General features: G+C 62.8%; 155 protein-coding genes, 1 tRNA gene, 1 other RNA gene and 3 pseudogenes. 75 read left to right on the top strand and 85 right to left on the bottom strand.

Features of this window, described 5'->3' with window-relative positions; translation table 11 throughout:
* The 11 genes from ACLRGI_RS02165 to ACLRGI_RS02115 all read left to right on the top strand — a co-directional run.
* Positions 1 to 948: HNH endonuclease (locus tag ACLRGI_RS02165; RefSeq protein ID WP_419200076.1), on the top strand; the 948-nt coding region annotated here is incomplete at its 5' end.
* Between the two features lie 385 nt (positions 949 to 1,333).
* The gene (locus ACLRGI_RS02160; protein WP_419200197.1) at positions 1,334 to 1,888 is read left to right on the top strand and encodes an RNA polymerase sigma factor; all 555 of its coding nucleotides are present in this window, start codon (positions 1,334 to 1,336) and stop codon (positions 1,886 to 1,888) included.
* Entirely contained in the window at positions 1,885 to 2,916 is a 1,032-nt protein-coding gene (locus ACLRGI_RS02155; protein ID WP_419200075.1) for a hypothetical protein, read from the top strand. Before ACLRGI_RS02160 ends, ACLRGI_RS02155 begins: the two co-directional genes overlap by 4 nt.
* Before the next feature lie 97 nt (positions 2,917 to 3,013).
* Entirely contained in the window at positions 3,014 to 3,439 is a 426-nt protein-coding gene (locus ACLRGI_RS02150) for a CoA-binding protein (RefSeq protein WP_419200074.1), read from the top strand.
* 141 nt (positions 3,440 to 3,580) lie between these two features.
* Positions 3,581 to 4,348 (top strand): polysaccharide deacetylase family protein, encoded by a 768-nt coding sequence (locus tag ACLRGI_RS02145; protein ID WP_419200196.1) that lies wholly within the window; start codon positions 3,581 to 3,583, stop codon positions 4,346 to 4,348.
* Positions 4,349 to 4,409: 61 nt separating this feature from the next.
* The gene (locus tag ACLRGI_RS02140; RefSeq protein ID WP_419200073.1) at positions 4,410 to 4,820 is read left to right on the top strand and encodes an MmcQ/YjbR family DNA-binding protein; all 411 of its coding nucleotides are present in this window, start codon (positions 4,410 to 4,412) and stop codon (positions 4,818 to 4,820) included.
* A 96-nt stretch (positions 4,821 to 4,916) separates the two neighbouring features.
* Positions 4,917 to 5,543, top strand: coding sequence for a tetratricopeptide repeat protein (locus ACLRGI_RS02135; protein ID WP_419200072.1), 627 nt, complete (start codon positions 4,917 to 4,919; stop codon positions 5,541 to 5,543).
* A 177-nt stretch (positions 5,544 to 5,720) separates the two neighbouring features.
* Positions 5,721 to 7,130: an N-acetylglucosamine/diacetylchitobiose ABC transporter substrate-binding protein gene (ngcE, locus tag ACLRGI_RS02130; RefSeq protein WP_419200071.1), complete on the top strand. Its 1,410-nt coding sequence runs from the start codon at positions 5,721 to 5,723 to the stop codon at positions 7,128 to 7,130.
* 5 nt (positions 7,131 to 7,135) lie between these two features.
* The gene (locus ACLRGI_RS02125; protein WP_419200070.1) at positions 7,136 to 8,152 is read left to right on the top strand and encodes a carbohydrate ABC transporter permease; all 1,017 of its coding nucleotides are present in this window, start codon (positions 7,136 to 7,138) and stop codon (positions 8,150 to 8,152) included.
* The gene (locus tag ACLRGI_RS02120; RefSeq protein ID WP_419200069.1) at positions 8,152 to 9,045 is read left to right on the top strand and encodes a carbohydrate ABC transporter permease; all 894 of its coding nucleotides are present in this window, start codon (positions 8,152 to 8,154) and stop codon (positions 9,043 to 9,045) included. The genes ACLRGI_RS02125 and ACLRGI_RS02120 overlap by 1 nt, the downstream gene beginning before the upstream one ends.
* A 171-nt stretch (positions 9,046 to 9,216) precedes the next feature.
* Complete coding sequence (locus ACLRGI_RS02115) at positions 9,217 to 9,537, top strand: putative quinol monooxygenase (protein ID WP_419200068.1); 321 nt, start codon at positions 9,217 to 9,219, stop codon at positions 9,535 to 9,537.
* 29 nt (positions 9,538 to 9,566) lie between these two features.
* On the opposite strand, the gene ACLRGI_RS02110 is transcribed toward ACLRGI_RS02115, so the two are convergent.
* The 6 genes from ACLRGI_RS02110 to ACLRGI_RS02085 are packed head-to-tail and all read right to left on the bottom strand — an operon-like array spanning position 9,567 to position 14,830.
* Entirely contained in the window at positions 9,567 to 10,091 is a 525-nt protein-coding gene (locus tag ACLRGI_RS02110; RefSeq protein ID WP_419200067.1) for a flavin reductase family protein, read from the bottom strand.
* A gap of 1 nt (position 10,092) precedes the next feature.
* Positions 10,093 to 10,464, bottom strand: a complete 372-nt coding sequence (locus tag ACLRGI_RS02105; RefSeq protein WP_419200066.1) for a cupin domain-containing protein — start codon at positions 10,462 to 10,464, stop codon at positions 10,093 to 10,095.
* A 2-nt stretch (positions 10,465 to 10,466) separates the two neighbouring features.
* Complete coding sequence (locus tag ACLRGI_RS02100) at positions 10,467 to 11,954, bottom strand: 4-hydroxyphenylacetate 3-hydroxylase family protein (RefSeq protein ID WP_419200065.1); 1,488 nt, start codon at positions 11,952 to 11,954, stop codon at positions 10,467 to 10,469.
* Positions 11,951 to 12,646, bottom strand: a complete 696-nt coding sequence (locus ACLRGI_RS02095) for a DUF2848 family protein (RefSeq protein WP_419200064.1) — start codon at positions 12,644 to 12,646, stop codon at positions 11,951 to 11,953. Before ACLRGI_RS02095 ends, ACLRGI_RS02100 begins: the two co-directional genes overlap by 4 nt.
* A 10-nt stretch (positions 12,647 to 12,656) precedes the next feature.
* Positions 12,657 to 13,451, bottom strand: a complete 795-nt coding sequence (locus ACLRGI_RS02090; RefSeq protein WP_419200063.1) for a carbon-nitrogen family hydrolase — start codon at positions 13,449 to 13,451, stop codon at positions 12,657 to 12,659.
* Positions 13,448 to 14,830: an MFS transporter gene (locus tag ACLRGI_RS02085; RefSeq protein ID WP_419200062.1), complete on the bottom strand. Its 1,383-nt coding sequence runs from the start codon at positions 14,828 to 14,830 to the stop codon at positions 13,448 to 13,450. The genes ACLRGI_RS02090 and ACLRGI_RS02085 overlap by 4 nt, the downstream gene beginning before the upstream one ends.
* Before the next feature lie 165 nt (positions 14,831 to 14,995).
* On the opposite strand from ACLRGI_RS02085, the gene ACLRGI_RS02080 reads away from it, so the two are divergent.
* Positions 14,996 to 15,637, top strand: a complete 642-nt coding sequence (locus ACLRGI_RS02080; RefSeq protein WP_419200061.1) for a GntR family transcriptional regulator — start codon at positions 14,996 to 14,998, stop codon at positions 15,635 to 15,637.
* Positions 15,638 to 15,643: 6 nt separating this feature from the next.
* Here ACLRGI_RS02080 and ACLRGI_RS02075 read toward each other — a convergent pair whose 3' ends face one another.
* Positions 15,644 to 15,937 (bottom strand): DUF503 domain-containing protein, encoded by a 294-nt coding sequence (locus ACLRGI_RS02075; protein WP_419200060.1) that lies wholly within the window; start codon positions 15,935 to 15,937, stop codon positions 15,644 to 15,646.
* 161 nt (positions 15,938 to 16,098) lie between these two features.
* On the opposite strand from ACLRGI_RS02075, the gene ACLRGI_RS02070 reads away from it, so the two are divergent.
* The 6 genes from ACLRGI_RS02070 to ACLRGI_RS02045 all read left to right on the top strand — a co-directional run bounded on the left by ACLRGI_RS02070 (position 16,099) and on the right by ACLRGI_RS02045 (position 24,918).
* Positions 16,099 to 18,102 carry a cellulose biosynthesis cyclic di-GMP-binding regulatory protein BcsB gene (locus tag ACLRGI_RS02070; RefSeq protein ID WP_419200059.1) on the top strand — a complete coding sequence of 668 codons (2,004 nt, stop codon included), beginning with the start codon at positions 16,099 to 16,101 and terminating at the stop codon, positions 18,100 to 18,102.
* 1 nt (position 18,103) lies between these two features.
* The gene (locus tag ACLRGI_RS02065; protein WP_419200058.1) at positions 18,104 to 19,759 is read left to right on the top strand and encodes an ArnT family glycosyltransferase; all 1,656 of its coding nucleotides are present in this window, start codon (positions 18,104 to 18,106) and stop codon (positions 19,757 to 19,759) included.
* Positions 19,756 to 21,714 (top strand): glycosyltransferase, encoded by a 1,959-nt coding sequence (locus ACLRGI_RS02060; protein WP_419200057.1) that lies wholly within the window; start codon positions 19,756 to 19,758, stop codon positions 21,712 to 21,714. The genes ACLRGI_RS02065 and ACLRGI_RS02060 overlap by 4 nt, the downstream gene beginning before the upstream one ends.
* A gap of 110 nt (positions 21,715 to 21,824) precedes the next feature.
* Complete coding sequence (locus tag ACLRGI_RS02055; RefSeq protein WP_419200056.1) at positions 21,825 to 23,003, top strand: GGDEF domain-containing protein; 1,179 nt, start codon at positions 21,825 to 21,827, stop codon at positions 23,001 to 23,003.
* Positions 23,000 to 23,503: a hypothetical protein gene (locus ACLRGI_RS02050; RefSeq protein ID WP_419200055.1), complete on the top strand. Its 504-nt coding sequence runs from the start codon at positions 23,000 to 23,002 to the stop codon at positions 23,501 to 23,503. The genes ACLRGI_RS02055 and ACLRGI_RS02050 overlap by 4 nt, the downstream gene beginning before the upstream one ends.
* Complete coding sequence (locus ACLRGI_RS02045; protein ID WP_419200054.1) at positions 23,500 to 24,918, top strand: putative bifunctional diguanylate cyclase/phosphodiesterase; 1,419 nt, start codon at positions 23,500 to 23,502, stop codon at positions 24,916 to 24,918. The genes ACLRGI_RS02050 and ACLRGI_RS02045 overlap by 4 nt, the downstream gene beginning before the upstream one ends.
* Positions 24,919 to 25,002: 84 nt before the next feature.
* Here the strand turns inward: ACLRGI_RS02045 and purL are convergent, their stop codons facing one another.
* The 3 genes from purL to purS are packed head-to-tail and all read right to left on the bottom strand — an operon-like array spanning position 25,003 to position 28,344.
* Entirely contained in the window at positions 25,003 to 27,312 is a 2,310-nt protein-coding gene (gene purL / locus ACLRGI_RS02040) for a phosphoribosylformylglycinamidine synthase subunit PurL (protein WP_419200053.1), read from the bottom strand.
* Positions 27,309 to 28,091 carry a phosphoribosylformylglycinamidine synthase subunit PurQ gene (purQ, locus tag ACLRGI_RS02035; protein WP_419200052.1) on the bottom strand — a complete coding sequence of 261 codons (783 nt, stop codon included), beginning with the start codon at positions 28,089 to 28,091 and terminating at the stop codon, positions 27,309 to 27,311. Before purQ ends, purL begins: the two co-directional genes overlap by 4 nt.
* Position 28,092: 1 nt before the next feature.
* A complete protein-coding gene (gene purS / locus ACLRGI_RS02030; protein WP_011773385.1) occupies positions 28,093 to 28,344 on the bottom strand; it encodes a phosphoribosylformylglycinamidine synthase subunit PurS in 252 nt (83 codons plus the stop codon).
* 303 nt (positions 28,345 to 28,647) lie between these two features.
* Between purS and ACLRGI_RS02025 the strand changes: the two genes are divergently transcribed.
* Together ACLRGI_RS02025 and ACLRGI_RS02020 are read left to right on the top strand one after the other, a co-directional pair.
* Positions 28,648 to 28,833 (top strand): hypothetical protein, encoded by a 186-nt coding sequence (locus ACLRGI_RS02025; protein ID WP_419200051.1) that lies wholly within the window; start codon positions 28,648 to 28,650, stop codon positions 28,831 to 28,833.
* A 174-nt stretch (positions 28,834 to 29,007) separates the two neighbouring features.
* Positions 29,008 to 29,298 (top strand): DUF1540 domain-containing protein, encoded by a 291-nt coding sequence (locus ACLRGI_RS02020; protein WP_144661422.1) that lies wholly within the window; start codon positions 29,008 to 29,010, stop codon positions 29,296 to 29,298.
* A gap of 82 nt (positions 29,299 to 29,380) precedes the next feature.
* On the opposite strand, the gene ACLRGI_RS02015 is transcribed toward ACLRGI_RS02020, so the two are convergent.
* Complete coding sequence (locus ACLRGI_RS02015) at positions 29,381 to 30,325, bottom strand: manganese catalase family protein (protein WP_419200050.1); 945 nt, start codon at positions 30,323 to 30,325, stop codon at positions 29,381 to 29,383.
* A gap of 128 nt (positions 30,326 to 30,453) precedes the next feature.
* The gene (locus ACLRGI_RS02010) at positions 30,454 to 31,392 is read right to left on the bottom strand and encodes a phosphoglycerate dehydrogenase (RefSeq protein ID WP_419200049.1); all 939 of its coding nucleotides are present in this window, start codon (positions 31,390 to 31,392) and stop codon (positions 30,454 to 30,456) included.
* A gap of 284 nt (positions 31,393 to 31,676) precedes the next feature.
* On the opposite strand from ACLRGI_RS02010, the gene ACLRGI_RS02005 reads away from it, so the two are divergent.
* The 3 genes from ACLRGI_RS02005 (at position 31,677) to ACLRGI_RS01995 (ending at position 36,091) form a co-directional block, all read left to right on the top strand.
* Complete coding sequence (locus ACLRGI_RS02005; protein ID WP_419200048.1) at positions 31,677 to 32,300, top strand: hypothetical protein; 624 nt, start codon at positions 31,677 to 31,679, stop codon at positions 32,298 to 32,300.
* A gap of 42 nt (positions 32,301 to 32,342) precedes the next feature.
* Positions 32,343 to 32,534, top strand: a complete 192-nt coding sequence (locus ACLRGI_RS02000; RefSeq protein ID WP_419200047.1) for a hypothetical protein — start codon at positions 32,343 to 32,345, stop codon at positions 32,532 to 32,534.
* A 380-nt stretch (positions 32,535 to 32,914) separates the two neighbouring features.
* Positions 32,915 to 36,091, top strand: coding sequence for a S8 family serine peptidase (locus ACLRGI_RS01995; protein WP_419200046.1), 3,177 nt, complete (start codon positions 32,915 to 32,917; stop codon positions 36,089 to 36,091).
* Between the two features lie 86 nt (positions 36,092 to 36,177).
* On the opposite strand, the gene ACLRGI_RS01990 is transcribed toward ACLRGI_RS01995, so the two are convergent.
* The 4 genes from ACLRGI_RS01990 to ACLRGI_RS01975 all read right to left on the bottom strand — a co-directional run bounded on the left by ACLRGI_RS01990 (position 36,178) and on the right by ACLRGI_RS01975 (position 38,648).
* The gene (locus ACLRGI_RS01990; protein ID WP_419200045.1) at positions 36,178 to 36,597 is read right to left on the bottom strand and encodes a serine protease inhibitor; all 420 of its coding nucleotides are present in this window, start codon (positions 36,595 to 36,597) and stop codon (positions 36,178 to 36,180) included.
* Positions 36,598 to 36,626: 29 nt separating this feature from the next.
* Positions 36,627 to 37,565, bottom strand: a complete 939-nt coding sequence (locus tag ACLRGI_RS01985) for a 3-methyladenine DNA glycosylase (protein ID WP_419200044.1) — start codon at positions 37,563 to 37,565, stop codon at positions 36,627 to 36,629.
* On the bottom strand, positions 37,552 to 38,073 hold the full coding sequence (locus tag ACLRGI_RS01980) for an SSI family serine proteinase inhibitor (protein WP_419200043.1): 522 nt from the start codon (positions 38,071 to 38,073) through the stop codon (positions 37,552 to 37,554). The genes ACLRGI_RS01985 and ACLRGI_RS01980 overlap by 14 nt, the downstream gene beginning before the upstream one ends.
* A 113-nt stretch (positions 38,074 to 38,186) precedes the next feature.
* Positions 38,187 to 38,648 carry a MarR family winged helix-turn-helix transcriptional regulator gene (locus ACLRGI_RS01975; protein ID WP_419200042.1) on the bottom strand — a complete coding sequence of 154 codons (462 nt, stop codon included), beginning with the start codon at positions 38,646 to 38,648 and terminating at the stop codon, positions 38,187 to 38,189.
* A gap of 116 nt (positions 38,649 to 38,764) precedes the next feature.
* Here ACLRGI_RS01975 and ACLRGI_RS01970 point away from each other — a divergent pair, with 116 nt between their 5' ends.
* Positions 38,765 to 38,989 (top strand): hypothetical protein, encoded by a 225-nt coding sequence (locus ACLRGI_RS01970; protein ID WP_419200194.1) that lies wholly within the window; start codon positions 38,765 to 38,767, stop codon positions 38,987 to 38,989.
* A 29-nt stretch (positions 38,990 to 39,018) separates the two neighbouring features.
* On the opposite strand, the gene ACLRGI_RS01965 is transcribed toward ACLRGI_RS01970, so the two are convergent.
* On the bottom strand, positions 39,019 to 39,885 hold the full coding sequence (locus ACLRGI_RS01965) for an IclR family transcriptional regulator (protein WP_419200041.1): 867 nt from the start codon (positions 39,883 to 39,885) through the stop codon (positions 39,019 to 39,021).
* 187 nt (positions 39,886 to 40,072) lie between these two features.
* Here ACLRGI_RS01965 and ACLRGI_RS01960 point away from each other — a divergent pair, with 187 nt between their 5' ends.
* The 13 genes from ACLRGI_RS01960 (at position 40,073) to ACLRGI_RS01900 (ending at position 51,825) form a co-directional block, all read left to right on the top strand.
* A complete protein-coding gene (locus tag ACLRGI_RS01960; RefSeq protein WP_419200193.1) occupies positions 40,073 to 40,714 on the top strand; it encodes an ABC transporter permease in 642 nt (213 codons plus the stop codon).
* A complete protein-coding gene (locus ACLRGI_RS01955) occupies positions 40,707 to 41,726 on the top strand; it encodes an ABC transporter ATP-binding protein (RefSeq protein WP_419200040.1) in 1,020 nt (339 codons plus the stop codon). The genes ACLRGI_RS01960 and ACLRGI_RS01955 overlap by 8 nt, the downstream gene beginning before the upstream one ends.
* Positions 41,723 to 42,508 carry an ABC transporter permease gene (locus ACLRGI_RS01950; RefSeq protein ID WP_419200039.1) on the top strand — a complete coding sequence of 262 codons (786 nt, stop codon included), beginning with the start codon at positions 41,723 to 41,725 and terminating at the stop codon, positions 42,506 to 42,508. Before ACLRGI_RS01955 ends, ACLRGI_RS01950 begins: the two co-directional genes overlap by 4 nt.
* A gap of 28 nt (positions 42,509 to 42,536) precedes the next feature.
* On the top strand, positions 42,537 to 43,472 hold the full coding sequence (locus ACLRGI_RS01945; protein WP_419200038.1) for a glycine betaine ABC transporter substrate-binding protein: 936 nt from the start codon (positions 42,537 to 42,539) through the stop codon (positions 43,470 to 43,472).
* Positions 43,473 to 43,474: 2 nt separating this feature from the next.
* The gene (fae, locus tag ACLRGI_RS01940) at positions 43,475 to 43,984 is read left to right on the top strand and encodes a formaldehyde-activating enzyme (protein ID WP_419200037.1); all 510 of its coding nucleotides are present in this window, start codon (positions 43,475 to 43,477) and stop codon (positions 43,982 to 43,984) included.
* A gap of 5 nt (positions 43,985 to 43,989) precedes the next feature.
* Positions 43,990 to 45,093 (top strand): mandelate racemase/muconate lactonizing enzyme family protein, encoded by a 1,104-nt coding sequence (locus tag ACLRGI_RS01935; RefSeq protein ID WP_419200036.1) that lies wholly within the window; start codon positions 43,990 to 43,992, stop codon positions 45,091 to 45,093.
* 10 nt (positions 45,094 to 45,103) lie between these two features.
* The gene (locus tag ACLRGI_RS01930) at positions 45,104 to 46,621 is read left to right on the top strand and encodes an aldehyde dehydrogenase (protein ID WP_419200035.1); all 1,518 of its coding nucleotides are present in this window, start codon (positions 45,104 to 45,106) and stop codon (positions 46,619 to 46,621) included.
* Positions 46,622 to 46,648: 27 nt separating this feature from the next.
* Positions 46,649 to 47,638 carry an NAD(P)-dependent oxidoreductase gene (locus tag ACLRGI_RS01925; RefSeq protein ID WP_419200034.1) on the top strand — a complete coding sequence of 330 codons (990 nt, stop codon included), beginning with the start codon at positions 46,649 to 46,651 and terminating at the stop codon, positions 47,636 to 47,638.
* A 5-nt stretch (positions 47,639 to 47,643) separates the two neighbouring features.
* Entirely contained in the window at positions 47,644 to 48,831 is a 1,188-nt protein-coding gene (locus ACLRGI_RS01920) for an iron-containing alcohol dehydrogenase family protein (RefSeq protein WP_419200033.1), read from the top strand.
* 12 nt (positions 48,832 to 48,843) lie between these two features.
* A complete protein-coding gene (locus tag ACLRGI_RS01915) occupies positions 48,844 to 50,331 on the top strand; it encodes an NAD-dependent succinate-semialdehyde dehydrogenase (RefSeq protein ID WP_419200192.1) in 1,488 nt (495 codons plus the stop codon).
* Positions 50,331 to 51,209 (top strand): SDR family oxidoreductase, encoded by an 879-nt coding sequence (locus ACLRGI_RS01910; RefSeq protein WP_419200032.1) that lies wholly within the window; start codon positions 50,331 to 50,333, stop codon positions 51,207 to 51,209. Before ACLRGI_RS01915 ends, ACLRGI_RS01910 begins: the two co-directional genes overlap by 1 nt.
* On the top strand, positions 51,103 to 51,333 hold the full coding sequence (locus tag ACLRGI_RS01905; RefSeq protein ID WP_419200031.1) for a hypothetical protein: 231 nt from the start codon (positions 51,103 to 51,105) through the stop codon (positions 51,331 to 51,333). The genes ACLRGI_RS01910 and ACLRGI_RS01905 overlap by 107 nt, the downstream gene beginning before the upstream one ends.
* A gap of 111 nt (positions 51,334 to 51,444) precedes the next feature.
* Positions 51,445 to 51,825 carry a LapA family protein gene (locus ACLRGI_RS01900; protein WP_419200030.1) on the top strand — a complete coding sequence of 127 codons (381 nt, stop codon included), beginning with the start codon at positions 51,445 to 51,447 and terminating at the stop codon, positions 51,823 to 51,825.
* A gap of 104 nt (positions 51,826 to 51,929) precedes the next feature.
* Here ACLRGI_RS01900 and ACLRGI_RS01895 read toward each other — a convergent pair whose 3' ends face one another.
* The 3 genes from ACLRGI_RS01895 to ACLRGI_RS01885 all read right to left on the bottom strand — a co-directional run bounded on the left by ACLRGI_RS01895 (position 51,930) and on the right by ACLRGI_RS01885 (position 56,161).
* The gene (locus tag ACLRGI_RS01895) at positions 51,930 to 52,229 is read right to left on the bottom strand and encodes a DUF4193 domain-containing protein (protein ID WP_011773410.1); all 300 of its coding nucleotides are present in this window, start codon (positions 52,227 to 52,229) and stop codon (positions 51,930 to 51,932) included.
* Between the two features lie 155 nt (positions 52,230 to 52,384).
* Complete coding sequence (locus ACLRGI_RS01890) at positions 52,385 to 54,880, bottom strand: beta-glucosidase (protein WP_419200029.1); 2,496 nt, start codon at positions 54,878 to 54,880, stop codon at positions 52,385 to 52,387.
* The gene (locus ACLRGI_RS01885; protein ID WP_419200028.1) at positions 54,881 to 56,161 is read right to left on the bottom strand and encodes an MFS transporter; all 1,281 of its coding nucleotides are present in this window, start codon (positions 56,159 to 56,161) and stop codon (positions 54,881 to 54,883) included.
* A 135-nt stretch (positions 56,162 to 56,296) separates the two neighbouring features.
* Between ACLRGI_RS01885 and ACLRGI_RS01880 the strand changes: the two genes are divergently transcribed.
* Positions 56,297 to 56,902, top strand: coding sequence for a TetR/AcrR family transcriptional regulator (locus ACLRGI_RS01880; protein WP_419200027.1), 606 nt, complete (start codon positions 56,297 to 56,299; stop codon positions 56,900 to 56,902).
* Positions 56,903 to 56,974: 72 nt separating this feature from the next.
* Here ACLRGI_RS01880 and ACLRGI_RS01875 read toward each other — a convergent pair whose 3' ends face one another.
* Together ACLRGI_RS01875 and ACLRGI_RS01870 are read right to left on the bottom strand one after the other, a co-directional pair.
* Complete coding sequence (locus ACLRGI_RS01875; protein ID WP_026005424.1) at positions 56,975 to 58,321, bottom strand: aspartate kinase; 1,347 nt, start codon at positions 58,319 to 58,321, stop codon at positions 56,975 to 56,977.
* 160 nt (positions 58,322 to 58,481) lie between these two features.
* Positions 58,482 to 59,000 (bottom strand): DUF427 domain-containing protein, encoded by a 519-nt coding sequence (locus ACLRGI_RS01870; RefSeq protein WP_419200026.1) that lies wholly within the window; start codon positions 58,998 to 59,000, stop codon positions 58,482 to 58,484.
* 63 nt (positions 59,001 to 59,063) lie between these two features.
* Here ACLRGI_RS01870 and ACLRGI_RS01865 point away from each other — a divergent pair, with 63 nt between their 5' ends.
* The gene (locus ACLRGI_RS01865) at positions 59,064 to 60,143 is read left to right on the top strand and encodes a hypothetical protein (RefSeq protein WP_419200025.1); all 1,080 of its coding nucleotides are present in this window, start codon (positions 59,064 to 59,066) and stop codon (positions 60,141 to 60,143) included.
* Between the two features lie 33 nt (positions 60,144 to 60,176).
* Here the strand turns inward: ACLRGI_RS01865 and recR are convergent, their stop codons facing one another.
* The 4 genes from recR to ACLRGI_RS01845 all read right to left on the bottom strand — a co-directional run bounded on the left by recR (position 60,177) and on the right by ACLRGI_RS01845 (position 64,563).
* Positions 60,177 to 60,776: a recombination mediator RecR gene (gene recR / locus ACLRGI_RS01860; protein WP_026541824.1), complete on the bottom strand. Its 600-nt coding sequence runs from the start codon at positions 60,774 to 60,776 to the stop codon at positions 60,177 to 60,179.
* A gap of 33 nt (positions 60,777 to 60,809) precedes the next feature.
* On the bottom strand, positions 60,810 to 64,019 hold the full coding sequence (locus ACLRGI_RS01855; RefSeq protein WP_419200024.1) for a DNA polymerase III subunit gamma and tau: 3,210 nt from the start codon (positions 64,017 to 64,019) through the stop codon (positions 60,810 to 60,812).
* 34 nt (positions 64,020 to 64,053) lie between these two features.
* Positions 64,054 to 64,150: signal recognition particle sRNA small type (gene ffs, locus ACLRGI_RS01850), an RNA gene on the bottom strand.
* Positions 64,151 to 64,239: 89 nt separating this feature from the next.
* Complete coding sequence (locus tag ACLRGI_RS01845) at positions 64,240 to 64,563, bottom strand: YqfO family protein (RefSeq protein ID WP_419200023.1); 324 nt, start codon at positions 64,561 to 64,563, stop codon at positions 64,240 to 64,242.
* A 304-nt stretch (positions 64,564 to 64,867) separates the two neighbouring features.
* Between ACLRGI_RS01845 and ACLRGI_RS01840 the strand changes: the two genes are divergently transcribed.
* Positions 64,868 to 64,952: transfer RNA gene (locus ACLRGI_RS01840), tRNA-Ser, on the top strand.
* Positions 64,953 to 64,998: 46 nt separating this feature from the next.
* Here ACLRGI_RS01840 and ACLRGI_RS01835 read toward each other — a convergent pair.
* Positions 64,999 to 65,928, bottom strand: a complete 930-nt coding sequence (locus ACLRGI_RS01835; protein WP_419200022.1) for a LysR family transcriptional regulator — start codon at positions 65,926 to 65,928, stop codon at positions 64,999 to 65,001.
* 123 nt (positions 65,929 to 66,051) lie between these two features.
* Here ACLRGI_RS01835 and ACLRGI_RS01830 point away from each other — a divergent pair, with 123 nt between their 5' ends.
* Positions 66,052 to 69,525 carry a bifunctional proline dehydrogenase/L-glutamate gamma-semialdehyde dehydrogenase gene (locus ACLRGI_RS01830; RefSeq protein WP_419200021.1) on the top strand — a complete coding sequence of 1,158 codons (3,474 nt, stop codon included), beginning with the start codon at positions 66,052 to 66,054 and terminating at the stop codon, positions 69,523 to 69,525.
* 108 nt (positions 69,526 to 69,633) lie between these two features.
* Here the strand turns inward: ACLRGI_RS01830 and ACLRGI_RS01825 are convergent, their stop codons facing one another.
* The gene (locus tag ACLRGI_RS01825) at positions 69,634 to 70,557 is read right to left on the bottom strand and encodes an oxygenase MpaB family protein (protein WP_419200020.1); all 924 of its coding nucleotides are present in this window, start codon (positions 70,555 to 70,557) and stop codon (positions 69,634 to 69,636) included.
* Positions 70,558 to 70,655: 98 nt separating this feature from the next.
* Positions 70,656 to 72,098 carry an MFS transporter gene (locus ACLRGI_RS01820; protein ID WP_419200019.1) on the bottom strand — a complete coding sequence of 481 codons (1,443 nt, stop codon included), beginning with the start codon at positions 72,096 to 72,098 and terminating at the stop codon, positions 70,656 to 70,658.
* 97 nt (positions 72,099 to 72,195) lie between these two features.
* Here ACLRGI_RS01820 and ACLRGI_RS01815 point away from each other — a divergent pair, with 97 nt between their 5' ends.
* The 4 genes from ACLRGI_RS01815 to ACLRGI_RS01800 all read left to right on the top strand — a co-directional run bounded on the left by ACLRGI_RS01815 (position 72,196) and on the right by ACLRGI_RS01800 (position 76,017).
* On the top strand, positions 72,196 to 72,591 hold the full coding sequence (locus ACLRGI_RS01815) for a MarR family winged helix-turn-helix transcriptional regulator (RefSeq protein ID WP_419200018.1): 396 nt from the start codon (positions 72,196 to 72,198) through the stop codon (positions 72,589 to 72,591).
* 155 nt (positions 72,592 to 72,746) lie between these two features.
* A complete protein-coding gene (locus tag ACLRGI_RS01810) occupies positions 72,747 to 74,333 on the top strand; it encodes a M23 family metallopeptidase (RefSeq protein ID WP_419200017.1) in 1,587 nt (528 codons plus the stop codon).
* Positions 74,334 to 74,410: 77 nt separating this feature from the next.
* Complete coding sequence (locus tag ACLRGI_RS01805; protein ID WP_419200016.1) at positions 74,411 to 74,893, top strand: glutathione peroxidase; 483 nt, start codon at positions 74,411 to 74,413, stop codon at positions 74,891 to 74,893.
* 143 nt (positions 74,894 to 75,036) lie between these two features.
* The gene (locus tag ACLRGI_RS01800) at positions 75,037 to 76,017 is read left to right on the top strand and encodes a phosphodiesterase (protein WP_419200015.1); all 981 of its coding nucleotides are present in this window, start codon (positions 75,037 to 75,039) and stop codon (positions 76,015 to 76,017) included.
* Here the strand turns inward: ACLRGI_RS01800 and ACLRGI_RS01795 are convergent.
* Together ACLRGI_RS01795 and ACLRGI_RS01790 are read right to left on the bottom strand one after the other, a co-directional pair.
* Positions 75,995 to 77,410, bottom strand: a complete 1,416-nt coding sequence (locus ACLRGI_RS01795; protein ID WP_419200014.1) for a stealth family protein — start codon at positions 77,408 to 77,410, stop codon at positions 75,995 to 75,997. The genes ACLRGI_RS01800 and ACLRGI_RS01795 overlap by 23 nt on opposite strands.
* A 208-nt stretch (positions 77,411 to 77,618) precedes the next feature.
* Positions 77,619 to 78,539 carry a Cof-type HAD-IIB family hydrolase gene (locus tag ACLRGI_RS01790; protein WP_419200013.1) on the bottom strand — a complete coding sequence of 307 codons (921 nt, stop codon included), beginning with the start codon at positions 78,537 to 78,539 and terminating at the stop codon, positions 77,619 to 77,621.
* A 136-nt stretch (positions 78,540 to 78,675) separates the two neighbouring features.
* On the opposite strand from ACLRGI_RS01790, the gene ACLRGI_RS01785 reads away from it, so the two are divergent.
* Positions 78,676 to 78,975: a type II toxin-antitoxin system VapB family antitoxin gene (locus ACLRGI_RS01785; protein ID WP_011773432.1), complete on the top strand. Its 300-nt coding sequence runs from the start codon at positions 78,676 to 78,678 to the stop codon at positions 78,973 to 78,975.
* Between the two features lie 22 nt (positions 78,976 to 78,997).
* Positions 78,998 to 79,645, top strand: a complete 648-nt coding sequence (locus tag ACLRGI_RS01780) for a LytR C-terminal domain-containing protein (protein ID WP_419200012.1) — start codon at positions 78,998 to 79,000, stop codon at positions 79,643 to 79,645.
* A gap of 33 nt (positions 79,646 to 79,678) precedes the next feature.
* Here ACLRGI_RS01780 and ACLRGI_RS01775 read toward each other — a convergent pair whose 3' ends face one another.
* Positions 79,679 to 80,365 carry a TetR/AcrR family transcriptional regulator gene (locus tag ACLRGI_RS01775; RefSeq protein ID WP_419200011.1) on the bottom strand — a complete coding sequence of 229 codons (687 nt, stop codon included), beginning with the start codon at positions 80,363 to 80,365 and terminating at the stop codon, positions 79,679 to 79,681.
* A 107-nt stretch (positions 80,366 to 80,472) separates the two neighbouring features.
* Between ACLRGI_RS01775 and ACLRGI_RS01770 the strand changes: the two genes are divergently transcribed.
* The 5 genes from ACLRGI_RS01770 to arfA all read left to right on the top strand — a co-directional run bounded on the left by ACLRGI_RS01770 (position 80,473) and on the right by arfA (position 86,507).
* On the top strand, positions 80,473 to 81,474 hold the full coding sequence (locus ACLRGI_RS01770; RefSeq protein WP_419200010.1) for a LacI family DNA-binding transcriptional regulator: 1,002 nt from the start codon (positions 80,473 to 80,475) through the stop codon (positions 81,472 to 81,474).
* A gap of 232 nt (positions 81,475 to 81,706) precedes the next feature.
* Complete coding sequence (locus tag ACLRGI_RS01765; protein ID WP_419200009.1) at positions 81,707 to 83,041, top strand: extracellular solute-binding protein; 1,335 nt, start codon at positions 81,707 to 81,709, stop codon at positions 83,039 to 83,041.
* A gap of 37 nt (positions 83,042 to 83,078) precedes the next feature.
* Positions 83,079 to 83,999: a carbohydrate ABC transporter permease gene (locus ACLRGI_RS01760; protein ID WP_419200008.1), complete on the top strand. Its 921-nt coding sequence runs from the start codon at positions 83,079 to 83,081 to the stop codon at positions 83,997 to 83,999.
* Positions 84,000 to 84,001: 2 nt separating this feature from the next.
* Positions 84,002 to 84,904 carry a carbohydrate ABC transporter permease gene (locus tag ACLRGI_RS01755; protein ID WP_419200007.1) on the top strand — a complete coding sequence of 301 codons (903 nt, stop codon included), beginning with the start codon at positions 84,002 to 84,004 and terminating at the stop codon, positions 84,902 to 84,904.
* Between the two features lie 64 nt (positions 84,905 to 84,968).
* A complete protein-coding gene (gene arfA / locus ACLRGI_RS01750) occupies positions 84,969 to 86,507 on the top strand; it encodes an arabinosylfuranosidase ArfA (RefSeq protein WP_419200006.1) in 1,539 nt (512 codons plus the stop codon).
* 19 nt (positions 86,508 to 86,526) lie between these two features.
* Here the strand turns inward: arfA and ACLRGI_RS01745 are convergent, their stop codons facing one another.
* Positions 86,527 to 87,225 (bottom strand): DsbA family oxidoreductase, encoded by a 699-nt coding sequence (locus ACLRGI_RS01745; protein ID WP_419200005.1) that lies wholly within the window; start codon positions 87,223 to 87,225, stop codon positions 86,527 to 86,529.
* Between the two features lie 160 nt (positions 87,226 to 87,385).
* Between ACLRGI_RS01745 and ACLRGI_RS01740 the strand changes: the two genes are divergently transcribed.
* Positions 87,386 to 88,450 carry a glycosyltransferase family 4 protein gene (locus ACLRGI_RS01740; RefSeq protein WP_419200004.1) on the top strand — a complete coding sequence of 355 codons (1,065 nt, stop codon included), beginning with the start codon at positions 87,386 to 87,388 and terminating at the stop codon, positions 88,448 to 88,450.
* Positions 88,447 to 90,582 carry an amylo-alpha-1,6-glucosidase gene (locus tag ACLRGI_RS01735; RefSeq protein ID WP_419200003.1) on the top strand — a complete coding sequence of 712 codons (2,136 nt, stop codon included), beginning with the start codon at positions 88,447 to 88,449 and terminating at the stop codon, positions 90,580 to 90,582. The genes ACLRGI_RS01740 and ACLRGI_RS01735 overlap by 4 nt, the downstream gene beginning before the upstream one ends.
* A gap of 7 nt (positions 90,583 to 90,589) precedes the next feature.
* Here ACLRGI_RS01735 and ACLRGI_RS01730 read toward each other — a convergent pair.
* From ACLRGI_RS01730 to ACLRGI_RS01695, 8 genes and pseudogenes are all read right to left on the bottom strand, one after another.
* Positions 90,590 to 91,117 (bottom strand): annotated as a pseudogene (locus tag ACLRGI_RS01730) (GNAT family N-acetyltransferase); the annotation flags it as partial.
* Positions 91,118 to 91,121: 4 nt separating this feature from the next.
* Positions 91,122 to 92,636, bottom strand: coding sequence for a glycoside hydrolase family 32 protein (locus ACLRGI_RS01725; protein WP_419200002.1), 1,515 nt, complete (start codon positions 92,634 to 92,636; stop codon positions 91,122 to 91,124).
* Positions 92,629 to 93,576, bottom strand: coding sequence for a carbohydrate kinase family protein (locus ACLRGI_RS01720; protein ID WP_419200001.1), 948 nt, complete (start codon positions 93,574 to 93,576; stop codon positions 92,629 to 92,631). Before ACLRGI_RS01720 ends, ACLRGI_RS01725 begins: the two co-directional genes overlap by 8 nt.
* A gap of 46 nt (positions 93,577 to 93,622) precedes the next feature.
* Positions 93,623 to 94,711, bottom strand: coding sequence for a LacI family DNA-binding transcriptional regulator (locus tag ACLRGI_RS01715; protein ID WP_419200000.1), 1,089 nt, complete (start codon positions 94,709 to 94,711; stop codon positions 93,623 to 93,625).
* Between the two features lie 70 nt (positions 94,712 to 94,781).
* Positions 94,782 to 96,185: a NosD domain-containing protein gene (locus ACLRGI_RS01710; RefSeq protein WP_419199999.1), complete on the bottom strand. Its 1,404-nt coding sequence runs from the start codon at positions 96,183 to 96,185 to the stop codon at positions 94,782 to 94,784.
* Positions 96,186 to 96,218: 33 nt separating this feature from the next.
* Entirely contained in the window at positions 96,219 to 97,148 is a 930-nt protein-coding gene (locus ACLRGI_RS01705; RefSeq protein WP_419199998.1) for a carbohydrate ABC transporter permease, read from the bottom strand.
* On the bottom strand, positions 97,148 to 98,035 hold the full coding sequence (locus ACLRGI_RS01700) for a carbohydrate ABC transporter permease (RefSeq protein ID WP_419199997.1): 888 nt from the start codon (positions 98,033 to 98,035) through the stop codon (positions 97,148 to 97,150). The genes ACLRGI_RS01705 and ACLRGI_RS01700 overlap by 1 nt, the downstream gene beginning before the upstream one ends.
* A 72-nt stretch (positions 98,036 to 98,107) precedes the next feature.
* The gene (locus ACLRGI_RS01695) at positions 98,108 to 99,385 is read right to left on the bottom strand and encodes an ABC transporter substrate-binding protein (RefSeq protein ID WP_419199996.1); all 1,278 of its coding nucleotides are present in this window, start codon (positions 99,383 to 99,385) and stop codon (positions 98,108 to 98,110) included.
* A gap of 292 nt (positions 99,386 to 99,677) precedes the next feature.
* Between ACLRGI_RS01695 and ACLRGI_RS01690 the strand changes: the two genes are divergently transcribed.
* Positions 99,678 to 101,030 carry a NosD domain-containing protein gene (locus ACLRGI_RS01690; protein WP_419199995.1) on the top strand — a complete coding sequence of 451 codons (1,353 nt, stop codon included), beginning with the start codon at positions 99,678 to 99,680 and terminating at the stop codon, positions 101,028 to 101,030.
* Positions 101,031 to 101,205: 175 nt separating this feature from the next.
* Here the strand turns inward: ACLRGI_RS01690 and ACLRGI_RS01685 are convergent, their stop codons facing one another.
* Genes ACLRGI_RS01685 through ACLRGI_RS01670 form a run of 4 tightly spaced genes read right to left on the bottom strand, consistent with a single transcriptional unit; the run spans position 101,206 to position 104,670 of the window.
* Positions 101,206 to 101,598 carry a universal stress protein gene (locus ACLRGI_RS01685; protein ID WP_419199994.1) on the bottom strand — a complete coding sequence of 131 codons (393 nt, stop codon included), beginning with the start codon at positions 101,596 to 101,598 and terminating at the stop codon, positions 101,206 to 101,208.
* The gene (locus tag ACLRGI_RS01680; protein WP_419199993.1) at positions 101,595 to 103,166 is read right to left on the bottom strand and encodes a tripartite tricarboxylate transporter permease; all 1,572 of its coding nucleotides are present in this window, start codon (positions 103,164 to 103,166) and stop codon (positions 101,595 to 101,597) included. The genes ACLRGI_RS01685 and ACLRGI_RS01680 overlap by 4 nt, the downstream gene beginning before the upstream one ends.
* Positions 103,166 to 103,669, bottom strand: a complete 504-nt coding sequence (locus ACLRGI_RS01675) for a tripartite tricarboxylate transporter TctB family protein (protein ID WP_419199992.1) — start codon at positions 103,667 to 103,669, stop codon at positions 103,166 to 103,168. The genes ACLRGI_RS01680 and ACLRGI_RS01675 overlap by 1 nt, the downstream gene beginning before the upstream one ends.
* The gene (locus ACLRGI_RS01670; RefSeq protein ID WP_419199991.1) at positions 103,666 to 104,670 is read right to left on the bottom strand and encodes a Bug family tripartite tricarboxylate transporter substrate binding protein; all 1,005 of its coding nucleotides are present in this window, start codon (positions 104,668 to 104,670) and stop codon (positions 103,666 to 103,668) included. The genes ACLRGI_RS01675 and ACLRGI_RS01670 overlap by 4 nt, the downstream gene beginning before the upstream one ends.
* Positions 104,671 to 104,962: 292 nt before the next feature.
* Here ACLRGI_RS01670 and ACLRGI_RS01665 point away from each other — a divergent pair, with 292 nt between their 5' ends.
* Positions 104,963 to 106,576, top strand: a complete 1,614-nt coding sequence (locus ACLRGI_RS01665; RefSeq protein ID WP_419200191.1) for a sensor histidine kinase — start codon at positions 104,963 to 104,965, stop codon at positions 106,574 to 106,576.
* Positions 106,573 to 107,241: a response regulator gene (locus ACLRGI_RS01660; RefSeq protein WP_419199990.1), complete on the top strand. Its 669-nt coding sequence runs from the start codon at positions 106,573 to 106,575 to the stop codon at positions 107,239 to 107,241. Before ACLRGI_RS01665 ends, ACLRGI_RS01660 begins: the two co-directional genes overlap by 4 nt.
* A gap of 15 nt (positions 107,242 to 107,256) precedes the next feature.
* Here the strand turns inward: ACLRGI_RS01660 and ACLRGI_RS01655 are convergent, their stop codons facing one another.
* From ACLRGI_RS01655 to ACLRGI_RS01615, 9 genes are all read right to left on the bottom strand, one after another.
* A complete protein-coding gene (locus ACLRGI_RS01655; RefSeq protein ID WP_419199989.1) occupies positions 107,257 to 107,517 on the bottom strand; it encodes a type II toxin-antitoxin system RelE family toxin in 261 nt (86 codons plus the stop codon).
* Entirely contained in the window at positions 107,514 to 107,780 is a 267-nt protein-coding gene (locus ACLRGI_RS01650; protein WP_419199988.1) for a type II toxin-antitoxin system Phd/YefM family antitoxin, read from the bottom strand. The genes ACLRGI_RS01655 and ACLRGI_RS01650 overlap by 4 nt, the downstream gene beginning before the upstream one ends.
* A gap of 51 nt (positions 107,781 to 107,831) precedes the next feature.
* Complete coding sequence (locus ACLRGI_RS01645; protein WP_419199987.1) at positions 107,832 to 108,863, bottom strand: LLM class flavin-dependent oxidoreductase; 1,032 nt, start codon at positions 108,861 to 108,863, stop codon at positions 107,832 to 107,834.
* A 138-nt stretch (positions 108,864 to 109,001) separates the two neighbouring features.
* Positions 109,002 to 109,472 (bottom strand): heme-degrading domain-containing protein, encoded by a 471-nt coding sequence (locus ACLRGI_RS01640; protein WP_419199986.1) that lies wholly within the window; start codon positions 109,470 to 109,472, stop codon positions 109,002 to 109,004.
* Positions 109,465 to 110,496, bottom strand: a complete 1,032-nt coding sequence (locus ACLRGI_RS01635) for a Gfo/Idh/MocA family protein (RefSeq protein ID WP_419199985.1) — start codon at positions 110,494 to 110,496, stop codon at positions 109,465 to 109,467. Before ACLRGI_RS01635 ends, ACLRGI_RS01640 begins: the two co-directional genes overlap by 8 nt.
* A gap of 146 nt (positions 110,497 to 110,642) precedes the next feature.
* Positions 110,643 to 111,644, bottom strand: a complete 1,002-nt coding sequence (locus tag ACLRGI_RS01630; RefSeq protein ID WP_419199984.1) for a sugar phosphate isomerase/epimerase family protein — start codon at positions 111,642 to 111,644, stop codon at positions 110,643 to 110,645.
* A gap of 1 nt (position 111,645) precedes the next feature.
* Positions 111,646 to 112,821 (bottom strand): Gfo/Idh/MocA family protein, encoded by a 1,176-nt coding sequence (locus ACLRGI_RS01625; protein ID WP_419199983.1) that lies wholly within the window; start codon positions 112,819 to 112,821, stop codon positions 111,646 to 111,648.
* Positions 112,818 to 113,960, bottom strand: a complete 1,143-nt coding sequence (locus ACLRGI_RS01620; protein ID WP_419199982.1) for a Gfo/Idh/MocA family protein — start codon at positions 113,958 to 113,960, stop codon at positions 112,818 to 112,820. The genes ACLRGI_RS01625 and ACLRGI_RS01620 overlap by 4 nt, the downstream gene beginning before the upstream one ends.
* Positions 113,957 to 114,730 carry a sugar phosphate isomerase/epimerase family protein gene (locus tag ACLRGI_RS01615; protein WP_419199981.1) on the bottom strand — a complete coding sequence of 258 codons (774 nt, stop codon included), beginning with the start codon at positions 114,728 to 114,730 and terminating at the stop codon, positions 113,957 to 113,959. The genes ACLRGI_RS01620 and ACLRGI_RS01615 overlap by 4 nt, the downstream gene beginning before the upstream one ends.
* Positions 114,731 to 114,868: 138 nt before the next feature.
* Between ACLRGI_RS01615 and ACLRGI_RS01610 the strand changes: the two genes are divergently transcribed.
* Complete coding sequence (locus ACLRGI_RS01610; RefSeq protein WP_419199980.1) at positions 114,869 to 116,086, top strand: ROK family transcriptional regulator; 1,218 nt, start codon at positions 114,869 to 114,871, stop codon at positions 116,084 to 116,086.
* A gap of 82 nt (positions 116,087 to 116,168) precedes the next feature.
* Entirely contained in the window at positions 116,169 to 117,362 is a 1,194-nt protein-coding gene (locus ACLRGI_RS01605; RefSeq protein WP_419199979.1) for an MFS transporter, read from the top strand.
* 240 nt (positions 117,363 to 117,602) lie between these two features.
* Here ACLRGI_RS01605 and aceB read toward each other — a convergent pair whose 3' ends face one another.
* On the bottom strand, positions 117,603 to 119,255 hold the full coding sequence (aceB, locus tag ACLRGI_RS01600; RefSeq protein WP_419199978.1) for a malate synthase A: 1,653 nt from the start codon (positions 119,253 to 119,255) through the stop codon (positions 117,603 to 117,605).
* A 444-nt stretch (positions 119,256 to 119,699) separates the two neighbouring features.
* Entirely contained in the window at positions 119,700 to 121,028 is a 1,329-nt protein-coding gene (gene aceA, locus ACLRGI_RS01595; RefSeq protein WP_419199977.1) for an isocitrate lyase, read from the bottom strand.
* Between the two features lie 171 nt (positions 121,029 to 121,199).
* Here aceA and ACLRGI_RS01590 point away from each other — a divergent pair, with 171 nt between their 5' ends.
* Complete coding sequence (locus ACLRGI_RS01590; RefSeq protein WP_419199976.1) at positions 121,200 to 122,687, top strand: helix-turn-helix domain-containing protein; 1,488 nt, start codon at positions 121,200 to 121,202, stop codon at positions 122,685 to 122,687.
* A 120-nt stretch (positions 122,688 to 122,807) separates the two neighbouring features.
* On the opposite strand, the gene ACLRGI_RS01585 is transcribed toward ACLRGI_RS01590, so the two are convergent.
* Positions 122,808 to 123,422 (bottom strand): TetR/AcrR family transcriptional regulator, encoded by a 615-nt coding sequence (locus ACLRGI_RS01585; protein ID WP_419199975.1) that lies wholly within the window; start codon positions 123,420 to 123,422, stop codon positions 122,808 to 122,810.
* Positions 123,423 to 123,724: 302 nt separating this feature from the next.
* Here ACLRGI_RS01585 and ACLRGI_RS01580 point away from each other — a divergent pair, with 302 nt between their 5' ends.
* A complete protein-coding gene (locus tag ACLRGI_RS01580) occupies positions 123,725 to 124,657 on the top strand; it encodes a cytochrome b/b6 domain-containing protein (RefSeq protein ID WP_419199974.1) in 933 nt (310 codons plus the stop codon).
* A gap of 15 nt (positions 124,658 to 124,672) precedes the next feature.
* Here ACLRGI_RS01580 and ACLRGI_RS01575 read toward each other — a convergent pair whose 3' ends face one another.
* From ACLRGI_RS01575 to ACLRGI_RS01540, 8 genes are all read right to left on the bottom strand, one after another.
* Positions 124,673 to 125,509 (bottom strand): hydroxymethylpyrimidine/phosphomethylpyrimidine kinase, encoded by an 837-nt coding sequence (locus ACLRGI_RS01575; RefSeq protein WP_419199973.1) that lies wholly within the window; start codon positions 125,507 to 125,509, stop codon positions 124,673 to 124,675.
* Between the two features lie 51 nt (positions 125,510 to 125,560).
* Complete coding sequence (locus ACLRGI_RS01570) at positions 125,561 to 126,553, bottom strand: TAXI family TRAP transporter solute-binding subunit (RefSeq protein WP_419199972.1); 993 nt, start codon at positions 126,551 to 126,553, stop codon at positions 125,561 to 125,563.
* Entirely contained in the window at positions 126,546 to 127,955 is a 1,410-nt protein-coding gene (locus tag ACLRGI_RS01565) for a sensor histidine kinase (protein ID WP_419199971.1), read from the bottom strand. Before ACLRGI_RS01565 ends, ACLRGI_RS01570 begins: the two co-directional genes overlap by 8 nt.
* Positions 127,952 to 128,614 (bottom strand): response regulator transcription factor, encoded by a 663-nt coding sequence (locus tag ACLRGI_RS01560; protein ID WP_419199970.1) that lies wholly within the window; start codon positions 128,612 to 128,614, stop codon positions 127,952 to 127,954. Before ACLRGI_RS01560 ends, ACLRGI_RS01565 begins: the two co-directional genes overlap by 4 nt.
* Before the next feature lie 142 nt (positions 128,615 to 128,756).
* Positions 128,757 to 130,154, bottom strand: a complete 1,398-nt coding sequence (locus ACLRGI_RS01555; protein WP_419199969.1) for an MFS transporter — start codon at positions 130,152 to 130,154, stop codon at positions 128,757 to 128,759.
* A gap of 271 nt (positions 130,155 to 130,425) precedes the next feature.
* A complete protein-coding gene (locus ACLRGI_RS01550) occupies positions 130,426 to 130,869 on the bottom strand; it encodes a hypothetical protein (RefSeq protein WP_419199968.1) in 444 nt (147 codons plus the stop codon).
* On the bottom strand, positions 130,847 to 131,824 hold the full coding sequence (locus tag ACLRGI_RS01545) for a TIGR01777 family oxidoreductase (protein ID WP_419200190.1): 978 nt from the start codon (positions 131,822 to 131,824) through the stop codon (positions 130,847 to 130,849). The genes ACLRGI_RS01550 and ACLRGI_RS01545 overlap by 23 nt, the downstream gene beginning before the upstream one ends.
* Positions 131,821 to 132,483 (bottom strand): TetR/AcrR family transcriptional regulator, encoded by a 663-nt coding sequence (locus tag ACLRGI_RS01540; protein WP_419199967.1) that lies wholly within the window; start codon positions 132,481 to 132,483, stop codon positions 131,821 to 131,823. The genes ACLRGI_RS01545 and ACLRGI_RS01540 overlap by 4 nt, the downstream gene beginning before the upstream one ends.
* 302 nt (positions 132,484 to 132,785) lie before the next feature.
* Here ACLRGI_RS01540 and ACLRGI_RS01535 point away from each other — a divergent pair, with 302 nt between their 5' ends.
* Entirely contained in the window at positions 132,786 to 133,496 is a 711-nt protein-coding gene (locus ACLRGI_RS01535; RefSeq protein ID WP_419199966.1) for a queuosine precursor transporter, read from the top strand.
* Positions 133,497 to 133,531: 35 nt separating this feature from the next.
* Here the strand turns inward: ACLRGI_RS01535 and ACLRGI_RS01530 are convergent, their stop codons facing one another.
* From ACLRGI_RS01530 to ACLRGI_RS01505, 6 genes are all read right to left on the bottom strand, one after another.
* The gene (locus ACLRGI_RS01530; protein WP_419199965.1) at positions 133,532 to 134,461 is read right to left on the bottom strand and encodes a hypothetical protein; all 930 of its coding nucleotides are present in this window, start codon (positions 134,459 to 134,461) and stop codon (positions 133,532 to 133,534) included.
* Between the two features lie 168 nt (positions 134,462 to 134,629).
* Entirely contained in the window at positions 134,630 to 135,961 is a 1,332-nt protein-coding gene (gene tgt / locus ACLRGI_RS01525; RefSeq protein WP_419199964.1) for a tRNA guanosine(34) transglycosylase Tgt, read from the bottom strand.
* Positions 135,962 to 136,008: 47 nt separating this feature from the next.
* Positions 136,009 to 136,719 carry an SRPBCC family protein gene (locus ACLRGI_RS01520; protein ID WP_419199963.1) on the bottom strand — a complete coding sequence of 237 codons (711 nt, stop codon included), beginning with the start codon at positions 136,717 to 136,719 and terminating at the stop codon, positions 136,009 to 136,011.
* Positions 136,720 to 136,791: 72 nt separating this feature from the next.
* Positions 136,792 to 137,805 (bottom strand): DUF6707 family protein, encoded by a 1,014-nt coding sequence (locus tag ACLRGI_RS01515; RefSeq protein ID WP_419199962.1) that lies wholly within the window; start codon positions 137,803 to 137,805, stop codon positions 136,792 to 136,794.
* A 73-nt stretch (positions 137,806 to 137,878) separates the two neighbouring features.
* Complete coding sequence (locus ACLRGI_RS01510) at positions 137,879 to 138,418, bottom strand: NUDIX hydrolase family protein (RefSeq protein ID WP_419199961.1); 540 nt, start codon at positions 138,416 to 138,418, stop codon at positions 137,879 to 137,881.
* A 77-nt stretch (positions 138,419 to 138,495) separates the two neighbouring features.
* Positions 138,496 to 139,209 carry a hypothetical protein gene (locus ACLRGI_RS01505; RefSeq protein WP_419199960.1) on the bottom strand — a complete coding sequence of 238 codons (714 nt, stop codon included), beginning with the start codon at positions 139,207 to 139,209 and terminating at the stop codon, positions 138,496 to 138,498.
* A gap of 101 nt (positions 139,210 to 139,310) precedes the next feature.
* Between ACLRGI_RS01505 and ACLRGI_RS01500 the strand changes: the two genes are divergently transcribed.
* A complete protein-coding gene (locus ACLRGI_RS01500; RefSeq protein WP_419199959.1) occupies positions 139,311 to 139,916 on the top strand; it encodes a YdeI/OmpD-associated family protein in 606 nt (201 codons plus the stop codon).
* Here the strand turns inward: ACLRGI_RS01500 and ACLRGI_RS01495 are convergent.
* Positions 139,913 to 141,112 (bottom strand): glycoside hydrolase family 76 protein, encoded by a 1,200-nt coding sequence (locus ACLRGI_RS01495; RefSeq protein WP_419199958.1) that lies wholly within the window; start codon positions 141,110 to 141,112, stop codon positions 139,913 to 139,915. The genes ACLRGI_RS01500 and ACLRGI_RS01495 overlap by 4 nt on opposite strands.
* Positions 141,113 to 141,203: 91 nt before the next feature.
* Between ACLRGI_RS01495 and ACLRGI_RS01490 the strand changes: the two genes are divergently transcribed.
* Positions 141,204 to 142,010 carry an SDR family NAD(P)-dependent oxidoreductase gene (locus ACLRGI_RS01490; RefSeq protein ID WP_419199957.1) on the top strand — a complete coding sequence of 269 codons (807 nt, stop codon included), beginning with the start codon at positions 141,204 to 141,206 and terminating at the stop codon, positions 142,008 to 142,010.
* Positions 142,010 to 143,278, top strand: a complete 1,269-nt coding sequence (locus ACLRGI_RS01485) for an acyl-CoA dehydrogenase family protein (protein ID WP_419199956.1) — start codon at positions 142,010 to 142,012, stop codon at positions 143,276 to 143,278. The genes ACLRGI_RS01490 and ACLRGI_RS01485 overlap by 1 nt, the downstream gene beginning before the upstream one ends.
* 21 nt (positions 143,279 to 143,299) lie before the next feature.
* Here ACLRGI_RS01485 and ACLRGI_RS01480 read toward each other — a convergent pair whose 3' ends face one another.
* The 3 genes from ACLRGI_RS01480 to ACLRGI_RS01470 form a co-directional block, all read right to left on the bottom strand.
* Positions 143,300 to 144,127: a DUF1684 domain-containing protein gene (locus ACLRGI_RS01480; protein WP_419199955.1), complete on the bottom strand. Its 828-nt coding sequence runs from the start codon at positions 144,125 to 144,127 to the stop codon at positions 143,300 to 143,302.
* Between the two features lie 246 nt (positions 144,128 to 144,373).
* The gene (locus ACLRGI_RS01475) at positions 144,374 to 145,729 is read right to left on the bottom strand and encodes an Ig-like domain-containing protein (protein WP_419199954.1); all 1,356 of its coding nucleotides are present in this window, start codon (positions 145,727 to 145,729) and stop codon (positions 144,374 to 144,376) included.
* Between the two features lie 103 nt (positions 145,730 to 145,832).
* Entirely contained in the window at positions 145,833 to 146,594 is a 762-nt protein-coding gene (locus ACLRGI_RS01470) for a hypothetical protein (protein ID WP_419199953.1), read from the bottom strand.
* A gap of 166 nt (positions 146,595 to 146,760) precedes the next feature.
* Here ACLRGI_RS01470 and ACLRGI_RS01465 point away from each other — a divergent pair, with 166 nt between their 5' ends.
* From ACLRGI_RS01465 to ACLRGI_RS01445, 5 genes are all read left to right on the top strand, one after another.
* Positions 146,761 to 148,308 carry a sigma-70 family RNA polymerase sigma factor gene (locus ACLRGI_RS01465; protein WP_419199952.1) on the top strand — a complete coding sequence of 516 codons (1,548 nt, stop codon included), beginning with the start codon at positions 146,761 to 146,763 and terminating at the stop codon, positions 148,306 to 148,308.
* Positions 148,309 to 148,470: 162 nt separating this feature from the next.
* Positions 148,471 to 149,400, top strand: coding sequence for an ATP-grasp domain-containing protein (locus ACLRGI_RS01460; protein ID WP_419199951.1), 930 nt, complete (start codon positions 148,471 to 148,473; stop codon positions 149,398 to 149,400).
* A gap of 122 nt (positions 149,401 to 149,522) precedes the next feature.
* Positions 149,523 to 149,843: a hypothetical protein gene (locus ACLRGI_RS01455; RefSeq protein WP_419199950.1), complete on the top strand. Its 321-nt coding sequence runs from the start codon at positions 149,523 to 149,525 to the stop codon at positions 149,841 to 149,843.
* A 117-nt stretch (positions 149,844 to 149,960) separates the two neighbouring features.
* Entirely contained in the window at positions 149,961 to 152,759 is a 2,799-nt protein-coding gene (gene ppc, locus ACLRGI_RS01450) for a phosphoenolpyruvate carboxylase (RefSeq protein WP_419199949.1), read from the top strand.
* A 106-nt stretch (positions 152,760 to 152,865) separates the two neighbouring features.
* Positions 152,866 to 153,171, top strand: a complete 306-nt coding sequence (locus ACLRGI_RS01445) for a hypothetical protein (protein WP_419199948.1) — start codon at positions 152,866 to 152,868, stop codon at positions 153,169 to 153,171.
* A gap of 23 nt (positions 153,172 to 153,194) precedes the next feature.
* Here ACLRGI_RS01445 and ACLRGI_RS01440 read toward each other — a convergent pair whose 3' ends face one another.
* A complete protein-coding gene (locus ACLRGI_RS01440; protein ID WP_419199947.1) occupies positions 153,195 to 153,839 on the bottom strand; it encodes a DedA family protein in 645 nt (214 codons plus the stop codon).
* Positions 153,840 to 153,893: 54 nt separating this feature from the next.
* Here ACLRGI_RS01440 and ACLRGI_RS01435 point away from each other — a divergent pair, with 54 nt between their 5' ends.
* Complete coding sequence (locus ACLRGI_RS01435) at positions 153,894 to 154,484, top strand: O-acetyl-ADP-ribose deacetylase (protein ID WP_419199946.1); 591 nt, start codon at positions 153,894 to 153,896, stop codon at positions 154,482 to 154,484.
* Between the two features lie 89 nt (positions 154,485 to 154,573).
* Here ACLRGI_RS01435 and ACLRGI_RS01430 read toward each other — a convergent pair.
* Positions 154,574 to 155,773 (bottom strand): annotated as a pseudogene (locus ACLRGI_RS01430) (amino acid permease); the annotation flags it as partial.
* Positions 155,774 to 155,946: 173 nt separating this feature from the next.
* Between ACLRGI_RS01430 and ACLRGI_RS01425 the strand changes: the two are divergent.
* Positions 155,947 to 156,438 (top strand): Lrp/AsnC family transcriptional regulator, encoded by a 492-nt coding sequence (locus ACLRGI_RS01425; RefSeq protein ID WP_419199945.1) that lies wholly within the window; start codon positions 155,947 to 155,949, stop codon positions 156,436 to 156,438.
* A gap of 9 nt (positions 156,439 to 156,447) precedes the next feature.
* On the opposite strand, the gene ACLRGI_RS01420 is transcribed toward ACLRGI_RS01425, so the two are convergent.
* A complete protein-coding gene (locus ACLRGI_RS01420) occupies positions 156,448 to 157,377 on the bottom strand; it encodes a pseudouridine synthase (RefSeq protein WP_419200189.1) in 930 nt (309 codons plus the stop codon).
* Between the two features lie 90 nt (positions 157,378 to 157,467).
* Here ACLRGI_RS01420 and ACLRGI_RS01415 point away from each other — a divergent pair.
* Positions 157,468 to 157,803 (top strand): annotated as a pseudogene (locus tag ACLRGI_RS01415) (monooxygenase family protein); the annotation flags it as partial.
* A 12-nt stretch (positions 157,804 to 157,815) separates the two neighbouring features.
* On the opposite strand, the gene yczR reads toward ACLRGI_RS01415, so the two are convergent.
* Positions 157,816 to 159,279 (bottom strand): MocR-like transcription factor YczR, encoded by a 1,464-nt coding sequence (yczR, locus tag ACLRGI_RS01410; protein WP_419199944.1) that lies wholly within the window; start codon positions 159,277 to 159,279, stop codon positions 157,816 to 157,818.
* Positions 159,280 to 159,340: 61 nt separating this feature from the next.
* Here yczR and yczE point away from each other — a divergent pair, with 61 nt between their 5' ends.
* Positions 159,341 to 159,970 carry a membrane protein YczE gene (gene yczE / locus ACLRGI_RS01405; protein WP_011773523.1) on the top strand — a complete coding sequence of 210 codons (630 nt, stop codon included), beginning with the start codon at positions 159,341 to 159,343 and terminating at the stop codon, positions 159,968 to 159,970.
* Positions 159,971 to 159,982: 12 nt separating this feature from the next.
* On the opposite strand, the gene ACLRGI_RS01400 is transcribed toward yczE, so the two are convergent.
* The 6 genes from ACLRGI_RS01400 to ACLRGI_RS01375 all read right to left on the bottom strand — a co-directional run bounded on the left by ACLRGI_RS01400 (position 159,983) and on the right by ACLRGI_RS01375 (position 168,813).
* Complete coding sequence (locus ACLRGI_RS01400; RefSeq protein ID WP_419199943.1) at positions 159,983 to 160,813, bottom strand: DNA-formamidopyrimidine glycosylase family protein; 831 nt, start codon at positions 160,811 to 160,813, stop codon at positions 159,983 to 159,985.
* Positions 160,806 to 165,731, bottom strand: coding sequence for an ATP-dependent helicase (locus tag ACLRGI_RS01395; RefSeq protein ID WP_419199942.1), 4,926 nt, complete (start codon positions 165,729 to 165,731; stop codon positions 160,806 to 160,808). Before ACLRGI_RS01395 ends, ACLRGI_RS01400 begins: the two co-directional genes overlap by 8 nt.
* Before the next feature lie 55 nt (positions 165,732 to 165,786).
* Positions 165,787 to 166,443 carry a DUF4232 domain-containing protein gene (locus tag ACLRGI_RS01390; protein WP_419200187.1) on the bottom strand — a complete coding sequence of 219 codons (657 nt, stop codon included), beginning with the start codon at positions 166,441 to 166,443 and terminating at the stop codon, positions 165,787 to 165,789.
* A 104-nt stretch (positions 166,444 to 166,547) separates the two neighbouring features.
* Positions 166,548 to 167,300, bottom strand: coding sequence for a YcnI family copper-binding membrane protein (locus ACLRGI_RS01385; RefSeq protein ID WP_419199941.1), 753 nt, complete (start codon positions 167,298 to 167,300; stop codon positions 166,548 to 166,550).
* Between the two features lie 165 nt (positions 167,301 to 167,465).
* Positions 167,466 to 168,041, bottom strand: a complete 576-nt coding sequence (locus ACLRGI_RS01380) for a hypothetical protein (RefSeq protein WP_419199940.1) — start codon at positions 168,039 to 168,041, stop codon at positions 167,466 to 167,468.
* Positions 168,042 to 168,252: 211 nt separating this feature from the next.
* Positions 168,253 to 168,813 (bottom strand): SRPBCC family protein, encoded by a 561-nt coding sequence (locus ACLRGI_RS01375; protein WP_419199939.1) that lies wholly within the window; start codon positions 168,811 to 168,813, stop codon positions 168,253 to 168,255.
* Between the two features lie 223 nt (positions 168,814 to 169,036).
* Between ACLRGI_RS01375 and ACLRGI_RS01370 the strand changes: the two genes are divergently transcribed.
* Complete coding sequence (locus ACLRGI_RS01370) at positions 169,037 to 170,089, top strand: hypothetical protein (protein WP_419199938.1); 1,053 nt, start codon at positions 169,037 to 169,039, stop codon at positions 170,087 to 170,089.
* The last annotated feature ends 26 nt before the right edge of the window (positions 170,090 to 170,115 follow it).

Below are 170,115 nucleotides of genomic sequence, written 5' to 3'. Positions count from 1 at the left end.
CGGCGTGACCCGCGCTCGGTGACGCAACGAGCCAGCCATGCAGCCAAGGAACGGACGGTCAGCCTCCGTCCTGCGCCGGACACCATGACGTACCTCACCGCCCTGCTCCCGGTCGCCCAGGGCGTGGCCGCCTATGCCGCGTTGTGCCGGGCGGCCGATTCGGCCCGCTCCCACGGCGATGCAACCTCCGGCGGTGATGCAACCTCCGGCGGTGATGCAACGTCTGGCGTGGGTGCGGGGTCTGGCGGGGGTGCTGGGCCTGGCGGGGGTGTCCCTACCCGTGGCCAGGTCATGGCCGACACCCTCGTCGAACGCATCACCGGCACACCGGGCGGGCTTTCGGGGATCAACCTGGACCTGGTCATGACCGACCGCACCCTGTTCCAAGGCGACAGCGAACCAGCACGGCTCCAAGGCTACGGAATCGTCCCGGCCGAATGGGGAAGGGAACTCGTAGCCCTGGGACACACCCCAAGCCCCGGACAAGCCGCAACCCGGTGGCCGGCCGGTGCGAACCCAGCCTCCACACCAGGGCAACCCGGCCAAGAACATGCGACAACGCCGGATAAAGAGTTCGCTGTTTGGCTTCGCCGGCTCTACACCGCCCCGGGCACCGGAGAACTCCTTGCCACTGACTCCAAAGCCCGGCTCTTCACCGGCCGGGTCCGGCGTATGATCGAAACCCGCGACCATACCTGCCGGACGCCGTACTGCGACGCGCCCATCCGGCATATCGACCACGTGGTCCCGTGGCGCTCCGGCGGGAAAACCAACCCCGCCAACGGCGCCGGACTATGCGAGGCCTGCAACCACACCAAGGAAAACCCCGGCTGGACCACCCGAACCATCCAGGGCGATAAGCACACCCTGGAAATCACCACCCCCACCGGACACAGCTACCAGTCCAAGGCCCCACCCCTGCCCGGACACCGCCCCTCCAGAACATAGACACCCGCCTCAGATGCTTGAAATAGTGCCTGCTCGGTACGCTCCTGCCGCCTCCTCGAAGCCTGATGCGTGCCTCGAACGCGCGCCTAAAAAGTTTTTCAAAAAAAGTTTGTACCCCGCGTAACCCTTTGGGGTGCTGGGACGATTACGTCATTGAAAGGGCCGAGCTGGAATTTGTCCCCCATCATGTTCCAGCTCGGCTCTTCCTTGTCTCGGGGGAGTTTGGTCTCTGAGGAGTTTGGTCCCGCAGGTGTTTGTCGGGCCAGCGGGTCCTTCTATGGAAGGCTCGGCAGAGCAGTTACCCTTGGTGGGGTCGTCCGTTGGTGACAAAGCGGACATCCAGGCCCAAGCAACGGACCTGCCGCCGATCGAAAGCCTCATTTCTGTGACCGACGCATTGACCGATGAAGCGCTACATGCACTCAAGGGCAATAACGCGGAACTGTTCCGCGCCGTCTACCAGGCGTACGCCGGCCAGGTTCTCGGCTATCTGACGGCCAAAGGTGTGTCAGATCCGGAAGCAACCACCCAAGACGTGTTCCTGGCAGTCTTGCCGCGAATGGACGACATCAGCGGCGGGGTCCATGGCCTCCGGACCTTCATTTTCTCGGTGGCTCATGCCCGCATGGTGGATGAGCATCGGAAGCAAAGCAGGGCACCGGAACAACACGAGTTCGAGCCGGAGCGGGATACCCGGGAAGCCAGTTCCGCTGAGGCGGAAGCGATGGGACTTTTGGCGCCCAAGGAGGTCATGAAGCTCCTGGACTACCTTGGTGACGACCAGCGTGAGGTCCTGACGCTTCGAATTGTGGCAGGCCTGACCGTTGAGCAGGTTGCCGACATCATGGGGAAATCTGCCGGGGCAGTGAAACAACTGCAGCGGCGGGCACTCAGTACCCTCCGTGAGCACTCGGCAGTAAAGGAATACGTGTCGCCATGACATACAGGGATAGTGAACGCGAAGCGATCGTGGACGAGCTGCTGCTCGACGCCGACGCCGACGCCGATGCCACTGACGCCGCCGATGCTACTGATGCCACTGATGCCGCCGACTCGTCTCATGTCCGGCTTGCGCTCCTCTCCATGGGGTCCTTTGCCAATCTTGCAGCCCCACCTCCGGGTGCGGAGCTTTCCGCGATGCTTGCCGGACCACACGATGAAGTCAGTAAGCGCCGCTGGAGGCACAAACACCGCACCGCAGTAGTAAGCGTTGCCGTGGTGGCAGCCATGGGACTGGGCGTCAGTGGGGTTGCTGCGGCAAGTTCAGGGTTCACCCGTAGCCCTTCGTTCCTGAATGAACTCCTGGGCAACGTCCGGCCGCAACCCGCGGCCGCGGCCCCCATACAGCCGGTTCCCGACGCGCCACGCGTCACCACGGAACCTGCTCCCGTTGTGGACCCCGCAGCGGTACCGCCCGTTCAGGCCGCTGGTTCCATACCGGTGGCTGGCAACGTCGTGCCCGGCCAAACTCAGGCACAGGCACAGGCACAGGCACAGGCACAGGCTCAGGCTCAGGCACAGGCTCAGGCACAGGCACAGGCACAGGCACAGGCACAGGCGCAGGCGCAGGCACAGGCTCAGGTTCAGGTTCAGGCGCCGGCACAAGCACAAGAACAAGCACCGACGCCGGATGTGGTTCGCGCCCCCGCAGCCCCCGCCCCGGAAGCGCCTGGGTCGGGTCACTCCCAGAGCAGTGTCACCCCGAACAATCCTGCCCCCAACAATGCTCCCCCGAACGTCACCTCGAACCCGCAGGCAAAACCTGGCCCGGTCAAGGAGCATAAGCCGCAAGGGACTAAGCCGGATGCTGCTCCGCAGGATGCCGGGAAGCCTGCAAAGTTCCTGCCCGGAGCGGACACCATCAAGCCCGGACACCTGCCTCCGGTGCTGAGCAACCAGTGGACCGCCGAACAATCCGCGGTGGCCCTCGATCAGTGGAAGCAGTGGCTCAAGCACGGCCACCACTAACCACGGCCACCACTAACCACGGCCACCACTAACCACGGCCACCACTAACCGCCAGGCTTGACCTGCCGCCCGCGGAGGCCGGCAGTAGTCTTGGGTCATGATGCATGTCAACGATCCCGCCGTCGTCGAGCGGTTGATGCGAACAAAGGGTACTTGGGCAATTGTTGGCCTCAGCACCAATCAATGGCGCTCCGCCTACGACGTCTCGCTGTATGTCCGGGACAAGATGGGCATGGAAATTATCCCCATCAACCTCAAAGGCGAGGACGTGCACGGCGAAAAGGGATACAAGACCCTGGCTGAGATTCCGGAGGCCAGGCACCCCATAGACGTCGTGGACTGCTTTGTGAACTCCGAGCGCGTGGGCGCGATCATTGACCAGGCGATTGCGATCGGCGCCAAGGCTGTTTGGCTCCAACTAGGCGTCTTTGACGACGACGCCGTGCAGCGCGCACATGACGCCGGACTGGACGTAGTGGTGAACTCTTGCCCGGCACGCGAAGGCTGGCATTACGGCCTGTGATTCGGGGACACATTCCTCTGCTAGATTGCAGCTGAATCATTACTTGAGTCTTGGGGGACAACCATGTTCGGCGGCCATTCTGCGGTGCCTGTTTCCAGTCCGAGCAGACGGACCGTCTTTAGTGTCTTAGGCGCTTCCGTGGTGGCCGGCTTGACGGCTTGCACTGCCGCCGAAGGTGCCGGGAACAGTGCTGAAAGTTCGACGCCGGCGCTGACGCCAAGCGCCGCTGCCGAGTCACCGGTTTCCGCTTCTCCAAGCCCAACCGCCACCAAGCGCATCCGGCGCACGTTCATCCCCGACTACCAGCTGCCGCCGTTCGTTGGCGGGCTGGCTCCGGTAATTACCAAGATCGAAACCAAGCATCCCGTGGTGTTCCTGACGATCGATGACGGCAACATCAAAACGCCGGAGTCGATCAGGCTCATGACGGACTACGACTATCCGGCGTCCCTGTTCCTCACCAAGGACACCATTGCGGACAATCCGGCCTTCTTTAACGCGTTCAAGGCGCAGGGAAGTCTGATCGAGAACCACACCGTCACCCACAACATCAACATGGTGCGGCAGTGGGGTTACCAGCAGCAGCTGAACGACCTGGTGGGAATGCAGGAATACGTGCTCCAGCATTATGGCCGCCGTCCCACGCTTTTCCGGCCGCCGGGGGGCGCATACTCCAATGTGATGCGCCAAGCCGTGGCTGACGCGGGGATGAAAGTGATCATTACGTGGGAGGCGAAGGCCAACGCCGGGAAGATGGACTACCAAGTGGGTAACTCCCTGCGTCCCGGGGACATTGTGCTCATGCATTTCCGGGCAGAATTCGCAGCTGACCTCGCGGCCTTCCGTGCTGCGCAGTTGGCTGCGGGACTCGAAGTGGTGTTGTTGGAGGACTTCCTGGGCGCGGCGTAGGCGCGGCATCGACGCGGCCCCAACGTAGCCCGTAGCCCCGGACCGCAACTAGGCTCTCCCCATGGACGTTTCCACCCTCCGCGAGATTTGCCTGGGCTTTCCCGGCGCGTTCGAAGACTTCCCGTTCGGTCCCGAGACCTCCGTGTTCAAGGTGCGTTCCGCCGTCGCCGGTGGTTCGCGTCAGGAGGCCAAGATGTTCGCGATGTCCACCATGGATCCGGACAACTGGTCCGTGAGCCTTAAATGCGAGCCGGCCTTGGCTGAACAACTCCGGGCGGCGAACCCCGAAATCACCGGGGCCTGGCATATGAACAAGACCCACTGGAATGGTGTCCGACTGGATGGGGCCCTGCCCGATGACATGATCAGGGACATGGTGGAGGACTCGTACGACCTCGTGGTGGCCACCCTGAGCCGCAAGCAGCAGGAGCAGCTCGGCTGGGCCAGGCTCGCGAATCCGCAAGGCGCCTGACACGCCCGCCAACCCCCTCCCCACGGCGCTGACATGGGGCTAGATTGATACTGCATACCTAAAGACCTCAGCCACGCGCTGGTCAGGAGCGGTTTGATGCTGGATCAGAAGACACTGGACCACCTTTGGAACTTTCGCGATCCGGCGGCCTCCGAGGCAACGTTTCGGGCCGCGATGACAGAGGAAATGTACGACGCCGACGAACGCGCTGAGTTGGCAACCCAGCTTGGGCGGGCCATCAGTCTGCAAGGGCGCTTCGAAGAAGCCGATGCCCTCCTGGACGGAATTGACGAGGATGAGCCCACGGTAGGCGTGCGCATCCTCCTGGAACGCGGACGGGTGTTGAACTACGGCGGACGAGCCGCCATGGCCGTCCCTCTTTTGGAGCAGGCGGCCGAGCTGGCGGACCATCTTGGTGAGGAATTCCTGGCTGTCGATGCCCTGCACATGCTCTCGATCGCGGATGCTGCGAATGCGGAAATGTGGATGCGCAGCGCCCTCGAATATGCGTCCACGGCCCACGATGAGCAAACCAAGCGTTGGATGATTGCTTTGCACGCAAGCCTTGGCACGTTTCTGGAGGGTAAAAAGCGGCTCACGGAAGCCTTGGTGGAGTTCCAATTGGCCGAACAATGGGCGGAACGACTGGGAAGTGAGCAGCAGAAGGCCATGGCCCGCGATGCGATCACGGAGTGCGGAAAAGCCCTCGCGGAAGGTCCGTAGAAAGATCACGCTTTGACAAATGTTGATCGAAACTGCCAAGAAAGATTGATTTTCGATCATTCCTGGTGAATTATGTCACAGAAGGTTGGTGCTGCCAGAGCGCCAACCCAGACTGTCTGACTGAACGGCTTTCGGGCCGCAACAGTCCGACACTACGAGTCACTGGAGGGTTTGAAAATGAACGTTCAGCACCAGTCCGTCGGACGCCGCGGATTCCTGCGCGGAGCACTCGCAGCAGCTGTGCTCGTGCCCATGGGTGGAACCATTGCTTCCTGTGCCGCAGGTGGCGGCGGCACCACCACCGGCCCCACGGGCACTGTCTCCGACACCAACCCGTTTGGCATGGCCGAAAAGGCAACCCTTGACGCCGTGATCTTCAAGGGCGGCTACGGCATCGACTACGTCGAGTTCGCCGGCAAGATCTTCGAGAAGACCCACGAGGGTTCCACTGCCAAGATTGCGCCCTCCACCGACATCGCCCAGGAACTCCAGCCGCGCTTCGTCGGCGGCAACCCGCCGGACCTGATCGACAACTCGGGCGCCAAGGCCATCGGCTTCAGCACCATCCTTGCCCAGCTCGAGGACCTCACCCCGCTTGTGGAGGCCAAGAACCTCGAAGGCAAGGTCATCAAGGACACCCTGTACACCGGCGTACTGGCTCCAGGTACCTTCGACGGCAAGCTTGCAGCCTTGAATTACGTTCTGACTGTATTCGCCATGTGGTACTCCGATTCCCTCCTCAAGGAAAACGGCTGGACGTTGCCGAAGACCTGGGATGAGATGTATGCCTTGGGCGAGCAGGCCAAAGCCAAGGGCAAGTACCTGTTCGTGTTTGGCAAGGAAGCCGCCACGTACTACCAGGAAATGGCCATCGCCTCCGCAATCAAGGAAGGCGGCGACGAAGTCCGTATTGGCTTGGAGAACCTCACGGCCGATTCGTGGTCCCACCCGGCTATCCAGTCCGTCTTCACAGCACTGGACAAGATCGTGAAGGCCGGCTTCTTCAAGCCCGGTGGCTCCGGCACCCAGTTCACGGCAGCCCAGTCGCAGTGGACAAACGCCCAGGAGGCCGTGTTCTACCCGTCGGGTTCCTGGATCGAGAACGAGATGAAGGACCAGACCAAGGCCGGCTTCAACATGATGGGTGCTCCCGTGCCCACCGTCAGCGCCAGCCCCAAGTTGCCGTACACCGCCCTCCACAGTGCTGCAGGCGAGCCGTTCATTGTCCCCACGCAGGGCAAGAATGCGGCGGCCGGCAAGGAACTGCTCCGCATCATGCTCTCCAAGGAAGCTGCAACCAACTTCGCCAAGACCAAGCTGGCGCCTACCATCGTCAAGGACACAGTCCCGGCCGACGGTTTCGGTTCCACCGCACTGGTCTCGCAGACCAAGTTGCTCGCTGACGCCGGCGAGGACATTTTCACCTGGAACTTCGTTGACCTCTACGGAACCAACAAGGACCAGCTGGTGGTGTGGAACAGCTTCCTGGACGGTAAGTCCGACGTCGCAACCCTCACCTCCGCACTGCAGAACATCTCCGACAAGGTCCGCAACGACAGCTCGGTCAAGAAGATCGAAGTGAAGTGAGTTCAGTGAAAACTCAGCAGAGCCGGAACGACGACGGCCTGGCCGCCGTCGTTCCGGCAACGGCTCCGCAGCAGCTGGTTAAGCGGCGGCGGAAACCGTTGACATGGGACAAGGTCAGTTTCTTCGCGGTTTTCCTCGGACTGCCGCTGGCGATCTACCTCTTGTTCGTGATTTGGCCTTTCGTGCAAGCCTTCGGTTATTCGTTGACGGACTGGTCCGGGTTCTCGCCCAACCAGAATTTCATCGGTTTTGAGAACTACACCAAGATCTTTACGGACGACATCTTCATGAAGGCCATGGGGAACAACATCCTCCTGGTCATCTTCCTGCCCATCATCACCATCATCCTGAGCCTGGTGCTCGCATCCTTGGTGACGGTCGGCGGCAGCAGCAAAGGCCAGATCAAGGGCCTCCGCAACTCCAGTTTCTACCGTGTTGTTTCCTTCTTCCCGTACACGATTCCCGCGATTGCCATCGGCATCATGTGGGGGCAGATCTACGATCCCTCCGGTGGCCTGCTGAACGGCATCCTCACCGGCCTTGGTTTTGACCAGTTCAAGGATTTCGCCTGGCTGGGTGATAAGAACACCGCAATGATCGCCACCATGTTCGTGATCGTCTGGGGCTTTGTTGGCTTCTACATGGTCCTGTTCGTGGCAGGCATCAAGGGCATTCCCGCCGAGCTCTTCGAGGCAGCCAGGATTGATGGTGCCGGCCGCTTCCGGACGGCAGTGTCCATTACCATCCCCTTGATCCGCGACAACATCCAGACTGCCTACATTTATATGGGCATCCTGGCTTTGGATGCCTTCGTTTACATGGCGGCACTGAACTCCGGCGGTGGACCGGACAACTCCACGCTGGTCATGGCGCAGCAGTTGTTCTTCACGGCATTCAGCAAGGGACAGTTCGGCCTCGCCAGCGCCATGGGCGTTGTGCTGGCCGTCGCCACGCTGATCTTCTCCGGCTTGGTCTTCCTGGTCAACCGGCTCACCGGCGGCGATAAGGACGTGAGCCTGTAATGAGTACCAAAGTCTCAACTCCGGAAATGAAGTCACTGCACTTCCAGCCGCGGACCCCGGCAACCACAACGGGCGACAAAGTGGTGGGAGCGGTGTCGCACACCGCGCTGACCATCTGGACCCTGATTGTCATCCTGCCTCTGCTGTGGACCTTCATGTCCTCTTTCAAGACGTCCAGCGAGATTTTCGCCTCGCCGTTCGCCTTGCCTGCTGAATGGAAGCTGGATAACTACGTCAAGGCTTGGAGCGAGGCCGGCATCGGATCTGCCTTCCTCAACTCGGTGCTGGTGGTGGCAGTAGCGCTGGTGATCGTCATGGTCCTCGGTGCCATGTGTGCCTACGTTCTGGCCCGGTATACCTTCCGGGGCAGCAGGGCGATCTACTACCTGATGCTCGCGGGCCTGACCTTCCCGATCTTCCTCGCCATGGTGCCGTTGTTCTTCGTCCTGAAGAACATGGGCCTCCTGAACACCCTGCCGGGACTCATCCTGGTTTACGTGGGCTTCGCGCTTCCGTTCACGGTGTTCTTCCTGTTCTCCTTCTTCAAGTCGCTGCCTCACGAGATCACCGAAGCAGCGGCCCTGGATGGTGCAGGGGAGTGGCGGACGTTCTTCCAGGTCATGCTGCCGATGGCAAAGCCGGGCCTCGCCTCGGTTGCCATCTTCAACTTCCTGGGCCTCTGGAACCAGTTCCTGATTCCGGTGTCCATCAACGCCGCCGGGCCCCGCGTCCTGTCCCAGGAACTCGCTGCCTTCGCCGGACAAATGGGCTACGCCGTTGACTATGGCGCACTGTTCGCCGCCGTCAGCGTCACCGTCATTCCGGTGCTCATTGTCTACGTGATCTTCCAGCGCCAGTTGCAGGGTTCCGTTTCGCAGGGCACGTCCAAGTAGCAGGCAAGCCACGCAACAACAGCGTTCGACGGCGGTCCTCACCTATGGTGCGGGCCGCCGTCGAGTTTTTGTACAGCTCCCGCCCTTTAGAAGGCCGCTTAAGGGCATTTCCTGTACAAAAACTCTGTCAGGATGGAACGGATTCTGTAGTGCAACGAAAGGCAGCAGCCCGTGATCTTCATTGTGGTCAAGTTCAACGTCAAGCCCGATTGGTCCGAGCGCTGGCTGGACCTGGTGGCTGACTTCACCAAGGCGACCCGCGAGGAGCCCGGCAACTTGTGGTTCGACTGGTCCCGCAGTGTGGAAAACCCCCACGAGTTCGTCCTCGTGGAGGCTTTCCAGGATGATGCCGCCGAGGCCCACGTCACCAGTGAGCACTTCAAGAAGGCCATGGCTGACATGCCGCAGGCCCTCGCGGAGACTCCGCACATCATCAGCCGCCAGTTCGAAGGCAGCGGCTGGGACCGAATGGGCGAGCTGACCATCGACTAGGGGCTAAAAACAGCCCCCGACACTACTACTCAGAACATCCAGGGGAGTTCTGCGTGGCCGAAGTCGCTGAACGAGCCGAAACGGCCGGCCTTGAACGCCAACACCTCACCGTCCCGGTCCCGGCACGTGGTGACCTGGCCGAAGAAGACCTGGTGATCTCCGACGTCGTACTGCTGCACCACAGTGCAATCCGCCTGGGCGAGGGCCCCCTTGATCACCGGAAGGCCGCTGTCTGTGACGTCGAAGTCCCCTTCGCTGAAGCGGTCCCCGCCGCGGACGGCGAATCGCCGGGCCACTGACTCCTGCTTGGCGCCAAGGATGGATACAGCGAACTTGCCGCTGGCCATCAGGGCCTCGCCGGTGCGTGTGCCGAAGTTCAGCGAGATCATCAGGATGGGCGGTTCCAGGCTGATGGAGGTCAGCGAGCTGATGGTCATCCCGTACAGCTCGTCGTTGTGCTTGGTGGTGACCACGGCGACGCCGGTGAGGAATCGGCCCATGGCGCGGCGCATCCCCATGGCGTCGGGGATGGTGAAGGCTGGTGCCAGGCTCATGTCAGTTGCTCCGCTCCGTTTGTGCTGGATCTGTGTAGTAGCGAACTTCGAACATCTTGGCGCCGTTTTCGGAAACCCATGGTCCGTGTTCCATTCCGGGAGGCCGGGTTGCCCAGTCGCCCGCTTTGAAAGTCCTTCCCAAGCGCTGGTCCACGAAGGAGCCTTCGAAGATGAAGACCTCTTCCCAGAAATCGTGAGTCAGGACGCCGTTGGGGGAGGTGTCGGTTCCGGGTTCGAACTTGAGGATGCGGGTAACGCTGTCGTTGTCCGAATCCCGGGCGAGGATGGCCTCGGACAAACCCTCAATGTGCGGGTTGCAGGGTGCGAAGTCCACTGAGGAGACAGGCGTGAACTCCACTTCGGGCTTTGCCATGGCTATGCTCCTTCCAAGCCGTTGCCGGTCCCGTTGGCCGTGCTGTCTATGCTGTAGGAACCCAGGAACGTGTCCAGCTCGGCAACCAATGCGTCATAGCCGTAGTTCCGGTAGGTGTAGGCGCCGCGGACCACGAACGGAGCGCCGGCGTAGAACATTTCGTACTGCTGGTGGCGGCCGGCGAACTCCGAACCGATGATGTCCCAAGCGAGCTTGAAAAGCTTGACGCGTTCCTCGCTGGCCACACCGGGGGACTGGACGTAGCGTTCCATGTCCGGACGCGTCACGCTGCTGGTCATGTCAGCGATGCTGGACGGCAGCTGCAGGACGCCGCCGCCCACCAGGTCGCGGAGGATCGAGATCACGCGGGGATAGGTTTCGGACTGCAGACCCATGGCCCCGTAAAGGGCGCTCTTGCCCGGAACCCTCATGCCGGCGTCGTCCGTTGTTGCGGTGTATTCGGCGGCCAGGACGGCTGATTCGACGGACTGCACAATGGCCGCGAGCTCGCCGAGCTTCTCCTGCACTCCGGGGATCTTGTCCGTGCCGTTGACCTGAGCGACCTTGCGGGCCACGGAAGCGATGAACTTCAGCTTGGTGGAGAAGCGGATCTGGGCCTGCCAGTTGCCCAGGGCATGGGCGCCGGTGTCGAAGAACTGCCGACGCAGGGTTTCGATGTTCCGGTTGATGAACACCCGGTCCCACGGAATGAGCACGTCATCGAAAACCACCAGGGCGTCCGGCTCGTCGTAGTGGCTGGTCAGCGGGTAATCGAACTCGCTGGTTGCGGCCGGAGCGAACGGGCGGCGGCAGTACAGCTTCAGTCCGTCGGTGGCCACCGGGATGGCGAAGCTGACCGCGAAGTCCACATCGTCCGGGCCCAAGGGCTTGATGCAGGTGACGAAAACTTCGTCCGCAATGGCAGCACCGGTGGCGAGCATCTGGGAGCCGCGGACAATGATGCCCTCCTCGGTTTCACGTACGACGCCGACCTGCAGGTATTCGCCCTCCCATCCGGACGCTGTGGTTGCGCGGGAAACCTGCGGAGGAATGATCGCGTAGGACAGGTACAGGTTCTCGGACAGGATCTTCTTGTAGTACCGCTCAACGTTGCCGGCAAAGTCCCGTTCGTCGTTCTTGAAGACCTCAGGGTGGGAACCGAACGCTGCAAAGAACGTTCCGACGTGGTCGGGGCTGCGGCCTACCCAGCCATGAGTGTGCTTGGCCCACTTTTCGATTGCCTGGCGGCGCAGGACGAGCTCTTCCTGGGTGCGGGGAGCTGCGAAGGTGCGGTTGGCCGGTCCGTTGATCTCGTCCGAGTGGAACTGCATGCCGTTGGCGGGATCGGCAGCGATGTCGAACAGTTCGGCCATGGTCCGGGCGACGTTCGCGAAGGCCGGGTGCTCCAGGACGTTGCCGACTACCTCGCCGTCGAGGATCACGGTCCGGCCGTCGTTCAGGGACTTCAAATACTGCTTTCCGGTTCTCATCGGAGTGAGCCTTTCTTGATTTTGTAGTTATGTTCAATGGTGGTCCCATTCGGGAAGGAGAGCTCCAACTTCCAGGAAGTTCCATCCACGAACTTTCCGTTCAGGAGCGGGAGGGTGCCGCCGAGGCACATGAAGTCAGCGTCGCCGATGTCGGTTCGAGCCAAAAGACGCTCGACGACGTCGGCCGGCTTGAGCAGGCCGCTCAGCGAACCTTCCTGGTAAAGGGTGCCGTCAACCCATGAACGAGCTGTGCATTCGTCGAGATCCAGGTCTGTCAGCGACTCAACGGCGATCACCTCGTTCGAGACGGGCTTGGGGCAGGCCCTTTTGGAATCGCCGATGTCGCGGGCTTCGATATCGCGGTCCGTGTGATCGGAGCCGATACCGAGGTAGTACTTGCCGTCGTGGCGGATGTAGAGGGGTTCGATTTCCCCTGATGTCAGGTTTTCCGAGGTTTCGTGCTCCCCGGAGGTCTCGAACAGGTCCGAGTCCATCCGGTAGAACATGGGAACTTCCGGTGGCGGAGCTACACCGATAGCTGCTAGTTCATCGATGTGATGCTGGACTGCCTTGGGGTCGCGGCCCGTGTACCCGGCCACTACTGCGTGGAAGTTCGTGATGACGATTGTCTTGTCGGTGCCCACCACCCTGAAAGTGAGGGGGACTTGCCTTGTGGTTTCCTGTGTTTGCATTGGGTTTCCTCTAAACAGTCAAAGTGTTGTAGGCGGGAAGACGGTCGCCTATGACGGGGAACTCTTCGCGGACCGCCTGTACCTGCAGGGGGTCGATGTCCACCATCAGTACGGTTTCCTCCGAGCCTGCCTCTGCGATGACATTGCCGCCCGGGTCCACCACCCGGCTGTGGCCGCCAAGGTCTACGCCCTCCTGGTTGCCGGCAGCGTTGCAGGCGATCACGAAGATCTGGTGTTCCAGTGCCCTGGCAGTGGTGAGCAACCGCCAGTGTTCCCGCCTGGCAGCGGGCCAGGCTGCGGGAACGATCACGATGTCCGCCCCACGGGTGCTCAACTCCATCCACAATCCGGGGAAGCGGAGGTCGTAGCAGGTGATGCCGGCAACGGCGCCGAAGGGCAGGGTGGCCACAGGAAGTGAGGAGCCGGCCGTGAGCAGGCTGGCCTCCTTGGACTTGTAGCCGAAAACATGGATCTTCCGGTACGTGTGGAGCACGTTCCCGTCCGGCCCCAGCAGGATGGAGGTGTTGCTGAGCTGGCCGTCCTCACCTGCCTCAATGATGCTGCCGAGGTGAAGGTAGACACCCCGTTCCGCTGCTACCCGCGAGCACATGGAGACTGTTGGTCCGTCCAATGTTTCCGCGAGTGTCCGGTAGTCATCGAAGTGGAAGTAACCGGCGCTCCAGAGTTCAGGGAGCACTATGAGTTCTGCACCGTTGATGCCCCGAAGGATCGCTTCGACACGATGGATCCGTTCCTCACGGGTTTCGGAGTCCGGGCTTGCCACCTGGACGAGTGCGATTTTCATGCCCGTTCCTTCTTTGCGCCGGCGCTCAGATCCCTGTCGTTCAAATCCCTGTCCAGGTCGCTGAGCTTCAGGCCCATGGTTTCCTTGGCGAACATCACCGAGATCATGGAGATCAGGCCCATGGCGGCGAGGTAAATGCCGATTGCATAGCCTGTGCCGAAAGCGCTGTAGAGCGCCAGGGCGATGATGGGGGACAGCGAGCCGGCAATCAGCGAGGCCAGGTTGTAGGACACCGAGGTCCCGCTGTACCGGACATCCGTGGGGAAGAGCTCGGAGAAGAACGCGCCGATCACTGAGCTGTACGCCGCGAAGATCAGAAGCCCTCCGACAGCTGCGGCAATGATGCCCCACACCTGGCCCGTGTTCAGAAGGAAGAAGAACGCGAAGGCCCACACCATGGTGGCGATCGAGGCTCCAATCAGGATCGGTTTCCTGCCCACCTTGTCCGCGTAGACCGCGAGGATGGGAATGGCGATGACGGCCACGCCCTGGCCGATCATGACGGCGGTAAGCCCGGTCTGCCTCTGCAGCCCCATGATCTGGGTGACATAGGTGATGATGAACAGCGAGTAGATGTAGAAGCCCGCATTCTCGCCCATCCGGCTGCCGGTGGCGATGAGGATTTCGCGCCAGTTGCGGCGGAACAGGATGGTCAGCGGCAGCTTCCGTTCTTTGTTGCCTTCGGCTTCGCGCTTGCGCTGTGCTTCCTTGAACAGCGGGGTTTCCTGCACATAGAGCCGCAGGATGAGGCCGATGACAACCAGCAGCGCGGACAAACCGAACGCGATGCGCCAGCCCCACGCCAGGAAGTCGCTCTCCGGCATGGTGGCGGCCAGGATGGCCAAAACGCCGGCGGCCATCAGGTTACCGAGGGGCGGGCCCATGTTTGGCCAGGAGGACCAGAAGGCACGTCGGGTGCTCTCATTGCTGTGTTCGGAGACCAGCAGGACAGCGCCGCCCCACTCGCCGCCGAGTGCAAAGCCTTGGATCAAGCGAAGCAGCAGGAGGAGCAAGGGCGCTGCCAGGCCGATGGCGGCGTAGGAGGGAATGAAGGCGATAAGGGTGGTGGCCACGCCCATGAGCATCAGGCTGGCGACCAACGTGGCTCGGCGACCATGCTTATCGCCGAGGTGCCCCAGGACTATGGCGCCGATGGGACGGGCAAGGAAACCGGCTGCGAACGTTCCCAGGGCCAGCATGGTGCCCACTAAGGGATCGTCGGTGGGGAAGTAGAGCTTGTTGAATACCAGCGCGGCCGCGGTGCCGTAGAGAAAGAAGTCATACCATTCGACGGCGGTGCCGGCGAGGCTCGAAGCAGCAACGACGGGCAAGCTGGAGTGCTTCTGTCGCCTCAGTTCTGCTTTCTTCAATTCGGTCATTTGGGGGTCCTTTTGCGGGGAGATTCCAGTGCGTGAGCGGTGTCACTAAGACGACTGTAGACGAGCTGTATACAACCTGTCTATATTTGCAATGGAAGTTTTTTCATGGACTTTCCTTCGTCCTGAATGCAACTCGTATACTGAGCTAGGCGAGAAAGGCTCTGCATGATCCAGATGACTCCCACTGCGCAGTCGCAGCCAGAAGTGGCCTACCAGTGGATGAAAAGCTACATCGCAGCCCTGCCCCGCGAGGAGGAAACCTTCCTCAATGAAGGGGTCCTTGCGAAGACCACCGGCACTTCACGGACGCCCGTGCGTGAAGCCTTGCTGCGGCTCGAGGCCGAGGGTTTCGTCAAACGCGTTCCTCACAAAGGCGCCTATGTTCCGCCCATCTCAGACCCCGATGTCCGCGCCATCCTGCAAGCCAGGGCGGTGGTTGAAAAGTGGGCAGTGTCAGCAGTGGAAACCATGCTTGATGCCCAGATTGACGCCTTCCAACGCATCATTGACCAGCAACAGCAAGCGCGGGAAGATCCGGCCCGGTTCATCGAGCTGGATACCGAATTCCACACCCTGATGGTCCGGGCAGGCGGTAACCCGGTGCTCGCCGATTTCTATGCGTCCCTACGGCAAAAGCAGCTGCGGATCGGTGTCAAGGCAGTCAGCCAAGGCACCGATCGCGCCGGGGATGTCCTCCGCGAACACCAGTTGATTGTGGACGCCCTCCGCACCCGAAGCCTCGAAGCAGCACACCAGGCCATCGATGCGCACTTGGACTCCACCCGCCTGGCGGTCATCGGCTACTAGGCTCCGCTAGTCCTCGCTATGGAGCTCGCGCTGCCGTGCACTCAGCAGTTCAAACTCAGGCCGGGCAGCCACGAACCGTTCAACGGCGTCGAGCACTTGCTGAAGGTGCGCGTGGTCCGGGGCAACCACAGCCGCGCCAACAAGCGCCCGCCGATGCTGGTCCTGCAGCCCGGTTTCAGCGGCAGAGACATCGAAACGCCGTCTGAGCTCGGCCACGAGGGGCCGTACAAGGGAGCGCTTTTCCTTGAGGCTATGCACATCGCCCAAAAGGACGTCGAACTCGATCCAACCGATCCACATGGTTCATTATCGCCGCAGGTCAGGGCCCCGGGCGAGCCGGACTTGATGGAATCTTGAGCCAACTCAACCAGTCTTCTTGAGTTGCACCCGGCAGGGTCTATGAGGTTGGCCTAAATACGGCTGATGGCCACATCCGCTGCTAGTTACTCAGGACTGCCAACGTGACCCGAACCCCTGCCATACCCCTTACCCATCCGCGAGCCCGATCGCATGCTGCGGCCATCATCATCACCTGTGCCGCAACTCTGGCACTCGCCTTCACCGCTGCTCCGGGAGCCTTCGCGGCACCCTCTCAGGGACCAGGCCTCCAGACGTCGTCCAGCGTGTCGGCACTCGCCGGCCAAGGTGAGCAGACTCTGGTGGTGCCGGTGACGGCGGGCCTGGGACCCACCCGGATCAAGGGAACTATCGTGGTGTCGGGCAAACCGGAAGGCACGGTGCGGGCTACGGTGAACGGGCGGGTGGTCCTGGAAACCAGCGCAACGGCCAGCATTCCCTTGGAAGCCGATGTATCAAGCGCCGACGTTGTTGGCCAGCAGCTCATCGTAGGGCTGCAGTTCGTCCCGGCGGCGCAAACCATGTGTATCGTTTCCAACACCGCAGCCACCCTCAGCAACCTGGCGGTGGATTTCAGCGGCAGTGCCAAGGCCCCCACCACGGTGGGCGAGTTCTTCCCGGCGTCCGTGCCCGCCGTCGTACTTCCCGTCCCCGCGGACCCCGGCGCAGATGTTTCCGCAGCGATCCTGACCGCTTCCGCGGCCATGTCACACCGCTATCCGGACGCCGCCGTCAGCGTGGTTCCGGAGACCGAACTCGAGGCGCGCGCAACCAGCCTCCCGGCAGGCAGCCGGGTCCTCAGCGTCGTAGCAGACCAGGGCGAAACCGGCACCAAGCTCACCACAGCGGCCGGCCTCCCGCAACTCATCCTCAGCGGTCACGACGAACAACTGCGCACCGCCGCCAGGGCGCTTGCCAGCGACAAGACAGCGCTCGCCGTGACGTCATCGGTGACCGGCCTGACCTCGGCGCTGCCCGCCTCACCGGGCCTTACGCAGAGCCTGAAAGACCTTGGCAGCAGCGCCCTGAAGTTGACCGGCTACGGCACTCCGGAGTCCTACGTGGGGGTCTCCCAGTCACAGTTCGGCGGCCCGGTGTCCTCCGTGAAAGTCCAGCTCCAGGGCACGCACACGGCGATCCCGGACAACGCCCAGGCGCAGCTTTCCGTCTTCTGGAACGATTACCTGCTCAGTTCCAAGAACCTCGACGGCGGCGACACCTTTACGGTGGACGCTGACGTTCCGGCCGGCCAGCTTCAGGCGAAGAACGGCCTGCGGATCCGGCTTGCCGCCCTCCCCGCAGGCGGTGACTGCAGCGGACCTGCCGGTGTCATGCCCATGGAGGTCACCCTGGACACGGCGGGCAGCACCCTCACCGGGGTCCGTGGCGGTTCCACGAAAGCCGGCTTCGCACGCTTCCCCCAGGCCTTTGGACAAAGTGTTCCCGTGGCCTTCGCTGACGGCAACGCCCAAGCCAACACCATCAACGCGGCCACGCTGGTGACGTCCTTGCAGCGCGACAGTGCGTCCTTGCTGGATACCCGTGTGGTGGGCCTGGACAGTCTGGCCGGCTCCAGCGAGTCCGGTCTGGTGGTTGGTGCCACAGCGGATGCCGCCAATGAACTTTCGGCTCCCCTTCGCTTGGCGGAGTTCCGTACAATCTCGCCTGACGACGTCGAATACGGCGTAGGTTCCTCCGCGCCGTTCGGCGTGCTGGAGGCCTTTGAACAGGGTGGCCGGGACTTGTTGCTTCTGGGTGCGTGGGCGCCGGAAAATGACACCGCTGCAGCATCTGGCCTGCAGGCATCACTGGCATTGCATGTGGGTGGCGTTGAAGGCGGTTGGGCTTCCCTTTCACGGAACCTCCTGGTTACCCAGCCTTCAGGGACACCCGTGTTGTTGGAAAGCAACGCCTTGGTTCCCCAGAAGGCTGTCACGGACGACTACCGCCCCTATGCCTGGTGGATCGGCGGGGCTGTGCTGCTGCTGGGCTTGGCGTTCGCGTTGCGTACCGTGCTCCTGAAGAGGCGTGCCAAGGAAGCCCGGGCGTATGTGGATGCTGAGGAGCACAAGGCGATTCAACCCGCAGAACAGAGCCATGGCGACTAGCGTGTCCCATTCTGTCCCCGTGGCGAGGGGCTTTGCGGCACACTGCTGGGAAAGACTGGGTGCTCCCGTGGCTGGCCGCAAGGTGCCCGGCACCCGGATCGTGGCGGCGGTGTCATTGCTGGTGGGCTACTTCGCCTGCCTTTACACCATCGGCCACGGTACCAACCTGGACTACTCCGACGCCCAAAGCCACCTCACCATCGCCCGCCGCATCTTCGACAGCAAGGCACCTGGATTCGAACAGCTCGGCACTGTGTGGCTGCCCATGCCGCACCTGCTGCTGGCGCCGTTCGTGCTGAACATGTGGTTGTTCAGCACGGGCTGGGCTGCCGGGCTGCTGGGTACCCTGGCGCTGTCAGCCACCGTAACCGGGCTGTATCTCATAGCGGCCCGCCTCGGATTGGGCAGGGCAGGGCGCCTGGCCACCACGCTGGTGGTACTGGCCAATCCGGCAGTCCTCTACGTCTACACCACTGCGTTGACCGAACCGGTGCTCATCATGTGCATCGTGGGCGGCATGGCCGGCCTGGCGCATTGGGCAACCAGCCGACGTCGAATGAGTGCCGGTGAACTGGCTGTCTTCGCCGGTATTCCCTCCGCTGCCGCCGTCCTGTCCCGGTACGAGGGCTGGGCGCTGGTGATGACCGGAACGCTGTTTGTGATGATCGTTTCCAAGCGCCGGACCGGCAGCTGGCGGGAGGCACTGATCATGGCCGGCGGCTACGCCATGATCCCGGCCGCTGCGGTGCTCTGGTGGATCTCCTACAACTGGGCCATCTACGGTGACCCGCTGGAGTTCATGTTCGGGCAATACTCCGCGTATGCGCAGCAAAAGAACATTACCGACGGCGGCCTGCTGCCTACCAAGGGCAACGCAGGGCTCACGCTGACTACTTTCCATTGGTCGTTGCTGGAGACAGCGGGCGTCGTGGTCCTCGCTTTGGCGGCGTGCGGCGCCGTCGTGCTGGTCTTCAGGCGAGGCTTCGCCAACAGCACCCTGCTGGTGGCGGTGACCGGCAGCGCCTACGCGTTCGCCCTGCTGAGCCTGTTCCTGGGCCAAACTGCCATCAGTAATGACCACTCGTTGCCGTCCACGTGGTGGAACAACCGTTTTGCGTTGACGGCCTTGCCTCTGGTGGCCATCCTGGTGGCCGTGTTCGTGGAGGAGCTGGCCAGGCCGGCCCGCCTCAGGCCCGTGCTGATCGGCGCCTTGTTGGCCGGGCTGGTGGTGCAGAACGTGTGGTGGGCTGAGGACCCCACAGGGCGGCTCGCTGTGTTGGCGGAGGGACGGATGTCCGCCGAATCCACCGCCAATTCAACCGCCGCAGCACGCTGGCTCAACGAGCATTATCAGTCCGGCGGGATCCTGATGGACGAAAGTGCGCGCGGCAATGCAGTGCTCCCCGTGATGGGCATCCCGCTCAAGGAGATCTTCAACCGCGCCTCGGGGGACTACTTTGGGCCCGCCCTGGAGGACCCGGCAAAGTATGCCAGATGGGTGTTCGTCAACGTTGAAGCGGGAACCGGGGCGCGCGACTCCGGCCCCACGGACCTGGTGTACCAGGCGATGGTCAAGAGCCCCTCCTTCAACGTCCGCTATTCCTTGGCGTTCTCAACCCCCACGCATCGGATCTATGAAAGGTCCTCCCAAACATGACACCCACATCGCAAACTGCGGATCGGCAGCTCAACCGGCGGTCGATCGGGCAGACGCTGCTCGCAGCAGGGCTGGTGAGCCCGGAACAGCTGCAGCGAGCGCTGGACCGGGCCGCGAGCGAAGGAGGCCTGCTCGGCCGGCACCTCATCCTGGAAGCCGGCCTGGACCGCCGTCGGATTTATGAAGTCCTGGCGCAGCAGTGGGACGCCCCGCTGGTTGACCTGGTGGCGGAGCCGCCCGCCGATGCCCTCATGGCGAAGCTCGGCTACGACGAAGTGGGGGAGCCGCAGTGGCTGCCATGGCGCATGGATGGTGAAGTGCTGACTGTGGCCACCGCCGTGGCTCCATCGGCCGAAATCGCCGAGGAAGCAGCTCACCGCCTCCACGCCGCAAGGGTGGAATTCCGCACCACCACGGACTGGGATATCAATCAGTCGATCCAGCGTTCGTTTCGCCGTCATCTCCTTTATGAGTCGGCCGAACGCCTTGCCGAGGAACGGCCGGGGGAGTCCGCTCGGATTGCCTTGACACAATGGCAGCGTTTCCTGCCGGTGGTCCTCGTGGTGGGAGTCCTGCTGGCGTTCGTGATCTCGCCACTGACGGCCATCACCGTGCTGTTGGCCGCGGCCAACATCGTTTTCCTGGTGAGCATCGGGTTCAAGACGCTGGCCAGCCTTCGCCGTCCCTTCGACAAGCTTCATGAAGCCGCTGTGGTGAAGGCCCGGGACCGGGAACGTGCGCGGCGTGGGCTTCCCCGGTTGGCCGAGGAACGGGTTCCGGACGCCGAACTGCCCGTGTACACCATCCTGGTGCCGGTGTTCCGCGAGGCAAACATCATCGACAAACTACTGGGCAACCTGGGACAGCTGGACTACCCCCGGTCCAAGCTGGACGTCCTGGTCCTGCTCGAGGAGGACGATGCCGAGACGATCGCAGCCGCGAAGGCTTCCCGGCCACCGGAATACGTCCGCATCCTGGTTGTGCCCAAGGGAGATCCGCAGACCAAACCCCGGGCCTGTAATTATGGGCTGACGTTCGCCCGTGGTGAGTACGTGGTGATTTACGACGCCGAGGACCGCCCGGACCCTGGCCAGTTACGGGCGTCCATCGCGGCCTTCAAACAGGACGAATTCGAGCGCGCGCACCTCAATCCCAACCGCAAGCCCCTGATCTGCGTCCAGGCCGCGCTCAACTACTTCAACGCGGACCAAAACGTCCTCACCCGCATGTTCACCATCGAATACACGCACTGGTTCGACTCCATGCTCCCGGGCTTGGATAACTCGGGCATTCCCCTTCCGTTGGGCGGCACGTCCAACCACTTCGTCACGTCCCTCCTGAAGGAAGTGGGCGCATGGGATCCCTGGAACGTCACCGAGGATGCGGACCTGGGACTCCGGGCGGCCGTGGACGGATACCGTGTGGGCGTCATCAACTCCACCACTTGGGAGGAAGCGTGCTCACAGGTGCCCGCCTGGATCAAACAACGCACCCGCTGGATCAAGGGCTACATGATCACCTCGGCAGTGAATACCCGGAACTCCCTGCGCTACATGAAGAGCACCGGAATTGCCGGGACCATCGGTTTCCTGGGCCTGATCCTGGGAACACCCCTGGCCTTCCTGGCCTACCCCCTGGTGGTGGGATTCACGGTGGTGACGTACATCGGCTACGACATCGTGGGCCTGGTCCTGCCCACATGGTTGCTGGTGGGCGGCGTGGTGTCCATGCTGTTCGGCAATGCCATGATGATCATTGTCTCCGGGGTCGCCACCCTGCGACGCCACGGGTGGCGGATCGCGATCTTCGCGTTGCTCAACCCGTTCTACTGGGTGCTGCACTCCGTGGCCGCCTGGCGGGCCGCATGGCAGATGCTCACCAGCCCGCACAAATGGGAGAAAACACCGCACGGCCTGGAGGCGGAATACCACGACGACGGTCACTGGGTTGGGTGATGTCCGCACCGCATCTTGAGCCAATCTTGAGCAAATGCCGCATTGAGGTTGAGTAAGCCCCGGGACACTGAACTCAAAGGCCGGAGGGCGACCAGCTGAGGGGGTTGGACATGGAGCTCGATGCATTCTCGGTAAGGGTCGCGCTCGGCGTGGTCACAGTGACCCTCCTGATGCTGTTCTCTACTTCATTCCAGCGCACGCGGTCACCTTATGCAGGCTGGTGGAGCCTGGCTTTGCTTGAGTTCATGGTGGGCAATGCCGCTTTCCTCCTCAACGGCACCCCGCACCAGCAGTGGGCCAATCCCTTGGGCAACGTCCTGGTGGTGGCAGGCGCATTCAGCGTGTGGGCCGGAGCCAAAACGCTCCGGGACCGGAAAGCCGCGCCATGGCAGTTGATTCTTGGTCCCTCCGTCACCGCCATCGCGTCCTTCCTGGAAAATCCCGGAAGCAACGTTTGGTCCGGAGGCTTGGTCTATCTGGCCATGATGACCTTGGGCATAGCATTGGCCGCTTACGATCTCTGGTTCATCAAGTCCTCGCACTCCCAAGTCCACAAAGCCCTGTCCATTGCCGCAGGCTTGCTGGCCCTTTACTACGTGGGCCGGTGGATGGTCTATGCCATTGAAGGGCCGGCCAGCTACACGTTCCGCACCTACTTTGGGCCCGGACCTTCTGCCCTGATTTCCATGGTTCTCCTGGTCACTGTGTCCTTCAGCATGACGGCCCTGACCAGCGACCAACTCATCAAGGGCCTCCGCGAACGTGCCACCCGCGACCACCTGACGGGGCTCCTCAACCGGGGAGCCTTCCTGGACCTCGCCACTTCAGAACTTGAGCGCCTGCACTCCACTGGGTCGGGGGCAGCGGTGGTCCTGGCCGACCTTGACCACTTCAAATCCGTCAATGACGAGCACGGTCACGGGGCAGGGGATGTGGCACTGCAGGCATTCGCCGAAGCTTGCGCCGCCTCGGTCAGGTCCACGGACCTGATCGGACGTTATGGAGGCGAAGAGTTCGTCCTCTTCCTGCCGGGGGCAACACAGGGCCGGGCAGAGAACATCGCCACGGAAATCAGCCGCCGGATGGCAGTCATGCCGGCCCCGGAAGGCGTTGTGTTTCCCACCATCAGCTACGGAGTCACGTCAAGCATTCCAGCTGCCGCAGACCTCAACTTCATGATCGAGGTAGCGGACGCCGCACTTTACAGCGCAAAAGCGCAAGGAAGAAACAGGATTGTAGGAGCCGACCGCCTCGAGGCGGCCACTATCGCGGATGAGGCACGATCATGACCTTCAACGAACTCACCACCCGGATCCAGATCCAGCACACCCAGGAGTTGCTGGCGTTCCGGCGAGGCATCACCAGTGCCCCCTACAAAGCAGGAACGCCCACAACCCTGAACGCGGACCGCCGCTCCGTCAGGATGGGTCCGGTTCAGTCGGTGGAGGACAGCAACGCCAACCTCACCATCGTGGCCGACGTCGAAGGCCTCGCCTGGTTCACGGCTGACAAGGGCCTCCTGGGCAGCTGTATCACCGTGTCCATGGCCGGCCATCGCAGGAACACCGGCACCCGTGTTCACCTGCCGCTGGCAGAATGCGACGCCTGGATCGAGGCAATCGTTGGTGGGGCATGGATCTCCCACGTGTACCGGGCCGGAAACAAAGTGGAGCCGGGCGGCCGGCTGGACGTCGCTTCGTACAGGCTCTTCCTGGACGAACGCGGCAACCCCGGCGCCAAACCGCAGGCTGTTGCCGACGCCAGCCTGCGACGCTTGGAAGAGTTGTGAGCGGCACGAAGCCCCAAAGGCTAATGCCTGCTGATTCAGGGATCGAGAAACTGGAGCGGCATGTCAAAGCACTCATGGAGGAGCTCCATTTCGTGCGGCAGGAACAGCGCCGCGATGCCCTTACTGATTCGCTGACCGGGCTTGGCAATCGCCTCGCCTTGGTGGACGCCTTTATAGAAGCGCGGGATGCCGCGGCCCACGGTGCCGTCCCGCCGGCGCTCCTCCTCCTGAACCTGGATGGGTTCAAGGCTCTGAAGAACTCCGCCGGCCATGCAGCGGCGGACCAGATCCTGGTCACCGTCGCCATGCGCATCCGCTCGGCCGTCCGGGAGAACGACGTCGTCACCCGCCTGGGCGGCGACGAATTCGCGGTGCTGTTGCCTGCCACCCCCCAAAGCCGGGCCACCGCCGTCGGGAACCGCATCCTGGCCGCGCTGGAACCGAACATCGACCTCGGGAACAACAGCATCCGTTGCGGGGCGAGCCTTGGGTTGCGCACCGCTGAACCACATCACAGCATTGAGGACCTTCTGCAAGAGGCCGATCTGGCCATGGAAGAATCCAAAAACGAGGGCCGGAACAAGCTCAAGGTGTTTGATCCCGCCACCCTTCACGCGCGGCAACTCCAGCGGCAAATAGTGGGCGAGCTGCGCGAAGCCATCCGTTCTGATCAGTTGGTCCTCTTCTACCAACCGATCGTGGAGCTGGCCACGGGAAGGATTGAAGGCTGCGAGGCGTTGGTCCGTTGGAACCACCCCGTTCATGGGCTGATCATGCCGGACCAGTTCATTCCCGTAGCCGAGGCCACCGGCCTCATCGCAGAGTTGGGCAGGTGGGTCCTGCGCACGGCCGTGGGCCAGTTGCGACATTGGCGAAATAACCCGGCCACAACACAGAATGACTTCTCCATGCGGATCAATGTCTCCGCCGCCGACCTCCAAAGCCTGGAATTCGTGGACGATGTCAGCGAGGCCCTGGCGGAGGAAAGCCTGACCCCGGAATCGCTGGTGCTCGAGCTGACTGAGAGCGCCATCATCCACAACAACGAGCTGGACCGTTACACCCTGGCAAGCCTGCACAGGCTGGGTGTCGGACTCGAGATCGACGACTTCGGCGCCGGCTACTCGTCCATGGGTTACTTAGGGAAACTGCCTGTGGACCGGGTGAAAGTGGATCGGCAGTTCGTGAAGGACTTGGGCAAAGACCCTTCCCAGCTCGGCTTCCTGGCCGCTATCCAGGAAGTCATCCGCTCCTGTGGACTGGAGGGTGTCTGGGAGGGGATCGAGACCGCCGAACAGGCAGAGGCGCTCCGGAGTATCGGCTGCGCGAGCGGGCAAGGGTACTACTTCGGGCGGCCGTTGCCGGAGGCGGAATTTACTGAGCAACTGGCCCGGCAGACTGTTTGGCCGGCTTAAAAAGCAACGCGGGGTCACTTAGGGCCCCTCCCGAGGGAGTTATTGGGCCGTAAGTGACCCCGCGTTGCTTTTAGCGGGGGAGGATCAGCCGAAGTACTTCGGCAGGGTGGCTTCGTGTGCTTCGCGGAGAGCGTCAAGGGAGAGCTCGTCCACGCCGTTGATCTCCAGCTTTCCGCCGGCAGCGTCAACAACGCCGATCCGGAGGTGGGCAAAGCCGCGGGCGGTGCACATGTCCTTGAAGCGGACTTCCTCGGAGCGCGGGACGGACACGATGGCCCGGGCCTGCGATTCGGAGAAGAGGGCTGTGAACAGGTCCACGCCGTCGCGCTCCATGAGTTCCTCAAGGGCGATGCGGGCGCCGACGCCGTAACGCAGCGAGGACTCCACCAAAGCCGCCGCGAGGCCACCTTCGGAGAGGTCGTGTGCTGCGTCAACCATGCCGTCGCGTGAAGCGTTGATCAGGATCTCGCCCAGGGCGCGCTCGGCTGCGAGGTCCACCTTCGGCGGCAAGCCACCAAGGTGACCACGAAGGTTGGACCATTCCGAACCATCCAGCTCTGCTGCGGTGGTGCCCAGCAGGTAGATGGCCTGGCCATCCTCGCGCCAACCCGACGGCGTGCGGCGGGCGACGTCGTCGAGCTTGCCCAGGACTGCCACCACAGGGGAGGGGTGGATGGGCGTGGTGCCGGTCTGGTTGTACAAGGAGACGTTGCCGCCGGTCACCGGAATGCCGAGTTCCATGCAGCCGTCGGAGAGGCCACGAACGGCTTCGGCCAACTGCCACATGACGTCCGGGTCCTCTGGCGAACCGAAGTTCAGGCAGTCGCTGACGGCCATCGGAACAGCGCCGGAGGTGGCAACGTTGCGGTAGGCCTCAGCCAGCGCCAGCTGTGCACCCTGGTAGGGCTCCAGGTAGGTGTAGCGACCGTTGGCGTCGGTGGCCAGGGCAACGCCCAGGCCGGTTTCCTCGTCAACGCGGACCACGCCGGCATCGTCCGGGTACGCCATGGCAGTGTTGCCGCCAACGTAGCGGTCGTACTGCTTGGTGATCCAGTCCTTGCTGCACATGTTCGGTGATGCCACGAGCTCGGTGACGGCTGCAGCCAGCTCCGAGGGAGCGGACGGGCGGCCGGCGTCCTCAACGGATCCGGTGAAGGAGTTGGCCTGGACCGAGTCCTGCCACTCCGGGCGGGCGAACGGACGGTCGTAGACCGGGCCGTCGTGCGCAACGGTGCGGGGATCGACGTCGACGATTACTTCGCCTTCCCAGGTGATGATGAGGCGACCGGTATCGGTAACTTCACCCAACCAGGAGTATTCCACGGCCCATTTGTCCATGACGGCTTCGAACGCTGCGATGTTCTCCGGGGTGACCACGGCCATCATGCGTTCCTGCGACTCGGACATGAGGATCTCGCCCGGGGTCAGCGTGGGATCGCGCAGCAGGACGGAAGTCAGTTCCACTTCCATGCCGCCGTCGCCGTTGGAGGCGAGCTCGGACGTGGCGCAGGAAATGCCTGCGGCGCCGAGGTCCTGGATGCCTTCAACCAGCGAACCCTTGAAGAGCTCCAGGCAGCACTCGATGAGGACCTTCTCAGCGAAGGGGTCACCCACCTGGACAGCCGGACGCTTGGACGGCTTGGTGTCGTCGAAGGACTCCGACGCCAGCACCGAAGCACCGCCGATGCCGTCGCCACCGGTGCGGGCACCGAACAGGACAACCTTGTTGCCCTTGCCGGAGGCGTTGGCCAAGCGGATGTCCTCATGGCGCATGACGCCCACGGCGAGGGCGTTCACCAGCGGGTTGCCCTGGTAGACGGAGTCGAAGACCATTTCGCCGCCGATGTTCGGCAGGCCAAGGCAGTTGCCGTAGCCGCCGATACCAGCGACGGCACCGTGCATGACGCGGGCGGTGTCCGGGTGGTCGATCGCGCCGAAACGCAGCGGATCCATGACGGCCACCGGGCGGGCACCCATGGAGATGATGTCGCGGACGATTCCGCCGATGCCGGTAGCGGCACCCTGGTACGGCTCAACGAACGACGGCGAGTTGTGGGACTCGATCTTGAACGTCACGGCCCAGCCGTCGCCCAGGTTGGTGACGCCGGCGTTCTCGCCGATGCCAACCAGCATGTCCTTCTTCATTTCCTCGGTGACCTTCTCGCCGAACTGGCGGAGGTGGTTCTTGGAGGACTTGTAGGAGCAGTGCTCGCTCCACATGACGGAGTACATGGCCAGCTCGGCGCCGGTGGGACGGCGGCCAAGGACCTTGACGATCTCGTCGAATTCGTTCTGCTTCAGGCCCAGCTCGGCCCACGGGAGTTCCGTGTCCGGGGTCTTGGCAGCGTGCTCAACGGTGTCGATGTTGAACTTCTTGCTGGTTTCCGTGGTCACTTGTCGCCTCCCACAATCTTGGTCAAAACGGAGGTGAAGAAACCGAGGCCGTCGGTGTCGCGGGGAGCGCCATCCAAAGACTCCGGACCAAAGCCGGTCTCCACAGCGTGCTCGGGGTGCGGCATGAGGCCCACCACGTTGCCGGCTGCGTTGGAGATGCCGGCGATGTCGCGGCGGGAGCCGTTCGGGTTGAAGCCTACATAGCGGAACACCACGCGGCCCTCAGCCTCAAGGGCGTCCAGGGTCTTCTCGTCAGCGATGTACTGGCCGTCCTGGTTCTTCAACGGCACAATGATTTCCTGGCCGTCGGCGTAGTCCACGGTCCAGGCGGTGCTGGCGTTCTCTACGCGCAGCGTCTGGTCCCGGCAGATGAACTTCAGGTGGTCGTTCTTGATCATGGAACCGGGCAGCAGGTGCGATTCGGTCAGGATCTGGAAACCGTTGCAAATACCCAGCACGGGGAGCTTTGCCTCGGAGTTGGCAGCATCGATGATCTTGGACATCAGCGGCGCGAAGCGGGAGATGGCGCCGGCGCGAAGGTAGTCGCCGTAGGAGAAACCGCCGGGGATGATGACTGCGTCAACATCGCCGAGTTCGGTATCCGCGTGCCAAAGCGGAACCGCCGTGGCGCCTGCAAGCCGGACTGCACGGGCGGCGTCGCGGTCGTCAAGGGTGCCGGGGAAGGTCACCACGCCGATCTTGGCACCGGCGAGCATGCGAGCACCATCAGCGTGGGCGGCGACGGCCGCTGCCTCGCCAATCAGGGGAATCGACGTCATATCAGGCCTCGACGACCTCAACGTTGACAACATCCTCGATCACCGGGTTGGACAGGAGGGTCTCGGCAGCTTCACGGGCCTGGGCCAGGATAGCGTCGGTCACCTCGCCATCGACGGTCAGTTCGAAGCGCTTGCCCTGGCGGACTGCGCTGAAGCTGTTGAAGCCGAGGCGGGGCAGAGCACCCACGATGGCCTTCCCCTGGGGGTCCAGAATCTCGGGCTTGGGCATGACGTCAACGACGATCCGGGGCATCCGGTAACTCCTGTGCGTGAGTTGGGTGAACCTTAAATAAGGCTGCCGCGGAGGTGCCGTCTCACGCCGTTCAGCCGCATCCAAACAGCCGATTTAACACAGGGTTAAACACGGTTGTGAACTGCAATGTTTGAACGGCATGGGGGCGCTCCGCGAGCTTGCACACCCATTCTACCGGGAGCGGCGCACATACCCTATTCAGCCTGATTGCGCGAGGGCACCCCGCCGTGCCGGTGGAAAATGCCCCTTGAAGGCTCGACGCCGGCACTTTCGCCGGGTGGTGGGCGTCACTAGGATTACGGCATGGCTGAGAAACCGAAATCGATGGTGCTGGGCGTTGTGGCCGCAGCTGTTTTTGCAGGGCTGGGACGAATGGTCATCCAAAAAATGTTGGCGGACCGTGCCGCCCGGGAGCAGCGCCTGACGGCTCCTTTGGACAAGGAAACACGGGCGAAGATCAGTGATGCCCTGCGCACTCCAAGTAAGTAGGTCCTAACCTCTGGAGGGCTGATTTTCGGCGGAATGACGCGGATTAGGGCACATACAAATGCGCTATTCAAAGCGGTTAAATTGCGTGATTTCGGCGTAGCTTGGAAGGACACCAGGGGTTCAGCCCAGTACCTTTCAGGGCCGTACCTTTCAGGATCCACACCAGGAGGAACAATGACCGACCACATTGCCGAAGTATCCGCCTGTAGCGTTGGCAGCTGCGGATTCAACCATGATGGCTGCACCGCTTTTGGAATCACCATTGGTGGAACCCAGGACCACGCTTCCTGCGCAACGTTCATTGACACCAATGCCATGGGCGGCCTTCCCAAGGTCCTCGCCCACGTTGGCGCTTGCCAGCGTTCCGAATGCGTGCACAACAACAACCTCATGTGCGAGGCACACGACGTCAGGGTCGGACCCGGCCGCGAAGCTGCCGACTGCCTGACGTACGAGCACGCCTGATACCTTCGCGTTTGCGGAAGCGGGCCCGACCTCCATGGAGGTGGGGCCCGCTTTTTCGTGCGCTTGACTGTCTGCGGTGCTGCTAGCCGCCCTTGGGGTTGTTGGCGTCCTGCAGCTCCTGTTCGGCCACAGCCTGGATCAGGGCCAGGAGTTCGGGGTCCAGCCCCGGCGCGAACTCTTCCTTGCGCTCCGGCGAGATGGTCATCGGGTATCCATCAGGCATGACATCGGTGGTCAGTTCCGTGCCATCGTTGGACGGGGAGGCTCCACGGAAAAGCTTGCCTGCTTCGCTGAGGTTATCCGCGCTGAAGGTGTACTGGATGCTCTGCAGGCCCTTGTCCAAAAGCTTCTTCACTTCAGGGAACTGCTCAGCGTTCGTCTTGGGGATCGGAAGGACCTTGCCCCAGTTCACGCCCAGACTTTCAAGCGCCTTGGCGTAGGCATTCTCGTGGGCCTGGTCGCGGACAATCAGGTAGGCGATGGTTGAGCGGGCTGTCTTGTTCTCCGTCATTTCGTAGATGCGGCACTTCTGAAGCCGGCCCGTGGACTCGAGCATCAGGTTATAGAGCAGGTCCAGGACCAGGTTGCCGCTGTTGTAGACGTACGAACCGCTCCAAGGGTTGCCGGCGGCATCCACGGGCAGTGCGCCTTGTGCACCCACCAGGTAGTGATGGATGTTGCTGTGGTCCAACGCGATGTTCAGGGGAGTGGCGCCCTTTGCTCCGGGTTCGTCCACAGGGTCGGTTTTCTTGCCCTGGTACCGCGGCGAGCCATCAAGGAGCTGGGAAATGGTGGTTCCGATAAGTTCCACGTGGCTGATTTCTTCGGTGCCAATGCCCTGAAGGAGGTCCTTGTACGGCTTGGATGCGGGGTCGCCCCGGAAGTTCATGCTCTGGAACAGGTATTGCATCATGGTGCGCATCTCACCGAATTGCCCGCCGAGACCTTCCTGGAGGGCGTTTGCTGCGGCGGGATCGGGCTCGTCAGCGGCGATTTCGTTGATGAGAAGTTGGGTGTGCAGGTACATTGCGATTCCTCACGTTGTTCATGCTGCGTGTTTGGGATGGAAACCCTCTGCTGGCCACCCCGGACCCACCTACCATAAGCATGCTTACTATTCGGAGGCAATGAAATTATCGATTCGATTGCCGGTCATTAGCCTGCGACTTGGTTGGTCAGTGCTGATCCTTCCTTGAGTGCCGTGATGTTGGCCAGGACGAGCTTGGCTGCGCCTTTGGGGCGGTTGCCCGCAACGTGTGGGGTGATGATCAGGTTCGGCGCGCTCCACAATTTGGAATCCGCGGGCAGCGGTTCCTCCTTGGTGACGTCAAGGGCGGCGGCACGCAGGCGGCCTTCTTCCAAGGCCGCAAGCAGGGCGTCTTCGTCCACCGTGGCGCCGCGGCCTACGTTCACAAAGATGGCGGTATCGGGAAGGGCTCGGAGGATGTCATTGTTGAGGGCATCCGCGGTCTCCGGTGTGGCCGGCAGGATGGAGACCAGGACATCGGTGGTGCGCAGGAGTTCCGGGAATTCGTCGTCCGCCACCACGGGGAAGCCGTAACGCTCACCCTTTGAGCTGGCGACGCCGGTGACGTTCGCTCCCAAAGCGGCCAGCAGGGGAGCCAGCCGCCCCGCGATGGAGCCGAAGCCCCAAATGGTGACATTGGCGCCGTCGAGCGTGTAAAGCTGTTCGGTGTCAGGTGCGGACTGGGCCTCGTTATACGGCTGGTTCCAGTTGGAGGCCTTTTGGGACTCCATGAGCTGGTCCATGCGACGCACCGCAGCCAAAATCAGGGCCAGCGCGTGCTCGGCCACAGGGCCATCGTGAAGCGAGCGTCCCGAAGTGATGGCCACGTTGTCCGCGAAGCCTGCTGCGAGCACCGAATCGGGGCCTGCTGCGAGCGTCTGCACCAGCTTGAGCGCGGGCATCTCCTTCGCGGCGTCGGCCAGATTCTCTGAGCTGTTCCGCCATGCGACCAGAACTTCCGCATCGTGATGCTCGCCGGGGATGGGCTTGTCCGCTTGGTACACGAAGACCTCGTCCTCCAGCGCAGAGAGGTCCAGCTTGATGGTGTCGGGGACAAGGATTTTCACAGCGGCTCCGTTGCGTGAAGTGGCTCGCGGGTACGCACACGAGACTACCGCGTCACCCCCCAGCGTCACTCTGATCCTTAAGCCAAAAACAGTTGCGAAGTGCGGCACGTTAACAACACATCGCTTCGGTGCCCGTTGGGAGCCCAAGTAGGTTTACAAGTTTGTCACATCAATGACAGGTCGGAGGATAAACGTTCGCTTTATTGTCAATTGGGGGTAGCGTCGGCAGCGACGACGCGGGGGCCCAACCAATCGTCCTTCGTCGTTTTGCTAAGGAGCTGAAAATGACAAAGACGTATAAGGTTCTGGCGGCATTCGCCGTGGCGTTTGCCCTCCTCCTATCGGGTCCAGGCGCCAATGCGGCACCGGGAGGGACGCCGGGCCCAGGAACGGATCGCACCCAAACCATCACTATCGTGGGCAAGGAAAAGATCCAAGAGGCTGTTGATGCGGCGTTCAGCGGCGACGACGAGGTTCTTGTCGCACTACTACAGAGTGCCCAAGTGGACGAGGTGCGGACAGTTTTACGAGCCCGACTTGAAGCCCGTGGCGACTTCGAGGTGAACCCGCCGTCGACCATGCCGACTGACGTGATGGTGCCTTTGTCCACGGGCGAGTATGACTATTACTGCACGTCCTACGCCGGCGTCACTATGGGGTGGAACGGCCAAGTGATTGAAGCCTGCCATGGCTGGATGGATGTCTACATCTCTGGGCGTCACGTGGCACACTTCAGCCCAGACCTCGGTCCTGTACCTGGCCCAGGCGCCTCGGTTGAATGCACTACGGCAGTTATCGGTGCTGTCGCGACATTGATCTCCCTTCCTGCTGGAGGCGCCGCAGGTTGGGCCGTATACGGGATTGGTACCATCGCTGGAGGAGCAGGGGTGATCTGGAGTTGCGGATAGCGCCATCAATGTCGATTCACAAATGAGTAAGGATAGATTGCTATGAAGAAGTCAGTACGGCAGCCAGTGCGTTTCGTTGTTGGCCAGCAGGTTGGCCTCATTCTGGTGGCAGTTGCCGGGTTCCTGACGTACGGTGGGGTGGGCCCCATTTGGCTGGTCGTTTTAGTTGCCATTTGGCAGGCTCTTCTCCTCTGGCAGTACTACGTCCTGTACAGGACTTCCTCCAGGGCTTGAACTGACAAAAAGTCGTGACGAGCAATATACCCTTACGAGCAATCTGAGAGCGAAGTCAGCACCAGCGCTCTGGGAGACGCAGGAAGAGCCTTCCCCAGCAAGGGGGAGGCTCTTCCTGTATCTCCACACCCAGATGCGGTACAACCCGACGACGTCCAGTGAACGACACCGTTCCCCGCAGTTTCATGACGAATCGCCGCTCCCGTGACAAGACAAAAAACTTGAAATGTGCTGTATGTCATATTCGTCTATCACTAGGTACTCTGTGACTCGGCTGGTTGCGCGGCTTTGACAAGAACTGTCAAAGGTTCAACCAACTAAAAGTTGACAGGTCCGGGCGATGGAGCCGGGGCCTCCCTCAGTGAAAGGTGCAACCACTCGTGAAATCACAAGGAAAGAGCTTCGTCAGAAGCGGGGGACTTCGGAAGGCTGCGGCGATTGCCGTGGGCCTGCCGTTGCTGCTCTCGTCCATGGCGATGCCTGCCCAGGCCGCTCCCGCCCCGGAGACGCCCGGGAATGTTGCAGGCGTGGCCAAGAAGAACCTTGACCCCAGCGCCTACAAGGACGGCCGCTACATGGTGGTCCTGGCCGAAAAGCCTGCAGCGACGTATGACGGCGGTACGGCCGGGCTTGCTCCCACCAAGCCCGAAGAAGGCAGGAAGCTCGACGCCGACAGCGCCGAGGTGAAGGAATACCAGCAGCACCTGCAGCAGAAGCAGCAGGAAGTTGCCCAGCAGGAAAACGTCACCATCCAGCGTGACTTCACCACTGCCGTCAACGGCTTCAGTGCCAACCTGACGGCGGACCAGGCCATCAACCTGGCCAAGGACCCCAAGGTACTCATGGTGGCACCGGACACGCAGTACGCTCCGGACTACTCCACCACCGACTTCCTCAAGCTCAGCGGCCCCAATGGCACGTGGGCAACCCAGTACGGCGGCCAGGACAACGCCGGGAAGGGCACCGTTGTTGGCGTGATCGACACCGGCTACACCCCTTCCAACCCGTTTTTCGCCGGTGAGCCTGTTGGCCCGCTGGTGGGCAACGCCCAGGTAGGCGTCCCCTACCGCACCGCTGACGGCAAGATCGCCATGCTTAAGGCCGACGGCGACACTTTCGTGGGCGAATGCCAGCCCGGTACTGACACCGGAGCTGACTACGATGGCAGCGCCTGCAACTCGAAGGTCCTCAGCACCCACTACTTCGCTGATGCCTTCCTGGAAACCGTTCCGCCGGAAAACCGCGCTCCGGAAGAAGTCATTTCTCCCGTTGACGTGGACAGCCACGGCACCCACACAGCCAGCACGGCAGCGGGCAACGCCAACGTTGACGCTGTAGTGGATGGCCGCAGCTTTGGAACAACCAGCGGGATCGCACCCGCCGCCAAGCTCGCCGTCTACAAAGTCTGCTGGGAAGACACTGATCCTGCTACGGGTGGCTGCTACGGCTCCGCTTCCGTGGACGCGATCGAGCAAGCAATCCTGGACGGTGTGGATGTGCTGAACTACTCCATCTCCGGCTCAACCACGTCCACCACGGATCCCGTCTCGCTGGCCTTCCTGTCAGCCGCTTCCGCCGGTATCTTCGTGGCAACCTCGGCAGGTAACTCGGGACCGACCGCCAGCACCGTGAACCACGGAGCACCTTGGTTGACCACGGTGGCCGCGACATCGTTCTCGCAGGAGCTCCAGGGCACCGTTGAATTCTCCGATGGCAGCAAGTTCCGCGGAGCGTCCATCATGAACCGCGAGGTGAGCGGCGCCGGCGTCGTGCTTTCCACCAACGCTGCAAGCGGTGAAGGCAACGCCGCGCTTTGTGCTCCGGGCTCGCTGGATCCGGCCAAGGTAGCCGGCAAGGTTGTTGTTTGTGACCGTGGCGTTGTTGACCGCACTGCCAAGAGCGCCGAGGTCCTGCGCGGCGGTGGCGTCGGCATGATCCTGGTGAACCTGACCGATTCGTCGCTGGACACAGACAAGCACGTCATCCCGACGGTCCACGTGAACCCGCCCGCTACCCAGACCATCAAGGACAAAGTCACGGCCAACCCGGCCATCACCGTGTCCCTGCTGAACCGTGACACCACGGGCTTGCCCGCTGAGGCACAGCCGCAGATTGCCGGATTCTCCTCGCGCGGTCCGCTGCTTGCCACCGACTCGGACCTGTTGAAGCCTGACGTGTCCGCTCCCGGCGTCGCCATCCTCGCAGGTGTCTCGCCCATCGGAACAGGTGGGGACAACTTCGGCTTCCTTTCCGGAACGTCCATGGCCTCCCCGCACGTTGCCGGTTTCGGCGCACTGATCCTGGCTAAAAACCCGCAGTGGTCCCCGGCCACCGTGAAGTCCGCCATGATGACCACCGCTGGTCCGGTCAAACTGGCTAACGGCGCCATCAACAAGGATGTCTTCGCCACCGGTGCCGGTCAGGTGGATCCCGCCAAGGTCCTCTCGCCGGGCCTGGTGTACGACGCCACCACCGAGGACTACCTGAAGTTCATCCAGGGCACGGGCATGGACCTGGGCATGGAAGGGCTGGGCACCACCCAGGCACGCGATATGAACGTGGCTTCCTTCGCGCTGGGCAACCTGGCCGGCAAGATCGAGGTCACCCGTACCCTCACCGCATTGACTCCGGGCACGTACCGCGCATCTGCCAACGTTCCGGGCGTCAACGTCAAAGTCACACCGTCTGTCCTGACCTTCGGGGCTCCCGGTGAGAAGAAGACGTTCAAGGTCCAGTTCGAAAACAAGAACGCTGAGCTGGGCAAGTTCGCCATGGGTTCGCTGAACTGGCAGGGTGCCAACAAGACCGTCACCTCGCCGATCGCTGTCCGGCCGCAGTCCGTCATCGCGGACAAGGCGCTGGCCTTCACCGGAACGGGTCCCAACGGCACCGGAACCATCAACATCACCTCCGGCACCAACCTGCCGGTGGGCGTCACCGTTGATGGTCTGTCCAAGGCTGATTCTTCGGCCGTCGAGCTTGTTCCCGGTCCGTTTGCGGATGAGACCAACGCGTCCAACTACGTGAAGAAGGTGACCGTTGGCGAGGGCAGTGCCCTTGCAAAATTCTCGGTAATCTCCTCCAACGAAGCCGCGGACTTTGACATGCTGGTCATTACGCCGTCCGGTCAGCAGTTGCCGGCCGCCACAGCGTCAGCCAGCGAGACCCTGTCCGTCCCCAACCCGGCAGCGGGCGACTACTACATGTTCGCCAACCTCTACGCGAGCCCCAACAACCAGGCCACCAAGGCCACCGTTGATGCCGCAGTCCTGGGCGCCAACCAGGGCAACGCCACAGTGACGCCGAACCCGATCCGCCTCGCCAACGGCAAGACCGGTCAGATCTCGCTGAACTGGAAGAACCTGGAACCCGGCTCCTACATTGGTCGCCTGACTTTCGCGGGTACCAGCGAGCCGAGCTTCGTCACCGTCCTGGTCAACCCAGGCGGAACCGTAGTGGTTCCGGATGAGGAAGATCCGAAGAAGGACAAGAAAGACAAGAAGCACGGCGGCAAGATCCGTGCTGATGAACCGACGCAAAGCAACAACGCCGGTTAGTACCCTCTCAAACAACGCGGGGTCACTTGTAGCCCATTGGGGCGGCCATAAAGGCCATAAGTGACCCCGCGTTGCTTTAAGTGGTTTTAGACGGCGCCGGTTGAACCTCCGGTATTGCCCAGCAGTGAGGCCAAGGTCTTCCAGCGTGCGATCTCGCAACCATCAGTCCTGCTGAAGTGGCTGTTGACCTCGCGTCCCCGGAACCAGCCCTTGACCACGGCTATTTGCGGGCCGCCATACTGCTGCGTGCAGATCCGGTCCGGGCGTGGCTCGGGAAAGAAGATTTCCTCACCGAACTGCTCGACGGCGGCCAGCGCCGCCGGTGCGTCCGGCAGGTTCGAGTCCATCGAGTCAGGGTCAGGCGACAGGATGCCTGCGCTGGACCGGAGATGGAAAACCCGGCTTTCAGCGCCGGGTGCCTCGGTCAGCGTAACTGTGAGGTCGACGTCGTACTCGTTCTTGCCTGCGGCGTTCGTGCCCGTGTCGCTTTTATCTGCGGAAACCATGGTTACCTTTCGCTGGTGGCGGCGGGTGCTCAGGCAGCCAAACCGCTCAACTCATCCAAGAGCGGCCCTACTGCCTGGAGCACGCGGGCCCGCAGCTCCTGGGATTCGGCAGCGAAGGCCCGCTGATATTCAACGTACTCGGCCTTACCCTGCGGTGTCTCGATCCTGATGGGTGGGTAGCCCCATTCTTCAAGATCGTAAGGGGAGGCCTGCATGTCCATGGCACGGATGCGCCAGGACAACTCGAAACAGTCCATCACCAGCTCGCTCGGCAACGCCGGCGTTAGCTTGTAAGCCCACTTATACAGGTCCATGTTGGCGTGCAGGCAACCCGGCTGCTCCATGGTGCGCTGGTTCTCGCGGGTAGGCGTCAGCTCATTCAGGGCTGTGGCATCCGGTGTGTAGAAGCGGAAGGCATCAAAGTGCGAGCAACGGATGCGGTTCTCTTCCACAACAGTGTCCGTGCCCTCACCGCCGAGCCTCAGCTTCAGGTACTCATGCCGCAGCTCGAACTTTTCCTGCCGGTACACCATGGCCCACTCGTGCAGTCCAAAGCAGCCAAACTGTGCCGGTCGCTTGGCCGTCCCCGCCAGGATGATTCCCGCGAAGCGAACGGCTTCGGCGCGATCGGCCAGGAAGCCGGCACGATCAAAGGTGACAGCAGGCATGCCCGGAGCCAGCCCCGCCGAGGCGAGTTCGCCGTCGTCGAGCATTCTGTAGAACTTCCAAGTGGCCCGCTCCAAGGCGCGCTCGCCGCTGAGGACCACGTTCTCGCCCGGATGCCAGCGCTGCAGCTGGCCCGGCTTTTGCGTGTAGTAGGTGAAGAGGAAGTCCTCCACCGGGTGCTTCCTCCCGGCCGACCGCCGGGCGAGGTAGGGGTCTGCGTACCGCGCGACGCGCGCATGGTGGGCTGCCTCCAGCCCGAGCCATTGCTCTTGGGGGAGGTGCCGCAGCCTAGAGGCCGCCATCGGATCCGAGGACGCTCTTCGCGGCATCCCATAAGGCGATCTGGCAGCCATCAGTGCGGGTGAAGGCGGCGCTGACTTCCTTGCCATCCACTGAACCGGTCACCTTGGCCGTTGCCGGGCCGCCGTACTGCATGGTGCAGGCCTGATCCGTCCGTGCTGGGGCCGGGCTAAGGAGAGTGGGGCTGTTCTTGAGTGAAGTGCAGGCCTCGGCCGCTGACGGGTGGTTGCTTTCGGCTGCCGGCGCGCCATCCGTGCAGACGAGCGTGAACGCCTTGGGAGCGGACTCGGGAGTTTCAATGAGCGTGATGGACAATTCGGCATTGCCTGCGCCGGTTGCTGCTGACGCGGTGGGAGTCGAGGTTTTGCTGGGACTGCTGCTTGAAGTGGCCGACGACGACGGCGCTTCAGTGGGGCTGTTGGTGGACCCGGGGGTGGAGGTACCTGAGCATGCGGCGAGGCCGGCGACGGCCAGTACTGCCAAGAAGGGCCGAACATATCGCATGCGCATTGAGTCTCCTGTGTTGGGTCCATTTTACGTGGCACTTTTGATGCCCGCTTCAAGGACACCACTGAGGCTGTGGGCTTGGCTAGGGGCCGCGCTGGTGGGTTTGGCGTGTTGTCCTAGCTGTTGCGTTGGGTGGCGGCTATCAGTCCGGTCATGGCCTGGTGAAGTTCGGCAACTTCTTCACGGCTGAGTTGGAGGCGCTCGCGGATCTCGCCTGGAACGGCGGTGGCTTGCTCGCGAAGTGCAGCACCTTTGTCCGTCAGCTTGACGGCCAACGCGCGTTCATTGCCGGGTACGCGCTCGCGGGTGACCAGCTCGGCTTCCTCAAGACGCCTCAGGAGCGGGGAGAGGGTGGCTGGCTCGTGGAGGAGGCTGTCGCTGATGTCCTTCAGGGTGCGGGGGCTTCGCTCCCAGAGGGCCAACATCACCAGGTACTGCGGATGGGTAAGTCCAAGCCGCTCCAGAACCGGCTTGTAGACGCCCACAACACTGCGCGATGCCACGGTCAGTGCGAAGCACAGCTGGCGTTCCAAAAGGAGGTCGTCGGTCTCCCGGGTGGACTCATCGATAGCGGTCATGGCTGCCTCCTGTGCTTGCTGCCTGTTCTATTAGCGCACACATCGCGATTAGTTAGTGCACTAATGATTAGCGTACTATGTACCTATTGAACCGCCTAAAAGAGGAGTCGATCCGCGTGGCCAAGGAGTCCTTCACCCGGAAATTCATGCGTGCGACCGGGAAGTTCCGTGTGATCTTCGGTCCGGCGCACAGCAGCTCCCTGGATCATGAGATGACCGAGGCCAACCAGAAGCTGCTCGCCCAGCGCCAGGCCGAGACACAGCAATGGGAAACCCTCCGCCGGCCCGACGGCAGCACCTACGTGGTGCCCCGCAATCCGGACGACAAGTCGCTGCGGTAGGCGCCAATTAGCCGCCGGCTAAGCGCCGACTAGGCGTTGACCGAGGCGCCGAGTGCCACGGAGAAGTCCCGTGCAACTTTCGCAGCCAGCACGCCCGCTTGATCCAGGTGTCGCCCAAAGCGCTGTTTGGGGGCACTGACGTTGAATGCAGCCACTACGCGTTGTTTGAAGTCGTAAACGGGTGCTGAGACTCCCACGACGCCGAGCTCGAATTCTTCATCCACCACCGCGTAGCCTTGCCGCCGGATGAGGTCGATCTCGGCGCGAAGGTCCCCGAATGTTTGGATCTTGGACTTGAGGTCCCCCGCTGACGGGCTCTGACCCGCTTGCAGGGCTAGCGGTGAGAGGTCCTGGCGATCGGGGCGAACCCCTGCCTTGGCTTCGGCGGTGTGTGTGTCGTACCAATCCTTCAGGGCGGCGTCATCCCAGTCGCTGACCAGCACCCTCCCGGCTGACGTGCTCCAGGCGTCAACGCTGACCCCTTCCCAGCCCAGCGCCCTGTAGGTGTGGTTGGACATTTCACTCTTGAGGGTCAGTACGGTGCCGCCCCGCAAGACGCACAGGTGGGTGGTTTCGTGTGTGGCCGCCGAGACGCGCTTGAGGTATTGCGCTGAGGCGCTGACCATCCGCGCTTCGGTAGTCCGGGCCGCCAAGGCATAGAGGCTGTGTCCGAGGGTGTAAAGCAGGCTCTCGGGGTCCCTGCTAACCAATCCTGCCTCTGCCAGCGTGGCCAGGGTCCGCGATACCTGCGCCTTGTCCCTGCCCGTAATCTCGGAGACCTTGCTGACGCCCAGCCCGTTGCCGGCAACTGCTTCCGGCGACCCGAGAATCTCGAGAAGTTCCAAGTCCCTGCGCAGGCCGGAAGAGTTGCGCCTGGGGGTGGGTGCTGCATTCACGGGTGGCTCCTTGGTTGGCTACGCTCCGATCCTAACCGCAGTTGCGTTGACATTTCAACAACAGCTATTGCTCAAAAGGGAACTGTGCTTTTACGGTTGTGTCATGGCTCACGGAGATGTGGGCCGCGATCCTTACCCCAATGAAGTGAAAAGGAGGATCACGTTGAACGACACTTTCCTGTCCGATCTGGGACAGTTCCTGGTCAAGAGATCGGCAGACATTGCCGAATCTGCCGCCCAGCACCTGGCGGTTGTCCTGGTTTCCCTGCTGATAGCAACGGTCATCGGTGTGGGGGTCGGTGTCCTCGTGTGGAACAGGCCCGTCAGCCGCTCGATGGCCATTGCCGGTGCCGGTGTCGGCCTGACCATCCCGTCCATGGCACTCCTGGCGCTCCTTATCCCCGTACTGGGACTCGGCTGGACTCCCACCGTTGTGGGTCTGGCCTTCTACGCACTGCTCCCCATCATCCGCAACACGGTGGTGGGGCTCCGCGAGGTACCTCCGGCAGTGTCCGAATCCGCACTTGGCATGGGGATGGGCACCGTGAAAACACTGTTCCGCGTCCAGTTGCCCATGGCCTGGCCGGTGGTGCTCACAGGTGTCCGCGTATCAGCCCAACTGTCCATGGGCATCGCAGCGATCGCAGCCTACGTGGGTGGCCCCGGACTGGGCGAAATGATCTTCAAGGGCCTCTCTAGCCTGGGGTCCAAGAACGCCCTGAACTTCGCCGTCGTCGGAACCGTCGGTGTCATTGTCCTTGCCCTGCTGCTGGATGGCGCGTTCGTGCTCATCCGCCGCGTTACTACCTCAAGGGGACTTCGTGTCTGAAACAACAACCCGTCCGGCCGCCGGCGCCCGGATCGTCCTAAAGGACGTCACCAAAACCTACCCCGGACAGGTGATTCCCGCCGTCGAATCCTTCTCCATGGATATTGCACCAGGCGAGCTGATCATGTTCGTTGGTCCGTCCGGCTGCGGCAAAACCACCACCATGAAGATGATCAATCGGATCATCGAACCGAGCTCGGGCTCCATCACCATCGACGGTGAGGATGTCCTGTCCCTCAACCCCAACGAGCTTCGCCGCCGGATCGGCTACGTCATCCAGCAGATCGGCCTGTTCCCGCATATGACCATTGCCGAGAACATCTCGGTGGTCCCCAAACTCCTCGGTTGGGACAAGAAGCGCACGCGGGACCGCGTGGAAGAGCTGCTGGCCGTGGTCGAGCTCGACCCCAAGACGTTCGCCTCCCGCTACCCGCGCCAACTGTCCGGCGGGCAGCAGCAGCGCGTGGGTGTTGCCAGGGCCCTGGCCGCCGATCCGCCCGTGATGCTCATGGACGAGCCTTTCGGTGCCACCGATCCCATCACCCGGGAGAAGCTGCAAAGTGAGTTCCTGCGCCTGCAGGAGAAGCTGAGCAAGACGATCGTGTTCGTCACCCACGACTTCGATGAAGCGGTGCGGCTCGGCGACAGGATCGCGGTGCTGTCCGAGCGCTCGCAGATCGAGCAGTTCGATACCCCGGCGAACATCCTGGCCAACCCTGCCAACGACTACGTATCGCAGTTCGTCGGTCACGGCGCCGCCCTCAAACGGTTGGGCCTCATCCCCGTAGGCCATGCGACGCTGGGACCGGCCGGACGACAGACCACCATGACCATCGGAGTGGATGACTCACTGCGGGATGCCTTGGATGCCTTGGTGTTGTCCGGCGGTCTTCCCGTTGCAGTCCTGGACCAGAACAACCGGTCCGTGGGAACCATCGATATCGAACGGATCTCAGCCGTCCTTGGCGCCGACATCCTCCCGCCGGCCCTTGCCGGAGGAGTCCGACCATGACCGCCCAGGCAACCCGGGACCTGGCAACGTCATTCGGCACGGCCTCAAACCGCAAGGGTAGGTACTTCTCCTTCAAGCGCTTCGGAACCCCGCTGGTCATTGTCGGTGTAGTGCTGGCCCTCTCCCTCTGGATCTCATCGCTCACCCTTGATTCGATCGAGCTCAGAACCCTCAACTGGGACTACCTCGCCGATCGGACCAGGGAGCACCTCCTGCTGACGGTGACAGCGTCCGCGATCGTGTCCCTGATTGCCATCCCGGCAGGCATTGCGTTGAGCCGCGTACATTCCAAGACCGTCCATGCAGTGGTGTTCGGGATTGCCAACGTAGGGCAAGCGACTCCCGCCATTGGTTTGGTCATCCTGCTGGCCATCGTGTGGAAGACAGGCTTTGAAGTGGCACTGGTGGGCCTGGTGGCTTATTCGGTCCTTCCTGTTCTCCGGAACACCTTGGTGGGACTCCAACAAGTTGACTCCAGCCTCACCGAAGCTGCCCGGGGCATGGGAATGCGACCACTGGAAGTGCTGGCACGGATCGAACTCCCGTTGGCCGTGCCCGTGATTATTGCAGGACTCCGGACTGCACTGGTCTTCTGCGTCGGCGTCGCCACAGTAGCCACCTTCATCAATGCCGGCGGCTTGGGCGACATGATCGTCAACGGCCTGAAGCTCCAGCGCTGGCCCGTCCTCATCACAGGAGCCGTTGTGGTCTCCTGCATCGCTTTGACCATCGACTGGCTTGCAGGCCTCGCTGAGGACCTGCTCAAGCCCAAAGGCATCTGACTTTTCCTACTTCCCCAAGGACACCATCATGAAGAAACCAGCAATGACCCTCTTGGCCACGGGCGTGGCCGTAGCACTCAGCCTCACCGCCTGCGGCGGTTCAGCCTCCTCCAATTCCGGCGGATCCGGGAGCAATGAACTCGAAGGACTCACCGGCGTGTTCGGTGCCAAGGACTTCTCCGAGCAGTTCATCCTGTCCCACATCACCAGCCAGGTCCTGAACGCCCACGGCGCCGATACCACCACCAACACCAGCGTGGTGGGCTCAGCCAACGTCCGAACGGCTTTTGAGACCGGCCAGTTCGCCGGCTATTGGGAGTACACCGGGACGTCGTGGATCACCTACAACAAACAGACCACGCCCATCAAGGACAAAGAGGAGATGTTCAAAGCCGTCAAGGACGCCGATGCCAAGAAGGGCATTGCCTGGCTCGATCCGGCACCGCTGAACAACACCTATGCCTTCGCCATTCGCGAGGACAAGGCCAAGGAACTCGGTATCAAGAGTCTCTCGGATGTAGCCAAGCTTCCGGCCAGCGAGCAGACCTTCTGCGTGGAAAGTGAATTCTCAACCCGCGACGACGGCTGGCCGGGACTCCGGAAAGAGTACGGTTTGAGCCCCGACGCCAAGGTCTCCATGCTGGACACCGGTGTCATCTACACCGCCACCCAAAAGGGCCAGGACTGCAACTTCGGGGAAGTCTTCGAAACAGACGGCCGCATTCCCGCGCTGAAACTTCAGGTCATGGAAGACGACAAGAACTTCTTCCCGATCTACCAAGGTGCTCTCACCATCAAGGCGGACATCCTGGCAAAGTACCCGGCCATCGCCGAGGTCATGGCCAAGGTCTCGCCGAAGCTCACCACCGAGGTCATGCAGCAGCTGAACGCCAAAGCCGATGTGGACGGCGAAGACCCGGAAGACATCGCCAAGGAATGGCTCGAATCAGAAGGGCTGATCTGACAATGACTGAACAGCTCCAGATCGGCGAGTCCTTCATTGGGGACGGCGTCAACGCAGCCCACGTCAACACTGTCCTGGGACACCGCAGCGGCCCTGCGGGAACCGCCTGGTCAACGGCCCTGGCATCACCGAGTGCCGGCCACGTACCTTTCGTCGCCGTCCTCCGGCCCTCACTCCCGGTGAAGCCCATGACACTCTTTGTCACCAAGGCCGCCCCCACCGGCGACCAGCACGGCAACCTCATCTGGGGTGCGGCGCAGGCTGGAATCGCAGCAGGCGTCGCGGATGCAGTCGCGGACGGCATCCTCACGGACGAACAAGCCGATTCACATGCGCTGATCGCCGCCGTGTGGGTGAACCCCAACGCGGACGACGAGGACGCCGTCTACCGCAATAACCGCGAGTCGGTCCGGACTGCCCTGGAAAACGGGGTCAAGAACCTCCCGTCCACGGCAGAAGTGATCGAGGCACGCAACTCCCCGTCCAACCCCTTCTTCACCCCACGAGGCTGACAGCAATGAAGATCACCGCAATCCGGCTGACCCGCATGGTCCTGCCCTTGGACCCGCCGTTCAACGCCGCCTGGGATCCTGAACCCCGCACGTCCTTCCCGGCAACTTTGGTGGAGGTGGAAACTGACGAAGGTATCACCGGGGTAGGCTCCGGCGACACCATGGACGGCTTCGAAGCCTATGAACACCTGTTCATCGGGACCGACCCGATGGCCATCCTCAACCAAGTCCGCCGGATCGAGACCATCAACTTCCATGGCGGCCGATACTGGCCCCTCGAAGCCGCCCTCTGGGACATCATCGGCAAAGTTGCCGGGCTCCCGGTAGCCACACTCTTCGGCGGAGCCCAGGACCGGCTGGTGGCGTATGCCTCCTCCGGCGAACTAAAGGCTCCGGCCGCAAGGGCCGAGTCTGCAGTCGCTGCCAAGGAACGCGGGTTCAAAGCGATGAAGATCCGCATTTCCCGGGACCACCTGGACGAAGGCGTGGAGTCCGTCCGCGCTGCCAGGGAGGCCGTAGGCAAGGACTTCGACCTGATGGTGGACCTCAACCAGATGTGGCGCATGAGCGGCGACATCGAACCGGCATTGGAACTCGCCAAGGTCCACCGGCTCGCAACCCAGCTTGCTGAATTGGACGTTCGCTGGCTTGAGGAGCCACTTCCGCAGGCTGACATCAAGGGCGCGCAACGTGTTCGCGAACAGACCGGCATTCAGGTTTCGGGCGGCGAGATGGTCCGCAGCATGCCGGAAATGATGGCCCTCATCGAAGCCGATGCCTACGACATCTACCAGCCGGACGTTGCCCTGGCAGTCGGGATGTACCGCGCCCGCCAAGTGGCAGAAACGGCAAACCTCAAGCACCGCTTCTTCACCCCGCACACGTGGAGCAACGGCTTGGGCTTGCTTGCTAACCTGCACGTGGCCGCAGGCGTGGATGCGGGACCATACTTGGAGTTCCCCTATGACCCGCCGGGCTGGACCCCGGAGCGCCGCGACTTCTTTATGGAGCCGCTGGACATCGACGACGACGGAGCGCTCCGGGTGCCCGACCTCCCGGGCCTGGGCGCCGTCATCGACTACGACGCCGTCAAGAAGTACTCGGCCTAAGGAACCCGCCATGGCAACAACAAAGAACGAATGGATCCAGCGGGCAGCGGCCCAGCAGCCCGCCACCGGGCTGTATATCGACGGCGGATTCCGCGCCGCCCGCAGCGGCGAAACCTTTCCCACAGTTTCCCCGAGGGACGGCACCGTCACCGCGCAGGTCGCGGCGGCGGGGGAGCAGGACGTTGATGACGCCGTGCTCGCCGCGCATCGCTCCTTCGAAAGCGGAGTGTGGTCACGGACTGACCGACGCAGTCGCCAAGCCGTCCTGACCAGGCTCTCCGATCTCATCCTGGAGAACCTGGAGGAACTGGCACTCCTGGAATCCACGGATGCCGGCCACCCCATCAGCGACGCGCTCGCCGTCGACGTCCCCAGCTGCGCCCGTACGTTCCGTTGGTACGCGGAGGCTTTGGACAAGATCTACGACGACGTCGCACCCACCCCGCGCAATGCCCTCGCAGTCATCTCCCGCGAACCGCTCGGTGTGATCGGTGCCGTGGTGCCTTGGAACTACCCGCTGATCATCACTGCATGGAAGGTAGCTCCTGCGCTCGCGGCCGGGAACTCCGTGGTCCTCAAGCCCTCGGAGCAGACCAGCCTGAGCGCGTTGCGCCTGGCCGAACTCGCCACCGAGGCCGGCGTGCCGGCCGGCGTCTTCAACGTTGTGCCGGGCCTGGGCCACGTTGCCGGCGCAGCGTTGGGACGTCATCACCTGGTGGACAAGATCACCTTCACGGGTTCACCCGAAGTTGGCCGGTACTTCCAGCGCTATGCCTCCGAATCGAACGGGAAGCAGGTGGCCCTGGAGTTGGGTGGCAAGTCACCCCAGGTAGTACTGCACGACGTCGGCGACATCGCGGCATGTGCCTCGGCCGTCGCGTGGGGGATCTTCTACAACGCCGGGCAGACCTGCCATGGCGGATCACGTTTGTTGGTGGACGAGCGGGTGCACGACGAACTCATCGAAGAAGTCATCAAAGTAGGGCGTTCGCTGCAGCTGGGCGACCCGCTGGATCCGGCCACGCAGATCGGCGCAATCATCGATGACCGGCAGCTTGAGAGCATCCTCGGCTATTACGCCGTCGCAGAAGAAGAGGGCATTGCCGTGGCCAGCGGCGGCACGCAAGTCCACCCCGCAGGCGTCGAACATGGCTACTACCTGGAGCCAACGGTCCTGGACCGGGTGAACAACGCCGGCCGCATCGGCCAGGAAGAAATCTTCGGGCCGGTACTGGCGGTATCCACCTTCCGGGGCGCTGCCGAGGGCATCCGAATGGCCAACGAGTCCAAGTACGGACTGGCCGCCAGCGTATGGACACAGGACATCACCAAAGCACACACAGCCGCCCGTGAACTGCGGGCCGGCACTGTCTGGGTGAACACCTTCGACGTCGCGGACATCATCACGCCCTTCGGCGGTTTCAAGGAATCCGGGTTCGGCAGGGACCGCTCCCTCCACGCCCTGGATGCATACTCCGCACTGAAAACAACCTGGATCAACTTGGGCGACGCCGCCCTGGACGACTGAACCAGCCAGCCTGAATTGAGACTCGATATGACTGCAACAACTCACGTTTCCGCGACGGAAACACAAGCTCTCACACCCGGCACCGCCCGTATCGGCTTCATTGGCCTGGGCAATATGGGCTCCGGTATGACCCGCAACCTCCAGGCCGCCGGTTTCCAGCTGATCGTGAATGATGTCCGTAAGGAATCTGCCTCCGGGCTTCTCGCCAACGGCGCGGAGTGGGCGGATACTGCAGCGGCAGTCGCCGCCGGCTCCGACGTCGTCATCACCATGCTCCCCACGCCCAAGCATGTGGAAGCGGTCGCCATGGGACCGGGTGGCATCCTTGCCGGGCTGCCCGACGGCGGCACCTGGGTGGACATGTCCACCTCGGTTCCGGAGGTCGCCAACAGGGTTCGCGAAGCTGGCTCCGCCCTCGGCGTCAGGGTCCTGGATGCACCCGTCAGCGGCATGTCCGTGGGTGCCGCGAACGGCATGCTGCAGATCTTTATCGGCGGTGAGGCAGCCGACGTCGAACGTCTTCGCCCCGTGTTCGAAGCCATGGGTGATCCTGAACGGATCCTGCACGTGGGCGGGCACGGAGCAGGCTACGCCGTGAAGCTGATGATCAACCAGCTCTGGTTCTCGCACCTGGTAGCCACCGCTGAAGTCCTCAGCACAGGCGTGAAAGCGGGTGTGGACCTGGAAGTCCTGCGGCAGGCGCTGATTGCCAGCCCGGCGAACTCCAACTTCGTCCAGAACGATGTCCTGTCCATCCTCAACCACGGCGACTACGACGAAGGCTTCGCGATTGCACTGGCCTGCAAGGATCTTGGTTTGTCTGTGGACCTGGCCCGCTCTGTGGGTGTGCCCATGGAGTTGTCCGGTTTGGTGGAGCAGCTCTACCGCCGGGCCAAGGCGCTCTACGGAGATAACGCCGGCGAGATGACCCCCGTGAAACTTTACGAAGACGCAATCGGCGTGCAGTTGCGGACGTCCCCAACGCTCGCCGCCGGCAATGCCGCAGAAGGAGCCTGACTATCATGCAGACACGAATGCAGATTCACGCCGAGCTGGCGTCCACGGAGCTGACGCTCGATCCTAAGCCGACCGCCTACTTTGGACGGGGTCGCGTAGTTGAGATTGGCGGAATTGTTGCCGCGCTTGGGGCCAAATCCGCGCTTATTGTCACAGACCCGTTCCTCGCGACCACCGGCGTTGTGGCGGCCGTTCAAGCTTCCTTGGAAGCTGCCGGGCTCGCCGTCAGCGTGTTCGACGGCGTCACCCCGAACCCGACCACCACCTGCGTGGATGCAGGTTCGGATCGGGCCGCGGCTTCCGGAGTTGATGTTCTTGTCCCTGTGGGTGGGGGATCGTCCATGGACGCAGCAAAGGGAATCTCGCTGGGCGCCGTGAACCCGGCGCGGGGAGCCGGACTGGACTACAGTAACCACTTCGAGAACCCGGCGCTGCCCATTGTTGCCGTGCCCACCACTGCCGGTACAGGCGCCGAGGTCAACGCCTTCGGAGTTGTCACGGACGTGGACGCGCACCGGAAGTTCTACGTTGGCCACGAATCGGCGCTGCCCAAGGCCGCTGTCCTGGATCCGGAGCTCACAGTGGGGCTTCCGCCAAAGGCCACCGCTGCCACCGGCATGGACGCCCTCACACACGCCATTGAGTCCTACTCATCCATCCGGCAAAATCCCTACTCCGATGGAATTGCCCTTCAAGTGGTCTCCATGGTTGCCGAGTTCCTGCCCCGCGCCGTGGCAGACGGCAGCGACATCGAGGCCCGATCACAGCTCCTCCTGGCCTCACACATCGCGGGTGTTGGCTTCTCCCACACCGGTTTGGGCCTGGTCCATGCCATTGCCCACCCGCTGGGCGGCCGTTTCAACATCCCGCACGGCCTGGCGCTGTGCCTGGTGATCGAGGACGTGCTTCGCCATAACCTCCGCAACCGGCTGGACCGGACCGCGCGGCTCGCCTTCGCGCTGGGCGTCGGAGACACTGCGGCCACTGTGGAGCAGAACGCAGACGCCGCCGTCGAAGGTGTTGCCACGCTGGCACGGGAGGTTGGCATGACTGCACGGCTGACCGACTTTGGCGTGACCGAAGCCGACCTCGACTCCCTGGTGGAAGACACCTTGGCCGATTCGGTCATCAACAACACCCCGGTGCCACCCACCGCCGTCGAAATCCGCACGATCCTCGAGAAAGCGCTCTAAGTGGAAAACACCCTGGCTTTTGATACTGCTGCCCTGACAGCCGCCGAGCGCAGCTTTGTGGAGTCGCTGCCGACTCAGCTTTACATCGACGGCCAGTGGACAAACGCGTCCGACGGCGCGTCGTCCGCAGTAGAGGATCCCTCCACTGGCGCTGTGCTCACCAGGATCGCTGACGCGTCTCCTGCCGACGGCGACCGGGCGTTGGCAGCAGCTGCCCGTGCCCAGGATTCCTGGGCGGCGACACCGCCTCGTGAGCGTGGGGAAATCCTTCGGCAGGCCTTTGAACTGGTCACGGCCCGGGCGGAGGATTTCGCTCTGGTCATGACTTTGGAGATGGGCAAGCCGCTGGCTGAGTCCCGCGGAGAAGTCGCTTACGGCGCCGAGTTTCTCCGGTGGTTCTCCGAGGAAGCCGTGAGGATTTCGGGCCGTTACTCCACGGCACCGGACGGCAAGTCCCGTCTGCTCGTGACCAAGCGCCCCGTGGGACCCTGCCTGTTCATCACACCTTGGAACTTCCCGTTGGCCATGGCCACCCGCAAGATCGCACCGGCCATCGCCGCCGGCTGCACCATGGTTCTCAAACCAGCCAACCTCACTCCGTTGACGGCATTGTTGTTCACCCAGGTGCTGGTGGAAGCAGGTCTTCCCGCCGGTGTGCTGAACGTTATTCCCACCACCCGGCCGGCCGACGTCACAGGGCCGCTGATCCGGGACAACCGCCTGAGAAAGCTCTCGTTTACTGGATCAACCGGCGTCGGGCAGCAGCTTATTGCGGATTCTGCCCATCAGGTCCTCCGGACTTCGATGGAGCTGGGCGGCAATGCGCCGTTCTTGGTCTTCGAGGATGCGGACCTTGATGCAGCGATCGACGGGGCCATGGTGGCCAAGCTCCGGAACATGGGGGAGGCCTGCACTGCCGCAAACCGGTTCATCGTCCACGAATCGCTGGCCTCCGAGTTCAGCCGGCGGCTGGCTGAGCGCATGTCTACCTTGGTGTTGGGGCGAGGCTCCGCTGGAGGGACCAACATCGGACCGCTCATTGATGCCAAGAGTCGGGCAAAGGTGGATGAACTTGTCAGGGATGCCGTTGGCGGGGGTGCGACTGTCCTCACGGGCGGGGCCCCGGCGGATGGGGAAGGCTACTTCTACCCGCCCACGGTCCTGACAAATGTGCCCTCCTCAGCCCGGATCCTCCACGAGGAAGTCTTTGGCCCCGTAGCGCCCGTGGTCAGCTTCTCTACTGAAAATGAAGCGATCGCCTTGGCCAACGACACCGAGTACGGCCTGGTGGCCTACGCCTACACGAGGGACCTCAATCGCGGCATCAGACTGTCCGAGAAAGTGGATGTTGGCATGTTCGGGCTCAACACCGGCATCGTGTCCAACCCAGCGGCTCCGTTTGGTGGCGTGAAGCAGTCCGGGCTTGGCCGGGAAGGCGGGACAGAGGGCATTGAGGAGTTCCTGGAAACGCGCTACATCGGCATCGCGGACCCCTCCTGATGCTTCGACTGCTTGTTACGGGCGGCACCAGCGGGATCGGTGCCGCCCTGGTGCGGGAATCACTCCGGGCCGGTCATTCCGTGTTCACCACTGGGCGTGATCCCGGGAAGATGGCGGCGCTCCTGGACGCGTGTGCGGGTTTGGGGCGTGTGGGTGGCGTCGTGGCCGATGCCGGTGACTGGGAGCAGACCTCTGCCGCGGTATTGGCAGCCCATGAGTTCCTTGGCGGAATCGATGTCGCCGTGGCCAACGCTGGCTTCTCAGCGGCCGGCGATCTCGCAAATGGTGATCCGGGCCGATGGCGGGACATGGTGCTCACCAACGTTTATGGCCCCGCGGTACTGGCCAAGGCCGCACTTCCTCAACTCATGGAGAACCGCGGCCACATGGTGCTGATAGGCAGCACCGCCGGCAGGAAGGTCTATCCCGGAAATCTCTACACTGCCACCAAATGGGCTGTGACCGGCTACGCAGAGTCACTCCGGCAACAACTCGTTGGCACCGGAGTGCGGGTGCTGCACATCGCTCCGGGCCACGTGCACACCCCGCTGTGGAAGGAAGCGCCGGATGCCATCATCCCGCCCGAGACCGTGGCTGGAACCATGCTGTGGGCACTAAGCCAGCCACCCGGCGTCGACGTTTCAGAAGTTATGGTCCGGGCAACCGGTCAGGCGTTCCAGCGGGCCGTTTCAGGCGTAAAATTGGCCTCACTGAACGGCACGCATCAGCCCTGCCGCTTTTCTCTCTCCGGTAAGAAGGGAGGTGGAAAACATGGGACGCAGAATGGAAGGCTTCGTCCACGTGACCGAGCGGCTGCAGTCAGTTTTTGGACCGGCAGCCCACGGCGACACGGACAGCCCCGTGGTGCACAAGCATGATGATTTCGAGACCGCTTCCGAGGCGGATCTGAAGAACTTCGACGTCGAGACCGATTCCGAGGGCCATCACTACGCAGTCCGGAACAATGATCCCGGACCAACCAGCACCGACTACAGCCTCTAGCCGGCTCGTCACCTTGACCCTGGTTCCTTTGCTGTGCCACTGTTGAGCAACTAATCAGCATGCTTATTATATGGGAAGCACGGCAAAAGCTGATCTACGGAGGGGGCGTCCATGAGTTTCGAAGACGATGCTGCAAGGATTCCAGGTGGTTCTGCGCGGCCGGACCGAGGTGTTTCGGAGCAGCGGGAGCCAGTGACTGCGCCTGCTTCAGGACACGACCGGCCAACCCGGACGGCTGCTTTGTGGGTGGCGGTGGCCGTTGGCTTGGTGGTTCTGGTGATGTTGATCGTGTTCTTCGTCCAAAACCAGGACATGATCACGGTTCGGTTCTTCGGACTGGAAGGGACCCTCGCGCTCGGCACCACGCTGTTCATAGCGGCCGTGGGCGGCGGGGTCCTGGTGGCCCTTGCGGGCGGGGCCCGGATACTCCAGTTGAGAATTGCCAACCACCGCCGCAAAAAGGCCGTTGGCGGGCCGGGAGGCGGCTACTAGCCTTAACTGCGGAAGGACCGGAGCGCTTGCTCCGGTCCTTCCGCAATTTAATCCCGACGGCGGCACTCCCTGACGATGTTAGGTCCGCCGGGGTGTTGGCGGTCTTAGCCTTCGCAGTCGGTGCAGTAGGCGACGCCATCTTTTTCGCGTGCGATCTGCGAACGGTGGCGGACCAGGAAGCAGGAGTGACAAGTGAACTCGTCATTTGCCTGCGGGATGACCTGGATGACCAGTTCTTCAGCGACGATTTCGCCGCCGGGGCCGTTGGCGTCAAGGCCATCGGTTTCGTCCAGTTCAAGCACGACACTCTTGGCCGTGGGAGCGCTGGCGGACTGGAGAGCCTGGAGGGACTGCTCCTGGTTCTCTTTTACATCGGTACGGAGTTCGTCGTAATCGGCTGCCACTTTTTAATGCCTCTTCGTGTTAGGGGGTTACCGGGTATGCAACGTACAGCATGCCACGAAAATTCCATACCATACCCCAGTTCTACAGCTTGTGGCGAAAACCACGTGGGTGACGGGCAAAAAAACCCGCCACCCGGCGTCATTTCGCCCGTGTATTACCGGAGTTCGATCTCCAAGGCTTGGAAGCCGTCCGCCGCGTGGCGACCAACCAACAAGCGGAAAGTGCCCTGCTCAAACTGCCAGCCGCCGTCGTAATGTGCAAACGCTTTGGCCGGGATGCGTATTTCCACGCTCTCCGTGCCGGCCGGCGCGAGATGCGTCCCGGCGTACCCCGCGAGCCAGCGAACGGGTCGCTCCACGGCGGAATCCGCGCGATCCAGGTACACCTGGACTACTTCCCGCCCTGTGCGTGTGCCGGTGTTGCGGACTGGTACGTGCACCACAACATCGTTCCCGGCGGTGACCACCTGCGGAGCGTGGGCCTTGCCGAGTTCGAACGTGGTGTATCCAAGGCCATAACCGAAAGGCAGTGCCGGTGCGGCCCCGCCTTCGGCCTCCTGCTTGAGCCATGCGCGGTAACCGATGTGGATTCCCTCCGAGTAGACCACCTTGCCGTCAACGGGTGTGGTGTTCAGTACTGGAACGTCTTCCAATGCGGCGGGCCACGTGGTGGGGAGGCGTCCGCCGGGTTCTTCGGTGCCCAGCAGGATGTCGGCGATGGCGTTGCCGAATTCCTGTCCGCCAAACCACCCCAGGAGCACAGCGTCCACCCTGTCGAGCCACGGCAGGAGGACCGGCGACCCGGAGTTCACCACCACCACCGTGCGCGCGTTGGCGGCGGCTACGGCTTCCACGAGCTGGTTTTGGTAGCCGGGCAGGTCAAGGTCCTTGCGGTCGAAGCCCTCGGATTCGATGGCTGCGTTGGTGCCTACAACCACCACTGCAACATCGGAGTTCCGGGCAGCTTCCACTGCGGCGTCAATTTCGGCTTGCGGGTCCGCTACCACTGTCTCCTCGCCCAGCAGGATGGCCGTGAACGGGATGATCTGTTGCTTGGGCAGCTGGTACTCGGCCTCTACCCGGACAGTCTGGCCAGAGGTGGTTTCGATTGCGTGGACGGTCTTGGGAGGATCGAACAGGGCGGCGCCCAGGACTTCGGTGGTGTCCTCAAGTTCACCGTTGAAGACCTCCGTTCCGTCCAGGACAAAGCGGATGCGGCCCACGGTGCCGACGCCCAGGTGGTGGACGCCTGCTGTTTCGGCTGTCCAGTCCGCTTCCATGCGGATGGAGGACGCGCCGTCGGGAATTCCAACGCCGAACCAGATCAGGTGCGAGGCCAACCGGTCCTCGCCGGAAATCTCCGTGCCGTCCTCGGCGAGGAAGGTCACGCGGATTCCGGAAACACCTGAAGCGTGGTTGTGGAGGGAAGCGCGTGGGAACGGCTGGAGGCCTTCGGCCACCTTGGCGCCGCGCGCGTAGGTGACCGTGACGTCGTCGGGCAGTGCTTTCCGCAGCCCCTCCAGCGGCGAGACGGTGTATTTGGGCATCACGGTGGCGCTGCCGCCGCCCTGGGTGCGGGCTTCATCGGCGTTGTGGCCAATGACGGCCACGCGGCTGAGGACACTGGCGTCCAGCGGCAGGAGGCCCTTGTTGCGGACCAGCACGGCGCCGCGGACAGCAACTTCACGTGCGACGGCGGCCCCGTCCAGTTGCGTCGGAAGCTCGGTCACTACGGGCTGGAAGCCTTCGAGGGATCCCACGCGGGCGGCGAGGCGCAGGATGCGGGTTACCTTCTCCAGGATCGCCTCGCGGCTGACCCGGCCATCATTGACGGCGGCAACGAGCTTGGGTCCCCAGTGGCCTGCCGGGCCGGGCATTTCCAGGTCTTGGTGGGCGTTGGCAGCCTCGACGGAGCGGACACCCGTCCAGTCCGAAACCACGACGCCGTCGAAGCCCCACTCGGTGGACAACGGCGTTTCCAGGAGCTTGTTCTCGCTGGCCGTGGTGCCGTTGATGGAGTTGTACGAGCTCATCACCAGCCAGGCGCGGGCCTCGGTGATGGCGTCCTCGAAGGCCGCCAGGTAGAGCTCGCGGAGCGGGCGTTCGTCCACCACGGAGTCGGCAGTGAAACGCTCGGTTTCGGCTTCGTTGGCCAGGTAGTGCTTGGGCGTTGCACCCACACCCATGGACTGCACGCCGGCAACGTACCCGGCGGCCATGGTCGCGGTGAGCCGCGGGTCCTCGCTCATGCACTCGAAGTGGCGGCCGCCCAGCGGGGAGCGGTGCAGGTTGATGGTGGGGCCCAGGACGGCGTGGACGCCCTTCCGGCGAGCCTCCTGGCCCAGGACCTGCCCGTACCGGCGGGCCGTTTCAACGCTCCACGTCGCAGACAAAGCGGACGACGACGGCAAGGAGACGGAGTCGTGGCGCTCATCGAAGTCTTCGCCGCGGACGCCGGCCGGACCGTCGGACATGACCACACGGGAGAGGCCGATCTCCGGGATGGCGTGCGTGGACCAAACGTCCGCGCCCGTCAGCAGTTGGACCTGCTGCTCGAGCGTCAGGCTCCGGGCCAGATCGCGGATCCTGGCTTCGGCATCCTGAGCTCCGGCTGGTGGAGTGGTGACTGCCTGGGAGAGTGAGGGATTCATTTACTTGACTCCTTTGATACGTGTGACGAGGAGGGCTCCGATGATGCCCACCACCGCACCCCCAAGGAACAATGCGGGGTAGCCACCCAGGGCGATGACGGGGAAGGCGATAGCAGGCACCAGGGATTGGGGGAGGGCCTGGGCGATGTTGAAGACACCGAAGGTCTTGGCATTCTCTGACTGGTCGCTTGGAAGCAAGTCAGTGATCAGGGCTACATCCACGGCGCTGAAAACACCGAGGCCCAAGCCCAGGATTCCTTGGCCAACCAACACTTGACCGGTGTCGGTGCTGGTGGCAATGACCACCAAACCGCCCATCATGATCAGGGCGGAGATGATGACCATGCTCTTGCGCTTGCCAAGGCGGTCACTGATCCAGCCACCGGCGAGGCTGGTGATCACTGTGCCGGCCGAGCTCACCAAAGTTGCTTGGAACACCAGGTTGGTGACCTGCGTTTCGGCAACGTGGAGGTGGTCCGTGAAGAAGTACGGCAGGTAGAGAAGGCCGGCGCAATAGCCCACGTACACCAGGAACTTGGTGACCCAAGCCCACCCCAGGCCCGGGTAATCCTTGGGGTTGAAGTAGAAGGAACCCAGGATTTCCTTGAGGTTCAATGGTGCCGGTTTCCCGCTGAGGACGCGGTCCTTGAAGGTAAACGCGAAGGCGATGGCAATGGTCGTGCCGATGATCCCGGGGACTACGGCCATCTGCAAGGCGCTCTCGAACATCTGCGCCAAGAAGGCTGCTGCCACCAAGCCAATGGGCAAAGTCATGCCGATGAGCCCGGAAAGACGCCCGCGCTCCGTTGGGCCGGCTTGGTCGGGAAGGGTTGCGACAAGGGCGGCCAGGGCCGCGTTGAAGCCCAGCTGTGCTAGAACCCAGCCGACGAGGACTGTTCCCACTTCCGTGGCCGAACCAAGCAGGAAGAGTGCTGCAAGGCCGATCAATGAGCCGCCCACAATCCACGGTTTACGCATGCCAAAACGTGAGGTGGTGCGGTCGCTGAGTCGGCCGAAGAGCGGGTTGGCGAGCAGGGCGACAGCTGCTCCGACGCCGGCCACGAGGCTGAGCGCGCCGGCGCGGGTATCCGGGGTGGTGATCTCCGAAACCTTGATGGCGAGGACTACCAGGGCCGGGGCGAGGACGGCCATCCAGAGTCCGGCGCTCGCGATGGGCATGCCGATGACATAGGCGCGGGAAGCAGCTTTGGGCGCGGTGCTTCCGGGTTCCGGGTTGGCGGTCTCCGCGCCTGGCATCTGCTGATTAAGTTTGAGGGCCACATTGCCTCCTGATGAACGGTGACCCACCGTTGGGTCTTGAAGGAAGACTCTAGCGACAAAAATCTAGTGTGACTAGGTTTTGAGTAAAAATGTCGAGTGAAGCTCGATTTTTGACGGGTCAAATAGACTGAACGGATGTCAATTGCGAAGGCTCGTGGCCAGTACGCCAAGGGCGCCGAACGCCGCGAACAAATCATCCAAACGGCTACCGATGTCTTTGCCACGGAAGGGTTTGAAGGCACGGCCCTCAAACGCGTCGCCGAACTGGTGGGCGTCAAGGAAGCCACCCTGTTCCACTACTTCAGAGGCAAGCAGGAACTGCTGACTGCAGTCCTGGCTGAACGGGACAGGCGGTCGCTGGCGGTCGGTGGCGAATCCGAGGTGGGGTTGAGCCTCATGCCCGGCATCGCCGAGCGGAACCGCAACGAGCCCGGGCTGACCACTCTCTACGCGGTGGCCTCAGCAACAGCCAATGATCCCGTGCATGCTTCCCACAGCTACTTCAAAGAGCGCTATGAGACTGTGGTGCGGGACGTTGCCTTGGACATTGAGCGGCGACAGAAGGCAGGCGAGGTGCGGACCGACGTCGGGGCTGTGATGCTGGCACGGCTGACCGTGGCCGCTTTCGACGGGCTCCAGTTGCAGTGGCTCTACGACAAATCCGTGGATATGGCCGAAGGGCTGACGCAATTGGTTGACGTCCTGCTGGCACCGGGGCCGGGCAAGGCGCCTGAACAATAGCGAACTTGTGACTTAGCAGCGGAAGGACCGGAGCGGTGGCTCCGGTCCTTCCGCTGGTAAGGCTCGGTGACTCTAGCGGCCGGTGCCGCCATAGACGGTGGCCTCGGCGTCGCCGTCGAGCTCGAACGCATTGTGGATGGCGCGCACGGCGTCATCCAGGGCGTCGGCGCTGGTGACAACGGAGATGCGGATTTCCGAGGTGGAGATCATGTCGATGTTGATGCCGGCGTCGGAGAGGGCCTTGAAGAAGGTGGCCGAAACTCCGGGGTGCGAACGCATGCCCGCTCCGATGAGCGAGAGCTTGCCAACGTGCTCGTTGTATTCGATGCTCTCGAAGCCGATCTGACCTTCAGCAGCACGCAGGGCGGCAAGGGCGTCCGCGCCTTCGACGATGGGGAGGGTGAACGAAATGTCCGTACGGCCGGTGCCGTGGGTGGAGACGTTCTGGACGATCATGTCGATGTTCGAGTGCGCGTCTGCGATCACCTGGAAGATTGCAGCAGCCTTGCCGGGGATGTCCGGGACGCCTACCACTGTGACCTTGGCTTCGGACCGGTCGTGCGCAACGCCGGAGATGATTGGCTGCTCCAAGGCAACTCCCTCTTGAATAGTGAACTTTTCGTCGGCTCCGGGGATGACCCAGGTGCCTTCATTTTGGCTGAATGACGAGCGGACGTGCAGCGGCACACCGAAACGGCGAGCGTACTCCACACAACGCAGGTGCAGGATCTTAGCGCCGGACGCGGCCAATTCCAGCATCTCTTCGCTGGAGATACGGTCGATCTTCTGGGCGGAGCTCACAACGCGGGGGTCGGCCGTGTAGATGCCGTCCACGTCCGTGTAGATCTCGCAGACGTCTGCTTCAAGCGCTGCGGCCAAAGCAACAGCGGTGGTGTCCGAGCCGCCGCGGCCCAAGGTGGTGATCTCGTTGGTGCTGCGGCTCATGCCCTGGAAGCCTGCCACGATCGCAATATGTCCCTTGTCCAGGGCCGTGCGGATGCGGTGGGGGTCGACGTCGATAATCCTGGCCTTGCCGTGGATGCCGTCGGTGATCATGCCGGCCTGGGATCCGGTGAAGGACTGCGCGGAAGCGCCGAACTTGTTGATGGCCATCGCGAGCAAAGCCATGGAGATTCGCTCGCCCGCGGACAACAGCATGTCCATTTCGCGGGCGGGAGCTGAGTCCGTGACCTGGCTCGCCAAATCCAGGAGTTCGTCTGTGGTGTCACCCATCGCGGAGACAACAACCACAACCTCGTTGCCGGCCTTCTGCGCATCCACGACGCGCTGTGCGACCCGTTTGATGCCATCAGCATCGGCAACCGAGGAACCGCCGAACTTTTGAACGATCAGCTGCTTGGTAATGGCAGCCTCGTTGGAGAGCTCTTCGATCTTCACTTCGGTAGTGGGCATAGTCATGCGCGCACCCTCACTGCATCAATAGGGTTCGAACGCGGCAGCCAAATTCCAAATTTGAGCACGCCTGCGTAGCTTATTTGCCCAGTTTATCGCCGCGTGCAGGGCTGGTAGGAATTGTGACCACATAGCGGCCGCGTGGATTCATGATGGCTTGGCCGTGTCACCAGCCGGACGTACCCGGACCGCCCTTGAAGGGGCCGACTATTTGGCGGGTGATCCACCCGCCATAGAAGCCGCCCTGCTGGAAGGCCACCTGCTCGCCGTCCACCTCGCAGGAATCCATACGCTCCGGGTAGAGGGCAACGCGGCTGCTTAGGGCCTCGAAGCCTTGCGTCGGTTTGGGGTAGGTCCACCCGCCACGTTCAACAACCGTGCCGCCGGCTGTGATGGTGAAGTAGCTTGCTTCTCCCTTGAATTCACAGAAAGTGCTGCCTCCGACGGCAACCAGAACCCCCGCCGGGAAGGCGTCCAAAGGCAAGTAGTAGACAGGAGGATGGCTGGTCTCCAGAACACGCACTGAATCCGTGGTGTCCACGATCACCTGCCCGCCAAGCCGCACCACCACCCTTTCCAGGCGTGGTTCAATCCTCGGTGGACGCGGATAGTCCCACACCGATTCCTGGCCGGGGGCCGGCTTGGTGGGACGGGGGCGCCGAAAGACGCCGTGGGAAGGAACCATGCCTCCATGGTGCCACTCAAGCCCGCACCGGGCGTACCATCCAAGTCATGAGGACTGCGAGCGATGGCCGGCACTCCTGACCGCCCGGGAGGCACGGAACCGGGACCGAACGAGCCCGACTACGAAGTGATCGGCGGCGTGATCGACGATCAACCCTCCGGTTCGACCCACACCCAGCCGGGAGCCGGATCGCGGCCGCGAACGCGGGGAACCTTGCTGATGGCCGCCGGCGAGGCGTGGCAGGATGCGCGGACGTCTTTCGCTTCGTGGCAATTTTGGCTTTCCTGCGCAGTAGGTGTCGCGCTTGCCTGGGCAATGGCCGCAGCAATGGTTGCCTGGGGTGAATCCAATGGCTGGTTCCAGGCCAGTGTGGCAAGCGCTCTTTACCTCCTCATGGGGGCGTTCCTGGCGCTCACTGCCGCCGTGCTGGGAACCGTGTGGGGCTTCCGGCATTCCCAGGGGACCATTCCGGCTCTACTGCTGGCCGGAGCCCTGCGAGGGTTCGCATTGGCAGCGCTGGCGGGTGCCGTGTTGCTCATGGTGGGTATCAGCGTGGGCGGGCCTCCCGCGCTCGTGGCTGCCGCCGTCGTCGTGATTGTCCTTGAAGCTGCCATGTTCGGTCTGATCGGTACCGGTGCGCGGGCGTGCTTTGCCGCAGCGGCGCCCGGAAGGGCCCTGGCTGCCGTGGTGGTGGCTTTCCTCTGCCTAGGGAACGTGGCAATCACCGCCCTGCTGCTTCCCGGGACCACGGGAACGGATCAGGCCTCGGTGCCCGTCAATGTGGAGCGCGACGATTCCGGAAGGATCGTTGCTTACGAGTGCGTGGGGGATCTTCGCCCGGTTGAGGTTGCCCACACCGAACGCGTGGCCTGGCTCGCGGCAGCCAACCCGGCACTGATCCTCGGGAGCATCGGCGCAGATTTCGTGCCCCCGGACAACGACCTGGGCTGGGTGCTGGCGGGAGTGCAATGGGCAGCCGACGGGCCCTCCCGCGACGTACCGTGCCTCGGCGGGGAATCAAGCGAAGGCCTGGCCCCGTCGCTGCCTATCGGGATAACCGGCCTGGCGCTTCAGGCGCTGGCGGCCGCGCTGGTACTTGTCCCGGGGCGTTGGCTGACGGCGCGGAGGGCGCGGTCCTCCTGATGTTCCTGCGCCGTCATGCCAGCTCGTGCCCTGTTAGAGCAGTGCGTTGCGCCTGCCCTCGAAGGCCCTGCCCAGCGTGACTTCATCGGCGTACTCAAGGTCCCCGCCCACGGGCAGGCCCGAGGCCAGCCGGGTCACAGCGATACCGATCGACTTGAGCATCCTGGCCAAGTACGTTGCCGTAGCTTCGCCCTCAAGGTTGGGGTCGGTGGCGATGATGATTTCCTGGATGGCGCCGTCGTTCAGGCGGGTGAGGAGTTCACGGATCCGCAACTGCTCCGGGCCGATGCCCGCAATGGGATTAATGGCACCGCCCAGCACGTGGTAACGGCCCCGGAAGGACCGGGTGCGCTCGACGGCAAGGACATCCTTGGACTCCTCAACGACGCAGATGACGGAGGGATCACGTCGCGGATCGCGGCAGATGTTGCACGTCTCCTGCTCGGTCACGTTGAAGCAAACGGAGCAGAACTTCACGCGTTCCTTCACCGTGGTGATCGCCGTAACCAGGCGCTTCATGTCCTCGGGATCCGCCTCGAGGATGTGGAACGCCAGGCGCTGGGCTGATTTGGGGCCCACACCGGGAAGCCGGCCGAGCTCGTCAATCAGCTCTTGAACTGCACCTTCGTACACAATGTCCTCGTTCGTTTGAAATCAATGCTGGAGTCAGCGGGTTTGCAGAGGAGAACCGTCCAAGGCGCGCTCTTCGATCAGCTTTCCGCCCAGAATACGCTCCACTGCGGCCCGCCCAAAGACCCGTGATTCCTCGATGGTTTCATCCTCCGGGCTGGGGATATCCTCCGTCACGGCGGCGGGCGCAGCCTGGGTTCGCGTGGGTGCCTGGACCCGCCCGGCTTGGGCTTCGGGGCTGTTGGTCAAGCGCTGATACAGGCTCTGACGGCCGTTGGGATTGCCCGACGGCGCGTCCTCCTCGAGCGTCGCAACCGAACCGTGCGCTTCCTCAGGCTGCGTCACCAGGGACGGCCACACCGCGGGAGCGTTACTCGCCGCTGGAGCGCCGCTGCTTGCTTGGGCGGGCATGGATTGCGTTGCGGGCCAGCTCGACGCCGGTGCGACGTCCCAGCTGGAACTTGGGCTCTGCTCCGCGTTGGTTGGGTGGCCATACGCAGTTGTGCGCGACTCCGGAACCTGCGCTGCTGCCGGTTCGTAGTCAGGAGTATCCGTAGGCTGTTCGCTTACTTCGGGTGCCTGTGAATGCTGTTTGCCCACGTTCGATTCCGTGCCCACAACCCAGGTGCCGGGTGCTTGTTCCACAGCCCTTGACCAGGGGTCGTCGGAGGACGCCGCTACCTTACTGGCCGCGGGTGTTGAGGGGGTAACTGCGGGTGCTGTGGGGGTGGCTACGGGTGCGGAGGCGGTGGCTACGGGTGTTGAGGGGGTAGCTGCGGGTGCTGTGGGGCTGGCTGCCGGTGCCGCGCTTTGGCGGCCGTAACCGGATGGGGGTTCCCAGTCCGCCGGGGGCTCTTCATCCAAGGGAGGGGCGTCCTCGTCGAGCGGGGGACCCCAGTCGTCATCAGGGTAGGAGTAGTCGCCACTGGATTCTGCGGCCGGAGTCGAAGCAACCGCTGGTGCAGGGGCAGGCTGCCAGGGAGTTGCCGGCTGGGTTGGTGCTGCCGCAGGCGCAGCTACCGGCGTTGTGGGCGCTGTTGATGATGGGGCTGGTGCTGCCGCCGGCGCGGGCCTCTCAGGTGGAGTGGATTCCGGCTGCACTGCGTTTGCCGGTGACGCCGGGGCAAGACCCCAAGCGGAGTCGACAGCTGAAACCGCCGTTGGTGCAGGAGCGGTTTCCTGGGACGACGAAGCAGCCGGAGTGGATACGGGACCGGCTGGCGACGAAGCAGCCGGAGTTTCCCGGCTAGTAGGCGCTTTTGGGTTTGGCTCAGAGCTCGCTGAGCTGTTGGCGCCAGAGATTGCCACAATCTGGCAGTCGATGCCGATGGTCTTGTGGATCGCCTGACGAAGGTTCTCCGAGTGGTCCGCACGGCCGAACGCTCCAGCCAGGCCACCGGTGGTGAACGCGAGGGTCAGCACCTGGCCGTCGAACTGGGCAACCTGAGCGTTGGGCTCCACCAGGGCCCACGTGCTGCGCTTGATCTTGGTCAGCGTCTGCAGCACATCCGGCCAAGCGCGGCGCAATGCTTCCACGTCGCCGCTGCCACCTGAAGCAGGAAGTGCTCCTGTCGGAGCCGGCTGGGGAGCCGGCGACTGCGGAGCAGCTTGCGCCGGTGCTGCTTGGGGAGCAGCTTGCGACGGTGCTGCCTGGGGTGGGGCTTGAGCTGGTGGTGCTGCTTGGGATGGTGCCGGCGTCGAGGCGCGAACAGGCTCGGGCTTCGAGGTTGGTGCCTGCCCGTGATGTGCCGGGGCAGGGACAGCTTCAGTTGCAGCAGCCGGTTGTGTTGCAGCGTTCGGCTGTGCGCGGCCTGAAGCAGGACGGTCTTCGACAGGCCAATCGTTGGTGGACACCCGTGGTGCTGTGATGGCGTCCCCCGCCCCGGCCTCAGGGGCTGGCACTGGTGCGGCAGGTGCCGGTGCAGATGCAGGAGCCGGCTGGGAAGCGGCCGGCTTGACGGGAGTTGGTGCGGCGGGCGCGGAGGCGGGGGCCTCCGCAGGCTGGACTGCAGGCGCAGCGACCGGCGAAGCAGCAGCAGGTGGGGCGGCAGTAACAGTCGGAGTGCCGGCGTCGCCCGCGTAATTCAGGCGACGTTCCACGCGGTCGATGCGTGCCGCGATACCCCGCTCGGTTTGCTCGGCGCTGGGCAGCAGGATGCGTGCGCAGAGCAGTTCAAGGTGCAGGCGGGGCGAGGTGGCGCCCGTCATTTCGGTGAGCGCAGTGTTGGTGACGTCCGCGGCCCGGGACAGTTCCGCGGCGCCCAAGTTGGTTGCCTGGTTGCGCATCCGGGCGATCTGGTCGGCCGGCATGCCGCGAAGGATCGCCTGGGCGCTCTCCGGCATGGCCTGGACGATGATGAGGTCGCGGAAACGCTCCAGCAGGTCCTCAACGAAACGCCGGGGGTCGTGACCGGTTTGGATGACGCGGTCCACGGCTTTGAAGACCACGGCGGCGTCGGAGGCGGCGACGGCGTCCACGATGTCGTCCAGCAAGGAAGCGTGTGTGTAGCCGAGCAGCGCGACTGCGAGCTCGTAGTCCAAGCCGTTGGGGCCGGCGCCGGCCATGAGTTGATCCAGGACCGAGAGAGTGTCCCGGACTGAGCCGCCACCTGCGCGGATGACCAACGACAGCACACCAGGGGCAACCGGAACGTTCTCCTGCTGGCAGAGCAGCTCGAGGTATTGCATGAGAGGCTCGGGCGGCACCAGCCGGAAGGGGTAGTGGTGAGTACGGGAGCGGATGGTGCCAATGACCTTGTCCGGCTCCGTGGTGGCGAAGATGAACTTGATGTGTTCCGGGGGCTCTTCCACGATCTTGAGGAGCGCGTTGAAGCCGGCCGACGTGACCATGTGGGCTTCGTCAATGATGAAAATCTTGTAGCGGTCCCGGACCGGTGCGAAGGTTGCGCGTTCACGGAGATCACGGGCGTCGTCAACGCCACCGTGGCTGGCGGCGTCGATCTCGATGACATCCAGCGAGCCGGAGCCGCCGCGGGCCAGCTCGATGCAACTGGGGCACTTGCCGCAGGGCGTGTCCGTGGGGCCTTCGGCGCAGTTCAGGCAGCGGGCAAGGATGCGCGCTGATGTGGTCTTGCCACAACCGCGGGGGCCGGAGAAGAGGTAGGCGTGGTTCACGCGATTCTTGCGGAGCGCCGTCATCAGCGGCTCCGTGACGTGTTCCTGCCCGATAACGTCCGCGAAAGAGTCCGGGCGATACCTTCGATACAGGGCAGTTGTAACAGTCACAAGTGAAACCTACCTATAGGGACTGACAGTTAAAGTAAGTGACCCCTCATGCACCCGCCAGAGCCCATCTACCCTTGCTACCTTCCGGTCCTGGGGGAGTTCAACAGGATGACGCCACATGAGGGGCCGTCGACAAGCTTACCCGAACTTGGGTTGGGGTTCGAATCGGCTCGAAGGGCTGTGGATAAGGCTCGACGGCGGGTGGTTGGGTTGCGCGAAATCACCGCCAGCCATTCACCGGCCACGTCATGAAAGCCGGCTCCTCGTAAGGGTGCGCGGCCCGCAAAGCCCGCACGACGTCGTCGAGCGCGTCCTCCTCAACAACGCACTCAACCCGGGTTTCGGGCACCTGCTCCTCGATCCCCACCTCACCAACAAACGGGCGTGCTCCGGGCAGCGGCGTGTAGCGGCCGGTGCCTGGTGAGGTGAACGAGCAGTGGGAGTAGTCGCCGATCCGCCCGGCACCTGCGTCACCGATGGCCAGGAGGACCTCCTCGATATGCGTCTCCGGAACGTAGACAACCAAGGCATGCAGCTGCGTCATGAGGACATCCTGTCAATAAACTTCGGCTACAAACAGGTCTCAACCATTGCAAATCCGGACACCGCGGCGGACCATGGGTATGTACACCGATTGGGGCAATCTCAAGATTGTGAGCTGCGGGGCCTGGGGGCGAGGGGCCGGACCCGGTAGCTCAACGATGTACCGCAAGAATGGGCGCGTTGGGGGCGTCCATTTTTCCGTTAAGCAGCAGTTCGCCAAGCCTGTCCAAGGGTGCCATTTCAGGCCGATTACACGATGCTGAAATTCTCAGGTACAGTAGTATCTGCTTTCGAATCGGAAGCAAGGAGAATTCGCCTAGCGGCCTATGGCGCACGCCTGGAACGCGTGTTGGGTTAACGCCCTCGGGGGTTCAAATCCCCCATTCTCCGCGGTTGGCCCCAGTCCTTGGACTGGGGCCTTTTGCGTTCCCGGACGCTAGTTGGCGTCCGCCTGGTGCTCCGCATCCTGTTGCTGCGCTTCGGCTACGCGCTCCAGTACTTCGCGGCATGCTGCGGTGGCGGGGTGGATGCGGCCGGCCGTCCGGGTGGACGTGAACACGGTCCGCTTCGGAAGGCCCGGGAGGTCCAGGAGTTGGACCGTTCGGGTGCGTCCGGTCCACACGAGGTCCGGCATGAGGGCCACAGCGTTGCCCGACTCAATGAGCCGGATCTGGGCTTGGAGGTCGGCTGTTTCGTATCGCACGTCAGGCTCAAAACCCGCGGAGCGGCACGCCTGCTCGGCCCAATGCCTGGAAGCTGCGCCGCGCGGTTCCATGACCCACGGCATGGAGGCGGTGTCTGCCAGGGAGGAGACGGTTTCGCCGCCCAGGCCCACCGGGGGAGTGGCCAATCGGATGGCGTCGCTGGTGAGGATCACGCGGTCCAGGCCGCTGTGGTGTGGAGCTGCGTGGCCGGGATACTGCTCGGCCACCACCAGGTCGAAGTCGCGGGCCCAGGTTTCATAAAGCGCGGTCTCGGGTTCGCGCTGGGTCATCTCCACCCGCACCTCGGGATACTCCTGGCGCATGATGCTGAGGAAGTCCGGAAGCAAGGCCAGTGCGGCGGACTGGAAGACGGCGAGCCGGACGGTTCCGGTGACCATGGACAGTGATGCTGCGAGTTCAGTTTCGGCGCGCTCCAAGGTCTCCAATAGTGCCGCGGTGTGCGCCACGAGGATCTCCGCCTGTGGGGTCAGCTGCACGCGGCGCCCCGCCTTGCGCAGCAGTTCAACTCCTGCTTCCTTCTCCAGCAACGTCAGCTGCTGGGACACCGATGAAGGGCTGTACTGCATCGCATCGGCCACCTCGGCAAGGGTTCCGCGGATCTTCAATTCGTGCAGCAAACGCAGCCTGCGGACGTCCAGCAAGGCGGCCTCCAAAGGTTCGGGATGGGTAATGAATATTCGTCAGAAAAGATCGCTTTTCCTAACGTGATTGTAGATCCATACTGATGGAAACGAACAAATTTCTCCGCCCCAAAAGGAGCCCTCATGACCAGCACCATCCCGGATGCCACTGCCCCGAGCACCCAGGATTCCGGACAGTTCGACGCTTTGGCTCAGGAAGCGATCACCTTGGTCCGCCACTGGCTTACCGAAGCCGGCAAGATCCCCGTGGATGTGTCCGCGCAGCGCCTCGCAGGCGTGTTGAAGGACCCGAACGGCCTGGACTTCACCGTGGGGTTCGTGGACGGCGTCATCCGCCCGGAGGACCTGTCGGTGGCTGGCCGTAAACTTGCCGAGCTCGCCCCCAAGGTGCCCAAGTTCCTCCCTTGGTACATGCGCAGCGCTGTCCGCGTTGGCGGCGTCATGGCTCCGATCCTCCCGCAGGTAGTCATCCCGATCGCCCGCCGGGTGCTCCGCGAAATGGTGGGCCACCTGATTGTGGACGCCACCGATGCCAAGCTCGGCCCCGCCATTGCCAAGATCCGCCAGGACGGCGTGCACCTGAACGTGAACCTCCTCGGCGAAGCAGTCCTGGGTGAGCACGAAGCGCAGCGCCGCTTGGATGGAACGCTGAAGCTCCTTGCCCGCGATGACGTGGACTACGTCTCCATCAAGGAGTCCTCCACCGTGGCACCGCACTCCCCATGGGCCTTCGACGAAGCCGTGGACCACGTGGTGGAGAAGCTCACCCCGCTGTACCGCCTTGCAGCGTCCTTCCCCAAGCCCAAGTTCATCAACCTGGACATGGAGGAATACAAGGACCTCAGCATGACCATCGCGGTGTTCAAGCGCATCCTGGACATGCCCGAGTTCAAGAACCTCGAGGCCGGCATCGTCCTCCAGGCCTACCTCCCGGACGCCCTCGGCGCCATGCAGGAGCTGCAGGAATGGGCCTCCGCCCGCCGTGCCCAGGGCGGCGCACCCATCAAGGTCCGTGTGGTCAAGGGCGCCAACCTTCCCATGGAGCAGGTTGAGGCCTCCCTGCACGACTGGCCGCTGGCTACCTGGGGCAGCAAGCAGGACTCCGACACCAGCTACAAGAACGTCATCAATTACGCCCTCACGCCGGAGCGCATCGACGCCGTCCGCATCGGCGTCGCCGGGCACAACCTGTTTGATGTCGCCTTCGCATGGCTGCTCGCCAAGCAGCGTGGCATTGCGCAGCAGGGACCGAAAGCCATTGAGTTCGAGATGCTCCTGGGCATGGCAACCGGCCAGGCCACCGCAGTGCGCAAGGATGTCGGCAGCCTCCTGCTCTACACACCCGTAGTGCACCCGGGCGAGTTCGACGTCGCCATCGCCTACCTGATCCGCCGCCTAGAAGAAGGCGCCAGCCAGGAAAACTTCATGTCGGCGGTCTTCGAGCTCAGCGAAAACGAGGCCCTGTTCGATCGCGAACAAGGGCGTTTCCTGAACTCCCTGGCCCGCATGTCGGACGAGGTTCCCGGCCCCAACCGCCAGCAGGACCGCCGTCTCCCGGCCGAGCCGGCACCACTGGAGGGCTTCAGTAACACCCCGGACACCGACCCCGCACTTCCGGCCAACCGGGCCTGGGGCCGCGACATCCTCAAGCGCATTCCCGGCTCCACCGCGGGCAATAGGGTCGTCGAATCCACCAAGGTTTCCGACGCCGCCGAACTGGACCGCATCATCGCCACCGCCGTAGATCACGGCAAGGCTTGGGGTGACCGCCCGGCAGCCGAGCGCGCAGCGATCCTGCACCGCGCCGGCGACATCCTTGAGGCGCGTCGCGCTGAGCTCCTTGAGGTCATGGCATCCGAAACCGGAAAGACCATCGACCAGGGCGACCCCGAGGTCAGCGAAGCAATCGACTTCGCGCACTACTACGCAGAGCGCGCCAAGGACCTTGAAACGGTCGACGGCGCCACGTTCGTCCCAGCCAACCTCACCGTTGTGACCCCGCCGTGGAACTTCCCGGTGGCGATTCCCGCAGGCTCGACGCTCGCAGCGCTCGCCTCAGGTTCCGCCGTCGTGATCAAGCCTGCAAAGCAGGCCCGCCGCTCCGGTTCGGTCATGGTGGATGCACTCTGGGAAGCCGGCGTGCCGCGTGAAGTGCTGGCCCTCGTGCAGATCGAAGAACGCGAGCTTGGGACCCAGCTGGTCTCGCACCCGAGCGTTGACCGCGTGATCCTCACCGGTGGCTACGAAACCGCCGAGCTGTTCCGTTCCTTCCGCCAGGACCTGCCGCTGCTCGCGGAAACGTCCGGCAAGAACGCCATCATCGTGACCCCCAGTGCGGACCTGGACCTGGCCGCCAAGGACGTCGTTTACTCGGCATTCGGCCACGCAGGCCAGAAGTGCTCGGCTGCCTCCCTGGTGATCCTGGTGGGTTCGGTTGCCAAGAGCGCCCGCTTCCACAACCAGCTGATCGACGCTGCCCGGTCCCTGACCGTCGGCTACCCGGAGGACGCCACCACGCAGATGGGGCCGATCATCGAACCGGCCAACGGCAAGCTCCTGAACGCCCTCACCACCTTGGGCGACGGCGAGACCTGGGCCATCAAGCCCGAGCGCCTCGATGAGACCGGCCGCCTGTGGTCCCCGGGCATCCGTTCGGGCGTCAAGCGTGGCTCCTACTTCCACCTCACCGAGTTCTTCGGCCCGGTCCTGGGTGTCATGACCGCAGAAACCCTCGAAGAAGCCATCGCCATCCAGAACGAGATCGAGTATGGCCTCACTGCCGGCCTGCACTCACTGGACTCCACCGAAATGGGTGTTTGGCTGGACACCATCCAGGCCGGAAACCTCTACGTCAACCGCGGCATCACCGGTGCGATCGTGCAGCGCCAGCCGTTCGGTGGATGGAAGAAGTCGGCCGTTGGCGCCGGAACCAAGGCCGGTGGACCGAACTACCTGATCGGCCTGGGCAGCTGGCTCCCCGCCGAGGCCAAGGCCAAGCGCGGTACGGTGCTTCAGGGTGCCGCCGCGCAGATTCTCTCTGCTGCAGAGTCGGCGGACGTGTCCGCTGAAGAACTGCAGACCCTGAAGCAGTCACTCTTCAGCGACGCAGCGGCCTGGGAATCGGAGTTCGGTACCCGCAAGGACGTCTCCGCGCTGTCCGCCGAGCGCAACGTCTTCCGCTACCGCTCCCACCCGGTCACCATCCGTCTCTCCGAAGGTGAGCGGCTCGCTGAGCTGCTCCGCGTGGTGGCGGCCGGCGCAGTGGCGGGTTCGGCCCTCAAGGTGAGCTCCGCCGTCGTGCTTCCCGACGCCGTGGTGAGCGTGTTCGCGAACTTGGGCGTCAGCGTCCGGATCGAGGACGACGCCGCGTGGCTGGCCCGTGCGGCCGCGTTCGACGCCGGCCGGATCCGCCTGATCGGTGGCGACTTTGCCTCGCTGAGCGCAGCAATGGGTGGCCGCCCGGACGTCGCGGTTTACCACGGTGCTGTGACCCAGGCCGGCCGCATTGAGATGCTGCCGTTCCTCCGCGAGCAGGCTGTGTCCATCACAGCCCACCGCTTCGGCACCCCGAACCACCTGTCGGACCACCTGATCTAGACCCTTGCGCCGAGGGGTGAGCTCTCGGCCGAAAGCACGTGCCAAAAGGTTGAGATCTCACCCCTCGGCGCGCCGTCCCATGGTGGGCGTGCGCCGAGGGGTGCGCGATCAAGCCTCCGCGTAGCCGAGCCTCTGCAACCTCCGCCGGGCAGCCTGCTCGCTGGGCCCGTGGGAGCCCAGGGCAAAGCGGACCATGCCAAGCACGGCCCGGGCAGCAGTGATCACGGGCAACGGAACCGGACCAATCCCGGCTCGGCGAATACCCAGCATTTCCCGGTACTTGGGCTCGAGGCTTGCCACCGCGGCCGCGAAGAGGATGGCGTACCCGGGTTTGAGGAGCGGGCTCAGGGGCGGATAACGAATGAACCACACCGTCTCGGCGAGGCGCTTATCAGCCCGGAGGGCCCCGGAGGCGTACCAATGCTCAAGTTCATCGCGGACCTGGGCCTCCGATAGCGGCGGGTCCTCGACGCCCATGAGCCGACCGGCCGCTGCCCATTCGCGAACGTAGGCATCCGGCCCGCCGGGGATGGGCCGGCCCCAGATGCGGTTGGCGGTAATGAAGGAGTCCGCGTAAGTGACGTGGACCCAGCGGAGGAGTTCGGGATCGTTCGCTGCGTACTCGCGCACTACTCCGTTGCCGTCCACATACGTTCCCCGGACACGCTCGTGGATTTTGCGTACACGGGCGGTGGCAGCTTCGGCAGCCTCAGTGGAACCGTACGTCACCGTGAAAATCCACCGGACGGTATTGGCCAGCCGTCCGAGCGGGTCTTTCTGGAAACCGGAGTGCTCGTAAACCCCGGCCAGAGCACCGGGATGCAGGGCCTGCATCAGCAGCACCCTGATCCCGGCAACAATAGTGGCCACATGGCCGTGCACAGCCCACACCGCCGACCCCGGAAGGTGATATCCGGCGTCGTTCCCCTCGGCCAGGCGCGGCACCCACTCCGGAGGCGTGCCAGACGTTCCCGTGAAGGTGCGCTGCAGTTCGTGCCTGTACTCCGTGAGGTAATTCCTCATGCATCCCATGAGACCTCGCAATCGGGCCCGTGTACAGGGGAGATTTTGTACAGATAATGCCCTTAAGGCGGACGCATAAGGGCATTATCTGTACAAGAACGCGGGCGTCAGGAGCGGACGCGCCTCCGGGATGGCGCTGCTGCCACCAGCAGTGCGGCGATGGCGACGGCGGCGCTCAGGATCAGTCCCGGCCGGTACTGTTCCAGCATGGCTTGCGCGCTGACGGTTCCAGCGGCTTGGCCGTGACTGCTGACCAACGCAGTGGTGACCGCCAAAACCAGGGCCGCTCCCACTTGGGTGCTGGTCTGGATCAAGCCAGCGGCCAGCCCCTGTTCAGAATCTTTGATGCCAGCGGTGGCCTGGACGTTGATGGACGGGAAGGCCAGCGCGAAACCGATGCCCAGCAGGACAACCGACGGCAGGATGTCCAGCAGGTAGTTGGGTGAAGTGCCTACCCTGAGGAACAGGACGTAGCCCAGTCCCATCGCAGTAAGCCCGGCCAGAATCAGCTGCGTTGCGCCGAACTTCTCAATGAGCCGGTCCGCGAACGGCGCGCTGGAGGCCACCAACAAGCCGGCCGGCAGTAATGCCAACGCCATTCCCAGCGGCGTCCAGCCCAGCACGGACTGCAGGTACATGGTGACGATGAACTGGAAGCTGAGGTAGGAGCCGAACAGTCCCACCGCGCTGAGATTGGCCCTGGCCACCCACCCTTCCTTCAGGATGCTGAAGCGGATCAGCGGATGCTTGACCTTGTTCTCGATCACCGCGAAGGCTGCCAGCACGGCGACGGAAACTGCGAATCCGGCGATTGTTGCCACAGATCCCCAGCCCCGCTCCGGAGCTGAAACCAAGGTGTACACCAGGCCGAGCATGCCCAATGCGAGGGTCACGGCGCCCCAGATATCGTGCCCGCTGTCTTCCACCGAAGGCTTGTCCTTGGGAATGAACTTCATGCCCAGGAGGACAACCACCACGGCGATCGGCACCGAGACCAGGAACGTCCAACGCCAGCTCAGGCTGGTCATCAGGCCGCCCACCACCAGGCCCAACGAGAAACCGCTGGCGCCGAACGTGGTGAAGATGGACAACGCTTTGTTGCGCTCGCGGCCCTCGGCAAAGTTGGTGGTGATGATGGAGAACCCGGTGGGTGCGGTGAACGCGGCCGCCAGTCCCTTGATGAACCGCGTGGCGATCAGGATGGCGGGGTCGTCCACCAGCCCGCCCAGCAGCGATGCCGAGGCGAATACCGTCAACGCAATGAGGAAGATTCGACGGCGGCCCAACAGGTCGGCGAGCCGGCCGCCAAGGAGCAGGAGGCTCCCGTAGCCCAGCACGTAGGCGGAAACGATCCACTGCAGGGAATCGGTTCCAAGGTTGAGTTCCTGTCCGATGGACGGCAGGGCAACACCGACCATGGAAACGTCCAACCCGTCCAAGGCCAGGACGGTGCACACAACCATGAGCAGCAACCACTGGGCGCGCGTCCAGTGAACGGCTGAGACCAAAGGCGGCTCAGTTGAGGTTTTGAGGGTGGTGGGTGATGTCATGGTTTTGAATGTACATGACGCGTCATTCAATGACAAGGAATATGATGCGGAATATTATGACGTGGATTCCAACGCCGTCATGAACTAGAATCAGGGCATGGCAACGACGCGTGACCGTCAACTGCATGACCGCCAATTGGTTGAGCAGTGGCGCAGCATCCAGAACTCCTACTTCCGTACCGCAGGAGCGATCGACCGCGCCCTCGAAGCCAAATTCGACATTGGCCTCAACGAGTTCGAGATCCTGGACCTCGTTGCTGAAAGCGAAGAATCGGCATGCCGGATGAAGGCCCTGGGGGAGCGCACCCCCATGACCCAGAGCGCTGTCTCAAAAGTGGTGGATCGGCTGGAAAAAGCCGGCCTTGTGTCCCGTGAAACGTGCGCAGACGATCGCCGTTCCCTCTTCCTGGAACTGACCGAGGCGGGCCGCGCACTCCACTCCAGTGCCGCCGTCGAACACCGTGCCTTGCTGAAGGAAAACCTGGGCTCTTAGCCTCCCAAAACGAAGCTCAAGATTCTTGAGCCAAAACTGAGCCAACCTTTCGCCGGATGGCACCCGGGAAGCCTTTATTTCTCCTGTGATTCCCGCAACAATGGTGCTTGCACGCCAGGCTGGGGTTTGGTGCCGCTGGCTTTGGGGAGTGTTTTGTGGGCAAGCATCATGAATCAGACCGGGCAGTAGAACTGATCCGCACCGTAGGCTTCCATCGCGTCCTGATCGCGGGTAGCCTGGCCGTCCTGGCTTTCTTCGCGTTTGGATTCCAACCCTTGAATTCAGTGGCCAGCAGCTCTGTTGGCAGAGCACTGGCGCAGGGCGAGGTGGAACCAACGGCTCCGGGCACCTTGGTGCCACCGGAAGCCGAGACCCTGGTGATCGACTCCATGCCCGAGCCCCCACAACAAGACCCTGGCGAACCTATGGTCTACTTTGACCGCGCCATGGTGCGCACGGTCAGTAAGGACGGGTCAACCGGCCTTACCGTTGCCTCCGCCGGCCTGTCCCGCCCACCGGCAGGCAGTCTCTACTCGCCGCTGGAGGTCCTCAATAAGAGTTCGTCCTACGGCTATCGTTACAGCCCATTGACAGGCCTGGCGGGAGAATTTCACTGGGGCCAGGACTACGCTGCCTCTTGTGGCACACGGGTCTACGCCGCCGACGCCGGTGTGGTGAAGGCTGCCGGATGGCATCCATGGGGCGGCGGCAACCGTGTTGAGATCGAGCACGGTAACGGCCTGGTCACCACCTACAACCACCTCCAGTCAATCGGAGTCACGCCAGGCCAATCGGTGCGTGCCGGCGAGGTCATCGCAGGCGTTGGCACCACCGGCTGGTCCACGGGCTGCCACCTCCACTTCGAGACTATTCGCAATGGTCTCCATACCGACCCCGGCAACTGGACGCTGATGCCCATCCGACAGGTTGATCCGCTGCAGGCTATCGCCATGGTGAATTACCAACCCGGCGTGGGCACCGGCACTTCGGCAAACCCGCAATGGACCGTCCCGGTATCGGATGGCAGCAACCGGGCCGTCATTGGCGGACAGCAGGAATATGATGAACCGCTTCCTGTCCCACCCCCCGCTCCCTCCGGCACTGCCCCGCCCGGCACCACTCCTCCGGCCACCACTACGCCGAGCAACCCTGGCGGGACGCAGACCACGCCGCCTACAGCCACTCCGCCTGCCACCACGACGCCGGGTCAAACCACGACGCCCACGCCCTCACCGTCCGTGACGGTAACGCCGACGCCGACACCCACTCCGACACCCACTCCGACGCCGACGACCACTCCGACTCCGACAGGCACCTCAACGCCGCCGCCGTCCACCAGCGTCCCGGAAACCAGCGCCCCGGAAACCAATACCGTTCCGCCGACGCTGACAACGGAGCCGGTGGCGCCGAGCCTCCAATCGGCTATCGCTCCGCCGCCGGCAGCTGTTGAACCAGCGCCGCTCGCGCCGGCAGTGGTGGAGCCGGCCCCAGCTCCGGTAATAGTTGAACCGGCACCGGTTGTGGTTGCTCCCGCCCCTGCGCTTACCCAGGCCGTTGTTCCTGTGGCACCGCCCGTCCCTGCGCCTCCGGTGGCGCCCGCGCCTGCGCCGGTCGCTGTCCTTACGACCGCGCTCCCGGTAGTAGTGCTTCCGCCCGGATACATCCTGATCGCCCCGGACCTGGTCCAGGGGCCGGATGGCGTGATAGTGCCGTTGGCCTCGCTCATCCTTCCCACGCCCTAGGTTTCGCGGCCTAAGCCAGCTCCCGTAAGCTCGATGGCGGCAAACCCGCCAGACGACGTCGTCAGGAAGCGAATCCCATGACCAGCCTGTACAGCATTCCCCTCACCTTCAACGATGGCACCGAAGCTGACTTCGGGCGGTTCGAGGGGAAAGCGGTCCTGGTGGTAAACGTTGCTTCTGAGTGCGGCTACACGCGCCAGTACGCGGGCCTGGAAGAGTTGTACGGCAAGTATCGCGCGCAGGGTCTGGAAATCCTCGGCGTGCCCTGCAACCAATTCGGCGGGCAGGAGCCCGGCGCCGACCATGAGATCGCCGAGTTTTGCGAGCGGAATTTCGGCGTGTCCTTCCCGCTGACCAGCAAAGCCAACGTCCTTGGTAAGCAGCAACATCCCCTGTTCGCGGAGCTGGCCCGGGATGAGGGCGGGCAGCCGGCCAAGGTGAAATGGAACTTCGAGAAGTTCGTCATAAACCGCGGGGGCGAACTCGTGGCAAGGTTCCCATCCGCAGTGGAGCCTGACTCCGAAGTCCTTATGAAAGCAGTGGAAGAAGCACTGGCATAAAGCCAGCAAAACCGGAAGAGAGGAAAGTAATTTTCCAACATTCCGCCGGAAGTTAGCCAGATGTTGGCTTGTTGTCTGGTTGGATTGGAACTACTGGATTGACACGGGAGGCGCCGTCTCCCACCAAACGCTAAGGCGGAGCTATGGAGCTCATCGAGGCCGAACACCCCAAACCAGGTCATGTGCTTTTGCACCTGAGCGACCTCCACTTGGTGGGTGGTCCGGGCACGCTTCACGGCTCGGTGGACAGCGCAGCAAGGCTTCAGGAGATCTGCGGGCAAATCGTTGCCTCGAGGATCAGGCCCGAGGCCATCATTTTCACCGGGGACCTTGCGGACAAGGGTGAGCTGGAAGCCTACAAGCAACTTCGCGAAATGATTGAGCCTCTGTGTGCCTCGCTGGGAGCCAAAGCGATCTGGGCCATGGGTAACCACGACAACCGCGCGAACTTCCGTTCAGCCTTCGCCGACGCCTCGGCGGCCAGCAAGCCACAGGACCCCGTGGACCGCAGCTACTTTGTCAACGGTCTCCGCATCATCACCCTGGACACCACGGTCCCCGGCCATCACCATGGAGAGCTGTCAGAATCCCAGCTGGAGTGGCTGGCGTCTGAACTGGCCACGCCGGCACCGGACGGCACCATCCTCGCCTTGCACCACCCGCCCGTCCCGTGCGTGCAGGACCTCGCCGTATTGGTGGAGCTGCGCGGCCAAGCCGCACTGGCCGCCGTCGTTCGTAACACGGACGTCCGCACCATCCTGGGTGGCCACCTGCACTACTCCACGACGGCGAGCTTCGCCGGCATCCCGGTATCGGTCGCCTCAGCTACCTGTTACACCCAGGACCTGGCGGTGAGGGCCGGCGGGCAGCGCGGGCGCGACGGAGCGCAGTCGTACAACATGATCCACGTCTACGAGCATACGATCGTGCACTCAGTGGTGCCGATGTCCGGTGGCGTCACTGTTGGCGAGCCCTTGGATGCAGCCGAGGTCCAGCGACGACTGGCGGCCGCAGGCATCCGCATTCCGCACGAGTCCCGGGTGGGGGCCCACACATCACCGGGCACGCACACCTCGTCGCTCCCGCTGGTGTCTCCCGGCGCTACTTCTCCCAGGGTGCCTTGACCGGGAAGTACTTCTCCAGGAAGTCCGTCACCAGGTCGGCCCGTTCGTTGGCCTCCACCTCGGGGAAGCTGCCGTCATTCAGGCAGAAGAAGTCCATGTGCCGCTTGGCCAGCAGCTTGGGCAGGTAGTGCAGGCCGGCCCACATGGTGGAGTCCACGTACCTGACCTTGGCGCTCGTCTGCGTGACGGCCCGGCCGGTGAGCAGGGCGTAGTAGTGGTAGAAGGAGTTGGTCACGGAGATGTTGTCGGCAGCCCGGAACCGGCTGCCGGCGGTCTTTGCGAACTCCGCCGGGAACTCCTTCTCCATTTGGGCAACCACGCTGCGGCGCAGCGGCGCCGCGGTGTGCTCAAGGTGCCGGGTGGTGATCCGGCCGAAGCGCTCCCACAGCAGCTTGCGGTTCACGCGGGCTGCGTTCTCAAAGCCGCTGCGTTCGGCGTCATTCTCGCCCAACCCAATGCGGGTGTCGGCTTCGATGAACTTAGTGATTCCACCGGGCGTGAAGAACATGTCAGGGCCCACGGGACGGCCAAAGAACATGTCGTCATTGGAGTACAGGAAGTGCTCTGAGAGGCCCTCGATGTGGTGCAGTTGGCACTCCACGGCCTGCGAATTATGAGTGGGGAGCACGGAGGGATCGGCGAAGAACTCTTCGCTGCGCACAATGGTCACCGACGGGTGGTCGGCCAGCCATTCCGGCGCGGGGGAATCGGTGGCGATGAAGATCCGCCGGATCCACGGTGCGAACATGTGCACCGATCGCAGCGCGTACTTCAGCTCGTTGATCTGGCGGAAGCGTGCCTCATGGTCGTCGCCTTCGCCGAGGACAGCCCCGGCCTGCTGTGCACGCCTCCTGGCGATGTACTCGGGGTCGCTGCCATCCACCCATGAGAAAACGATGTCGATGTCGAAATCGATGTCGCTGGCGTGATCCGCGAACATGTTCTCGATGGTGGGCCAGGACAGGCCGTGGCGCTGAACCGTGCCGCGTACCGCGTCCTGGCGCAGCATGGTGCGGCGGGTGAGGGAATTCTCCACCGGGAGTTCCAAGTGATCGCCCTCGAACCGCCACAGCTCAAGCTGCACGCCCAAGGCCGGGCCGTACCAGAGCCCGCCGCCGATCTCGACGCGCGGACGGTACAAGCGGAAAATCCGGGCCTTCCGGTTTGCGGACAGCTCACCGTCCGCAACCAGCACCGAGGTCTTCTTCTTGGCGTCCACTGTCATGGAATAGAAGGGCTCATTGCGGAAGGCGGTGACCAGTGCCCGGCGCACGTCCTTGCGCGATTCCCAATCAACGGCGATAACGGGCCGCTCATCATTTCCGCGCACCAGGATGAAATCGATACCAGCAGCGTCCAGGGCAGCCCTGACGGCCAGAAGATCGGACACCATGGCCTGTTGGGGGGTGAGGTCGCCGTTGACCAGGGCGTACCGCCCACGGTGACGGACGACGTCGGACCTGTGCTTAAGATGCGCGACAACGGCAGGCGAGATCGCCTCAGCAATCGTGTCCTCTTCAATGGACGGGCTGCCGTGGTAAATCGGATCGACCTGTGCTTGTGTGATGGCTGTATCTCCGGGATCGTTGGGGTGCGGGGGACTAAATTGACAGGGCGTCGCGCCAGCTGCGGAGGAAAGCGCCGCCGGCGTCGTCGTGGATCACGTCATCGGCCAATTCAAGGTCGGCTGCCGTCAAGATGGTGTAAGGCTTCACCGGTACGCCGTCTGCGGGCCGGACGTCAACGTGCTTCACATCGTGATCGTTGTGGTGAAGCCAGTCTGCCATGGCGTAGTCCGTGCGGGAATCACCCACCGTCCGCCAGGAGAGCGGGGTAATGCCTTGGGCCGCCAGGAGCTCCACCGCGCGGCTGGCTCCGAGGTCCTTGCCCAAGCGGACGGATTCGATGTCCGTGGAGATGATGGTGGGGTCCAGGCGGTAGTCCGCGGTGTCATCGGACCCCGGTGCGTGGTGGTCCAGGATGGCTGCGTTGAGGCCGTGCCGTCCCATGATGTCCAGGGCATCGGCGTCGAAGAGTTTCTGTTCGGCCAGGTAGTCCTCGCTGGCCACGTCCAAGTGCTGCTCCACCGAAACCATGGCGCGCTTGGTCTCATCGAAGAACATGTGTGCCGAGTAATCCTCTGCGACGAGCCTGCGGATATCGTCGCCGTACGCTCTGGGCACAGCGAGTTCGTGGTCCACGTGGATAGGACCAGGGCCTTCGGCCGTGTAACTGAACCACACGGCGCCCTTCTCGCAGATGGCGTGAATGACAGTGTCCGCCGGCATTCCCGCAGCAATCATGGGTTCCATGACTTGTTCGCTGATGAACGCGTCCGAGCGGCCCGTGTTGAAAATGACGGGGATCCCCGCCGAGGCCAGGGCCACCATGTCCGCGATGATGTCCGGCTTGACGTCGCGCGTCACAGGGCTGGCGATAGGGCCATCGACATCCAGCAGCAACGCCAACGCGGGCGTGGCGCGGGCAGCGGTCCGGTCAGTACCTTGGAGCGGTTGAGTCATGCCCCCATTCTGTCAGTCCCGGAGGTTCCCTTCACAGCTGTGACGCGCGACGACGGTTAGTCACCTTTTGGCTACAACCTGCCTGTGCCGCGGGTCACAAGTTCCGTTAGCGTGGCATCTTCCATAGGCTTGCAGGGTGATCTTCAAAGCTGTGGGCGAGGGACGCCCGTACCCTGACCATGGATACTCTGCGCCGCGGGACTGGGCTGCCCTGCCCCCGCGTCCTATCCGCCTCGATGAACTCGTTACCACCAAACGGACCCTGGATCTGGAGGCGCTCTTGGCTGAGGACTCAACCTTCTTCGGTGATTTGTTCCCGCACGTCGTCCAATACCAAGGCGTCATGTACCTCGAGGACGGGCTTCACAGAGCCGTCCGCACGGCACTTCACCAGAGGACGGCCATTCATGCACGCGTATTGGTAATCGATGGCTAGCAAGCGAAGGCGTCCCAAAGATGTGACGCAGCTTCACGGCCATCACGTGGTGACAGGGCCGGAGCTTCGGGCCACCTTTGCCGAGGACGCCCAGGCGCACAAAGGCCGCTTCCGGCGGCGGCTCTTCCACGGAATCGTCCTGGTCCTGCTGGTCGGCATCATAGCGGCAGGAGCCGTGGGCGCCTGGGCGATCATGAATGGGGTCGTCAAGGTTCCCAGCGCAATCGCGAGCAAGGCCCCCACCGGCCTCTGCCCCAGCACCAGCTTCGATTACGTGCCCAACGAAACCGTGACCCTCAATGTTTTCAATGCGACCTCCCGTGGAGGGCTCGCGGGCACGGTGGCAGAGGAATTCACGGCCCGCGGCTACAAAGTTGCCTCTGTAGACAATAAAGACACCGCATACTCGGGCATTGGCGTGGTGGTCTCCGGAGCCAAGGGCCAAGCCGCGGCGTTCAACGTCCAGCGGAACCTGGCTGGAACCGACTACTTCGAGGACAACCGCGAGGACGAGTCCGTGGACGTCATCCTGACGCCCGGCTTCGAAGGCCTGGTGGAACCCGGACTGGTGGACCAGACCCCGGGCACCCTGCAGTGTCCTCGCGAGGACCTGAGGATTGCGGACAACTCCAAGTGGCCCATCATCCCCACGCTTCCAGCGGGGCAGTGACTACCCGGCGGCAGTGACTTCCCGGAGGCGTATCTAGCTGGCAAGCGCGTCGTGAGCGGGAGTGTCCAGTTTGATGGGCTTGCCGGCGTCGTCGAAGCGGGCTCCTGCGCCTAATTGGATGAACCGCACTGTCTGCGCTGTGTGTGCTTCGACGTCGGAGGCCGGGGGCGGCGGGGGAGTGTCGCCGTCGGGCGTTCGGTTGCGTCGTGCGGCGCTGGCGGAGAGCGTTCCGTGAATGAGCCGCGCCAACTGGGCGACGTGGATGTCCGGAAGGTAGCCTTGCTCGACCCCATCCTGGAGGATGTCCTGAAGCAGGACGTTGAGGTCGCCCACGTGGTCGGCGAGCTTGGCGAAGGACCCGGGAGAGAGGACCGCGGCCATGGCTGGTCCCGGAGGCAAATGGCGGCGGCTGAGGTCGTCCACCTGGGCGCGGACGTAGAGGGCAAGCCTGTCCACGGGGTTCTCCAGCGCAGCCAGCGAATCACGGAGGTCCACGATGAAACGCTCCGTCTCGTCCAAGGCGTAGGCGATGAGCAGCTGCTCCATGTCCGCGTAATAGTTGTAGACCGCAGTGCGGCCCACGCCGGCGTGCCGGGCGACATCCGTCATGGTGAGCCCGGGGAGGCCATGGGTAAAGAGGAGCTCTCCGAAGGCGGTCAGAATCCGACGTTGGGTCTCGGCGCGTTGGGCAGCGTTAGTGGCGGCCGTGATCCTTGGCATATAGACACTTTACAGCGATCTGTCAGCAAACGTGTGCCCGGCGCGGAGTCCGCCGAGGCGGGCGGTAACATCGTCAGCAAAGGCATAACAAGCATTGAGGGGGCGCCTTGCGCGCAACGGTCAAGGACGTAGCGCGCCGTGCGGGGGTCTCGCCAAAAACGGTCTCGAACGTGATGAACGGGATCGTTCCGGTCAGCGGTCCAACCCGGCTCAGGGTTGAGCAAGCCATGGCCGAGCTGGATTATGTCCCCAATCTTTCTGCACGCGGACTGCGGAACGGGCGCTCGGGTGTCATTGGGCTGGCGCTGCCGGATCTGGCTACCCCGTTCTCGGCGGAGCTCGCCCAGAGCATTGTGGAAGTGGCCCACGCGCAAGGCTTCAGTGTGCAGATCGAGGAAACGGGCTCTGACCCGCACCGTGAGCATGAGTTGATGACGCGTGCGCGCGCGAACCTCATCGACGGACTGATCCTCAACCCCGTAGTGCTCACCGAGAGTGCCGTCCAGGTGGGTGTCGCACTGCCTCCGGTGGTTCTGCTGGGTGAAGTCACACAGCATCTGGCCGACCGCGTCTTTGTGGACAGCTTCGCTGCTGCCCGTGACATGACCCTTGCTTTGGCCAGGCCCGGACGACGCCGGATTGCAGTGCTGGGGGTCAAACGCGGAAGGCAGTCCGCCACGGCCATCCAGCGGGCGGGTGGCTATGAGGCCGCCCTCCAAACGCTGGGAATCGCCAAGGATGAGTCGCTGATGATTTCCTGTGACAGCTGGACGCCTGCTTCCGCCGCCGAAGCACTGGCCGAGTATCTGGAGTCCAATCCCCTGCCCGACGCCCTGTTCTGCTTCACTGACTCCATGGCTCTTGGGGCCTTGAATACCTTGTGGAAGAGGGGTGTGCGCGTTCCGGATGACATCGCGGTAGCCGGTTTTGACGATGTGATTGACGGGCGCTTTGCGGTACCTTCGCTGACCACTGTTTCCTTCGACAAGCACGTCATTGCCGCTCAGGCGCTGCGCCTGCTGACTGAACGCATGTCTGACAGGTCCCATGAACAGCGCTTGGTTGAAGTGGGCTACAGCATCGTGGAACGCGCCAGCAGCCGCGTCTGAAATGAGAACCTCCCACTAAATTGTGCGCGCTAACAATTTTCTCTTGCCCTCCTCTTTACATCGATGTAATGTGAGACCTGCGTCACCCCCGGGCCAACCTTTACCCGAGTGCGGGGACGCGCCGGAGCCGGATTTTGCGCAGTGGCAGTGCAACAACGCAGTGCAGCAATCGCAGTGCAGCAATCGCAGTGAAGCAGTGACCTTTCAGCGGACCCATCCAAAGGAGTGACGGGTGAAGCAGTTTGAATCTTTGACCGGGAAACAGTTGTCCCGGAGACAGTTAATGACAGGATCAGCCCTTCTTGGTGGAGGCCTCCTGGCCACCGGCCTTACAGGCTGCGGAGGTGCGGCCCAAGCCGCTGCAGTGCAGGACATCGGGTTCTGGCATCTCCTGTCCGGCGGCGACGGCATCAAGATGCAGGCCATGATCACCGCAGCCAACCAGGCCAACCCCGGATTCAAGGTGCACCCCACAGTGCTTGCCTGGGGTCCGCCGTACTACACGAAACTAGCCATGGCCTCCGCGGGTGGCCGCCCTCCTGAGGTGGCCATCATGCACGCCAGCAGGGTTCCCGGATATGCGCCGGGTGGACTCATCGAACCGTGGGACCTGGATCTGCTCGCCGAAAACGGCGTCACGGCTTCCGATTTCGCCCCCAGGATCTGGGAGAAGAGCCAGCACAACGGCAAGGTCTTCTCCATCGCCCTGGACTCGCACCCGTTCGTGATGTTCTACAACACGGACATTGCAGGGAAAGCCGGGGTACTGGGCGCAAACGGCCAGCTTCAGGAAGTCACCTCGCCGGACGAGTTCAAAGCCATGGCTTTGGAAATGCAGAAGGTCACCAAGGCCCACGGCCTGTCCTTCGGCTACCTCGGCAGTGGTTCACAAATGTGGCGCCTGTTCTACACCCTCTACAAGCAGCATGGCGTTGACATGGAACTGACGCCGGGACAGCCCATGAAGGTGGATCGGGACGCGGCTATTGAGTCGCTGGAATTCATGGCTTCGCTCTTTGATGACACCATCGCAGCCCAGGCGGGGGATATCAGCACAGGCATCGCGGAGTTTGCCCGTGGAGGCTCCGGCATGTTGTTCAGCGGCGTGTGGGAACTGCCCACCATGAAGAAGGCAGGCATCCCCGTTGACGCCGCCACCATCCCCACTCTGTACGGGACACCCGCCGCCTACGCCGACTCGCACTCCTTCGTTCTGCCTCGGCAGCTCAAGCTGAACGAGGACAAGCGCAGGGACGTCTACAAGTTCGTCACCGATGTCCTCAAAGGATCCCTCTCCTGGGCGGAAGCCGGACACATCCCCGGGTACCAGCCCGTGGTCCAATCACCGGCCTACCGGGAGCTCACGCCCCAGATTCACTACGCCAACGCGGCCGACATCATTGCCTACGATCCCGAGTCCTGGTTCAGCGGCTCGGGGTCGGACTGGCAAACCTACTTCGCTGAAACGGTGCAGAACGTCCTCCTTGGAAGGGACAAAGCAGCCGCAGGATGGGCTGCCTTTGAGCAACGCACCAACACCCTCCTCTCCCGTCCCAACCCCGTCTGACCCGGCCCACCCACCGAGCGACCAAAGGAGTTCTTGAATGAGTACCTCTACGCTGTCCCGGCCGAGGCCGGAGAGTCTGCGCAAACCCGGGAGCCGCACCCGAAGCAACCTCAGCGGCTGGGGATTTGCCGCGCCGTTCCTTGTTTTCTTCCTCGTTTTCCTCGTATGGCCCATTCTGTACGGCTTCTACATGAGCCTCACCGGCAAGTCCCTTACCGGCGCCAACGACAGCCTGATTGGCTTCGCGAACTACGCCGAAGCCCTGGCCGACGCCGATATGTGGCGCTCACTGGGCAACACCCTCTACTTCACCGTGATCAGCACCGTCCCGTTGGTTTTGGTTGCACTGGTGATGGCCGCATTGCTCAACATCGGTCTTCCGGCCCAGTGGCTGTGGCGGCTCTCCTATTTTGCGCCCTACCTGCTGGCCTCCACAGTGGTTTCACTGTTCTTCACCTGGATGTACAACCCGCAGCTTGGCCTCATCAACGAATTCCTGACAGGCATCGGGCTCCCACGCGTTGCCTGGCTGAATGACCTCAACGTGGCCATGTGGGCCATTGTCATCGCCACGCTTTGGTGGACAGTGGGCTTCAACTTCCTGCTCTACCTGGCCGCGATGCAGAACATCCCGGCCCAGCACCATGAGGCAGCATCCCTGGACGGCGCCGGAGCGTGGCGTCAATTCTTCTCCATTACCCTGCCCCAGCTGACACCCACCACCGTGATGATCGTGCTGCTCCAGATCCTGGCTTCGCTGAAGATCTTCGATCAGGTGTACCAGATGACCGCCGGCGGGCCCGGCGGATCCACGCGGCCCGTGGTGCAGTACATCTTCGAAACCGGGTTCACCGGATACCGGCTGGGATACTCGGCAGCCATCTCCTACATCTTCTTCGGACTGATCGTGGTCATCTCGATCATGCAGTTCGTCATCACCCGCCGCAGGAGTGCATAACCATGGCAACCCCTACCCTGACCCGTCCCGCAGCCAGCACCACCACGGGCAATAGCCCCAGGATCCGACAACCGCGCAAGAAGTTGACCGTGGGCAGGATCGCGGCCATCGTCGTCGCGGGCTTCATCGCCGTGCTGTGGCTGATCCCGTTCGCCTGGGCCACGGCCACCGCTTTCAAGACCGAAACAGATGCGGCAGCTCCGGACGTGACCTGGCTGCCGCCGTCGGGCTTCACTCCTGAAGCGTTCGTCAAGGTGTTCCAGGACGGCAACATCCCCCTGTGGACCTGGAACTCGCTCTACACCTCGGCGGCCATCACGGCCATCACCTTGGTGATCTCGGCCTTGGTTGCCTATGCGCTCTCGAGGATCGATTTCAAAGGCAAGAAGGTGCTGATGACCGTGATCATCGCCTCCATCATCATCCCGCCGCCCGTGCTGATCATTCCGCTCTTCTATCAAATGCTGGCGCTGCAACTGATCGATACCTCGTGGGCCATCATCCTGCCGCAGGTTATCCACCCGGCCATGGTGTTCGTGCTGAAGAAATTCTTCGACCAGATCCCGCGCGAGCTCGAAGAAGCAGCCGTGATGGACGGCGCCAGCCGCTTGCGGATCTTCACGCAAATCATCCTGCCGTTGTCCCGGCCCATCCTGGCCGCCGTCGCGATTTTCGTGTTCATCGGCGCGTGGAACAACTTCCTGTGGCCCTTCATTGCCACCAACGACGGCAACCTGCTGACCCTCCCGGTTGGCCTGCAAACCATCAAGAGCGCCTACGGCATCCAGTACGCGCAGAACATGGCCTCGGCCCTGCTCGCTGCGCTGCCGCTGATCGTCGTCTTCCTCTTCTTCCAGCGCCAAATCATCAAGGGCGTTGCGACGACGGGGCTCGCTGGGACCTAACCGGCGCCTTTCGCTTATCCACAGTTTCAGAAGCAACAGATTTAGATCACAACCAAGGAGATACATGTCCCGCGCACGCATCACCCTCGACCGCGACTTCACCATTGGCGAGGTACCCCGCCGCCTGTTCGGCTCCTTCGTGGAGCACATGGGCCGCTGTGTCTACACCGGCATCTACGAGCCCGGGCACCCGGAAGCTGACGAGAACGGTTTCCGGCAGGACGTCATGAAGCTGGTCAAGGAACTGGGCGCCACCGTGATTCGGTATCCCGGCGGCAACTTCGTCTCCGGATACAACTGGGAAGACGGGATCGGCCCCGTCAGCGAACGGCCCCGCCGCCTCGACGGTGCCTGGCACACCGTGGAGACCAACGCCTTTGGCCTGCACGAGTTCGTGGACTGGTCCAAGCAGGCCGGCACCGAAATCATGGAAGCCATCAACCTGGGCACCAGGGGAGTGGACGCTGCCCGCGAAATCGTGGAGTACGCCAACCACCCCGGCGGAACGTACCTGTCCGATCTCCGGGCCAAGAACGGCCACAAGGACCCGTTCGACATCAAGCTCTGGTGCCTGGGCAACGAGCTGGACGGGCCGTGGCAGATCGGCCACAAGACCGCCGACGAGTACGGCCGGTTGGCGCAGGAAGCCGCCAAAGCCATGAGGTTCGTGGACCCCTCGCTTGAGTTGGTGGCCTGCGGAAGTTCCAGTTCTTCGATGCCTACGTTCGGTGCCTGGGAACAGACGGTCCTCACCCACACCTACGACGAAGTGGACTACGTTTCCCTCCACGCCTACTACCAGGAACACGAAGGAGACGTGGGCAGCTTCCTGGCTTCCGCCGTCGACACTGACTACTTCATCGAGTCAGTAGTGGCCACCGCGGACGCCGTGCGCGCCAAGGGCAAGCACAAGAAGCACATCAACCTCTCCTTCGACGAGTGGAACGTTTGGTACCAGCGTGGGCTGGACACCGAAGACCAACCGCACAACGTGGCCAAGGCCGGGTGGCGTGAGCACCCACGGGTGATCGAGGACAAGTACAACGTGACCGATGCCGTGGTGGTGGGGACGCTGCTCAACTCGCTGCTCCGCCACGGTGATCGCGTGAAAATCGCCAACCAGGCGCAACTGGTCAACGTGATTGCACCGATCTTCTCGGAAGAGAACGGACCGGCCTGGAAGCAGACCATCTTCCACCCGTTCGCGCGGATGGCTGAGCTTGCCAAGGGCCAGATCCTGCGGCTCTCCGTGGACTCGGACAAGTACTCGAACAGCCGTTTCGGCGACACCGACCTGGTGGACGTCAGCGCCACGTGGAACGAGGAAACGGGCCGGCTGGCGTTGTTCTTTGCGAACCGCGGGCTCGAAGAAGCCGCCGACGTGGAGGTAGCCCTGCGCGGTTTCGACGCCCGGCAGGTGCTACGCGCCGAGGTCCTTGAAATCCCCGAGGACGGCGACCGCTTCACCATCAACTCCCAGGATCAGCCGGGCCGTGTTGGCCTGACGGCTCTGGAAGGTGTCAAGGCGACTGGTTCGGAACTCCGCCTGACGCTGCCCGCCCTGTCGTGGGCCGTCGTCGAGCTTGACGTGGTGAAGGGCTAGCGCACGACGGCGGGGCTGCTTAGATTGCGCAGCCGTCCGGTCCGCAGGACTCGGCGTCGGAAGCACCAACAGGAATCAGCGGGTTGGCTTCCTGCCAAGCCTGGTTCAGGGCTTCGCTGAAAAGTTCTGCGGGCTGGGCGCCGGAGATACCGTACTTGCGGTCAATCACGAAGAACGGGACGCCGGTGACGCCGATTGCGCGGGCCTCGTTGATGTCCAGGTTGACTGCATCCGTGTGCTTGTCCGAGGTGAAAAGCTCAGCGACTTCATCGGCAGGCAGCTCCAGCGCGGCGCCGAGTTCCGTGAGGTACTCCTGGTTGCCGATGTCCTTGCCGTGCTCGAAGTGGTCACTGAGGAGGCGCTCCTTGGCTGCGTCCTGTCGTCCGTGTGAGGCGGCAAGGTGGATGAGGCGGTGGGCCGTGAAACTGTTGGCCACCACTACCTGGTCAAACCGGTAGTCCAGGCCTTCTTCCTTGGCGGTCTGCGTGACGTGGGCGAACATCTGCTTGACCTGCTCCGGGGCCATGCCCTTGCGCTTGCTCAGGTAGTCCAGTTCCGTGCCGTCATAGTGCTCGGGTACAGAAGGATCCAGCTGGTAGCTCTTCCACTCGATGTCTACCGAATCGCGGTGCGGGAACTGTGCAAGGGCAGTCTCAAAACGGCGCTTGCCGATGTAGCACCACGGGCACGCGACGTCTGACCAGATCTCAATCTTCATGTTGGCTGCAACGCCCTGACGTGGCTTCACATTCCGGGAGGGTGCTGTTAGTTTCCTCACCCACCGGAAAGGTGTTGCTGCGGTGGGCTGCCAAGAATATGTTTAGAGAGGGTTGTGCAGTCAGCCTCAAAACAAGGGGGGTTTACACGGAGAAGACCTCGTGCGAATCGGACTCATTGTTGGACCTTGGTTTACCGTACCGCCGGAAAAGTACGGCGGAACAGAGCGTGTAGTGGATGCGTTGGCGCGGGCCTTATCCGACGCCGGCCACGAAGTCCTGCTGGCAACGGCAGCGGACAGCACTTGCCCCGTGCCTCAAATCCCAGGTTTTGGCCCGGCAATTCCGGAGGACCTTGGGCAGAGTTTCAGTGAGCTGGGGCATGTCATCAAGGCCTATGCAGGGCTTCAGGACGTGGACATCATCCACGACCACACCTTGGCTGGCCCGCTCTATGCGCGCAGACCACCAGGCATTCCCGTGGTGACCACCATCCACGGTCCTTTGTCGCCCATCTACACCCCGCTCTACCGGGACATGGCGCAGGACACCGCCATCATCGCCATCTCCCACGATCAGTGCAGCCGGGTGCAGGACCTGGAGATCTCCGCAGTCATCCACCACGGGATCGACCTCTCGGCGGTGAGCGTCGGCAGCGGTACCGGGGGATACGCGTGCTTTGTGGGCCGCATGTGTCCGGACAAGGGGCTCATGGAAGCCGTGGACATCGCAAGGGAAGCAGGAGTGCCCCTGCGGCTGGCGGCAAAGATGCACGCCAAGGACGAGCAAGAGTACTTCCATGAGGTGGTGCAGCCGGCACTGGGATCCAACGAAGAGTTCCTGGGAGAGTTCTCGGACCCCGAGAAGTACGAGCTGATGGGCGATGCGATGGCGCTGCTCAATCCGATCCAGTGGCATGAACCCTTCGGACTGGTGATGATCGAAGCACTTTCCACAGGAACTCCGGTGCTGGCGACTCCCATGGGTGCCGCTCCTGAAATCGTCCGGCACGGGATTACCGGATTCGTGGGGTCAGCCGGAGAGTTGGCCGACTACTTTGCCCTCGTCCCGGACCTGAACCGCGAAGCCTGCAGACGCTCCGTGGAGGAGTCCTTCAGCGCTCAACGGATGGCAGCCGATCACGTGGCCCTCTATGCCAAGGTGATCGAACAATTCCAGGCAAAACCCCTTCCCGGCGGGGGCCTGTTGCAAGAGAATCAGACATGACCGCTTGGAACGAAGACACCGAAGCCGGGGCGTCCGAGCTGGGTGCCGTAACCGTCGTCGAAGGTTCATCCTTTTGTATCTCCTCGCACTCCGGTGACATCCACGGCGGGGGCTCCCAAGGTACCTACTACCAGGACACGCGGATTGCGTCGCGCTGGATCCTGAGGATCAACGGCGCACTCAGGGAACCGCTGGTGGCCCGGAATCCCACAGCCTTCCAAGCTGAGTATGTGGGCCGGGCGTGCTCCGCGGACGGCAGATTCGATAGTCCCTTGGTAGTTCAGCATCAACGCCACGTGGGCGCCGGCCTGCGGGACGATATCACCATCAGGAACTACTCCGGCCAGGACGAGCCCTGCGAGATTGAACTGCTGATCGACGCCGACCTGGCCGACCTCTTCGACGTCAAAGGAGGCCGCACCAGCAAAGCCGGAGCACCCACCAAGAAGGCGCACAAGAAAGAACTGCACATCGAGTCCCTGCACTCCAGCGGCCAGCGCAGGGGAGTCGCCTTCCGGGCCTCCGGCGCCAAGGTTGCCGAGGACGGTTTGCGGTTCCACATCACTATCCCCGCACGCAGCAAGTGGTCCACCAGCATCATCGCCCTCCCCTTGGTCAACGGAAAGGGTCCCAACGATCCCTTCACCGAAACCACGCCGCTGCACCACACCCCGGGCGTTCGCCGCCACGTTGCCTGGGAAGAGCACGTTCCACGGATTGCCGTGACGGACCACAACGTGGAGGAAGTCCTGGAGCGGAGCCAACGTGATTTGGGCTCGCTGCGCATCTTTGACCCCGAGCATCCGGATCGTGTGGCGGTGGCCGCCGGAGCGCCCTGGTTCATGGCACTGTTCGGACGCGATTCGCTCCTGTCCTCCTACATGTCGCTCATGGTGGATCCGCGATTGGCCGCCGGAACCCTGCAAACCCTGGCAGCGCTCCAAGGCAGCAAAGTGGACGTGGATTCCGAGGAAGAACCCGGCCGCATCCCCCACGAGGTCAGGCTCGGCGTCACAGCCGGACTCTCGCTGGGCGGAACCGCCTACTACGGAACCGCAGATGCGACGCCACTCTTCGTATCGACGCTTGGCGAGCTCAGCCGATGGGGCCTGGGTTCGGACATCATCGAGTCGCTCCTTCCGCACGCTGACCGCGCCATCGAATGGATGGAGCAGTACGGGGACCGCGACGGCGACGGCTTCCTCGAATACCAGCGGCCCAACGAGCACGGACTCGTCAACCAGGGCTGGAAAGACTCCTGGGACGGGATCAACTTTGCCGATGGCCGCATGGCTGAGACGCCCATAGCACTGTGCGAGGTGCAGGCCTACGCGTACGCGGCCTACGTGGGACGATCCCTGCTGGCACGCGCGGCAGGGGACACCGCCGTCGAACGCCGTTGCGCGGACCGTGCCGAAGCGCTTAAAGCCGCCTTCAACGAGGCGTTCTGGCTCCCGGACCAGGGCTATTTCGCGCTGGCACTGGACAAGGACAAGAAGCCCGTGGATTCGTGCACGTCCAACATGGGGCACTGCCTGTGGGTGGGCATCGTGGATGAGGATAAGGCGCCCATGGTGGCGGAGCGGCTGATGTCCCCGGAAATGTTCACCGGATGGGGCATCCGGACTTTGGGCTCGGACATGGGTGCGTACAACCCCGTCAGCTATCACAACGGTTCCGTGTGGCCGCACGACACCGCGCTCGCCGCGACGGGACTCATGCGGTACGGCTTCGTGAAGGAGGCCAGCAGGGTTGCGAGCGGACTGTTCGACGCCGCCGAACACTTTGGGGGTCAGCTTCCCGAGCTTTTTTGCGGCTTTGACCGGGGCGACTTTTCGAAGCCGGTACCTTATCCGACCGCCTGTTCCCCGCAAGCGTGGGCGGCTGCGGCGCCCGTGCAACTGGCCCGGATCCTGCTGCGGTTCGATCCCGATTTCACTCGGAACGTGCTGCACCTGGCGCCGATCCTGCCGGACGCTTATGGCTCGTTCCGTGCAGACAACGTGCTCCTGGGGCGCTCACGGATCACCATCGAAGCCTCGGGTTCGTCCGGGAGCGTGACAGGGGTTCCTGCCGGCCTTGAGCTGCGGTCCGATCCCCGGCCGCCGCTGACGGGGGAGATGTTCGGCTAGCTTCCTGGAGTTCGTGCTCCATGACGAAGTCGTGTTCCACGGTGTCGCCGAGCTTGAAAGATTTGGTGCCCACTTTTTGGAAGCCACTCTTCTCGTAGAAACGGATGGCCTTCGCGTTCTCGCTGTTCACGCCGAGCCACACCCCGGCTGCGCCCTTGTCCGCGGCATGGGCCAACGACTCCTTGATGAGTTGCGATGCGGCACCCTTGCCGTGGTGGTCAGGGTGGACGTAGCACTTGCTCAACTCGGTGGAGGGGAGCGCTGACAGCACGGAGGCGACGTCCGGGTCGCTGGCCGGCCTGGCAATCAGCATGGTGTACCCGTTGAGCTGCCCGTCGTCGTCGAGTACCAGGATGGCGATGTTCGGATCGGCGAGGTACTCCTCAAATTTGGCCTCGCTCAAGGTCCGTTCGAGGTGAGCCTGGATGTCAGCCGGCGAGGAACCCGGTGGGCACGCCAGCGGGAAGGTGATGGCGGCAAGCTCAGCCAGCTTCCCGGCGTCGTACGCTGTTGCGGTGCGGATGATTTCAGTCACGTGGTCAGGATACGGCCGAGGCGGTAAGTTTCCGCACTGTTGCTGTCCCACCTTCCACCCTGAGTTCGGTACACAGGTTTCCGGGCGCGGGGAACACCAGATCGGTCAAGACAACCTTGCCGCCTTGTGCGAAGACTTCCACCGAGCCGTTGTCCACCACCACCCGGAGCTTGAGCAAGCCGTCTTCGAGGAGCACAGGTGCAGCCTCTGCTGACGCAAACTTTTTGTGGAAAGCGACCTCGCCGGAGTTGCGGCGGTCCAGGGTGAGCTGGTTCGTCGCGGTGTCGAAGCTGAGAATTGTGGCGACATCCCCGGCGGGTGCGGCGAGAAGCTTCAGGGTGATTGTTCGGGCGGTGCCGGGAAGAATCCGGGCGTCAATCAACTGCACTGAAGCGGGATCTGCATCCGGCAGGGCCACTGTGGAATCGTGGATCTCCCGGTCCTCGATGGTGACCGTATGCGGCAGGCCAGCCGGCAGAACCGGACGCTGTACCACGCGGGGAAGGCCGTGGATGGTTGCCAGCTCAACCTCGCGGGCCAGCGACATGCTGGATCGCCACGGGGACGTTGGCAGCGAATTGGCGTAGTCCCAGTTATTCATCCAGCCGATCATGATGCGGCGGTTGTCCGGAACATTGCTGAAGGAGACGGCTGCGTAGTAATCACGGCCCCAATCGAGCCACAGGCACTTGCTGAGATTGGCATTCCCATCCTCAACCAGCGAATCGCTGTCCGCAATGAACTGCACGCCGTTGAAGTGGCCCACGAAGTACTGCCCTCCCGATCCGCCGGCCACGGCACCGGGGTTGATGTTGACCACCAGGACCCATTTCACGTGGTCCGGGTTCCCGTCCACGGGGAGGGGGAAGAGATCGGGACATTCCCACTCGCCGCCCGTGGCATTGGCAGGGCCGAACGTGCTCAAGTATTGCCATTCCTTGAGGTCCGCCGATCGGTACAAAACAACCTGTTGGTGCTGGGCTTCCACTGCCACCAACACCCAGAAGGAACCCTCCGGGCCCTGGTAACGGAATACCTTGGGGTCGCGGAAATGGGCCGATCCCCGGCTAAGAACAGGATTACCCGCGTACTTTTGCCACGTCATGCCCGCGTCCGTGGAGAAGGCGAGAGATTGGGCTTGGGTCCCCTTGAGTCCCGAGCCTTCCTTGAAAGCGCTGGTGTAAATGGCAACCAGGGCGGGGTTCTCCGCAGTGCCGAAGCCAGTCGTATTGCCATCATCGACCACAATGCTGCCCGAAAACACGTCCTCTTGCTCATCGCAGGAGATGGCCACAGGATGCTCGGTCCAGTGAAGAAGATCCTCCGAAGTGGCGTGGCCCCAGGACATGTTGCCCCAGACGTTGTCGAACGGGTTGTTCTGGTAGAAGAGGTGATAAATGCCCTGGTAAAACAAGAGTCCATTGGGGTCGTTCAGCCATGTGCTGTTGGCCGTGTAGTGAAGTACCGGCCGGACCGTGAATTCGGCTGGAGCGGCAGTGTGAGTGGTTGTGTCAGTCATTGGAGTTCTTTCGGAAAGTGAGCATCAGCTCCAGTGATTCGGTCAGTTCGGCTCGTGTGGGCGGGTTCGCTCCGTGCCGGCCCACGGTGACGGCCGCAGCACCGGAGGCGGCTGTGCCCAGTCGGGTGAGCCTGGCGGCGTCGAAATCGCCCTGAGGGTCCTCGATCAGTCCTGCGATCAGGGCGGACATGTAGGAATCTCCTGCGCCGACCGTATCTTTGACCACCACAGCGCGCGCCGGCACGTGGACGTCCGCCGTGTTCGACCACAGATAAGAACCGGAGACGCCATCCGTCATGACCGCCAGTTCAGGCCCCAGGCCGAGTAGATGGTTCCCGACGGCGGCGGGGGACCACCGGGGGTACAGCCACCGGGCATCCTCTGAACTGAGTTTCACCACAGTAGCCAACGCCGCTGTTTCTTCGAACGTCCGGAGAGCCGCAGCATGGTCAGGGAGGAGCGTGGGACGAATGTTGGGATCGTAGGTTATCAACCCGGAAAAGGACTCCAGCAATATGCGCACCTGCTTGGCCCCGGGCTCCAAGAAGGTAGCCAGCGAGCCAGTATGCAGCACTTTGGCGAGGACCGGGGGACTGAGCGGCGGGAGCTCCCAATGGATGTCGAAGTCGTATTCAGCCGAGCCGTTGCTGTCCAGGCACGCCGTGGCTGTTGACGTCCTCGGCAAGTTAACGGCTCCGGGGACCACCGAGACCCCGGCGCCCGCCACGTGTTGTTGGATTCGCGCGCTGCGATGATCGTTACCCAGTGCGGTGAGGAAAGCGGTGCTGATACCCAGCCGGCCGAGCCCGAACGCAACGTTGAGCCCTGAACCACCCGGGAACTCCACGGCTCCCGCTGCGGTGTCAATGATGTCGATGAGGGCCTCACCGACTACCAGGACATCCGTTTCAGGGCAGGAGGGGGCAGGGCGGCTGTGCATTGATGGTCCTTTATGGTCGGGCGTCCGGGGCCGGACGCTGATGAAGTCAGGTGTTGGTACTTGCGGTCAGTTCGTCGCTACTGTCCCGTGCCCCTGAGCGTGGGGAAGCGACGGAATCGCGGAGGACCAGCGGGCAGGGAAGAACGGTGGGGTGGGCCGTGAAGAGTTGCAGGTCCGTTTTTCCCTCGATGGCGTCAATGAGGTTCTGTGTTGCCCAGGCACCCATTTCGTAGTGCGGGAGGGCCACCGTGGTCAGCGAGGGAAAGAGGTTTTCGGCAATGAGCTGCTGGTTATCGAATCCCACGATGGAGAGATCCTCCGGTATCCGCAGCCCAAGTTTCCCGGCCGCCCTGTAAGCACCCATGGCCATGCGGTCGTTGTAGCAGAAGAGGGCCGTGGGTGGGTCAGGGGACTCCAAAACCCGTAGGGCAGCTTGGTAGCCGCCCGGCACCTCGGAAAGTTCCGAGTGGACCAGCTCCTCATGAAACCTGAGCCCGGCATCGGCCAGTGTGTCCTTGAATGCTTTGAGCCGGGAGTGCGTTGCCGGTACGTCGTCGGTGTTGTTGATCATGCCGATGCGCGTGTGACCGGCGTCGATCAGGGTCTGCACTGCGAGCCGTGCTCCGCCGGCTTCATCGGGGATAACTGAGGAAACAGAGTGGTTGATGTCCTCGGAGTCCACCAGGACTGCCGGAACGCCCGCCAGATTCCTGGGAACCGACAGCTTCCGGTGGTACATGGTTGCGTAGAGGATGCCATCCACCTGCCGGTCCAGCAGGTCGGCGACGTCGCTTTCACGTGAGTCCTGGGAGCCGGTGCTGGTGGAGTTGATGATCATGATGTTGTACCCGCGTGCCCGCGCTGTTTCCTCTGCCCCGAGGATGATCCTGCCCGCATGCGGAGTGGTCGCAATTTCCTCGCTGATGAACCCGATCATGCCCGAACGTTGGGTCCGCAGGGCCTGGGCGAGACGATTCGGTCCATAACCGAGCCGCTGTGCCGCTTCATGGACCCTTTCCCTCGTCTCGGTACCTACACGGGCGTAGGCAACCTCATTGAGGACGTGGGAGACGGTGGTGACAGAGACACCGGCCGCTGCAGCCACGTCTTTGATACCGACAGATCTTTTGGTCATTGCTATCCCACGTCCTCATGGTGTTGATGTTTGTTGCTGATCCTACGTTCGGCTTACCCGTCTCAGTAGGCTATCGAGGAATACCCGCAGCCTGGCTTGTTGGTGCGGTCCCGGTGGCCTCGAAATCGATCGTCGGCGTAGCCCTCACGGCGTTGGCGCCCCTGTCTGCGATCACCTGGGCGTCATTTCCGGAATCAAGGATCGTGTTTCGAACCGAGGCGGAATCAACCAGGACTGCCGTCACAGCGAGGCCGTCGGAAGTGCCTGTGGTCAGCAAGGCATCCACTTGGGCCGAGAAGCAAGAGTCGCTCGACTCAGAGCGGATATCCAGGGCCACCACGTTGTTATTGGAGACGAAGTTGCCTGCGCCCTCCGTCAGACGGATGATCACTGGCCTCGCACCTGACGGACGAACGCCCGACGCGTCCACGATCTCGGAGAAATGGTTGCCGATCACGGAGTTGTTGCTGCCGTTGATGGAGAGGAGTCCATAGAGATCATCACGTCCGTTGTCGATTCCGAAGAAGGGAGTCCAGGGCTCGTGGTCGCGGAGGAAGTGGTTGGTGGCTACGAGGTTTTCCGAACTGTTTTCTGCCAGGATCACCATGCCCGGATAGAAGGAGTGCAGGCGGTTGTTGGAGATGCTTGAACGGGTGACGCCGTCGAAGTGTATGCTGCTGGCACCACGGGGAAAAACGTTGTTCGCCGTGATCAGGAGACCACCGTGGTTCTCCGCGTAGATGGAGTGCCCCTTGAAACCTGCCCCAATCAGGTTGTCCGTGACCTTCGAGGCCTGGCCCCAGCCACGGAGTTCTACGCAGCTGCCGCACTCGGCTATGAAGTTGTCGTGGACCGAGAGAGCGTCCGCTTTGTAAATCGTGAGCGCATTCTCGAGGTAGACAAATCCCATCCCGTTAACACGGAAGGAGTCGTTGGCGCTGGCTACGTAGATGCCGGTCTTGCCGTTGACATAGCTGTTTTCCGCGGGAAGGCCTGAACCATCCGGGGTGAAATGCAGTCCGTCGATGCAGAAGTTGGAGAACTCCACTGAACTGATGCGGGGGCTCCCGCTTCTTTCAACGTAGAAGGCGGCGCCCTTGGATTCGTCCTCTTGGCCGCCGGGTGCGTCGGCATTGAGCGGGATGTCCACCATGACGCGGCTCCCGCCTGGCCACAACTCGTGGAGGTCCGGCCATTCGTCCTTGGAAACGTTGTACCGGATGCTCGAGGACGTAAAGCCGTGTCCAGAGCCCATGATTTTCAGGAAGCTGATATCGATGACCACCTGCGTGCGGAGGCGATAGTCCCCGGGCGGAAGGTAGATGACGGCACCGGGCTTGCCGCCGTCGTTCTTATCCGTAGCGGCCTGCCGGTCCTTGATGTCCGCGATGATGCTGTTGATGACTTCGCCGACGTCCTCTGAGGGGTTGCCTACCGGCCACGTAGTGACGTCGTAATAGTTGCTGTTGGACATGGGGTCCTTTCTTGGCTTGGAGTTTCCTTAGCCCTAACCCTTGACCGCGCCCAGGGTCATACCAGCCACGATCTTGCGCTGCAGGAGAAGGGTCAAGAGGATGACGGGGATGGAGTAGACGGCTGCGAGTGCGGTCATGGATCCCCAATCCAGTCCGAACTGGGTCTGGAAGTTCGCGATAACCACCGGGGTTGTCTGTGAGCGGATTGCCGTCATGAGGAGGGCAAAGAGGAACTCGTTCCATGAGGCCAGGAAGGCGAAGATCGCGGTGACGGCGATGCCTCCTGAGACCACCGGTATGACTACCCGCCAGAGTGCTCCAAGCCTGCTGCAGCCGTCAACCGTTGCCGCTTCCTCCAGGTCGCGGGGGACAGCCTCGAAGAAGCTGGACATCAGCCAAATGGAAAGAGGCAGCGAGATGGTGGTGTGCGCGATGGACAGAGCGATTGGCGTGTCCGCCAGTCCTACGGAGGACATCATGGAGGCCAAGGGGATGCCGATGGCGACCGGCGGAACCATGCGTGTTACCAGTGCTGCCATGATGAACACGCGGCCGCTGGGAGTCTTGTAGCGCGTGATGCCGTAGGCGGCCGGGATGGCCAGGACCAGTGACAAAAGGGTGCTGATGATTGCTGTCTGCACGCTGTTGATGAACGAGGCCAGCACTCCGCTCCGGCCCAATGCGTTGGCGTAGTTCTCCAACGTCCATTCCGTGGGGAGGATGGTCGGCGGAACTGCGATGGTGTCGATCGGCGTCTTGAAGGACGTAAACAGCAAGTATAGGAACGGGAAGCCGTACAGCACCATGGCCACGGCCAACAGGATCCACAGAATGGCGCGGGTGCTCCGCTTGCCGGCTTCGAGTCCTTCGCGGTTGGCACCGCGGCGCTTGCGCAACTCCTGCGGTTCAGTAGTGCTCGACGGCGACCGGCTGGCTTTGGTGGCTACGCTCGCGTTGCTCATCAGTTGTCCTTTCCTGGCCGCCAGATGGTGGCCACCGCGAAGAATGCGACGGCGAGCATCGCCAGCAGGTAGATGGTGCCCATGGCGCTGGCCAGGCCGGGATCGCCGAAGCGGATCATGGTGCGGTAGATCAGCAGGCTCATGGTTTCGGAGGCGGACTGGGGGCCGCCGTTTGTTTGGATCAGGATGGTGTCAAAAGCGCGTGCGGCGTCTATCCCGCGAACAACCAGGGCCACTGCGATCACAGGGCGGAGGAGCGGAAGGATGATGCGGAACAGGAGGGCAGGTGCCCTGGCACCGTCAAGGCGCGCGGCTTCGATGAGGTCGCCGGGGATGTTTTGCAGGCCGGCGAACAGGACGAGGCACATGAAGGAAGTAGTGAGCCAGATGTCCGGAATGGCCACTGAGAACAGCACGATGCTGGGATCGGACAACCACCCGATCTGGTTTGGGTTTGAGAGAATACCCGCCTGGTGCAGGAGGCTTCCTATGAGGCCGAAGTTATCGATCATCAGGAACTTCCACAGCAAGCCGGCAACGATCGGGGCGATCATCAGCGGGTACAGGAAGACGGTTCGCCAAAGCTGTGAGCTGCGCCCGAGCGTGGTGAAAAGGAGTGCCATTCCCAGGCCGAGGGCGAACTCGAGTGTGACCACCACCAAGGTGTAGGCGAGGGTTCGCCACCCTGCTCCCATGAAAGCTTCGGAGGCGAAAGCGGTGATGTAGTTCTGGAATCCCACGAAGTCACGCGGGCCGCCGGCGACGGGCGAGATCTTGAAGAAGCTGTCTGCGACCAGGCGGAACAGCGGGTAAGCCACGAATACGGCGAGGAACAGCGCCGCCGGGGTCATGAGGTATAGGGCGAAGCGGCGATCGGAGATGCGCACGATTTTCTCTTCTGTTGGTTGGGGCCGCGGCCGGCACGGGGTTTATGGTTCCGGGTGCCGGCCGCGGAGTCTTTACTTGAGGAGGTCCTGGATCTGCTTCTTGGCCTCTGCCAGGAGGGTTGCGGAGTCGCCTCCGGCCACTGCCTTCTGCAGGAGCGGCACCAGGACGGTGTCTACGATCTGCTGCCACTTGGCCGTTGCGGGCCGGGTGGCTGTGGCTTTGCCGTTGAGGGTTTCGATCAGTGGCTTGAAGCTCTCGTATCCGGGCTGGTCCTGGTACTTCTCGAACGCCGAGATGCGGGAGGCCAGGCCGAGGCTGGATTCGATGCCCATGGCGTTGTAGTCGTAGGCGCACTTGATGAACTTCTTTGCGGTGTCCGCGTTCTTGGTTGCCTTCGGCACGGAGAGGTACCAAGGTCCGGGGACACCTGCGACGCCCGCGCTGCCGCCAATCATTGCTGCGGTGCCCACTTTGCCGGCTACTGGTGAGTCCTTGGGGATCTGCCGGTAAGCATGGGCCCAGAAGCGGGTCATGGCGGTCTTGCCTTGGTTGAACAGGTTCTGCGCCGCAGCCCAGTCCACCTGTGCGGCACCTGGAGGAGCGGACTTTGCCAAGCTTACGTAGAAGTCGAGTGCTTCCTTGTGCGCTGCGTTGTCGATCACCACGTTGTCGCCGTCGAGGACCATGGGGGAGCCGGCCTGAAGGACGTGGGCCAGCCACTCGGTTTCGACAGCGCCCTTCACGTCCGTACCGTACATGCCGTCCTTGGTGAAGAACTCCGAGATGTCCTGGTACTGCTTCCACGTGGTGGGTGCGGCGAGCTCGTAGCCGTACTTTGCTTGGAAGTCCGCCTTATTCTTGGCGTCCTCAAAGAGGTCTTTGCGGTAGAGGATGATCTCGGCGTTGGTCCATGCCGGAAGACCGATGAAGCGGCCATCCACGTTCGCTTCCTTGACCAGTGCCGGGAAAATGTCCTTCTTCGCCTCATCGGTGAAGATTTCGTCGATGGGTTGGACCGCGTCCTTGAAGCTCGGGAGCCAGACGGAGTCGAGGGCGGCAACGTCGAAGGAAACATTGCCGGAGGAGAATTCACTTGAGAGCCGGTTGAACATGCCGTCGTAGGGAAGCTCGACGAAGTTGACGTCGATGCCGGTGTCCTTCTTGCATTGTTCGGCGACGCCGGTGAGTTCGGCACGTCCGCCGGCTTCCACCAGGACGTTGATGGTACCTGCGGCGCTACCCGATGTTGATGCCGGGCCCCCTGCGCCGCATCCGGTAGCCGCGAGTGCGACGGCGGTGCAGACGCCGCCAAGGGTGACGAGCCTGGAGATGGTTTTTCGAGTGGACATCGCTGTCGACTCACTTTCTCTCGAACGGGTTGGCAAGACTGTTTGGGTGAAGAATCGTTTTGCCAAAACGACTTGGCAACACTTTAGGACTCAAACTTTGGAAGTGTCAAGGGTCACTTGGTGGGGCGGGACGGGCTCTGGCTTGCCAAAATTGCTTTGGGGATTTTGTCGTTGACAGCCTTCTTGGCGGCCACTTAGTGTTGCTCGCAGCTTGCGACAAAACGTTTTTTCAATTTTGGCAGTGTTGCCGAGGACGCGAGCGGACCAAGACCGAGGATTGGCAGGAGACCCTATGGGAACTGATACGAAGCTTGAAATGAACGCAACAAGCCGCCGAACGCTCGTTGGCGCTGGAGCCGTGGGCACACTGGCAGCTGCCCTGAGCTTGGGGATGTCCCCGAAGGCAGAAGCCGCAGACGAGGTGAAAGCCAGCCCATTCAATTCGCCAAACACCTACGACGTCACCGCTTGGCGAATCAAAGGTCAACCCACGATCACCGCACAGTCAGATATCGGCGCCATCATCAACGACATCATCGCGGACATCAAAAAACGCCAATCGACGCCGGATACGAGGCCGGGAGCCGTCGTCATCATCCCGCCGGGCGACTACGACCTTCGGACCCAAGTCCTGGTGGACGTCGATTACCTCACCATCGCGGGCTTCGGCCATGGTTTCTTCTCGCGCAGCATCAAGGACAACGTGGACACCACTGGCTGGCTCAATGTTCAGCCGGGCGGAAGCCATATCCGGGTCCTGACGCCACCGTCAACACCCCAGGCCTTTCTGGTGCGTCGTGAAGGGAGCCCGCGACTGTCCGGAATCGTGTTCAGGGACTTCTGCCTCGACGGCATTGGCTTCATCCCGGACGGGAACAGCTACAAGAACGGAAAGACGGGCATTGAAGTTGCCTCCGACAATGATTCCCTCCACTTCACGGGAATGGGCTTCGTCTACCTTGAGCACGCGCTGATAGTTCGAGGCGCCGACGCCCTCCGGGTCCACGACAACATGATTGCCGAATGCGGGAATTGTGTTGAACTGACCGGTGCCGGGCAGGCAACCAGCGTCAGCGACAACCTGATGGGTGCCGGGCCTGAGGGCGTGACGCTTTTGGCGGAAAACCATGAGGGTCTGCTGGTCAGTGGAAATAACTTCTTCCCGCGGGGGCGAAGCCTCATCGAATTCATCGGCTGTAACCGTTGCAGTGTGTCGTCCAACAGGTTCCAGGGCTTCTACCCCGGCATGATGCGTCTGCTGAATGGATGCAAAGAGAACCTCATTACGTCCAACCATTTCCGCCGGGGCGCTGAAGGTTTCCCTCCATTTATCGACCGCACGAACGGCCTGGATGACCTCTACGGAGTCATCCACGCCCTCGGAGACAACAACCTCATTTCAAACAACCTTTTCGCGTACGACGTCGCACCGGAGAAGGTTGCCCCCGCGGGCGCCCAGCCCACCATCATCCTGATCGCGGGAGGTGACGGCAACGTCATAGCCACCAACCATGTGGTGAGCAATGTCGCCACCCAGCACGTGGTCCTCGACGGCTCAACCACCCGTTCGAAAGTGCTCGACAGCGGCGCCGCCTCCACCATCACCTCCTACAGCACGGACACGGCCATCAGGCCCACACCCTGACGGTTCAGCAGGAGAGCACGACGGCGGGGGGGGGGGTGGGGGGGGGGGGGAGGGGGGGGGGGGGGGGGGGGGGGTGGGGGGGNNACACTACACGCTCCTCGTCGGCAGCGTCAGATGTGTATAAGAGACAGGGTCACTTGGGTGACCAGCCGCCGTCGTGCGTCCTGTGCTTTGGTTAGTCCGCTTTGACCGCCAGAACGGGGCAGTCCGCCTCCAACAGGATCCGCTGGGAGACGCTGCCCATGATGAGCTTTCCCACCGGGCTGCGGCGGCGAAGGCCGATGACAATGAGTTCGGCATCGTTCTCGTCAGCGGCGTCCAGGACCTCGGCGGCCGCGTCATGGCCGCGTACCGGTTGCTTGATGATGTGCTGGATGCCCTGGTCAGCGAGCCGTTCCTCGATGCTCTGGATATCCGGCTCCTGGGCGTACCGGTTATCCACCAGGGCGTCGCCCTTGGAAGAGTTGATGACCACTAGGGTGTCGTTGCTTTTCTTGGCCTCGGCGATGGCTTGGGTTAGCGCCGCTTCGCCTTCCGGTGTGGGGACGTATCCCACCACGATGGTCATGGTTTCTCCTGTTTCTGGTGGATTTGGGTGTCTTCCCTCGGAACCGTGGCGCCGGCGTCACCGGGGACAACTGTTGGTGCCATCGGACGGCTACGGCGGACGAGCTTGAAGATCAGCGGCCAGGCCAGAATGAGCGCCACGATGATGTAGACCACGATCGCGATGGGTTCGCTGAACAGGCCTGCGGGATCACCGGCGCTGAGCTGCAGCGTCTTGCGGAGCTGGCCTTCGATGCGCGGACCAAGGATGACGCCGAGGATGAGCGGCAGTACGGGTAACCCGAAGCGCCGCATCATGAATCCGAGGGCACCGAGCACCAGCAGGATCACCAGATCGAAAGCCTGCAGGTTGACCGAGTACGCACCCAAAGTAGCGAAGAAGAGAATGCCTGCGTAGAGATACGGACGCGGGAGCTGCAGCAGCTTGGCCCAGACGGGTGCCAGGGGCAGGTTGATCAGCAGGAGCAGGAAGTTGCCGATGAAAAGGCTTGCGATCAGCGCCCACACCAGGGGGCCTTGGCTGGAGAACAGCTGCGGGCCGGGCTGGATGCCATAGGACGTAAAGGCTGCAAGCATGACGGCGGCTGTTGCGTTGGTGGGGAGGCCGAGGGCAAGCATGGGGGTCAGCGTTCCGGCAGCGGCAGCATTGTTGGCTGCTTCTGGTCCGGCGACGCCCTCAATGGCGCCCTTGCCGAACTCCTCCGGGTGCTTGGTGAGGCGCTTCTCGGTGACATAGGAGAGGAACGTAGGGATCTCGGCGCCACCGGCAGGCAGCGCACCGAAAGGGAAACCGAAGGCCGTGCCTCGAAGCCAGGGCTTCCAGGAACGGGCCCAGTCCTTCTTGCCCATCCAAGGACGACCCACCGGAATGACATGGAGCGGCGTGCGGCGCAGGTGGGCAGCAACCCAGAGGGCTTCACCCACGGCGAAGATCGCCACGGCGACCACCACAATGTCCAGGCCGTCCACCAGCAAGGGCTGGCCGAAGGTCAGGCGGCGTTGGCCGGTCACCGAATCGATGCCCACCAAGCCGATGGCCAAACCAAGCGCCAACGAAGCGAAGCCCCGGAGCCTTGACGAGCCCAGGACGGCCGTCACGGCCAGCAGGGCGAGGATCATGATGGCGAAGTAGCTGGGAGCACCCAGGCTGACGGCGAATTGCACCACAATGGGTGCGAACACAGCCAGTAGTGCGGTGCCGATGGTGCCGGCGATGAAGGAGCCGATGGCCGCGGTGGCAAGGGCCTGCGCGGCCCTGCCCGCTTTGGCCATCTTGTTGCCTTCGATGGCCGTCACCACCGATGACGATTCACCAGGGGTGTTCAGCAGGATGGAGGTGGTGGAACCACCGAACATGCCGCCGTAGTAAATGCCGGCAAACATGATGAAAGCACTGGTGGGTTCCAGGGCGGCGGTCACCGGAAGCAGCAACGCCACGGTCATGGCCGGGCCAAGTCCGGGAAGGACGCCGACGGCGGTACCCAGCAGTACGCCGATCACGGCGAACAAAAGGTTCATGGGGGTCAGGGCGGTGGCAAAACCGTCCATCAAGGAGGACCAGACGTCCATCAGAGGATTCCTTCCAGGAGCCCGGCCGGTAATGCGATGCCCAGGCCGAGGTAGAAGCCGTAGAAGGTCAACAAGGCCAGAGCCACGGAAATGAGGCCGTCACGGATGTAGCGGCGGCTGCCAAGCGCCAGCACGCTGCCCCAGAAGAGGAGCGTTCCGGAAATGACCCAACCAGCCCAGTCGATGAGCAGGATGTTCAGGATAAAAGCTCCGGCCAGCGGGACGACGGTCTTCCAGTCGGCGGGGTGTGCCAGGTCGACGTCTTCGCCGCCCTCAACCTCACCCTTGCCGCCGCGCAGGACGTTGATGGCAAGGAGTACGGCGCAGATGATCAGCAATCCCGACACAATGAACGGGACGGTCTTGGGACCTACTGGGTCCGACTGCGAGTAGGGGGTGACCAGGCCGTTCGCGTCCAGGAAGACCAGGACGCCGACCACGCCGAGCAGGAGGGCTACCCCCAGCTCGGCGCGGCCTTTAAGGCCTGTGGCTGTGGAGCTCACGCCAACCCGAGCTTGGTCAGGACGTCCGCCACCCGCTTGTCCTGGTCTGTCAGGAACGTCTTGAATTCGTCTCCGGTAACAAAGGCATCGGACCAGCTATGGGTCTTGAGTGCTTCTTTCCAACCGGCGGAGGCGTGCATCTTCTCAAGGGCGGCGATCAGGGATTTCTTGTCCTCCTCGCTGATGCCCGGAGGAGCCACGATGCCGCGCCAGTTGGTGAACACAAGGTCAATGTTGGATTCCTTCAGCGTGGGGGCATCCACACCTTCCAAACGGTTCTCGCCACTGGTGGCCAGGACCCTGATCTCGCCGGACTTGATCTGCTGCAGGTACTCACCGGCACCGGAAGCGGCGAAGCCCAGCTTGTTACCGAGGATAGCGGGCAGAAGGTCGCCACCGCCGTCGTAAGAGACGAAGTTGACCTTGGTGGCGTCGATGCCCACCGCCCCGGCCAGCTGCATCGGCAGGAGGTGGTCCGGGCCGCCGGGCGAGGAACCGCCGCCCACTGCGATGGAGGCGGGGTTGGCCTTCCATGCCGTCACCAAATCATTGATGGTCTTGTACGGGGAGTCCTTGCTGACCATGATGGCGCCGGGTTCCTCGATGAGCTTCGCCAGCGGCGTGGTCTCCGTCAGCTTCGACTCGGACTTGTTGGTGTAGCTGGCCCCAACCACGCCCAGGCCCATGAGCATGGTGAGGTCACCGTTGCCCTTTTCATTGACGATGCGGGCAAGGCCAACCGTGCCGCCGGCGCCTGCAAGGTTGAACACCTCGGTGTTGGTGGAGATCTTCTCGTCGTCCAGTACCTTGGCGGCTGCCCGGGCGGTGGTGTCGTAACCGCCGCCGGGAGTGTTCGGAACCATGATCTGGAGTCCGGTGATAGGTCCTGCTGCACCGGTGCCCTCAGTTCCGGTGGACTTACCGGTGGCACCGCAGCCGGTGGCCATCAGGGCGATGCCGGCGGCGACGGCGGCGACTCGCAATGCGCGGATCTGGCGCATGGTGTTCCTCTTCTCATCATCGAAAATTCGGGTGCAGGGCGATGCCCCGTTGATTTGATGCTAGGCGCGTAAGTGACAGGCATCACTCTTGTGTTCGCAGTGATCTTTAAGTTCATTGCGTTCACGGGTTTCGCTTCGTTCCAGCCCTCTGAGCTGGTCTTCTGTCCCACTGGGGTCTTCTGTGCCGCTGGGGTATAGTTCCGGTACGCCACGGGGGAAGCTGTTGCCCGCCCCTCTCACTGGCACCACCAAAGGAACCCAGCAAGTGACTCGCCTGACTCGAAGAAGAGGAATGTCCCTGGCGGGGCAGTACCTTGTGCTGCAGTTGCTGATCGTCCTGGCCGTTCTTGTTGCCGTGGTTGCCATCTCGCTGGCCCAATCCGCAGCCACCTTCGAAAGAACCGAAGGGCGCCGGGCGCTGCTGGCCGCTGAAGCACTGGGCAGCAACCCCACGGTCCGCGCCCTGCTGCCGGAGGCCGAACCGCGAGTCGGATCAGCCCTCCCGGCCGTGGCCGAATCCGTGCGCACCGTTTCGGGGTCCTCCCATGTGGCACTCGCCAAACTTAACGGCACCGTAGTGGCATCATCGGACCCCAGCCTGCTGGGCCAGCCACTGCCGCTGGGCGAAAGCCAAGTGATGGAAGGGCGGGCCTGGACCGGTGTTTTGCCGGGCAGCAGCGGAGCCGTACTGTCCGCCCACGTCCCCGTCCTGGACGATTCCGGAAAAGTCATCGGCGTAGCATCCGTCAGCAGGAATTACCCCTCCACCATCGAGCGGCTGGGCGACGCAATTCCCAACCTGCTGACGTATCTGGGGGTTGCCAGCATCCTGGGAGTGGCGGGATCCCTCCTGTTGTCCCGCCGGGTCAAACGGCAAACATTGGGCATGGAACCGCGCGAGATCACCGGGCTCGTGGAGAACCGCGAAGCCATGCTGCAGGGCCTGAAGGAAGGCGTGGTCGCTTTGGACCCCCACGAGCGCATCACGGTGGCCAACCAAAGCGCCCGGCAACTCCTAGGCCTGCCGCCGGATTGCGTGGGAAAGAAACTGCGATCCCTCCACGTGGATCCTGCTTTGAAAATAGTCCTCACCCGTGACCAATCAGACCCCGATCAGCTGGTGCTCGTGGGGGAGCGGCTGGTAGTCATGAACCGTGTAGCCCTCCGTTCCCATGGACGTGACATCGGCTCCGTGACCACCTTGAGGGACCGGACCGAGCTGTCCTCCTTGGAAAGTGAACTCGGCGCCACCAAGACCGTCACCGACACTTTGAGGGCACAAGCCCACGAGTTCGCCAACCAACTCCACGTCATTTCAGGCCTGATCCAGATAGGCGAATACGATTCCGTGGTGCAGTTCGTCAATGGAGCCACCGTAGACAGGACCCGGCTCAGCGACGACGTCACCAGCCGGATCGAGGACCCTGCGCTCGCGGCCCTGCTGATCGCCAAGGCCAGTCTGGCCACGGAACGCGGCGTGGAACTGAAGCTGGACCCCAAGTCCGCGCTGCCACGCGTCAACGAGGAATTGTCCCGCGACCTCACCACTGTGGTGGGCAACCTGGTGGATAACGCGTTCGACGCCGTCACTGGCCTTTCCGGGGCGTCGGTAGGCGTGCTGGTGGCCGACTCGGGTGGCGAGGTCACTGTGACAGTCCGGGACAACGGCCCCGGAGTGCCCATGGGCTCCGCCGAGGAGATTTTCCGGCAAGGTTTCTCCACGAAAGAGCCCGGCCCCGGCGATGCCCGGGGCTTTGGGTTGGCGTTGTCACGGGTGATCTGCCGGCGCTCCGGAGGTGACCTGACAGTGGCCAATGATCAAGGGGCTGTGTTCACTGCCCGCTTCAAGAAGTATGACTCCGATCCGGGCAGGCTCAACTCCACAAAGGGGGCAACGAATCCATGATCAAGGTACTGATCGTCGATGACGACTTCATGGTGGCCAAGGTCCACGCCGGCTTCATACAACGGACGCCCGGCTTCGTGGTGGTGGGTGTGGCCCATACGGGTGCCCAGGCTTTGGTGGAAACCGAGCGGTTGCAACCGGACCTGGTGTTGCTGGATATCCACCTCCCTGACATCAACGGGCTGGAACTCATGCACCAGCTCCGGGATGTCGCCCCGGACCTGGACGTGCTGGTGATCAGCGCTGCCCGCGAGGTGGAAACAGTCCGGAAGGCCTTGCGGGGCGGGATCGTCCATTACCTCATCAAGCCGTTCTCCCAGGCCGATCTTCAGGAGCGCCTGGAGCATTACCTCAGCGCTTACCAGGGCTTGGACTCGTCCAAGGTGGAGGCTGAACAATCTGATGTGAACCGTGTCTTCGGGCTGAGCGTTTCCGAGCGGACCCTGCCCAAAGGGTGCAGTGTAGAGACACTCGAAATGGTTGAGTCAGCACTGAAATCAGCGCCGGGCGACCTCTCTGCAGCTGAGCTGGCAGAACAGCTCGGGACGTCCCGGGTCAGTGCCCGGCGTTACCTTGAGTACCTCCACGACGAAGGAGCGCTGGAGGTCAGGCTCAAGTACGGCGTCGGACGTCCTGAAAGGCGCTATGTGCTGAAGGCGCGGTAATCCGCCGAAAGCGTCTTAGTGTTGGTAGATGTCCCGCCGGTGGCCCATGGCAACAACTAGAACGATGAGCTGAGCGTCGCGGATTTCATAGATAATCCGGTAGTCGCCGGTACGCACACGCCAGTCACCGCTGTTTCCCGACAGCTTTTTTGCCCCTGGGGGGCGAGGGGATTCGGCGAGAATTTCGATTGCGGCCTGAATGCGTCGGCGCGCTTCCGCCGGGAGCTTTCGCAATTGGCGGACGGCGGCAGGCGCGAGCTGCACTGAATAGCTCAAGTCAGGCCCAGCTCCGCCTTGACTTCCGCCCAAGGCACGGCACTATTGCCGGTTTCGGTCATCTCGGTTCGGGCGGCTTCGGCTGCGCGAAGATCATTGAGGTCCTCAGCGGCTTCAATGAGCTTGGCGAGATCTTCTGCATCTATCAGTGCCGCGACGCGGCGGCCGCGGCGCAACAAATACACAGGTTCGTGGCTTACCCGGGCGGTATCAACCGCTTCAGAAAGCCGACTCCGCGCAACAGTGACTGTCATCTCGCTCATGATGCCATTTTACGCCTTATCGCCGAAATGTACATTTCGGCGATATCTCGCTCATTCGGCTGGCTTCCAGCCCAAGGCCGGGCCCAACTTCGTCGCGATGTCCGTGAGGATCTGCACGTAATCGTCGTGGTCGAAGCTGAAGGGCAGCGCGAACGCTACCTCGTCCACTTCCTGGAAGCCTTCGTGGGCGTATAGTTGCGCGGCGATTTCATCGCTGGTGCCGATCAGATCCTTCGCGAACATCATGCCCTTCGGCCCCTGTGGAGCGCGCGTTCTGGGAGTCCGTTCATCCACGTACCGCTGGTACTTCTCCCGCTGGGCGTTGGAAGCGGAATCCGTGGGAATCACCACCAAGCCCTGAGACGCGCGGGCCGTGTTTCCGGACGCTGCTGCGGCGTCTCGGTACGCCCGAATCTGGGACTGCTGGACTTTGGCAAAGTCCGGTTCCTGATCCTTGTCCGGGAAAATCACACTGCTGGACAACAAATTGAAGCCGTTGGCCCCCGCCCATACAGCCGATTTCATACTGCCCGCCCCGTACCAAAGGCGGCTGCGCAACCCGGGGGAGTGCGGCTCTACGCGGTTGGAGAACTCTTCCACGACGCCCTGCTTGCCGGAGAAGTCCCTTACTTTCTCGCCTGCCACCAAGCGTGCGAACCGCTCAACCCTGCCATAGGAGAAGTCCTCTGTTTCTGCAGAATCCGGGTACAGCTCATGCTTCACGGTGTCGTAGTGCATGGGTTCGCCCACGCTCAGCCCTGGATTGATCCGTCCCCCGGCCAGCAGATCTACGGTGGCCAGGTCCTCCGCCAGCCGTAGCGGGTTTTCCCAACCCAGGGGGGTCACCGCGGTGCCGAGCTCAATCCGGGATGTGCGCTGGCTGGCGGCGGCCATCACCGCTACGGGAGAGGAGATGCCGAACTGCAGGTGGCGGTGGCGCAACCAGGCGCTGTCGAATCCCAACTGTTCGCCGAGTTCCATGATCTCCAACGTCGATCGGTGGCCGGCAGCAGGATCAGCGGGATCGAACAGTCCGATGGTGAGAAAGCCAAGTTTGCGGAGCGGATGTTCAGGCGTGGGCATGGGGTTCCTTCACGTTCGGCGTGCGGCTACTGCCCAGAATAGGTCCCGGTACCGACGACGACGGCGGGAGGTTACCTTTTGTGATGGGTGCGGGGCCTGTCTCAACCTCGAAGAACTGCACCACTCTCTTGATTTCGCCTAGGCGCCCACGGTTTTAAGGTAGTTCCGGATCCCGTCTACCACCATCTGGTGGTCCTCGTCCGATGACAACCCGGACACCGTGACGGCACCGATCACGCCGGCGCCCTTGACGCGGAGAGGGAAGGAACCTCCGGCCAAGGTGTAGTCCTCCGGGGCGAGCCAACCTCCGCCCAAAGGGTCACGTTCGGAGAACTGCTCGGTCAACAACGCCGTGCTGTGCTCGAATCGCAGCACGGCGGCAGACTTGCGGCGGATCCACTCTTCCTGGTCTGCGGTGGAACCGGGAAGGACGCAGCGGAAGAGGACCAGATTGTGCCGCCGGATATCGATCGCCACTCCAAACCCGGAAGCGATGGCGTGGTTGGCGATCAACGAGCCGAGCCTCCACGCGTCATGGTGATCGAACGAAGCGAAGACCAGCTCTTCTTCCTGCTGTCGGAGTTCAGCGAGGCGGGGTGCATTAGTCATTGTCATTGCCTTCCAGGCCGGCGTCAGCGTCGTAGCGGAGCCCGATCTGCTCACGGATCCCGTCCATGGCCGCCATGATGGCCACGGTTTCAGTCGGCGGCAGGATGGTTCCGGCAGTGGAACCTGCCCTGACGAGGCGTTCGAGTTCTGCCGCCTGGTACTGCATGCCCCGGCTGGTCACGGGTTGGTCATAGCGTTCAATAACAGTGCCATCCACCCCGAAAACAGTGAAGGGGACCGGATTGTACCAAGTGGGTTCGATGTCGATCCAACCTTCGGTGCCAATCACCAAGGCCCGGTTGGCGCTGGCGGCATCGAGCTCGCAATCGACAATCGCCTGAGCACCGTTGGCGTATTCGAAAATGGCTGCTGTTTGACGGTCCACGCCGGTGGCCGACATGGAGGCACTGGCCTTGATCGACGCCGGCGTGCCCAGGATGTCGAAGGCAAAGGAAATCGGATAGATACCCAGGTCCAGCAGCGCTCCACCACCTAGGGCGGGATCGTTGAGCCGGTGGGCGGGATCCTTGGGGAGGCTCTGGTTGTGGGTAGCTACCACTTTCCGGACCTCGCCGATGGTGCCGGCAGCGATGATTTCCCGGATACGGATCATGTGGGGAAGGAAGCGGGTCCACATGGCTTCCAAGGCAACGAGCCCCTTGGACTCTGCCAGGTCAACGATGTCCTGTGCCTCGCGCGCATTCATGGTGAACGATTTTTCCACGAGCACGTGCTTGCCGGCGTTCAACGCCATGAGCGCGTTCGCATGGTGGAAAGGGTGCGGTGTGGCGATATAGACCACATCGATCAGCGGGTCCGCCACCAGGTCTACATAGCTGCTGTGGGCGGTAGCCACTCCATACTGCCCGGCAAACGCCTTGCTCGAGTCCAGCGAACGGGACCCGACGGCCTGGACCGTAAAGCCGTTTTCCTGCAGGTCCTTGGTTTGGAGCCCGGCAATAAATCCTGTGCCGAGGATGCCCCAGCGAATTGTTCCATCGGAAGTGCCATTGCTGAGGGTCACGTGATGAGTCCTTTTGCTGAATCTGGAAGAGGGCCAGCTGGTCACGTTGAGATTACCTTGGCCGCGTTAAATTAAGGAGATTTCGTACAGATAACGCCCTTAAGACGACGTCTAAAGGGCGTTATCTGTACGAAAAACCGAAGGGGCTAGTCCTTGCTGCTGAACGCGGCGTCGAAGGAGGTCTGCGACGCCGGGAAGTCGAACTTCTTCAGGGCGGCGAGGGCTTCGGGGGCACCGTGGAGACGATCCATTCCGGCGTCTTCCCATTCCACCGAGATGGGGCCGTCATAGCCGATGGCGGTCAGCGCGCGGAAGGACGATTCCCAGGGCACATCGCCGCGTCCGGCGGAGACGAAGTCCCAACCACGGCGCGGATCGCCCCAAGGCAGGTGCGAACCCATGACGGTGTTGCGGCCGGTCGGACGGAGCTTGGTGTCCTTGCAGTCCACGTGGTAGATCCGGTCCTTGAAGTCCCAGATGAAGGACACGGGATCGATTCCCTGCCACATGAAGTGGGACGGGTCCCAGTTCAAGCCGAACGCGGGCCGGTGGCCGATCGCTTCGAGGGTCCGGACGGTGGTCCAGTAGTCGTAGGCGATTTCGGAGGGGTGGACTTCATGGGCGAAGCGGACACCGCATTCGTCGAAAACGTCCAGGATGGGGTTCCAGCGGTCGGCGAAGTCCTGGTAACCGGCCTCGATCACCTTCTCCGGTACGGGCGGGAACATGGCGACGTACTGCCAGATCGAGGAGCCGGTGAAGCCCACCACGGTGTCCACGCCCAACACCCGAGCCAAGCGGGCGGTGTGTTTCATTTCCTCGGCGGCGCGCTGGCGGACACCTTCGGGCTCCCCGTCGCCCCACACCTTGGAACCGACAATGGCTTCGTGGCGGAAGTCGATGGGGTCATCGCAGACGGCCTGGCCCTTGAGGTGGTTGGAGATGGCCCAAACCTTCAGGTTGTACTTCTCCAGGACCGCGAGCTTGGATTCGACGTAGCCGGGTTCGTCCCAACGCCAGGCGTCCAGGTGGTCTCCGGAGACGGCGATTTCCAAGCCGTCGTAGCCCCAGCCTGAGGCAAGGCGCGCGACTTCCTCGAACGGGAGGTCGGCCCATTGGCCGGTGAACAGGGTGTACGGGCGGGGCATGTCAGGCTCCTTCAGTAACGGGTGCGTTGAGCTGGATGAGTGAACTCTTGGCTGCCGCGGACTCTTCCACGGCGGCCAGGATGTGCTGGACGTTCAATCCTTCTTCGAACGACGGCGATGGTGCCTCACCGGCCGCGATCGCGGTGAGGAAGTCGCGGATCTGGTGGGTGAACGTGTGTTCCCAACCGATGATGTGACCCTGCGGCCACCAAGCGCCCAGATAAGGGTGCTCGGGTTCGTTCACCAGGATCCGGCGGAAGCCCTGCTCGCGGACGGGCACCGTGGTGTCCATGAAATTGAGCTCGTTGAGGTTCTCCAGGTCAAATGTCAACGAACCGAGGGAGCCGTAGATTTCGATCCTGAGGGAGTTTTTCCGGCCCGTCGCCACGCGGGAGGCTTCAACCGAGGCGATTGCTCCGGAGGCGAGCGACAGATTCACCCAGGCGGCGTCGTCGACCGTTACATCTTCCAGCCCGCCGGCGGGACCTTCAGCACCGGGGCGCTGATCCACAAAGGTCTGGAGACGGCCCGAAACCTCGGTGACGGCGTCATCCAACAGGTACAGGATCTGGTCGATGGCGTGCGAAGCGATGTCGCCCAGCGCGCCGGACCCGGCGGTTTCCTTCCGGAGGCGCCAGGTCATGGGGGACTCGGCGTCGATCAACCAGTCCTGCAAGTACGCTGCGCGAACGTGACGAACGGTGCCCAGCCGGCCTTCAGCGATGAGCTCGCGCGCAAGGGCCAAAGCAGGGACACGGCGGTAGTTGAAGCCGATCATGGACTGCACGCCGCGCGCCCGCGCTGAGGCGGCGGCGGCGACCATGGACTCAGCCTCGCCGAGGGTGTTGGCGAGCGGCTTCTCCACGAGGACGTGCTTGCCGGCTTCCAGCGCGGCGGCGGCAATTTCGGCGTGCATCCAGCCCGGGGCGCAGATATCGATGATGTGGATGTCGTCCCGCTCAATGACCGAACGCCAGTCGGTGGCCGACTCGGCCCAGCCGTACTTGGCAGCTGCTTCCGCAACGGCGTCGGCGTCCCGGCCCACCAGCACCTTCTGCTCAAAGGCGGGGACGTCAAAGAAGCTGGCCACGTTCCGCCAGGCATTGGAGTGGGCTTTGCCCATGAAGGCGTAGCCGATTGCCGCGACGCCCAGCGGCGTGTTTCCAGGGGTAGTCATAGTGTTCCTCGCCGGTTCTGGAGCGTCGCGGTTTCGGGGGCCCAGTCTTCGGGGAGGGCAGCGGAGGTGGGGGCGTTGCTGGTGACGTCCACGAACGTGCCTGATTCCACGGACTCAGTGATCGAGACCATGGTGTCCAGCACGTGGTAGGCAAGTTCGCCCGTAGCGCGGTGCGGGCCGCCGGTACGGATGGCGCGGGCCATGTCCAACGCGCCCATGCCGCGGCCGTTGGCAGGTCCGGTGGCGGGGATGATCTCGGGTTCTTCCGCGCCTGGACGCCAGAGCTTCAGCTCGCCGTCGAAGTAGTTGGGGTCCGGAAGGGACAGGGTCGCTTCAGAGCCGGTGATTTCCACGAAGCCCATCCGCTGCCGGGGGGACTCAAAGGAAAACACGCTGTGGCTGGACTGGCCGCCTTCGAACTGCGCCATCGCGGACACATGTGTGGGGACCTCGACGGCGAATTCCTCGCCGGCCTTGGGTCCGGAACCGACGATGCGGGTTGCTTTGGCGGAGGAGCCGACGGCGGCCACCTTGCGGACCGAGCCGAAGGTCTGGATCAGGGCGGTCAAGTAGTACGGACCCATATCGAACAGGGGACCGGCGCCGTGCTGGAACAAGAACGCCGGGTTCGGGTGCCAGGATTCCGGGCCGGGGGTCTGGAACGTGGTCATGCCGGTCAACGGCGTGCCGATGTCCCCGCGCTCGATGATGCGGCGCGCGGTTTGAAGGCCGGCGCCCAGGAACGTATCCGGGGCGGTGCCGAGGCGGATCCCTGCGGCGTCGGCAGCCTTGAGCAGGCCCAGCCCGGATTCGCGGTCCAGGGAGAAGGGCTTCTCAGTCCAGACGTGCTTGCCGGCCTCGACCGCTGCGGTGGCAACTTCGACGTGTGCCGCCGGGATGGTGAGGTTGATGATGAGCTCGACGTCGGGATGGTTCAGTGCCAGCTCGGGCGTACCGAATTCGGGGATGTTGTATTCCTTGGCGCGGGCTTCGGCGGTTTCGACGAAGAGGTCCGCGATGACCAGGACTTTCAGGTCCGGGAAGACCGTGAGGTTGTCCAAGTACTGCTTGCTGATGTTGCCCGCGCCGATGACGGCGACGCCCACGGGGCCTTTTCGGGTGGAAGGGGAGAAGCTCATGCCTGTACTCCTTCTGCTCCAGCGCCGGCTGCTTGGGCGCTGGCTGCGGCGGTGAGGTAGGCCAGGCTCTGGGTGATGCCTTCGAAGATATCGCCGGAGTAGTCATCGAATTCCACCACTCCTACTTCCAGGGACTTCGCGGCTGCAATGACGTCCAGGACCGGAACGGTGCCCTGGCCTGCCGGCTGCTGGGCCTTGGTGTCGGTGGTGGCCGGGCCGTCCTTGATGTGGATAAGTTTCACCCTGTCGCCCAAGCGGGTCAGCAGCTCCACAGGATCCTGGCCACCCACGGCAACCCAGTACGTGTCCACTTCCAGGACAAGCTCGGGATCGAGCAAACCCTCAAGGTACTCCAGGGCGGTCTTGCCCTCGATGATGGACTCCAGTTCCCAGGCGTGGTTGTGGTAGCCGACGCGGATGCCGTACTCAGCACCCTTCTTCGCTGCTGCGTTGAGCTTGGCCGCGGTGGCCTGGATGTCCTCGGCGGACTGCCAGTGCTCGGCCGGAAGGAACGGATCGATCACCGTGCTGATGCCCAGCTCCTTGGCGGCCGCGAAGATCTCGTCCTGGTCCTGTGACAACAACGGAGCGTGCCCGGAAGGAGCGGTCAAGCCGTTTTCCTTCAATGCAGCACCGAGTTCCTTGGCCGTGGCAACAAAGTTGTACGGCTCTACCTGCGTGAAACCGATCTCGGCAACCTTTCGGATGGTTCCCGGCAGGTTCTCCTGAAGAGCGTCCCGCAAGGTGTACAGCTGGATCGAATAAGACATTGGATTCCTTTTCCAGGGAGGGTTGTTGTGCTCATTTCAGCCTAGAGGGACTTTTGCCGAGCGTCTAGCAAAAGTCGCGATAATTCCGACAAACTTCCGCTGGATGACATGCATAAGCAATCGTGCTTCACTAATTGGATGACAACAACCGCCGGAACTGACGCCGGAAACAGCTCCGCGCCAGAGGTCGGCAACCTCTCGCGGGCCGGCAATCTCTTCCAGCTTCTCCGCGACGGCAAAGCCCGCACCCGTGCTGAACTGGCTGAAACCACCGGACTGGCCCGTTCCACTGTGGCCTCGCGCATCGATTCCCTCATTAACTCGGGCCTCGTTGGACCCGCCGGTGAGGCAAGCTCAACCGGCGGCAGGCCGCCGTCGCGCTTTGCCTTCAACCCGGCGGCGCGGGTGGTGCTGGCTGTCGACGTCGGAGCTACCCACGTGATAGTTGCGGTCACCGACCTCGGTGGCAACGTCCTGGCGGAGCGACGATTGGGGCAGGAAGTCGCCGACGGACCGGACGTAGTCCTGGGCAGGGTAATAACTGCGGGCCGAGAACTCCTGGCGGAAGCCGGACGGGAGTTGGGCAACCTTGCCGGGATAGGCATCGGCCTGCCTGGCCCTGTTGAACACGATTCCGGGCGCCCGGTGAAGCCGCCCATCATGCCTGGCTGGGACGGATTCGACGTCGTCTCTTACGTTCAGGGCTCCCTGCCGGTTCCCGTTCTGGTGGACAACGACGTCAACATCATGGCCCTCGGCGAGCGCACCGCCTATTGGCCCGAGAACCAGAACTTCCTTTTCGTCAAGGTAGCCACGGGCATCGGCGCCGGCATCATCAGCAGTGGTCAATTGCAGCGCGGTGCCAACGGTACTGCCGGCGACCTCGGCCACGTCCGTGTGCCGCGCGGCGACGACGTTCTCTGCCGTTGTGGCAACCACGGGTGCCTTGAGGCGCTTGCCTCCGGTCCCGCCGTCGCGCGCCAACTGCAGGCGCAAGGGCTGGAAGCTTCCAGCGGCGCGGACGTCCTGCGGCTTGTAGGTGAAGGCAATCTGCAGGCGATTCAGGCGCTTCGGCAGGCGGGGCGCGATGTTGGCGATGTGCTGGCCACCGTGGTCAATCTCCTTAACCCGTCGGTCATCATCATCGGCGGCAGCGTGGGGGAGGCGGGCGAGCACCTGGTGGCCGGTATTCGGGAAGTGGTCTATCGGCGGTCGCTGCCCCTGGCCACCACGCATCTGCGCATCGGCATCTCCATGGCGGGCCCGCGTGCAGCGATTCTGGGCGCCAGCCACATGGTCACCCAGCACGTGTTGTCGCCGGCCGTGATTGAGGCCACGCTCCAAGCAGCGGGATGAGGGTCAGCGGATGCCGGTTGCCGGGTAATGCCGTGATAGCAATGAAACTGATGTTTATTCCCTTCATTTTTCCGTGCGTCCGATGAGCCAATTCCTTGCCAGGGTTCCCCGCGGTTGGCTGATCCTCGCATGTATCGGCCTCATTGCCCTGAACATGCGCGGCCCCTTCGTGGCCGTGGCGCCCGTGGTGGACTCCCTCCAGCAGGACCTCGGCTTCTCGCCGGTTGAGCTTGGGTTGCTGACAGGCATCCCCGTGCTCTGCTTCTCCCTGGCTTCACCCCTGGCCTCACTGGCGGGGCGCCGTCTCGGCGCGGAAGTCGCCGTGATGCTGACGCTTCTCGGCGTGCTTGCCGGCGTGATCATCCGATCCAGCGGAGGCGGCGTTTCCGTGATGGTGGGCACGGTCATCATCGGTGTGGCCATCACCATCGGCAACATCGCGGTGCCTCTCATCATCCGGCGCGACTTCGCACCCCGGCGCCAGGCAACCGCGATGGGTGTCTACACGGCTGCCCTCAACGTTGGCTCCTTCCTCACGTCCGTGGCCACGGCACCGCTGGCTGAGCTGGTGGGATGGCGGCTGGCCCTGGCTGCGAGCGCATTGTTGGCCTTGGCAGCGACCCTGTTTTGGGTGCCCGCCGTTGGTGCGCGGCGTGCTTTCGTGCCGGCCGCGGTTCCTCCTCCTGCTGCTTCCTCCGCCGGTCCTGTGGCGGGTGTGCGCTGGTTGACTGTGGGCCTCACGCTCGGCTTCGCGGGCCAGGCCTTCTCCTACTACGGGGTCACCGCCTGGCTGCCCAGCTTCCTGTCCGACGAACTCTCCATGGGCACCGCCGAGGCCGGGGCAGGATCCTCGCTCTTCCAGATCTTCGCCATTGTGGGCGGCTTGGGCGTTCCGCTCCTGGCCCGCTTCGCGAGTACGACGACGGTGGCGGTCACCTTGAGTGCGCTGTGGCTGACCGTTCCCGTGGGCTTGTTGCTGGCGCCGTCGTGGTGGTGGATGTGGTCCTCGCTGGGCGGTGTTGCCCAGGGAGGTGGCATCACGGTGATCTTCATTGCCATCATCAAGTTCGCGCAATCGCAGGCCGCCGCCGGCAAGATGTCGGCAGTGGTGCAGGGTGTGGGCTACTGCTTCGCTGCGTTGGCTCCCACTGTTGTTGGCTTCGTGCACAGCGTTTCCGGGGGTTGGACGGTGCCGTTGTTCGTGATCCTCGGCTCGGTGCTCGCGTTCTGCGTGTGCACCACGTTGTCCGTGCGGTGGGTGGCCCGGCAGGCCTAGGCGTGTCCCTGCCCTACCTCGTCCGTCTCGATGGGGAGCTGCGGATTCGACGGTAGGAAGCGTCTTGTGTGCAGCGGGCCGTCGAATCGAAGGGCCGAGCGGAGCAAGGACCGGAGCGCTAGGCATGGGAAAGCCCCGTTGCTGGGCTGCCTCCCCGACGGTCGGGGTCACTTGTTGCGAAGAGTGCAGGCAGCCCAGCGTCGGGGCTTGTTGTGTCGCTACCTTCTCAGGTTGGTAAACCTAGGCGGCGACGAGTTCCTCCTCCGTGGCCTCTTCACGGGCCTCGGTGAGGAAACGGGCGTACGCGGGAATGGTCAGGAAGGTGGGGAATTCCTCGGCCAGGGTGACCTCTTCGAAGATGGCGCGGGCATCAGCGAAGCGGTCTCCGTCGAAGCGTTCCAGGCGGGCGTATTCCTCATCCAGCATGTCCTCCACCCATTCCCGGGTGATGATGTCGCCGTGTTCGGTAATGGCGTGGGAGTGGATCCACTGCCAGAGCTGGGACCTGGAGATCTCGGCGGTGGCGGCGTCTTCCATGAGGTTGTGAATGGCCACAGCCCCGTTGCCCCTCAGCCAGGATTCGATGTAGCGGATGCCTACCTCGATGTTCAGGCGGACCCCGGCCTCGGTGATGGTGCCCTCAGTACTGGCGATGTCGATCAGTGCCCGGTCATCCGGGGTGACGTCCTCGCGGGAGCGGTCCAGCTGGTTGGGGCGGTTTCCGAGAACTGAGTCAAAAACTTCGCGGCATACCGGCACCAGGTCCGGGTGGGCCACCCAGGAACCGTCGAAACCGTCATTGGCTTCGCGGGTCTTGTCGGCACGGACCTTCTCAAACGAAGCCTGGTTGGCGGCTTCGTCCTTGCGGTTGGGAACAGCAGCAGCCATGCCACCGATCGCCATGGCCCCGCGGCGGTGGCAGGCCCGGACCAACTGTTCGGTGTAAGCGCGCATGAACGGCTGCGTCATGGTCACCTGGCCGCGGTCCGGGAGCACGAAACGCGGTCCACGGGTCCGGAAATTCTTGATCAGGGAGAAGATGTAGTCCCAGCGGCCGGCGTTCAACCCCGCGGCGTGGTCGCGCAGTTCGTACAGGATTTCTTCCATCTCGAACGCCGCCGTGATGGTTTCGATCAGCACCGTGGCGCGGATGGTGCCCTGCGGAATCCCCAGCAGGTCCTGGGCCAGGACAAAGATGTCATTCCACAGCCGGGCTTCGAGGTGGTTCTCGATCTTGGGCAGGTAGAAGTAAGGGCCCTTGCCCTGGGCCAGCAGGCGGCGGGCGTTGTGGAAGAAGAACAAGCCGAAGTCCACGATCCCGCCGGCGATCGGCTTGCCGTCGATCAGCATGTGCTTCTCCGGCAGGTGCCAGCCACGGGGCCGGACCACGATGGTGGGCAGGTCTTCGGCAGCTTTGAGCTTGTATTCCTTGCCCTCGGGGGAGGTGAAGTCGATCCGGCGTTCCAGTGCATCGGTCAGGTTCAGCTGGCCCTGGATGACGTTGCGCCACGTGGGCGTGGAGGAGTCTTCCATGTCAGCGAGCCACACCTTCGCGCCGGAGTTCAGCGCGTTGATGGTCATCTTCTTATCCACCGGACCCGTGATCTCCACACGGCGATCCTCCAAACCCGGAGCCGGGGGAGCCACGCGCCACGACGGATCATTGCGAATACCCTCGGTCTCCGGGCGGAAGCGCGGATCCTGGCCGGCAGCGATCTGCCCGCGGCGCGCATGCCGGGCCTGCATCAGCTCCTGACGACGATCCGCCGTAGCCCTGTGCAACTTGCCAATGAACTCAAGGGCGTCCGGCGTCAAAACCTCGTTCTGCCGGCAAATGGGCTGCGCGGTGATAGTGATGCCATTGATAGTGAAGTTGTCAGTGAAGCTGTTCATTTCAATCTCTCCTTGAGAAGCAAAGTTCGACGGCGGCGCTTGGCTGGGTGGGTTGGGCCTGGGCCGGGTTGGGCCGCTTGGGTCCGGCCTTCGGACCGGAACTGCTCTGCCTGCTATTCCCCTTATGCGGGTCTGACCTCGCTGAGCGAGGACAGACCCTGATAAGGGGGCCCTTTTACGCAGGCTGCCGCAGTACCGGCCTCTTTGGCCTGGTGCCTGCCTCCCCGATACCGGTCGACCCAACGGTCGAATAAGGTGATCCGGAAGCGTGCGTAAAAGGGGCCCTGTCCACGCCGTCGACCGAGCTTTGCGAGGTCTATCGGCGGGGACGGGGAATAGCACGCGGAGGATTGCCTTGTTCGACCTCCGCAGGCAGAGCGTTGCCGGTCTGTAGGCCGGAGGTTACAACCGTGGCCAGCGAGGGCAAGCCGCCGTCGGAAGTGGTTAGTGGAACTGCCCCTCTTCGGTCGATCCGACCAGTGCGAGGGTGGATGCGTTCGGGTTGAGCGCGGTTGCGATGTCGTCGAAGTAGCCGGTGCCGACTTCGCGCTGGTGCTTGGTGGCGGTGTAGCCGCGGGATTCGGAGGCGAATTCCTTCTCCTGAAGCTCCACGTAGGCGCTCATGCCTTCACGGGCGTAACCGTGGGCGAGGTCGAACATGGAGTAGTTCAGGGCGTGGAAGCCGGCCAGGGTGATGAACTGGAACGTGAAGCCCATGGCACCGAGTTCGCGCTGGAACTTGGCGATGGTGGTGTCATCCAGGTGCTTGCGCCAGTTGAAGGACGGGGAGCAGTTGTAGGAGAGCATCTGGTCCGGGAAGTCGGCTTTGACCGATTCGGCGAACTTGCGTGCCAGTTCCAGGTCCGGGGTGCCGGTCTCCATCCAGATGAGGTCGGAGTACGGTGCGTAGGCCTTGGCGCGGGCGATGCAGGGTTCAATCCCGTTGCGGACTTTGTAGAAGCCTTCTGCGGTGCGCTCGCCGGTGGTGAATTCCTGGTCGCGCTCGTCAACGTCTGAGGTGATCAGGGTTGCCGCTTCGGCGTCGGTGCGGGCGATCACCACGGTGGGGGTGCCGGCCACGTCCGCTGCCAGGCGGGCTGCGTTCAGGGTCCGGACGTGCTGCTGGGTGGGAATCAGAACCTTGCCGCCCAGGTGGCCGCACTTCTTTTCCGATGCGAGCTGGTCTTCCCAGTGAACGCCCGAGGCGCCTGCGGTGATCATGGATTTCATGAGTTCGTAGGCGTTCAGCGGGCCACCGAAGCCGGCTTCGGCGTCGGCGACGATCGGAACCAACCAGTCCTCAACAGTCTTGACACCCTCGGCATACTCGATCTGGTCTGCGCGGAGCAGGGCGTTGTTGATGCGGCGGACAACCTGGGGGACCGAGTTGGCCGGGTACAGGGACTGGTCCGGGTAGGTCTGGCCCGAGAGGTTGGCGTCAGCTGCCACCTGCCAACCGGAAAGGTAGATTGCGCGGAGGCCGGCCTTGACCTGCTGCACGGCCTGGTTTCCGGTCAGGGCGCCCAAAGCGTTGGTGTAGCCGCCGGTGGGAGCTTCCTCAGTGAGCTGCTTCCACAGCTTCTCCGAACCGCGGCGGGCCAGGGTGTGCTCTTCGGAGACGCGACCGCGGAGGCGGACGACGTCGGTAGCCGAGTAATCGCGGGTGACGCCTTCCCAACGCGGGTTGGCGGACCATTCAAGTTCCAGCGCTGCGGCCTGCTCGCTTGCTGTTTCCTGAGCGGAACCTTCTGCCGGTTCAAATGAAGCGGTCATCTTTGATCTCCTATGTGGTGCCCGGGCCGGCCTCCGCTGCGCCTTTGCTGCATCGGCCGGCTTGTCCGGGATCTGTATTTCTTTTCGTAAGACCTACTTTTCTGCACTTCCAAGCGGGTTACTAGGGGAAAACTATGGAAAGAAACGCAGTTCTTCGCGTATTCTCAAGAAATGTCTCCTGTGAGCTGGAATCGCGAAGTAGCATCGCCGTCGTTGTCCGCTGCGTCCGCTGAACTGGACGTCATCAGCCTTGGCCGCCGCGTGCGCCATCTGCGCAAGCAGGCCGGGCTGACCCTGGATGACTTGAGTGCCGCCGTCGGGACCGCGCCGAGCCAGCTGAGCCTCATTGAAAACGGCAAGCGCGAACCCAAATTGGGGCTGCTTCAGCAGCTTGCTGCTTCGCTCAACGTGACCATCGATCAGTTGCTCGGAGCGGAGCCGCCGAGCCGCAGGGCGGCACTGGAAATCGAGCTTGAACGGTACCAGCGCGGACCGCTGTACGAATCCCTCGACCTCCCCAAAATCCGCATCAGTTCGCGGCTTCCGCTCGATGTGCTGGAGTCGCAGGTGGGGCTGCTTCAGGAGCTCGAGCGCAAACTTAACGAGCAAGTCGCGACGCCGGAAGAAGCCCGCCGCGCGAACGGCGAGTTGCGTGCCATGATGCGTGAGCGCGGCAACTATTTCCCCGAGTACGAGGCGGAGGCGCAGAAGGTCCTCAAAGGGGTGGGCTACACCACCGGTCCGCTGAGCCAGCACGTGATTGCTGACATCGCCGAGAACCTCGGTTTCACCCTTCACCATGTGGGGGACCTACCCCATTCCACGCGTTCCGTGACCGACTTGAAGAACCGCAGAATTTATCTGACGCAGAACCAACGCCAGGATCACGATCCCCGCTCGGTCCTCCTGCAGGCGCTGGGCCACTACGTCCTGGGTCACGAAACACCGCGGAACTATGGGGATTTCCTGGCGCAGCGGGTGGCAACCAACTACTTCGCGGCAGCACTGCTGCTTCCGGAGCAGGCAACAGTGGAGTTCCTGCAAAAGGCCAAGGCCGCCAAGGAGATCGCAGTGGAGGACATCCGGGACGCCTTCGCGGTGTCCTACGAAACGGCGGCGCACCGCTTCACGAATCTGGCCACCAAGCACCTGGGCATCACCACGCACTTCCAGAAGACCCACCAGTCCGGCATCATCTACAAGGCCTACGAGAACGACGGCGTCGCCTTCCCGCAGGATCACACAGGGGCCATCGAAGGGCAGCCTTCGTGCAAAGCATGGACCTCGCGCGCGGTGTTCGATGTGCCGGACAAGTTCAGCGCCTACAGCCAATACACGGACACTCCCTCGGGCACGTACTGGTGCACGGCCCGCACGGAGCGCTCGGCGGCCGGTGAATTCTCGTTGAGTATAGGAGTGCCGTACCAGCACGTGAAATGGTTCCGCGGCAGGGAGACCACGGCCCGTGCAACGTCCAACTGCCCGGACCCGAACTGCTGCAAGCGGCCCCCGGAGTCATTGGCAAGCGAGTGGGCCGGCAACGCCTGGCCGTCGGCCCGAGCACATTCGCACCTGCTCGCCGCCATGCCTCCCGGAGCGTTCCCGGGCGTGGACGAGACCGAGGTGTACAGCTTCCTGGCGGCCCACTCCGAGCGCTGACGCTCGCTCACATCCCTCGGGCTTGAGCGGGACGCTCGCTCACATCCCTCGGGCTTGAGCCGGACGCTCGCTCACGTCCCTCGGGCTTGAGCCGAACGCCAGCCTGCTGTTGGAGTTGAGCTAGCGGACCAGGCGGCCCACCAGCACCGCGGCGGCTTCAACAACCTCGTCGGCTTCACGCTTCGATGCGCTCAGGGCCACTTCCTGTCCGGCCACGGTAATGATGTCCGTGATCACCGCAACCGTGAGCCTGCCAAGGGTGTCGTCGCTGGCGCCCAGGAGCACGGAGTTCTGCCGCACCCACTCACGGCCGCGTTCCCGCCTGAGTACCTCGAAGCCCGGGGGAGTGTCGCCCTCGATGAACACCCGCTCAAGGTCGCGGTGCTTCCATGTGTAATCGAAGTAGCTGCGGCTGCCCACATTGAACAGTGCAAGGGGTTCGTTCTCGCCGGCCTTGCGCGCCTTCGCCACGGAAGCGGCTACCAAGCGTTCGTGTTCGTTCTGGTAGTCGTCCCAGAGCGCGAGGAAGATCTCCGTCTTCCCGCCGAAGTGGTGGTAAAGGCTGCCCACGCTGGATTCTGCCCGCGCCACGATGTCCGAGATGCTCGCGTCAGTGAAGCCGTGCTCCACGAACACGCTGGCGGCTGCGTTCAGGAGATTGCGCTGTGTTGCCGCGGTGCGGGTCCACTGCCAGGAGCTGGCAGTGGTGGCTGCATCGGATGTTTTGCGAACCACGCCCTCGCTCCTATCGCAGGCAGAAGAAAGACCGGAGTGTCGACCGGCCATTTTTTGGAATCCTACCCTTGAAAGAATCCACATAGCCAGCAGGAAGCCTTGACTGGTCCTTGTGAAACGGGAAATAATTCTGGAAGTGTGTTCTAGAAATATGTATTGCGGCATGTATCCGAATGCTGCGATTTTTGACGTCGAACGCCCCGAAACCCGGGTGTCGTTTTCACCGTCGGGCTGCAACTGGTTGAATCGCTATATAGCGCCAACTGGTCGCAGCCAAACAAGCCAGAGAGGAACGCGGCCTGATGTCCGTTTCAAGCAAGTCGTCCGGGATCACGTCGAACAGATGGTTCAAACCCGTCGTCGTCACCGCAGGAGCTTTGGTGGTGGCACTGATCCTGGTGCTCGTTGCGCAGTGGCTCCGGACCCTTCAGCCCGTGCAGCAGTTCCTCACCGACTACCCGGGGCATTCGGCCATCCCTGAAGGCGCCCCTACAGGGTTCCCGGCCTGGCTGGGCTGGCAGCACTTCCTCAATATGTTCTTCCTGGTCCTGATCATCCGGTCGGGCTGGCAGGTGCGGACCACCACGCGTCCGGCCGCCAACTGGACCCGGAATAACAAGGGCTTCATCAAGACTAAAAACCCGCCGACCAAGATTAGCCTGGACCTCTGGTTCCACCTGACGTTGGATGCGCTCTGGGTCCTGAACGGCATCATCTTCATCGTGCTGCTTTTTGCTACCGGTCAATGGCTGAGGATCGTGCCCACCAGCTGGGATGTCTTCCCCAACGCTGTCTCTGCGGGCTTGCAGTACGCCTCGCTGAACTGGCCGGTCGAAAACGGCTGGAACAACTACAACAGCCTCCAGCTCCTGACGTACTTCATCACGGTCTTCATCGCTGCTCCGCTGGCCATCATCACCGGCTTGAGGATGTCCGGAGCGTGGCCCAAGAAGGCTGCGATCAACAAGTTCTACCCGATTGAACTGGCCCGTAAGATCCACTTCCCGGTGATGATCTACTTCGTGGCCTTCGTGATCGTCCACGTGACCCTGGTGCTGGCAACCGGTGCCCTGCGGAACCTCAACCACATGTACGCCGCCAACGACGACAACAACAGCTGGTGGGGTTTCGGGATCTTCGCAGCTTCCATCGTCTTCACGGCGGCCGCTTGGTTCCTGGCCCGGCCCCTGTTCCTGCGCCCGATCGCCTCGCTCATGGGCAAGGTCTCGCGCTAGGACTCTGGTTTCGGGCTAGGACAGAGCCCCGCCCTGCCATAGGGCGTCAAACGGAGCGCCCGACGACACGCGGTTCTTGATGCCGGCCGTCACGAACTCCTTCGCAGTACGGGCAGCTTCCAGCGGAGTGGCACCCTTGGCCAACTCGGCGGTAACGGCGGCAGCAAGCGAGCAGCCGGCACCGGACACAGCTACTTCGCCAACCTTCGGGGCGCGCAGGACTTCCAACGTTTCGCCGTCGTAATAGACGTCGACGGCGTCCGGACCTTCCAGCCGCACCCCGCCTTTAGCGAGGACTGCTGCGCCGCTGATCTCATGGATACGGATGGCTGCAGCCTTCAGGGATTCTCCGTCAGTAATGGTGACACCGGACAAGGACTCGGCTTCGAAGTGGTTCGGCGTGACGAAGGTAGCCAGTGGCAGGATCTGGGCCTTCAACGCCTGGTCGGTGTCCAAGGCGTGGCCCGGCTCCTGGCCTTTGCAGATGAGGACCGGGTCCAGTACCACATGCTTGAAGGAGCCGTCGGCCAGCGCCTTTTCAACTGTGCTGATGGTTGCCGGACTTCCGAGCATGCCGATCTTCACGGTATCCAACACGGAAGGTGCGCCGGAAGCGGCGCCGTATGCCGCCGTCGTGGCCTCCAATTGGTCCGCGATGACCTGCTGGTCCACCGGGACAAAACGGTGGTTCCAGTTGTCCTGCGGGTTGAAGGAAACGATGCACGTGAGGTTCGCGATGCCGAACACTCCGAGTTCCTGAAAGGTCTTGAGGTCGGCCTGCGCGCCGGCGCCGCCGGTCGCTTCAGAGCCGGCGATGGTCAGGGCAATGGCAGGGGCAGCGGCTGAAGTCATGTGTTCCATTTTGCCATTTGCCACTGCACACGCCGATTCCGGCTGTGGGCGCTATCCGTGCAGCGCCCTGTACGCAGCCTCCGCAGCCGGATGCAGGGGCACTCCCGCGGTGTTGATAAGTGTCTCAGGGCTGAGGAATTGGACGCCGGTGCTGGACTTTGGCACCAGATCCTGGGCTTGTTCCACCAGGAGTTCCACGGTCTGCCGAACAACATGATCGGCCAGGTCCCTGCGGCACAGGAGTAGGTTGGCCACGCCCACGGTCCACGCGGCAGATGCGTTCCCGTAGCTGTTCGCGGGAATGAGGACGCGGTCGTAGAAGAACCCTGACTGGGACCGCGTTGCTGGAATGAGCTCAGAATGATCCAGAAGCCGCACGCCAAGGTCCCGCGCCGCCGCTGCGATCGGCGCCGTTGGGACGCCGCCGGACTGAATCATCACGTCAATTGAACCGTCTCTCAGGGATGCGAGTGCCTGGTTCAAGCCGAGGTTGACCTTGTTTACAGCCTTGCCCGGCCCTGCCGTTTCGAGAGCGAGCCCCGCGGCAGCAATGATTCGCCCTGCCGTGAGAGTTGTTCCCGAGCCCACCTCGCCCACGCCCGCAGTCTTGCCGGCGAGGTCGGCGAAGGTCCGGATGCCGCTGTCTTCCCGCACGATGCAATGGACGTAGTTCTGGTACACCTTTCCCAGCGCCACCAACTGCCCGCCGTCTTGGCCTGTGGAGGTGGCTTGAGCGGGGGCTGCGGCCTGCGCGGCGGCGTCGGCCAGCGCGACGGCGAAGGTAGCCTCGCCGGACAAGACTCGTTGGATGTTCTCCAGGCTTCCTCCGGTGGTCAGGGCAATCGCCCTTTCAGCCACCCGCTCCCGCTGCAGCAAGTCTGCTAGAAGGGTGGCGAACTCCAGATAGAAGCCACCCGATTCGCCTCCGGCAACGGTGAGTTCAAGTGGCTGTTCCCGCGGTGTACAGGCCGTGGATCCGAGAAGGCCGAACACAACGGCTGCTCTGATGGCAGTTCGGCGGGTAACGGCGCTGAAGTCACGCATGGGCATCCTGCCGCACAAACTCCAGCCGCGCAGTCAGGCCGTGTGGCTCATGCGATTCCAGTACAAGCCGGGCGCCATTCGCCTCCGCCAGCCGTTCCACAATTGTCATACCCAGTCCGTTGCCAGGGACTTTGCTGTGCTGCGGCGCCCGCCAGAACCGGGTAGTGGAAGCGGCGAGCTGATCGGCGGCGAGGCCGGGACCGTCGTCGGAAACCTCGACGACGGTGCCTCCTCGTGTCTGCCGGGTCGCCACGGTGACACGTGCTCCAGGTGCGTATTTGATCGCATTGGCAAGGAGTTCACCCACCATGTGCGCGAGTTCATCGGGGTCGCACTCGATCTGGTTTTCGGGCGCTGGGCCCTCCAGCGTCAACTCCGATCCGACGAGGCGAGCGGCCGGCGTCGCCCTCTCCACTTCGCCCTGCAGGACCGGGAAGGGATCGATGACGGCCGAACGTTGATGTTCCGATTCCGGCTCCACGCGAGCAGAACCCTCAGAGGCGCGATGTTCGGCCGTTGCCAGCTTCAGCACGGCGTCGAGCATTCCTTCCACCCGCTCAAGTTCCGCCACGACGCTGGCTGCCGCTTCCTTTTCCGGCGCCGAACGCACGGCGAGCTGCAGCAGGTCGATCCGCAGCCGCAGCGCTCCAATAGGATTCCGGAGCTGATGTGACGTGTCGGCGATGAGCCGCCGCTGTGACTCCATGCTTTCGGAGACAGCATCGGCCATGGCAGTGAACGACCGACTCAACTCACGGAGCTCGGGCGGACCGGCGTCGGGAAGCTGGCTGGTTTTGCCCGTTGCCTCAAGCTCGTGGACTGCCTTGCTGAGCCGGTGGACCGGACGCAAAACCCAGGCCGTAATGCGCGACGCCGCTACGAGCAGCAATACGCCCAGCGTCACTGCTGCAAGCCCGACGACGAGCCACCGCTCCCGCAGCTTCTGCCGGGCTGCATCGAGGTTGACTTCAACAACCACTTCGCCGAGTACCTGGCTGGCTGTGCCGAACGGCCTGGAGATGAAGTCGTTGCCTGTCCCGAAAGCACGGATGGGGTTTAGGGTGGTGTCGCTGAGGTTGAGGCTCGCCCGGTTGAGTGCGTCCCTGACCTGTGGCTGGTCCTCGCTAAGTCTGCCGGAGCGCAGGGTCTTTTGTTGGAGCCGGATCAGGATTCCCTCACCATAAAGCTCGGAATAGCGGTCCATTTCACGCTGCAGCTGGGTTGTGTTGTTGTCTTCCGCAGCATCGCTGGCCAGCTGCGCGAAGCGGTTGAGCGCTGCGACGCGGTTGATTTGCAGTTCCTGGGTGACTTCCCGGCTGGCCGACGTCAGGATTACGCTGGAAACGGTCACCACAATAATCACCACCAACAGGCTCAGGATGCCGAGGACCCGGACTTTCACGGTTGCTCGACGCGGTAGCCGACACCACGGACGTTAATGATGAAGCCGGGAAGCTGCAGCTTGGACCTGAGCCCTGTGAGGTGCACATCCAAGGACCGGGAATGCGCCAGGAACGCGTCACCCCAGAGTGCGTCCAGGATCTGCTCCCTGGTCACCACCGAGCCTGCGTTCTTGACCAGCAGGCCGAGGAGGTCGAATTCGGTGGCGGTGAGGGCGAGCTCTTTGTTGTTGACTGATGCGACGCGGCGGTCGAGGTCAACTTCCAGTTCACCCAGGACGATCGTGTGCGGAGCTTCCTGGCCCGTGCGGTTGGTGCGCCTGGTGACTGCTTCGATTCTGGCGAGTAATTCCACGAGTTTCACCGGCTTGACCAGATAGTCATCGGCGCCGGATCTCAGGCCCAGCACCACGCTGCGTTCGTCGTTGCGTGCGGTGAGGATCAGGATGGGGATCTGCGTGACCTGACGGAGTTTCCGCAGTACGTCCAAGCCATCCAGGTCCGGCAGGCCGAGGTCCAAAAGGATCACTTCGTGCTGCCGGTGAGCCAGGAGTGCGTCCTCGCCGCGGGACACCCGGGTGTGCTTGTGGCCGGCGGAGGCCACGGCAGCGGTCAAGGCTGACGCCATGGCGTCGTCATCCTCAACGATGAGCACGTGCACTGTCTGGTTCCTTTGGGATCGGTGGGCTTGGTGGGCTGGTTCGCTGCGGGTGGTTCGCTACTAGAGCTTAACGTTGTGAGGCCCGCTCTGCGCCCTTCGGAGTATCCAAAGCGCGCAGAACGGGCCCAACAAGGCAGCCGGGTCAGGCGTTGACGCGGTCCTTCGTGCCGTCGTCGTCCTTCACAGTGCCCTTGGCCGCGAAGGCGTTGCCCTGCTCCGCGTCCAAGTGCGTGGGCTTCTTGTTCTTCAGCGCGAAGATGTACACCAGCAGAGAGATGAAGATTGCAGCCGTGACGTACGTGAAGAACATGTCCACCTGGCCTGACTTCTGCAGGGCCGCACCAATCAGCGGAACCGTGCCGCCGAACAGCGAGTTGGCGATTGCGTAACCGAGCCCCACGCCGAGCGCACGGATCGACGCCGGGAACAGTTCAGCTTTCACCAACGCGTTGATGGACGTGTAGCCACCCACCATCAGCAGACCGCCGAACATCAGCAGGAACGCCACGAACGGATCCTTGGTCCCAGCCAGCGTGGAGAGCAGCGGCCACGTGAACAGCACGCCTGTCACACCGAACCAGAGCAGCAGCGGCTTCCGGCCGATCTTGTCAGAAAGCATGCCATACACGGGCTGCAGCAGCATGAAGATGAACAACGCCCAGAAATTGATGACAGAGGTATCGGTCTTGGCGATCCCGGAAGTATCGTTCATGAACTTCAGGATGAAGTTGGTGTACGTGTAGAACGCCACGGTGCCACCAAGAGTGATGCCGATACAGATGAGCAGCGGCTTCCAGTGCTTGGTGAACAACAGCTTCATGGTGCCCGGCTGTGCCTCGCCCTCAACCTTGACGTGTGCAGCGCGGAGCTGATCCGCGGAAAGGGTTTCTTCCATGGAGCGGCGAAGCCAGAGAACAACCAACGCAGCGGCACCGCCCAAGGCGAACGGAATCCGCCAGCCCCACGCTGTCAGATCTTCCTTGCTCATGGTGTTCTGCAGGATCACCAGGACCAGGAGCGCCAGCATCTGCCCGCCAATCAGCGTGACGTACTGGAAGCTGGAAAAGAAGCCACGACGCTTGGCCGTTGCGGCCTCGGACATGTACGTGGCGCTGGTTCCATATTCGCCGCCCACCGAGAAGCCTTGGACCATGCGGATAAACACCAGCAAAATCAGCGCCCACAGGCCAATAACGTCCTGTGTCGGCAGAATGGCGATGGCGAAGGAACCGGCAGACATCATGGTCACGCTCAGTGTCAGCGCAGCTTTGCGGCCCTTGCGGTCCGCGTACCGGCCGAAGAACCAGCTGCCGATAGGACGCATAAGGAACGACGTCGAGAAGACCGCCATCGCTTCAAGGCCGGCCTGGAGGTCGTCAGAGGAATTGAAGAAGTGCGACTGGAAATACGCCGCGAAAACGGTATAAACGTAGAGGTCGAACCACTCCACGAGGTTGCCCGCGGAGCCCTTAAGGATGTTGCTCACGGCCTTGCGGGTCTGGGCGGCTTCGCTCAGCGGCACAGCTTGTTGGGTGCTCATCAATGAACCTTCCTGGACGGCAGCGTTTTGCGGCGGCCGTGTCTTGCATGAGTTCGTTCTGTCCATGAAGCGGGTGCTCATGGCGTCCTTGCGCATGGCTCTTCGTCGACTAAGAAAGGTCCTCCAAGGTGAAGAGGACATGTTCCAAACTATGGGTGATGCACGGCACAGCCCTAGCCGGCCGGGCACTTCCTAACACTTCCTTAGGTTTTGGCCCACGCTCGCTCAGGTCCCTCGGGCTTGGGGCTGACGCTCTCTCACGTCCCTCGGGCTAGGGAGCATCGTTGATGCGCACGAGCTTCCACGCGGCGAGGCGGCCAATACCCGCGGCCAGGGCAATTGACGACGAGAAGAGTAGGGGACCCGCCCCTGAAAGTCCGCCAAATGGCACACACATGAGCAAGCCCCCGGCGAAAAATGCGGCTACGTGAGCCCACTGATTCCGAACACGGCGCAGTGCCAAACCGAGAAGCGACCCCACCGCCGCGCCGATTATCCAAACCGGGAGCAGGCTATAACCGAAGAAAATGATGGCCCAACCCGGTGCTTGGATTCCCCAGAAGACGCAGAATGTCAGGTGCGCTACGGCGATTCCCATAGGCAGCCCCTTGCCGCCGAGCACTACCCGATCCTTGCACCCGTAGCGCCATTCGGCAGACGTGTGTGGACCTGCAAGCCCGTACTCGTCCTCGTCAGTCCATGGTTCCTGACTCATGACTACCTCCGGGGGATGTGCGAGAGGGATCGGCTGAAGGGGTGATTATGTGCGAGAGGGATGGACCCCTGGCAAGCTCATTGAGAGCGCCGACCAGGGTTGGGTGCTCAAACGCGAACCCCGCGTCGAGCAGTTTCCGAGGCTCAACCCATCTACTCTTCAGCACCAGCTCCGTTTGTGTCCGGATCAGGATGGCTCCGGCTTCGAGCAGCCAAGCTGGCGTCGGGATGCCGAACGGAACACCCAGGCTTTGCCGAACCAAGGACATCAGCTCGCGGTTGTCCACGGGGTAAGGCGTCGCCGCGTTCACCGGACCCGCCAGCTCAGTATGCTCGTGCACGAACAGCACGGTACGAAACAGATCTTCCACATGAATCCAGCTGAACTTCTGCGTGCCAGGTCCCATGTGCCCGCCCAAACCGAGCCGGGCGAGGTTCCGGAGAGGGCTCATGACGCCACCGGAACCGAGCGCGATCGCAATGCGAAGCGGCACTTTCCGTGTGTCCGGAACAGCAGCCGCCGCCAACTCGTCCTCCCAAGCGCGGGCCACATCCACAGAGAAACCACTGCCCAATTCACCGGACGATTCAGACTGCGGAAGGTCTTCAGCATGCCGGTATATGGTGCCGGTGCTGGAAATAATCCACGTCCGGGGAGGTTCGTTGCACGCGGCAACCGCACGGCCCAAGGTCCGCGTCGTCAACACTCGGGAATCCATGATCTCGCGACGGTGCCGCTCGTTGTAACGGCAATTCACTGATCGTCCGGCGAGGTTCACCAACAGTTCCGCGCCGTCAAGCGCCTTGGTGATGGCGCCGTCGTCGTTCCATTGAGCGTCGGCGGAGGCGTCCCGCCCAACCGTCCTGACCTGCCAGCCCTCAGCAACAAACCGCTGCCGGAAGTAGCTGCCAATGAACCCGGACGCACCAGCAATAACCACAGCCCGCGGCATCAGGAATCTTCCTTGACGCTGCGGACGAGTCCCAGAACGTCATCGAAAACCTTGCTAACTCCGGGAATTTTCGCGAGTGACAATCCTCGGGCCACCAGCGGGGCGGCGCCGTCGATCAGTTTCCTCGTGCGTCGTTGGCCCTCGGATTGGTCGTAAACCCAGAACAGCGCGACGCCCATGTACGCCAGCCACAGCAGTTCGGGCAGATCCCCGCGCAGCTTTTTCGCGACGGCGGGGGAGGAACCTTCGACGGCGGAACGGAAGATCGCGAGCGAAGCCTCCCGGGCGGCGGTGGACGCCTCGCCGAACGGGTTGACGGGCGACGACGGCCGGATCGCCGTCGCGATGAAGTCGGAACCGAACCGATGGTAGGGCGCCATGACGTCCACTCCGGTGTGCAGAACTGCTTTCAAGCGCCCAGCGAGATCCTGGACGCCTTCAAGTGCTTTGGCCGCGACCACGGCGTGCTCATCCTGGACTTGGATGTATAGCTCCTGGACAAGCTCGTCCTTGGAAGCGAAGTAGTAGTAGGCGTTGCCCACGGAGACTCCTGCTTCTTGGGCGATGGCGCGCATGGTGGTCTTCTCAAAGCCGATCTCGCGGAACATTTTCAGTGCCACATCTGCAACCAGTTGGCGGGTCTGCTCACTCTTTGCTGCCATCTATTTATCCTTGGGCTGATTTTTGAACGTGTTCAAGAATGAGTATGCCACGGTTTCCGAACGTGTTCAAAAGAATTGGGTCCGGGGGAGCGTTCGGTTCAAGCACGTGGATGTGAGAGAAGGCTGCCTGGAAGGGGGTGGGATGTGAGAGAGCGTTGGCAAGAAAGGCGAGGGATGTGAGAGGGCGTTGGTGAGTGGGAGAATGGAAGCGGTGCCGGGCCGACTGCCCCACCAACCACAGTGCTAATACAGCCGGGTCCTGACATCAGGGCCTGCGCGAACCACTAAGAAATGGATGACCCATGCCCTCGCCCTCTGGCTCAAGTACTTTGAGCAAGCCCGCGCCACGTTTCGCTTCGATCGGCTCCCCATATTTCGGCATCATGTTGGCCATCATGGCCGTGGTGCTGATCCTGTCCAACATTGGCGCTTCCAAAGGCGTGGTGCTCGGGCCGATCATCACTGACGGCGGGTTCTTCCTCTTTCCCATCGCCTACATCCTGGGCGACGTGATGAGCGAGGTCTACGGTTTCAAGGTGGCACGCAAGGCGATCATCACCTCGTTTGCACTCTCCGTGTTCGCTTCCCTCTGTTACTGGATCATCATCGTGCTTCCCGGTTTCAACGACGAGTACGGCACGGCCAAACAGGCAGCCATCGAAGGCGCATTGGGACCGGTCCCGCTGATCGTCCTGGGTTCGCTGATCGCGTTCCTAGCCGGGCAGACCATCAATTCCTGGATCCTGGTGAGGATGAAAGCCCGCACTGGCGAGAAGTCCCTCTGGGCGCGCTTGATGGGCTCGTCCGTGGTGGGCGAATTCGTGGACACCCTGATCTTCTGCAGCATCGCCGCGTCGGTTATCGGCATCACGGACTTCGGCTCGTTCCTGAACTACGTCCTGGTTGGCTTCGTCTACAAGACCGCCGTGGAGTTCCTGTTTGTCCCCGTCACCGTGCTGGTTGTTGGATGGATCAAGAAGCGCGAGCCGAGCTACGGGGTTGCGGCAGTCTAGGAGTCGGGACTCCCCGAGGGCGCCCGGCCACCCCATCATCTCCTGAGCGCTTTCAGAACGCGAACCTTGAACTCCTGCTCTTGAAACAGATCCCGCCACTCCACGCGGATGAAGAACCAGCCGTCCTCTGTGAGTGCTTTCTCCCGGCGTCGTTCCTCGAAGATCACCCGGTCTGTGCGGGCGTACTTGAAGTACTTGACCTCTCCGTCGAACTCGAGAGCCACCTTCTCCTTCTTCCACGCGAAGTCCATTCGGTACCGGCCAATACGGCTTTGCACTTCCACCTGTGCCGTGGGCATGGGCAGTTTGAGGCGCGCGAGCAGTTCACGGCACAGTGTTTCGCCAGGGGATTCCGAGCGGGGATCAGCATTGGCCAAGCATCTCTGCAGGGTCCGAAATCCTCGTCGTCCGGATAGCGTACTTGCGTGGGCTTGCATGAGGGGTTTGTCTGCTCCGAGCCGCAGCGCATGGTCCATGATGATCAAGGCCTGCCTGTAATTCAGTGTCCTGGCACAGTCCACAACAGTTCGCTCAAGATCGGTGACCTGAAGGAATTCCGCCGTGGTGATCTGGGAGGAGGGCAATCGCAGCTTGTGTCCGCGAACATCCTTGCCCAGACGCTCGCTGGATGGGTTGGTGGGAAGGGTGACGTGGATGAGTTGATCCACGTTCCACAGAAAGAGCCCGTGCAGCCTCGCCGCCGACGTGTGGCTGTAGACGTAGCCGTCAGTGGACGTCGTTAGCGTTCCGTGTGCATGTGCGTGGATCAGTTGCTTGCCCCGGACATCGTCAGGCTGCTTGTCCCATGCCGCCCGACGTATATAGCAGCCCTGCCGCACGCGGATCAGGTCACCTTGGCGGACCAGTACCCCGATTGCACGTGAACCGAGCCCCAGTTCATTGAGTTGTCGGGTGCGCCAAAGCGTTCCGAGTTGGGGGAGGGCCGTCGCTTGTTTCTGACTCATCAACCCAGCCTCAGGCAGGCTCGACGCCGAAAGTAGCCCCCGCCGTCGTTATGTGGATAACGCCCGAAATCGCCGGACAAGGGCCGAGGACGCGGGAGCTGTGCGAGTTAGCCGGGTATGCCCGGCGATCACGCACGGCTCCGGCGATCTCGGCGCGAGAACGAAGCGCTACGAGTAGTACCGGCCCAGTGTCTCCGCCTTGAACTCGAAGAAATCCCCGGATTCGATGGCCACGCGGGCATCGTCGACCATCTTCACCACGAAGCGTTCATTGTGGATGGAGATCAGGGTTGCCGAGAGCATTTCCTTGGCCTTGAACAGGTGGTGGATGTAGGCCCGTGAGTAGTTCACGCACGTGTAGCAGTCGCAGCCATCCTGCAGCGGCCCGAAGTCGGTCTTGTACTTGGCCCCGGACAGGTTGAACCGGCCGAATGGCGTGTAGAACGCGGAGTTCCGGGCCACGCGGGTGGGAGAGACGCAATCGAAGGTGTCGGCGCCATTCTCGATTGCCGTGAAGATGTCGTCCGGTTCTGAGATGCCCAGAAGGTGCCGCGGTTTGTTCTCGGGAAGTTCCTCGTTGCACCAGCGGACAATCGTGCCCAGGTTTTCCTTCTCCAGCGCACCGCCGATCCCGTACCCGTCGAAGGGCATGGCGCCCAGGTCCTGGCAGGCCTTGCGGCGCAGGTCCTCGTACTGGGCTCCCTGGATCACGCCAAACAACGCCTGGTATGGCTTTCCCGCACGGGAAGACGTCAAGGAAGCGTGCTCCTCCAAACACCGCAGCGCCCAAAGCCGGGTGCGCTCCAGAGACTCCTCCTGGTAAGCCCGCGAGTTCTGCAAGGTGGTGAGCTCATCGAAGGCAAACATGATGTCGGCGCCGATTTGATGCTGAACCTGCATGGAAATTTCGGGGGAGAAGCGGTGCCGGTCCCCGTTGAGGTGCGACTTGAACCAGACGCCGTCGTCATCAATGTGGGCCAGTCGTTCCTTGCCGGGCGCTACGGCGTCATCGGGCCCGGACGAATCCACGTTCTTCATGTCGATCACTTTTTTGAACCCCGAGCCAAGGCTCATCACCTGGAATCCGCCGGAGTCAGAGAAGGTGGGCCCGGACCAGTTCATGAACGCACCCAGCCCGCCCGCGGCGTCGAGGATCTCAGGGCCTGGCTGCAGGTACAGGTGGTAGGCGTTGGCCAAGACGGCCTGCGCGCCGAGCTGCGCGATGGACTCGGGCAGCACTGCTTTCACGGTGGCTTTGGTTCCGACGGCGATGAACGCGGGCGTCCGGACGGTCCCGTGCGGCGTGGTGATGGTTCCGGTCCGGCCCAGGAAAGTGCCGCCGTTGGCATCTACTTGAGCGTTCGACGGCGAGCACGTTTCAGTCAGGCGCTTGCCCACCGAGAAGGAGAACTCGGATTGCCGGGCAGCCAGGCCGGGCAAGTCAGGCAGGACGGAAGCAGGGGAAGGAACAGACGCAGAAGCAGGAAGGGAAGCTGGCACGCTACCTAGTGTGCCAGCTTTACCGCGGGTAACCCGCCGAAAAACCCCTAAGACCCGTAGTTCTCAGCCTTCCAGTTGTCCCACGATGACCGGATGTCCGCCAGAGTGTGGGCCCCCAGATCGTAAGTGGAGGCAATCACCATGGACCCGCCGTCGGGCCTTTTCTCCGGAATCGGCAGCTGCTCCGCGACGATCAGCAGTCCGTCCCCGTGTTCGGCGTAGCTGTGGACAGTGAGCCCGACTTGGTGCCGGCTCTTGAACCAAACCTTGCCGGAGATCTTCTCGCCGGTGGCAAGCGTAAGCGAGTATTCCTCCCCAACGGGCGGCAGATCCCCGAGCCCCAGCTTCTCTATCGCCGGCCCGCCCTTGCCTGGCAGTGAGATGAAGTGCGTTCGTCGGTGCCCGTGCGGATGCCGTTCCAACGCGAAACGCAGCTGGTGCAGGAATGTGAGCCAGCCTTGGGTGATGTCCTCGTCCCACTCGGCCCACTCCGAATTGTGGTCGAGGGCGGCCCTGGTGACCCGCACTTCGGTACCACCGGAGACGGGGTGCAGCTCAAAGACGTCGCCGCCATTGACGGTCAGGCTCGTGTGATCGGGCCCCTCCACCACATCGGTGTTGAAGTAGATCTGTTTGATTTCGTCGGTGAGGTCCTCGGCCTCCCAGCCGTGCCACTGGGCTACCAACGACGGTTCACGCAGCATTGTCCAAACCTGCTGCGCGTCGGCATTAATCACAACGCTCAGATTGTTCGTCATGGCCCCGAATCTACCGCCGTTGGCGCCCACAAAACAGGCCTTGATATTCCCGAAAAAGCCGTACAGGGAAACTTAGGCGCGGACCGACTCGAGTTCGTTGCCAATCCGCCGGGCCAATTCATCCTCGTCGATGGTTTTCGATCCACCGTGGGCGCGCAGGAACATCAGCGCTTCGAGCCGGAGGAACCGCCATTCGCGCTCGGCTTCGTGGTTACCGTTGTCGATCGCGCGGAAGATTTCCTTGTCATACAGATTTGGTTCGTTTAGCGAGCGCTGCCGTACGCGGGCATTGATCCGGGCCTTGAAGGGGTCTTCTTCCTGGGATTCGGGCGCACGCAGCAGTTTCTCGTAGACGGCGGCGCGTTCAGTTTGCCCGGCTTCGCGGCAGATGAAACTGGAAAGGGCAAGTGCTCGCTCGATCGAGGCCCAACGGTCCAGGTTGCCGTCAAAGGGCAGCACATTCAGCAGGTCAGCCACTGCCAAAGCATGATCCGGATCGCGCAGGACGATGCACAGATCGAAGGCAAGATCGCTGAGGTCCCGCAGGCAGCTTCCCGACTTCGTGTTGATGCCCTTCGCCAGCCGATCCGCCAGCACCTGCACGCCGTTTTTGCCCTTGTGGTTGGCGGCAGCCGCGCGGACCACGGCTTCGGGGGTGCCGTCGGGCTCAGGAATGAGGGCCAATTCTTCAGCGGTGGGGCCGTTATACGCCGGGGGTGTTTCCGGTCGCGGAGGAACCACGACGGCGGGTCCCGTCTGCGCTTCGGCGCCGCCTTCTGTGGGGGTGCTTTCGTCTGCAGCGCTGGAGTCGGCAGCGTTGGGCTCGGCCGCGTTGGGGCCAGGAGTGCTCGAGCCGGCCGGAACTCCATCACCCACAGGGACACTGGACCCGGCAGCGATCCGTACCTTGCCGCCGTCGGCCGTGGTCACCAAGAGCAGCGCGGCCACGCCGTAATCATCGTTTTCCACCTCAATGGCGGCGATTTCCTCGGCCGGCCCGTCACCGGGCGGGAACACAAAGTCCCCCGGCCGCAGGTCCCCAGCCTGCTTTTCCTTGTATTGCTGTGTGGCTGGGCTGTGAGTCATCGGGAGTCCTTTGGTTCTCGTGGGGTCCGCCGTCCAGTCTACAAAGACCGGCTGCTGCAGGGGCCGGGACCCGCTAGAGAACGATGCCCGAGAAAGCCAGTGCCTGCCGGACAAGGTTGCCGCGGCCGCCGTCGAATTCCTGCTGGACGCTCTCGCTCAACACTTCCTGGGGTGTCATCCAGGTGAGTTCCAAGGCGTCCTGGCGCGGTTCGCACTCGCCGGTCACGGGGATGATGTAGGCCAGCGAAACGGCGTGCTGGCGGTCATCCGTGAAGCCTGTCTGCGACGGAGCCGGGAAGTACTCGGCCACCGTGAACGGAACAGGGCTGATGGGCAACTGCGGGAAAGCCAAGGGGCCGAGATCCTTCTCCATGTGGCGGAGAAGGGCAGCGCGGATGGTCTCGCGGTAGAGGACGCGGCCGGAAACGAGGTAGCGGACCATGTTGCCGTCGGCGTCTCCTTGCAGGAGCGTGCCAACCTCGTTCACGTACCCGAGCGGATCCAGCCTGACCGGAACGGCCTCCACATAGACCATGGGGAGGCGGCCGCGGGCTTCGAAGAGGTCTTCATCTGAAAGCCAGCCTGGATACGGGTCGGGTGTACGTACGCTCATGGTTAAGTTCTACCGCATCCCCAGCCGAACTTCCTTGGAGGCATCGCCGTGGCTGCGGGGTTACGCTCTCGGCTGTATTACGGGCGGGAGTCCGTTGCTTTCCTTACGGCAATCGACGCCGGCGCCGCGCCGCCTACAGCGTCCGGGTTGGCGACGTACAGGACTTCTTCGCTGATCCTCGCCTCTACATCCACAGCTTTCAGGCGTTCCGGCAGTAATTCGAGATCGCCGTCGTACTCAAACGCGAGGTCTCCGTTGGTAGCGTCCGCGCCATGGGTGACCTGAAGGATTCCGCCGTTTTTGGTGGTGAACGTGGCTGCTTCGTCGTGCTCGGTGCGCGGCCGGGCGCCAATATTGCGGAGGACATTGGCCGCCAAGCCCACATAGGGGCTGACCCACGTCGCTACCACCGTGAGCGCTGCGTCGGCCTCGCTTGAGGTTGCCCAGCTGCCATCCGTTGCCCGCCGCGCGGGGAAAGCGAAGAACTCGAAACCGTCGTCGGTGGGGAGGCGCACTGTGGGCCCGTAGGAGGCTTCATGGAGCTCTGCCTGGGTGCCTGCTTCCTCGGTGCGGCGTGCGAACTCCTCCAGGTTACCTACCTCCACACTGAAAATTGTGTAGCCATCCAGGGGGTGGCCGTGCTCCAACCGGCCCACCGCGACGCGACCCGAGCCGGCGTCGAACTCCTGCCAGTCGCCATCGTCCATCGTCCTCACCAAACCCAGCGCCTGCAGTAGCGTTGCCCACTGCTCAACGCGCGATGTGTAGTGGATGGGGCGGGCTCGCAACATTGGTCCTCCTGGGTTGTGTCCTCCGGTAAAGGGGCTGTCCGTTCCCAGACTATGCCGCGTGGCCTTGTCAGGGACCGTGCTTTACACCGCAGAATGAACCCATGCCCATTGAACTTGAGGAACTTCTTGCCGCCGACGGCACCGCGTGGCGCGCTTGGCTTTCGGAGCATGCCGCAGAGAGCCCCGGGGTGTGGCTGATCCTGCACAAGAAGGGTGGCAGCATCACGGAACTTGACTACGACGCAGCCCTGGATGAAGCCCTGTGCTTTGGCTGGATCGATGGTCAGGCGAGGAGCCGTGACGCCGAAAGCTACTTCCAGCGGATGACTCCCCGTGGCCGCAAGAGCATCTGGTCAGCGCGGAATGTGGGGCACATTGCGCGGCTGGAATCCGAGGGCAGGATGACCGATGCCGGACGTGCCGCCGTCGAGGCCGCGAAAGCTGACGGGCGCTGGGAAGCCGCCTACGCCGGGCCAGCGGATTCCGTGGTTCCGGACGACCTCGCTGCCGCCATCGCGGCAGTACCGGAAGCCCAGGCTATGTTCGACGTCCTGACCTCCCAAAACCGCTTCGCCCTCATTCACCGCACCAACGGGGTCAAGCGGGCAGAGACCCGGGCACGCAAAATCGCCGGTTTCGTGGAGATGCTGGCCCGCCATGAGGCCCCGTATCCGCAAAGGAAGCGCCCCTCTTCCAGCGGGAGCTAGAGAGTGGCTGCAGCTTCGAGCGCCATCCAGGCTTGGAGCTGCGTGGAAAGTTCGACGGCGGTCCCCGCCGGATATGTTTCGCTCGCCGGTCGCTGGGGGTCGAAAGAGAAGACGATGGCCGGAGCGCCCTTGGCTTGGTTGGGATTTTCCCTGCGCCCTGCCCAGAGCGCTTCGGCCGTGCTGTAAACCAAGGACTTGGCTGTTTCCCGCGTTGCTGCCGGAAGTCTGGCGTCCAGGGCTGCGAGTGCCAGATAGCGGAGCAGGATGCCGGTGAAAAGTCCGCCGTCTCCCGTGCCATCGCCCCGGATGACCCCGGTGCCGGAAATCGTCAGTTCGCGCTTCACAGCGTCCACTAACTGCGCTGCCCTCCGCAGGTTGTCATCACCGCCAAGTTCCAGCAATGCCCCCAGGACCGGGCCCTGGTTGTAGGTGTAAATGGCCTGATCCACCACCAGCTGCCCTTGGCTCATCCGAACCCCGTCCTGATACACCCCGCGCTCAGGGTGGAGGAGTTTGCTGTTGAGCCAGTCCACCAACTGCTGTGCACGGCCTGTATGCCCTGTCCGTGCGTAGTAGAGTGCCGCCGGGGCGGTGGCAGGCGTGTTTTTGAAGTCCCGTGTGGTGCTCCAGAAGGTGCCGCCGCCGAAGTCGTCCGTAGAGGCCGAATCGAACTGCAGAGTCAGGTGCTTGCGGATGTATGCATTGCGCCGGCGACCTCGTTTTTGGCTCGCCTCGGCCAAGTTCTCCAAGCGCAGTGTGGCCAGGGCAAGCCAAGCCATGTCGTCGTAGTAGTCGTTGACGAATCGGAACAAGTTGCGTAACCGGATAGTGGTGACCAGCCGCGAACCGAGCCGGCCAGCGCTCGGGCGGGAGTCGCCGTCGAACCTTGTCTTGCCCGCGAGTTCACGGCGCCCGGCATCCACAAGACAGTCGACGTAGTGCGCCTGCCACCAGTAGTGCCAAGGGCCGGAGAGGCTCTTGACAGTGTTGCCGGGCAGGCTCACCGCGCCGATGTGCGTACCTGGCAGGAAGAGCAGCCGCCTGCCGAAGCTTCTGGTCACTGATCGGGCCGCTTGATTGGCGCGCATTGCCCATTCAGTGGCTTGTGCGGTTTCTGTATTTTCCGGGGTGTCCGGGGTGCCCGGGGTTTCCGGGGAAGAGGCAGGCTTCCTGGTTGGCTCGATCTGGCTGGACATGTAGTTAGCCTATCCGGGCGGGCAGTGTGCGCTTGTCCACAATTCCAGTTAACATGCATTAACGGATTTGGGTCTGCATCAAGGAGGATGAATGGACATCAAGGGCACAGTCGCGCTGGTAACCGGCGGGGCATCAGGGCTGGGGGCGGCTACTGCGAAGCGCTTGTTCGACGCCGGCGCCTCGGTGGTGCTTGTCGACCTGCCGCAATCGGCGGGAGATGACTACGCCGCCGAGCTCAATGCGGGAGGCTCAAGCGAGGGGGAGTCGGGCCCGCGCGCAGTGTTCGCTCCCGCGGACGTCACCAACGAGTCCCAGGTGCAGGCCGCCGTCGATGCCGCAACGACTTTGGGGCCGCTCCGGATCGTGGTCAATTGCGCCGGCATCGCGACCCCGGGGAAAGTCCTGGGCCGCGAAGGCGTGCTGCCGCTGGAGAACTTCAACAAGGTCATCCAGATCAACCTCGTGGGCACTTTCAACGTGATCCGTTTAGCCGCTGCAGCCATGGTGGAAACCGAGCCAGTCGCTACGGAACTGGGCGGGCCCGAACGCGGTGTCTTCATCAACACCGCATCCGTGGCAGCCTTCGAAGGCCAGATAGGGCAGCCGGCGTACGCCGCATCCAAGGGGGCTGTAGCAGCCATGACGCTGCCCTTGGCGCGGGAGTTCGCCCGTTCACTGATCAGGGTAGCCACCATCGCCCCCGGCATCTTTGAAACACCCATGATGGCCGGACTGCCCCAGTCAGCCCAAGACTCCCTTGGACAGCAGGTTCCGCACCCCGCGCGACTCGGCCGTGCCGCCGAGTACGCAAACCTGGCGGCCCACATCGTGGAAAATGCCATGCTCAACGGGGAGACAATCCGCCTTGACGGTGCCATCCGTATGGGGCTCAAGTGATGGATGATTACAGCGGCACTCCGGGGTCAACGCCTGCTGGGCCGGTTCCACCGTCCGTAGCTGACCTTCCCACTGCTGACTTTTTCGACTTCGAATCGCTGCTCAGCGTCCAGGAACAGCGGAAACTCAACGAACTGCGGGCATTCCTTGCCTCCGAGATTGCCCCTTACGCCGGGCAGTGGTGGGAGAAAGCAGAGTTCCCGGAACACATCCTCCCCAAGCTTGCGGCCCTCCGGCTCAGTGCGCCCGCCCAGCGTGGATATACGCACCTCTTCGCAGGCCTGGTCATCGCCGAAATGACACGCGTCGACACCTCGATAGCGACGTTCTTCATGGTCCACCACGATCTCTTCGTGGAGTCCCTGTACGACTTCGGCAGTGACGCACAACAGGACCGCTACCTCGACGACGCCTCCAATCTCCGCACCACCGGGGCCTTCGCCCTTACCGAGCCGAATCACGGATCCGACGTCGCCGGGGGAATGGAGACCACCGCCCGCCGTGTTGAGCGCGCAGATTCCGACGGCGGCGGCTACTGGGTAATTAATGGCGCCAAACGCTGGATTGGCAACGGGACATTCTGCGACTACATGTTGGTATGGGCCAAGGACGAATCAGATGGCGCCGTGCGTGCCTTCATCGTTGACGCATCCCTGCCGGGCATCACGCGGAGCCGCATTGAGAACAAGATTGCGCTGCGGACGGTGCAAAACGCCGACATCGTCTTCGCGGACGTCAAAGTAGCCGAAGCAGATCGTTTCGCCGGCATCAGCAGCTTCGTCGACACCAACCATCTACTTCGCGGGTCCCGCATCATGGTCGCGTGGCAGGCCGTTGGCCAGCAACTGGCAGCCTTCGACGTCGCACGCCAGTACGCCGTCGAGCGCATGCAGTTCGGCAAGCCGCTGGCCAAGTTCCAGCTCGTCCAGCAACATCTGGTGGACATGCTCGGAAATGCGGTGGCCAGCATGGGGATGATGGTCCGTATTGCGCAGTTGCAGGAGGACATCTTCACAGATGCCCAAGGCGTGCGGCACGGAGGTGCCGAAATGGCGCAGGTGGCACTCGCGAAGGCCTACTGCAGCGCCAGGATGCGGGAAACCGTGGCATTGGGCCGGTCAATCCTGGGCGGGAACGGAATAGTCACCGACTACCGCATCGCGAAAATCTTCGCCGACGCCGAGGCCATCTATACGTACGAGGGCTCCTACGAAATCAACTCGCTGATCGTCGGCCGTGCAGTGACAGGGGTTTCAGCCATAGCCTAGCCCCGCCTTTGGCATCCGGGGTTACTCCTGGGGAAGCTTCTCTCCGGCTTCCACCCGCACATCGATTGAATTTCCTCTGACTGGCATGGGGCAAGTGCCATAGGGAGTGAAGGCGCTGGGGTAATTAATGGCCCGGTTGAAATCGATCACCACGGACCCGTCCGGACGAGGCCGGGGGATGAAGACCTTGCGCCATTCATCAGTGGTGTCACCGTTGGTTTCATCGTGGAAAGTTACGTTGAGCGCGCCCAGCTTCTCCTCTTCCGCGTGCAGCCGGATTTCGTGGGGAACACCCGGCACCCGGAACACAACCTCGCCAACCGTCCGATGGACCCCGTCCACCAGGGGGTTGGCCGTGCCGATTGGTACGTCCTGCGGCTCGTCGTAGGCTTCGAACCGGCCCTCGATCACCCAAGCCGGGTTGAAGTCATAGGTGGGCACACGCTTGAACCCGGTCAACACAGGCGAGCTGTTATCCCGGGTGCGAACGGCGTACTTATCCGCACGCATGGCGAGTTCCACCACGACTTGCTTGCCGTCGTCGCCCCCAAATTGCACCCACATGAGCGACTCTTCGTCCTGCAGTGTAGCTGTGATGGTCCCCTCGACGGCCCGTCCTGTCTCCACCAGTGTGAGTCCGTCCGCAGTGCTCGCCGTGAGGAAAGCGGCGCTGCCATCTGTGGACCATAGACCCGGAACAAGTTCAACCTCGGATGGTTGGCCCTCAAGCCATTGAAAAGACGTGAGAGTCAACCAGCCGTGTTCTGCGGCGAGGGCTGTGTTTCGACCTGCGCGGAACCTCTCCCAACGGGCAAGCTGGGCGTCGTTGGCGGTGGTGGGCGTGCTCATGGTTCTCCTCGGCTGGTGTTCGCGTCAGTTCGTGGCGGGTGCACTTGCCTCAACTATGCGCCGGGCCCGGTCATTCCCCGAATCCGAACAACTTGAGCAGGGAGACGTATACCTTGGATCGGCTCGCGCTGGCCCTGATTCATGCCAGCGCGAGCCGGGATTGGTGGACGGAAACGATGGGCCGTGCACTAGGTGCTCAGCCCATCGTTCTCGTCTCGCCCCTAAGGGCGTTGTGCGATCGCTCGCTTAGTGCGACTGCTTCCTGTACTTACGCGCACCTGCGAAGGCGAGCAGGGATCCCAGGGCCAGAAGTGCCGCAGCAATGAAGATGAACGACTGGCCTTGTGCGCCGGTGCTGGCCAGCTCAGCTTCGGCCGGCTGCGCCGGGTTGTTTACCGGTACGGGGTCGGACGGTTCTACCGGAAGCACCACAACCGCGGGGCTGGTTGTGCTCGGAGCAGGTGTTGCCGTGGTGGCACCAGTGCCAACGCTGGCGCTGGGCATCGGTGCAGGCGTCGCCGGAATGGTGCTCGGGCTCGGCGTAGGTGTAGCTGTCTCTGTGGTGCTCGGGCTTGGGGTCGGTGTAGGCGTTGCTGTCTCTGTGGTGCTCGGGCTCGGCGTCGGCGTTACCGCAATTGTTCCGTCTCCCGTTCCGCTGGCATTGCTTCGGCGCATCTGGGCCCCAACAGGGTTTTCCTCGCCTGAGATGGTCACGGTTCCGTTATTTTCATAAACGTCCAAGGAAGCATCAGAGACCTTGGTCACGACGAAGAGCTCCACGTGTTCGCCCTTGGGAAGACCGGTCCAACCGACGGTGAGCGACTGCGGAGTGCACTCGATGGTGGCTGGGTACTGCTCGTTGTCGAAAGGTTCAACGATGTTGCCGTCGTTGCCCATTACCTTGCCAACGCGAGGCGTAACTTGGTTGCAATCGATGACCATGCCGGGCGCCGGGACATCCGTGACTACGACGTCGTTGGTCTCCAAGACCATGGCAGGCATGTAGAGGACCGATTCAAGTTCTGTTTGGGCCGGGTCCGCCCACCACATCGACTTTCCAGCCTCTGTGGGCACACCAGGGCTACAGTCTGCTGTGCAGGGTTCGGTCGTTACCGGAACGCGAACCACGCTGTCGCCGACGGTGAAGCTCAGTTCCTCTGTTCCTCCTCCGGTTGTCGGGTTCACGGAGTACTGCGTGGCCAAAGAACACGTTCCACCCACGTTCAACGGATGTGAGGCTACGAAATCGGTAAGCGTGAAGATCACCAGGCCAGCTTCGTTGGCTGTAGCTGTTGCCACGGTCTGACCATCCGGGTTCTCCAGATCGAAAGTCGCAGCACCAAACCACCGCAGCTCAGCGGGAAGCTGGAGCGTGAAAGTGTCCCCGGGTTGCGAGTAGTCCGGGACGGACCAGGCACAGGTCAGATCCACTTGGTCCCATTGCCCGGTGACTATGGATTCGGTGCTGATGGTGATCTCCGCGTCCTCGATGGCTGCGGCGCTGGCAGGCATGGCCGACAGCCCGAGGCCCAGGACAGCCAGGACAACAGCCATTAGCGCAGTCACCAGCGAAAGGGTTTTTAGATGGATCTGATTGTTCATTTTTTGGATGGTCCTTAGAATCCTTGGTCTTGTTCCGTCACAAGGTGAGTGTTCTCGGTTCATGGTTCGTGACGCCGGGAATCGGATTCCGGACCAAGGTCGGCTAGCAGGATGAGTCCTGAACGGCCGTTGTGCTTGTTGCAGCTGTAGCCGCTGCAGCCCCGGAAAGCGGGTAGAACTTCATGCGCGCAGGCCATAGGCGCCCCTCGCCCAGGGCTTCCAATGCCGCCTTGCACTCCAGCAGCCGGGACAGGTTGTTTTCGCTGACGGGAAAGAGGATGTGGATAGCGGAATTCTGGTACATCGCTACCGCTCCGGTTCCGTGTAGTTCCCCCTTGACGGCTTCCCCGAGCCGGGCCAACAGTGTCCAGCAGTGGCTGCGGCTATCACGCGGCCCGGGCAGCGAAATGATTGCCAACGCATGAGAACCCGGGCGCTGCGCCCCGAACGTGGACACCTCGTGGATGCGTCGTTGAAAGTGTGCTTGGGTGGCCAACCCCGTGTAGACATCGGTGCAGGAGAGGGGAGGGGATGTTTCGGCTACCTCGGCCCAGCCTTCTGCGACTGATTGAAGAGCGTCGACATCCAGGGCCTGCTCCGCGGCAGCGAACAATGCGCGGAAGTCGTTCATGGTCTCGCTGATACTTACGCCGTTCCTCGCGCGGGCAGCACCCAGCAATTTGGCCGTGGGCGCCGGAACCATTGCGCTGGTGGCGAGGGAGGCAACCACTGTCCGAACCTCCGGCAGGAACCAATCGGCGCGGAACCGCCAACCCGTTTGGTAACTGACGGTCTGCCATCTGCGCAGCAATAGGTGCCGCGAGAACGTGCATTCTGCACGTGATTTTGTCCGGAACGATGTCATATCCGAACAGTGCACTGGAAACCCGTTTCGTGACGAAGTGGTTTCACGAACGTTGCTAAAGACTGTGTACAAACCGGCGTCACGACTCGGCGTCTGCCCCCACTCCTTATATGGGCAGGGTTCTTTATATGTGGGCAGGGTTCTTTACGGTTTGGGGGTGCCATAGATGGCACGCAGGTCATACGCAAGCAGCAAATCCGACGTCGAAGACGACGGACAACTCATTGAGTTGGTCCGCAGCGGAGACGTGTCCGCCTTCGATGGACTCTACGAGCGCCACGTGTCCATTGCATCCACCGTCGCCAGGCGCAACGTGGACAATCAGAGCGACGCCGAGGATGTGGTGGCCGAGGCTTTCCACTCCGTACTGCAAAGCCTTATTGCAGGAAAAGGCCCGGACACCTTCTTCCGGGCCTACCTGCTGTCGACGGTAACCCGGTTGTCCCACCAGCGGAATCGGAAAGCCGGCAAGGTGCTGCCCAGTGGCGACGATGCTGTCCTGGACCAGACCCTGACCGACTCTGACGCAGCCATCAGTGCCTTCGAGTCGCGCACAGTGGCCAAAGCGTTCCGTGCCTTGCCGGAGCGGTGGCAAGCTGTGCTCTGGTATCTGGACGTCGAACGCATGAAACCTGCAGTCGTGGCGCCGATCCTGGGGCTCTCCGCCAACGCAGTATCTGCTCTCGCCCTTCGTGCACGCGAGGGCCTCAGAAGGCAGTACCTGCAGTGCCACATTGCGGAGCAAGCTGATGGTAAGTGTGCCGAGTACGCTTCGAAGCTCGGCAATTACATCCGTGGCGGGCTATCCGCTGCCACTGAACGCAAGGTCCGTGACCACCTGCACGGCTGCTCCACCTGCACGGCGGCCCTTGCGGAACTTAAGGACGTCCAGGGGAGCATGAGGGCAGTCCTTCTGCCCCTGGTTACAGGAATCCCAGCCGCAATATGGGCGGGGAAAGGCGCAGGACTCGGTGCTTTGGGCGGGATCGTCCCGGCGCAGGCGACCGTGGCCGTCCCAGCCCTCGCCCAGCCGGTGGTGATGGCTGTCGTCGCAGCAGCTGCTGTGGGACTCGTCCTGGGGGCCGTAGGAATCGTGGACCAGCTGACTCCGGATGCCTACATGGAGCAGCGGGCTGTGGAGCCTGGCGGTACTGATGTGGAAAAAGATCCGGTGCTGCCCCTGCCTCTGCCTTCCCAAACCAGCGCTCCGATCCCTGTTCCTTCCACTCCTGTGGCACCGCCCGTGACTGTAGTACCGCCTGTGCCGGAAGTGCCAGCGGAAGTGCCGGTCACACCCTCTCCTGTTCCCGCACCCGTAAATACTCCTACTCCCTCGCCTTCAGTAGTGCCGCCGACCCCCGCTCCAGTGATTGTGGACGGCTCAGTGCGCCGGAGCCGGGACGGGGACTCCGGCAGCAGCACTATGGAAGTCGGCTTCCAGGTTGCCGGAACCAGCCCCTTGAGGGGCGGCACGGCCGTGTTCTCAGTGGAAAAGAACTCGTGGATAGTGGAGGATTCCCTTCGCGCCCCGGAAGGGTGGAGTTGCTCGATGGAGAGCCCGCAGGTGGCCAGGTGCGCCACCGACTCAGTACAGCGGGAGGACCTCCACTTCCACCTTGAAACAGGCTCCAAGCGTCACGTGGCCGAAAGGGTCCTCACCTACACGTTGAGCGGACCAGGGCTGGCCGCGAATAAGTTCACTTCCCGCTACTGACATCAAATCACCATGGCCGTTTGCGTCATGATTTTCCTCCGGGGCCCACTCATCCATCGGCGGTGCCCGTAGCAGGTGGCACGCACTACCAAAAAGGGGAGAAATGCAGTCAACCACGGGCACCGGTGTGGTGGATCCTTCAACCGTCCCGAGGGCCCTCTGATGGCGCGCGTCCTGGTAACAGGCATTGCCGGCCCGGCAGGTTCCTCCTTGGCTCGCCAGCTGAAGTCGAAGGGGCATTGGGTGCTGGGAGCGGACGAGATACCGGTCCGCCGAGGGTCAGCAGACGCTATGGCGATCGTGTCACCAGCCACTGCCCCCGGGTACCTCTGGGAACTACGGGGACTGGTGGCGACATATGGGATCGAAGTACTCATTCCCACCATGGGTGGCGAACTCGTCGTGGTGTCCGAGGCCCGTGACGATTTCGCCCCTGGAGTTCGTGTGGTAGTTGCGGAGCCCGCGCCCGTAAAGACAGCGAATGACAAGTACTTCACCATGGCCTGCCTTGCGGGGGCGGGTGTGAGGGTGCCGGGTTTTGGCCTGCCAAGTGTTCTCGGATCCGTGCAGGATGCCATGGACCTGCTGGGCGGTCCGCTGGTGGTCAAGCCCCGCGTTTCACACGGCGGGCGTGGTGTGCGGTTGCTGGAACGGACTTTCGACGGCGGTGCCCGCGCTGCCCGTATTTGGGCAACCTTGGACGATTCCTGGGTTGTGCAACGGTATGCGCCGGGTACCGAATACGCGTCAGTTGGCCTTCGATGCCGACAACTGACGGGGCCGGATGATGTGCTGGTTGTCTTGGAGAAAACGGCAAGTGAGAAGGCACGGGCGGGCGCTTCCCCGGCACTTCGAATCCGCAAGGTTCGGCCTTTTGCAGACCCCGATGTCGCCGAATTGGCCGCTTCCGCTGTTGCAGCCCTTGGACTGACCGGACCACTGACTGTTGATATAAGGCGCTTGCAGGACGGCACGCCGGCGGTTTTGGAAGTGGAGGCCAGGTTCGGCACGTACAGTGCCCACGCGCCTCAGCTTTTGGACAATGTTCTGGACTGCTACGTGGGGAGCCGACTGCTGGGAAAGTCTGCATGACGTAAGGAAGTTGAAAGCGGGCTACTGCGTTCGGGTCCAGCCGCTCGCCGCGGGATCGTCCCTTCCGGCACAGGGCCGGACGAAAGCTGTGTTCCATTCTCCGCCAGGAGTAGCCTGAACGCATGGCGATTGATGCACTGGTTCCGATCGTGGTCAGTTTGGCCCTCATCTTCGGGTCGATCTGGGCGGGCACGCGCTTGGTGATGAAGGGCGTCCCCGCGAAAGGAGCAACCGGCACGCTCGGAAGTGTTTTGTCCATGATCGAGCCAGCCACGGGTGCGCCGACAAGAATGGAAGCCGCAGCAGCCATTGAAGAGATGAGGCAGCGCCGCCATGAGTCGCTGTCCGCAGGTCCGGGCACGGCGGATGGCGAGCTGTTCAGCGGAAAGGTAGTGCTGACGCGGCCCGTCAGCAAAACTGCGGAAGGCGACGTCAAAATCTGAGACGCATTCTTTTGTTGAGTTCTGTGCGGGTAAGATCCCGTAGGAAACATTAGTAATCCGGCTCACAGTATCCAGCGCAGTGTACGGGCCAAAACCAGATTCCGAAGGTATGTATCTATGGTTCACACTGCCCATCAAGACACCGATCTCGCTGCCGAACTGCGTGCCGACGTGCGACGCGTTTCCACTCTTCTCGGCGAATCCCTGGTACGACAACATGGTCTGGAACTGCTCCAACTCGTGGAACAGGTTCGTTTGCTGACCAAGGAGTCCAAGGAAGCCGCCCGCGGCGGGGCGGATGCTACCGGCCCGTGGAGCGCGCACGACGTCGTGGCCCAGGTCCGCGAGTTGCTCGCCTCCCTGCCGCTGGACCAGGCGACGGATTTGGTCCGGGCCTTTGCGTTCTACTTCCACCTCAGCAACGCGGCCGAGCAAGTGCATCGTGTCCGTGGACTGCGCACCCGCCAGGAAAAGGATGGGTGGCTGGCAAAAGCTGTCTCGGAGATTGCCGGCCAGGCGGGCCCCCAGGTTCTGCAGGATGTGATCAACGAACTGGACGTTCGCCCCATTTTCACGGCGCACCCCACCGAGGCTTCCCGTCGCTCTGTGTTGGACAAGGTCCGTAAGCTATCGGATGTCCTAGCCGAACCCACTACGGAAGGGACCTCGGCACGGCGCCGCCAGGACCGGCAACTCTCCGAAATCATCGACCAAATGTGGCAGACCGACGAGCTCCGCCAGGTTCGCCCTACTCCTGTTGATGAAGCTCGGAATGCCATTTACTACCTGAACAGCATCCTGACCGATGCCATGCCTGAAATGCTGACGGACCTTTCAGAACTCCTGGCCGAGCATGGCGTCACGCTGCCGGCAGCAGCTGCACCTCTTAAGTTCGGCTCGTGGATCGGTGGCGACCGTGACGGCAATCCGAACGTTACTGCTGCAGTAACCAGGGAAATCCTGCAGTTGCAGAACCAGAATGCTGTCCGCATCAGCATTGCCCTGATCGACGAACTCATCTCGGTGCTCTCCAACTCGACGGCTCTTTTTGGGGCCGACCAAGAGCTGTTGGATTCGATCGCCGCGGACCTCAAGAACCTCCCCGGCCTGGACAAGCGCATCCTTGAACTGAACGCACAGGAGCCCTACAGGCTCAAGCTGACCTGTATCAAGGCCAAGCTCATCAACACTGGTCGCCGCATTTCAGCTTCCACCTATCACGAGCCGGGCCGTGACTACGCAACAACTCCTGAGTTGCTTGCTGAGTTTGGACTGCTTGAGGCATCGTTGCGGAACCACTCGGCCGCCCTGGTGGCAGACGGCGCGTTGGCCCGCGTTCGCCGCGCAATTGCTGCCTTTGGTTTGCACTTGGCAACCTTGGACATCCGCGAGCACGCCGACTACCACCACGATGCTGTGGGGCAGCTCGTAGACAGGCTCGGTATTGAAAAGCCCTACGGTGAATTGACGCGTGAGGAACGCTTCACCTTCCTTGGAGCCGAGTTGGCGTCCCGCCGCCCGCTCTCCGGCCACCCGATCAAGCTTGAGGGAACGGCGGACGGCACGTACGACGTCTTCCGGAGTATTCGCCAGGCGCTGCACACCTACGGGCCGGATGTCGTGGAAACGTACATCATCTCCATGACCCGCGGTGCCGATGACGTCCTGGCCGCAGCGGTTCTTGCCCGCGAGGCTGGTCTGGTGGACCTCTTCAGCGGCAAACCCCACGCCAAGATCGGTTTCGCTCCGCTTTTGGAAACGGTGGAGGAACTCCGGGCTTCGGCTGAGATCGTGGACCAGTTGCTCTCTGATCCGTCGTATCGGGAACTGGTCCGTCTCCGCGGAGACATCCAGGAGGTCATGCTGGGTTACTCCGATTCCAATAAGGAATCCGGTGTGATGACCAGCCAGTGGGAGATTCACAAGACCCAGCGCAAGCTGCGCGACGTAGCGGCCAAGCATGGCGTTCGTGTTCGCCTCTTCCATGGCCGCGGAGGCTCCGTGGGCCGCGGTGGCGGACCCACTTACGATGCCATCATGGCCCAGCCGAACGGCGTCCTGGAAGGCGAGATCAAGTTTACCGAGCAGGGTGAGGTCATCTCGGACAAGTACTCGTTGCCCGAGCTCGCCCGTGAAAACCTCGAGCTTTCCCTGGCTGCAGTGATGCAAGGTTCGGCCCTTCACCGCACTCCGCGCACCTCTGAGGACGAGCGCGAGCGCTACGCCAACGTTATGGAAACCATCTCGGACGCAGCGTTCGCCCGCTACCGCACCCTGATTGACGACCCCCAGCTTCCGGCCTATTTCCTGGCGTCTACGCCGGTGGAGCAGCTGGGTTCATTGAACATTGGCTCGCGCCCTTCCAAGCGTCCGGATTCGGGTGCGGGACTCGGCGGTCTACGGGCCATTCCCTGGGTTTTCGGTTGGACGCAGTCACGCCAGATTGTTCCCGGCTGGTTCGGCGTGGGCTCCGGTTTGAAAGCCGCCCGCGAAGCCGGGGATACGGATCAGTTGCTGGAAATGATGGACCGCTGGCACTTCTTCCGTTCAGTCATCTCCAACGTGGAGATGACCTTGGCCAAGACAGACATGGAAATTGCGGGTCACTACGTTTCCTCGCTGGTGCCTGAGGAACTGCATCGCTTGTTCCACATGATCCGCGACGAGTACGAGCTCACTGTTGCCGAAATCGAACGGCTCACGGGTGAGATGGAGTTGTTGGATGCACAGCCGACGCTGAAGCGTTCACTTGAGATCCGTGACCAGTATCTGGACCCGATCAGCTATTTGCAGGTGGAGCTCCTTAGGCGCGTGCGCGAGGAACAGCTGTCCGGAGGCGAGATCGATGAGCGGCTCCAGCGGGCCATGCTCATCACCGTCAACGGTGTGGCGGCGGGACTGCGCAACACCGGCTAGCAAACCCTCTCCCACATCCCTCGGGCTTGGGCGGATCCCTCTCCCACCTGCTGAGAGAGGGATCCGCCCAAGGGCGCGGGATGTGCGCGAGCGTTAGGGTAGTGGGATGCCGTCGTTCCAGACCAAGTTGAGAATCACTGGCCTCAAACCGGGCAACCCACCCGAAGCGGTGATGGCCGCAGCGGTGGAAGCCCTGGAAACCCGCCACCACGTCGAATCGAACCAGCTCGACATCGTCGGTGGCGTACCCCAAATCAGCCTCCGCTTCACTGTGGGCGACCGTGATTATTCAGGTGAGAACGACGAAGCCCGGACGTCGGCAGCCATGATGCGTGACGCCGTCGAACGCGTAGCCGTGACTGGAAGCCTTTACGTGTTGCGCCGCAGCCGCGGCCGTTGGTCGCCGGTCTAGAAAACCGGCGCACGCCACAGGCGCTACTCGGGCTGGGGCACGTCGCCGGGTTTGTCTGCGTCGAACGGTTCGTCCACGGGGGACCGGCTCCCGCGGCGTCGGGTGACGATCAGACCGACCACCACACCGATGACCAAGCCCACCCCCACTCCAATGAGGGAACTGGCCCAAAAAGGAAGCTTGGTGGTGGAGCCTGTGAAGTATCCCAGACCGACCTGCCACACAGCCCATAGCACGGCGCCCAGCCCGGCACACAGGCTGAAACCTCGGACCGAGACGTTGGCGATGCCTGCCGCGGATGACGTGGCGAGTCTGCCACCGGGGATGAAGCGTGCGCCGATAATGGCGCCGTAGGTCGATGAACGGCCGGCTTTGGCAATGGCTTCGTGGATTCCACGGTGGACGCGGCGGCCCCACGACCACCGGTCCAGAACGTGGCTGATACGACGTTTGAACAGCAGGAAGACGGCCATGTCGCCCAGCCAGGAAGCAAACGCAGCCAGAAACAGAATGAGCCAGAAGTTTGTGTGGCCGTCGGCTGCGAGCGCCCCGCCGGTAATTACCACCATCTCGGAGGGGATAGGCGGAAAGATCGCATCGCCCAGCACAATGGGGACGATCCACAGGTAAATAGCGGGTCCCCACGTTTCTGGAGCGATGATGTCCATGGGCAAAAGGTACCGCACTTGCCGTGTCCGCCGCTCCGGAGTGAGACTGGCGGCATGCGAATCCAGATTTTGCAGGGTGACATCACCACTCGCAGCGTTGACGCGATAGTGAATGCCGCCAACTCGTCATTGCTCGGTGGAGGGGGAGTGGACGGCGCTATCCACAGGGCAGCCGGCGCGGAACTCGTTGAGGCGTGCCGCGAGCTGCGCCGGACGAAATTGCCGGGCGGACTTCCGGTGGGTGCCGCCGTCGCGACTCCCGCATTCAGGCTGCCTGCGCGCTGGGTGATCCACACTGTGGGGCCCAACCGGCACGCGGGACAGACAGATCCGGCGCTGCTCGCCTCATGCTTCCACGAAAGCATGAAGGTGGCGATGGGGCTTGGTGCCCGTTCCATCGCCTTCCCTGCGATCAGCGCCGGAATCTACGGTTGGGATGCCCGTCAGGTCGCGGAGGCAGCGTTCGACGCCGTGACGTCGTTTTCGTCGTCGTCTTCAGCGGGCGGCGCTGCGGAGAGCCTGCTTGAGGTGGTTGAGTTCGTGCTGTTTTCGGAAGAGACGACGGCGGTCTTTCGCGCAGTATTTGATTCCTCACCGGTGTTCGATTCCGGGCCCGTGGTCGATTCCTCGCCCGTGGTTGACTGACGTTTGCGGCGCTGCACGAGGTAGTAGAGGACCGTCACGAGGGCCAATGACGGGAGCCCGAAGATCAGGGTCATGCTGAAGGCTTCGGTGCCGAGGGTGCTGATGGCGATCGCCAGCATGAGTACCGCACCGAGGATGGTGCCGACAGGGTAGAACCGGGTTTTGTAGGAGAGCTCGGTACCGGTGCGTTTCATGCTGCGGCGGAAAAACCAGTGGGTCACAAAAATCATGAACCAGGTGAACATGGCCCCGAACATGGAGATGGCCATCATCAAGGTGAACGCTGTTTCCGGGAACATTGCGTAGACCACCGTGGCTATCGCGATTCCGGCGGTGGACAGGACCAAGGCATTCACGGGGGCGCCGTTGGAGCGCAGCTTCCCGAACACGGCAGGTGCATCACCGCTGCGGGAGAGACTGAAGATCATGCGCGTGGAGATGTAGAGCTGGCTGTTCATGGCCGAGAGAGCCGCAATGATCACCACGAACGTGAGCAGGCTGTCGGCGAAGGGAATTCCCAGATCCTGCATCACCGTGACGAAGGGGCTGCCGCCTGCAAGGATTTGGCTGACCGGGGCGATGGCCAGGATCAGTGCCAGCGTGACGATGTAGAACAAGAGCAACCGCGCGATGGTGGTGCGGAAGGCTTTCTTCACAGCTGTTGCCGGGTCCTTCGCTTCGCCCGCCGCAATCGCGATCATCTCGATACTGAGGTAGCTGAAGATGGACACGATCACGGCGAACCAAGTGCCGGACAATCCATTGGGAAAGAAACCACCCTCGGCTGTGTAGTTGTGGAAACCGGTACCCTCCGTGCGGGCGCCGAACACGATGTACGCACCGAGCACAATGAAAGCGATGATTGCGAAGACCTTGATGCTGGAGAACCAGTACTCAAGGGTCCCGAACACTTTCACGTTCATGGTGTTCGCGCCGATCAGCACTGCGGAGAAGAAGATCACCCAGAGCAGCGACGGAACGTCGGGGAACCACAGCTTCATGTATTCACCTACCGCGGTCACTTCAGTTCCCACGGCCAGCACAATGCAGGACCAATACATGTACTTGACCAGGAACCCTGCCAGGGGGCTGATGTAGTGCTCAGCAAAAGCACCGAATGACCCCGAGGTTGGATGAGCCACTGTCATCTCGGACAAGCTGCCCATGAGGAGCAAGGCGATCAGTCCGCCGATTGCATAGCTGATGATGACGCTGGGTCCGGCCAAGCCGATGGCGAACTTGCTCCCCAGGAACAATCCGGTACCGATAGCACCACCCAATGCGATCATGGTCATTTGACGTGAAGTGAGCTGCCTTTTAAGCCCGCCCTCACGTTCTTGGATCTTGTCGAAACCGCCCACAACGACCTCCTCGTCGATTCTGCAAATCGCTTCAAGATAGAATCCAGCTCAAAGGGTTGCCAAGGATTTCGAAGCATCACGAAGATATTGGAGGTTTCACCGTGTCTGATTCACCAACTGCCCGCGCACAGGGATCGCATCCGAACCGGGTTCGGCTTGACGATACAGACCGATTGATCCTCAAAGAGCTCATGGCGGACGCCAGAATCCCCAACAACGTGCTTGCCTCCAAAGCGGGGATCGCCCCTTCCACATGCCTGGGCCGCGTCCGGGCGCTGCGGGACGCCGGGATCATTCGGGGCTTTTACGCTTCAGTGGATCTTGAAGCGCTGGGTTTGCTGGTCTATGCGTTGATCTCCGTGCGGGTGAATTCCCAAGCCCGCAACAAGATGCTGGCCATTGGCCAACGCCTGCGAGCACTGCCCAATGTGCAGAGTGTGTTCCTGCTGGCCGGTGACACGGACTTCCTCATGCACGTTGCTTGTGGAACTCCCAAGGAATTGCGGGATTTCATCGCTGCGCACCTGGCCTCGGACCCTGCTATCGCGAACACCCAGACGAACTTGGTGTTCGATCACCTGCCGGGGGACTGACGTCCGGCGTCAGCAGTGGGCTTCGCTGAGCTCCAACTGGCTGCGGTACTCGACGCGTTGCTTGCTGATGGGATCCACGAAAGTGATGCCGCGGGCCAGCAGCTGAAGGGGTTTCGTGTAGTCGTCCGGGGCTTTGTCCAGCAGTTCCGGGTAGAAGGCATCGTTAACGATTCCCAGCCCGAGCGAGGCCATGTGCACGCGGAGTTGGTGCGTCTTTCCGGTGTGCGGCTCAAGCCGGTACAGCGCGCGTTGGTGAGTTCCGGCGTCGAACGTTTTTGTTTGTTCAATGCGCGTTTCAGCGTTCGGTTCACCGGGGATGACTTCGGCGAGCAGGTAACTGCGGGACTTGGTCATGCGGTTGCGGACGACTACCGGAAACTCGACGGCGGGATAACCTGCGGCCGGCGTCGCGGCGGACACGCACTCGTATTCCTTCTGGACCTGGCGCTTCTCGAAGAGGACCTGATACTTGCCGCGGGTTTCGGGGTTGGTGGAGAGCAGCAGCAGGCCGGCGGTCATGCGGTCCAGGCGATGCATGGGGATGAGATCCGGGAGGTTGAGCAGGTTCCGGAGCCGGACCAGCGCGGATTCCTGGATATATGTGCCCCCCGGCGTTGTGGGAAGGAAATGCGGCTTGTCCACAACCAGAATGTGCTCGTCCTGGTGGAGGATGTTGATCTCCACGGGTAGCCGAGTCTCCGGCGGGAGGGTGCGGTAGTACCAAATGAAGGTGTGATCCTCCAGTTTGGTGCTCCGATCGAGCGGCACACCGCCTTCGCCCACGATTTCCCCGGCGTCGAACCGGTCCTCGATACCTTGGGGGTCGATGTGTCCCCAACGGTGCATCATGTAGTCCATCGCTGTGGTCCACGGGCCCTCGTCCGGCAGGCGCAGGCGGGTCGCGTTCACGCCGTCGCGTACGGGGAGGGGGGATTGCATCACCGAACAATTCTACCGGGGCGGCGTTGCGGGGTCCGCTCTGCGCCTTAACTCCCACGCGAGGCGCGCAGAGCAGGCCTTCCAAAGGGGAACCCTGACGCCGGCCTCCTGGGCAGCGAGCAGTGGTTCGGACGGACAACCATCCTGCTCAGCTATTGGGAGAGCCCGGAGCATCTGAGGCGCTTTGCCGCGGACCGGGAATCGCCACACCTGGGCCCGTGGCGGAAGTTCATGAAGGAGATCGCGGGCAGCGGCGATGTCGGCGTGTGGCACGAGACGTACCAGGTGCCGGCGTCGGGCATTGAAGTGGTGTACAACGGCATGCCGCTGTTCGGGTTGGCCAAAGCCACCACCCACGTTCCGGTGGGGCCGGGCAGCAATACTGCGAAGCAGCGCATGGGCGGCACCAAGCGGGCGGCAGCCTAGGCTGCCGTAACCCTACGCGACCGCGACGGCGGCTGGCTGCTCAGTCCTGAGGGTCCGGCGAAGGTGGGGCGCGGCGTCGAGCTTGTCCTGGGCGGCGCAAAGCGCACCGACGGCGAACTCCAACTGCGCCGCGGGCAAGGTGTAAGGAACGCGCATGTACTGCTCGAATGCGCCACCCACCCCGAAGCGGGGTCCGGCCGCCAATCGCACGCCGAAGTCGGGTGCGAGTACGGTCAGGGCAGTGCTGCACGCGGTGGGGAGGCGGCACCACACGGTGAGTCCACCCCGGGGCCGCTCCACCTCCCATGAGGGCAAGTGCTCCGCGAGCAACCCCAGGAGCGTTTCCCGGTTGCGCCGGAGTTCCCCAAGCCGGGCATCAAGCGGTTCGGCGAACGACCGCACCAGGTGCGCCGCCGCCAACTGCTCCATCACGGGCCCGCCCAGGTCCATGACCGTTCTTGTGGCCACAAAGCGGGCAATCAGCGGCTCCTCTGCCCGGATCCACCCGGTCCTCACCCCCGCCCAGTGCGACTTGCTCAACGACCCGATCGAAACCACTGCGGGACTGAAGGATGCCAGCGGTGCTGTGCGGACGCCGTCGAGATTCAACCCGCGCAGCGTCTCATCCACTACAAGCACGGTCCCGGAAGCGGCGGCCGCCCGCGTGAGTCGTCGGCGTTGGAGATCGGACATGATCCGCCCGGTCGGGTTGTGGAAGTCCGGCACCAGGTAGGCCATGGCGGGTCGTTGCTGATTCATGGTGGCCACCATGGCGTCGATGTCCCACGCCGGCGAGGTACTGGACTGTAATACGGGTAGCGCTACAGGCAGGGGCTTACAGCCAGCGGCGCGTATGGCGTCCAGGGCATTGGGATACGTGGGGTGTTCCACCAGGACCCGGTCCTGCTTTCCGGCCAAAGCGCGCAGCACGATGTTGAGCGCGTGTTGGGCGCCTGAGGTGACAAGGATTTGCCCGGGGGCAGTGGGCACGCCTTCCGCCGTGTACTTGTCTGCAATGGCTTCGCGGAGGGCCAAAACACCCACGGCGTCGTACCCGAACCCGGGCAGGAGGGCGGGCAGTTCGGTCAGCGCCTCAGCGAATGCCCTGTGCACTAGCTCACCGGCCGCAGGCAGCGAGGCATACGCGAGATCCAAGAGTCCCTCGGGAGCAGCGAGTCCGGGGGCACTCACCGGTGTGGTCCGGTGGGGGATGCACGTGCGCCCCCGGCTGCCCTGCCCTGCAGTGAGGAACCCCTGCTCGCGCAGGCTCGCATAGGCGGCGGTGACAGTGGTCCGGCTGAGCCCGAGCGTCTGGGCGAGCGCCCGCTCGCTGGGCAGGGCGACGTTAAGTGGGATTCGGCCGTCCATGACCAGCAAACGCACGACGTCGGCCAGCTCGCGGTAGGCGGGCAGGGCGCCGGAGTTCCAAGAGCCCAGGAGACGGACAAGTGCAGTGGGATTCAGGGAGCCGGACATAAGACCAGTATTCCAAACTGGCTATGGAATACAAGGCCAGTTCTTGTGGATGATGTACTTCATGATGACCCGAAGAATCACTCAACTCCTGATCGGCCTCGCGATGTACGGCATCTCCTTGGCCATGTTCATCCGTGCCGGCCTTGGTTTGGACCCTTGGGATGTGTTCCACCAAGGCGTATCCGAAAAGACCGGCTTCAGCATCGGTGTTGTGGTCATTGCGGTCAGCTTCCTGGTTCTTCTCCTGTGGATCCCACTCCGGCAAATGCCGGGAATCGGAACCATCGCCAACGCAGTTCTCGTAGGACTCTTCGCCGATCTTGGACTGTGGCTCATCCCGGAGTTCTCACACCTGGGCGGACAGATCGCCATGCTCGCCGGTGCCGTGATCCTCAACGGCATCGCCTCCGCTTGCTACATTGGTGCCCGCCTCGGACCCGGCGCCCGCGATGGCCTGATGACCGGACTTGTCCGTCGAACCGGGTGGTCCGTGCGCCTTGTCCGCACCGGCATCGAAGTAGTTGTCCTTGCTGTGGGCTTCCTCCTGGGCGGCTCCGTTGGTGTGGGTACGGTGGTTTACGCCCTGGCAATCGGTCCAATCGTGCAGGTACTGCTCCCGAAGTTCATGGTGCCCGAACGTGCAAAGGCAACGGCCCCCACGGAAGCCGTGGAGGCCGCGCCGGCTGCGTGACGACCGGCCTGCTTAGGGAGATGGCTGGCAGCGTGGACAGAAGTAGATGTCCCGTTCCTCCGTGCCGTCCGGTCCTGCCAACAGTCCACGGCGTACAGCGGTACCGCAGCGCCTGCAGGGTTGGCGTTCCCGGCCGTACACCCAATACCCGGGACGCATGGCGCGCGGCCCCAGGGTGGTCCGCCTTCCGGGCCCCAGGTTTTCGCCGAGGAGGCGTTTGGCGTCGTTGATTGTCTTGGCGAGGTCAGGAACGTCTCCAACTGGCAGCGCCGGGTGGATGCCTGACAAGAAGCACGCCTCGCAGCGGTAGATGTTGCCAATGCCTGCTAGTTTCCGCTGGTCCAGCAACGCGAAGCCCACGGTGACGACCGGTTCGGCGCGAAGCCTGCGCAGAGCTTCTTCCTCGTCCCAGTCGGGACCCAGCAGATCCGGGCCGAGGTGCCCCACGATCTTGTTTTCCTCAGCTGTGGGCACGACTTCCAGGATGCCCAGCGAGAATCCGACGGCGTCAGCGGAGTCCGTGCGGAGCACGCACCGGGCGGTGTGGCCGGGTTTGGTCCAGCGACCACCAGCTGGGTAGATCATCCAGTTGCCCTCCATCTTGAGGTGGGAATGGATGGTCAGGGCCCGGGGTTTCCTGCTGGCGCCGGGTTCCTGGTCAACTGGTCCGGTCAAGCGCATGAGCAGGTGTTTACCTCTGGGTACAACCTCGGTCATGGTCCACCCCGCCAGGTTCAGGGTGGCGAAGCGGGGCACACGGAAGTCGGAGGCCGTGATGGTCTTCCCCGCCAGCGCCTCGTTCAGCCGTGAGGCAGCCCGCCAAATGGAATCGCCTTCAGGCACGGATACGGAGTCCCTTCGGAGTGGAGTAGGCCCCCGCGGCCGCTAAGGCGACCGCGATGGGAGTTTCCAGGAGGTCGTGGCCGTTGACTTTCTCCATGAAGAGTTTGTCCACGGCACCACGGCGGACTACATCCACCAGCGCTTGGGCGGCAACAGTCAGCACAGCGTCGTCCTGGCTGAAGGTGAGCAGCGTCTTGCCGCCGCGTTCCACGTAAAGGATCAACGCGCCGTCGACCATCACCACCAGCGCTCCGGCTTTGCGCCCGGGGCGGTGTCCTGAACCGGCATCCACAGAGAGCGCAGGCCAAGGAAGGGCAGCACCGTAGGGGTTGGCGGGGTCGGTCGCGGCAAGGGCAAGCGCGGATGGCTCGGCTTTGGAGATGCGTGCGTCCTCAGTGAAGGACCTAAGCCGGTCCACGGTGGCGGGGACGGCGAACTGGGCGGCCCCCAGATGTTCAATGAAGTAGCCGCGGCGGCATCGGCCAGCTTCTTCCAAGCGGGCAAGGACTTTATACATGAGCCCGAAGCCGCCGATGATGTTCTCAGCCATGACCGAGCCGCGGGTGACCACCCCGTAGCGGTCCAACAGGAGCTCAGCGGTGCCGCGGGCGTGGATGGTGGGATCCAATTCCGGCGCCGGAAGCGCTGACCAGCGGCCAACTGCCGACGGCGGTGCAGCCGCAATGCCGCCTGTCACCGAGCCGTAGCGACCACCCGATAGCCCGGGCGAGCCCAGCAGGCCCGTCCCATGGGAACGGCCCAGCCTGCTCATTCGCGGTGCCCGTGCCCTCGGGGCCTTGGCTACTTGCCGGTGGGCGGTTTTCCCGCCGGCGATCATGGCCCTCACGGGCGCGAAAGTATCGCCCGTGACGCGGCCGGCCCAGACGAGGTCCCAGAGGGCCGAAACCACCGCGTCATCACTCAACACCGCATCCATCCCGCCGGCCACGTCCGTGAGTTGCCGGAAGAAGTAGCCACCACCTGCGCTGAAGTGTTCCAAGAGCCGCTGTTGGGCGTCGCCGGGTTCGAACTCGGGGTCCGGGTTGAGCGTTAGTTCAGCGGAATCGGCTACATGGAGGCTGATCCAGCCGTCGTTTCCGGGCAGGGACCCCGCGCCGGACCACAGGAGTTCACCAGCAGCCATGAGTTCATCCAGCATGGCCGGTTTATAGTCTGCCACCCTGCTCGCCAGGACCAAGGGCTCCCATGCGGATGCGGGAATGGGTACACCGGAGAGTTGATCCACTGCGGTGATAATGCCGTCCAGCCCTCGCAACGCCTGGCTTCGGGACTTACCCGGCGAAGTCACGTTTTGCCATGCCGGCAGGAAACGACCGTAGGCCGCGGTGTCCACAGGCTCCACTTCGGCCCGCAACGCAGCGAGCGAGCGACGCCTCAGTTTCCGCAGGACTTCGGCGTCACACCACTCGCTGGCCGGGGGAGCGTCCACGGTCATGAGCTCTGTATCGGGTGCTTCCGAGGGCTGCTCCGCGACGGCGTGTGGACGGAACTCACCTTCCACTACCCGGCCGTCGCCGGCCAGTCGCTTCAGGGCCGTATTGACCACGGCGACGCCGAGCCCCAGCCTCGCCGCAGCTTCAGCGGCGGTGAAAGGGCCATGCGTGCGAGCGTACCGGGAAACGAGGTCACCCAGGGGATCATGGACGGGCTCAATGAAAGCGAGCGGCACGCCCATGGGCAGCGGGACGCCAATGGCGTCGCGGAGTCGCGCGGCGTCCTCAACGGCAGCAAAACGCTCGACGCCGCCGATAGTTACCTTGAGTGCTCGGTTGGCTTTTTGCAGGGCCGCGAGGTGGGCCCCGGCGTCGGCGGCGCTGCCATGGGCGGCCGGCGGGATGTCCTCGAGGTGTTCCACATCCTCAGTTTGCTCAAGCCCTTGCAGACGTTCAGCCACTTCTTCAATGCTGAGGGGACCAAGCAGCCGCAGCAGATCCGCAACGCCTTCCATGCCACGAACACGCCGGTCCGGTCTGAGGCGCTGCAGCTCCAATTCCGTTGAGTCGATGACCGCCGCGTCCAGGAGTTCGCGCAGTTCTACACGACCCAGGAGTTCGTTGAGCAGCGTGGAGTCGAGGGCGAGGGCAGCTGCCCGGCGCTCCGCCAAGGGGGAGTCTCCCTCGTAGAGGAACTGGGCCACGTAACCGAACAACAGGGACTTCGCGAAAGGGGAGGGCTGCTGCGTGGTGGTTTCCACGATCCTGAGTTCCCTGCGCTCCACCGATGCCGCAATGTCTTTGAGCGCGGGCAAATCGTAAACATCCTGCAAACATTCCCGCACTGTTTCGAGCAGGATGGGGAATGAAGGATACTTCCGCGCTACATCCAACAACTGAGCAGAGCGCTGGCGTTGCTGCCATAGGGGCTGGCGCTTGGCTGGATTCTGCCGGGGGAGAAGCAACGCACGGGCTGCACACTCGCGGAACCGGGAAGCGAACAGTGCGCTGCCGCCTACCTCAGCGGTGACGATTTGCTCGAGTTCCTCGGGGTCGAAGAGGAAGAGCTCAGCACCGGGTGGTTCGTCCTCCATCATGGGCACCCGCAGCACAATGCCGTCATCAGCTGCCATGGCCGATCCATCCAGGCCATAGCGCTGCTGCAGGCGTTGGCCCACGGCAAGTGCCCACGGAGCGTGGACGGGCATGCCGAACGGACTGTGGAGGACTACGCGCCAGTCACCGAGTTCGTCGTGGAATCGTTCCACCACCAAGGTCCGGTCGCTGGGGACGATCTCAGTCGCCTCTTTTTGTTCCCTGAGGTACTGGAGCAGGTTGCTTGCGGCGAAGGCATCCAGCCCGCTGGCTTGGCAGCGCTCCATGGCCGGGGCTTCATCTGCGGCCGACAATTCCCGGATGAAGGCACCCAGTGCGCGGCCCAGATCCACGGGCCTGCCGAGGGAGTCGCCCTTCCAGAAGGGAAGCTTGCCGGGTTGGCCAAACGCGGGGGAGACCAACACGCGATCATGGGTGATGTCCTCGATCTTCCAACTGGTGGCACCTAGTGCGAAGACGTCTCCCACCCGGGATTCGTAAACCATTTCTTCGTCGAGCTCACCGACGCGGCGTCCTCCCTTGGCGGCACGGGCGTTAGCTGTGGGTTCGGATCCGTCAGTGTTTCCGGGGGGAGCTGAGCCCTCGACTTCTGTGCCGATGATGTACACGCCGAACAGTCCGCGGTCCGGGATAGTGCCACCGGAGGTAACTGCCAGGCGCTGGGCACCGGGCCTTCCCTCAATGGTTCCGGCGTGCCGGTCCCAGATGATGCGGGGCCTGAGTTCGGCGAATTCGTCTGAAGGATATCTGCCGGCCAGGAGGTCCAGCGTGGCCTCGAAGGCTGAACGCGGCAGGCTCGCGAACGGCGCTGAGCGGCGTACAGTACTGAACCAGTCTTCGACGTCGATGCTTCCCAGTGCGGTAGCCGCGACTGTTTGTTGGGCCAGGATATCCAGCGGATTGGCTGGAATGCTCAGGCGCTCGATCTGGCCGGCCAGCATACGTTCAACCGTGACACTGGTGTGGAGGAGGTCGGCGCGGTGCTTGGGGAAGAGGACGCCCTCGGAGATCTCGCCAACCTGGTGCCCGGCACGGCCAACGCGCTGCAGCCCACTGGCCACCGACGGGGGCGATTCCACCTGGACCACCAGGTCCACGGCACCCATATCGATGCCAAGCTCCAAGGAGGACGTTGCCACTACGCAGCGGAGCCTGCCGGACTTGAGGTCGTCCTCGATCATGGCCCGCTGGTCCTTGGACACCGAGCCGTGGTGAGCGCGGGCCAGCACTGGATCAGCACCCGTGGTACTTCCAGCCTGGGCCATCATGTGCGCCGGAGTTGCCGTCGAGGCCGGGATCCCGGGGTTGGAATCTGCAGCCGCCCACTCGCTACCGCCCACCGCCATCAGCTGGCGTTCAGCGTAGATCTCGTTCAGCCTGGCTGTGAGGCGTTCAGCAAGCCGGCGGGAATTGGCGAAGACAATGGTGGACTGCTTGGACAGGACCAGATCCACGATCCGCTCCTCCACATGCGGCCAAATGGAAGCCTGGGGTTGAAGACCGGACGCCGGCCCGGAGTCGAACGCCCCGGCAGCACCCTGCAGGTCAGACATGTCCTCCACAGGGACCGTGACCGTGAGGTTCCAGTTTTTCTTGGATGGCGGAGCCACGATTTCCACCGGAGCCTGTCCCGCCAGGAACTGGGCCACCAGCTCCCGGGGCTGGACCGTAGCGGAGAGCCCGATTCTCTGGGCAGGCTTCGGAAGCAGGGCATCCAGGCGCTCCAAAGAAACGGCCAGGTGTGCGCCGCGTTTGGTGCCGGCCACAGCATGCACTTCGTCGATGATGATGGTGTCCACTTCGCTGAGCGTCTCCCGGGCACGGGACGTCAACATGAGGAACAGGGATTCCGGAGTGGTGATGAGGATGTCCGGCGGGTTGGTCAACAGCGTGCGGCGATCTGCCGCCGTCGTATCTCCTGAACGGACGCCCACCGTCACCAGTGGTGCGGGGAGCCCTAAACGTTTGGCCGTTTGGGTGATGCCGATCAGGGGCGCGCGGAGGTTCCGCTCCACATCCACACCCAGCGCCTTCAACGGAGAGATATAGAGGACGCGCGTCTTGGTTTTGGGGCGCTTGGCCCGGCCCTTGCCGTTGGCCGGGACGGTCTCAAGTCCGGGCAGCGTGTCGCTCGGGGTGGAGTGCAGGCGATCAAGGGCCCACAGGAAAGCGGCAAGGGTTTTGCCGGAGCCTGTAGGAGCCACTACTAAGGCATGGGAGCCCGAGGAGATCGCGTTCCAGGCACCATCCTGCGCGGGTGTGGGCTCGGAAAAAGCGCCGAGGAACCATTCCCTGGTTGCCTGGCTGAAACGGCTGATGGCGCCATCCGACGCCTGCGGCTCCTGCATCCCTCCATCATGCCCCACGGCTCTGACAGAATAAGCCGGAGCCGTGGGAAGGCGGTCAGACTGCCTGGAACGCCGTGATGGTCAGGAGCTTGATGCCAGCGTTACTGCACGCATCATGCGGCTCCGGGATGAACAGTGACGCCGTGTCGTTTGGCGGATAAATTCGGAAACCCGCCGCAGGGGTTTTGGTGCAGTCGCCGTAGTTGCCGGCCTGCGTGTACCGGATTTCGGCCCACGCCGACTTCCCTGGAGCCAGCTCGATTTTGGTCACAGGAGTTGTGGTTTCGCGGGTTGCGGGTTCGCCGATTGGTTCACCGTTGGCATCGGCCGTCAGCGAGACTCCCGCGAAGCCCTCCAGGATGCAGGGTGTGGTGCCGGAGTTGGTCAGGATCAATTTCTCGTAGATGCTTCCGGCCGCACCGCCGCCGGTCGCATCCGTTGCAGCGGTGAGGGACGCCGCCTTGCACAGCGCTGGTGCTGCGGGCGCAGCGGACGTTGCTGTTGCCGAAGGGGAGGGTGCCGTCGTCGCCGTTGGGGAAGGCGGGTTGGACGTCGCTGACGCCGACGGAGTCGAGGCCGACGGCGTAGAGGAGGTGGGCGGGGCACTGCTGGTTCCCGATGGGCTGGGGCTTGGCCCACAAGCAGCAAGAAGCAGCAGCGCAGCGGCCGCCGTCGTCGTCACAAGTCCGGTTTTGATGCGCTGAGTCCACATGGGCACCAGCCTTGCCCCGGCCCTCATCCGAGTCAATTCAGCCACGGCGGGGAGCGCGGATTGGCGCCCGGATTGTGATCTTCCGGGCGCCAATCCTTCTGCACCTACTTGGTGTCGGCTTTGGCGTTGGTGTCGACTTTGGCCAGTGCCGGCTTGGCGGAGCGGCTGCGGAAGAACGCGGCGCCGCCCAAGCCCAGCCCGGCGATGCCGGCGATCAGGCCGGCCCAGCTGCGCGCCTGCGAACCATCATCGGTGACAGCGGCAGCCTGCTCGGTGGACTCCGTTGTTGCTGCGTGGTGATCACCAGCGGCATCGGCAGGAGTGATGGTGACCGACGGGGCCGGAGCCTTGAGGTCGTGCGGGTCCTGGCCTTCCTTTGCCATTTCGGACCAGTCAGTCTGGCCTTGCTCGCAGGTCTGGAGCGTGGGGAAGTAGATGGTCTTGCCAGCAGCGTCCGGCAGCTTGACCGACAAAACCAGGGCGTCCCGCAGGTGCGGATCCAAGGGTGCTTTGGCCGTGTACACAATCTGGCTCGTCCGCTTGGTGATGGACGTGCCGTCATCGAGTTTCTTGGGCTCGGCGAGGGTCTCCGTAACCTTCTCCACGTCCCAGTTCGGGTTGACCGTCGGCTGGGCGTCGTTCAGTTCCTCAGGAAGTGAGATGGTGACTTTCGTGGTGCCAAAGGTATCGCAACCGTGGGGGATTCCGAAGGTCACCAGCGCGTACGAATTGGCGGCAGTCTTGTTCGGATCGGCCGAAACGTGCGCAGAGGCTCCGGCCAGGCCGGCCATCATCAGGGCAGCGGTTCCACCGGCGACGGCGGTAGCGGACAGGGTGCGGCGAATCGAGGATTTCATGGGAAGTGCCTTTCGGGAGCGCCGGGATATGCGGCGCGAGCTACGGGTATGGCGCCCGTCACCTTGCAAAGGCTTTGCTGTTGCGCGCTCGATGCGAGGCGTGCAGGTGCCGGGCGGAACTAGGGAAGTACGACGACGGCGGGCGGGCCGCGGCGGCTGTCTTGCCTAAGGTTCCGCCAAGGGCGGGGGGGTAAAGACGTCAGGTGCGCCCGCAGCGACAGGTGAGGCGCCGGCGTCGGGCCTGAACACCAACGCGGGTAGGGCGAGCAAGGGCCGCAACCAGGCAGCGAGTTGCCACAGCGCATCTTCGCCCTTTGCCAGGACCATGGCCGAAGCGACCGTGGCGAGGATGTGTCCCACAAGCATCATGGTGCCAAAAGCCGTGCCGAGTTCATGGGTGTGTGTCGCCGCGATGTCCAGTCCAGGATTCAACGCTTCAGCACCCAAGTGGTGGTTTGTACCCTGCACATTGGTGGTTATTGGACTCAATGAGGTGAAAGCTTCGTGAAGCGCCAACTGTCCTGCGCCCAAGAGCCCCGCCATGGTGACCACGTTCAACTTGAACCGGGTGGCGAGTGTGGCAGCCAGGGCCGTCAGCGCAACGAGCGCCAGCAGGACCGGCGCCGTCGGAAGTTCTCCGCCTCCCACAATGTGGGCTCCAGCAGCGAGAAGAACCACCACTAACGAGATGGCGCCTGACCGCAACGCATGAAAGGGTGCCCGGGACTGCGAAGCGCGCACGGGTCCTCCCTCTTCGTTGGCTGCTTGGTTGGTCGGCGTCTTGATTCTATCGGGAGTTCGTTGCCGGGCAGGAACCGGATGGGTGGGTATGCACGTTGCAGCGTTCCTCCCCAGTTACCTCCGGTTTTCCGGAGCTCGCCTTGCCTGGATTCCTGGATTTCCGCGGGCACTCTTGAGCTGAGGGCCTCAGTAACTGGGCGGGAACGTAGGCCTAGCGCTGCGCCCACCGCGCGAAGGTGGGCTGCGGAGGCTCCGGCACTTTGGCCGCGCTACCGGCCCCACCCTGTAAACGTCGACGGCGGAGCTCAAGTTTCAGGCTCTCCTCACCGCGGGACATGGCCCAATGATGGTTGGCGGAGAAAGCCGGTTTGAAGAGCCAACTCAGACGGCGAAGCAGGGGCTTGGCCGCGCCGACCCGCCAGTCGTAGGTGATGACAACCTCTGGCCCGTCGGTCTCGAAAGTCCAGCGGCCGGTGCCATTGAGGTCGCCTTCAGCAGTGAGGGCGAAGCCGTTGAGGGTGATCGGTTCTGTGACGGTGAGCCGCCACTTGAGTGTGTACGGGAGCCAGCCCTTGGTATGAAGGTCGAAGGACGCGCCAACCCCATCCGGGCCGCCTTGGGCTACGGGCGTCACCGCGAGGTAGACGGAGGGCCACCACTGTTTGAGGGAGACGGCATCGCTAAGGACATCCAGCACTTCCTGACGTGTTCCCGCCACACGCCACACGGTGACGAACGCGTAGTCGTTGCTTTTGGCTTTCTGCTTGGCCATTGTTGCCTCCGCGGTCCGGGATCAATCTACGCCTAGCTTCGCCGAAGGGTTAGATCTCGCCCCTTTGGGCCTCGCTAAGTGCCGGGATCCCGCCCCTCGACGCGAGTCCCACGGGGGCTAGTTGCAGCGCGAGCTCACGTACATGCCCTCATGCCTACCAGGGCGCAGATACATCTAGCGAAATGCCTTTGGCTTTGAGGCATTTAGCTGTCAGGCTCAGGCGATGGTGACATCACAACCTTGGTTACGGAGCAGAGGTCTTGGCCGGATTCTCGCCCAAGAAACGAACATCTCGGATCTGCTGCAGTTTTTGAGTGACAGCGATAGTGAGCCATGGGTCGACTTGGTTGGATTCGTCCCAAAGACGGTGGACCGGGAAGTACTGAAATCAAACAACGCTGATCTGTTGCTGACCGCGGAAGACGGACGAATTGCCGCAGTTGAGGTCAAGCTAGGCCACGTCATGAGCTCCAGGCAGCAGGAGAACTACGAAGAACTTCCCGGCGATGTGAATCTCTACCTTGCGGCGCTCGATTTGGACGGACAGCGTCTTGACCCGGACCTGACCCGGCGCTGGCATTTTCTTAGCCTGACGCAAATCTTTGCGGCTTGGACGGACGTGGAAGACGAAGTGTCAAGGGGACTCGCGCGCGAGGCAGTCGTGATCTTGCAGGAATGGGACCAGCAACTATTCGGGGTTTTCGCGCCTGCAGGGACCGTCGGAAGTGCTTCCCTGGCCTCTCTTACGCAGAAGTTCCTGGCGCGGGTCGCCACCCGTCGTTTCGCGGTCGACTTGCGCAGCCGCGGTCGGTTGGCGTTTGCAGGTGTTACAAGCGGTGGGGGACTGCCCCTGATACAAGCTTGGACTCCGGTCAGGAACGAGGGTAACGACCGGTGTTTCATGGCGGAAGTTCGTTGGTGGGGGAACAAGCCCGGGGGAGAACTGCGGTTCGGGGTGGATTTCGATCCCCGCCCGGACGAACCCGAGGACGAGGAAGTCCGACGCGCGGCATTCGACTTAGCCAACAACATGGACAATCACATCGATTTCAATGCCCTCAAAGAGTATCTGCAGGGAGTCGAACCCCGGCTTGCCGGAGTACTTTCCAGGGAGACCAAGTCACGCCCGCTAGCAAAGGGTGACTGGGAACAGATTGTGCGCCACGGTTTCGCTGGCACCCCGCTGCCAAATGGCAAGAAGAACGGTAGGAAACAGACAACACCGGCGTTCTATGGTGACGGTGCTCTAAGCCTCGATCCACCGGGCGGGTTTTGATTGGGTGGGATCGTTCTGATCCTGGT

The organism is Paenarthrobacter sp. PPS72 (assembly GCF_048537125.1).
In the GTDB taxonomy this organism is placed as follows: domain Bacteria; phylum Actinomycetota; class Actinomycetes; order Actinomycetales; family Micrococcaceae; genus Arthrobacter; species Arthrobacter nitroguajacolicus_E.
The sequence above is the reverse complement of the archived record's forward strand: the minus strand, read 5'-3'. Positions and strand labels throughout refer to the sequence as shown.

Bases quoted from the DNA above. Each gene is read 5' to 3' on its own strand.
- ACLRGI_RS02080 (WP_419200061.1), top strand. From the start codon at position 14,996: ATGATCCAGATGACTCCCACTGCGCAGTCGCAGCCAGAAGTGGCCTAC.
- ACLRGI_RS01900 (WP_419200030.1), top strand. From the start codon at position 51,445: ATGAGTTTCGAAGACGATGCTGCAAGGATTCCAGGTGGTTCTGCGCGG.
- ACLRGI_RS01875 (WP_026005424.1), bottom strand. From the start codon at position 58,321: ATGACTATGCCCACTACCGAAGTGAAGATCGAAGAGCTCTCCAACGAG.
- ACLRGI_RS02120 (WP_419200069.1), top strand. From the start codon at position 8,152: ATGAGTACCAAAGTCTCAACTCCGGAAATGAAGTCACTGCACTTCCAG.
- ACLRGI_RS01800 (WP_419200015.1), top strand. From the start codon at position 75,037: ATGGAGCTCATCGAGGCCGAACACCCCAAACCAGGTCATGTGCTTTTG.
- ACLRGI_RS01690 (WP_419199995.1), top strand. From the start codon at position 99,678: ATGGGAACTGATACGAAGCTTGAAATGAACGCAACAAGCCGCCGAACG.
- ACLRGI_RS01435 (WP_419199946.1), top strand. From the start codon at position 153,894: ATGCGAATCCAGATTTTGCAGGGTGACATCACCACTCGCAGCGTTGAC.
- ACLRGI_RS01825 (WP_419200020.1), bottom strand. From the start codon at position 70,557: ATGGGATGCATGAGGAATTACCTCACGGAGTACAGGCACGAACTGCAG.
- ACLRGI_RS01630 (WP_419199984.1), bottom strand. From the start codon at position 111,644: ATGCCCCGCCCGTACACCCTGTTCACCGGCCAATGGGCCGACCTCCCG.
- ACLRGI_RS01550 (WP_419199968.1), bottom strand. From the start codon at position 130,869: ATGAGTCAGGAACCATGGACTGACGAGGACGAGTACGGGCTTGCAGGT.
- arfA (WP_419200006.1), top strand. From the start codon at position 84,969: ATGTCCCGCGCACGCATCACCCTCGACCGCGACTTCACCATTGGCGAG.
- ACLRGI_RS01445 (WP_419199948.1), top strand. From the start codon at position 152,866: ATGCCGTCGTTCCAGACCAAGTTGAGAATCACTGGCCTCAAACCGGGC.
- ACLRGI_RS01570 (WP_419199972.1), bottom strand. From the start codon at position 126,553: ATGCGTGACTTCAGCGCCGTTACCCGCCGAACTGCCATCAGAGCAGCC.
- ACLRGI_RS01540 (WP_419199967.1), bottom strand. From the start codon at position 132,483: ATGGCAGCAAAGAGTGAGCAGACCCGCCAACTGGTTGCAGATGTGGCA.
- ACLRGI_RS02020 (WP_144661422.1), top strand. From the start codon at position 29,008: ATGACCGACCACATTGCCGAAGTATCCGCCTGTAGCGTTGGCAGCTGC.
- ACLRGI_RS01910 (WP_419200032.1), top strand. From the start codon at position 50,331: ATGCTTCGACTGCTTGTTACGGGCGGCACCAGCGGGATCGGTGCCGCC.
- ACLRGI_RS01755 (WP_419200007.1), top strand. From the start codon at position 84,002: ATGGCAACCCCTACCCTGACCCGTCCCGCAGCCAGCACCACCACGGGC.
- ACLRGI_RS02050 (WP_419200055.1), top strand. From the start codon at position 23,000: ATGACCTTCAACGAACTCACCACCCGGATCCAGATCCAGCACACCCAG.
- ACLRGI_RS01375 (WP_419199939.1), bottom strand. From the start codon at position 168,813: ATGGCCAAGCAGAAAGCCAAAAGCAACGACTACGCGTTCGTCACCGTG.
- ACLRGI_RS01745 (WP_419200005.1), bottom strand. From the start codon at position 87,225: ATGAAGATTGAGATCTGGTCAGACGTCGCGTGCCCGTGGTGCTACATC.
- ACLRGI_RS01925 (WP_419200034.1), top strand. From the start codon at position 46,649: ATGACTGCAACAACTCACGTTTCCGCGACGGAAACACAAGCTCTCACA.
- ACLRGI_RS01485 (WP_419199956.1), top strand. From the start codon at position 142,010: ATGGATGATTACAGCGGCACTCCGGGGTCAACGCCTGCTGGGCCGGTT.
- ACLRGI_RS01660 (WP_419199990.1), top strand. From the start codon at position 106,573: ATGATCAAGGTACTGATCGTCGATGACGACTTCATGGTGGCCAAGGTC.
- ACLRGI_RS01575 (WP_419199973.1), bottom strand. From the start codon at position 125,509: ATGACTTCAGCCGCTGCCCCTGCCATTGCCCTGACCATCGCCGGCTCT.
- ACLRGI_RS01805 (WP_419200016.1), top strand. From the start codon at position 74,411: ATGACCAGCCTGTACAGCATTCCCCTCACCTTCAACGATGGCACCGAA.
- ACLRGI_RS01370 (WP_419199938.1), top strand. From the start codon at position 169,037: ATGGTGACATCACAACCTTGGTTACGGAGCAGAGGTCTTGGCCGGATT.
- ACLRGI_RS01515 (WP_419199962.1), bottom strand. From the start codon at position 137,805: ATGACTCACAGCCCAGCCACACAGCAATACAAGGAAAAGCAGGCTGGG.
- ACLRGI_RS01490 (WP_419199957.1), top strand. From the start codon at position 141,204: ATGGACATCAAGGGCACAGTCGCGCTGGTAACCGGCGGGGCATCAGGG.
- ACLRGI_RS02095 (WP_419200064.1), bottom strand. From the start codon at position 12,646: ATGCAAACACAGGAAACCACAAGGCAAGTCCCCCTCACTTTCAGGGTG.
- ACLRGI_RS02075 (WP_419200060.1), bottom strand. From the start codon at position 15,937: ATGTGGATCGGTTGGATCGAGTTCGACGTCCTTTTGGGCGATGTGCAT.
- ACLRGI_RS01705 (WP_419199998.1), bottom strand. From the start codon at position 97,148: ATGAGCAACGCGAGCGTAGCCACCAAAGCCAGCCGGTCGCCGTCGAGC.
- ACLRGI_RS01645 (WP_419199987.1), bottom strand. From the start codon at position 108,863: ATGCCCACGCCTGAACATCCGCTCCGCAAACTTGGCTTTCTCACCATC.
- ACLRGI_RS01465 (WP_419199952.1), top strand. From the start codon at position 146,761: ATGGCACGCAGGTCATACGCAAGCAGCAAATCCGACGTCGAAGACGAC.
- purS (WP_011773385.1), bottom strand. From the start codon at position 28,344: ATGCCCCGGATCGTCGTTGACGTCATGCCCAAGCCCGAGATTCTGGAC.
- ACLRGI_RS02085 (WP_419200062.1), bottom strand. From the start codon at position 14,830: ATGACCGAATTGAAGAAAGCAGAACTGAGGCGACAGAAGCACTCCAGC.
- ACLRGI_RS01990 (WP_419200045.1), bottom strand. From the start codon at position 36,597: ATGGTTTCCGCAGATAAAAGCGACACGGGCACGAACGCCGCAGGCAAG.
- ACLRGI_RS01475 (WP_419199954.1), bottom strand. From the start codon at position 145,729: ATGAACAATCAGATCCATCTAAAAACCCTTTCGCTGGTGACTGCGCTA.
- ACLRGI_RS01610 (WP_419199980.1), top strand. From the start codon at position 114,869: ATGACAACAACCGCCGGAACTGACGCCGGAAACAGCTCCGCGCCAGAG.
- ACLRGI_RS02110 (WP_419200067.1), bottom strand. From the start codon at position 10,091: ATGAGCCTGGCACCAGCCTTCACCATCCCCGACGCCATGGGGATGCGC.
- ACLRGI_RS01790 (WP_419200013.1), bottom strand. From the start codon at position 78,539: ATGACTCAACCGCTCCAAGGTACTGACCGGACCGCTGCCCGCGCCACG.
- ACLRGI_RS01775 (WP_419200011.1), bottom strand. From the start codon at position 80,365: ATGCCAAGGATCACGGCCGCCACTAACGCTGCCCAACGCGCCGAGACC.
- ACLRGI_RS02100 (WP_419200065.1), bottom strand. From the start codon at position 11,954: ATGAGAACCGGAAAGCAGTATTTGAAGTCCCTGAACGACGGCCGGACC.
- ACLRGI_RS01795 (WP_419200014.1), bottom strand. From the start codon at position 77,410: ATGGTGTCCGATCTTCTGGCCGTCAGGGCTGCCCTGGACGCTGCTGGT.
- ACLRGI_RS01480 (WP_419199955.1), bottom strand. From the start codon at position 144,127: ATGAGCACGCCCACCACCGCCAACGACGCCCAGCTTGCCCGTTGGGAG.
- yczE (WP_011773523.1), top strand. From the start codon at position 159,341: ATGATGACCCGAAGAATCACTCAACTCCTGATCGGCCTCGCGATGTAC.
- ACLRGI_RS02090 (WP_419200063.1), bottom strand. From the start codon at position 13,451: ATGAAAATCGCACTCGTCCAGGTGGCAAGCCCGGACTCCGAAACCCGT.
- ACLRGI_RS01385 (WP_419199941.1), bottom strand. From the start codon at position 167,300: ATGAAATCCTCGATTCGCCGCACCCTGTCCGCTACCGCCGTCGCCGGT.
- ACLRGI_RS01710 (WP_419199999.1), bottom strand. From the start codon at position 96,185: ATGTCCAACAGCAACTATTACGACGTCACTACGTGGCCGGTAGGCAAC.
- ACLRGI_RS01715 (WP_419200000.1), bottom strand. From the start codon at position 94,711: ATGACCAAAAGATCTGTCGGTATCAAAGACGTGGCTGCAGCGGCCGGT.
- ACLRGI_RS01555 (WP_419199969.1), bottom strand. From the start codon at position 130,154: ATGAGCACCCAACAAGCTGTGCCGCTGAGCGAAGCCGCCCAGACCCGC.
- ACLRGI_RS01640 (WP_419199986.1), bottom strand. From the start codon at position 109,472: ATGACTAATGCACCCCGCCTCGCTGAACTCCGACAGCAGGAAGAAGAG.
- ngcE (WP_419200071.1), top strand. From the start codon at position 5,721: ATGAACGTTCAGCACCAGTCCGTCGGACGCCGCGGATTCCTGCGCGGA.
- yczR (WP_419199944.1), bottom strand. From the start codon at position 159,279: ATGTCCGGCTCCCTGAATCCCACTGCACTTGTCCGTCTCCTGGGCTCT.
- ACLRGI_RS01920 (WP_419200033.1), top strand. From the start codon at position 47,644: ATGCAGACACGAATGCAGATTCACGCCGAGCTGGCGTCCACGGAGCTG.
- aceB (WP_419199978.1), bottom strand. From the start codon at position 119,255: ATGAACAGCTTCACTGACAACTTCACTATCAATGGCATCACTATCACC.
- ACLRGI_RS01985 (WP_419200044.1), bottom strand. From the start codon at position 37,565: ATGGCGGCCTCTAGGCTGCGGCACCTCCCCCAAGAGCAATGGCTCGGG.
- ACLRGI_RS01670 (WP_419199991.1), bottom strand. From the start codon at position 104,670: ATGCGCCAGATCCGCGCATTGCGAGTCGCCGCCGTCGCCGCCGGCATC.
- ACLRGI_RS01680 (WP_419199993.1), bottom strand. From the start codon at position 103,166: ATGGACGTCTGGTCCTCCTTGATGGACGGTTTTGCCACCGCCCTGACC.
- ACLRGI_RS01695 (WP_419199996.1), bottom strand. From the start codon at position 99,385: ATGTCCACTCGAAAAACCATCTCCAGGCTCGTCACCCTTGGCGGCGTC.
- ACLRGI_RS02000 (WP_419200047.1), top strand. From the start codon at position 32,343: ATGAAGAAGTCAGTACGGCAGCCAGTGCGTTTCGTTGTTGGCCAGCAG.
- ACLRGI_RS01455 (WP_419199950.1), top strand. From the start codon at position 149,523: ATGGCGATTGATGCACTGGTTCCGATCGTGGTCAGTTTGGCCCTCATC.
- ACLRGI_RS01620 (WP_419199982.1), bottom strand. From the start codon at position 113,960: ATGAGCTTCTCCCCTTCCACCCGAAAAGGCCCCGTGGGCGTCGCCGTC.
- ACLRGI_RS01945 (WP_419200038.1), top strand. From the start codon at position 42,537: ATGAAGAAACCAGCAATGACCCTCTTGGCCACGGGCGTGGCCGTAGCA.
- ACLRGI_RS02135 (WP_419200072.1), top strand. From the start codon at position 4,917: ATGCTGGATCAGAAGACACTGGACCACCTTTGGAACTTTCGCGATCCG.
- ACLRGI_RS01580 (WP_419199974.1), top strand. From the start codon at position 123,725: ATGTCCGTTTCAAGCAAGTCGTCCGGGATCACGTCGAACAGATGGTTC.
- ACLRGI_RS01390 (WP_419200187.1), bottom strand. From the start codon at position 166,443: ATGTGGACTCAGCGCATCAAAACCGGACTTGTGACGACGACGGCGGCC.
- ACLRGI_RS01865 (WP_419200025.1), top strand. From the start codon at position 59,064: ATGGCCGGCACTCCTGACCGCCCGGGAGGCACGGAACCGGGACCGAAC.
- ACLRGI_RS02140 (WP_419200073.1), top strand. From the start codon at position 4,410: ATGGACGTTTCCACCCTCCGCGAGATTTGCCTGGGCTTTCCCGGCGCG.
- ACLRGI_RS01980 (WP_419200043.1), bottom strand. From the start codon at position 38,073: ATGCGCATGCGATATGTTCGGCCCTTCTTGGCAGTACTGGCCGTCGCC.
- ACLRGI_RS02060 (WP_419200057.1), top strand. From the start codon at position 19,756: ATGACACCCACATCGCAAACTGCGGATCGGCAGCTCAACCGGCGGTCG.
- ACLRGI_RS01520 (WP_419199963.1), bottom strand. From the start codon at position 136,719: ATGACGAACAATCTGAGCGTTGTGATTAATGCCGACGCGCAGCAGGTT.
- ACLRGI_RS01845 (WP_419200023.1), bottom strand. From the start codon at position 64,563: ATGACGCAGCTGCATGCCTTGGTTGTCTACGTTCCGGAGACGCATATC.
- ACLRGI_RS01815 (WP_419200018.1), top strand. From the start codon at position 72,196: ATGGCAACGACGCGTGACCGTCAACTGCATGACCGCCAATTGGTTGAG.
- ACLRGI_RS01820 (WP_419200019.1), bottom strand. From the start codon at position 72,098: ATGACATCACCCACCACCCTCAAAACCTCAACTGAGCCGCCTTTGGTC.
- aceA (WP_419199977.1), bottom strand. From the start codon at position 121,028: ATGACCGCTTCATTTGAACCGGCAGAAGGTTCCGCTCAGGAAACAGCA.
- ACLRGI_RS02015 (WP_419200050.1), bottom strand. From the start codon at position 30,325: ATGTACCTGCACACCCAACTTCTCATCAACGAAATCGCCGCTGACGAG.
- ACLRGI_RS01760 (WP_419200008.1), top strand. From the start codon at position 83,079: ATGAGTACCTCTACGCTGTCCCGGCCGAGGCCGGAGAGTCTGCGCAAA.
- ACLRGI_RS01830 (WP_419200021.1), top strand. From the start codon at position 66,052: ATGACCAGCACCATCCCGGATGCCACTGCCCCGAGCACCCAGGATTCC.
- ACLRGI_RS01720 (WP_419200001.1), bottom strand. From the start codon at position 93,576: ATGCACAGCCGCCCTGCCCCCTCCTGCCCTGAAACGGATGTCCTGGTA.
- ACLRGI_RS01530 (WP_419199965.1), bottom strand. From the start codon at position 134,461: ATGAGTCAGAAACAAGCGACGGCCCTCCCCCAACTCGGAACGCTTTGG.
- ACLRGI_RS02005 (WP_419200048.1), top strand. From the start codon at position 31,677: ATGACAAAGACGTATAAGGTTCTGGCGGCATTCGCCGTGGCGTTTGCC.
- ACLRGI_RS01685 (WP_419199994.1), bottom strand. From the start codon at position 101,598: ATGACCATCGTGGTGGGATACGTCCCCACACCGGAAGGCGAAGCGGCG.
- ACLRGI_RS02055 (WP_419200056.1), top strand. From the start codon at position 21,825: ATGGAGCTCGATGCATTCTCGGTAAGGGTCGCGCTCGGCGTGGTCACA.
- ACLRGI_RS01395 (WP_419199942.1), bottom strand. From the start codon at position 165,731: ATGCAGGAGCCGCAGGCGTCGGATGGCGCCATCAGCCGTTTCAGCCAG.
- ACLRGI_RS01905 (WP_419200031.1), top strand. From the start codon at position 51,103: ATGGGACGCAGAATGGAAGGCTTCGTCCACGTGACCGAGCGGCTGCAG.
- ACLRGI_RS01615 (WP_419199981.1), bottom strand. From the start codon at position 114,730: ATGTCTTATTCGATCCAGCTGTACACCTTGCGGGACGCTCTTCAGGAG.
- ppc (WP_419199949.1), top strand. From the start codon at position 149,961: ATGGTTCACACTGCCCATCAAGACACCGATCTCGCTGCCGAACTGCGT.
- ACLRGI_RS02150 (WP_419200074.1), top strand. From the start codon at position 3,014: ATGATGCATGTCAACGATCCCGCCGTCGTCGAGCGGTTGATGCGAACA.
- ACLRGI_RS01880 (WP_419200027.1), top strand. From the start codon at position 56,297: ATGTCAATTGCGAAGGCTCGTGGCCAGTACGCCAAGGGCGCCGAACGC.
- ACLRGI_RS01510 (WP_419199961.1), bottom strand. From the start codon at position 138,418: ATGAGCGTACGTACACCCGACCCGTATCCAGGCTGGCTTTCAGATGAA.
- ACLRGI_RS01440 (WP_419199947.1), bottom strand. From the start codon at position 153,839: ATGGACATCATCGCTCCAGAAACGTGGGGACCCGCTATTTACCTGTGG.
- ACLRGI_RS01665 (WP_419200191.1), top strand. From the start codon at position 104,963: ATGTCCCTGGCGGGGCAGTACCTTGTGCTGCAGTTGCTGATCGTCCTG.
- ACLRGI_RS01495 (WP_419199958.1), bottom strand. From the start codon at position 141,112: ATGTCCAGCCAGATCGAGCCAACCAGGAAGCCTGCCTCTTCCCCGGAA.
- ACLRGI_RS01935 (WP_419200036.1), top strand. From the start codon at position 43,990: ATGAAGATCACCGCAATCCGGCTGACCCGCATGGTCCTGCCCTTGGAC.
- ACLRGI_RS01420 (WP_419200189.1), bottom strand. From the start codon at position 157,377: ATGCAATCCCCCCTCCCCGTACGCGACGGCGTGAACGCGACCCGCCTG.
- ACLRGI_RS01500 (WP_419199959.1), top strand. From the start codon at position 139,311: ATGCCCATTGAACTTGAGGAACTTCTTGCCGCCGACGGCACCGCGTGG.
- fae (WP_419200037.1), top strand. From the start codon at position 43,475: ATGACTGAACAGCTCCAGATCGGCGAGTCCTTCATTGGGGACGGCGTC.
- ACLRGI_RS01460 (WP_419199951.1), top strand. From the start codon at position 148,471: ATGGCGCGCGTCCTGGTAACAGGCATTGCCGGCCCGGCAGGTTCCTCC.
- ACLRGI_RS02155 (WP_419200075.1), top strand. From the start codon at position 1,885: ATGACATACAGGGATAGTGAACGCGAAGCGATCGTGGACGAGCTGCTG.
- ACLRGI_RS01535 (WP_419199966.1), top strand. From the start codon at position 132,786: ATGCCCTCGCCCTCTGGCTCAAGTACTTTGAGCAAGCCCGCGCCACGT.
- ACLRGI_RS01725 (WP_419200002.1), bottom strand. From the start codon at position 92,636: ATGACTGACACAACCACTCACACTGCCGCTCCAGCCGAATTCACGGTC.
- purQ (WP_419200052.1), bottom strand. From the start codon at position 28,091: ATGACGTCGATTCCCCTGATTGGCGAGGCAGCGGCCGTCGCCGCCCAC.
- ACLRGI_RS01870 (WP_419200026.1), bottom strand. From the start codon at position 59,000: ATGGTTCCTTCCCACGGCGTCTTTCGGCGCCCCCGTCCCACCAAGCCG.
- ACLRGI_RS01975 (WP_419200042.1), bottom strand. From the start codon at position 38,648: ATGACCGCTATCGATGAGTCCACCCGGGAGACCGACGACCTCCTTTTG.
- ACLRGI_RS01625 (WP_419199983.1), bottom strand. From the start codon at position 112,821: ATGACTACCCCTGGAAACACGCCGCTGGGCGTCGCGGCAATCGGCTAC.
- ACLRGI_RS01930 (WP_419200035.1), top strand. From the start codon at position 45,104: ATGGCAACAACAAAGAACGAATGGATCCAGCGGGCAGCGGCCCAGCAG.
- ACLRGI_RS02105 (WP_419200066.1), bottom strand. From the start codon at position 10,464: ATGGCAAAGCCCGAAGTGGAGTTCACGCCTGTCTCCTCAGTGGACTTC.
- ACLRGI_RS02025 (WP_419200051.1), top strand. From the start codon at position 28,648: ATGGCTGAGAAACCGAAATCGATGGTGCTGGGCGTTGTGGCCGCAGCT.
- ACLRGI_RS01590 (WP_419199976.1), top strand. From the start codon at position 121,200: ATGTCTCCTGTGAGCTGGAATCGCGAAGTAGCATCGCCGTCGTTGTCC.
- ACLRGI_RS01890 (WP_419200029.1), bottom strand. From the start codon at position 54,880: ATGAATCCCTCACTCTCCCAGGCAGTCACCACTCCACCAGCCGGAGCT.
- ACLRGI_RS01950 (WP_419200039.1), top strand. From the start codon at position 41,723: ATGACCGCCCAGGCAACCCGGGACCTGGCAACGTCATTCGGCACGGCC.
- ACLRGI_RS01470 (WP_419199953.1), bottom strand. From the start codon at position 146,594: ATGACATCGTTCCGGACAAAATCACGTGCAGAATGCACGTTCTCGCGG.
- ACLRGI_RS01505 (WP_419199960.1), bottom strand. From the start codon at position 139,209: ATGTTGCGAGCCCGCCCCATCCACTACACATCGCGCGTTGAGCAGTGG.
- ACLRGI_RS01605 (WP_419199979.1), top strand. From the start codon at position 116,169: ATGAGCCAATTCCTTGCCAGGGTTCCCCGCGGTTGGCTGATCCTCGCA.
- ACLRGI_RS01735 (WP_419200003.1), top strand. From the start codon at position 88,447: ATGACCGCTTGGAACGAAGACACCGAAGCCGGGGCGTCCGAGCTGGGT.
- ACLRGI_RS01650 (WP_419199988.1), bottom strand. From the start codon at position 107,780: ATGAGCGAGATGACAGTCACTGTTGCGCGGAGTCGGCTTTCTGAAGCG.